The sequence below is a fragment of the Lentzea fradiae genome (genome assembly GCF_900100955.1).
GTDB lineage: Bacteria > Actinomycetota > Actinomycetes > Mycobacteriales > Pseudonocardiaceae > Lentzea > Lentzea fradiae.
This window is the reverse complement of record NZ_FNCC01000003.1, coordinates 112971-343656: the sequence shown is the minus strand read 5'-3', so window position 1 is coordinate 343656 and position 230686 is coordinate 112971. Positions and strand designations below refer to the sequence as shown.

The 230686-nt window shown below is 71.0% G+C and carries 203 protein-coding genes and 3 pseudogenes (2 of these 206 only partly in view); 104 read left to right on the top strand and 102 right to left on the bottom strand.

Annotated features, from left to right (window positions below; genetic code table 11):
- The 8 genes from BLT23_RS08800 to BLT23_RS08765 form a co-directional block, all read right to left on the bottom strand.
- Window positions 1-1357: the start of a non-ribosomal peptide synthetase gene (locus BLT23_RS08800; protein ID WP_218133681.1), read on the bottom strand. The gene continues 9461 nt to the left of window position 1, outside the view; the window shows 1357 of its 10818 coding nt (coding positions 1-1357); the start codon lies at window positions 1355-1357; the stop codon falls past the left edge of the window.
- A 29-nt stretch (window positions 1358-1386) separates the two neighbouring features.
- The gene (locus BLT23_RS08795) at window positions 1387-3183 is read right to left on the bottom strand and encodes an ABC transporter ATP-binding protein (protein ID WP_090047407.1); all 1797 of its coding nucleotides are present in this window, start codon (window positions 3181-3183) and stop codon (window positions 1387-1389) included.
- 31 nt (window positions 3184-3214) lie between these two features.
- Window positions 3215-4243: an iron-siderophore ABC transporter substrate-binding protein gene (locus tag BLT23_RS08790; RefSeq protein WP_218133680.1), complete on the bottom strand. Its 1029-nt coding sequence runs from the start codon at window positions 4241-4243 to the stop codon at window positions 3215-3217.
- A 94-nt stretch (window positions 4244-4337) separates the two neighbouring features.
- Window positions 4338-5171 (bottom strand): ABC transporter ATP-binding protein, encoded by an 834-nt coding sequence (locus BLT23_RS08785; protein WP_090047403.1) that lies wholly within the window; start codon window positions 5169-5171, stop codon window positions 4338-4340.
- 29 nt (window positions 5172-5200) lie between these two features.
- Window positions 5201-6250, bottom strand: coding sequence for a FecCD family ABC transporter permease (locus BLT23_RS08780; protein ID WP_218133679.1), 1050 nt, complete (start codon window positions 6248-6250; stop codon window positions 5201-5203).
- Window positions 6247-7296 (bottom strand): FecCD family ABC transporter permease, encoded by a 1050-nt coding sequence (locus BLT23_RS08775; RefSeq protein ID WP_090047398.1) that lies wholly within the window; start codon window positions 7294-7296, stop codon window positions 6247-6249. The genes BLT23_RS08780 and BLT23_RS08775 overlap by 4 nt, the downstream gene beginning before the upstream one ends.
- 46 nt (window positions 7297-7342) lie before the next feature.
- Window positions 7343-8230, bottom strand: a complete 888-nt coding sequence (locus BLT23_RS08770) for an alpha/beta hydrolase (protein ID WP_090047396.1) — start codon at window positions 8228-8230, stop codon at window positions 7343-7345.
- A complete protein-coding gene (locus BLT23_RS08765; protein WP_245743835.1) occupies window positions 8221-8811 on the bottom strand; it encodes a TetR/AcrR family transcriptional regulator in 591 nt (196 codons plus the stop codon). The genes BLT23_RS08770 and BLT23_RS08765 overlap by 10 nt, the downstream gene beginning before the upstream one ends.
- Window positions 8812-8881: 70 nt before the next feature.
- Here BLT23_RS08765 and BLT23_RS08760 point away from each other — a divergent pair, with 70 nt between their 5' ends.
- The gene (locus BLT23_RS08760) at window positions 8882-9796 is read left to right on the top strand and encodes a DMT family transporter (RefSeq protein WP_090047394.1); all 915 of its coding nucleotides are present in this window, start codon (window positions 8882-8884) and stop codon (window positions 9794-9796) included.
- Here BLT23_RS08760 and BLT23_RS08755 read toward each other — a convergent pair.
- The 3 genes from BLT23_RS08755 to BLT23_RS08745 are packed head-to-tail and all read right to left on the bottom strand — an operon-like array spanning window position 9747 to window position 12444.
- Complete coding sequence (locus BLT23_RS08755; RefSeq protein ID WP_090047392.1) at window positions 9747-10871, bottom strand: alanine racemase; 1125 nt, start codon at window positions 10869-10871, stop codon at window positions 9747-9749. The genes BLT23_RS08760 and BLT23_RS08755 overlap by 50 nt on opposite strands.
- The gene (locus BLT23_RS08750; protein ID WP_218133678.1) at window positions 10868-11785 is read right to left on the bottom strand and encodes an ornithine cyclodeaminase family protein; all 918 of its coding nucleotides are present in this window, start codon (window positions 11783-11785) and stop codon (window positions 10868-10870) included. Before BLT23_RS08750 ends, BLT23_RS08755 begins: the two co-directional genes overlap by 4 nt.
- Window positions 11782-12444, bottom strand: coding sequence for a helix-turn-helix transcriptional regulator (locus tag BLT23_RS08745; protein ID WP_090047390.1), 663 nt, complete (start codon window positions 12442-12444; stop codon window positions 11782-11784). Before BLT23_RS08745 ends, BLT23_RS08750 begins: the two co-directional genes overlap by 4 nt.
- Window positions 12445-12660: 216 nt before the next feature.
- Between BLT23_RS08745 and BLT23_RS08740 the strand changes: the two genes are divergently transcribed.
- Window positions 12661-13047, top strand: a complete 387-nt coding sequence (locus tag BLT23_RS08740; protein WP_090047388.1) for a winged helix-turn-helix transcriptional regulator — start codon at window positions 12661-12663, stop codon at window positions 13045-13047.
- Here BLT23_RS08740 and BLT23_RS08735 read toward each other — a convergent pair.
- Entirely contained in the window at window positions 13023-13865 is an 843-nt protein-coding gene (locus BLT23_RS08735; protein ID WP_090047386.1) for a helix-turn-helix transcriptional regulator, read from the bottom strand. The two genes, BLT23_RS08740 and BLT23_RS08735, sit on opposite strands and share 25 nt — an antisense overlap.
- Window positions 13866-13950: 85 nt before the next feature.
- Between BLT23_RS08735 and BLT23_RS08730 the strand changes: the two genes are divergently transcribed.
- Window positions 13951-14736 (top strand): SDR family NAD(P)-dependent oxidoreductase, encoded by a 786-nt coding sequence (locus BLT23_RS08730; protein ID WP_090047384.1) that lies wholly within the window; start codon window positions 13951-13953, stop codon window positions 14734-14736.
- 130 nt (window positions 14737-14866) lie between these two features.
- On the opposite strand, the gene BLT23_RS08725 is transcribed toward BLT23_RS08730, so the two are convergent.
- Window positions 14867-15085, bottom strand: a complete 219-nt coding sequence (locus tag BLT23_RS08725) for a tautomerase family protein (protein WP_090047382.1) — start codon at window positions 15083-15085, stop codon at window positions 14867-14869.
- A 122-nt stretch (window positions 15086-15207) separates the two neighbouring features.
- Between BLT23_RS08725 and BLT23_RS08720 the strand changes: the two genes are divergently transcribed.
- The gene (locus tag BLT23_RS08720) at window positions 15208-16089 is read left to right on the top strand and encodes a helix-turn-helix transcriptional regulator (RefSeq protein ID WP_090047381.1); all 882 of its coding nucleotides are present in this window, start codon (window positions 15208-15210) and stop codon (window positions 16087-16089) included.
- Here BLT23_RS08720 and BLT23_RS08715 read toward each other — a convergent pair.
- The 4 genes from BLT23_RS08715 to lexA form a co-directional block, all read right to left on the bottom strand.
- Entirely contained in the window at window positions 16086-16754 is a 669-nt protein-coding gene (locus BLT23_RS08715; protein WP_090047378.1) for a CE1759 family FMN reductase, read from the bottom strand. The genes BLT23_RS08720 and BLT23_RS08715 overlap by 4 nt on opposite strands.
- On the bottom strand, window positions 16751-17176 hold the full coding sequence (locus BLT23_RS08710; RefSeq protein WP_245743834.1) for a MarR family winged helix-turn-helix transcriptional regulator: 426 nt from the start codon (window positions 17174-17176) through the stop codon (window positions 16751-16753). Before BLT23_RS08710 ends, BLT23_RS08715 begins: the two co-directional genes overlap by 4 nt.
- The gene (locus tag BLT23_RS08705) at window positions 17173-18330 is read right to left on the bottom strand and encodes an LLM class flavin-dependent oxidoreductase (RefSeq protein WP_090047376.1); all 1158 of its coding nucleotides are present in this window, start codon (window positions 18328-18330) and stop codon (window positions 17173-17175) included. Before BLT23_RS08705 ends, BLT23_RS08710 begins: the two co-directional genes overlap by 4 nt.
- A gap of 130 nt (window positions 18331-18460) precedes the next feature.
- The gene (gene lexA / locus BLT23_RS08700; RefSeq protein WP_090047374.1) at window positions 18461-19114 is read right to left on the bottom strand and encodes a transcriptional repressor LexA; all 654 of its coding nucleotides are present in this window, start codon (window positions 19112-19114) and stop codon (window positions 18461-18463) included.
- 71 nt (window positions 19115-19185) lie between these two features.
- Here lexA and BLT23_RS08695 point away from each other — a divergent pair, with 71 nt between their 5' ends.
- Window positions 19186-19743, top strand: a complete 558-nt coding sequence (locus BLT23_RS08695; RefSeq protein WP_090047372.1) for a TetR/AcrR family transcriptional regulator — start codon at window positions 19186-19188, stop codon at window positions 19741-19743.
- Here the strand turns inward: BLT23_RS08695 and BLT23_RS08690 are convergent.
- Entirely contained in the window at window positions 19690-20178 is a 489-nt protein-coding gene (locus BLT23_RS08690; RefSeq protein WP_245743833.1) for a MarR family transcriptional regulator, read from the bottom strand. The two genes, BLT23_RS08695 and BLT23_RS08690, sit on opposite strands and share 54 nt — an antisense overlap.
- Window positions 20179-20272: 94 nt before the next feature.
- On the opposite strand from BLT23_RS08690, the gene BLT23_RS08685 reads away from it, so the two are divergent.
- The 3 genes from BLT23_RS08685 to BLT23_RS08675 are packed head-to-tail and all read left to right on the top strand — an operon-like array spanning window position 20273 to window position 23411.
- The gene (locus BLT23_RS08685; RefSeq protein ID WP_090047368.1) at window positions 20273-21034 is read left to right on the top strand and encodes a DUF4142 domain-containing protein; all 762 of its coding nucleotides are present in this window, start codon (window positions 20273-20275) and stop codon (window positions 21032-21034) included.
- 16 nt (window positions 21035-21050) lie between these two features.
- The gene (locus BLT23_RS08680) at window positions 21051-22217 is read left to right on the top strand and encodes an FAD-dependent oxidoreductase (protein WP_090047366.1); all 1167 of its coding nucleotides are present in this window, start codon (window positions 21051-21053) and stop codon (window positions 22215-22217) included.
- 54 nt (window positions 22218-22271) lie between these two features.
- Window positions 22272-23411 (top strand): AI-2E family transporter, encoded by a 1140-nt coding sequence (locus BLT23_RS08675; protein ID WP_090047364.1) that lies wholly within the window; start codon window positions 22272-22274, stop codon window positions 23409-23411.
- A 28-nt stretch (window positions 23412-23439) separates the two neighbouring features.
- Here the strand turns inward: BLT23_RS08675 and BLT23_RS08670 are convergent, their stop codons facing one another.
- From BLT23_RS08670 to BLT23_RS08645, 7 genes and pseudogenes are all read right to left on the bottom strand, one after another.
- Window positions 23440-24474, bottom strand: a complete 1035-nt coding sequence (locus BLT23_RS08670) for an NAD(P)-dependent alcohol dehydrogenase (protein ID WP_245743860.1) — start codon at window positions 24472-24474, stop codon at window positions 23440-23442.
- A gap of 123 nt (window positions 24475-24597) precedes the next feature.
- Window positions 24598-24981, bottom strand: a pseudogene (locus tag BLT23_RS41570) (SRPBCC family protein); the annotation flags it as partial.
- The gene (locus BLT23_RS08665) at window positions 24978-26549 is read right to left on the bottom strand and encodes an aldehyde dehydrogenase family protein (protein ID WP_090047360.1); all 1572 of its coding nucleotides are present in this window, start codon (window positions 26547-26549) and stop codon (window positions 24978-24980) included. The pseudogene BLT23_RS41570 and the gene BLT23_RS08665, both read right to left, overlap by 4 nt.
- A 4-nt stretch (window positions 26550-26553) precedes the next feature.
- Complete coding sequence (locus BLT23_RS08660; protein ID WP_090047356.1) at window positions 26554-27036, bottom strand: FAD/NAD(P)-binding protein; 483 nt, start codon at window positions 27034-27036, stop codon at window positions 26554-26556.
- A gap of 57 nt (window positions 27037-27093) precedes the next feature.
- Window positions 27094-27843, bottom strand: coding sequence for an FAD/NAD(P)-binding protein (locus tag BLT23_RS08655; RefSeq protein WP_090047354.1), 750 nt, complete (start codon window positions 27841-27843; stop codon window positions 27094-27096).
- Window positions 27836-29110: a sulfate adenylyltransferase subunit 1 gene (locus BLT23_RS08650; RefSeq protein ID WP_090047352.1), complete on the bottom strand. Its 1275-nt coding sequence runs from the start codon at window positions 29108-29110 to the stop codon at window positions 27836-27838. Before BLT23_RS08650 ends, BLT23_RS08655 begins: the two co-directional genes overlap by 8 nt.
- A pseudogene (locus BLT23_RS08645) lies at window positions 29110-29409 on the bottom strand (sulfate adenylyltransferase subunit CysD); the annotation flags it as partial. The gene BLT23_RS08650 and the pseudogene BLT23_RS08645, both read right to left, overlap by 1 nt.
- Between BLT23_RS08645 and BLT23_RS40610 the strand changes: the two are divergent.
- From BLT23_RS40610 to BLT23_RS08635, 3 genes are read left to right on the top strand one after another with little or no spacing between them, the layout of a single operon-like run.
- Window positions 29354-29587, top strand: a complete 234-nt coding sequence (locus BLT23_RS40610) for a hypothetical protein (RefSeq protein WP_176946641.1) — start codon at window positions 29354-29356, stop codon at window positions 29585-29587. The pseudogene BLT23_RS08645 and the gene BLT23_RS40610 overlap by 56 nt on opposite strands.
- Window positions 29588-29589: 2 nt before the next feature.
- Window positions 29590-30213, top strand: coding sequence for an HAD-IA family hydrolase (locus BLT23_RS08640; RefSeq protein WP_245743832.1), 624 nt, complete (start codon window positions 29590-29592; stop codon window positions 30211-30213).
- Window positions 30214-30215: 2 nt separating this feature from the next.
- Window positions 30216-30956, top strand: a complete 741-nt coding sequence (locus BLT23_RS08635; RefSeq protein WP_218133677.1) for an inositol monophosphatase family protein — start codon at window positions 30216-30218, stop codon at window positions 30954-30956.
- A 33-nt stretch (window positions 30957-30989) separates the two neighbouring features.
- Here BLT23_RS08635 and BLT23_RS08630 read toward each other — a convergent pair whose 3' ends face one another.
- The 3 genes from BLT23_RS08630 to BLT23_RS08620 all read right to left on the bottom strand — a co-directional run bounded on the left by BLT23_RS08630 (window position 30990) and on the right by BLT23_RS08620 (window position 33099).
- The gene (locus BLT23_RS08630) at window positions 30990-31487 is read right to left on the bottom strand and encodes an MOSC domain-containing protein (RefSeq protein WP_090047348.1); all 498 of its coding nucleotides are present in this window, start codon (window positions 31485-31487) and stop codon (window positions 30990-30992) included.
- Window positions 31466-31963 (bottom strand): peptide-methionine (S)-S-oxide reductase MsrA, encoded by a 498-nt coding sequence (gene msrA, locus BLT23_RS08625; protein WP_090047825.1) that lies wholly within the window; start codon window positions 31961-31963, stop codon window positions 31466-31468. Before msrA ends, BLT23_RS08630 begins: the two co-directional genes overlap by 22 nt.
- 203 nt (window positions 31964-32166) lie before the next feature.
- Window positions 32167-33099, bottom strand: a complete 933-nt coding sequence (locus BLT23_RS08620; protein ID WP_090047346.1) for a pectate lyase family protein — start codon at window positions 33097-33099, stop codon at window positions 32167-32169.
- A gap of 330 nt (window positions 33100-33429) precedes the next feature.
- Here BLT23_RS08620 and BLT23_RS08615 point away from each other — a divergent pair, with 330 nt between their 5' ends.
- On the top strand, window positions 33430-34149 hold the full coding sequence (locus tag BLT23_RS08615; RefSeq protein ID WP_090047345.1) for a polysaccharide deacetylase family protein: 720 nt from the start codon (window positions 33430-33432) through the stop codon (window positions 34147-34149).
- On the opposite strand, the gene BLT23_RS08610 is transcribed toward BLT23_RS08615, so the two are convergent.
- Complete coding sequence (locus BLT23_RS08610) at window positions 34146-35033, bottom strand: SDR family NAD(P)-dependent oxidoreductase (protein ID WP_218133676.1); 888 nt, start codon at window positions 35031-35033, stop codon at window positions 34146-34148. The genes BLT23_RS08615 and BLT23_RS08610 overlap by 4 nt on opposite strands.
- Window positions 35033-35758, bottom strand: coding sequence for an SDR family oxidoreductase (locus BLT23_RS08605; RefSeq protein WP_090047344.1), 726 nt, complete (start codon window positions 35756-35758; stop codon window positions 35033-35035). The genes BLT23_RS08610 and BLT23_RS08605 overlap by 1 nt, the downstream gene beginning before the upstream one ends.
- A gap of 93 nt (window positions 35759-35851) precedes the next feature.
- On the opposite strand from BLT23_RS08605, the gene BLT23_RS08600 reads away from it, so the two are divergent.
- A complete protein-coding gene (locus tag BLT23_RS08600; RefSeq protein ID WP_090047341.1) occupies window positions 35852-36523 on the top strand; it encodes a TetR/AcrR family transcriptional regulator in 672 nt (223 codons plus the stop codon).
- 3 nt (window positions 36524-36526) lie between these two features.
- Here BLT23_RS08600 and BLT23_RS08595 read toward each other — a convergent pair whose 3' ends face one another.
- On the bottom strand, window positions 36527-37276 hold the full coding sequence (locus tag BLT23_RS08595; RefSeq protein ID WP_090047339.1) for an NPP1 family protein: 750 nt from the start codon (window positions 37274-37276) through the stop codon (window positions 36527-36529).
- 240 nt (window positions 37277-37516) lie between these two features.
- On the opposite strand from BLT23_RS08595, the gene argG reads away from it, so the two are divergent.
- Window positions 37517-38962, top strand: coding sequence for an argininosuccinate synthase (gene argG, locus BLT23_RS08590; RefSeq protein ID WP_090047337.1), 1446 nt, complete (start codon window positions 37517-37519; stop codon window positions 38960-38962).
- 49 nt (window positions 38963-39011) lie between these two features.
- On the opposite strand, the gene BLT23_RS08585 is transcribed toward argG, so the two are convergent.
- The 3 genes from BLT23_RS08585 to BLT23_RS08575 form a co-directional block, all read right to left on the bottom strand.
- Window positions 39012-39485: a hypothetical protein gene (locus BLT23_RS08585; RefSeq protein WP_090047334.1), complete on the bottom strand. Its 474-nt coding sequence runs from the start codon at window positions 39483-39485 to the stop codon at window positions 39012-39014.
- Window positions 39486-39562: 77 nt separating this feature from the next.
- Window positions 39563-41185, bottom strand: coding sequence for a tannase/feruloyl esterase family alpha/beta hydrolase (locus BLT23_RS08580; protein WP_245743831.1), 1623 nt, complete (start codon window positions 41183-41185; stop codon window positions 39563-39565).
- A gap of 13 nt (window positions 41186-41198) precedes the next feature.
- Window positions 41199-42584 carry an MFS transporter gene (locus BLT23_RS08575; RefSeq protein WP_090047332.1) on the bottom strand — a complete coding sequence of 462 codons (1386 nt, stop codon included), beginning with the start codon at window positions 42582-42584 and terminating at the stop codon, window positions 41199-41201.
- A gap of 144 nt (window positions 42585-42728) precedes the next feature.
- On the opposite strand from BLT23_RS08575, the gene BLT23_RS08570 reads away from it, so the two are divergent.
- On the top strand, window positions 42729-44441 hold the full coding sequence (locus BLT23_RS08570; RefSeq protein WP_245743830.1) for a helix-turn-helix domain-containing protein: 1713 nt from the start codon (window positions 42729-42731) through the stop codon (window positions 44439-44441).
- A 203-nt stretch (window positions 44442-44644) separates the two neighbouring features.
- On the opposite strand, the gene BLT23_RS08565 is transcribed toward BLT23_RS08570, so the two are convergent.
- Window positions 44645-46258, bottom strand: coding sequence for a long-chain fatty acid--CoA ligase (locus BLT23_RS08565; RefSeq protein WP_090047328.1), 1614 nt, complete (start codon window positions 46256-46258; stop codon window positions 44645-44647).
- 88 nt (window positions 46259-46346) lie between these two features.
- Window positions 46347-47195: a LysR family transcriptional regulator gene (locus BLT23_RS08560; protein ID WP_090047326.1), complete on the bottom strand. Its 849-nt coding sequence runs from the start codon at window positions 47193-47195 to the stop codon at window positions 46347-46349.
- A gap of 70 nt (window positions 47196-47265) precedes the next feature.
- Here BLT23_RS08560 and BLT23_RS08555 point away from each other — a divergent pair, with 70 nt between their 5' ends.
- On the top strand, window positions 47266-48126 hold the full coding sequence (locus tag BLT23_RS08555) for an EamA family transporter (RefSeq protein ID WP_245743829.1): 861 nt from the start codon (window positions 47266-47268) through the stop codon (window positions 48124-48126).
- A gap of 25 nt (window positions 48127-48151) precedes the next feature.
- The gene (locus BLT23_RS08550; protein WP_090047820.1) at window positions 48152-50152 is read left to right on the top strand and encodes a neutral/alkaline ceramidase; all 2001 of its coding nucleotides are present in this window, start codon (window positions 48152-48154) and stop codon (window positions 50150-50152) included.
- Here the strand turns inward: BLT23_RS08550 and BLT23_RS08545 are convergent.
- Window positions 50145-51167, bottom strand: coding sequence for a saccharopine dehydrogenase NADP-binding domain-containing protein (locus BLT23_RS08545; protein WP_090047322.1), 1023 nt, complete (start codon window positions 51165-51167; stop codon window positions 50145-50147). The genes BLT23_RS08550 and BLT23_RS08545 overlap by 8 nt on opposite strands.
- 89 nt (window positions 51168-51256) lie before the next feature.
- Here BLT23_RS08545 and BLT23_RS08540 point away from each other — a divergent pair, with 89 nt between their 5' ends.
- The 3 genes from BLT23_RS08540 (at window position 51257) to BLT23_RS08530 (ending at window position 54906) form a co-directional block, all read left to right on the top strand.
- A complete protein-coding gene (locus BLT23_RS08540; protein ID WP_090047320.1) occupies window positions 51257-51826 on the top strand; it encodes a TetR/AcrR family transcriptional regulator in 570 nt (189 codons plus the stop codon).
- 64 nt (window positions 51827-51890) lie between these two features.
- Window positions 51891-52826 carry an alpha/beta hydrolase gene (locus BLT23_RS08535; protein ID WP_090047319.1) on the top strand — a complete coding sequence of 312 codons (936 nt, stop codon included), beginning with the start codon at window positions 51891-51893 and terminating at the stop codon, window positions 52824-52826.
- Window positions 52827-52896: 70 nt separating this feature from the next.
- A complete protein-coding gene (locus BLT23_RS08530; RefSeq protein WP_090047317.1) occupies window positions 52897-54906 on the top strand; it encodes a hypothetical protein in 2010 nt (669 codons plus the stop codon).
- Window positions 54907-54924: 18 nt separating this feature from the next.
- Here BLT23_RS08530 and BLT23_RS08525 read toward each other — a convergent pair whose 3' ends face one another.
- From BLT23_RS08525 to BLT23_RS08495, 7 genes and pseudogenes are all read right to left on the bottom strand, one after another.
- A complete protein-coding gene (locus tag BLT23_RS08525) occupies window positions 54925-55332 on the bottom strand; it encodes a hypothetical protein (protein ID WP_090047315.1) in 408 nt (135 codons plus the stop codon).
- Between the two features lie 6 nt (window positions 55333-55338).
- Entirely contained in the window at window positions 55339-56190 is an 852-nt protein-coding gene (locus BLT23_RS08520) for a universal stress protein (protein ID WP_090047312.1), read from the bottom strand.
- Window positions 56191-56314: 124 nt separating this feature from the next.
- A complete protein-coding gene (locus BLT23_RS08515; RefSeq protein ID WP_090047310.1) occupies window positions 56315-59647 on the bottom strand; it encodes a CARDB domain-containing protein in 3333 nt (1110 codons plus the stop codon).
- A gap of 26 nt (window positions 59648-59673) precedes the next feature.
- Window positions 59674-63480, bottom strand: a complete 3807-nt coding sequence (locus tag BLT23_RS08510) for a galactose-binding domain-containing protein (RefSeq protein WP_090047308.1) — start codon at window positions 63478-63480, stop codon at window positions 59674-59676.
- Between the two features lie 317 nt (window positions 63481-63797).
- Window positions 63798-64001: pseudogene (locus BLT23_RS08505) on the bottom strand (alpha/beta hydrolase family protein); the annotation flags it as partial.
- A 286-nt stretch (window positions 64002-64287) separates the two neighbouring features.
- A complete protein-coding gene (locus BLT23_RS08500; RefSeq protein WP_143035864.1) occupies window positions 64288-67461 on the bottom strand; it encodes a S8 family peptidase in 3174 nt (1057 codons plus the stop codon).
- A 119-nt stretch (window positions 67462-67580) separates the two neighbouring features.
- Complete coding sequence (locus BLT23_RS08495; RefSeq protein WP_090047301.1) at window positions 67581-70694, bottom strand: S8 family peptidase; 3114 nt, start codon at window positions 70692-70694, stop codon at window positions 67581-67583.
- A gap of 105 nt (window positions 70695-70799) precedes the next feature.
- Here BLT23_RS08495 and BLT23_RS08490 point away from each other — a divergent pair, with 105 nt between their 5' ends.
- The gene (locus BLT23_RS08490) at window positions 70800-71390 is read left to right on the top strand and encodes a TetR/AcrR family transcriptional regulator (protein WP_090047299.1); all 591 of its coding nucleotides are present in this window, start codon (window positions 70800-70802) and stop codon (window positions 71388-71390) included.
- On the opposite strand, the gene BLT23_RS08485 is transcribed toward BLT23_RS08490, so the two are convergent.
- On the bottom strand, window positions 71380-72627 hold the full coding sequence (locus BLT23_RS08485; protein WP_090047297.1) for a cytochrome P450: 1248 nt from the start codon (window positions 72625-72627) through the stop codon (window positions 71380-71382). The two genes, BLT23_RS08490 and BLT23_RS08485, sit on opposite strands and share 11 nt — an antisense overlap.
- A gap of 239 nt (window positions 72628-72866) precedes the next feature.
- Window positions 72867-73286, bottom strand: a complete 420-nt coding sequence (locus tag BLT23_RS08480) for a VOC family protein (protein WP_090047295.1) — start codon at window positions 73284-73286, stop codon at window positions 72867-72869.
- Window positions 73287-73335: 49 nt separating this feature from the next.
- Here BLT23_RS08480 and BLT23_RS08475 point away from each other — a divergent pair, with 49 nt between their 5' ends.
- Window positions 73336-73983, top strand: coding sequence for a GntR family transcriptional regulator (locus tag BLT23_RS08475; protein ID WP_090047292.1), 648 nt, complete (start codon window positions 73336-73338; stop codon window positions 73981-73983).
- A 241-nt stretch (window positions 73984-74224) separates the two neighbouring features.
- On the opposite strand, the gene BLT23_RS08470 is transcribed toward BLT23_RS08475, so the two are convergent.
- The 4 genes from BLT23_RS08470 to BLT23_RS08455 form a co-directional block, all read right to left on the bottom strand.
- Window positions 74225-74830, bottom strand: a complete 606-nt coding sequence (locus BLT23_RS08470; RefSeq protein WP_090047290.1) for a response regulator transcription factor — start codon at window positions 74828-74830, stop codon at window positions 74225-74227.
- Complete coding sequence (locus tag BLT23_RS08465; protein ID WP_218133675.1) at window positions 74827-75882, bottom strand: sensor histidine kinase; 1056 nt, start codon at window positions 75880-75882, stop codon at window positions 74827-74829. Before BLT23_RS08465 ends, BLT23_RS08470 begins: the two co-directional genes overlap by 4 nt.
- 10 nt (window positions 75883-75892) lie before the next feature.
- The gene (locus BLT23_RS08460; RefSeq protein WP_090047288.1) at window positions 75893-76636 is read right to left on the bottom strand and encodes a DUF2339 domain-containing protein; all 744 of its coding nucleotides are present in this window, start codon (window positions 76634-76636) and stop codon (window positions 75893-75895) included.
- Between the two features lie 84 nt (window positions 76637-76720).
- Window positions 76721-77116, bottom strand: a complete 396-nt coding sequence (locus BLT23_RS08455) for an ATP-binding protein (protein WP_143035863.1) — start codon at window positions 77114-77116, stop codon at window positions 76721-76723.
- A 93-nt stretch (window positions 77117-77209) separates the two neighbouring features.
- On the opposite strand from BLT23_RS08455, the gene BLT23_RS08450 reads away from it, so the two are divergent.
- The 5 genes from BLT23_RS08450 to BLT23_RS08430 all read left to right on the top strand — a co-directional run bounded on the left by BLT23_RS08450 (window position 77210) and on the right by BLT23_RS08430 (window position 85100).
- A complete protein-coding gene (locus BLT23_RS08450) occupies window positions 77210-78529 on the top strand; it encodes a hemolysin family protein (protein WP_090047284.1) in 1320 nt (439 codons plus the stop codon).
- A 77-nt stretch (window positions 78530-78606) separates the two neighbouring features.
- Window positions 78607-79545: a sigma-70 family RNA polymerase sigma factor gene (locus BLT23_RS08445; protein WP_090047281.1), complete on the top strand. Its 939-nt coding sequence runs from the start codon at window positions 78607-78609 to the stop codon at window positions 79543-79545.
- 162 nt (window positions 79546-79707) lie between these two features.
- Window positions 79708-81522, top strand: a complete 1815-nt coding sequence (locus tag BLT23_RS08440; RefSeq protein WP_090047279.1) for a S8 family peptidase — start codon at window positions 79708-79710, stop codon at window positions 81520-81522.
- A gap of 258 nt (window positions 81523-81780) precedes the next feature.
- Window positions 81781-82326: a DUF1062 domain-containing protein gene (locus BLT23_RS08435; protein ID WP_090047814.1), complete on the top strand. Its 546-nt coding sequence runs from the start codon at window positions 81781-81783 to the stop codon at window positions 82324-82326.
- Window positions 82323-85100, top strand: a complete 2778-nt coding sequence (locus tag BLT23_RS08430) for an AAA domain-containing protein (protein WP_090047277.1) — start codon at window positions 82323-82325, stop codon at window positions 85098-85100. Before BLT23_RS08435 ends, BLT23_RS08430 begins: the two co-directional genes overlap by 4 nt.
- Here BLT23_RS08430 and BLT23_RS08425 read toward each other — a convergent pair.
- The gene (locus tag BLT23_RS08425) at window positions 85072-86580 is read right to left on the bottom strand and encodes an alpha/beta fold hydrolase (RefSeq protein WP_090047275.1); all 1509 of its coding nucleotides are present in this window, start codon (window positions 86578-86580) and stop codon (window positions 85072-85074) included. The two genes, BLT23_RS08430 and BLT23_RS08425, sit on opposite strands and share 29 nt — an antisense overlap.
- 98 nt (window positions 86581-86678) lie before the next feature.
- Window positions 86679-86813, bottom strand: a complete 135-nt coding sequence (locus BLT23_RS42010) for a hypothetical protein (RefSeq protein WP_281248825.1) — start codon at window positions 86811-86813, stop codon at window positions 86679-86681.
- A 268-nt stretch (window positions 86814-87081) separates the two neighbouring features.
- On the opposite strand from BLT23_RS42010, the gene BLT23_RS08420 reads away from it, so the two are divergent.
- The 3 genes from BLT23_RS08420 (at window position 87082) to BLT23_RS08410 (ending at window position 90661) form a co-directional block, all read left to right on the top strand.
- Window positions 87082-88065, top strand: a complete 984-nt coding sequence (locus BLT23_RS08420) for a ribose-phosphate diphosphokinase (protein WP_090047273.1) — start codon at window positions 87082-87084, stop codon at window positions 88063-88065.
- A 419-nt stretch (window positions 88066-88484) separates the two neighbouring features.
- The gene (locus tag BLT23_RS08415) at window positions 88485-89114 is read left to right on the top strand and encodes a TetR/AcrR family transcriptional regulator (RefSeq protein WP_176946655.1); all 630 of its coding nucleotides are present in this window, start codon (window positions 88485-88487) and stop codon (window positions 89112-89114) included.
- On the top strand, window positions 89111-90661 hold the full coding sequence (locus tag BLT23_RS08410; protein ID WP_090047269.1) for an MDR family MFS transporter: 1551 nt from the start codon (window positions 89111-89113) through the stop codon (window positions 90659-90661). The genes BLT23_RS08415 and BLT23_RS08410 overlap by 4 nt, the downstream gene beginning before the upstream one ends.
- A gap of 273 nt (window positions 90662-90934) precedes the next feature.
- On the opposite strand, the gene BLT23_RS08405 is transcribed toward BLT23_RS08410, so the two are convergent.
- Window positions 90935-92380 carry an aldehyde dehydrogenase family protein gene (locus BLT23_RS08405; protein ID WP_090047267.1) on the bottom strand — a complete coding sequence of 482 codons (1446 nt, stop codon included), beginning with the start codon at window positions 92378-92380 and terminating at the stop codon, window positions 90935-90937.
- A 30-nt stretch (window positions 92381-92410) separates the two neighbouring features.
- The gene (locus BLT23_RS08400; protein ID WP_090047265.1) at window positions 92411-93172 is read right to left on the bottom strand and encodes an IclR family transcriptional regulator; all 762 of its coding nucleotides are present in this window, start codon (window positions 93170-93172) and stop codon (window positions 92411-92413) included.
- Window positions 93173-93205: 33 nt separating this feature from the next.
- Here BLT23_RS08400 and BLT23_RS08395 point away from each other — a divergent pair, with 33 nt between their 5' ends.
- The 8 genes from BLT23_RS08395 (at window position 93206) to BLT23_RS08365 (ending at window position 99205) form a co-directional block, all read left to right on the top strand.
- Window positions 93206-93940: an aminoglycoside phosphotransferase family protein gene (locus tag BLT23_RS08395; protein WP_090047263.1), complete on the top strand. Its 735-nt coding sequence runs from the start codon at window positions 93206-93208 to the stop codon at window positions 93938-93940.
- Window positions 93941-93966: 26 nt separating this feature from the next.
- Complete coding sequence (locus tag BLT23_RS40605) at window positions 93967-94119, top strand: hypothetical protein (protein ID WP_176946654.1); 153 nt, start codon at window positions 93967-93969, stop codon at window positions 94117-94119.
- Window positions 94120-94135: 16 nt separating this feature from the next.
- Window positions 94136-94318 carry a hypothetical protein gene (locus tag BLT23_RS40600; protein WP_090047262.1) on the top strand — a complete coding sequence of 61 codons (183 nt, stop codon included), beginning with the start codon at window positions 94136-94138 and terminating at the stop codon, window positions 94316-94318.
- 22 nt (window positions 94319-94340) lie between these two features.
- Window positions 94341-95336, top strand: a complete 996-nt coding sequence (locus tag BLT23_RS08385) for a YdcF family protein (RefSeq protein WP_090047260.1) — start codon at window positions 94341-94343, stop codon at window positions 95334-95336.
- A 63-nt stretch (window positions 95337-95399) separates the two neighbouring features.
- Window positions 95400-95855, top strand: a complete 456-nt coding sequence (locus BLT23_RS08380) for a DUF4396 domain-containing protein (protein ID WP_090047258.1) — start codon at window positions 95400-95402, stop codon at window positions 95853-95855.
- A 185-nt stretch (window positions 95856-96040) separates the two neighbouring features.
- Window positions 96041-98299: a glycosyl hydrolase family 18 protein gene (locus BLT23_RS08375; protein ID WP_090047256.1), complete on the top strand. Its 2259-nt coding sequence runs from the start codon at window positions 96041-96043 to the stop codon at window positions 98297-98299.
- A 38-nt stretch (window positions 98300-98337) separates the two neighbouring features.
- Window positions 98338-98772, top strand: a complete 435-nt coding sequence (locus BLT23_RS08370) for a helix-turn-helix transcriptional regulator (protein WP_425434361.1) — start codon at window positions 98338-98340, stop codon at window positions 98770-98772.
- A gap of 10 nt (window positions 98773-98782) precedes the next feature.
- Entirely contained in the window at window positions 98783-99205 is a 423-nt protein-coding gene (locus tag BLT23_RS08365; protein ID WP_090047254.1) for a VOC family protein, read from the top strand.
- A gap of 7 nt (window positions 99206-99212) precedes the next feature.
- Here the strand turns inward: BLT23_RS08365 and BLT23_RS08360 are convergent, their stop codons facing one another.
- Window positions 99213-99848: an MBL fold metallo-hydrolase gene (locus tag BLT23_RS08360; RefSeq protein WP_090047252.1), complete on the bottom strand. Its 636-nt coding sequence runs from the start codon at window positions 99846-99848 to the stop codon at window positions 99213-99215.
- Window positions 99849-99970: 122 nt separating this feature from the next.
- Between BLT23_RS08360 and BLT23_RS08355 the strand changes: the two genes are divergently transcribed.
- From BLT23_RS08355 to BLT23_RS08340, 4 genes are all read left to right on the top strand, one after another.
- Window positions 99971-100414, top strand: coding sequence for a MarR family winged helix-turn-helix transcriptional regulator (locus tag BLT23_RS08355; RefSeq protein WP_090047249.1), 444 nt, complete (start codon window positions 99971-99973; stop codon window positions 100412-100414).
- 47 nt (window positions 100415-100461) lie between these two features.
- Window positions 100462-101718, top strand: coding sequence for a sensor histidine kinase (locus BLT23_RS08350; RefSeq protein ID WP_245743828.1), 1257 nt, complete (start codon window positions 100462-100464; stop codon window positions 101716-101718).
- The gene (locus tag BLT23_RS08345) at window positions 101715-102359 is read left to right on the top strand and encodes a response regulator transcription factor (RefSeq protein ID WP_176946653.1); all 645 of its coding nucleotides are present in this window, start codon (window positions 101715-101717) and stop codon (window positions 102357-102359) included. Before BLT23_RS08350 ends, BLT23_RS08345 begins: the two co-directional genes overlap by 4 nt.
- A 106-nt stretch (window positions 102360-102465) precedes the next feature.
- Window positions 102466-103011, top strand: coding sequence for a hypothetical protein (locus BLT23_RS08340; RefSeq protein WP_090047246.1), 546 nt, complete (start codon window positions 102466-102468; stop codon window positions 103009-103011).
- 234 nt (window positions 103012-103245) lie between these two features.
- Here the strand turns inward: BLT23_RS08340 and BLT23_RS08335 are convergent, their stop codons facing one another.
- Window positions 103246-103599 carry a VOC family protein gene (locus tag BLT23_RS08335; protein ID WP_090047244.1) on the bottom strand — a complete coding sequence of 118 codons (354 nt, stop codon included), beginning with the start codon at window positions 103597-103599 and terminating at the stop codon, window positions 103246-103248.
- A gap of 29 nt (window positions 103600-103628) precedes the next feature.
- On the bottom strand, window positions 103629-104543 hold the full coding sequence (locus BLT23_RS08330) for an RNA polymerase subunit sigma-70 (protein WP_090047808.1): 915 nt from the start codon (window positions 104541-104543) through the stop codon (window positions 103629-103631).
- Window positions 104544-104602: 59 nt separating this feature from the next.
- Here BLT23_RS08330 and BLT23_RS08325 point away from each other — a divergent pair, with 59 nt between their 5' ends.
- On the top strand, window positions 104603-105181 hold the full coding sequence (locus BLT23_RS08325; protein WP_090047806.1) for a maleylpyruvate isomerase family mycothiol-dependent enzyme: 579 nt from the start codon (window positions 104603-104605) through the stop codon (window positions 105179-105181).
- On the opposite strand, the gene BLT23_RS08320 is transcribed toward BLT23_RS08325, so the two are convergent.
- Window positions 105174-105620 carry a MarR family winged helix-turn-helix transcriptional regulator gene (locus BLT23_RS08320; RefSeq protein WP_342713650.1) on the bottom strand — a complete coding sequence of 149 codons (447 nt, stop codon included), beginning with the start codon at window positions 105618-105620 and terminating at the stop codon, window positions 105174-105176. The two genes, BLT23_RS08325 and BLT23_RS08320, sit on opposite strands and share 8 nt — an antisense overlap.
- Before the next feature lie 54 nt (window positions 105621-105674).
- Between BLT23_RS08320 and BLT23_RS08315 the strand changes: the two genes are divergently transcribed.
- A complete protein-coding gene (locus tag BLT23_RS08315; protein ID WP_090047242.1) occupies window positions 105675-107672 on the top strand; it encodes an MMPL family transporter in 1998 nt (665 codons plus the stop codon).
- 20 nt (window positions 107673-107692) lie between these two features.
- On the top strand, window positions 107693-108796 hold the full coding sequence (locus BLT23_RS08310) for a winged helix DNA-binding domain-containing protein (protein WP_090047240.1): 1104 nt from the start codon (window positions 107693-107695) through the stop codon (window positions 108794-108796).
- Between the two features lie 4 nt (window positions 108797-108800).
- On the opposite strand, the gene BLT23_RS08305 is transcribed toward BLT23_RS08310, so the two are convergent.
- Entirely contained in the window at window positions 108801-110204 is a 1404-nt protein-coding gene (locus BLT23_RS08305; RefSeq protein WP_090047238.1) for an FAD-dependent monooxygenase, read from the bottom strand.
- 112 nt (window positions 110205-110316) lie between these two features.
- On the opposite strand from BLT23_RS08305, the gene BLT23_RS08300 reads away from it, so the two are divergent.
- Window positions 110317-111597, top strand: coding sequence for an SWIM zinc finger family protein (locus BLT23_RS08300; RefSeq protein ID WP_090047236.1), 1281 nt, complete (start codon window positions 110317-110319; stop codon window positions 111595-111597).
- Window positions 111594-114098 carry a DUF6493 family protein gene (locus BLT23_RS08295; RefSeq protein WP_090047235.1) on the top strand — a complete coding sequence of 835 codons (2505 nt, stop codon included), beginning with the start codon at window positions 111594-111596 and terminating at the stop codon, window positions 114096-114098. Before BLT23_RS08300 ends, BLT23_RS08295 begins: the two co-directional genes overlap by 4 nt.
- On the opposite strand, the gene sph is transcribed toward BLT23_RS08295, so the two are convergent.
- Genes sph through BLT23_RS41565 form a run of 3 tightly spaced genes read right to left on the bottom strand, consistent with a single transcriptional unit; the run spans window position 114091 to window position 115661 of the window.
- A complete protein-coding gene (gene sph, locus BLT23_RS08290; RefSeq protein WP_090047233.1) occupies window positions 114091-115011 on the bottom strand; it encodes a sphingomyelin phosphodiesterase in 921 nt (306 codons plus the stop codon). The genes BLT23_RS08295 and sph overlap by 8 nt on opposite strands.
- Window positions 115012-115071: 60 nt before the next feature.
- On the bottom strand, window positions 115072-115488 hold the full coding sequence (locus BLT23_RS08285) for a bifunctional 4-hydroxy-2-oxoglutarate aldolase/2-dehydro-3-deoxy-phosphogluconate aldolase (protein WP_245743859.1): 417 nt from the start codon (window positions 115486-115488) through the stop codon (window positions 115072-115074).
- The gene (locus tag BLT23_RS41565; protein ID WP_245743827.1) at window positions 115485-115661 is read right to left on the bottom strand and encodes a hypothetical protein; all 177 of its coding nucleotides are present in this window, start codon (window positions 115659-115661) and stop codon (window positions 115485-115487) included. Before BLT23_RS41565 ends, BLT23_RS08285 begins: the two co-directional genes overlap by 4 nt.
- A gap of 153 nt (window positions 115662-115814) precedes the next feature.
- Here BLT23_RS41565 and BLT23_RS08280 point away from each other — a divergent pair, with 153 nt between their 5' ends.
- Both BLT23_RS08280 and BLT23_RS08275 read left to right on the top strand, forming a co-directional pair.
- Complete coding sequence (locus BLT23_RS08280; RefSeq protein WP_090047231.1) at window positions 115815-116903, top strand: FAD-dependent oxidoreductase; 1089 nt, start codon at window positions 115815-115817, stop codon at window positions 116901-116903.
- Between the two features lie 106 nt (window positions 116904-117009).
- The gene (locus tag BLT23_RS08275) at window positions 117010-120024 is read left to right on the top strand and encodes an NACHT domain-containing protein (RefSeq protein ID WP_090047230.1); all 3015 of its coding nucleotides are present in this window, start codon (window positions 117010-117012) and stop codon (window positions 120022-120024) included.
- Window positions 120025-120089: 65 nt separating this feature from the next.
- Here BLT23_RS08275 and BLT23_RS08270 read toward each other — a convergent pair whose 3' ends face one another.
- Window positions 120090-121403 (bottom strand): MFS transporter, encoded by a 1314-nt coding sequence (locus BLT23_RS08270; RefSeq protein WP_090047228.1) that lies wholly within the window; start codon window positions 121401-121403, stop codon window positions 120090-120092.
- The gene (locus tag BLT23_RS08265; protein WP_218133671.1) at window positions 121400-122278 is read right to left on the bottom strand and encodes an NAD(P)/FAD-dependent oxidoreductase; all 879 of its coding nucleotides are present in this window, start codon (window positions 122276-122278) and stop codon (window positions 121400-121402) included. The genes BLT23_RS08270 and BLT23_RS08265 overlap by 4 nt, the downstream gene beginning before the upstream one ends.
- A 48-nt stretch (window positions 122279-122326) precedes the next feature.
- Here BLT23_RS08265 and BLT23_RS08260 point away from each other — a divergent pair, with 48 nt between their 5' ends.
- The 4 genes from BLT23_RS08260 (at window position 122327) to BLT23_RS08245 (ending at window position 125060) form a co-directional block, all read left to right on the top strand.
- Window positions 122327-122896, top strand: coding sequence for a helix-turn-helix transcriptional regulator (locus BLT23_RS08260; protein WP_176946652.1), 570 nt, complete (start codon window positions 122327-122329; stop codon window positions 122894-122896).
- A gap of 90 nt (window positions 122897-122986) precedes the next feature.
- Window positions 122987-123721 (top strand): class I SAM-dependent methyltransferase, encoded by a 735-nt coding sequence (locus tag BLT23_RS08255; RefSeq protein ID WP_090047225.1) that lies wholly within the window; start codon window positions 122987-122989, stop codon window positions 123719-123721.
- Window positions 123718-124785: a DUF1684 domain-containing protein gene (locus BLT23_RS08250; protein ID WP_176946651.1), complete on the top strand. Its 1068-nt coding sequence runs from the start codon at window positions 123718-123720 to the stop codon at window positions 124783-124785. The genes BLT23_RS08255 and BLT23_RS08250 overlap by 4 nt, the downstream gene beginning before the upstream one ends.
- A 95-nt stretch (window positions 124786-124880) precedes the next feature.
- Complete coding sequence (locus tag BLT23_RS08245) at window positions 124881-125060, top strand: nuclear transport factor 2-like protein (protein WP_090047222.1); 180 nt, start codon at window positions 124881-124883, stop codon at window positions 125058-125060.
- Between the two features lie 3 nt (window positions 125061-125063).
- On the opposite strand, the gene BLT23_RS08240 is transcribed toward BLT23_RS08245, so the two are convergent.
- The 4 genes from BLT23_RS08240 to BLT23_RS08225 are packed head-to-tail and all read right to left on the bottom strand — an operon-like array spanning window position 125064 to window position 128556.
- Window positions 125064-125552 carry a hypothetical protein gene (locus BLT23_RS08240; protein ID WP_090047220.1) on the bottom strand — a complete coding sequence of 163 codons (489 nt, stop codon included), beginning with the start codon at window positions 125550-125552 and terminating at the stop codon, window positions 125064-125066.
- Window positions 125553-125564: 12 nt separating this feature from the next.
- Window positions 125565-126755, bottom strand: a complete 1191-nt coding sequence (locus BLT23_RS08235) for an ABC transporter permease (RefSeq protein ID WP_090047219.1) — start codon at window positions 126753-126755, stop codon at window positions 125565-125567.
- Window positions 126752-127432 carry an ABC transporter ATP-binding protein gene (locus tag BLT23_RS08230; RefSeq protein WP_090047217.1) on the bottom strand — a complete coding sequence of 227 codons (681 nt, stop codon included), beginning with the start codon at window positions 127430-127432 and terminating at the stop codon, window positions 126752-126754. The genes BLT23_RS08235 and BLT23_RS08230 overlap by 4 nt, the downstream gene beginning before the upstream one ends.
- Window positions 127429-128556, bottom strand: a complete 1128-nt coding sequence (locus tag BLT23_RS08225) for an efflux RND transporter periplasmic adaptor subunit (RefSeq protein WP_090047215.1) — start codon at window positions 128554-128556, stop codon at window positions 127429-127431. Before BLT23_RS08225 ends, BLT23_RS08230 begins: the two co-directional genes overlap by 4 nt.
- Window positions 128557-128687: 131 nt before the next feature.
- Here BLT23_RS08225 and BLT23_RS08220 point away from each other — a divergent pair, with 131 nt between their 5' ends.
- The 4 genes from BLT23_RS08220 (at window position 128688) to BLT23_RS08205 (ending at window position 133054) form a co-directional block, all read left to right on the top strand.
- On the top strand, window positions 128688-129536 hold the full coding sequence (locus BLT23_RS08220; RefSeq protein WP_090047214.1) for a helix-turn-helix domain-containing protein: 849 nt from the start codon (window positions 128688-128690) through the stop codon (window positions 129534-129536).
- A complete protein-coding gene (locus BLT23_RS08215; RefSeq protein ID WP_090047212.1) occupies window positions 129511-129741 on the top strand; it encodes a DUF397 domain-containing protein in 231 nt (76 codons plus the stop codon). Before BLT23_RS08220 ends, BLT23_RS08215 begins: the two co-directional genes overlap by 26 nt.
- Before the next feature lie 58 nt (window positions 129742-129799).
- The gene (locus tag BLT23_RS08210) at window positions 129800-131371 is read left to right on the top strand and encodes a hypothetical protein (protein ID WP_090047210.1); all 1572 of its coding nucleotides are present in this window, start codon (window positions 129800-129802) and stop codon (window positions 131369-131371) included.
- Between the two features lie 396 nt (window positions 131372-131767).
- Complete coding sequence (locus tag BLT23_RS08205; RefSeq protein ID WP_090047208.1) at window positions 131768-133054, top strand: ABC transporter substrate-binding protein; 1287 nt, start codon at window positions 131768-131770, stop codon at window positions 133052-133054.
- Between the two features lie 252 nt (window positions 133055-133306).
- Here the strand turns inward: BLT23_RS08205 and BLT23_RS08200 are convergent, their stop codons facing one another.
- Genes BLT23_RS08200 through BLT23_RS08180 form a run of 5 tightly spaced genes read right to left on the bottom strand, consistent with a single transcriptional unit; the run spans window position 133307 to window position 137032 of the window.
- Window positions 133307-134890 (bottom strand): Na+/H+ antiporter, encoded by a 1584-nt coding sequence (locus tag BLT23_RS08200; protein ID WP_090047207.1) that lies wholly within the window; start codon window positions 134888-134890, stop codon window positions 133307-133309.
- Between the two features lie 19 nt (window positions 134891-134909).
- A complete protein-coding gene (gene trxA / locus BLT23_RS08195) occupies window positions 134910-135218 on the bottom strand; it encodes a thioredoxin (protein ID WP_245743826.1) in 309 nt (102 codons plus the stop codon).
- Window positions 135209-135589 (bottom strand): MerR family transcriptional regulator, encoded by a 381-nt coding sequence (locus BLT23_RS08190; protein WP_090047204.1) that lies wholly within the window; start codon window positions 135587-135589, stop codon window positions 135209-135211. Before BLT23_RS08190 ends, trxA begins: the two co-directional genes overlap by 10 nt.
- A gap of 43 nt (window positions 135590-135632) precedes the next feature.
- Window positions 135633-136028 (bottom strand): hypothetical protein, encoded by a 396-nt coding sequence (locus BLT23_RS08185; RefSeq protein ID WP_090047202.1) that lies wholly within the window; start codon window positions 136026-136028, stop codon window positions 135633-135635.
- Between the two features lie 8 nt (window positions 136029-136036).
- Window positions 136037-137032: a DUF6745 domain-containing protein gene (locus tag BLT23_RS08180; protein WP_090047200.1), complete on the bottom strand. Its 996-nt coding sequence runs from the start codon at window positions 137030-137032 to the stop codon at window positions 136037-136039.
- Between the two features lie 178 nt (window positions 137033-137210).
- On the opposite strand from BLT23_RS08180, the gene BLT23_RS08175 reads away from it, so the two are divergent.
- The 14 genes from BLT23_RS08175 to BLT23_RS08110 all read left to right on the top strand — a co-directional run bounded on the left by BLT23_RS08175 (window position 137211) and on the right by BLT23_RS08110 (window position 158522).
- Entirely contained in the window at window positions 137211-138056 is an 846-nt protein-coding gene (locus BLT23_RS08175; protein ID WP_090047199.1) for an LLM class flavin-dependent oxidoreductase, read from the top strand.
- 11 nt (window positions 138057-138067) lie between these two features.
- Window positions 138068-139339 carry an LLM class flavin-dependent oxidoreductase gene (locus BLT23_RS08170; protein WP_090047197.1) on the top strand — a complete coding sequence of 424 codons (1272 nt, stop codon included), beginning with the start codon at window positions 138068-138070 and terminating at the stop codon, window positions 139337-139339.
- Between the two features lie 274 nt (window positions 139340-139613).
- Entirely contained in the window at window positions 139614-140423 is an 810-nt protein-coding gene (locus BLT23_RS08165) for an amino acid ABC transporter permease (protein ID WP_245743825.1), read from the top strand.
- Entirely contained in the window at window positions 140420-141142 is a 723-nt protein-coding gene (locus BLT23_RS08160; RefSeq protein WP_143035862.1) for an amino acid ABC transporter ATP-binding protein, read from the top strand. The genes BLT23_RS08165 and BLT23_RS08160 overlap by 4 nt, the downstream gene beginning before the upstream one ends.
- 12 nt (window positions 141143-141154) lie before the next feature.
- The gene (locus BLT23_RS08155; RefSeq protein ID WP_090047194.1) at window positions 141155-142090 is read left to right on the top strand and encodes an ABC transporter substrate-binding protein; all 936 of its coding nucleotides are present in this window, start codon (window positions 141155-141157) and stop codon (window positions 142088-142090) included.
- Between the two features lie 14 nt (window positions 142091-142104).
- Window positions 142105-142560 carry a winged helix-turn-helix domain-containing protein gene (locus BLT23_RS08150; RefSeq protein WP_090047193.1) on the top strand — a complete coding sequence of 152 codons (456 nt, stop codon included), beginning with the start codon at window positions 142105-142107 and terminating at the stop codon, window positions 142558-142560.
- Window positions 142561-142638: 78 nt separating this feature from the next.
- Window positions 142639-143517, top strand: coding sequence for an aminoglycoside phosphotransferase family protein (locus BLT23_RS08145; protein WP_090047191.1), 879 nt, complete (start codon window positions 142639-142641; stop codon window positions 143515-143517).
- Window positions 143518-143748: 231 nt separating this feature from the next.
- Window positions 143749-150213 (top strand): type I polyketide synthase, encoded by a 6465-nt coding sequence (locus BLT23_RS08140; RefSeq protein WP_245743824.1) that lies wholly within the window; start codon window positions 143749-143751, stop codon window positions 150211-150213.
- Window positions 150201-153878, top strand: coding sequence for a type I polyketide synthase (locus BLT23_RS08135; RefSeq protein ID WP_090047188.1), 3678 nt, complete (start codon window positions 150201-150203; stop codon window positions 153876-153878). The genes BLT23_RS08140 and BLT23_RS08135 overlap by 13 nt, the downstream gene beginning before the upstream one ends.
- Complete coding sequence (locus tag BLT23_RS08130; RefSeq protein WP_036014077.1) at window positions 153878-154138, top strand: acyl carrier protein; 261 nt, start codon at window positions 153878-153880, stop codon at window positions 154136-154138. The genes BLT23_RS08135 and BLT23_RS08130 overlap by 1 nt, the downstream gene beginning before the upstream one ends.
- On the top strand, window positions 154131-154898 hold the full coding sequence (locus BLT23_RS08125) for an alpha/beta fold hydrolase (protein WP_090047186.1): 768 nt from the start codon (window positions 154131-154133) through the stop codon (window positions 154896-154898). The genes BLT23_RS08130 and BLT23_RS08125 overlap by 8 nt, the downstream gene beginning before the upstream one ends.
- On the top strand, window positions 154895-156022 hold the full coding sequence (locus BLT23_RS08120) for a glycosyltransferase (RefSeq protein ID WP_090047185.1): 1128 nt from the start codon (window positions 154895-154897) through the stop codon (window positions 156020-156022). The genes BLT23_RS08125 and BLT23_RS08120 overlap by 4 nt, the downstream gene beginning before the upstream one ends.
- Window positions 156019-157752, top strand: coding sequence for a methyltransferase domain-containing protein (locus tag BLT23_RS08115; RefSeq protein WP_090047184.1), 1734 nt, complete (start codon window positions 156019-156021; stop codon window positions 157750-157752). Before BLT23_RS08120 ends, BLT23_RS08115 begins: the two co-directional genes overlap by 4 nt.
- Window positions 157749-158522, top strand: a complete 774-nt coding sequence (locus BLT23_RS08110; RefSeq protein WP_090047182.1) for a hypothetical protein — start codon at window positions 157749-157751, stop codon at window positions 158520-158522. The genes BLT23_RS08115 and BLT23_RS08110 overlap by 4 nt, the downstream gene beginning before the upstream one ends.
- On the opposite strand, the gene BLT23_RS08105 is transcribed toward BLT23_RS08110, so the two are convergent.
- Window positions 158500-160740 (bottom strand): exo-beta-d-1,3/1,6-glucosidase, encoded by a 2241-nt coding sequence (locus BLT23_RS08105; RefSeq protein WP_090047181.1) that lies wholly within the window; start codon window positions 160738-160740, stop codon window positions 158500-158502. The genes BLT23_RS08110 and BLT23_RS08105 overlap by 23 nt on opposite strands.
- Window positions 160741-160997: 257 nt before the next feature.
- Here BLT23_RS08105 and BLT23_RS08100 point away from each other — a divergent pair, with 257 nt between their 5' ends.
- Entirely contained in the window at window positions 160998-161666 is a 669-nt protein-coding gene (locus tag BLT23_RS08100; protein WP_090047179.1) for a TetR/AcrR family transcriptional regulator, read from the top strand.
- Window positions 161667-161711: 45 nt separating this feature from the next.
- On the opposite strand, the gene BLT23_RS08095 is transcribed toward BLT23_RS08100, so the two are convergent.
- The 7 genes from BLT23_RS08095 to BLT23_RS08065 form a co-directional block, all read right to left on the bottom strand.
- Window positions 161712-162275, bottom strand: coding sequence for a hypothetical protein (locus BLT23_RS08095; RefSeq protein WP_143035861.1), 564 nt, complete (start codon window positions 162273-162275; stop codon window positions 161712-161714).
- Window positions 162272-163621 (bottom strand): hypothetical protein, encoded by a 1350-nt coding sequence (locus BLT23_RS08090; protein ID WP_090047176.1) that lies wholly within the window; start codon window positions 163619-163621, stop codon window positions 162272-162274. Before BLT23_RS08090 ends, BLT23_RS08095 begins: the two co-directional genes overlap by 4 nt.
- Window positions 163618-164376 carry an ABC transporter ATP-binding protein gene (locus tag BLT23_RS08085; RefSeq protein ID WP_090047797.1) on the bottom strand — a complete coding sequence of 253 codons (759 nt, stop codon included), beginning with the start codon at window positions 164374-164376 and terminating at the stop codon, window positions 163618-163620. The genes BLT23_RS08090 and BLT23_RS08085 overlap by 4 nt, the downstream gene beginning before the upstream one ends.
- A 109-nt stretch (window positions 164377-164485) precedes the next feature.
- Complete coding sequence (locus tag BLT23_RS08080) at window positions 164486-165250, bottom strand: ABC transporter ATP-binding protein (protein ID WP_090047174.1); 765 nt, start codon at window positions 165248-165250, stop codon at window positions 164486-164488.
- Window positions 165247-166032, bottom strand: coding sequence for a zf-HC2 domain-containing protein (locus tag BLT23_RS08075; protein WP_090047172.1), 786 nt, complete (start codon window positions 166030-166032; stop codon window positions 165247-165249). The genes BLT23_RS08080 and BLT23_RS08075 overlap by 4 nt, the downstream gene beginning before the upstream one ends.
- A gap of 163 nt (window positions 166033-166195) precedes the next feature.
- Complete coding sequence (locus BLT23_RS08070; RefSeq protein WP_090047795.1) at window positions 166196-166747, bottom strand: RNA polymerase sigma factor; 552 nt, start codon at window positions 166745-166747, stop codon at window positions 166196-166198.
- A 64-nt stretch (window positions 166748-166811) separates the two neighbouring features.
- A complete protein-coding gene (locus BLT23_RS08065) occupies window positions 166812-167951 on the bottom strand; it encodes a PucR family transcriptional regulator (protein WP_090047171.1) in 1140 nt (379 codons plus the stop codon).
- Between the two features lie 86 nt (window positions 167952-168037).
- On the opposite strand from BLT23_RS08065, the gene BLT23_RS08060 reads away from it, so the two are divergent.
- From BLT23_RS08060 to lgt, 4 genes are all read left to right on the top strand, one after another.
- On the top strand, window positions 168038-169093 hold the full coding sequence (locus BLT23_RS08060) for a ferredoxin reductase (protein WP_090047169.1): 1056 nt from the start codon (window positions 168038-168040) through the stop codon (window positions 169091-169093).
- A 72-nt stretch (window positions 169094-169165) separates the two neighbouring features.
- Window positions 169166-170287, top strand: coding sequence for a fatty acid desaturase family protein (locus tag BLT23_RS08055; protein WP_090047167.1), 1122 nt, complete (start codon window positions 169166-169168; stop codon window positions 170285-170287).
- 118 nt (window positions 170288-170405) lie between these two features.
- The gene (locus tag BLT23_RS08050; protein ID WP_090047165.1) at window positions 170406-172178 is read left to right on the top strand and encodes a CocE/NonD family hydrolase; all 1773 of its coding nucleotides are present in this window, start codon (window positions 170406-170408) and stop codon (window positions 172176-172178) included.
- A gap of 63 nt (window positions 172179-172241) precedes the next feature.
- Window positions 172242-173099 carry a prolipoprotein diacylglyceryl transferase gene (gene lgt, locus BLT23_RS08045; protein ID WP_090047163.1) on the top strand — a complete coding sequence of 286 codons (858 nt, stop codon included), beginning with the start codon at window positions 172242-172244 and terminating at the stop codon, window positions 173097-173099.
- A 79-nt stretch (window positions 173100-173178) separates the two neighbouring features.
- Here lgt and BLT23_RS08040 read toward each other — a convergent pair whose 3' ends face one another.
- Together BLT23_RS08040 and BLT23_RS08035 are read right to left on the bottom strand one after the other, a co-directional pair.
- Window positions 173179-173838, bottom strand: a complete 660-nt coding sequence (locus tag BLT23_RS08040; protein WP_090047162.1) for a response regulator — start codon at window positions 173836-173838, stop codon at window positions 173179-173181.
- On the bottom strand, window positions 173835-174635 hold the full coding sequence (locus tag BLT23_RS08035; RefSeq protein WP_090047160.1) for a sensor histidine kinase: 801 nt from the start codon (window positions 174633-174635) through the stop codon (window positions 173835-173837). The genes BLT23_RS08040 and BLT23_RS08035 overlap by 4 nt, the downstream gene beginning before the upstream one ends.
- Before the next feature lie 102 nt (window positions 174636-174737).
- Here BLT23_RS08035 and BLT23_RS08030 point away from each other — a divergent pair, with 102 nt between their 5' ends.
- The 3 genes from BLT23_RS08030 (at window position 174738) to BLT23_RS08020 (ending at window position 179919) form a co-directional block, all read left to right on the top strand.
- Complete coding sequence (locus BLT23_RS08030) at window positions 174738-175433, top strand: ABC transporter ATP-binding protein (protein ID WP_176946650.1); 696 nt, start codon at window positions 174738-174740, stop codon at window positions 175431-175433.
- Entirely contained in the window at window positions 175430-177736 is a 2307-nt protein-coding gene (locus BLT23_RS08025; RefSeq protein WP_090047157.1) for an FtsX-like permease family protein, read from the top strand. Before BLT23_RS08030 ends, BLT23_RS08025 begins: the two co-directional genes overlap by 4 nt.
- Before the next feature lie 98 nt (window positions 177737-177834).
- Window positions 177835-179919 carry a penicillin acylase family protein gene (locus BLT23_RS08020; RefSeq protein ID WP_176946649.1) on the top strand — a complete coding sequence of 695 codons (2085 nt, stop codon included), beginning with the start codon at window positions 177835-177837 and terminating at the stop codon, window positions 179917-179919.
- A gap of 54 nt (window positions 179920-179973) precedes the next feature.
- Here the strand turns inward: BLT23_RS08020 and BLT23_RS08015 are convergent, their stop codons facing one another.
- Window positions 179974-180747, bottom strand: coding sequence for a crotonase/enoyl-CoA hydratase family protein (locus tag BLT23_RS08015; RefSeq protein ID WP_090047154.1), 774 nt, complete (start codon window positions 180745-180747; stop codon window positions 179974-179976).
- Window positions 180748-180814: 67 nt separating this feature from the next.
- Here BLT23_RS08015 and BLT23_RS08010 point away from each other — a divergent pair, with 67 nt between their 5' ends.
- The 3 genes from BLT23_RS08010 to BLT23_RS08000 are packed head-to-tail and all read left to right on the top strand — an operon-like array spanning window position 180815 to window position 182531.
- Window positions 180815-181414 carry a sulfite oxidase-like oxidoreductase gene (locus tag BLT23_RS08010; RefSeq protein ID WP_090047153.1) on the top strand — a complete coding sequence of 200 codons (600 nt, stop codon included), beginning with the start codon at window positions 180815-180817 and terminating at the stop codon, window positions 181412-181414.
- Window positions 181384-182118, top strand: a complete 735-nt coding sequence (locus BLT23_RS08005; RefSeq protein ID WP_090047151.1) for a ferredoxin reductase — start codon at window positions 181384-181386, stop codon at window positions 182116-182118. The genes BLT23_RS08010 and BLT23_RS08005 overlap by 31 nt, the downstream gene beginning before the upstream one ends.
- A gap of 14 nt (window positions 182119-182132) precedes the next feature.
- Window positions 182133-182531, top strand: coding sequence for a DUF6510 family protein (locus BLT23_RS08000; protein ID WP_245743823.1), 399 nt, complete (start codon window positions 182133-182135; stop codon window positions 182529-182531).
- Between the two features lie 365 nt (window positions 182532-182896).
- On the opposite strand, the gene BLT23_RS07995 is transcribed toward BLT23_RS08000, so the two are convergent.
- The 5 genes from BLT23_RS07995 to BLT23_RS07975 all read right to left on the bottom strand — a co-directional run bounded on the left by BLT23_RS07995 (window position 182897) and on the right by BLT23_RS07975 (window position 190754).
- A complete protein-coding gene (locus BLT23_RS07995; RefSeq protein WP_090047150.1) occupies window positions 182897-185746 on the bottom strand; it encodes a carbohydrate-binding protein in 2850 nt (949 codons plus the stop codon).
- Between the two features lie 16 nt (window positions 185747-185762).
- A complete protein-coding gene (locus BLT23_RS07990) occupies window positions 185763-186626 on the bottom strand; it encodes a carbohydrate ABC transporter permease (protein ID WP_090047148.1) in 864 nt (287 codons plus the stop codon).
- A gap of 148 nt (window positions 186627-186774) precedes the next feature.
- Complete coding sequence (locus BLT23_RS07985; protein WP_245743822.1) at window positions 186775-187731, bottom strand: carbohydrate ABC transporter permease; 957 nt, start codon at window positions 187729-187731, stop codon at window positions 186775-186777.
- The gene (locus tag BLT23_RS07980) at window positions 187728-189092 is read right to left on the bottom strand and encodes an ABC transporter substrate-binding protein (RefSeq protein WP_090047147.1); all 1365 of its coding nucleotides are present in this window, start codon (window positions 189090-189092) and stop codon (window positions 187728-187730) included. The genes BLT23_RS07985 and BLT23_RS07980 overlap by 4 nt, the downstream gene beginning before the upstream one ends.
- Before the next feature lie 21 nt (window positions 189093-189113).
- Complete coding sequence (locus tag BLT23_RS07975) at window positions 189114-190754, bottom strand: glycoside hydrolase family 13 protein (protein WP_245743821.1); 1641 nt, start codon at window positions 190752-190754, stop codon at window positions 189114-189116.
- A 127-nt stretch (window positions 190755-190881) separates the two neighbouring features.
- Between BLT23_RS07975 and BLT23_RS07970 the strand changes: the two genes are divergently transcribed.
- From BLT23_RS07970 to BLT23_RS07960, 3 genes are all read left to right on the top strand, one after another.
- Window positions 190882-191967 carry a LacI family DNA-binding transcriptional regulator gene (locus tag BLT23_RS07970; RefSeq protein ID WP_090047786.1) on the top strand — a complete coding sequence of 362 codons (1086 nt, stop codon included), beginning with the start codon at window positions 190882-190884 and terminating at the stop codon, window positions 191965-191967.
- Window positions 191968-192414: 447 nt separating this feature from the next.
- Entirely contained in the window at window positions 192415-195576 is a 3162-nt protein-coding gene (locus tag BLT23_RS07965; RefSeq protein WP_090047145.1) for a LamG-like jellyroll fold domain-containing protein, read from the top strand.
- A 40-nt stretch (window positions 195577-195616) separates the two neighbouring features.
- Complete coding sequence (locus BLT23_RS07960; RefSeq protein ID WP_090047144.1) at window positions 195617-196630, top strand: LacI family DNA-binding transcriptional regulator; 1014 nt, start codon at window positions 195617-195619, stop codon at window positions 196628-196630.
- Here BLT23_RS07960 and BLT23_RS07955 read toward each other — a convergent pair.
- Window positions 196627-197145, bottom strand: coding sequence for a DUF305 domain-containing protein (locus BLT23_RS07955; RefSeq protein ID WP_090047142.1), 519 nt, complete (start codon window positions 197143-197145; stop codon window positions 196627-196629). The two genes, BLT23_RS07960 and BLT23_RS07955, sit on opposite strands and share 4 nt — an antisense overlap.
- Window positions 197146-197394: 249 nt before the next feature.
- Between BLT23_RS07955 and BLT23_RS07950 the strand changes: the two genes are divergently transcribed.
- Window positions 197395-198759: an oxygenase MpaB family protein gene (locus tag BLT23_RS07950; protein ID WP_090047140.1), complete on the top strand. Its 1365-nt coding sequence runs from the start codon at window positions 197395-197397 to the stop codon at window positions 198757-198759.
- Between the two features lie 12 nt (window positions 198760-198771).
- Here BLT23_RS07950 and BLT23_RS07945 read toward each other — a convergent pair whose 3' ends face one another.
- Complete coding sequence (locus BLT23_RS07945; RefSeq protein ID WP_090047139.1) at window positions 198772-199467, bottom strand: response regulator; 696 nt, start codon at window positions 199465-199467, stop codon at window positions 198772-198774.
- Complete coding sequence (locus tag BLT23_RS07940) at window positions 199464-200597, bottom strand: sensor histidine kinase (RefSeq protein ID WP_090047137.1); 1134 nt, start codon at window positions 200595-200597, stop codon at window positions 199464-199466. Before BLT23_RS07940 ends, BLT23_RS07945 begins: the two co-directional genes overlap by 4 nt.
- Before the next feature lie 135 nt (window positions 200598-200732).
- Between BLT23_RS07940 and BLT23_RS07935 the strand changes: the two genes are divergently transcribed.
- The 10 genes from BLT23_RS07935 (at window position 200733) to BLT23_RS07890 (ending at window position 209039) form a co-directional block, all read left to right on the top strand.
- The gene (locus BLT23_RS07935; protein WP_090047136.1) at window positions 200733-202070 is read left to right on the top strand and encodes a hypothetical protein; all 1338 of its coding nucleotides are present in this window, start codon (window positions 200733-200735) and stop codon (window positions 202068-202070) included.
- Window positions 202067-202453 carry a FixH family protein gene (locus tag BLT23_RS07930; RefSeq protein WP_090047134.1) on the top strand — a complete coding sequence of 129 codons (387 nt, stop codon included), beginning with the start codon at window positions 202067-202069 and terminating at the stop codon, window positions 202451-202453. The genes BLT23_RS07935 and BLT23_RS07930 overlap by 4 nt, the downstream gene beginning before the upstream one ends.
- A 13-nt stretch (window positions 202454-202466) precedes the next feature.
- Window positions 202467-203564 carry a hypothetical protein gene (locus tag BLT23_RS07925; RefSeq protein ID WP_090047132.1) on the top strand — a complete coding sequence of 366 codons (1098 nt, stop codon included), beginning with the start codon at window positions 202467-202469 and terminating at the stop codon, window positions 203562-203564.
- Window positions 203557-204078 (top strand): hypothetical protein, encoded by a 522-nt coding sequence (locus BLT23_RS07920; protein ID WP_090047131.1) that lies wholly within the window; start codon window positions 203557-203559, stop codon window positions 204076-204078. Before BLT23_RS07925 ends, BLT23_RS07920 begins: the two co-directional genes overlap by 8 nt.
- Before the next feature lie 130 nt (window positions 204079-204208).
- Window positions 204209-205174 carry an OmpA family protein gene (locus BLT23_RS07915; RefSeq protein WP_090047129.1) on the top strand — a complete coding sequence of 322 codons (966 nt, stop codon included), beginning with the start codon at window positions 204209-204211 and terminating at the stop codon, window positions 205172-205174.
- 8 nt (window positions 205175-205182) lie between these two features.
- Window positions 205183-205527, top strand: coding sequence for a sunset domain-containing protein (locus BLT23_RS07910; protein ID WP_090047128.1), 345 nt, complete (start codon window positions 205183-205185; stop codon window positions 205525-205527).
- Between the two features lie 65 nt (window positions 205528-205592).
- On the top strand, window positions 205593-206618 hold the full coding sequence (locus tag BLT23_RS07905) for a sensor histidine kinase (protein WP_245743820.1): 1026 nt from the start codon (window positions 205593-205595) through the stop codon (window positions 206616-206618).
- Window positions 206611-207681 carry a hypothetical protein gene (locus tag BLT23_RS07900; protein ID WP_090047125.1) on the top strand — a complete coding sequence of 357 codons (1071 nt, stop codon included), beginning with the start codon at window positions 206611-206613 and terminating at the stop codon, window positions 207679-207681. The genes BLT23_RS07905 and BLT23_RS07900 overlap by 8 nt, the downstream gene beginning before the upstream one ends.
- Window positions 207666-208310, top strand: coding sequence for a response regulator transcription factor (locus BLT23_RS07895; RefSeq protein WP_090047123.1), 645 nt, complete (start codon window positions 207666-207668; stop codon window positions 208308-208310). The genes BLT23_RS07900 and BLT23_RS07895 overlap by 16 nt, the downstream gene beginning before the upstream one ends.
- Window positions 208311-208403: 93 nt before the next feature.
- Entirely contained in the window at window positions 208404-209039 is a 636-nt protein-coding gene (locus BLT23_RS07890) for a hypothetical protein (protein WP_090047122.1), read from the top strand.
- A 67-nt stretch (window positions 209040-209106) separates the two neighbouring features.
- Here the strand turns inward: BLT23_RS07890 and BLT23_RS07885 are convergent, their stop codons facing one another.
- From BLT23_RS07885 to BLT23_RS40595, 3 genes are all read right to left on the bottom strand, one after another.
- Window positions 209107-210390: an ArsB/NhaD family transporter gene (locus BLT23_RS07885; protein WP_090047120.1), complete on the bottom strand. Its 1284-nt coding sequence runs from the start codon at window positions 210388-210390 to the stop codon at window positions 209107-209109.
- 85 nt (window positions 210391-210475) lie between these two features.
- Window positions 210476-210934, bottom strand: a complete 459-nt coding sequence (locus tag BLT23_RS07880; RefSeq protein WP_090047119.1) for a CBS domain-containing protein — start codon at window positions 210932-210934, stop codon at window positions 210476-210478.
- Between the two features lie 75 nt (window positions 210935-211009).
- Complete coding sequence (locus BLT23_RS40595) at window positions 211010-211186, bottom strand: hypothetical protein (protein ID WP_176946648.1); 177 nt, start codon at window positions 211184-211186, stop codon at window positions 211010-211012.
- Between the two features lie 161 nt (window positions 211187-211347).
- Here BLT23_RS40595 and BLT23_RS07875 point away from each other — a divergent pair, with 161 nt between their 5' ends.
- Window positions 211348-213243, top strand: coding sequence for an acyltransferase family protein (locus tag BLT23_RS07875; protein WP_245743819.1), 1896 nt, complete (start codon window positions 211348-211350; stop codon window positions 213241-213243).
- Between the two features lie 251 nt (window positions 213244-213494).
- Here BLT23_RS07875 and bdeA read toward each other — a convergent pair whose 3' ends face one another.
- Complete coding sequence (gene bdeA / locus BLT23_RS07870) at window positions 213495-214346, bottom strand: bis(hydroxyethyl) terephthalate hydrolase (protein WP_218133669.1); 852 nt, start codon at window positions 214344-214346, stop codon at window positions 213495-213497.
- Between the two features lie 188 nt (window positions 214347-214534).
- Between bdeA and BLT23_RS07865 the strand changes: the two genes are divergently transcribed.
- From BLT23_RS07865 to BLT23_RS07840, 6 genes are all read left to right on the top strand, one after another.
- On the top strand, window positions 214535-216925 hold the full coding sequence (locus BLT23_RS07865; protein WP_090047114.1) for a helix-turn-helix transcriptional regulator: 2391 nt from the start codon (window positions 214535-214537) through the stop codon (window positions 216923-216925).
- Between the two features lie 29 nt (window positions 216926-216954).
- Entirely contained in the window at window positions 216955-217368 is a 414-nt protein-coding gene (locus BLT23_RS07860; protein WP_090047113.1) for an acyl-CoA thioesterase, read from the top strand.
- Window positions 217365-218465 (top strand): zinc-binding dehydrogenase, encoded by a 1101-nt coding sequence (locus BLT23_RS07855; protein ID WP_090047111.1) that lies wholly within the window; start codon window positions 217365-217367, stop codon window positions 218463-218465. Before BLT23_RS07860 ends, BLT23_RS07855 begins: the two co-directional genes overlap by 4 nt.
- A 227-nt stretch (window positions 218466-218692) precedes the next feature.
- Entirely contained in the window at window positions 218693-219838 is a 1146-nt protein-coding gene (locus tag BLT23_RS07850; RefSeq protein ID WP_090047110.1) for a S1 family peptidase, read from the top strand.
- 229 nt (window positions 219839-220067) lie between these two features.
- Window positions 220068-221126, top strand: coding sequence for a glycosyltransferase (locus BLT23_RS07845; RefSeq protein ID WP_218133668.1), 1059 nt, complete (start codon window positions 220068-220070; stop codon window positions 221124-221126).
- A gap of 75 nt (window positions 221127-221201) precedes the next feature.
- Window positions 221202-222284, top strand: a complete 1083-nt coding sequence (locus BLT23_RS07840) for an ANTAR domain-containing protein (protein WP_245743818.1) — start codon at window positions 221202-221204, stop codon at window positions 222282-222284.
- Window positions 222285-222508: 224 nt separating this feature from the next.
- On the opposite strand, the gene BLT23_RS07835 is transcribed toward BLT23_RS07840, so the two are convergent.
- Window positions 222509-223366, bottom strand: coding sequence for an alpha/beta fold hydrolase (locus tag BLT23_RS07835; protein WP_090047107.1), 858 nt, complete (start codon window positions 223364-223366; stop codon window positions 222509-222511).
- A gap of 68 nt (window positions 223367-223434) precedes the next feature.
- On the opposite strand from BLT23_RS07835, the gene BLT23_RS07830 reads away from it, so the two are divergent.
- On the top strand, window positions 223435-226275 hold the full coding sequence (locus BLT23_RS07830) for an ATP-binding protein (protein ID WP_176946647.1): 2841 nt from the start codon (window positions 223435-223437) through the stop codon (window positions 226273-226275).
- Here BLT23_RS07830 and BLT23_RS07825 read toward each other — a convergent pair.
- The 5 genes in view from BLT23_RS07825 to BLT23_RS07805 are tightly spaced (at most 11 nt apart) and all read right to left on the bottom strand, a layout consistent with a single transcriptional unit that may run on beyond the window.
- Window positions 226217-227635 carry an acyl-CoA synthetase gene (locus tag BLT23_RS07825; RefSeq protein WP_245743817.1) on the bottom strand — a complete coding sequence of 473 codons (1419 nt, stop codon included), beginning with the start codon at window positions 227633-227635 and terminating at the stop codon, window positions 226217-226219. The genes BLT23_RS07830 and BLT23_RS07825 overlap by 59 nt on opposite strands.
- A complete protein-coding gene (locus BLT23_RS07820) occupies window positions 227619-228938 on the bottom strand; it encodes an MFS transporter (RefSeq protein ID WP_090047101.1) in 1320 nt (439 codons plus the stop codon). Before BLT23_RS07820 ends, BLT23_RS07825 begins: the two co-directional genes overlap by 17 nt.
- Window positions 228939-228948: 10 nt before the next feature.
- Window positions 228949-229407: a MaoC family dehydratase gene (locus tag BLT23_RS07815; RefSeq protein ID WP_090047100.1), complete on the bottom strand. Its 459-nt coding sequence runs from the start codon at window positions 229405-229407 to the stop codon at window positions 228949-228951.
- Window positions 229404-230279: an amidohydrolase family protein gene (locus BLT23_RS07810; protein ID WP_090047780.1), complete on the bottom strand. Its 876-nt coding sequence runs from the start codon at window positions 230277-230279 to the stop codon at window positions 229404-229406. The genes BLT23_RS07815 and BLT23_RS07810 overlap by 4 nt, the downstream gene beginning before the upstream one ends.
- Before the next feature lie 11 nt (window positions 230280-230290).
- Window positions 230291-230686, bottom strand: the 3' end of a protein-coding gene (locus BLT23_RS07805; protein WP_090047098.1) for an SDR family oxidoreductase. The gene runs 483 nt beyond the window's last position; only the last 396 of its 879 coding nucleotides appear in the window; its start codon lies off the right edge, out of view; its stop codon occupies window positions 230291-230293.

Genomic DNA, 230686 nt, shown 5'->3' with positions numbered 1-230686 from the left:
TCGACGTCGACAGCCGCTCGGCCTCACCGCGGTAGATCACGTGCGAGACGCCGATCGTCGCCTCGGCCGGGCCGTAACCGTGGTACATCGGGATGTCGAGCTGCGTGCGGAACCGGTCGTACAGCTCGGGGGTGAGCACCTCGCCACCGCACCACACGTGCCGCAGGCTGGCCAGCTCGCCGTCGCCCGCGATGTTCAGCAGCACGTCCAGCATCGACGACACCAGGTACACGAACGTGACGCGGTGGCGCGCGATCGTGGCGAGCAGGTGGTGCGGGTCGCGTTCGCCGCCGGAGCGCACGACGACGGTCCGGCCACCGCACACCAGCGGCAGGAATATCTCGTTGATGGAGATGTCGAACGACAGCGGCGCCTTGAACAGCGACGCGTCGGACTGTCCGAAGTGGAGGATCTGGTGCACCTGCCACAGCAGGCGCTCGCTGATCGCCTCGTGCCGGATCATCGCGCCCTTGGGGCGGCCGGTCGAGCCGGACGTGAACATCACGTACGCGAGCTGCGCGCCCCGGATCACGACGTCGGTGGGGTCGGGGGAGTGCTCGCCGAAGGCCCAGTCGCCGAGGTCGACGGCGACCGCTTCGGGTTCGCCTTCCTGACCGGTGCCGAGCAGCAGCACCACCTGCGCGTCGGTGATCACGGACTCGCGGCGCGAAGCGGGCCACCGCGGGTCGAGCGGCACGAACGCACCACCGGCCTGCGACACCGCCAGCAACGCGACGACCATCTCCGCCGAGCGGTCCAGCGAGATGCCGACGACCTGCTCGGTGCCCAGGCCGCGGTCGAGCAGGTGGCGGGCCAGCTGGTTGGACCGCGCCAGCACCTCGCCGTAGGTGAACGCGCGGTCTCCGTCGTTGACCGCGACCGCGTCCGGGCGCTGCCGGGCCTGCTCGCGGAACAGCTCGACGATGCTCGGCCGCTCGCGCGGGAAGTCGTTGTCGTTCCAGCGGGCCAGCTCCGCGAGCCGTTCCCCGGCCGTCTGCGCGGTCAGCGTGCCCAGGGCGCGGTGGGGGAACTCGGCCAGGTCGTCCACAACCCGTTGTGCCACAACGGGGTCCGCGCCGGAAGGAACGGGGATCGCCCACCCGCCCGGCACTTCGGCGACCTCGGACCGCTGCCCCTTGTCGGCCCACACGAGCACGTCGCCGAACTGCGTGGCCGGCGTCAGCTCCAGTCCCTCGACCTCGAACGAGGGGTCCGCCCAGTGGTGCAGGGCCACGGCGGTCGCGACGGCGACGGTCCGCTGCGGGTACTCACCGGCACGGCGCCGGACGGAGGCGATCCGGGCGGTCGAAAGAAGTACGTCACGGTCGGCCATCTGTTCCATCGACGACTCAGCCATCCCTTCACGGTCGGTGAAGGTAGCCTAACCTAAGTAGTTGTGCTGCCGAATCGCCAAGCGGCCCAAAGTGCCGCGTAACGCCCGTCACGCGCCACGAGCTCTTCGTGCGTCCCGAGCTCCAGCACCCGACCGGCGTCCAGCACGGCGATCCGGTCCGCCGCCATCGCCTGGGTCAGGCGGTGCGCGACCAGAAGCGTCGTGCGGCCCCGGCAGGCCGCGAGGGCGGCGCGTTCCAGAGCGGCGGCGCCCTGGCTGCCCGCTTCGGCGGTCGACTCGTCGAGCACGACGACGGGGGAGCGGCCCAGCACGAGCCGCGCGAGCGCGATCTGCGCGACCTTGGTGGCGTCCAGGCGTTCCCCGCCCTCGCCGACGTCCGTCTGAAGTCCCTGCGGCAACGCCTCGACCCACTCGGCGGCGCCGACGGTGCGCAACGCTTCCATCAGTTCGTCGTCGGTCGCGTCCGGCGCCGCGAGCCGGAGGTCCTCCGCGAGCGGGCCCGCGAAGACGTGGGCTTCCTGGGTGAGGATGCTGACCATCGTGCGGGCGCCCGCCTCGTCGACGTCCGCGAGGTTCGTTCGTCCGATGTGGACCGAACCGGTGCGCGGCGTCCCGGTGCCCGCGACCAGCGCGGCCAGCGTCGTCTTGCCCGCACCGGTCGCGCCGACCAGCGCGAGCGACGTGCCGGCGGGGATCTCCAGGTCGACGTCCCGCAGCACGTCGTGGCCGGAGTCGGGGTAGCGGAAGGAAAGCCCGCGCACCGACACCGGCAGCGGCTCCGCGTCGGCGTCCGCGGCGACCGCGCTGCGCACCAGCTCCTCGCCGTCGGACTCGGTGAGCACGCCGACCAGGCGGGTCAGCCCGGCACCGGACTTCTGGGCCTCGTCGAAGAACGCCATGATCAGCCCGAGCGGCACGAACAGCTTGTGGAACAGCAGCGCGGCCACGGAGACCTGGCCGAGCGACGACTGCCCGTTCGTGACGAGCAGGTAGCCGACGACGATGATCAGGCCGAGGCCGATGAACTCGGCGCGGTTCTCCCTGCCGATGAACCGGCCGAAGAAGCGGAAGACGTCGATGCCGATGTCGCGCACCCGCCACGACTCGGCGGTCACCTTCTCCCGGAAGGCGTTCTCCAGGCGGTAGGCGCGGACCGTGGCGATGCCGTCGAGACCGCTGATCAACGCCTGGGCGCGGTCGGCCTGCGCCTCGGAACGCGCGCGGTAGAGCGGCTGCGAGCGCGGCAGGTACCAGCGCAGCGCGAACGCGTAGGCGGGCAGCGCGCAGGCACCGGCGAGACCGAGCCGCCAGTCGAGCCCGAACATGCCCGCGGTCGCGATGACGACCAGCACCACCGCGGAGAAGATCGTCGGGATCGCGGTGCGGAAACCCTTGGAGATGACCGCGACGTCGTCACCGACGCGGGACAGCACGTCGCCGCGGCCGACCTGCTCGATGCGCGCGCTCGGCATCCCGAGCACCGCGCGCACCGCGCCCTCCCGCAGCCGCGCCAGCATCTCGGCGCCGACCCGGCCGACCAGGTAGGTCGACACCGCGGTCATGACCGCGCCCGCGAGCGCGGCCACGACCGTGGCGGTGCCGATCGACCACAGGACGGACGGGTCCCTGCCCGCGACGACCCCGTCGACCACGGTGCCCAGCAGGAACACCGGGATGATCTGCAGCACCGCGCCCGCCACCGTCGCCACCGCGGTGGCGATCGGCAGGCCGGGCGCGGACCGGCAGTGGCCGAGCACCCAGCGCAGGGCCTCCCGTCCGGTCGCCGTGCGCAGGATCGTGGAGGGCGCGCCGGACAGGCTCGTGGTCACGAGGGGAAGACCTTTCGCGGGGTGTCGTGCGTCAGGAGGCCGACTTGGCGGCCTTGACCAGCTCGTCGACGGCGTACGGCATGGACGCGAGCGTCGCCTGCGAGATCGCGGCACCGATCGCGGGGCCCTCGCTGTCGAGCAGCCAGTGCACCTTGCCGTTCTTCACCGCGGGCAGGTTGTTGAACAGCTCGAAGCCCTTGAGCGACTTCTGGTCTGCCTCGTCGGCGATCACGAAGACGCGGTCGACGTTCATCACGTCGATGCGCTCGGGCGACAGCGTCACGTAGAACTTGCCTCCGGCGAGCTCGTCGACCTTGGTGTTGCCCTTGAAGCCGATGCCGGTGACGACCTGGCCGCGCACGTCCGTCGTCGCGAACGGCGCGACGGCGTCCTTGTACCAGGAGGTGACGACGGCGGTCTCGTTCGCCCAGGCCGGGTTGGCCTGCTTGGCGGCGGCCATCTTGTCGTCGACCTCCTTGATCATCCTGGCGCCCTCGGCCTCCTTGCCGAGCGCCTTCGCGACCTGCAGGGCGTTGTCCTGCCACTTCGCGGAGAACGGCTCGGTCTCGGCCTTGGTGCGGCCGACCACCGGGGCGATCTTGGTCAGCTTGTCGTACCAGGACTGGTCGGCCTCGGAGTAGACCGCGACGATCAGGTCGGGCCGCAGCTCGGCGATCTTCTCGTAGTTCGGCTCGGTGTCGCCGTTCTTCATGACGACCTCGGGCTTCGCCGAGCCCCACTTGTCCTTCACCCACGGCCACTGGGTGTTGATGTCGGGGCTCGTGCCCTCCGGGTTCGGGTACTGGTCGACCATGCCGACCGGCACGGTGCCCAGCGCGAGCATCGTCTGGTCGTCGGTGTAGCCGAGGGAGACGACGCGCTTGGGCGCCTCCTTGATCTCCGTCGTGCCGAAGAAGTGCTCGACCGTGGTCGGGAACGTGCCACCGGAGGCGTTGCCCGCGTCGGTCGTCGTCTCGGGCGTGGACGACCCGCACCCGGCGAGGACCCCGGCCGCGACCAGCGCGGCTGCTGCCACGGCGGTCACGCGCTTCCAGGTCATGGTCGTTCTCTGGCCCATTCGGCACCTCGTTCTTCGCTGCCCACGCGGCGGGAGTCATTAGGACAGGCGAACCTTAGCACCCACTTAGGGCAGGCTAACCTCGTACTTGGTCACTCTTCGATACCACGTGGGTACGGCCGATGGGCACGATCAGCGGCCGCTCGCTGACCGGGTCGTCGATCACCTTCGCCCGCAGGCCGAACGTGTCGCGCAGCAGTTCGCTCGTGATCACCTCGCTCGGATGCCCCTGAGCCACGATCGAGCCGTTGTTCATCACGACGAGGTTGTCGCTGTAGCGCACCGCGAGGTTGAGGTCGTGCAGCACCATCACGACCGTGCAGCCGCCCTCGTGCAGGTCGTCGACGAGGTCGATCACGTCGATGGCGTGCGCGAGGTCGAGGTAGGTGGTCGGCTCGTCAAGCAGCAGCAGGTCCGTGCCCTGCGCGAGCGTCATCGAGATCCAGACGCGTTGCCGCTGCCCGCCCGACAGCGAGTCGACGGGCCGGTGCGCGAGGTCGGCGACTCCGGTCATCTCCAGCGCCCGCGCGACCACGTCCGCGTCGTCGCTCGACCACTGGCGCACCCAGCTCTGGTGCGGGTGCCGCCCGCGCGCCACCAGGTCGGCGACCGTGAGACCCTCCGGCGCGACCGGGGTCTGCGGGAGCAGTCCCATCCGCTTCGCGACGTCCTTGGTCTTCAGGTGCGCGATGTCGTGACCGTCCAGCAGCACCGTGCCCCGGCGCGGTTTGAGCAGCCGGGACAGCGTGCGCAGCAGCGTGGACTTGCCGCAGCCGTTCGGCCCGATGACCGTGGTGATCACCCCGGTCGGGATGGAGACGTCGAGGTTGTCGAGCACGACCCGGTCGGCGTACCCGACCGTGACGCCCTCGGCACCCAGGCGGGCGACATCGTTGCGCAGCGCGGTCATAGGTCAACCTTACTTTGGTGAGCCTGACCTCAGGCCGGGCGTTTCAGGTTCGCCCGGACCAGCAGGTAGACGAGGAACGGCCCGCCGATGACCGCCGTGACGATGCCGACCGGCAGGTCGTTCGGCAGCACCACCCGCGCGACCAGGTCCGACCCGATCAGCAGCAGCGCGCCGAACAGCCCCGACGCGATCAGGGGCGGCACGGGCGAGCGTTGCAGCCGCATCGCGATCTGCGGTCCGACCAGCGCGACGAACGGCACCGGGCCCGCCGCGCTCACCGCGACACCGGCCAGCAGCACCGCGCACAGCAGCAGGAACGACCGGACCGCGCCGTGCCGCACGCCCAGCCCCGCCGCCACGTCGTCGCCGAAGTGCATGGGCCGCAGGTGGAACGCGACGACCAGCACGGCGAGGACCAGCCCGGCCGTGAGCCACAGCGCCGTCCACACCTCGGTCCACGTCCGCGACTGCAGCGACCCGACCAGCCACGCCTGGGCACGGGCGACGTCGCGGATGTCCGCCACCGCGAGCAGCCACGTCGTCAGCGCCTGCATCGCCGCGTTGACCGCGACGCCGATCAGGATCAGCCGGAACCCGTCGATGCCCTTCTTCCACGCCAGGAAGTACACGACGAACCCGGTCAGCAGGCCGCCCGCCAGCGCCGCGGCCGGAAGCCCCACCGCGCTGCCGATCGCCGCGCCGCCGCTCGCCGTCACGATGAACACGGCGGTGGCGCTGGCACCGGAGGTGATGCCGAGGACGTCGGGGCTCGCCAGCGGGTTGCGCGCGATCGACTGCGTCAGCGCGCCGGACACGCCGAGCGCGATGCCCGCGATCAGGCCGACGAGCGCCCGCGGCATGCGCAGGTCCATGATGACGAACTCGTCGACCCGTTCGCCTTGCCCGGCCAGGGTCCTGAGCACCGCGTCGAGCCCGATGGTGAAGTCGCCCACCGAGATCGACACACAGAAGACGAGGAACGTCGCCGCGGCCAGCAGCACGGTCACCAGGGCGACCCACGGCCGCCAGACCCAGGACCACCGGCCGATCCGGACACCGGGATGCATCTGAACGCTCATGCCTGCCTGAACTTCCCGAGCCAGACCAGCGCGGCGAAGAACGGCGCGCCGATCAGGGAGATGACGATGCCGGCCTGCAGCTCGGCTGGCCGCACCACGAGCCGTCCCGCGATGTCGCCGACGAGCAGCACCAGTGCGCCGAGCAGCCCCGCGTACGGCACGAGGAACCGGTAGTCAGGCCCCGTCAGCCAGCGCGCGATGTGCGCGACCATCAAGCCCAGGAACGCGATCGGCCCGCACGCCGCCGTGGCCGCGCCCGCGAGCAGCGTCACCGCGAGCACGCCCATCGTCCGGCCCCGCGCCATGTTCACGCCGAGACCGCGCGCGACGTCGTCACCGAGGTTCAGCAGGTTGATCGCCGGCAGGTTGGCCGCGGCGACTCCCAGTCCCACCACGATGAACCCGCCCGCCAGGAAGATCACGTCCCAGCCGACGCCCTGCACCGACCCGGCGTTGAAGAACCGCAGCACGTCCAGCGCCTGCTTGTCGCCCAGCGCCACCGCGCCGGTGAGCGCCGTCAGGAAGATCGTGACGCCCTGGCCCGCCAGCACGAGCGTGAGCGGGTTGCCCGCCCCGCGCCCGAGACTCGACAGGCCGAACACCACGACCCCGGCCACCGCCGCGCCGACGAACGCGAACCACAGGTACTCCAACGGGTTCCGCAGCCCGAGCAGCGAGACGGCGAGCACCACGGCGAACGACGCCCCCGCGTTGACCCCCAGCAGACCGGTGTCCGCGATGGGGTTGCGGGTGTGGCCCTGGATCACCGCGCCCGCGACCCCCAGCGCCAGCCCGGCGAAGACCGCGAGCACCGTCCGCGGCACGCGCAGCGTCTGCACGATCAACGCGACCTCGACCAGTTGCTGGTCGCCGCCGGGATCGCCGAACAGCCCCTGCCACACCTCGGCGGGGGACAGCGCGCGCGTCCCGATCACCAGCGACAGCACGGTCGCGGCGGCGAGCAGCGCCAGCAGGCACACCAGCCCCGTCAGCCGGCGCCGGTGCGGACTCGCGTCCGGCCCGCGTTGCTCCACCTCGATGCTCACGACGCGGTACGTTAGCCGCTGATCGTTCCGCTTGGTCAGGGCACCCTTACCTGACCGGCGGCGAGAAGCGGTCGTCCAGCCAGCGGGCGATGTCCTCGCGTGCGGTGCGGGCGATCCCGTTGGCGCGGTTGGTGAAACCGTGCGTCGACTCCGGGTAGACCTTCAGCTCGACCTCGCCTGCCGCCGCCATCCTGGCCGCCATCGCGAGGTTGTCCTCCAGCACCACGTCCAGGGCGCCGATGACCATGAGCGACGGCGGCAGGTCCCGCAGGTCGCCGAAGATCGGGGAGATGTCGGGGATCGTGCGGTCGGGCACGTGGCCCGCGTACGCCCGGATGAAGTACTCGTCGGCGATCAGCCTGCCCGCGGGGGTCTGACCGCTGAGGTCGTAGGTCCCCATCTGCAGCACCGCGCCCGCGAAGCTCCGCGCACGGGGGCCGAGCCGGAGCAACGTGGTGACGGCGAGCGTGGCCCCCGCCGAGAACCCGCCGATGACCAGCCTGGTGGTACCGAACCGTTCTTCGGCGTGGCCGAGGAGCCAGCGGGCCGCCGTCTCGCCGTCGTCCGGTGCGGCGGGCCAGGGGTGTTCGGGCGCCAGCCGGTAGTCGACGCTCACGACCGCCACGCCCAGCTCCTCCGCGCGCCGCCGGTTGCGTTCGTCGTCCTGCGCCGCCGAGCCCATGTAGAAGCCGCCGCCGTGGAAGTCCAGCAGCACACCGCGCGGCGGGGTGGAGGGCAGGTGGACCCGGACGGGCACCTGCCGCCCGCCCGCCTCGACGATCTCGGAGTCGCCGGCCGGCGGCGTGCGCACGGCCATCAGCTCCTCGAAGGTGGACGGGCCTCGCCGCACCCCTCTGGCGGCGTTCTCGGCGCGGGCCTCCTCGGCGAACTTCTCGAGCTCGGGGTCGATGAACGCGTCCAGGTTCAGTCGCACATGCTTCCTTCGAGTTCGAGCAGGACGCGTGCCTGCTCGCGGGCATGGGCCAGGGCGTCGGGGAACACCCCGAGACCGTGGCCGACCAATGCCCCCTCGTGCAGCAGCAGGAGCGTCCGTCCCAGGTGGCCGCCCCGGTCTCCGGCGATCTTCGCAGCCAGCTCGGTGAAGAGGTCGAGCATCCACCTCTTCTGCTCGACGATGACCGGGTACGCGGGGTGGGACGGGTCGCTGATCTCGGCGTGCGCGTTGACCATCGCGCAGCCCCTGGTGCTGTGGGCCCGGCCCCAGGCCGTCGTCGCGTCGAACACCGCCAGCACGCGTGCGCGCGGATCGTCCGGCGCTGCCGCCAGGAACTCGGCGACGAACGCGCGCCACCGCTCGTCGCGGTCCGCCAGGTACTCCACGACGATCTGGTCCTTCGACCCGAACCGGTCGTAGAGGGTCTTCTTCGTGACCCCGGCCTCCGCGGCGATCAGGTCGACCCCGACCGCGTGGATGCCGCGCTCGTAGAACAGCCCGGCCGCGGCGGTCAGGACCCGCCTGGCGCCCGGCGTCAGGGTGACCCGCTTCGTGTTCACGGCCAAAAGTATACCGATCTGTATAGTCCGGACGAAGCTGGGTATACCGATCTGTATAGGGAGGTGAGCCGTGAACGTCCTGCTGTCCGCCGCGTTCGTCCTGTGCTGGAGCTCCGGGTTCATCGGGGCCAAGCTCGGGGCCGGGAGCGCGTCCGCCGTCACGATCCTGATGTGGCGGTTCCTGCCGCTGGCCCTCGTCCTGGTCGTCGTCGCCGCTGCCGCCAGGTCGTGGCGGGGGCTGACCCCGCGGGACGTCGCCCGCCAGGCCGTCATCGGCCTGCTGTCGCAGAGCGGCTACCTGCTCACCGTGTACTACGCGATCCAGCTCGGGGTCTCGACCGGCACCACCGCGTTGATCGACGGCGTCCAGCCGCTGGTCGCGGCGGCACTGGCCGGTCCGCTGCTGCGCCAGTACGTCTCGCGCAGGCAGTGGGTCGGCCTGTGCCTCGGCCTGGCCGGCGTCGTCCTGGTGACCGGCGCCGACGCCGCTGCCGCCTCCGGGGTCGCCTGGTGGGCCTACCTCATCCCGTTCCTGGGCATGTTGTCGCTGGTGGCGGCCACGTTCCTGGAGGGACGCTCCCGCACGCGGGTCGATCCCGCCGTCGCCATGACCACCCACTGCCTGACCAGCGCCGTCGTCTTCACCGCGCTCGCCGTCGGTGCCGGGGCCGCCGTGCCGCCCGCCGAATCCGCGTTCTGGCTCGCGATCACCTGCCTGGTGGTCTTCTCGACCTTCGGCGGCTACGGGCTGTACTGGGTGATCATGCGGCGCTCTGGCGTCACCGAGGTGAACACGCTGATGTTCCTCATGGCCCCGGTCACGGCCGTGTGGGGAGCCCTGATGTTCGACGAGCCGTTCGGCGTGCAGACCGCGTTCGGGCTCGCCGTCGGCGTCGCGGCGGTCGTCGTCGTCCGCCGCGGCGCACGAAACGACGTCACCAGCCGCGAAGCCGAGACCACGTCCGCCGCGGGGCCGTCGCGCTGACGACCTCGTAGCGGTCGTGCTGGGCGGCGGTGGCGCACGCGTGGTTGGGCAGGACGCGCAGGCGCGTGCCGATCGGCAGGTCGGGCACCGGCTCGCCGTTGCGCGTGCCGAGGACGCCGTGCTCCTGGCTCGCCCCGGTCATCAGCAGGCCGGGCACCAGGTCGCCGTGCAGGTCCGCGACCAGCCCGTACCCCTGGTCGACGGCCTGCGCCTGCGTGCCGCGGTCCCGCGAGGTGGCCATCCAGCCGCCGTCGGTGAGGATCCGGTTCCGGTCGCGCTGGTGGCCGATCACGGTGACCACGACCGACAGCGCCAGGTCGTCGGCCGAGCAGACGCCGATACCGGCCATGACCAGGTCGAAGAAGACGTAGTTGCCCGCGCGGACCTCGGTGACACCGGCCAGGTCGGTCGCCGCGTGCGCGGTCGGGGTGGAGCCGACGCTCACGACGTCGCAGGTCAGGCCCGCGTCGCGCAACGCGGTGGCGGCCTCCACGGCCACGTCGCGCTCGTGCTGCGCGGCCTTGTGCAGCGCGTCCGGCGTGTAGGCGAAGTACGACTCACCGGCGTGCGTGAGCACCCCTGCCAGGTTCGCGCCGAGCGCCCGGCCGATCGGGACCAGCGCCGGATCGGTGGGGGCGACGCCGCCGCGGTGGCCGTCGCAGTCGATCTCGATGAGCGCGGGCACGCGCAGGCCCTCCGTGCGGGCGAACTCCGCGACCGCCTCTGCCTGCACGAGCGTGTCGAGCAGGACGGTGAGCGTCACGCCGCGCCGGAGCAGGGCGGCGACCCGCGGCAGCTTGTGCGGGGCGATGCCGACGGCGTACAGGACGTCCCGGTAGCCCGCGTCGGCGAAGTGCTCGGCTTCCGCGAGCGTCGACACGGTGATCGGGCCGTCGCCGTGCACGCGGCGGGCGACCTCGACGGACTTCGCCGTCTTGACGTGCAGGCGCAGCGGCACGCCGAGCGAGCCGAGGTGGTCGCGCAACCGGGCCGCGTTGCGGTCCAGCCGGTCGGCGTCGACCAGCGCGAACGGGGTGTCCAGTGCGTCGAGACCGTCGACGTCCGGCCTGGTCATCGGGCTTCTCCTGAGGCACGGCGCAGCAGCGCGGCGGCGAGGGTGAGGTCTTGCAGGGCGAAACCGGAGCTGTCGAACACCGTCACGTCGTCGTCCGACGCGCGACCGGCGGCCTCACCGGCGAGCACCGCGCCGAGCGCCACCGGCACGACGGACGTGTGCTGGAACTCGCCGATCGAGCTCGACTGCTGCGGCAGGTCGCAGAACAACGACGCCCGCTCGTACAGCTCGACGGGCAGCTCCTGCTTGCCGGGACCGTCCGCGCCCATCGCGGAGACGTGCGTGCCGGGCTTGACCCAGCTCGCGTCGAACAGCGGTTCACGGGAGGTCGTCGCCGTCACGAGCACGTCGGCGGCGGACACCCCGGCCTGGACGTCCACCGGTTCGGCCGCCAGTCCGGTCACGGCGGTGACCTCGGCGGCGAACGACCGGGCGGCCTCCGCCCGCCTGCCGACGACGAGGACCCGCTCGATCGGCCGCACCCGGCTGACGGCGCGGACCTCGTGCACCGCCTGGTGCCCCGTGCCGACCACGGTCAGCGTGCGGGAGTCCGCGCGGGCCAGCGTGCCGACGGCGAGCGCGTCGGCCGCGGCGGTGCGGTAGCCGTTGGCCGCGGCGGCCTCGACGACGGCGGCGAGCCTGCCGGTGGCCGGGTCGAGCAGCACGATCGTGGAGCCGTGCCGCGGCAGGTCGACGTTGCCCGGCCAGAAGCTGCCGACCTTCACTCCGACGAGGTCGCCCGCGGCACCGGACTTCAGGCTGAACCGGGTGCCCGGCGTCGACGAGTGCCCGATCACGACCGGGAAGATCGAGCCGGTGGCGGCGGCCAGGAACGCCTCGCGGGCGGCGGCCAGCGCGAGCTCGTCGTCGACGAGGGCCGCCGACTCCGACTCGCTGAGGAACACGGGGGTCACGGCTTGTCCTTCTTCAGTTCGGCGAGGTCGTTGTAGAGGCCGGTGCGGGAGATCCCCAGGCGCTTCGCGATCCGTCCCGGCGCTCCGCGCAGGCTGAAGACGCCGGCGTCGTGCAGTGACCGGACGAGCGCGACCCGCTCCTCACGGCCCAGCGCCGTCACGGGCACGGCGTGGGCGCGTTCGGCCCGCTCGATGAGGGAGTCGACGACTTGATCGAGGTCGCCGGAGAAGTTGGTCGTCACGTTGGACGTTGATTCGTCCACTGTCGACAGGCCGAGTAGATCAGTCAACACACCAGCTGCACGGTTGATTGACGTCATGTCAATGTTGACGCATAAAGCTCCAATCAACATGCCGTCAACATCACGCAAAGGCAGCGTCGTGCACTTGAGCAGCCGTCCGTCCTGCGCGCGGGTGACGTAGCCGACCTCGTTGCGGGCGTCGTCACCGGCGGCGAGGACGCGCAGGCCGATCTCGCTCATCGCGTCGCCGGGCTGCCGGCCGGTGACCGAGCCCGCCACGGCGACGACCGACCGCTCGGGGTCGCGGTAGTCGTGCAGCACCACCTCGCAGCTGCGGCCGAACGTCGCCGCGAGCCCCTCGATCACGGGGGTCAGCGCGGCGAAGACCGCGTCCGCGGTGCTGCCGGGTCCGGGCACGGTGTCCTCCAGGGCTGGACAAACTGTCAGTTGCTGGACGGAGTGTCACACGAACCTGGTGGGCGCGCCACGTCGGGGTGTCCTGAGCGGGTGACGCCACGCGACGGGGCCGCTCGGCGGAGGTGAAAGTTAGGTATTCGTCAGATACCTAGGGTCAATTCCGGTGCTAGCCTCGCGCGGGAAACGCTCTTTCGGCGATGTGGAGAGGACACCGCTGTGACCGAAGCCGCGTCCGAGGGGATCGTGTTCGACCCCGACTGTCCGAGCAGGCCGATCCTCGACCAGATCGCCGACAAGTGGTCGATGATGGCGATGGCCGTGCTGGTCGAGCCGACCAGGTTCAACGAGCTGAAACGCCGGCTCCGCGGTATCACGCAGCGCGTGCTGACCCAGACGCTGCGGCGCCTGGAGCGCAACGGCATGATCCGGCGCACCGTGCTGCCCACCTCGCCGGTGGGCGTCGTGTACTCGCTGACGCCGCTGGGGGAGTCGTTGCGCGTCCCGTTCGCGCACCTCCAGACGTGGACCGTCGAGCACAGCGAGCAGATCCAGCGCTGCCAGCGCGAGTACGACGAGGCTCAGGGCGCGGTGTCGAAGGTCTGAGCCCCGACCACGTTCAGCAGCGCGAGCGCCTCGGCGTCACGCGAACCGGCAGGGGCGGTGTAGAGCACCAGGTGCTGGTCGCTCTCGACGAGGGTCAGCGCGTCGCAGTCCACGGTGACCTTCCCGACCAGCGGGTGCTCGAACGACTTCCTGAGCACCGTCGCGCCCTGCACGTCGTGCCGCCCCCACAACCGCGCGAACTCGGGGCTGCCGTCGAGCAGCTCCTCGACGAGACCGGAGATCGCCGGGTCGGACGGGTAGCGGGCGACGGCCGACCGGAGCCGCATGACGACGTGATGCCGGAACTCCGCCACGTCGGAGACCCCGTACATGACCTGGCCGGTGCCGAGGAACGCGCGGCGCGCGAGGTTGCGGTCGCGCGGGGCGAGCTCGCGGAAGTCCTCCAGCAACGCGGCCGCGAGGTCGTTGCACGCCAGCACCTCGAACATCGCGGAGATGACCATCCCCGCCGTCTGCGGCAGCCGGTCGAGCAGCGTGAGGATGCTCGGCCGGACGTCACGGCGGTGCAGCCCGGACCGGGTGGGCGCGGTGCCGGCGAGGACGTGCAGGTGGTCCGACTCGGCGTCGGTGAGCAGCAACGCGCTCGCCAGCCCCGCGAGGACCTCGCCCGACGGCCGCGGCGCGCGGCCCTGTTCGAGGCGCACGTAGTACTCGGTGGAGATGTGCGCGAGGACCGCCACCTCCTCGCGGCGCAGGCCGGGCGTGCGGCGGCGTGGACCAGAAGGCAGGCCGACGTCCTCGGGCCGCAGCCGTTCACGACGGCTGCGGAGGAACTCCGCGAGCTGCTGTTTGTCCATGCCTGAAGTATTCCCGCCGGGCGCCGCCCCAACCTGGTACCGCTTGTACCTGTATCCGGTTCCCGGTGGCGTCAACCCTGGAGTCATGTCCACCAACGACAAGACCCAGTCCATCGGCCTGCTGACCGGCAAGGTCGTCTTCGTCACCGGCGCGAGCCGCGGGATCGGCGAGGCCGCCGCCCGCCTCTTCGCCGAGGAAGGCGCCGCCATCGTGCTGGCCGCACGCGACACCCACAGCCTCGACACGATCGTGAAGGAGATCAGGGACAGCGGCGGCGTCGCCGACTCGGTCGCCGTCGACCTCGCCGACTCCGAGAGCGTCCGCGCGGCCGTCGGCAAGGTCGAGGAACTGCACGGACGCCTCGACGGCGCGTTCAACAACGGCGCGGCGATCCAGTCGCCCGGCCCGCTCGACCAGACCGCAGACGAGGAGATCGACCAGCAGTTCGCGGTCAACTTCCGCGGCCACTGGACGGCCATGAACGCCGAGCACGCCCTCATGCGCCGCACCGGCCGCGGCGGCGCGATCGTCAACACCTCCAGCATCGGCAGCCGCCGCGCGAACCCCGTCCTGCCCGCCTACGGCGCCATGAAGCGCGCCCTGAACAGCCTCACCGAGAGCGCGGCCGTGACCTGGGCCAAGGACGGCATCCGGGTCAACGGCATCACCCCCGGCGGCACCGCGACCGCCATGATCGACGAGTGGGACGCGGCCATGCCCGGCATCCGCGACCACATCACCAGCACCACCCCGCTGGGCCGCATGGCACAGCCGCGTGAGGTCGCCGAGGCGGCGGCGTGGCTGCTCAGCGACCGTGCCTCGATGGTGACCGGCGCGATCCTGCCGGTTGACGGTGGTGCCGGGGCTTGATCGGGTGCCGCGGCTGACCGGTGCTGCACCCGGCCGGGTGTGGCGGCGCCGGTCCGGCATGGCGGCGCCGGTGCTTGTCCGGGAAGGCGGCGCCGGTGCCCGACCCGGCACCGGCGCCGCCCACCCCGCGTCACCGCCCTTCGAGCACGGCGAGGGTGAGGACCTCGCCCCGGATGCCCCAGCCGCCGTCGGCGACCTCCTCGACGAGGACCATCGTGTTGTCGCGCACGGCGTCACCGAACTTCTCGGCGAACGTGTCGGCGTAGAGGTCGGTGACCTTCTCGACGAGGGTCCGCTTCTGCTCCGCCGACAGCGTGCCCGCGGGGACCTTCAGGTTGGCGAACGGCATGGTGCTGTTCCTTTCGTTGCGTGCTCCCAGCCTCTCCGGCCGCGGGAGAGGCGACCAGTTGCCGTTGACCCGGGGGTTGGCGTCCCCTGGCTGAACGTCCCCTGGTCGCGCAGACTGGCCGGGTGGATCTCGCGGAGCTCGGCCTGTTCCTGCAGTCGCGGCGCGCCCGCATCACGCCCGCGGACGTGAACCTGCCCGCGGGCGCACGCCGCCGGGTGCCGGGACTGCGCCGCGACGAGGTGGCGCAGCTGGCTGGGGCGTCCGTCGACTACTACATCGAGCTGGAACGCGGCCGGGGCGCCCAGCCGTCAGGGCAGATGCTCGTCGCGCTGGCACGGGCGTTGCGGCTCGGCGACGACGAACGCGACCACCTGTTCCACCTCGCCGGCAGACCGGCACCGCCGCCGCACGGCGCCTCGGCCCACGTGCCACCCGCGATGCTCGCGTTGCTGGACCGGCTGGACGGCACACCGGCACGGATCATCACCGACCTGCACGAGACGTTGGTGCAGAACCAGCTCGCCACGGCTTTGCTCGGCCCTGTGGTGCCGGGCAGCTTCCTGGAGCGGTGGTTCACCGAACCGGAGGTTCGTGGGCTCTACCCCGAGGAGGACCACCCGCACCACTCGAAGGTCATGGTGTCGGATCTGCGTGCCGCCGTGGCTCGGCGTGCGCCGTCCGAGCGGGCTGCCGCGATGGTTCGTCGGCTTCGGGGGGTCAGCGCTGAGTTCGCCGCGCTGTGGGAGAGCGGGGATGTCGCTGTCCGGCGGGGGGAGGTCAAGAGGATCGTCCACTCCGGACTCGGGGTGGTGGAGGTCTTGTGCCAGAACCTGTTCAGTGAGGACGGGTTCCAGCGGTTGCAGTTCTTCGTGGCGGTGCCAGGGGGAGTGGCGGGAGAGCAGTTGAGGTCGCTGAGGGTGGGCGAGACAGGGTTGACCGGGACCGGGGTGAGGGTGCGCACCCCGGACCCGGCCGGGACCGGGGCGCGCACCGGTGACCACTAGTTGGCGGAGCCGCCTGCTGCCAGGCGCATCAGGTCCGAGTCGAGGTCGATCGACAGTTCGGTGCCGCCCGCGCTGCCGAACTCGTGCTGGTAGCGGTCCCACGACTCGTCGCGGACGGTCTTCTCGAAGCCCGCGGCCATGAGTGCCACCAGTTCCAGTGCCGCGCGGTCGATGCGCTTGGTCAGAGCGCTGTCCGTCCAGTCTTCGGTCGCGGCGAAGAGCGAAGTCGGGACCACGATCGTGCGCAGGTAGGCGAACAGGCCGCGCATTTGGTCGTCCACTACGAGGGCGTGGCGTGCGGTGCCGGCTGTCGCGGCCAGCGCTACCGGTTTCGCGATCAGCAGGTCGTTGTCGAGGATCTGGAAGAACGACGTGAACAGGCCGCTGGCGCCCGCCTTGTAGACGGGGGTGCTTGCGACGATGCCGTCTGCGTGGTGCAGGGTGGTGATCGCGTTCTGCAGTTTGGCGCCGATGTGGGTCGACACCAGGGCTGTCGCGATCTCTGCTGCCAGCTCGCGCAGTTCGATGGTCTGGACGGAGACCGTCAGTTGTTTTCGGGTGCCCAGCGCGGTGACGCGTTGGGCCAGGCGGTCGGCCAGCAGGCGGGTGGAGGACGGGTCGCCGGTGCCTGCCGACACCACCACCAGGCGGAACTGTGCGGTCATTTCTCCTCGTTCCCTGCCAGCTTGCGGGTGATCACTGCCAGTTGGTCGATCTCCTCCGCGGTCAAGGTGCTGAACGCGCGGGTGACGCTGCGGGCGTGGGGGCGGCCTATCGCGCGTTGGGTTTCGCGGCCTGCCGGGGTGAGTGACAGGCGCACGCCCCTGCGGTCGCCCGGGTCGGGGTGGCGTTCGACCAGGTTTCGTTCGGTCAGGCGGTCCACCATGCGGGAGAGGGCCGGCTGGCTCAGCAGCACGTGGCGGTGCAGCTCACTCATCCTAAGTGGACTGTCGCATTTGGACAGCTGGTACAGCACGTCGTACTCCCGCATGGTGAGGTCGCCCCACACGTCCTCCGCGTTGAACCGCTTCATCAGCACGGCGTAGGCCCTCATCAGGGACTCCCACGCCTCGTTCGCACGGGTCACTTCGTGTCCTGGTAGGGCGAGCCGCCCGTGACGTTGTCACCCCGGTTGGCGTTCGGCCGCGGCTGGCGGGCGGGCTGGTCGCCGTACTTGTCCCGGACCCGGCCCGCGTGCGTCGGGGGCTTCGCGGTCTGCGGGTCCTGCCTCGACTCGATCTCCTTGCGCAGCACCGGGACGACCTCCTCGCCGAGCAGGTCGAGCTGGTTCAGCACCGTCTTGAGCGGCAGGCCGGCGTGGTCCATCAGGAACATCTGGCGCTGGTAGTCGCCGAAGTGCTCGCGGAAGGTCAGCGTCTTGTCGATGACCTCCTGCGGGCTGCCGACCGACAGCGGCGTCATCTCCATGAAGTCCTCCATCTTCGGGCCGTGGCCGTAGACGGGGGCCTCGTTGAAGTACGGGCGGAACTCGTTCAGCGCGTCCTGCGAGCGCTTCGCGATGTACGCCTGGCCGCCGAGGCCGACGATCGCCTGCTTCTCCGTGCCGTGGCCGTAGTGCGCGTACCGCTGCCGGTAGAACTTGATCAGCCGCATGTAGTGCTCCTTCGGCCAGAAGATGTTGTTCGCGAAGAAGCCGTCGCCGTAGTAGGCGGCCTGCTCCGCGATCTCCGGCGTGCGGATCGAGCCGTGCCACACGAACGGCGGCACGTCGTCGAGCGGGCGCGGCGTGGAGGTGAAGCCCTGCAACGGGGTGCGGAACTTGCCCTCCCAGTCCACGACGTCCTCGCGCCACAAGCGGTGCAGCAGGTTGTAGTTCTCCAGCGCGAGCGGCAGGCTCTGCCGGATGTCCTGGCCGAACCACGGGTAGACCGGCGCGGTGTTGCCGCGGCCCAGCATCAGGTCCATGCGGCCCTTCGCCAGGTGCTGCAGCATCGCGTACTCCTCCGCGATGCGCACCGGGTCGTTGGTGGTGATCAGCGTCGTCGCGGTGCTGACGATCAGCCGCTGGGTCTTCGCGGCGATGTGCGCGAGCAGCGTGGTTGGCGCCGACGAGAAGAACGGCGGGTTGTGGTGCTCGCCGATCGCGAACACGTCGAGCCCGACCTCCTCGGTCTTCTCCGCGATCCGCACGATCGCGTCGATCCGCTCGGCCTCGCTGGGGGTCTCGCCGCTCACCGGATCCCTGGTGATGTCGCTCACCGAGAACACTCCGAACTGCACGGTCCCCGCCTCCTTCAGTCGTGAGATTAATGCGTTTGCATCTACCTTAACGCACAGGTGTCCCGGCTATTCCCGCGAGACGACGGCGGCGCGGGTGGCCGCCCGACCAGCCCGCGCCGCTGAAGAAGGATCAGACGCTGCGCAGCACCGACACCACGACGCCGAGGACTACGGCCCGGTCGCCGTCGATCACCGGGTAGGCGTCGTTGCGCGGCTCCAGGAACACGTGCCCGTTGCGGCGCTGGTAGACCTTGACCGTCGCCTCCTCGTCGATCATCGCGGCGACGATCTGCCCGCTGTACGCCTCGTGGGTCTGCCGCACGACGACCATGTCGCCGTCGCAGATCGCGGCGTCGATCATCGAGTCGCCGCGCACCCGCAGCGCGAACACGTCGCTCCCGCGCCCGACCAGACCGCGTGGCAACGACAGCACGTCGTCCACGTGCTCGATGGCCGCGATCGGCGTACCGGCGGCGATGTCACCGACGACCGGCACGGGCACGGAGTCCTCCGGCGACCGCGCCACCGCCGTGCCGTTCAGGAAGACCCGCACGTCCATCGGCCGCGTCACGGAGGCGCCGCGCTTGAGGAAACCCTTCTCCTCCAACGCCGCCAGGTGCTTCGACACCGAGGAGGACGACCTGAGGCCGACCGCCTCGCCGATCTCGCGGGTGCTGGGGGAGTAGCCGTGCTCGACGACCCAGTCGCGGATGGCCACGAGGATCTTCTGCTGGCGCTCCGGCAGCACCGTCGTGTCGAGCTCAAGATCGTCGTAGGCGCTCATCGGCCCGATAGTAGTGAGCGGGTCGCGGGACACGAACGGGTGGTGGGACGGCGTGCCGCTAGGTTGGGCCGGTGCCCAAGTCAGCCGACCGCGGTCGCCGCACCCGTGAACAACTGCTCGACGCCGCCGCCGCGCTCGTGGGCGAGACCGGCTGGGGCGCGGTGACCACCCGGCTGGTCGCCGAACGGGCGGGTGTCAACCCCGCGCTGGTGCACTACCACTTCTCGTCCGTGCAGGAGCTGCTCGCGACGGCGGCGCTGCGGGTCGCGGAGCGGCTGCTCGCCGAGTCCGCCGGGGCGCTGTCCGGACTCGGTCCCGCCGAGGGGATCGAGCGGCTGTTCGAGGAGCTGAGCCGCTACACCGGCGTCGACCCGGAGTCGTTGCTGCTGGCCGAGGCGTTTCTCGCCGCGCACCGGCTGCCGCGGCTGCGGGACGGGTTGTCCGTGCTGGTCGGACAGTTCCGCACGCGGGTCGCCGAGTGGCTGCGGGCGGCGGGGGTCGAGGACGCCGACGGGGTGGCGTTGCTGCTGGGCGCGGCGATCGACGGGCTGGTGCTGCACCGCGCGCTGGACGAGTCAGTCGACTTCCGCGCGGTCGCGGGGTCGTTCCGGCGTCTGGTCGCGGGCTGACCAGCGCGGTTCTCCGCCCGCCTCGGCGAACGCCGCGAGCGCCTCGACCAGGCCGTGCCGCAGGTGTTCCGGCATGCGCGCCACGATCGTGCTGATCTCGGCACGGCGGCGCGCCATCACCTCGCGCACCACCCGGCTGCCCTCGCCGGTCACCACCACGACGACCTCGCGCCGGCTCGTGGGGTTCGGCTCGCGGGCGACCATGCCGGCCGTGACGAGACGGTCGATCATGCGCTTCGCCGTGGACGGGTTGACCTCCAGCAGGTCCGCGAGCGCGGTGAGGCTCATCGGGCCGCGGCTGTCGAGCAGCACGACCAGGCGCAGCTGCGGCAGCGTGAGCGTCTCCTCGACGGCGGCGAGCGACCGCGCCGACACCGCGACCAGCAGGCGGGACGCGGTGAGGACCGCGTCGGTCAGGTCGTCGGCGTCGCTCACGCGTCCAGTCTGACAGGACCGGTTCAGGTCACGAAACGGTAACCATTGCACTGTGCAACGGTCAGGCCGGGGCGATTCGTCCGTATCACTCGGCATGCGGATACTCTTGGTCGTCCTGACGACGTTGTTGCTGAGTGCGCCGCCCGCGACGGCCCAGCCAGACCTCGGTCCCGACTACGAGCAGACCCGGTTCGGCCCGATGGGGCCCGCGGGCAGGGACCTGCTCCAGAAGGTGGCCCTCGCCGGGCTGTGGGAGGGGCCCGCCGGGCGGATGGGCGTCGAGAAGTCGGCGAACCCGCTCGTGCAGGAGGCCGGCAGGCACCTGATCGAGGGACACGCCGACCTCGACCGGCGGACCGTGGAGCTCGCCAGGACGTTCGGCATCACGCTGCCCACGCAGCCCAACGCCGACCAGCAAGGCTGGTTGGACGAGATGCGCACCGCGCCCGCGCGCAGCCAGGAGTTCGACCGGATCTTCGCGAACCGCCTCCGCGCGGCACACGGCGCCGTCTACAAGTTCCTCGCCACGGTCCGCACCGGCACGCGCAACACGGCGATCCGCGACTACGCCGAGGTCTGCATGTCCACCGTCCTCGACCACATCCAGGTGCTGGAGGCCACCGGGCTGGTCGACTTCAACGACACCGAGGCGATCCCGCTGGCGCTGGTCGCGCAGCCTTCCCCGGCCACCCCGTCGATTCCCTCGCCGCGGGCGCAGCAGTCGGTGTCGCAGGTGCGGCAGCCGCAGGACGACGGCGTCCCGGACGGGCTGATCGGGTTCGGCGTGCTGGCCGCCGCCGCGGTGGGCATCTGGCTGTGGAGCGGAGGCAGGAGCAGCCGCAAGATGCACCCGTGAGTGCTAACTTGGGCACATGCCCAAGTCAAATGCCCAACGTGTCGTGGTCGCCGGAGCGGGGATCGCCGGGCTCACCGCGGCCTGGTGGCTGGAACGCGCGGGATGGGACGTCCTGGTCGTGGAACGGGCGCCGGAGTTCCGCGCGGGCGGCTACCTGATCGACTTCTTCGGTCCCGGCTACGAGGTGGCGCGGCGGATGGGCCTGCTGCCGGAGCTGGAACGGCGGCGGGCGCCGATCACGGCGGTGACGAGCGTCGACGCGCGTGGCCGGCGCCGCGCCGAGATGTCCGCCTCCGCCTACGAGTCGGTCGCCGGCGGGGTGGTCAGCGTGCTGCGCGGCGACCTCGCCGAGGTGATCGGGGCCGGCGTCTCCGCGCAGGTCCGGTACGGCACGACGGTGTCGTCCGTCGACGACGGCCGGGTGACGTTCTCGGACGGGTCCGTCGAGGAGTTCGACCTCGTCGTGGGGGCGGACGGGGTGCACTCGCGGGTCAGGGAGCTGGTCTTCGGGCCACCGGAGCGGTTCGTCCGGTACCTGGGGCACCGGACGGCGGCGTTCTCGTTGCGGCACGAGGAGCTGAGCGCCCGGATCGGTCACCGCTACCAGCTGCTGACGGTGCCGCACCGGATGGTCGGGTGCTACGCGTTGCGGGACGGCGTGGTGGCGGCGCTGATGCTGCACCGGGCGCCGGAACAGGCGGTGCCGGACGACCCGGCGGCGGCGCTGCGCGCGCGGTTCGGCGACCTCGGCTGGGTCGTGCCCGAGCTGCTGTCGGTGCTGCCGGGCGACTTCTACTGCGACGAGGTGTCCCAAGTGGACATGCCGGCGTGGCACCGAGGGAAGGTGGTGCTGGCCGGTGACGCGTGCGGGGCGGTGTCGCTGTTCGCCGGACATGGCGCGTCGCTCGCGATGACCGGGGCGTTCGTGCTCGCGGAGGAGCTCGCTCGCGGCACGGACGGCGCCCTCGATCGCTACCAGGCGCGCATGAAGCCCGCCGTGACGCACACCCAGGAGTTCGGGCGGAAGTTCATCGGCTGGATGGCACCGCCGTCGGCGTGGCGGATCTCGGTGCGAGACATGGCCTTCCGGCTCTCCGGGCTGCCGGTCGTGCGCAACCTGGTCCGCGGCTCCGTCACGCCGGAGGTCGACGGCGTGCTCGCCACCGGAGGAACCGCGCGCTGACGGTTTCGGCGGGTCTGCCACCCGATCGGGCTAGATCAGGACAGACTGGACGGCGTGGATCGGGAACGCAGGTGGACGGACAAGGGTGAGGCCATCGGGCACGGCGTGAGCTGGCTCGCCAGGTGGAGTCTGCGGGTGGCGCTGGCCGCGCTCGGCTTCTGGATGGTGTTCTGGCTGGTCGGCAAGCTCTGGGTGGTCGTGATGCCCGTGCTGCTCGGCCTGCTGATCACGACGGTGCTGTGGCCGCCCGCCCGGTGGCTGGTGTCGAAGGGGCTCAACTCGGCGCTGGCGGCGACGATCGTGCTGCTCGTCGGGCTCGGGGCGCTCGGCGGTGCGATCGCGGCGATCTCCAGCTCGATCGCCTCCGGTGTGCCGGAGATCGCCGAGAGCGCGCAGAACGCCCTCCGGCAGCTGCAGGAGTGGGCGAGCGGGCCGCCGCTCAACCTGAAGGGCAGCGACCTCGACCGGTTGATCGCGCAGGGCGTCGAGCAGGTCCAGGCGAGCATCGGGTCGATCGCGAGCAGCCTGCTGACGGGCGCGGGCGCGGTGACGTCCGGCGTGGTGACCGGTCTCGTGGCACTGCTGCTGGCCTTCTTCTTCGTCAAGGACGGCACGCGCTTCACGCCGTGGCTGCGCTCGGTCATCGGCGAACGGGCCGGTGGGCACGTCACGACGGTGCTGGAGCGGATCTGGGCCACGCTGGGCAGCTTCATCCGCAGCCAGGCGGTCGTGTCGCTGATCGACGCCGTGTTCATCGGTCTCGGCCTCGTCATCCTGGGCGTGCCGCTCGCGATCCCGCTGGCCGCACTGACGTTCCTCGGCGGGTTCATCCCGATCGTCGGCGCGTTGATCGCCGGTGCGCTGGCGGTGCTCGTCGCCCTCGTCAGCAACGGCCTGACCACGGCGATCATCATGCTGGTCATCGTGGTCGTGGTGCAGCAGGTCGAGGGCAACGTGCTCCAGCCGATCCTGCAGTCGCGCGGCCTGCGCCTGCACGCGGCGGTGGTCCTGCTCGTGGTCACCGCGGGCACCACGCTCTACGGCATCGCGGGCGCGTTCTTCTCCGTGCCGGTCGCCGCGGCCGTGGCCGTCGTCGTGCGCTACCTGGGCGAGGTCATCGAGGCGAGGTCCGTGCGGGACTCGCCGCGGGCCGACGGGGACCCTCCGGTGGAGGCCGAACGACCCGCGGAGTGATGACCGAGGACCACCGCGCACCGGTCCGTCAGATCGTCTTGGCGTCGATGACGAACCGGTAGCGCACGTCGCCGTGCCGCACCCGGTCGAACGCCTCGTTGACCTGGGCGGCGTCGATGACCTCGATCTCGGCGCGGATGCCGTGCTCGGCGCAGAAGTCGAGCATCTCCTGGGTCTCGTCCATGCCGCCGATCCGCGACCCCGCGAGCGACGTGCGGGACCGCAGCAGCGAGAACACGCTCACGTCCAGCGGTTCCTCGGTGATGCCGAGGTAGACCATCGTGCCGCCGTTGGCGAGCAGCGACAGGTAGGTGTCCACGTCGAGCCGGCACGCGACCGTGCACACGATGAGGTCGAACGTGCCGGCGAGCCGTTCGAACGTCGCCGGGTCGTCGGTGGCGTGGAAGTGGTCCGCGCCCAGGTTCAGGCCGTCCGCCTCCTTGCGCGACGACCGGGACAGCACGGTGACCTCCGCGCCCATGGCGTTCGCGATCTTCACGGCGAGGTGGCCGAGTCCGCCCAGGCCCAGCACCGCGACCTTCTTGCCGGGCCCGGCCGCCCAGTGCTTGAGCGGCGAGTAGGTGGTGATGCCCGCGCACAGCAGCGGGGCGGCCTGGTCCAGCGGCAGCGCGTCCGGGATGCGCAGGACGAAGTGCTCGTCGGCCACGATGTGGGTGGAGTAGCCGCCACGGGTCGGCTCGCCGTCATGGGGGTCGACGGCCGCGTAGACCTCGACCGAGTGCGAGCAGTACTGCTCCAGACCTTCCTCGCACTCCGCGCAGTCGCGGCAGGAGCCGATGATGACGCCGACCCCGACGCGGTCGCCGACGGCGTGCCTGGTGACGTCGGCGCCGATGGCGGTGACGATGCCGGTGATCTCGTGGCCGGGGACCATCGGGAAGGTCCCGCCGCCCCAGTCCCCGTGGACCTGGTGGACGTCGGAGTGGCAGATGCCGCAGTAGTGGATGGCGATGGCGACGTCGGTGGGACGCAAGGGGCGGCGGGTGATCGTGGCCGGTTCCAGCGGGGCGCCGGGCGAAGGCGCGGCGTAGGCGGCGGCCAGCGTCGGGCCGGGGGAGGCCGTCCGGTCGTGCGCCTTCTCCACGGGCGGATCTTGCTGGGACGGCACGGCGATCTCGTCGTGCAGCGTGCCCTCGACGATCACCGCCGGGCCTGCCAGCCCGTCCACCACGCCGGCCGCCGCGCGCAGCAGCACGCGCGCGATCATCGGGTCGACGGCTCCGGCGAGGTGGGGAACGCTGGTGCGGAAGGAGACCCGGTGCACGACCCGGCTGCCGGCGCCGTCGGGGGTGACCTCCCAGCTGCCGCCGAAGTCCACGAAGTCGCCGCTGACCTGTTCGAACCGCAGCACCCGCGCCGCGCGGTCGGCCTCGGTGCGCTGGGTCCACCTGGCCAGGCCGCCGCGGAAGCGCAGGGCGTAGCGGTCTCCCTCCTCCGACGGTTCGACGGACTCGATGTCGGCGCAGGAGAACCGGGAAGGGTTCAGCAAGAGGTCGAAGACCTCGTCCGCGTCCGCGGGCGTGCTGAGTGCGATGCTGTGCTCCTTCACCGTGCTCCTCCCCGTTTGACGTTGACGCCCTGCAGGCGGGTGGTCCGCAGCATCAGGTAGTTGGCCTCGCCGAACACGCCACCGGTCAGGCCGGTGCCGCCGTGCGTCGGCAGGAACGGCCGGAAGGCCGAGTGCGAGTCGTTGACGTTGACGACGCCGCCGGTGGTCACACCGGCCGTGATGGCGTTGATGAGCCGTTCGTCCTTCACCCAGAACGAGTTGCGCAGCCCGTAGCGGTTGGAGCCCACGAACTCCAGCACCTCGTCGAACAACCCGTCGTGGTCCTCGGGCACGACGACCGGCACCAGCGGCGAGAAGGTCTCCTCGCGCACGGCCGGTGTGCGGCGGGCCAGGTCGAGGCCGTCGATCCGCAACACCGAGGGCTCCACGAAGAACCCCGTGCCGGACGGCGTTCCGTCGACCTCCAGCCGTCGTCCGCCGTACAGCAGCTTCGCACCCCTGCGCACCGCGTCGGCGATGTCGGCGAAGTGCTTGTCCGCCATCAGCACCGGCGTCAGCACGACGCCAGGCTCGTCGGGATAGCCCGGTTTCGTGGCGGCAGCGGCCTTCACCAGGCGGTCCAGCAGGGCGTCGGCGATCGCCGGGTGCGCCACGACGTGGTTGGGGATGTTGCAGATCTGGCCGGACTGGCGGAAGTTCTCGGTGATCGCCGCGGCGGCCGCGTCGAGGTCGGCGTCGGCCCACACCACCACGCAGTCGTTGCCGGCCAGCTCCAGCACAGGCTTCTTGCCCGCGGCGACGGCGGCCCGTTCGAACTCCAGGCCCTTCGCGCTGCCGCCGACGTAGACGATGTCGTTGACGTGCGGGCTTTCCAGCCACAGGTCGGTCATCGGCGGCCCGCACAGGATGTTCAGCACGCCGGTGGGCGCACCGGCCTCCTCCAGCACCGGCACGACGACCTCGCGCAGCGCGTGGGTGGTGGCCAGCGGGACGCCGCGGGGTGCGCGGATCACCACGGCGTTGCCCGCGAGCAGGGCCGTCGCGCCGAACAGGGCGTTGGGGGTGGAGGCGTTCTGCGGCGGGTTGACGCAGACGACGCCGTCCGGCACCCGGCGCACCACCGCGTACCCGCCGCAGCCGCGGTGCTTGGTGCTGCGCATCTGCGTGGCGCAGAACGTCAGCGTCTCCATGCTGAAGTCGGCCCGCCAGTACTCGTCGAGCGTCGGGCCTGCCAGGTCGCGCGGCTGTCCCTCGGCGACCAGCAGCTCCACGATCTCGTCACGCTTCTCGCGCAGCCGCTCACCGATGCGCCGCCCGATCTCCACCCGGTCCGTGAGCGGCACCCGCGCCCATTCCGGTGCCGCCCGCGCGGCGGCCTCGAGCGCCTCGGTGGCCATCCGGTCGTCGGCCAGCGCGCAGCCGCCCACCACGGACGGGCCCGCCCGCCGCGGGTCGGCCAGGCCGGCGTCGAGATCGCGTTTCAACGCCAGCGCGGGCATCGTGTCCTCCAGCACCGCGCGCGCCGTGACCGTGTGGACGTACCGTCCCTCCGGGTGCTCGACGTCCTTGCCGTCGATGTAGGCCGGGTACATCAGCAGGTCGTTCATGTCATCACCTCGTCCTCTGCGCGGCCACGGTCGCCGCGATCTCGGCCGCCTGGGCGCGGATCTCCGGTACGGCGGTGCTTTCGAACAGCTCGCCTCGTCGCAGCGCGCCGAGCGTGAAGATGCGGCACGGCCTCCCGTGCCGGTCCAGCACGCGGCCGTCGTCCCCGGTCCGCAGACCGAGCCCGATCGGGTCCGGGCGAGCCTTGCCGTCCGCCACGAGCCCGCGCACCAGCGGCGGGTCCTGGCGGAAGCCGGTCGCGTTGATCAGCCAGCCCACCGTCAGCGTGCGGCTGCCGCGCGGTCCCGTCAGGTCGACGCGGAACCCGTCCCCGGCGGGCCGGACGGCCGTCACCTCGCCCCGGTGCAGCCGCACCCGGCCCTCGTCCACGAGCCGGCGCACCCGGCGGTGGGTGGTGGGCGCGGCCCGGTGGCGGAGGACGTTCCAGTAGGGGCCGACGCGGTCGAGGAAGCGGCGCCGTTCGGGCACGTCGAGCTGCCGCCACAGCCGGTGCGTGTGCGGGCGCAGCTGGTCGACGACGTCGCGTCAGCGGTCCGGGTGCGCCGAGACGCTGCGCCGCACGAACCTCATCAGCTCACCGACCGACCGGACTCGCCGCGGCGGGTCCGGGAGGGACGGCGCCGGCCCGGTCCCGAGCCGGTGCGGCCGGGGGAGCAGGCCGTGCCGCGACACGGCGTGCACCACGGAGTCGTGCGCCACGGCGACCGAGACGTCCATCATGGACAGTCCGGTGCCGAGCACGAGCACCGGCTCGCCGCCGGTGCGGGGCAACGGCCCGGCCCACGGGTCGGCCACGTAGCGCGGCGAGTCGCCGGGTACCAGCCCGGCCAGCGGGTCGCCGCTGCCCACACCCGGCGCCAGCACCGCGAAGTCCGCGTGGAGCGGGCCGGTCCTGGCCGGCTCGACGGTCACGCCGCCGGCGGTGGAGGTGATGCCGGTGGCGGTGTCCACGACGTGCCGCACCGCCGCCTTCTTCTCCTCCTCCCGCAACGTCTCGGCCAGATAGCGCCCGTACTCGCCCCGTGGCAGGAACTCGTCGGCGGCGGCCCCGCTCCAGCGCACGAAGTGCCCGGGATCGTCGTCGAGCGCGCTCATCTTCCCCGCGACGGTGTTCAGCAGGTGCCCCGGATCGCCCGTGCGGTACGCCCGTCCCGGGCCGAACTCCCCGCTGCGGTCGACCAGGACCAGCTCCAGCGAGGCGTTGGCCCGCAACAGGTGTATCGCCGCCAGCGTGCCGCTCGCGCCCGCGCCGACGACCACGACGCGCTCAGGCATCACCGGTCACCGCGGACAGCGTGTCACCCACCTGGCCCGCCGCGAGCGTGTCACCGCCCGCGGGGTCGATGAGCAGGAACGCCCCCGTCGCCACGCAGTCGGTGTAGGAGTCGAACGGCAGCGCGTCCGCGACCTCCAGCCGCACCTGCCCGATGTCGTTGAGCTCCAGGCTCTCCGGGTCGCGCTCCAGCACCAGCTCCTGCTCGTCGAACCGCGCGGCCAGGCCGGGCACCCGGCACTTCGTGGTCCGCGTGCCGTGCTTGAGCAGGACCCGCGCGCCGGGACGCAACGGCTCCTCCGCGAGCCAGCACACCGTCGCGGTGACCTCCTGGACGAGCTCCGGCACCCGGTCCGCCGCCGCGATCAGGTCGCCGCGGCTGACCGGCAGGTCGTCGGCGAGGGTCAGCGCCACCGGCTGCCCGGCGGTCGCCTCGTCGACAGGTCCGTCCGGGGCGCCGACCGCGGTGACCGTCGACCTGGTCCCCGCCGGCAGCACCACGACCTCGTCACCTGGACGCACCTCGCCCGCCGCGACCTGACCGGCGTACGCGCGGTAGTCCGTGCCGCCGTCGCGCAGCACGTACTGCACCGGCACGCGCAGGCCGACGTCGCAGCCGCGTTCGTCGGGCCGCACGGTCTCCAGGTGCTCCAGCAACGTCGGCCCGTCGTACCAGGGGGTCTTGTCGGAGCGGGTCACCACGTTGTCACCCGCCAGCGCGGACAACGGCACCGTGGTGACCTGCTCGGGGCGGAACCCCAGCGACCGCGCGTGCGCTGCGAACTCGTCGCGGATCGACTCGTAGATCTCCTGCGAGAAGTCCACCAGGTCGAGCTTGTTGACCGCGAGCGTGATGCCGGGGACGCCGAGCATCGCCATCACGGCCAGGTGCCTGCGGGTCTGCGGCAGCACGCCCTTGCGCGCGTCGGTCAGCAGCACGGCGTGGTCCGCGGTCGACGCGCCGGTCACGGTGTTGCGCAGGTAGTGCACGTGACCGGGGGTGTCGGCGAGGACGAACGTGCGCTTGGCGGTCGCGAAGTACCGGTAGGCCACGTCGATGGTGATGCCCTGCTCCCGTTCGGCGCGCAGGCCGTCCACCAGCAGCGAGAGGTCCGGGTTGTCGAGCCCGCGTTCCTCGCTGCTGCGCAGCACCGCGTCGATCTGGTCGCTGAGCACGGACTTGGTGTCGTAGAGCAGCCGTCCGACCAAAGTGGACTTGCCGTCGTCCACACTGCCCGCGGTCACCAGTCGCAACAGATCGGACGTCATCAGAAGTACCCCTCCCGCTTGCGGTCCTCCATGGCTGCCTCGGACATGCGGTCGTCGGCCCTGCTCGCACCGCGTTCGGTGAGCCTGCTGGCCTTGATCTCCTCGATGATGTCGCCGACGGTGGCCGCGTCCGACTCGACCGCGCCGGTGCACGAGCCGTCGCCGACGGTGCGATAGCGCACGGTCTTCTCGACGGTCTCCTCGCCCTCGGCGGGGCCACCCCACGGTCCGGCGGTCAACCACATGCCGTCCCGCAGGTACACCTCCCGGGAGTGCGCGAAGTACAGCGACGGCGCCTGGTCGTTCGTCCCCGCCGTGCAGGCCGCGCTCTTCCAGGCGGCGGGTGAGGGCGGCGAGCTCGCCGTGTCGTTCGCGGTGTCGGCCTTCAACATCGGCATCGTCGCGCTCGGCTTCGTGATCGCGCTGGTCCGCTATGTCGCACAACGAGAACCCGTCACCTCTGGAGCGAAAGGATGACCATGCGACTGGAATTCGACGCGGTGCTGTTCGACCTCGACGGCACCCTGATCGACTCCACGGCCGCCGTCCGCAGGGCCTGGCGGCGCTGGGCGGAGGAGGAAGGGGTCGAGCCCGAGCGCCTCGCCGGCACGGAGGGCAAGCCCGCCAAGGACATCGTCGCCGCGTTGTTACCGCCCGAGCGTCACGCGGAGGCTCTGGCGCACTACTCCCACATCGCCACCCACGACCTGGACGGCGTCGTCGTGCTGCCCGGTGCCCTGGACGCCACCGAGTCCGCCGGTCCGTTGAAGGCCATCGTGACCTCCTGCTCGCGGGACGTCACCGCCGCCCGCACCGCGGCCGCCGGACTGCCCGCGACGGAGGTGCTCGTCACCGCCGACGACGTGGAGCAGGGCAAACCGGCGCCCGAGCCGTACCTGTCCGCCGCGGACCAGCTCGGCACCGATCCCCGGCGCTGCCTGGCCGTCGAGGACACCGCCTCGGGTCTCGCGTCGGGCCGCGCCGCCGGGTGCACGACCCTCGGCGTCGGAGAGGGCCTGGACGCGGACGTCGTCGTGCCCGACCTCTCGCACGTGAGCTTCGAGGTCCGCGGTGACCGCGTCGTCCTCAGCGTCCGGACCTGACCATGATGGACGATCACACGCTCGCCTCCACTCTCGCCTCCACTGCCCGGGACCTGCTGTCCCGCTTGCGTTCCGGCGGTCTCTCCGGACCGGAGGCGGGCCGCGAGGGCGACCGCCGGGCGCACGACCTGCTCGTCGAACTGCTGGAGCGGCACCGTCCCGGCGACGCCGTGCTGTCCGAGGAGGGCGACTCCGTCACGCCCGACGCCCGCTCCGGCCGCCTGTGGATCATCGACCCGCTGGACGGCACCCGCGAGTACAGCGACGGCCGCGACGACTGGGCCGTCCACGTGGCGCTGGCCGAGGGCGGTGAGCTGACCGCCGGCGCCGTGGCCCTCTCGTCCGGCGACACGCACGGCACCGGCACCCCGGTGCCGTTGCCCGCCCCGGAGCCCCGGCGTCTGCGGGTGGCGGTGAGCCGCAGCCACCGCCCGCCGCTGGTGGACGAGCTGGCCCGCGTCCTGGACGTGCAGCTGGTGCCGATGGGCTCCGCCGGGGTCAAGGCGATGGCGGTGTGCACCGGCAAGGTCGACGCGTACGTGCACGCGGGCGGCCAGTACCAGTGGGACAGCGCGGCGCCGGTCGCCGTCGCCCTCGCGGCCGGTGCCCACGCCTCGCACCTGGACGGCACACCGCTGGACTTCCGCTCGCCCGAGCCGCGCACCGAGGACCTGCTGGTGTGCCGTCCCGAGGCGGCACCGGTGCTGCTGGCCGCGCTCGCCGAGCTCTGCACCACGCCCTGACACACCTGTAGGTCAAGCGATGGCTGCGAGGGTCTACGTGCCGGTGAGGGCGAGCACCGCTCTTCCGATGCGCAACAGGCCGTCGTCCAAGGGCACGCACCGCACGCCGCCCTTGCCCCGCAACGCTTTGAACGCGCCCGGAGCGATCACCGCGTCCATCCAGGCGCAGGGGCTGGCGGGCCGGTGCACCTCGAACCGCACCGGCCCGTCACCGCTGTCGAGGCTGAACACGGTGCCCCGCGCCACCGCGTCCACGTCGAACCCGCGCAGAACGACGTTGCGCCGCGCCACCAACGGGTCCACCGGCCACGGGGCGAGCGACTCGGCCGCGATGAACGTGACCGCGGCGTTGCGGTGGGCGGGGTGGTTGAAGTACCGGTCGCCGACGAGCCCGAGACCGGCGCGGACGGCGACCCGGTCGTGCGCGACAGGTCCCGGATCGGGACGAGGGCCGTCCAACGGACGGCCCTCGAAGGCGTGCACGGGTGAGACGTGCAGACCCGTGATCTCTACCTCTCGCCGAGCTGCCACTCGGGCCTCACGTAGTGGCAGGTGTAGCCGTTGGGGTAGCGCTCCAGGTAGTCCTGGTGCTCCGGCTCGGCCTGCCAGAACTCGGTCGCCTGCGTGACCTCGGTGACGACCTTGCCCGGCCACTTGCCGGAGGCGTCGACGTCCGCGATCGTCTCCTCGGCGATGCGCTTCTGCTCGTCGGTCTCGAAGAAGATCGCCGACCGGTAGCTGGCGCCGATGTCGTTGCCCTGGCGGTTGCGCGTCGTCGGGTCGTGGATCTGGAAGAAGAAGGCCAGGACCTGCCGGTAGCTCAGCTTCTCCGGGTCGAACACGATCTCGATCGCCTCGGCGTGGTTGCCGTGGTCGCGGTAGGTGGCGTTCGGCGTGTCCGGGTCGCCGGTGTAGCCGACGCGCGTCGAGACGACGCCGGGGTGGCGGCGGAACAAATCCTGCATGCCCCAGAAACAGCCGCCCGCGAGAACTGCCTTCTCCGTCACAGTGACGCTCCTCTTCTCGGTGTTCACTCAGGAGAACGCTCGGTCTCGCCTGAATCATCCCCGTCCCACTGTGACGCAATTATTACGGCTACGCCCGAGCACGCCTGCGCACCGGCGCCCGAACGGGACTTGTGCGGGTCCGAATGGAACGTCCCGGATGAGAACGGGAGCGCCCGCGACATCGCGGACGCTCCCCGGTCCTCTTAACCGCGACCGGCACCCGCACCGGCCGTGACCACGCTTTTCACCGTGCTCGCGCTGTCGAGCTGGTACGAGTAGGGAGGGCTCTTCACCGAACCGCCCTGGTCGCCGGAGCCCGAGTTGACGAAGTGGTTGTTGCGCGCGACGAGAGAACCGCCGGCCGAACTGCCCTCACCCCGGTGGAACGGGTCCCTGGTGTTCTCGAAGAAGTTCCCTTCCACCAGGACGCCCGCCTCGACGGTCGAGGCGACCCCGTAGGAGGTCACGCCTCCGTAGTAGTTGTTGTAGACGTGCACCGGGTTGCCGAAGCGCACCCGCGGGTGGCGCTGCTGCGTGCCGTCGAACCAGTTGTGGTGGTAGGTCACCCGGAGCTTGCCGCGGTCCTCCGATCCGTTGTCGTCGCTGTGGCCCAGCAGCATCGTCTTGTTGTGGCTGGTGAACTTGTTCCACGACACCGTGACGTAGTCCGACGCCCGTTTGACGTCGAGCGCGCCGTCGTAGCCGTTCGAGAAGGTGTTGTGGTCGATCCACACGCGGGTGGAGTACTGCACGTTGATCGCGTCGTCACCCCAGTTGCGGAAGTTGAGGTTGCGCACGATCACGTTGGACGCGTTGCTGATGTTCAGGCCCTGGCCGGTGATCGTCGAACCCGATCCCACGCCCTCGATCGTCTTGTCGGACGCGATCTTGGTCATGCTCGGCAGCGAGATGGTGCCGGAGACCCTGATGACCGCCGCGCCGGACGCCTTGGCGGCGTCGGTGAACGCGGAGGCCGTGGTGACGGTGATCGGCGTGGCGTTGCCGCCTCCCGTCGTGCCTCCTGCCTGGGTGGCCCACCCGACCAGGCCGAAGGGCGCCGCGGTCGCCGGGGGGACGGCCACCGCGCCGAGCACCAGCGCAGCCGCGGAAACCAGTGCTGCACGCTTTGGAATCATTTCACGCTCCCAATTCGTGAGCGGCGGTGCAGCCCACACAACCAGCAGGGAACTATTCGGTCAAGCGGTTCGAAGATGTTCGAGTCGAACGATCGAAATCGTTCGGCGGGGCCGGGAGGAGGCTCGATCGGGGCCGGTGATGGTGCCACGGCAACGGAAACCCGGTCCCGGAGTGCCGGATGGAAAATCCTTGGGCGGGGCCGGGACCTTTCTCGTCGCATTTCAAGGGTGTGCGTCTCGATGTGTTCGGGGAATCATTCTTCCGGATCCGCGACGCTCGATGACGGGGGTGCGGCGCGGTGGCGAATCGATCTTCGCCATAGTGGACGGATGAAGTGGTTACGTCGCAAGTCGACGATCGTCGTCGCCATCAGCCTGGTCGTCGTCCTCGCCGCCGCGGTGTCGTTGTGGAACGTCTCGGGATCGCGCACTTTCCAGTTCTTCGGTGAGGTCGTCGACCGGGTCGACACCGATGAGAAGGTCATCGCGCTGACGTTCGACGACGGCCCGCACCCCGCGGGCACCCGAGAGGTCCTCGACGTCCTGGCCGAGCAGCAGGTCACCGCCACGTTCTTCCTGAACGGCAGCGACCTGGCCGGCCACCCGGACCTCGGCCGGGCGATCGTGGAGGCCGGCCACGAGGTCGGCAACCACACCTACCACCACCGGCGCATGGTCGGCGTCCTGCCCGGCACCGTCGAGCGGGAGATCGAGGACACCGACGCCCGGATCCGCCTGGCCGGCTACGAAGGCCCCGTCCACTTCCGCCCGCCGTACGGCAAGAAGCTCTTCGCGCTGCCGCACTACCTGTCCGAGCACGACCGCAAGACCATCACCTGGGACGTCGAGCCCGACTCCGAGGGCACGCCCCCGGCGGAGCGGGTCGTCGAGCAGACCCTCGCCGAGACCGGGCCGGGGTCGATCATCCTGCTGCACCCCATGTTCCCGGCGCGGACCGAGACCAGGAAGGCGCTCAAGCCGATCATCACCGGCCTCAAGGAGCGCGGCTACCGGTTCGTCACCGTGTCCGAGCTCCTCGCCGTCCGCTAGACCAGGTCCGCCAGACCAGCCCGGCGCAGGAACTCCGCGCGCACCCGGTCCGCCACCGCGTTCACCACCTCGGCGCCGTCGGAGGAGGGGTCCACGTGCACCCGGAACGGCGGCTGCCGGGCGGCGACCGCGGCCACGACCGCGTCGGCCACCGCGCCCGCGTCCGCCCAGGCCGGCTCCAGCTCGGCCAGGCGGGCGCCCACCTGCTCCATCAGGCCGGGGTAGAGCTCCTCGTACGCCGCCGCGCGCCCGGTGTCCGCGGGGCTGCCGCTGTGCGCGAAGTGGTTGGTGCCGCTGGTGAACGCGCCGGGCACGACGATCGTGGTGTGGATGCCGAACCGCAGCAGCTCCGCGCGGTAGGAGACCGCGAGCGCGTCCATCGCCGCCTTGGCCGCGAAGTACGGCGCCAGGTACGGGGGAGTGCCGCCGCGGGTGGAGCTGGAGCCCACCCACACGACGTGTCCCGAACGCCGCCCGCGCAGGTGGGGCAGTGCCGCGCGGTTGACGCGCTGCGTGCCGAGCACGTTGACGTCGTAGAGCGCCGCGTACTGCTCGGGTGTGAACGCCTCGGCGGGGCCGGTGGCCATGTGGCCCGCGTTGTGCACCACCACGTCCAGCCTGCCCTGCTCGGCGATGACGGTGGCGATGGCGGCGTCCGCGGACTCCTGCGACTGCACGTCCAGCTCGACGGCGTGGACGTCGGCCCCGTTCGCGTCGCCGAACTCCGCGAGTCCGGCGACGGCGGGGGCGTTGCGGCCCCCGGTCTCCCGCATGCCCGCGTAGACGGTGTGACCGGCCAGGGCCAGCGCGCGGACGGTGAGCGCGCCGAACCCGCTGGACGCGCCGGTGACGACGACGACCTTGTCCATCGGGGTCGCGCCCATCAGATGATGCCTCCGTTCGCACGGATGGTCTGCCCGTTGACCCACCGGGCGGGGCCCGCGAGGAACGAGACGACCTCGGCGACGTCGCTCGGCTCGCCCAGCCGTTCCAGCGGTGGCTGCTTCGCGAGGGTGTCGATGGTGTCCTGGTCCTTGCCGTCGAGGAACAACGCGGTGGCCGTCGGTCCTGGCGCGACGGTGTTCACGGTGATGTCGCGGCCGCGCAGCTCGCGGGCGAGGACCAGGGTCAGCGCCTCGACGCCGCCCTTCGTCATGGCGTAGGCGCCGTAGCGGGGGAACCGCAGCCCGACGACCGACGACGAGATCATGATGATCGCGCCACCGGACCGCAGCCGCCGTGCGGCCTGCTGCGACACGACGAACGTGCCGCGCGCGTTGGTGCGCATGGTCTGGTCGAAGACGTCCAGGTCCATGTCCGCGACCGTGCCGAGCGGCATGATGCCGGCGGAGTTCACGACGACGTCGACGCCGCCGAACGTCTCCTCCGCCAGGTCGAACGCGGCGGCGACGGCCTTCTCGTCGGCCACGTCGGCCTGTGCGGCGATGGCCTGACCGCCGGACGCCTTGATCTGCGCGACGGTCTTCTCCGCCTCGGCCGTGTTGCCGGCGTACACGATGACGACGGCGGTGCCGTCGGCGGCGAGGCGTTCGGCGGCTGCCCGCCCGATGCCCCTGGAACCGCCGGTGACGACTGCGACGCGTGTCATGTCGATGCTCCTAGCTGCTGTTTCCGTTGATAACTCACTTAACGTAGCACTGATATCGAACCAGCGCTACCGGTGATGTGTTACCGTCGTTACATGGACACGAGGGAGCGTCTGGTGCAGGCCGCGGCCGACCTGCTGGTCGAAGGCGGCAAGGAGGCGGTCTCCACGCGCGCGGTCGCCACGGCGGCGGGGGTGCAGGCGCCGACGCTGTACCGGCTGTTCGGCGACAAGGACGGGCTGCTCGACGCCGTCGCGGCGCACGGGTTCGCGGGCTACCTCGCCTCCAAGCACGCGATGGGCCGCCACGACGACCCCGTCGACGACCTGCGCGCGGGGTGGGACCTGCACATCGGCTTCGGGCTGGAGCGCCCGGCGTTCTACCTGCTGATGTACGGCGAGCCGCGCAAGCGGGTGGCGCGGGTGCAGGCGGACGCGATGCTCCGCGAGATCATCGGTCGCATCGCCTCCGCCGGGCGGCTGGCGGTCCCGGTCGAGCAGGCGGCGCAGTTCGTGCACGCCACGGGCATGGGCGTGGTGCTGGCGCTGATCGCGACCCCGCAGGCGGAACGCGACCTGGGGCTGATCACGTTCACCAGGGAGAACGTCATCCGCGCGATCACCACGGACGCCGCGCCGGACGAGCCTGCGGACATCCCGAGCCGGGCGATCGCGCTGAAGGCGGCCTTGGCGGAGGACCCGCCCGCGATGCTGTCCCCCGCGGAGCGGGCCCTCCTGGACGAGTGGCTCGACCGGGTGGCGAAGTAGCGCCTACGCGTTCGGGTCGAACGGGATCCCGGCCGGCTTGGCGATGCTCAGGTTGTGGTTGAACGCGCCGTCCTTGATCGCGAGCGAGGCGCTGCCGAAGTTCGCGTTCACGAGGATGTCGCGCACCCCGGCGGGGAACCTGTTCCAGCTGACGAGATCCGGGTACTGGTAGGCGCCGTAGTGGTTCTCGGCGACCTCACCGGCGTTGGCGAGGCGGAAGCAGTGCGTGCTGAGGCCGTCCTTGTGGTAGATGATCTTCGCGTGGGTGCCCTCCCACTGCACGTTGGAGCGCGGGTGGGTCTTGTACCGGCCGTGCTCGGACGTGGAGACGTACTGGGCCACGTCGTTCTGCACCCAGATGATCACGTGCTCGATGTCGTGCCGGTGGCCGCAGCAGTCGATCAGCGGGACGGCCTGGTCCTTCTCGAAGTACAGGTCGTACAGGTAGGCGCACCACCCGTTGTTGCACTTCGACCGGCTGTAGGAGTTGGTGTTGTCGAGGTCGGACCGGTCGTGGCAGTCGCCGTTCAGCGCGCCGGAGTTCTTCAGGCCGGTCGCCACCTGGCCGGTCGGCGAGATCGCCGGGGTCGGGTAGCAGCCGTCACCGTCGTAGTCGAAGGCGGGCTGCCACTTGCCGTCGGCCTCCTCGTAGCTGGCGGGGATCGCCGTGGGCGGGGCGGCGAGCGCGACGCCGGGGACCAGCACGGTGAGCAGCAGGGCACCGGCCAGCGCGGACAGGAGCTTCTTCTTCATCTGGTTCGGCCTCCGTGAGCAGCAGGGAGCGGAGAGGCGTACCAGGCAGAAGGTGGTACATGAACGGCCTTCACGTCCAGGTGGTTCGCCTGATCGTCGCCGTACCGGAAAATTCACACCGCGTCCGAGTGGTCGCGCGGCGGCGGTCACGGCCCTGGTCCGGAGTCCGTTCGTCGCTGAGTCGCACCTAACAGGCCCCCCGGTGTGCATGTCCATACATCGTCGTGCATAATTCTCAACGTGTCCAAGGTGCTCACTTCACTTCCCGCCGGCGAACGCGTCGGCATCGCCTTCTCCGGTGGTCTCGACACCTCCGTCGCGGTCGCGTGGATGCGTGAGAAGGGCGCGGTGCCGTGCACGTACACCGCGGACATCGGCCAGTACGACGAGCCCGAGATCGAGACCGTCCCCGGTCGCGCCGGCACGTACGGCGCCGAGATCGCGCGCCTGGTCGACTGCCGCTCCGCGCTCGTCGAGGAGGGCCTCGCCGCGCTGGCGTGCGGCGCCTTCCACATCCGCTCCGGTGGCCGCGCGTACTTCAACACGACGCCGCTCGGCCGGGCCGTCACGGGCACCATGCTCGTCCGCGCCATGCTCGACGACGACGTGCAGATCTGGGGCGACGGCTCCACCTACAAGGGCAACGACATCGAGCGGTTCTACCGCTACGGCCTGCTCGCGAACCCGTCGCTGCGGATCTACAAGCCGTGGCTCGACGCGGAGTTCGTGACCGAGCTCGGTGGCCGCAAGGAGATGTCCGAGTGGCTGCAGGAGCGTGACCTGCCCTACCGCGCCAGCACCGAGAAGGCGTACTCGACGGACGCGAACATCTGGGGCGCGACGCACGAGGCCAAGTCGCTCGAGCTGCTCAACGAGGGCATCGAGATCGTCGAGCCGATCATGGGCGTCAAGTTCTGGGACCCGTCGGTCGAGATCGCCACCGAGGACGTCACCGTCGGCTTCGACCAGGGCCGTCCCGTCACGATCAACGGCAAGGAGTTCGGCAGCTCCGTCGACCTCGTGCTGGAGGCCAACGCCATCGGCGGCCGCCACGGTCTCGGCATGTCCGACCAGATCGAGAACCGCATCATCGAGGCCAAGAGCCGCGGCATCTACGAGGCGCCCGGCATGGCGCTGCTGTTCATCGCCTACGACCGCCTGGTGAACGCGATCCACAACGAGGACACGATCGCCGCCTACCACTCCGAGGGCCGCAAGCTCGGCCGGCTGCTCTACGAGGGCCGCTGGCTCGACCCGCAGTCGCTCATGCTGCGCGAGTCGCTGCAGCGCTGGGTCGGCTCCGCGGTCACCGGCGAGGTCACGCTGCGGCTGCGCAGGGGCGACGACTACTCGATCCTCGACACGTCCGGCCCCGCGTTCAGCTACCACCCGGACAAGCTCTCGATGGAGCGCACGGAGGACTCGGCGTTCGGCCCCGTCGACCGCATCGGCCAGCTGACCATGCGCAACCTCGACATCGCCGACTCGCGCGCCAAGCTGGAGCTGTTCGCGGGCCTCGGCATGGTCGGCACCCGCCAGTCGTCGCTCATCTCGGCCCAGGTCGAGCCGACGCAGCTGATCGGCGACGTGCCGGACGGCGGCGCGGAGGCCATCGCCTCGCGCGGCGAGGTGTCGGAGGCCGACGCGCTGCTCGACGCCGCCGCGATCGAGTCCGGCACGGACTGATCCCCGGCGCACCGGGCGGGGTGGGCGACCACCCCGCCCTTCGTCGTTCTCAGGTCTGGGGCCACATCGAGTAGATGACGTTGTCCTCGTCGGCGCACACGACCTGCGGCAGGAACCCCTCCTCGACCTGGTTGCACGACATCGGCCCGATCTCGACCGCGGGCAGGCCCGTCTTCGGGTCGGACCGCTCGGCGTAGTAGTCGACCAGGACGGCCGCGGCCTGGTCGCAGTTCAGCCGTCCGCCCGGCGTCTCGACGACGACGGCCAGCATCGGCTTGCCGAGGGCGCCGGTGAACGGCCTGTCGCAGAACTGCGAGGGCAGGCCGTCGTACTGCTCCAAGGGCACCCCGTCCAGCGCGGCCGGACCGTTCGCCTTGGCGGTGGTGGTGGTCGTGGTGGTGGTCGGCTGCGTCGTCTCGCTGGTCGCCGACGTGGCGGGGGTCTCGGTGCCGCTGCCGGAACCGGTGACCTCCGCGGTGCAGCCCGCCGCGAGCACGGCGAGGAGCGCGATCAAGAACTTCATGCCCTCGGGGTCGGTGCGGGCCTCACGACCGTTACCCCTTGTTCCCGAGACTTCTCCGGGAACAAGGGGTAACGAGGTCAGCGCACGCAGACGAAGCTGGCCGCGCGGGACGGGTCACCGCCCCGGTAGCGGGGCCACGTGGGGTACTCGCAGAGCGGGCGGGTCCGGTCGTGCGTGAGGTCGGCGACGACCTGGTGTTCCGGCGACCGTCCTCTTTCGACCCAGCGTTCCAGCGCTGTCAGCGAGTCCCAGCCCGCGGCGAGCGCCGGGGTGCCGAAGTTCGCGTGGTTGGCGCCGGGAACCAGGTAGTACCGCAGGAACCGCTCGGTGGACGGGCCGATCAGGTCGCGCACGCGTTCGTAGTAGTCGTTCGTGGAGCGGTGCGAGACCAGTTCGTCCGCGTTGCCGTGCAGCAGCAGGAGCTTGCCGCCGGAGCGGGCGAACGGGCGGAGGTCGGCGTCGTTGCGGTCCTGGACGGTCGACAGGTGGCTGATCCGGCCGAGCCACTCGCCGGGTGCGCGCGGGTCGAGGTCGAGCGGGTTGAACGACGGGTCGCGGGTCAGGAAGTACTTCACCCACTGGTCCCAGTACTGCATGCCGTACCCGGCGGTGGCGGGCATCGGGTTGGCGGGCGCGGTCGTGCCGAACCCGAGGAACGGGGTCCGCATGTCCGCTCCCGACAGGAACGGGAAGCCGGGGTAGTGGGTCTCGCCGCTGGCGATCCGGTACGGCCAGCGGAACGGCGTCGACATCGCCTTCACGGCCTCGATCTGCGCGTCCGACAGGCACGACGTCCCGGTGTCGGCGCCGCCGGGGCAGCGCAGCACGTGCGGGTCGAAGGTGCAGCGCGGGTTCGACACGACACCGTCCGCGATGCCGTCGGTGCGGTCGCACGCGGCGATCACGTTGTCGTACAACAGCGTCTGCTTCTCCGGGCCGGGGAACGCGCCGGGCCGGGCCAGCACCTGCGTGAGGTAGCCGAGGTCGAGGACCTCGGCGAGGTTGTTCCACGCGGGATAGCCGGAGATGACGCCGTCGAACGCCGACGGCCACCGCTGGGCCACGATGAGCGCCTCACGGCCACCGGTGGAGCCGCCCGCGAAGTAGTTCTCGGACGTGCCGCGGCCGAACGCGCGCCGGATGAGGAACTGGCTGGCGTCGTGCGTCTTCTTCAGCGCGTCACCAGCGGAGAAGTTGCGCAGCGCCTCGTCGTTCACGCCGAACGACCCGTCGAGCGACGGCACGGTCCCGGCGCCCTGCTGGTGGCCGGAGTCGCTGGCGTACGTCGCGTACTTGCGGGCCAGTGGCGCGAGCGCGTCCGCGGCGGCGAACGGCACGTTGCCGGTCAGGGCGGGGATGGTGCCGTTGTAGCCGCCGCCACCGAACATCATTGCCTTGCCGTTCCAGCCGATCGGCAGGGCGAGGCGCATCTTGATGGCCGGTGCGGCCGGGTCGACGGGGTGGATGTCCGCGTCGACCTGGCAGTACTCGACCGTCTGTCCACTCACGACAGCGGTGGTGAGCGCGGCGGCCTGCACCCGGCCGCCGGTGGTCGGCAGGCTGATGGACGACGCGGGGATCTTCAGTCCGGCCAGCGGCGCGCAGGACGGGGTGGTCCTGGACGGCGCGGTGGCGAGGGCGGGCTGGGCGCCGAGCAGCGCGACCGCGGCGGCCAGCACGGCGAGACGGCGTGTTCTCACGTCAGGTGGCCTTTCAGCGGTAGAGGTGCGAGCCGGGGATCGCCTTCGGGTCCGCGCGGACCTCGGACGGGTTCGTCTCGGGCAGGAACCACGCGCTGACGAACGTGATCAGGCCCATGAGCGTGATGTAGGCGGCGACCGGGAGGGTGCTGCCGGTCTCGGCGATCAGCGCGGTCATCAGAAACGGCGTGCCACCGCTGATGATGATCGCGGACAGCTGGTAGGACAGCGACGCGCCGGAGTAGCGGACGTTGGGCGCGAACAGCTCGCCGAGGAAGCTCGCGATCGGGCCGTAGGTGAGGCACTGGAAGGTGAAGCCGACGACGACGGCGATGAAGATCAGCGGCAGCGACGCGCTGTTGACGAGCCCGAAGTACGGGAAGCCCCACGCGGCGACGCCCAGGCCGCCGATCAGGATCAACGGCCGCCTGCCGATCCGGTCGGACACGTGTCCCGCCCACGGCAGGACGGCGAGCATGGCCACGGACCCCAGCAGCACCACGGCGAGCAGGCCGTCGCGGTCGAGCTTCAGCGACGTCGTGCCGTAGTTCAGCAGACCGGCGATGCTGACGTAGAAGAGGCTGTTGGTGGCGGAGAGGATGCCGCAGGCCAGCAGGATCGTGCCCCACTTCTCGCGGACCACGGTCGCGAGCGGCGCGCGGACGACGGCGCGCTCCGGCCGTTCGACCTCCTTCTGCAGGTCGCGGAACTCCGGCGTGTCCTCCACCTTGGACTGGATGTACAGGACCACCGCGAACATGACGATGCTGACCAGGAACGGGATCCGCCAGCCCCAGCTGAGGAACGCGTCGTCCGGCATCAGGCCGCTGGCGGCGACGAAGATCAGGTTCGAGATGATCACGGCGACGAAGACGCTGGTCTGGCCGAACGTCCCGGCGAAGCCGCGCTTCTTCGGGCTCGCGGACTCGGTGAGCAGCAGCATGATCCCGCCCCACTGGCCGCCCGCCGCGAGGCCCTGCAGGAACCGCAGCGTCACGAGCAGGATCGGCGCGAGCGCTCCCACGGAGGACGCGCTCGGCAGGCAGCCGATCAGGAACGTCGCGCCGCCCATCAGCGCGAGGCAGGTGACGACGACCGGCTTGCGGCCGTACTTGTCACCGAAGTGCCCGGCGAGCACGCCGCCGACCGGTCGCGCCACGAAGCCCGCCCAGAACGTGCTGAACGCGAGCAGGGTGCCGGTCAGCGCCGAGGACTCCGGGAAGAACACCTTCGGGAACACCAGCGCGGCCGCGGTGCCGTAGAGGAAGAAGTCGTACCACTCGATCGAGCTGCCGATGAGCCCCACGGTCAGCAGCTTGCGGAAACCGCGGCGCCGTGCGGGGGAGGTGGCGCCGGGCTGCGCTGACTGTTCGCCGGGCTGGGCCAGAGGGGTTGTCATACATGCCGCCTTCGTCGGTGAACCGGCAGGTGATGACGGCCAATGCTAGGGCGGCACCCCTGCCTGGTTGAGGTCTGGATCACACACGCCTGGGGTAGCTTTGGTGGGGCTTTCCTCCACCGCCCGCTGAGGAAGAATGACGCCGTGACCTCCGACCCGACCGATGAGCCGGACTCGTCCGCGCTCGTGCGCCGCCAGCGCGAGCTGGCCTCGTTGTATGCGACGGCCAAGTCCCTCACGGCGCTCGGCTCGCTGGACGACGTGCTGCAGTCGATCGTCCGGCATGCCCACGACCTGATGGGCACGGACTTCACGTACCTGTCGCTGGTCGCGGACGGCAGGCTGTCGGCGAAGGCGGCCGAGGGCACGATCTCGGCGGCGTTCCTGAGCGCCACCATTCCCGCGAACGTCGGGCTGGGCGGCAAGGTGATCGCCACCCGGCGCCCGCAGTGGGTGCGCAACTACGCGGCCTCCACGCTCATCGCGCACGACCCGAACTTCGACCGCCTGGTCGGCACCGAGGACCTGGTGGCGCTGCTCGGCGTGCCGCTGGTGATCCGCGACGAGGTGGTGGGCGCGCTGTTCGCGGCGGACAGGTCGGAGCGGTCGTTCCGCCCCGGCGAGATCGCGCTGCTGAGCGCGTTCGCCGACCACGCCGCCGTGGCCCTCGACAACGCCCGGCTCTACGAGGAGAGCCGGAAGGCGTTGCGGGAGCTGCGGGTCGCGTACCGCAAGATCGAGGAGCACGTGGCCGTCGTCGAACGGGCGCAGGCGATCCACGAGGCCCTGACCGGCGTCGTGCTGCGCGGCGGAACCCCGGACGACGTGGCACAGCTCCTGGCCGACCAGCTCGGCGGCACCGTCACGGTGCTCGACCGGGCCGACGCCGCCGGACGCGTCACGACCACGGTCGACGACGCGGGGACCGCCCGCAGCGTGGCGCCGATCCAGGCGGGTGACAGCCACCTCGGCGCACTGGCCTGGAGCCGCGAAGCGGTGGGGGACAACGCGGTCTCCGACGCGATGGACCTGCGGACCCTGGAACGGGCCACGCACATCCTGGGTTTGCTGATCCTCAAGGAACGGGCCGTCGCCGAGGCCAGCGAACGCCTGAGCGGGGAGCTGCTGACGGAGCTGATGGTCGGCGGCCCCGGCATCAGCCAGGCCCAGCGCGCCCGCACCCGTGCCCGCAACATCGACGCGGACCGCCTGAACCTGGTGATCGTCGCCGACGCGCCGGCGTCGTCCGCGACGGACCTGGTGCGGCACCTGCACGACGTGGCGAAGACCTGCTCCGGCCTCGCCGGCGAACACCTGGGCCGCGCCACGATGATCGTGCCCAGCACCGACGACGAGCACACCGTCGCCGACGTCCACCGCCGGCTGCGCCGGGCACTCGGCGGCCCGGTCGTCGCCGTGGGGGAGCGGGCGGTGGGCCACGACTGGGCCCGCGCGTTCTCGCTGGCATGGCGCTGCGGCGCCGTCGTGCGGGCACTAGGCCACACCGACGTCGGCGCCACGACGGGCCGGTATGCGTTGTACGCCTTGGTGTTCGACGCCGACCGGGCAGGCGACCTCGACCGGTTCCTCACCGCCTCCGTGGGACCGCTGGTGGAGTACGACCGGCGCCGCGGCACCGACCTCGTCGGCACGCTCAGCGCCTACTACGACCACCGCGCGAACGTGGCGGCGACGGCCAGGGTGTTGCACGTGCACGTCAACACGCTGCTCAAGCGGCTGGACCGGGTGAGCGAGGTGCTCGGCGTCGACTGGCGCGCCGAAAACGACCTGGAACTGCAACTCGGCCTGCAACTCCACAAGCTCCAAGCCGCAATCGCCCCACCCCGCCACTCCTGACCCCCACCCCACCACTCCTGACCCCCCACGTGACGCGCCAACCCTCACGTGACGCGCCAACCCTCACGCGGGGGCCCCACGTACTACGTGACAGTACGAAAGGCTCCCGCGTGCCGGGTCGGAAAGATACGCGGGGCGCCTACGTACTACGTGACAGTACGAAGGGGCCCCGCGTGCGCGGAGGAGGGGACACGAAGTGGGGGTCAGGCGGTGCGTAGAGCGGCTCGCAGGGTGCTCTTCGAGAGTTTGCCGGTGCCCGTCTTCGGCAGCGACTCGGCGAACACCACCTCGTCCGGCAGCCACCACCGGGCCACCAGAGGCGTGATGTGCCGCAGCAGCTCCTCCTGCGTGGCGGTGGCGCCGTCGCGGAGCACGACGTAGGCGACGGGCCGTTCCTCCCACTTCGGGTCCGGCCTGCCGATCACGGCCACCTCGACGACGTCGGGGTGCGAGACGATCGCGGCCTCCAGCTCGACCGAGGAGATCCACTCGCCGCCGGACTTGATCAGGTCCTTCATCCGGTCCACGAGCCGCAGGTAGCCCTCGCCGTCGATGGTGGCGAGGTCGCCGGTGCGCAGCCAGCCGTCGGCGGTGAAGCTGTCGCCCGCCTCGACGAGGAAGTAGCCGCCCGCCACCCACGGGCCCGCGACCTGCAGCTCGCCGACCGACCGGCCGTCACGCGGCAGGACGGTGCCCGTCTCGACGTCGGCCACCCGGATGTCGACGAGCGGCAGCGGCTGGCCCTGTGCGGCTCGCACGGCGACCCGTTCGGGGTCGGGGAGGTCGCGGTGCCGGCTGCGGGTGCCGCCGATCGTCCCCACCGGACTGATCTCCGTCATGCCCCAGGAGTGGGTGATCGGGATGCCGATCGCCTCGCGGTAGGTCTCCGACAGCGCGGGGGCGATGGCCGAGCCGCCGCCGAGCAGGAACCGGGTGGCGCTCAGGTCGTGTGACTCCAGGCCGGGCACCAGGCTCGTCCACACGGTCGGCACGGCGCCCGCGACGGTGACGCGTTCGGTCGCCATCAACGTCAGCAGGTGCTCCGGTTCCGAGGACGGGCCGGGCAGCACGATCGACGCGCCGGTCATCATCGCGCCGTAGGGCAGGCCCCACGCGTTGGCGTGGAACATCGGCACGATCGGCATCACGACGTCGCTCTCGCGCAGACCGATGAACCCCGCGGCGAGCGTTCCCAGGCAGTGCAGGATCGTCGAGCGGTGGCTGTAGAGCACGCCCTTGGGCGCCCCGGTGGTGCCGGAGGTGTAGCACAGGCCCGACGCGAGGTTCTCCTCCTCGTAGGTGAAGGTCTCCTCGAACGAGCCCTCGTACGGCTCGGCCGCGTCCACCAGCTCGTCGTAGTGCAGGACGCGCGGGTCGGCGGGGATCTCCTCACCGCTGTCGTCGGGCAGCACGACCCAGTGCCGGACCTTGGGCATCCGGTCGGCGCTCGGCCAGATCCGTGGCAGCAACGCCCGGTCGACGAACAGCACGTCGTCCTCGGCGTGGTTGACGATGTACTCCAGGTGGTCCGCGGGCAGCCGGATGTTGATGGAGTGCAGCACCCGCTTGGAGACCGGCACCGCGAGGTACAGCTCCAGGTGCCGCCGGGTGTTGCTCGCGAACGTGGCGACGCGCGCACCCGCCGGGACGCCGAGCGCGTCGAGCGCTGTCGCGAGGCGCCGCGTGCGCAGGGCCACGTCGGCGTAGGTGACCCGCTCACCGCCGGCCGTGACGACCGCCTTGTGCGCGTGGAGTCGTTCGGCCCGCTCCAGGATGTGCGCGATGGTGAGCGGCCGTGGTTGCATCAGCCCGTCCATGGGAAGTGACCCTAAGTGAGCTACCTCACCGGCGAGAGGGAAGAAACTTCCACTCATTCCGTTGTCGTGGCGGCGATTTCCCACACGCTCACGTGCGGTAGGCGTCGCAGGCGAGCGTGACGAGGTCGGTCAGGTGCCGCGGCGGCTGGTCCTTCCACCACGCGAGCCACACGGCGATCGGCGGCGCGTCCGTCACGGCCCGGTAGGCGACTCCCGGCCGCGGGTTGAGGCTCGCGGTGGCCTCCGACGTCATGCCGACGGCCTGCCCGGCGGCGATCAGGGTGAGCCACTCGTCGACGCCCTGGGTGGTGCGCACGACGGCGGGGGCGGTGCCGGGCTGCCACAGGTCGAGGGTGGTCGTGCCGGTGCGGTCGTCCACGGCGAGCGAGTACCGGGCGAGGTCGGCGAGCTTGAGCGAACGCTTGCGCGCCAACGGGTTGTCCGTCGCGACGACGCCGTAGCGCCGTTCGGTGCCGAGGAGCGCCGTCTCGAACCGCGGGTCGTCGAGCGCCCTGCGGACCACGGCGACGTCCGCGGTGCCTTCGGCGAGCCCCGCGGTCAGCGAGTTCGACTGCACGAACACCAGCGGCAGCCCGGGATGGGCGGCGGCCCACTTCCTCTGCACGGGCCGGGTGTGCTTGCCGAGCGCGGCCCAGGCGTAGCCGATGCGCAGCTCGGTCAGCGACCGCGCCGCGATCCGCCGCAGGTGCGCGACCTCGTCCAGCACCCGCCGCGCGCTGTCGAGGACCTTCGCGCCGACGGACGTGAGCGCGACGTGCCGCGTGGACCGTTGCAGCAGCCGCACACCCAGGTCGGCCTCCAGCGCCGCCACGGACCGGGACACCGACGCCTGGGTGAGGCCGAGCTCGCGGGCGGCGTCGGTGAACGTGCCCTCGTCGACCACCGCGACGAACGCCCGCACGTGCCGCAGATCCATGCGTCCAGCGTATAGCCGGAACGGCTCATGCATTTCCCGTATCGATGCCGCCGGACGCAGGCTGGACCGCATGAAGAGCATCGGTGGGTTCGCGACGATCACCGCGAGCGCGGCCAGCAACCAGCTCGGCGCCGCAGTGGGCGCCCACGCGTTCGCCGCCATCGGCCCGGCCGGGGTCGTGGCGGTGCGCCAGTTCGTCGCCGCGGCCGTGCTGCTCCCGGTGGCCCGCCCGGACCTGCGGCGGTTCACGTGGGCGCAGTGGTGGCCGACGATCGCGCTGGCGGGCGTGTTCGCCACCATGAACCTGAGCCTCTACCTCGCGATCGACCGGATCGGGCTCGGTCTCGCCGTGACGCTGGAGGTGCTCGGGCCGCTGGGCGTGGCGCTGGCCGGGTCGCGCACCCGCCGCGACCTGCTGTTCGTGCTGCTCGCGGCGGTCGGCGTGTACGTGCTGGTGGTGCCGGGGCCGAGCAGCGACTACCTCGGCGTCGGCCTCGGCCTGCTCGCGGCGGCCTGCTGGGCCGCGTACATCCTGCTCAACCGCCTGGTCGGCGCCCGGCTGCCCGGCCTGCAGGCGCCCGCCGTCGCGACCGCGCTGTCCGCGACGCTCTACGTCCCGGTCGCGGTGCTGCTGGTGCTGAACGGGAAGCTCACCGGGATGGCGATCCTGTACGCGATCGGCGCCGGTGTGCTGTGCAGCGTCGTGCCGTACGCCGTGGACCTGGTCGCGTTGCGGAAGGTGCCGGCGCGGCTGTTCGGTCTCGCGATGAGCGTCCACCCGGTGCTGGCGGCGCTGGCCGGTCTGGTGGTGCTGGGGGAGACGCTGGAGCCGCACCACTGGGGCGGGATCCTGCTCGTCGTCACCGCGAACGCACTGGCCGTCACTTGCTCGAAGTGGTCTGGATCACCTACCGTGCAGGCAGAAACGTGAATTGATTTCACTTAGCGGGGTGGGCATGCGGACCAAAGTCGTGACGCTGATAGCCGCTCTCGTCGGTGCTGTGCTGGTCAGCGGCCCGCTCGCACAGGCGGAGCCGGAGCCGTACCTGGTGGGCAGGGGCATCTCCGACGTCACCGGCCCCGCCGCCGAGAACGGCATGATGGGCTACTCGAAGTTCGACCAGAAGACGTCGGGCATCCACCAGCGGCTGCGGTCGCGGGCCTACGTCGTGGTCGACCGCGCCACGAACAAGCGCGTCGCCTACGTCAACGCCGACCTCGCGATGATCTTCCGCGCGGTCCAGGAGGGCGTGCTCGCGAAGCTCCAGGCGAAGTACGGCACCACCTACACCCGCGAGAACCTCCTGCTGTCCGCCACGCACACGCACAGCGGGCCCGGCGGCCAGTCGCACAACCTCGCCTACAACCTGTCGATCCTCGGCCTGCAGCCGCAGGCGCTCGCCGCGGTGGTCGACGGCATCACGGAGTCGGTCGTCGAGGCGCACGAGGACCTCAAGCCCGGGTCGATCAGCCTCGGCGTCGGCGAGCTGACGAACGCCTCGGTCAACCGCTCGCGCGTCGCGTTCGACCGCAACCCCGACAAGGGCGCGTTCCCCGCGGGCATCGACCCGCAGATGACCGTGCTGAAGCTCAAGCAGTCCGGCTCCGAGGTCGGCGCGATCAGCTGGTTCGCCACCCACAACACGTCGGTCACCAACGCCAACACGCTGATCAGCCCCGACAACAAGGGATACGCGGCCTACCAGTGGGAGCACGACGACAAGGGCGTGCGCTACCTCGACGACGCCAAGGGTTTCGTGGCGGCGTTCCCGAACACCAACGCCGGTGACATGTCGCCGAACCTGAACCTGCGGCCCGGCTCCGGCCCCACCGAGGACGAGTGGGAGAACACGCGGATCATCGGCGAGCGCCAGAACCGCAAGGCGCAGCAGATCTACGGTGGCGCGCAGACCGCGGTGTCCGGCGGCGTCGACTACCGGATGCGGTTCGTCGACATGTCGTCCGTGCAGGTCGAGGGCCGCTTCACCACCGACGGCAGGCCGGGCACCACGTGCTCGGGCGTCGTCGGCGCGTCCACGATCGCGGGCAGCGTCGAGGACGGCCCGGCGATCCCCGGCTTCTCCGAGGGCATGCAGTCGCCGTGGAAGAAGCTGTTCGAGCCGCTGCAGATGGAGGTCCCGCAGTGGCTGCGGGACTGCCAGTACCCCAAGGCGTCGCTCGTCCCGACCGGCCTGATCGGTGCCACGCCGAACATCGTGCCGCTGCAGATCGTCCGCATCGGACAGCTGCACCTCGTCGCCGTGCCGGGTGAGGTCACGATCACCGCGGGCCTGCGCATCCGCCAGGCCGTCGCCGCCGAGGCCGGTGTGCCGGTGCGCAACGTGCTGATCCAGGGCTACGCCAACGACTACAGCCAGTACGTCACCACGCCGGAGGAGTACGACTCGCAGCAGTACGAGGGCGGGTCCACGCTGTTCGGCCGCAACACCACGCCCGCCTACCAGCAGGAGTTCGGCAAGCTCGCCGCGTCGATGAAGGCGGGCACCACGCTGCCCGCCGGCCCGAACCCCGGCAAGCCGCCGTTCACCGAGATCAACCTCCAGACCGGCGTGGTCCTCGACGACAAGCCGTTGGACAAGAAGTACGGCGACGTCCTCATCGCGCCCAAGGCGTCCTACGCGCGCGGCGAGACCGTCACGGCCGTGTTCGTCACCGGTCACCCGAAGAACAACCTGCACCGCAACCACACCTTCCTGGAGGTGCAGCGGCAGGTGAACGGCCAGTGGGTCCGCGTCGCCGACGACGGCGACTGGGCCACGCGCTACCGGTGGCAGCGCGTCGGCATCTCCCACTCCAACGCCACGATCACCTGGCAGATCCCCGCGAACACGCCCGCGGGCACCTACCGGATCGTGCACCACGGTGACGAGAAGTCCGGCTGGACCGGCAAGATCAGCGGCTTCACCGGTGCCACGGCGGGCTTCACCGTCAGCTGAGCAGGAACTCGCCTCCCGCGGCGAGAGCGAGTCCGGGGCCGAAGGCAGCCGCAGGCGTGTACGCGCCGGGCTTGCCCTCGCCCCGGACGAGCCTGGCCGCGACCTCTGCGGACACGGCGGCGGTGAAGTCCATGCCGTCGCCCGCTTTCAGCCAACCCTCGTGCGTCGTGCCGTCAGGCCACGTGACGATGGCGTGGCCCCAGGAGTGCCGCCGTGGCCGTGGTGCGTCCTTGCCTTTGATAGCCGCCATGTTCTTGATGGCGAAGCGACGGACCGGTTGTGGTGACAGCAGCAGTTTCACCACCGGCAGCGCGGCGCGGGCTGCCGGGGAGGCGGGCAGCATCGCGTTGGTGGCGACGATCTCCGGTGCGCCGCTGGCGTTGTGCGCGGCCAGCAGCTCCGCGGACGGTCCCTCAGCGGCCGTGACGCGGTCGCCGTCGGGCAGGACGATCGTGGTCGCACCCGCCCCGATCCGTGACTTGGTCAGCTTTCCGTTCCGGTAGCGACGCCCGCCCGTGGTGAGGCCCTCGACGAGCGACGCGGCCAGTGCGGTGCCGAGCAGACCTTCCTCCACGGCGACGGATGCCAGCGCGTCCACTCGGATTCTCGCGGGCGTCGGCCGTCCCTCGCACAGCTTCGCCACGACGGCCTCCGTGGCCAGCACGCCGAACCCGGCCCCGGTGACGAGCGTGCCGCCCGCCGCGACGGCCTCGTCGTGCAGCCCGAGCAGCCGGGGTACGGACGCCAGGTCGTTGGCCTGGTCGACGTAGTGCGCGCCTGCCTCCAGGCACGCTCGGGCGATGACCGGTGCCGTCTCGGCGTAGTCGCCGATGGTGTTGACGACGACCTTCGGCCGTTGCGCCTTGATCGCCGCCGCGATGCGGTCCGCGCCGTCGGCGACGATGCCCGTGCCGTCGCGGAGGTTCCTGCCTACCGGGACCGTCTCGTGCTCTCGCAGACGGGCGGTGACCGCGCGGCCCACGCGTCCGGTGGCTCCCAGTACCCAGATGCTCATCGTCGTCGCTCCTCGTGACGTCTCACTGTGTCGTCACTGACGCTAACACGAGTGACGACACAGTGAGACATCGCTTGGTAGGCTGAGGTGTGGCCAGGTGGGATCCCGGAACCGAGGGTCGTCTCCGGCGGGCGGCGGTGGAGCTGTTCGTCGAGCACGGGTACGACAACGTGACGATCACGCAGATCGCGGAACGGGCGGGCATCACGCGTCGCTCGTACTTCCGTTACTTCCCGGACAAGCGCGAGGTGCTCTTCGGCGGCTCGGAGCAGCTGCCGGACTTCCTGGCCGAGGCGGTGCGCACGTCGTCCGGGACGAGCGGCCCGGCCATCGCCCTGGATGCCGTCCGCAAGCTCGGCGCGCTGTTCGAGGAACGCGTCGACCGCGACCCGGCGCGGCTCGCCGTGATCGCGTCCAGCGCGGAGCTGCGCGAACGTGAGCGCACCAAGACGGCGGCGCTCACCGACGCGCTGGCGCGGGCTTTGGCGGACCGCGGCGCGGACGAGGCGACGCTGCTGGCGCGCGTCGTCGCCGTCTGCTTCCAGGAGGCCGTGGAGCGCTGGATGCGGACGGGGGAGCGCCTCGGCGCCTGTCTCGACGCGGCCGTGGCGGCGCTTCGCTCGACGGCGGACCTATTCCCCGATCCGCTGAGGCGGTGATTACGTTGTGCACGATTTAATCGCGCGATAGCTTTATGGCATCCGACGAACCGAAGGAGAAGTCATGAAGCGCCCCGTCCTCGAACCCGCCGCCGCCGAGTTCGCCGCCGCGACCGCGAAGCCGCCGTTCCTGTTCGACCTCGCCCCGGAGGAGGGCCGCAAGGCCGTCGACGAGGTCCAGTCGGGCGAGATCGACAAGCCCGCGATCGACGAGCGGTGGGTGGAGCTCGACGGCTTCAAGGTCCGCGTCGTCAAGCCGGCCGGCGCGGAGGGGACGCTCCCCGTCATCCTCTACATCCACGGTGCCGGCTGGGTCTTCGGCAACGGCCACACGCACGATCGCCTGGTCCGCGAGCTCGCCGTGGGCGCGGGTGCGGCCGTCGTCTTCCCCGAGTACTCGCTCTCGCCCGAGGCCCGCTACCCGGTCGCCATCAACCAGAACTACGCGACGGCCCGGTGGATCCTCGCGTCCGGCGCGGAGCACGGCCTCGACGCCACGCGGCTCGCGGTGGCGGGCGACTCGGTGGGCGGCAACATGGCCGCGGCGCTGACGTTGCAGGCCAAGGAACGCGGCGACGTCCCGCTCAAGGCCCAGGTGCTCTTCTACCCGGTGACCGACGCCGCCTTCGACACCGACTCGTACCTGCAGTTCGCCGAGGGCTACTTCCTGCGCCGCGACGGCATGCAGTGGTTCTGGGACCAGTACACGACCAACCCGCTGGAGCGCGCCGAGATCACCGCGTCGCCGCTGCGGGCGACCACCGAGCAGCTGACGGGCCTGCCGCAGGCGCTCGTGATCACCGCCGAGGCCGACGTGCTGCGCGACGAGGGCGAGGCGTACGCCGACAAGCTGCGCGAGGCCGGTGTGCCCGTCACCGCCGTCCGGTACGCGGGTGCGATCCACGACTTCGTGATGCTGAACGCGCTGCGCGGCACGCACGCCGCCGAGGCCGCGATCACCCAGGCGATCGGCTTCCTGCGCAAGGCGCTGCATCGTTGATCTATGCAAATTTTCAGGGGTTGTTCGGATTCGTGATCCGAACAACCCCTCCTGCGCCATGATTGGGGTTGTGACGTTCACGCCTCTGCCGCTGCGGCTTGACGATGTGTGCGACGACGTGTGCTTGGCGTTCAGTCGAGCGGTACGTGGGATCGTTGGAACCGAGTGGCGACCGCGAAACGTCGGCACGACGGCGACCATTCTGGTGACGAGCAGGCAATGGGATGCGGTGCTCGAGGATGCGGACCTCGCTGGTCACATCCGACAACTGACGGAGGCCGTTGCTCGCGTCGTCGACGTGCGGACGTGCGGTAAGCGTGCGATCGGGTCGCGGTTGAAGCGGCTCTTGGCCAGCCTCCAAGCTGCTGATGATGCTGTCAGGAGCGCAGTTGCTGAGGTCGCCTGGTTCGTCCCACCTGATTCGGAAGCGTCGGCTGTGAGAGCCGTGCGCACCATCGCGACGCTACTGGATCGAGGCGTAGCGGCCTTGGTTCGGTCCTTGGCCAACGAGATCGAGCCTGAGAGTTGGTCAGTTGCCCGGGATTCCTTCAGGCGCATGGAACTGTGGATCTGGTTGCTCTCTGAGAGACCGGCCCCGGCGGCTATGTCGGTGTTTGAGCGAGTGCTCAATCTGCCGGCGGGGCTGTTCGACACGAGCCGCGGACTGTCATGGACGTCAGCTCTGTTCTCCGAATGGGCTGTGCGAGGTGACGAGCTCGACTCCCGGCTGCGTGCCCAGTTGCCTCACCTGCTCGAGTCCTCAGGTGAGCTCACGGACAAGCTTCGCATGCACCTCACGCAGCTTCTGTGCAGCCCGAGGCCGTTTCTCGCCCAACGGGCCGCTGTTGCGGCCCGTGACCTGGTTCGACGTGCATTGAACAACGATCATGACAAATGCTTGGACGCCATTGCTTCCACAGCTCGACGCAATCCTGAGTTGGAGTCGTCGCATCGTCGCTTTCTGAAGGCGTTCAACGAGTTCAACGGAGCTGCAACGGCGCAAGACGCGGCGCTGGCTGCCGGACGCCTGTATCACGTGGTGGCCGAAGGCTATCTGTGCAAAGTTGGTCGCGTGGCGGTGCGTCTGCTTGGCAAGCCTGCCGACGGCAGCATGCTCACGAAGCTCAGTCAACAGTTCGGCTCGATGTCGCACGAGCCGGTGTGTGCAATGTTAAATCCATTTATGAAGCCGAAATGGCGAAACGCCGTGGCGCACGAGCATGTGTGGTGGGACTCTGTGATGGAGAAAGTGCACTTCGGCGCCGAGGTTGAAGATCCCGAACTCGTAGTGGATATCGCAGTGGGGGCGCGTGAGATTTGTCAGGCGTTCGAGACCGGTGTGGCAGTCGCGATGTGGGAGGCGGGGCATCCGAATCAACTGATTGACACCTCCAACGAGGTCTCCAGCACGCAGCTTGCAATGCAGACGTTGGGTAGGTGCGGCATCATGGTCACCGACTACCAACGAGCTGGCGCAGTGGTTATGTTCAGAGTGCCGACCATATCGATCGAGACGTTGGGCAGACTGCTTTCGGCGCTGGTGGCGACATCAATTCACCTCGACGCTGTCGAAAGATGGATCGTGAGGCAGGACGATGTCGCGATGCCGGATCTCGTTGTCCCGGGCGAAGCTGTGAGTGCAACACTGGAGTGTCTGGAAGTTGGGTCGGACGGCGGGAAGGTGATCGATACCGGTATCTCATGGCTGCCGTTGATCGTGACCGCGCTTCGAGCATGTGATACGGAAAGTGAAGTGATCGTCAACGCGATCGTGGCGCTCGCAAGCAGTCAGGTACTTGGTGAGCATCAACGATTGAGGTCAGAACTTGTAGTCGGCGATGTGGGAGCGACTCAGGAATTCGCCGGGATGATGCTGCGTCTGGAGCGCATTATGCGCGCGGTGATCGACCTCGCGCAGCCAGAGGTTCAACCGATGTTACGTTCGTACCTGCAATTGGTGAGTCGCGTTCGTGTAACCTTCGTCCTTAACCCGAAGTTAGTTGAACACCCCGTCTATCGAGAACTTTTGATAGCGCTGCGCTCGGCGACGCCAGCGAAGTTCCCGTGGATCAGGAACTAGTGACGTCTGAACGCTCGCCTAACCCCGTTCGGTCCTCGTGACGTGGAACGGCGTGCCCTGCTGACACGTCGTCATCGCACCGGGATCGGCCCGCCCGCTCACCTCCACCACGGCGCCGGCCACCGCGACAGCGGGGTCGGCGCCGAGCAGCAGGTACTGCTCCGTGCCGGTGGACAGCAGCGTGCACCCCGCCTCGACCCCCGCCGCCACCGTGCCCCGCACCGTCGTGGCGCCCGGATCGCCCGCCCTGGACGGGGTCGGGACCGCGGCGGTCGGCACCGAGGACGGCACGACGGACGCCGTCGAGGTGACCGCCGGGGGCGCGGTGGCGATCTGCTGGGTGCTCGTCACGGAGTCCTCGGGCGGTGTCTGACCACCGCACGCCGCCAGGACCAGGCAGAGCAGCAGAACCGCCGACCCGCGCATCTCACGTCACCTCCGGTGGACCACCGCGACCGGGCACGGCGCGTGGTGCAGCACAGCGTGACTCACCGAGCCCAGGATCGCACGCCTCACGACCCCGCGGCCGTGGCTTCCCACCGCGATCAGCGCAGCGCCGTCGGCCGCACGGAGCAACGCGCGGGCGGGAGCGTCGAACGCGACCTCCTGGGCCACGTGCACCGACGGGTGCCGGGCGGCGTGCGGTGCCAGCTGCTCGTCCAGGAGCTTGGCGAGGTCCGCGCGGACGTGGTCCACGTCGGGCTCGGGCAGCTCGGCCCAGCCGGAGTCGTCGAACGCGTGGATCGCGAGCAGCTCGCGCCCGTGCCGTCCGGCGAAGTCGAAGGCGAACGCGATGGCGTCGGCGGAGGTCTCGGACCCGTCCACGCCGACGACCACCCGGCCCTCCAGCGGGCCGGACCGGGTCACGACGACCGGGCGTCCCGCGGCGGACACCAGCTCGACCGCCGTGGAGCCGAGGAACATCTCGGCGATGCCGGTGCGTCCCGACGACCCGAGCACCAGCAGGTCACCCTGCTCCTCGGCGAGGACCTCGGCGGGACGGCCGAGGCGGGCGTGCGTGGTGACGGCGAGGCCGGGGAAGCTCTGCCGCAGCTCGGTGGCGAGCGCGGCGAGCTGTTCCTCCGCCGCGTGCGACATCGTCTCCTCGGTGATGAACTCCGGCACCGGAGTGGACATCGGCATGAACACGGGTTCGGGCAACGGCCGGAGCACAGCCTGCACGACCACCAGCTCCACACCGCGCCGCGTCGCCTCCTCGGCGCCCCACAGCACGGCTCTCCTGGCGAGGTCCGACCCGTCGAACCCGACAACGACCGAAGACATGACACCACCTCCGGCCAGGGGGTACCCGTTCGGAGCCGGCCTCAAAGGTGATCTTCCAGGCGTCCGCTCCCCTGGCGTGGCAGCGCCGCCCCGGGAAGGCCCGGGGCGGCGCTGCCGAGCGGCGTCAGTTGATGACGAAGCCCGATCCCGGCTCGACGAGGACGTCACCGTCCCGCGAGTTCGTGATCGTCACGTTCGTCAGCCGCGCCGAGCCCTTGGCCGCCGCCATCGCGAGGATGCCGGAGCCGTTGTTGGACTTGTCGATCCGGACGTTGGTGATCTGCACGTTCGGCATGCCCTGGCCGCCTCCCTTGAACTGGATCCCGTCGTACGTCGAGTCGTGGATCTCGGTGTCGCGGATGACGACTCCGGGGATCGGCAGGTTGTCGGAGAACAGCGTGATGGCGCCGAACTCCTGGTCCTCGTTCCAGAACGCGCCGCCCGTGCGGTAGAGGGCGTTGTTGGCGAGCAACGTCGTCCCGCCGAACGGCAGCGGGTCGTGGTCGGTCGCCAGCATGATGCCCGGGTAGTTCGCCGTGTCGGAGATGATGTTGTTCTCCGCGCGGTTGTTCGACCCGCCGTAGATCGCGATCCCGTTGGCGCGCCAGGGGAGTGCGATCGTGTTGTTGAGGAACGCGTTGCCGTTGCCCGCGTCCGCGACCGGGTCGCGCACGTACTTCGACGCCCACACCGCCAGCGCGTCGTCGCCCGTGGTGCGGAACGACGAGTTGAACACCGTGGAGTTACGCGTGCCGTTGGTGAAGTTGATGCCGTCGGCGTAGGTGTTGCGGATGCGCATGCCGCTGAACAGCAACCCGTCGCCGGGGTTCCACAGCTCCGGCAGGTTGGTGTAGTCGCGGCCGACCCAGACGCCGACGTTGGCGTGCTCGATCCACACGTTGGTGATCTTCGTGTTCTTGCCGAACCGGCCGTTCAGGCCGACGCCGCCCTCGGCGTCGCCGTCACCGCCGCGGATCCGGCCGGAGCCGAAGATCGCGATGTCGGAGATCTTCGTGTTGTCGTCGATGTCGAACCCGAAGTTGCCCTCGTGCGGGTGGTTGATCGTGCCCGCGTCCTGCGGCTCGATCAGCGAGAACAGCTGCGAGTGCCACATGCCGGCGCCGCGGATGTCGACGTTGCGGATGCCGACCTGGTTGTGGCCGCCGGAGTTCTGCCGGGTGAGGATCTTCTTCTCCTGGCGGAACCTGCCCTCCGGGATCCAGACGCAGGGGATCTCGCCGTTCTGGTCGGCGGTGACGGCGCGCTGGATGGCGTCCGCGTCGTCGGTCTGGTCGTTCGGCGTGGCCCCGTACTGGGTGATGGAGACGCACTCGGCGGGCTTCTGCGCGGGCGGGGCGACCTGCTCCAGGTCGACCAGGTCGATGACGTAGAACTGGGCGTTGTCACCGGAGTCGCGCTGGAGCTTGAACTTCGTGCCCGCCGGGTAGGTGTTCGCGAGCAGCTGCGAGGTCTCGTCGAACAGCCTGCGGGCGTCACCGCCGGGACGGTTCGTGAGGCACTCCGGCGGGTCGCAGACGCCGTAGAGCCAGCTGTGCCTCGACGACAGCGTCAGCTTCTGCACGAACTGGTCGTTGGCGTACAGGCTGATCGTCGCGTCCTGGCCACCGCCGCCGGGGGCGTCCGGGATGGAGTTGCGCACGACGATCGAGTTGGTGCTGACCGTCGAGGTGATCTCCACGAACTGGCCCTGCGAGTCGAGCCGCACCGACTTGCGGCCCGAGGACTCGGAGCCGAAGTTCGTGTGCCCGAACGTGCGCTCGGCGTCGGCCTGCACCAGCGTGCCCTGGTAGCGGCCCGCTTCCGCCTCGTAGGTCGTGAACGGCACGGACGCGCCGCGGCCGACCACGATGGACTGGGTGGCCGTGTTGTTGTTCTCGTTGGTCTCCGCGACCTGGTTCGTCGCGTCCGCGGTCGCGGTGGCCGTGGCGCCACCGTTCGTGGCGGTCCAGGTGCCGACGTTGACCGTGACGGTCTGACCGGCGTTGATCGCGGAAGTGTTGGCGTTCAACGTGGTGCCGCCGACGGAAACGCGGGTCACCGACGCTCCTGCGGCTGACGTGCCGCGGTTGTTGACCTGCACCGCGAACGTGACCTGCGCACCGGCCGCCGGGGACGACGGGTTCGGCGTGATGCCGAGGACCTGGAGGTCCGGACCCGGCGCCTGGCCGACGACCAGGGGCGAGCCGGAGATGAAGGTGTTGTTGCCCTCGTTGGTCTCCGCGACGGTATTGGCCGGGTCCACGGTGGCCGAGGCCGGGTAGGAACCGGCGCCCTTGCGGCCCGCGTCGACGGTGACGGTCGTGGTGGCCCCGGCGGCGAGACCGCTGACCTGGGCGGTGCCCGCGACGGTGCCGCCGAGCGTGACGTTCAGCGTCGTCGCGCCGGACGCGACGGTGCCGCCGTTGCGCACGGTGGCGGTGAGCCTGATCGCGTCGGCCTCGCTCGGGTTCTGCGGCGTCCACGTCAGGTTCGTGACGGTCAGGTCGGGAGCCGGGGCGGACGTGCCGAACACCTGGAACTCGGCGACCTGGCCGCCGGGTGCGCCCGTGTTCGAGTAGAAGTGCAGCCGCACGTCCGACGCCCTGCCGGTGACCGGGATGGTCACGGTGTTGCCGGTGGCGGGGTCGAACCGGTGGTCCGCCCGTGCCTTCAGCGTCGCGAACGCGGTCGCGCCCGCTTGCCGGCCCAACACCTCGAAGTTCTGCGTGCGCGCGCCCCACGCCGAGTCGGGGTTGAGCTTCACGACGACCGAGGTGACGTCCGTGTTCGAGCCGAGCTTCGCGGTCAGGTGACCGGGAAGGCCGTTGGACTCCCAGTACGTGCCAAGGTTGCCGTCCACGGCGTTGGCGGCGGCGAAGTCGTGCACGTGCCCGGACTCCTCGACGGGCTTGCCCGCCGCGAGGTTGTCACCGGGTGGCGGCGGGTCGACCGGGCCGCCGGAGTCGCCGTGCACCTCGAACTCGCTGAGCTGAGCGGCCGCCCAGCCGGTGTTCGCGGTGACCGTGACGCGCACGTACCGGGCGGTGGTGGCCGCGAAGTCCAGCGTCACGGTGTTGTTCGAGCCGGGGGAGAACACCCGCGCGGCGGAGCCGGAGAGGTCGCTGAACTGCGACCCGTTCGAGCTTCCTTGCACGGCAAGCGTTTGCGTGCGCTGTTCCCAGTTCGCGGGCAGACGCAGCACGACCTTGCTGACGCTCCGCGCGGAGCCCAGGTCGGCCTGGAGCCACTGGGGGAACACGCCGTTCGTGCTCTCCCAGTAGCTGCCCTGGTTGCCGTCGCCGGCGTTGCCGGCGCCGTACGGGCCGTTGGTGCTGGACGCGGTCAGGGTCGCGGACAGCCGGACAACTGCTGCTCCTGCCGTGGGTGTCAGTCCGAACAGTGCGAGAGCGCTCACGACAGCAGCGCTCACCGCACGCCTCACCAGCGTGCTTTTCATGTGTTTCTTCCTTCGCGGCAGGGATATCAGTTGATGTTGATCTTGAAGGTGGTCGTGGTGTTCCTGATGTCCTGGAAGTTGTCCGAGAACCTCAGGCCGGTGAAGGTGACCTCGCCGGCGGCGGGACCCTGGCCGGGTTCCGGCATCTCGTTGGCCCACAACCCGAAGCCGGACTTGGCGTCGAACGCGTCGCCGGACTTGCGCGCACCCGAGATGCTCACGTTGGACAGCACGGTGTCCTGGAAGACGTTCTCGGGACCGCCGTTGTACTTCGTCTGGAACATGATCCCGCTGTAGGTGGGGTCGATGATCTCGACGTCGTTCACCCGGATCGCCGTGTACTTCTTGGAAGCGGAGAACATCCAGATCGCGCCGAACGTCTGCGCGCCCCAGAAGTGACCGCCGGAGCGGACCAGGGTGAGCCCGGTGAACGTCGTGGGCTCCGGCCCGAAGCCCTCCATCGGGTAGCCGAAGTCGAGCGAGCTGATCGTCACGGCGGAGTAGGTGAGCGTGTCGGCCACGTAGACGTTGCGGACCGTGTTGTTCTTGCCGCCGTACACCGCGATGCCCGCCGCCCGCCACGGGGTCAGCGCCGTCAGGTTCTCCAGCACGTTGTCCTGCAGGCCGGTGCCGCCGAGGTCGGTGGCGGCGAACAACGCGAACGCGTCGTCACCGGTCGAGCGGGCTTCGATGTTCGAGATCCGGTTGCCCGCGGAGCCGTTGGTCAGGTTGATCGCGTCCGCGTACAGGTCGCGGACCCGGCTGTCCCTGATGACGCTGTTGTCGACGTTCGTGCCCCACAGCACGCACATCATGTGCTCGACCCACAGGTTCTCGATGGTGATGTTCTGGACACCGTTGAGGTCGAAGACCTTCCCGGGCCCGTTGATGCGCTGCGTGTAGTTGCCGAACACGGCGAACCCGCTGAACGCCGACCCGCTCGCGGACGACTGGACGGTGAAGCCCAGGTCGGTGTTCTCCTGGGTGAGCGGGGCCTGGAACCGGGTGAACCACGGCCCGGCGCCGACGACCTTGACCGCCTTGCCGTAGACGGTGAACTTCTGCGCCGTCTGGTAGGTGCCGGCGGGCAGGTAGACGCCGACGAGGTTCCCGGTGGTGTCCATGCGGACGCGGTCGAGCGCGTTCTGCACGTCCTGGTGCGAGAACCCGGCGGGCACGGCGTACTTCGCCGGGTCGGGGTTCGCGGCGGCCGTCACCTGTTCGAAGTTCACGAAGTCGATCGCGTAGTTCGTGGTGTTGGCCGCGTCCTTCTGGAGCTTGATCTTCGTGCCCGCCGGGAACGTCGAGTTCAGCATGACGTTCGCCTCGTCGTAGATGTGCCGCGGCCCACCGGCTCCCGGCGAGTTGCCGGGCTCGGCCTCGTTGCCGTAGAGCCAGATGTAGCGCGAGGTGAGGTCGAGGGCCTTGTGGAACTGGCCGTTGACGTAGACGTTGAGGGTCGCGTTGATGCCACCACCGCCGGGGCTGTCCGGGATGGAGAACCGAGTGACGAGCGTGTTGGCGGGCGCTCCGGTGGTGAACTCGACCGACTGGCCGGTGGCGTTCAGCGTGACGGCGCGACGGCCGGACGCCTCACCGGCGAGGTCGCCGATCGTCCTGTTCGGACCGATGACCTGGGCGCCACCGGAGACGGTGCCGTCCTCGGCCTCGATGTGCTGCCACGGAACGCTGGCACCGCGCCCGATGAACAGCGACTGCTCGCTGATGTTGTTGCCCCGCTTGGCGGGGATCTCGTTGGCGTCGTTCGCGACCGTGGTGCGGACCGTGTACCGGCCGTCGGCGGCCTGCCAGGTGCCGAGGTTGACCGCGGCGGTCGTCGCACCCGCGTTGATCGTGCCGTTGTGGCTGCCCGTCAGCGTGCGGACGGTCTGGCCGTTGGCGTTGAGGATCGTGACGGTGACGCCGTGGGCGCCCGCCGCGGAGGCGATGCCGCCCTGGTTGCGCAGGGCGACGGAGAACGTCGTCGTCTGGCCGTTCGCGGGGTTGCTCGGCGACCAGGACGGCACGGGGACCAGGTCGGAGCTCGGCACCGGGCTCACGACGAGCCGGTCAGGGTGCCGGCGGGCGTTGTTGGTCTCGTCCTGCTCCGCGACCTTCTTCGTCTCGTCGACCTTCGCGGTGTACTCGTAGGAACCCTCCGGACGCGGCGGGATCGTCGTGCTGACGTTCGCCTGCGCACCGGCCGCGAGCGCGCCGACCTGGACCGTGCCGACGCTGGTGGTGCCGAGGAAGAACGTGACGTCGGTGGCGCCGCTGGCGGCCGTGCCCGCGTTGCGGACGGTGGCGTTGAGCGTGATCTGGTCGGTCTCGACGGGGTTCGCCGGGGTGAACGACGTGCCGGTGACGGTGAGGTCGGGGTTCGGGGCAGGGGTGCCGAACACCTGGATCTCCGCCACCTGCGCGCCGGGCGCACCGGTGTTGGACGTGAACCGCAGCTGCACGTCGGCGACGCGACCGGCGGCGTCGATGGTGACGCCGTTGCCGCTCGCCGGGTCGAACCGGTAGTCGCGGCCGGGGGTGAGGCGGGTGAAGCCGGTGGCGTTCTGCTCGCGGCCGAGCACCTCGACGTTCTGCGTGCGGGCACCCCAGGCCGCGGCGGGGTTGAGCTTGACCGCGACCGAGCTGACGTCCGCGTTCGCCCCCAGCTGGACGGTCAGCGTGCCGGGCAGGCCGTTGGACTCCCAGTAGGTGCCGAGGTCGCCGTCGTTGGCGTTGGCGGCGACGAAGTCGTGCACGTGGTTGTTCGCGGTGACGGGCTTGCCCTGCGCGAGGTTCGTGCCGGTGGCGCCCTCCCGCGTCACGGAGCCGCTGGCGGGCGACTGGTTGCCCGCCGCGTCCTTCGCGACGACGTGGTAGGTGACGCGCAGCCCGTCGGGCTGGGTGTCGGTGTAGGTGGTGCCGGTGACGGTCGTGCGCAGGACGCCGTTGGCGTACACGTCGTAGCCGGTGACACCGACGTTGTCCGTGCTGGCGTTCCAGGTGAGCCGGATCTGCCCGGACTGCGGCTGGGTGAGGGTGAGCCCGGTCGGCGCGGACGGCGCCTGCGCGTCCCCGCTCGTCGGGCCGTGCACCTCGAACTCGCTGATCTGCCCGGCGGGCCAGCCGGTGTTGCCGGTGATCCGCAGTCGCACGTACCGCGTGGTGGCGGCGGTGAAGTCGATGCCCACGGTGTTGGCGGAGGCGGGGTTGAACTCATAACCCTTGGCAGGGACGAGATCCGAGAAGTTCTGGCCGTCGGTGCTGCCCTGGACGGCCAGCGTCTGCGTGCGCGCACCCCAGTTCGCGGCCGGGAGCTTCAGCACGACCCGGTCGGCTCGCACGGCGGCGCCGAGATCGGCCTGGATCCATTGCGGGAACGCGTTGTTCGCGCTCTCCCAGTAGGTCGCCTGGTCGCCGTCACCGGCGTTGCCCGGCCCGTAGTCCTGGTTGGTGCTGCTCGCGCTGTAGGTGGCCCGCAGCGCCACGCTCGCGGCGGCCTCGCGCACCTCCAGCTTCGCCGTGGTCGTCGTGGCGCGGACGTGCCGGACGAGCGTCGGGTCGACCCGGAAGGTCACCTTGCCGTCCTCGAACCGGTGCGGGCCTTCGGCGACGAGCGTCGACCAGCCCCGGCCGTCGAGGCTCGTCTGGACGGCGAACGTCTCGGTGGTGCTGCGGGGAGCGGTGAGCGTGACCTGGTCGATGCGGGTCTGCTCGGTCAGGTCGAGGCTGACCGGTGCCGCCCGGGCGGCGGGGGAGACCGTCAGGCAGGCGGCGACGGTGACCAGGACTGTGAGGGGGGCTAGCAGGGAGCGGACGCGTGTCGTCGGTGACATGGCGTGCTGTGCCCTTCTCGGTGGGGACGCGAGGGGGTGTGGCGCGCCTCACCGTAGAAGTGACCAGCAGATTACCGCAATATCTCGACGTGATTGCGCAAATTTGCGACATCGACTGTGAGCAGGAAAGACGACCGCTTTTCGGGCCGGTCGGGTGGTGCCACTGGGTGTACGAAGGCTCTACCAGCAGTAGTTCCGGACTCCGTCAGGCGGTTCGAACCCGAACGTACCGCACAAACTGGTGTGGTCTCGATACGAGCGCTTGCGGCGGCTTGCAGTCCGGTTTGCGGTGACCGCCGCAAGGCTTGCGCAAGGCGTCACAGGTCCGCGAAGAACGCTCTGGCTCGGTTCAGCAGATCCAGCCTGTGCTCGCGCTTGCGCAGCGAGTGGCCCTCCCCGGCGTAGATCACGAGTTCGGAGTGCGGCACCGCGGCGTGGAGCAGCTTCGCTTGTTCCACCGGCACGTTGGTGTCGAGAGCGCCGTGCACGATCAACATCGGCGTGGTGACGCGGCCGGCGTAGGTGAGCGGGCTGTCACCGACGGCGGCCTCGAACCGCCCCCACTAGCCCGTCTCGGCCAGCTTGGGCCAGTCGGAGATCCCCGCGCCGACGAACGCGGCCTTGAACCTGCCCGTCCGCGTGTCACCCAGCCAGGCGGTCCCGCCTGCGCTGCGTGACGTGGCTTGGGAACGCGGGGGCCCTACGTTTCCCTACATGGGACGTAGGGCCCCCGCGTACTACACGGGAAACACGAAAGAGAGTCGCGAGCTGGGCGGGGTGTTACGGACCGCAGTGGTGGAAGCGAGGTTAGCGGAGCAGGTAGGCGTCGATGATCGTCATCTCCACCGTCTGGCCGCTGCCGGACGCCTTCGCCCGCAGCGACACCGACTTCGCGTTCTTCGGGTGGGTGAGCAGCAGGTGGTTGTGCCTGAGCTGCGTGCCGCGCCACGTCGTGCCGCCGTCGTAGGAGACCTCGACGGACGTGACCTTCACCGAGCCGCTCTGGGACTGGGTCGAGACCGGCACGTGGAGCACCTTGCCCGCGCGGGCGTAGCCGCCGTCGTCGAGCTTCGGGGTGAAGCGGACGACCGACAGCGGCAGGGCGGTCTGACCGGCCGTGGTGTCGCTGTCGAACGTCCAGACGGCGGAGACGGTGCTGCTCAGCCGCTGGTGCCGCAGCGAGGTCGTTTCCAGGCGGTACTTGCCGGGGCCCCGTGGGACGTCGGCCGTCAGCTTGCCCGCCTCACCCGAGTCGGCGATCTTCCGGTCGTCGCGGTACAGCGTCGTCGTCCCCTCCAACGCCGGGCTGTAGCCCGCGTTGCCCGCGCTGTCCCCGTGCAACGGCAGGTTGACGCCGATGGAGTTGCGGTTGCGGAACGCGTGCGGGACGCCCCGCGTCGGGGGCAGTGCCGGGCCGAACACCGCGCGGTTGAACGGTTCCACGTAGGTGACGCCGATCCGGTAGTGCTTCGGCGGCGTGGCGAGCGAGATGACGCCGCCCGTGGCCTCGATCAGGCTGACCTGGCGCGACCAGTCGCCGCCCTCGCCGCCGTAGTACTCGGTGCGCGGACCGGCCTGCAGGCGGTCGAGCGACCCCCAGCCCCAGCCCCAGTCGGCCTTCCCCGCGGGGGAGGAGACGTGGCTGACGGTCGCGTAGTCGTCCGGCTGCAACGACGGCATGTCCACCCGGACCTTCGCGAGGTCCCGGTACGACACCTTCTTCGTCACGCCCTTCGGCGCGGCGCCCTTGGTGTACCAGGCGAGGCCGTAGAAGTCGGAGCCCGAGGTCCAGTAGGTGGAGGTCTGGCCGAGCACCTCCGGGGAGCCGGGGCCGATGCTCGCGACACCGAGGTTGTCGGTCCGCTCGCTCACCGTGAAGTTGCTGACCACGTAGCTCGTGTCGCCGACGGTCCGTTCGAAACCGGTCTGCATCACCGAAAGCCGTGCCTCGACCGGCAGCGTCACCTGCACCGGCTTGGCCACGCGGGCGTCGAGCTCGATCGTCGCCGGACTGGTGACGGTCAGGTTCGGGTAGTTGATGACATCGGAGTAGCTGTCGTTGCCGGCCTGCGTGTACGTGCTGCCGGACAGCATGTAGCGGCCCTTGAAGACGCGGACGGCGCCGGTCGTGACGTCGGGCCAGAAGCGTTCACCGGTGTCGGCGTTGATGAGGAACGACGACCCGAAGAGCGGCTTGGCGCCGGACCTGTCGCGGTAGGTGATCGTGATCTCGTGGCTCTCCCGCTCCAGGTCGACGACGACCGCGGTGCGCAGGCCGTTCGCGACGATCGCGCCGCCCACCACGCCGCCGTCCGGTTGCTGGGCGATGTCGGCGGAGACGGTGGCGGTCGCCGAACCGCCGGCGGGCACGGTGAGCCGGGCGGGAGAGACGCTGAACACGCTGCCGTTCGTCTCGGCGGTGAGGTCGAGCGTGACGGTCTCGGAGCCCGCGTTGCTGTAGGTGATCTCCTGCGTCAGCGCGGGTTTCCCGGTGTGCGGCCACGGGTGTGAGCCGAAGGTGATGTTCGTCGGGGTCGCGGTGATGTCCTGCGTGATCACCTTGGCGAGGTCGACGCGGCCGGTGCCCTGGTCGAACGGCGTCAGCGCCGGGTTCGGCGTGGTGTTGCCCACGAGCCTGGCCTTCAGCTCGGTCCCGGGGAGCTCCGGGTGCTGTTCGCGCAGCAGCGCCGCGGCACCGGCGACGTGCGGGGCCGCCATCGACGTGCCGCTGAACGAGACGTAGCCGTCGGCGGCGGGCGGGCCGGCCGTGCCCGCGGTGTGCAGGGCGGCGACGATGCCGTCGCCGGGCGCGGTGAGGTCGGGCTTGAGCGTGCCGGCCGCGGTCGGGCCGCGGCTGGAGAAGTCGGCGATGTCGTCGGCGCTGTCGACGGCGCCGACGGTGAGGGCGGCGTCGGCGGAGCCGGGCGTCCCGATGGTCGCACCGGCCGGGCCCTCGTTGCCCGCCGCGATGACGAACAGCGTCCCCTTCTCGGCGGTGAGCCGGTTGACGGCCTCCTCCATGGGCTCGACCTCGGGGGAGTCGGTGCCGCCGAGGCTCATGTTGACGACCTGGGCGCCCTGCTCGACCGCCCACTCCATGCCTGCGATGATCTCGCTCTCGAAGCCGCCGCCGGTGTCGTTCAGCACCTTCACGTCGAGGATGCGGGCGTCCGGTGCCACACCGCGGTACCTGCCGCCGCTCTTCGCGCCGGTGCCCGCGATGATCGACGCCACGTGCGTGCCGTGGCCGTAGCGGTCGATGTTGTCCGGGGAGGCGGTGAAGTTGCGTTCGCCGATCTCGCGGTCGGCGAGGTCGGGGTGGGCGTTGTCGACGCCCGTGTCCAGGACCGCGACCGTCGTGCCCTTGCCCGTGAAGCCTTCCTCGTACGCGGCCGGGGCGTTGATCTGCGGGACGCTGACGTCCAGGTTCGCCCGCACGCGCCCGTCGAGCCAGATCTTCTTGATGCCGGAGGTGTCGAACGCGGACATCGCGTTCGACGACATCTCGCTGGTGAACATCCCGGCGAGCGGAGTCTTGGCCGCGTCGAACGCGACGGCGTTGATGCTCGGCAGCTGACGACCGGCGCTCAAAGTGCGCGCGGTGCCCTCGGGATAGGTGGCGATCACCGGCAGGGCGCCGTCGTAGGTGGCCAGTTCCGTGACGTCGAAAAGACGTTCGTCGAGCTTGCCCGCCGCGATCAACGGCATCGCGTCAGCGGGCACGACGTACTCGTGGCCCTGCGCGGTGTAGGTCGTGAACAGCACGTTCTCCCGGCCCGGCGCCGGGGTCACGGCCCGTTGCCCGGTGAGCACCCGGTCACCGGTGATCAGCGTGACCACCCCGGTGGGCGCCGGTCCGGGGGGAGCGGCTTGGGCCTGGCCGGCGGTGAGCAAAGCCCCGGCCAGCACGACAACTCCGAGTAATCGCACCCGGTCCTCCAGCGGTGGTGGTGTGAGAACGGTCTCACGGACCGTAGTCACGCCCCACTGTGGGTGACAAGGCGAACGACGTGCTGAGACGCACGACCTTTTGCTTGTGAATATCGAGGTCGCGCGGGTGGTGGCCGGCCACGTCCCGCCGGTCGGCCACCACCCTCCGCTCAGCGCAACAGGTAGGCGTCGACGATCGTCACCTCCACCGTCTGGCCGCTGCCCGACGCCTTGGCGCGCAACGAGACCGACTTCGCGTCCCGCGGGTGGGCGAGCAGGACCCGGTTGCCGCGCAGCTGGGTGCCGCGCCACGTCGTGCCGCCGTCGTAGGAGACCTCGACGGAGGTGACGTCCACCGACCCGGTCTGCGACTGGGTCGACACCGGCACGCCGAGCATCTGGCCGGCCCGGCCGTAGCCGTCGTCGTCCAGCTGCGGCCGGAAGCGGACCACCGACAGCGGCAACGCCGTCTGCTCCGCGGTGGTGCCGCTGCGGAACGTCCAGACCCCGGAAACCTTCGTGCTCAACAGCCCGGTCCGCGTCGCGGTCGCCTCCAGGCGGTACCGCGCGGTGCCCGGACGGACGTCGGCCATCGCCCAGCCCGCCTCGGCGGTCTCGGCGACCTTCTCGCCGTCCCGGTACAGCGTCGTCCTGGCCTCGGTGACCGGGCTGTAGCCCGCGTTGCCCGCGTTGTCGCCGTGGAGCGGGACGTTGACGCGCACGAAGTCACCGGTGCGGAACGAGTGCGGGACGCCGCGCGCCGGGGGCAGTGCCGGGCCGAACACCGCGCGGTGGAACGGTTCCACGTACGAGCGGCCGGGCTTGTAGTTCTTGAGCGGGCCCTCGACCGCCGCGATGTTGCCGGTGGTGTCGAAGAGGTTGAACCGGCGTGACCAGTCACCGCCCTCGCCGCCGTAGTACTCGGTGCGCTCGCCCGGTTCGAGGTTGTCGAGCGAACCCCAGCCCCAGTCGGCCTTGCCGGTGGGGGAGGAGGTGTGGCCGATGGACGCGGACTGCCCTTCCTTCAACGGCGGCATGTCCACCCGGACCTTCGCGAGGTCCTGCTGTGCCACCGTCTTCGTCAGACCGCTCGGCGCGGCACCCTTGGTGTACCAGGCGAGGCCGTAGAAGTCGGGCCCCGCGGTCCAGAACGTCGCGGTCTTGCCCGTCACCTCGGAGGAGTCCGGGCCGATGCTCGCGACACCGAGGTGGTCCACGGAGCCGCCGACCGAGAAGTTGCCGATCGTGTAGCTCGTGCCGTCGACGGTCCGCTCGAAACCGGTCTGCAACAACGAAAGCCGTGCTGGGACCGGCAGCGTCACCCGCACCGGCTTGGCCTTGCGGGCGTCGAGCTCGATCACCGCCGGGCCGGTCACCGTCAGGTTCGGGTAGTTGATGACGTCGTGCGTGTAGGGCGTGCCCCACGCCATGACGCTGCCGGACAGCACGTACCGGCCCTTGGCGAGCCGGACGGAACCGGTCGTGCCGTCGGGCCAGACGCGGGCGCCGGTGTCGACGTTGACGAGGAAGGCGTACCCCGAGGCGGCCTTGGCGCCGGACCGGTCGAGGACGTTGATCGTGACGTCGTAGCTCTCCGGCTCCAGGTCGACGACGACCGCCGTGCGCAGGCCGTTCGCGACGATCGCGCCGCCCACCACGCCGCCGTCCGGCTGCCTGGAGATGTCTGCGGTGACCGTCGCCGTCGCCGAACCACCGGCGGGCACGGTGAGCCGCGCGGGCGAGACGCTGAACACGCTGCCGTTCGTCTCGGCGGTGAGGTCGAGCGTGACGGCCTCGGAGCCCGCGTTGCTGTAGGTGATCTCCCGCGTCAGCACGGGTTTCCCGGCGTGCGGCCACCGGTGCTCGCCGAAGGTGATGCTCGTCGGGCTCGTGGTGACGTTCTGCCTGATCACCTTGGCGACGTCCACGCGGCCGGACCCCTGCTCGAACGGAGTCAGCCCGGCGTTCGGCGTGGTGGTACCGGCGAGGCGGGCCTTCAACTGCGCGCCCGTCAGCTCCGGGTGCTGCTCGCGCAACAGCGCCGCCGCGCCCGCGACGTGCGGGGTGGCCATCGACGTGCCGTCGAGCGAGGTGTAGCCGTCGGCGACCGGCGGACCGATCTTGCCGTCGGCGTGCCGCGCGGCGACGATGCCGACGCCCGGCGCGGTGAGGTCGGGCTTGAGCGTGCCCGCCAGGGTCGGGCCGCGGCTCGAGAAGTCCGCGATCTCGTCCTCGTGGTCGACGGCGCCGACGGTCAGAGCCGCGTCGGCGGTGCCGGGAGACCCGATGGTCCCGCTGTTCGGGCCGGAGTTGCCCGCCGCCACGACGAACAGCGTCCCCTTCTCGGCGCTGATCCGGTTGACCGCCTCTTCGAGCGGGTCGATCTCGGGGGTGTCGTAGCCGCCGAGGCTCATGTTGACGACCTGCGCGCCCTGCTCGGCCGCCCACTCCATGCCGGCGATGATCGAGCTGTCCTGACCGGAACCGTTGTCGGACAGCACCTTCACGTCGAGGATGCGGGCGTCCGGTGCCACACCGCGGTACTTGCCGCCGCTCTTCGCGCCAGTGCCCGCGATCGTCGACGCCACGTGCGTGCCGTGACCGTGGTGGTCGCCGTTGTCCGGTGACGTGGAGAAGTTGCGTTCGCCGATCTCTCGGTCGGCGAGGTCGGGGTGGGAGTTGTCGACGCCTGTGTCCAGGACGGCGACCGTCGTGCCCTTGCCCGTGAAGCCCGCTTCGTACGCGGCGGGGGCGTTGATCTGCGGGACGCTGCGGTCCAGGCTCACCTGGCGGCGTCCGTCGAGCCAGATCTTCTTGATGCCCGCCAAGTCGGCCGCGGACGTCCCGTTCGCCGTCGTTCCACCGGCGAACATCCCGGTGAGCGGCGTCTTGGCCGCGTCGAACGCGACGCCGTTGATGCTCGGCAGCTGACGACCGGCGCTCAGGGTGCGCGCGGTGCCCTCCTGGTAGGTGACGATCACCGGCAGGGCGCCGTCGTAGGTGGCCAGCTCGGTGACGTCGAAGAGACGTTCGTCGAGACGTCCGGACGCGATGAGCGGCATGGCGTCGCAGGGCACGACGTACTCGTGGCCCCGCGCGGTGTACGTCGTGAACAGCAGGTGCTCACGACCCGGCGCCGGTGTCACGGCTCGTTGCCCCACGAGCACCCGGTCGCCCGTGACCAGCGTGACCACGGGGTCGGGCACGGGTCTGTGGGGAGAGGCTTGGACCTGACCGGCGGTGAGCAGGGCACCGGTCAGCACGACGACTCCGAGCAAGCGCACCCGGTCCTCCGCGGTGGTGTGTGAGAGCGTTCTCACGGACCGTAGTGAGCCGCCGTGCGGGAGACAAGGTCTACACCAATTTCCGGTACGCTTTAACCTTTCCGCATGACGGGCCTGCGTGAACGCAAGAAGGCGGCGACCAGGGAAGCGCTGGCCGAGGCCGCCTGGACCCTCTGCGTCGAGCGGGGACTGGACGGGGTCACGGTCGAGCAGATCGCACGGGCCGCCGGGGTGTCGCTGCGGACGTTCTTCAACTACTTCTCGTCCAAAGAGGAGGCGATCGTCGCCGGGGACACGGCCACGGCCGTCGCGTTCGTCGACGAGTTCGCCGCCCGGCCCCCGGACGAACCGGTCCTCGTCGCGCTCAAGAACGCCCTGCACGCCGTCTACCCGAGCCAATCCGACTTCGACCGGCTCCGCCGGCTGCGCGAGCTGCGCCAGCACCCCGCGCTGCTGCCGCACGTCTTCGCCGCCTTCTCCGCCCGCGAGCAGGCACTGACCGCGGCCATCGCGCAACGCTGCGGCGCCGACCCCCTCGAAGACCCCTACCCGGCCGTCGCCGCGTCGTCGTTCCTCGCCTCGATGCGCGCCGTCGTGCACTGGTGGCTGACCACCCCGCGCGCCGCCGAGAAGGGCACGGCCGCCGAGCTGGTCGCCCGCATGATCGACCAGCTCGGCGCCGGCCTCACCAGGTGACCGGCAGCCGGTGCACGCCGTAGATCGACATGTCGGTGCGCAGCGGCACCTCGTCCACGGGCACCGCCAGCCGCAACGACGGCAGCCTGCGCAGCAGCTCGGTGAACCCGACCGTCATCTCCACCCGCGCCAGCTGCTGCCCGAGACACTGATGGATGCCGTGCCCGAACGCCACGTGGTGCCCGCGCGGCCGGTCCACCAGCAACGCGTGCGGGTCCTCGTACTGGCCGGGGTCGCGGTTCACGGCGGGCACCGACACCACGACCGTCTCCCCGGCCCTGATCGTGACGCCGCCGATCTCGACGTCCTCCTTGGCGTGCCGCGCGACCCCCATCGAGACGATCGACAGGTACCGCAGCAGCTCCTCGACGGCGTTGTCGATGAGCTCCGGCTCGTCCCGCAGCTTCGCGAACTGCCCGGGGTGCTCCAGCAACGCGAACGTGCCGAGCGCCAGCATGTTCGCCGTCGTCTCGTGCCCGGCGATGAGCAACAGGTTCGCGACGCCCACGAGCTCGTCGGTCGACAGGTCGGTGTCGCGCACCAGCCCGGACAACAGGTCGTCCCCCTGCGCGGCCTGCTTGCTCCGCACCAGTGAGTGCATGAACACCCGCAACCCGGTCGCGTTCTTGATCTGCTCGTCGATCGTCGCGTCGAGGCTCAACAATTTGGCCGTGCGCTCCTGGAACTCGTCCCGGTCGCCGTAGTCGACACCGAGCAGCTCGCAGATCACCAGCGACGGCACCGGCAACGCGAAGTCCCGCACCAGGTCCGCCGGCGGCCCCTTCTCGACCATCGCGTCCAGGTGCGACGTGACGATCTCGTGGACGCGCGGCGTCAGGTCCCGCATCCGCCGCACGGTGAACTGCCCCGTCAGCATCTTCCGGATCCGCGTGTGCTCCGGCGCGTCCATGAAGATGAACGACCCGGCCCGCCGCTCCGGCGGGAACATCTCGGCGTGCAGCTCCGGCGAGATCACCCGCCTGGCCCGGGGGCTGTTCATCCGGTCGGCGCTCATCCGCGGCTCCGCGAGCACCGCCCGCGCCTCCTCGTGCCCGGTGACGAGCCAGACGACGTCCCCGTCCGCCTGCTCGAACCGGTGCACCCGCCCCTGCCCGCTCAGCTCGGTCAACGCGGCGGCGGGGTCGAACGGACACCGCCCGTCCCGCCGGCTGAGCTCCGGAGGCAGCTGAGGACGGATCAGCTCCTGCGCCTTGCGCTGCCGCTCGGCCGTGGTCATGGCCCACTCCCTGTCTGACCCGGCGTGACCGGGTCATTGCTCGGCGTCACATCCACGCTACTCAAACTTGCGCACTGTGCAAGATTTTTGCCAGTGGTTTACGCGTGGGGACGCGAGTTGTGGGGGAGTGGCGCGGCCGGAGGTTCGGTGGGGAGGTTCGCCGAACGAGTGCGGCCTCGTCGGGCTCGGGCGAAGCGGCGGGTCGCAGACCTCCGTAAGGCCCGCGACCCGCGACGGGCCTAGACCGCGAACACCTGGGCGTCGTCCGCGAAAGCCTTGAACTCCAGCGCGTTGCCCGCCGGGTCGAGCAGGAACATCGTCCACTGCTCCCCGGCCTCGCCCTTGAACCGCACGTACGGCTCGATCACGAACCGCGTCCCGGCCTCGGTGAGCTTCGCCGCCAGCGCCTGGAACTCCTCGACCTCCAGAACCAGGCCGAAGTGGGGGACGGGCACGTCGTGGCCGTCGACGGGGTTGCTGACGCGCTCGGTCCTGCGGGGCGCGAGGTGGGTGACGAACTGGTGGCCGTGCAGGTTCCAGTCGATCCACGTGTCGGAGCTGCGGCCCTGTTCGAGTCCGAGGGTCTCGCCGTAGAAGCGGCGCGCGGCGTCCAGGTCGTCGACCGGCATGGCGAGGTGGAAGCGGGGGATGTTCGGCATGTAGGAATGTTAACATTGCTACAAGGGTCATGATTGTTAACATCGGCACATGACCGTGGGACCAGCGCGCCGCAGGGGGTTGAGCGCCGAGGTCGCCGACCTGATCCGGGAGGCGATCTTCGACGGGCGTTATCCGCCGGGGGCCGCGTTGCGGGAAGTGGAGCTGGCAGAGGCGCTCCAGGTGAGCAGGGGGCCGGTGCGCGAGGCGATCCGGGTGCTGGAGGTCGAAGGGCTCGTCCGGGCCGAGTGGCACCGCGGGGCGACTGTCGCGGCGTTGTCGGTGCAGGACGTGGCCGAGCTGGACAGCCTGCGCGGGGCGTTGGAGGCGCTGGCCGTGCGCCGGGTGGTGGACCACGCGTCGGACGAGGACCTCGGCCGGATCGAGAAGGCCGTGGACGCGATGGACCGGGCCACGACTCCGCACGAGATGGTGCGGTGCGACATCGCCTTCCACGACGCGGTGTACGCGGCCGCCGGACACTCGCGGCTCGTGCAGGCGTGGGAGGCGATCCGGTCGCAGGTGCACCTGTTCCTGATCACGCGGGTGAACGTCAGCAGCGTCGGCTACCTGGAGCAGATCCGGTCGGAGCACCGCGACCTGGCGGCGGCGCTGCGGCTGGGCAACGCGGACGGGGCGCTGGAACTGTTCGCGGAGCACCGCAGGCACGCCTTCGACGTGCTCACCTCGGGCAACTGAACGCTGAGCCGGAGGTTCTGCCCCGCCGCTCCCTTTCCACCCACCCGCGTGTCATCCGACCAGCGTCCCGACGCCTCTGCGTAACGCGGCTTTTGGTACGCGGGGACCCCGCGTACTCGTGGATGGTACGTAGGGCCCCCGCGTTCCCGGCGGGAAACACGAAAGAGCCTTGTGTGGGGCGCGGTTGTTGCGGACAGTGCTGATGAAGCACGCTGAGAAGCGGACTGCGGTCTCGGCGGGCTCACAGCCAGCCGTGCTCCTCGGCCAGCTGGAACGCCGCCGCCCGGTTCGCCACCCCGAGCTTCGCCACGGCGGCGGACAGGTGGTTGCGCACCGTCCCCGCGGACAGCGAGGTGCGGGCGGCGATCTCGGCGACGGGGGTGCCGAACTCGCTGAGCCGCAACACTTCCAGCTCCCGCTGCGTCAGCGGGCACGGGGGTGCGGCCAGTGCGTCGGCGGCGAGGGCGGGGTCGACCCAGCGGCCGCCGGAGTGGACGCGGCGGATCACGTCGGCGAGGGTGCCGCCGGGGGAACCCTTGGGCAGGAAGCCCTTCGCGCCCGCGTGCAGGGCCTGCTGCAGGTGCGGGGGACGGCCGCGGCCGGTCAGGATCACCACCGCGCACGCCGGGAGCACTCGTGCCAGTGACTCGGTGACCTCCAGGCCGTCGAGGGCGGGCATCTGGAGATCGACGACGGCCACGTCCGGGCGGTGTGCGCGGGCGGCTTCCACGGCGGCGCGGCCGTCGCCTGCCTTGGCGACGACCTCCAGGTCCGGTTCGAGGTCGAGCAGGGCGGCGAGGGCGTCGCGGATCAGCTCCTCGTCGTCGGCCAGCAGCACCCTGATCACGTGGGCACCGAGACCTGCAGCGTGAACACCTCGTCGGACTGCTCGGCCGTGACGGTGCCGCCGGGCAGCCGTTCGCCCATGCCCCTGATGCCGTTGCCCTCCACGAAGGGTTTTCCGGCGCCGTCGTTGGTCACGGTCATCCGCACCTCCTCGTCGGTCTCGGCGACGTCGATCATGCACCACGTCGCGTTGCTGTGGCGGAGGACGTTGGTGCACGCCTCCCGCAGCACCAGGGAGAGCCGGGCGGCGGTGGCCTCGCCGACCTCGACGGCGGACACCGTGCAGCGGATGCCCGCCTCGCGCAGGACGGTGCTGACGGCTTCCAGCTGCGAGGTGAGGTTGACGGCGCGGTAGCCGTGGACCGCGTCCCGCACCTCCTCCAACGCGGTGGACGCGAGCCGTTGCGCTTCGAACGCCGCCGCGGCTGCCCGGTCGGGGTCCGCCGGGGCGAGCCGTCCCGCCAGTTCCGCTTTCAGCGCGATGACGGTCAGGCGGTGGCCCAGGAGGTCGTGGACGTCGCGCGCGAACCGCAGGCGTTCCTCGCTCACGGCGAGCTCGGCCTGGGCCTCGCGGCCTGCCCGTGCCTGGGCGAGCAGGCCGGCGAACCAGGTCGGCAGCCCCGCCATCGCGACGATCGTCAGCCCGACGGCGAGTGCGATCAGCTGGTACCGCTGCGCATCCTTCGCCACGAAGGCCCCGACCACGCCGGACAGCACGACGGCGGCGATGCCGGCGAGCCAGCGCCACGCGCCGGTGAGCACGAGCGGGGCGAACCCGGCCGCGCCACCGCCGATCCAGGCCCACGTCGCGAGCTCGTCCGCTCCGGCGGGCGCCACGAGAGGGATGGAGACCAGCGTGGCGGCCACCAGCCACCGGACGTGCTCGCCGCGCAGCGTCACCGCGTAGGCGACGGCCAGCAGCAGGAGCCCGGCCACGCCGGACCAGCGCGCCAGCGACGGTTCGCGCAGCACCGCGACCAGCGGCACGGCGAGCGAGCTCACCCACAGCACGTGCAGGAAGCCGCGCAGCGCGGTGTGCGGAAGATCGTGCATCGCCATGAGCCTAGGACCACCGCAGCAGGACCGTGACGGCCACCACGAGGTCGAACACCCCGCACAGCTCGGACCACCAGCGAGGCACGACGGCGTCGCGGATGAAGTGCCACAGGTCCCACACGGCGTGCGCACCCCAGCCGAGCGCGATCAACACCACACCCATGTCCGGAGACGAGGCCAGCACGAGAGCGGCCAACGCCACGTAGCCGCCGAGCACCGCGAGCTGCAGACCGGGTGTGCGTCTTCCCCAGACCAGGTAAGCGGCTTGGCACAGCAGCAATGTCCACACGGGAGGGACGACCGGGGTGTGCCAGAAGTCGAGTGACACCGCCAAGGCGATCACCACCGGCCAGCGGTCGCCCAGCGCCCTGATCACCGGGTTCGCGCTGGGCGTCCCGTGCTCGTGCCGCCGGAAGACCACGACCGCGGCCATCGCGGGGAGCATCAGCAGGTGCCCGCCCATCTCGACCGCGTCGCCGTCGAGCGCGCCGAACCAGTACGGCACGAGCAGCACGAGGTACGGCACGGCCATCGCGGCGCACATCTCGGCGATCCGGCCGTGACCGCGATAGCTCATCCACAACGCCATCGGCACGGACATCGACACCGCCATCCACAGGACGGCGAGCTCGACCTGGTCAGGCCGCCACAGCGGGCCCAAAAGCACCATTCCGGCCAGCATCACGCCGAGCATCTCGGCACCGTGGCGCACCAGCGGCCAGATCGCGGGTGGAGAACTTGTCGTGGTCATGCACCGAGCGTCGCGCCGATGCGGGGCAGATCACATCGGCGCGATGTCACGAGTTTCCTGTGCGCAACGCCCAGGCGGACCGTGCTAGATGACGATCTCGGCCCAGATCGTCTTGCCGCCGGTGAACTCACGGGTGCCCCAGCAGCGGGAGAGCTGCGCGACCAGGATCAACCCCCGGCCGCGGGCGTCACCGAGGCGCGACTCGCCGAGGTGCGGCAGCTCCGCCGGGGTGTGGTCGTCGACCTCCACCCGGATGAAGTCGGTGTGCCGCTGCACGCGGACCGCGCGGGGGCCTTCCGCGTGCTCATACGCGTTGCTGGCGAGCTCCGTGCACACGAGGAGGACGTCCAGCCGGACGTCCTCGTGGAGGTCCTGCAGCAACGTCCCCACCCAAGCTCGCATCCCGGCCAGGTCGGGCTCGTGCTCCGGCAAGGTGTGCAGGGTCCTCGCGGAGGCGTTGAGCACCTCTGGCGTGTCCATCTCCACTCCCACCTCATCCGGTTTCAGGTCCTCCTGGCTGCTCAAGACGACCGTCAGAATGCGAGTTACCACTGCGCGTGGTAGCTGAAACGTGTGGACGGCTACGGCTTCAACCTCGCGCTGGTCGCGGTTCTGGTTCTGCTCAACGCGGCCTTCGCCGGCAGCGAGATGGCTCTGGTGTCGCTGAGGGAGGGGCAGCTGCGCTCGCTGGAACGCGAAGGACGGCATCGGCTCGTGCGGCTCGCACGGGATCCGAACAGGTATTTCGCGACGATCCAGATCGGCATCACGCTGTCCGGGTTCCTCGCGTCGGCGACGGCGGCGGTCTCGCTCGCCGAGCCGGTCGTGCCGCTGCTGAGCTTCCTCGGCGGTGCGGCGAACGGGGTGGCGATCGCGCTCGTCACGGTCCTGCTCACGTTCGTCACGCTGGTGTTCGGGGAACTGGCGCCCAAGCGCCTGGCGATGCAGTACGCGGTGCGCTGGTCGAAGATCATCGCCCGCCCGCTCGACTTCCTGTCGGTGGTGTCACGCCCGGTCGTGTGGCTGCTGAGCAAGTCCACCGACCTCGTCGTGCGGATCTTCGGCGGCAACCCCGACGTCGAGGAGGAGCAGATGTCGCCGGAGGAGCTGCGCGACCTCGTGGAGGTGCAGCAGCACCTGAACCAGGAACAGCGCACGATCATGACGGGCGCGCTGGAGATCCACGAACGCAAGCTGCGCGAGGTCCTGGTGCCGCGCCGCATGGTGACGGTGCTCGAATCAGGTTTGGACACCGCGGCGGCGCGGGAAATCTTGGCTACGTCAGGACATTCCCGAGCACCGGTGACGAGGGACGGTCATCTGGACGACGTGGTCGGCATCGTGCATCTGCGCGATCTGCTCGACGACGGCGTGGCACTGACGGCCGTGGCACGGCCGCCGATGGTGCTGCCGGACTCCGTTCGCGTCACCGACGCGTTACGGCGCATGAAGGCCGAGCACGAGCTGATGGCGCTCGTCGTGGACGAGCACGGCGCGGTCGGCGGGATCGTGACGCTGGAGGACCTCCTGGAGGAGATCGTCGGCGAGATCTACGACGAGACCGACTCGGACGTGGTCGCGGTGCGGGCCGAACCGGACGGCTCCGTGGAGCTCGACGGGACGTTCCCGGTGCACGACCTGCCGGATGTCGGTGTGGTGCTGGAGAACGCGCCACCCGGTCCGTACGCGACGATCGCGGGTCTCGTGCTCGTGCTCCTCGGCCGCATCCCGGAGGAACCCGGTGACGTGGTGGAGGTGTCGGGCTGGACCGCGGAGGTCCTGGCGGTGCAGCACCACGCCATCACGCGGGTGCGGCTGAAGCGCGCACAGCCGGGCGAAGAGACGGACGAGCAGATGGATGAGGTTGAGGTCACAGCGAAAACCGCGGAATGAACAGGGACTCTGAACCGTTACACCCAGTGCAGCCACTCGGGCTGCGTCTCCTGCCAACGGAATCGGGGGGATTTGTCATGCCCGCAGATCTGAAGAACCGCGCGTCCGGGCAGCAGGACGCGGACCTGGTCGGCCAGTACCTGCGCGACGTCGGCAGCACGCCGCTGCTGACCGCGTCCGAGGAGGTCGAGCTGTCACGGCGCATCGAGGCCGGTGTGTACGCCGCCCACCTCCTCAAGACCGGTGAGACGACGCATGACGCGCGTCTCCTGCGCCGGATCGCCAAGGAGGGCGAGAGGGCGAAGGACCACATGATCCGCGCGAACCTGCGCCTGGTCGTGTCGGTCGCGAAGAAGCACTCGTTCCGCGGCCTGCCGTTCCTGGACGTCGTCCAGGAGGGCAACCTCGGCCTGATCCGCGCGGTCGAGAAGTTCGACTACGCCAAGGGCTACAAGTTCTCCACCTACGCGATGTGGTGGATCCGCCAGGCGATCGAGCGGGGTCTCGCCGAGCAGACCCGCACGGTCCGCCTCCCGGTCCACGTCGTGGAGGAGGTCAACAAGCTGAAGAAGATCGGCCAGAAGCTCTCCGCCGGGTTCGGTCGCGAGGCGACGGTCGAGGAGATCGCCGCCGAGGCCAAGTGCTCGCCGGAGCGGGTGCGCGACCTGCGTGACGCCGCGCGGTCGTGCGTGTCGCTGGAGTCACCGGTGGGCGACGAGGGCGACTCGGTGCTGGGCGACCTGATCCAGGACACCGACGGCGTGTCGGCTCCGGACGTGGTCGAGCGCCGGGAGTTCGCCGACGGCGTGCGGTCGCTGCTGGAGGTCCTGCCCGAACGGCAGGTGCGGATCATGCGGCTGCGGTTCGGCCTGGAGGACGGGCGCGAGCGCACCCTCCAGGAGGTCGCGGAGGAGCTCGGCCTGACCCGTGAGCGGATCCGCCAGCTGGAGAAGCAGTCGCTGGCCGTGCTCAAGCAGGCCGGTCGGCCGGAGGAGCTCTTCGCGCTCGCCGGCTGACAATCCGTACGAAAGTCGCTTGTTCGAGGCGTTGTCCCAACTAAAGACTCATCCCGGTCCGAACACGGACTGAAGCTGTTTCGCAACCGCGCGTGAATGCATCTGGAGCCGTCGAGGGCCGGCTCGCGTCCACGCGCGGTGCCCTGCGGATGAGGAGCAGTGATGAGACAACGCACCCTGCGCGCGCTCGGTGTGGCGGTGGTCGCCGTCGCCGGAACCGTGGTAGCGCTCCCACAGGCTGTGGCGGCACAGCCGGAAGGTCCGATCGTCGCGGAGAGCGCGCCGAACGCGGTCCAGGACAGCTACATCGTGGTGCTGAAGGACGACGCCGTGCCGCGTTCGGAGGTCGGTGGCCGCGCCGGCGACCTCGCGACCCGCTACGGCGGCCGGATCGGGTTCACCTACCGGTCGGCGTTCAAGGGCTTCTCGGCCACCATGTCGAAGCAGCAGGCCAAGCGCCTCGCGGCCGACCCGGCGGTGGCCTACGTGGAGCAGGACAGGACCGTGCAGGTCCTGACCGACCAGCTGAACCCGCCGTCGTGGGGCATCGACCGGATCGACCAGGCCGACCTGCCGCTCGACAGCCGGTACAGCTACGGCACGGACGCCTCGAACGTCACGGCGTACGTGATCGACACCGGCATCAACTACGACCACGCCGACTTCGGCGGGCGCGCCACGTTCGGTTTCGACGCGTTCACCGACGGCCGCAACGGCAAGGACTGCCAGGGCCACGGCACGCACGTCGCCGGCACGGTCGGCGGTGCCACGTTCGGCGTGGCGAAGAACGTGAAGCTCAAGGCCGTGCGCGTGCTCAACTGCCTCGGCGGCGGTTCGGTCGCGACCGAGGCGGCGGGCGTCGACTGGGTCACCGGGAACGCCGTCCTGCCCGCGGTCGCGAACATGAGCCTCTACACCGGAACCGCGAACGAGCCGAGCCGCGTGCTCGACGACGCCGTCCGCGCCTCGATCGCCCGTGGCGTCACGTACGTCGTGGCGGCGGGCAACTTCAACGACGACTCCTGCAAGTACTCGCCGCAGCGCGTCACCGAGACGATCAACGTCATGGCGACGTCCCGCACCGACGCCCGCGCGTCGTTCTCCAGCTACGGCACGTGCAGCGACCTGTTCGCCCCCGGCCAGGACATCGTGTCGGCGTCCTACAGCAACAACACCGGCTCCGCCACGATGAGCGGCACGTCGATGGCCTCGCCGCACGTCGCGGGCGCGGCGGCGCTGTACCTCGCGGACAACCCCGCCAAGACCCCGGCCGAGGTGCACGCGGCGATCCTCGCCCAGGCCACCCCGAACAAGGTCACCAACCCCGGCTCCAACTCGGCGAACCTGCTGCTGCGCACGAACACCGGCGGCGTGCCGGGCGTCTCGGTCACCAGCCCCGGCAACCAGACGACCGCGTTGAACGGCACGGTGAGCCTGCAACTGACCGCCTCGGGCGGCACCGCGCCGTACACGTGGTCGGCGACCGGCCTGCCGGCCGGGCTGTCGATCTCCTCGTCCGGCCTGGTCTCCGGCACGGCGACCGCCGCGGGCACCTACACCGTGACCGCCACGGCCACCGCGGCGGCGGGCGGTTCGGGCAGCACCACGTTCACGTGGGCGGTCGGGTCGGCCGCCTGCGCCACGCAGACCAACGGCACCGACGTGACCATCCCGGACAACACGACCGTGACCAGCACGATCACGGTCGCCGGCTGCACCGGCACCGCCTCGGCGAGCAGCAAGGTCGAGGTGCACATCAAGCACACCTACCGCGGTGACCTCGTCGTCGACCTGGTCGCACCGGACGGTTCGGTCTACAACCTGCACAACCGCTCCGGCGGTAGCGCGGACAACATCGACCAGACCTACACCGTGAACCTGTCGTCGGAGACGCGCAACGGCACCTGGACGCTCCGGGTCCGTGACGCGGCGACGTTCGACAACGGCTCCATCGACTCGTGGAGCCTGACGCTCTGATCCGCTGAGCCAACGCGTGGCGGGTGTTCTCCGGAACGCCCGCCACGTCTGCGTTTCCGAGGAAAATCGGTGGCTCGGCGCCGTCGTGCGCCGCTACCGTCCGGCGGAACCGAGTCGTCGAGGCTAGGACGGGCCGTTGTACCTCGCGTGAGACCTCCCCAGAGCTGATTTCCAGCGCGCCGCACCGCGTCGCGCTTGTTCATGCTGCGGACTTCTCACCAAGATCGGTGTGCAACTGTGCCCTTCACCTGGTTCGTCGTGCCCACACGCCTTCCTCTCGTTCGCCGCCGCTGTCACGTGTGCGGCTCGGAACGCTTCCGCGCCAACGGCAAGTTCCGCGTCAACGCCAACCACAAAGTTCTCGACGCGTGGCTCCTCGTGCTCTGCACGGGCTGTGAGGACACCGTCAAGCTCACCGTGCTGGACCGCGTCACCGTGCGCTCCGTCCGGCCCGAGCTGCTGGATCGCCTGCACCACAACGACATCCGTCTCGCCGGTGAGTTGCTCCAGGACACCGTCCTGCAACGGCGCAACCGCGTCCGTCTCGACTGGGACGGTGCCTGGCGGCTCGACACCGGCGGCTCCGGGCACCTGGACCGCGAGATCGCCGACGTCGAGGTGCGGTTCCGCGCGAAGATCCCGGTCCGTCCGGTGCGGCTGGTCGCGGAGGGCTTCGGCCTGTCCGCGGCGGCGGCCGGGCGGCTGCTCGACGAGGGTTCCCTGGTGTCGGCGGTGCGGCTGACCGGCAGGGTCGCCCGCGACTTCGCGTTCACCCTGAAGCGGGATGGCACCATGTCGGGGTGAACGTTCCGGCCGTCCTGCGCACCCTCGCCCGGTTGAGCGCGGCCGAGCAGCCGCGGAAGGTCCAGCTCGACCTCGGCAAGGCGGCGGGTCTGCTGTGGCTCGGCGACCACGAGGCGGGCTGGGCGACGGTCGCGGGGGAGGACGGCGACGGTCCTCCCGCCTGGCGCGTGCCGAAGCAGGCCCGCGACCTGGCCGCCCGCCTGGTGGCCTACGACGCGCTGCACCAGGAGGAGCGCCGGCTGCGGATGGGCTGGGCGTTCCTCACCGGACCGGCGGAGGTCAACGGACAGCGACGGCGCGTGTGCCTTCCGTTGATCTCCCGGCCGGTGCGGATGTCCCTCGGCCTCCGGTCGGTCTGCACGTTCGCCCCCGCCGGGGACGCGAGCCTGTTCCCGCTGGTCGAGGACTGGACGAAGGTCGCGGACCAGGAGGCTGCGCTCGCGCCGACCGAGGAGTGGGTCGCCACGACGCTGCGGCTCGCCGGGTTCGGGGACGTGCCGGTCGTGCACGACGACCCGGCGAAGCTGGTCTCCGGCCGGGAACTGGTCGTGGCGATGGGCGCCGGGGTGCACGCGGGCGAGGCCGCGGTGACGACCGAGCACGGCGCGACGCTGTACGAGTGGGCGTCGACGCGCGGGGTCGAGGACACCGCGTTCGCCGCCCTGTACGGGCCCGCCGAGCCACCGGCCGCGGACCGCGGGGAGCGGATCAGCTCCGTGCTGCCGTTGAGCCACAGCCAGGAACGCGCGGTCGAGCACGCCCGCCGGGCCCGGATCACCGTCGTGGGCGGGCCGCCCGGCTCCGGCAAGACGCACACGCTCGCGGCGCTGGCGCTCGACGCCGTGGCGGCGGGCAAGTCCGTGCTGCTCGCCAGCCGCACCCGCAACGCCGCCGACGTGCTCGGCGAGGCCCTGCGCGCGGCGGGCGGGCCGATGCCGGTGCTGTTCGGCGACTCGGAGCTGCGGCTGAAGATCGCCACGGAGCTGAGCGACGGCTTCGACGCCGCGCGCACGCCGGTCCGGTCACCGGAGCTGGGGAAGGCGCGTTCGGCGGCCGAGGCGGACGTCGACAGGATCGAACGCGCGGTCGCGCAGGCCCTGCACGACGAGGAACTGGCCGCGCGGGCACGCAAGCAGCACGCGCTGATGGCCGGACATCGCGCGGTCGCGCCCAAGGCGTTCGAGGCGGGCGTGGATTTCGGCCGTCTGAAAGGACTTCTGGAGCCCCGGACCGGGTTCTTGAGTGGGCTGCGCACGTCCAGGGCCGTGCAGAAGGCACGCAAAGCCGTTGGTGCGAAACAGGTTTCGCCGGACGACCTCAGCGCGGCGATCGAGGCGGCGGAGCAGACGGCCGCCGCGGTCCGGCTGGCGGCCGCGGGCGGCACCACGTTCGGCGAGCTGCGGTCGTTGCTGGTGGAACGGGACGCCGCCGTCCGCGCGGCCACGTCCGCCTGGCTCGCCGAGCTCGTGGCGGGCAGGAGGGGCGAGGCCGAGCGCCGGGCGGTGGCGGCGCTCGCGGCGGCGCTGCGGTCGGGCCGGTCGGTCCGGCGGCGCGCGCTCACCAGGATCGACAGCGGGGACCTGCTGAAGGCGCTGCCGCTGTGGGTGGGGACGCTGTCGGAGGTCGAGGAGATCCTGCCGCCGGTGCCCGGCGCGTTCGACCTGGTGATCATCGACGAGGCGAGCCACGTGGACCAGCCGCTCGCCGCGCCCGCGCTGCTGCGCGGCCGGTCCGCGGTGATCGGCGGCGACCCGAGGCAGCTGCGGCACGTGTCGTTCGTGAGCGACGAGGCCGTGCGGGCCGCGGTCGACGCCGAGGGCACCGGGGAGCTGGCCGACCGGCTGCACGTGCCGAAGGTCAGCCTGTTCGACGCGGCCGCCGCCGTCGCGGACGTGCACTGGCTCGACGAGCACCACCGCTGCGCGCCGCACCTGATCGGGTTCGCCGCGTCCCGGTTCTACGACGGCAGGATGGAGCTGCTCACCACCCACCCGGCCGTCGCGGACGTCGACCGCATCGACACCGAGCTGGTCGAGGGCACCCGCGGCCGCAAGGGCGTCAACGAGTCCGAAGTGGACGCCGTGCTGACCCACGTCCGCAAACGGGTCGCGGCGGGCGTCCGGTCGATCGGCGTGGTGACACCGTTCCGCGCGCAGGCCGACGCGCTGGAGGCGGTGCTGCTGGAGGAGCTGACGCTCGACGAGATCACCTCGGGCGGTGTCCGCGTCGGCACGGTGCACGGGGTGCAGGGCGGCGAGTTCGACGAGGTCGTGATCAGCTTCGCCGCGGACGCCAGGCCCGGCTCGTGGCGGTTCGTCAACGACCCGAACCTGCTCGCGGTGCTGACGACCCGCGCCCGCCACCGCGTCCACGTGGTCACCTCGTCACCGCGCCCGCCCGGCCTGGCCGGCGAGTACCTGCGGCACGCCGCCGAGCCGCCGGCGGTGACCGAGGGCGCCGCGCCGTCCGACGAGTGGACCGCCGGCCTGGCACGGGAGCTGCGGGCCGCCGGTCTCACCGTCCGCACCGGCTACCCGGTGGGACGCTGGCGGGTCGACCTCGTCGTGGGGGAGGGGGACGAGGCCGTCGCACTGGAGACGCGCCCGCACCCCGGCGGGGCACGGGCGCACCTGACCCGCTGGCGTGCGCTCGCCCACGCCGGGTGGCGCGTCCACGACGCGTTCGGCAGCCGGTTCGGTCACGACCCGGCGCGGGCGGCGCTGGTGCTGGCTCAGGAGCCGGCCGTCACCTCCGGCCCGGCGTGGCGGGCTTGAACAGCGGCTCCGCGGCCGCGGTGGTGGGCAGGAACGGGTTCGGGTTCGCCGGGCACACCGTGCCGGCGGGCGGCAGCGTGCCGTGGAGCAGGTACGCGTTGGTGTGCTCGGTCGCGCATTGGCTCACCGCGTACGCCGTGTGGCCCCAGCCCGCGTAGGCGAGCAGCCTGCTGCCCGCCAGCTGACGGTGCACTGCCTGCGCGCCGCGGAAGTCCGTGACGCCGTCGAAGTGGTTGCCCACCACCAGGACCGGGGCGCTGGTGCGGGTGTGCCACGGGCCGGTGTAGCGGTCGGCGTTGACAGGCCAGTCCGCGCACGCCGCGTTCGCCCACCACCACGCGGGGCCGAACTCCGAACCGGCCTCCGCGTACCGCGAGATCGACCGGTAGGCGCCGAGCGTGCTCGGGTACTCGATGTCCGCGCACGCGTTGCCGTTGTAGGAGTCGAACCCGTTGGGGTAGTCCGGCTCGGCGGAGGTGGCCGACAGGCTCGCGGTGCCGGTGGACGCGTCGGAGAGCTGGTCGAACAGCTCGGCGGTGGACGGCCAGTCGTCCGGCGAGTACATGGCGCCGAGGGCGATGCCGACGACCGTGTCGTAGGTGAACACCTCGTCACCGAGCTGGATCGGCTTGGCGCGCACCGACTTCAGCAACGCGTTCCAGCGCTGTTCCGGCTTCGGGCCGAACACGCACCCGGCCTCGTCGCAGGTGCGCAGGAACTCGCGGAACTCCTCCTTGGTCGCGATGCGGTCCGACTCGACCTGGCGGCCGCTCGACCACAGCTCCGGGTTGAGCACGCCGTCGACGACGAGCGCCCTGATGTTGCCGGGGAACAGGTTCGCGTAGGTGGCGCCGAGGAACGAGCCGTAGGAGAAGCCGAGGTAGGTGAGCTTGCGGTCGCCGACGGCGCGGCGCAGCAGGTCGAGGTCGCGGGCGACGTCCGCGGTGCTCATGTGCCGGGCGATGAGCTGGTCGTCGCGGCACTCGGGGCCGAGCGAGCGGTACCGGTCGTAGAACGGCTTCTCCTGCGCCGCCTGGTACGGGAAGCCGGGCACGCCCTCGAAGAACTCGTCGAGCTCGTCCTCGCTGGAGAAGCAGTGCAACGGGTCGGACCGGCCGACGCCGCGCGGGTCGAACCCGACGACGTCGAAGCGGCCCTGGAGGTTCGCCGAGAGCCGGTCGCCCGCGGACCACGCGAAGCCGACGCCCGAGCCGCCGGGGCCGCCGGGGTTGAGGAACAGCGACCCGATGCGGCGGGCCTTGTCCGTGGCGGGCTTGCGGGTCAGCGCGATCGTCGTGGTGGCACCGTGCGGGTGGTCGTAGTCGAGCGGTACCCGCACCGTGGCGCAGTCGAAGCCGGGGTGTTCGGGTCCGCAGGCGGTCCAGTCGATCCGGGGGACCGCGGGACCCCCTGACGCCTGCACGGCGGGCGTTCCGGTGATCATGAGTGCGGCCGCGGCGGCCAGCACGGTGATGCGCATGGACAAGTCCCCTCCTCATCCGCAGAGGGGGCTCTTCCTACCGGCTCGCGCGGGGCGCGGTCGACCGCCGAAAGTCGGCGAGCGCGTGCTGAGACGACTCAGTCCGGCGGCTGCTGTTTCTGGCGGACTCCCAGGCTGTCGGCGATCTGGTCGTGGATGGGGGTGCCCATCGCGGTCGGACCGGCCGGCGGGGTCTGCGGTGTCGGTGCCGCTGTGTCCTGCTTCTCAGGCATGCGAGGAGCGTAGGGATGTTGGACCAGTTCCTAACGTCGAGATCACCGATTCACACTGGCCATACCCCAAGTAGTGAATCGAGCCCGGTGAACCTGTACCGAGCGTGTTGCTCCATCGGTGCTATGTGACTGGTGTGGGTGTGCCCGATCGGGTTACCCCGGAGTGCTCGGCAACGACCAATCCCATCCGCCGGACGTACGGTTTGCGTGATCTCGCGGCGATGCTGAACCATCGGGTGGTACCGCAGCCGAACCGGGGAGTGCAGAGATGGTCAGCGGCAAGGCGGGCGTCGCCAAGCGGCAGCTCCTGCTCCTCACCGGCAGGGCGCACCCGGAGCTGGCGGAGGCGGTGGCGGGCCACCTCGGCGTCTCGATCACCCCGCAGTCCGCCTACGACTTCGCCAACGGCGAGACGTTCGTGCGGTTCGAGGAGTCCGTGCGCGGCGCGGACGCGTTCGTCGTGCAGAGCCACTGCGCGCCCATCAACGACTGGCTGATGGAACAGCTGCTCATGGTCGACGCGTTGAAACGCGCCTCGGCCAAGCGCATCACCGCCGTCATGCCGTCGTACCCGTACTCGCGCCAGGACCGCAAGTACGCGGGCCGCGAACCGGTGTCGGCCCGGCTGGTCGCGGACATGTTCAAGACCGCGGGCGCCGACCGCATCGTCACCGTCGACCTGCACACGGCGCAGGAGCAGGGCTTCTTCGACGGCCCGGTGGACCACCTGCACGCCATGTGGCTGCTCGCCGGCCACGTCCGGGCCCGCTACCAGAGCGAGGACCTCACGATCGTCTCCCCGGACGCGGGCCGCACCCGCCTCGCGGAGAAGTGGGCGGACCTGCTCGGCGGCTGCCCGATCGCGTTCATCCACAAGACGCGCGACCCGGAACGCCCCAACGAGGTCATGGCCAACCGCGTGGTCGGCGACGTCGCGGGCCGCACGTGCGTCGTGGTCGACGACATGATCGACACGGCGCTGACCAGCACCGGCGCGGCCCGGCAGCTGCTGGAGCAGGGCGCGAGGGACGTCGTGCTCGTGGCCACGCACGGCGTGCTGTCCGGCGAAGCCCACGAACGGCTGGTCGCGAGCAAGGCCCGCGAGGTGATCCTCACCGACACCCTGCCGATCCCGCACGAGCGCCGGTTCCCGGGGCTGACGGTGCTGAGCATCGCGCCGCTGCTGGCACGGGCGATCCGGGAGATCTTCGAGGACGGCTCGGTGACGAGCCTGTTCGACGGCGACGCCTGACGGCTTCCCCCACCGGCACGGGAAGCGTGCGAGCGGGTTCCGTGCTAGGGGCGACGAGCAGCGTGGCCGGGTCCCGGTGGAGACCTCGGCGAAGCGGGTCCGCGCGTACTTCGGGGGCGAGCTTGAGCGACCTCCGGTTCGATCTGCTCAGGCCGTCCGCGAGCAGGACCCCACTGCCCCTGCGAGGGCACGGCGGAACACTGGTCGGCGGGAAGCGGTACGAGGACCTGGTGCGGGGGTACCGGTCACCGCTGCCGGAGAGCCGAAAATCGCTGGCCTCGCCTGTTTCCTCAGTGAGAAGGTCGACCTCTTCGTCGACGGCGAGCTCCGGGAGAGGCCACGAACGGCCTGGTCGTGGGCGATGTAGTTCACACTCTGCAAACTTGCAGAGACTGCAAAAAAGTCCGTACCGTAGTGACGTGAACCAGCCTGTGGAGACCCTGCGCGACCGCAAGAAGCGCCGCACACGTGCGGCGCTCGAGCGGGCGGCACTGCGGTTGTCCGCGGAGAAGGGCTACGACCACGTCACGGTGGAGGAGATCGCCGCGGAGGCCGACGTCTCGGTGCGCACCTTCTTCAACTACTTCGCGAGCAAGGACGAGGCGGTGATCGGCGTCGACCCCGAGACGGGGCCCCGTGTCGTCGCCCGCATCTTCGCCGCGCCGGAGGACGCCTCACCGTTCGAGGCGTACCGGCAGGCGGTGCTCGCCGAGATCACCGACGACCTGGAGAACGCCCGCGAACTGTGGCTGTTGCGCAAGGACGTCCTCACCCAGCGGCCCGACCTGCTGGTCAGGATGTTCACCTCCAACGCGGAGTCCGAGCAGCTGCTCGCCGACGCGGTGGCACGGCGGGCGGGGCTGCCCGAGAGCCACCTCTACCCGCGGCTGCTGGTCGCCGCGGGGGGCACGGCGTTCCGCTGCGCGGTCGCGCGGTGGGCCTTCGACGACACCGTCGCGCTGGGCGACGTCGTCGGCGCGGCACTCGACATGTTCGCCACCGGGCTGGCTCACGTGCCGCCGCACCAGACTGAAGGGGGAGCCTCATGAGCACCGAAGCGGAAGCATCACCGGCCCACAGCAGACGTGACGTCATCCAGGCCCTGTCGGGCCTCATGATGGGCATGTTCGTGTCCATCCTCGCGAGCACCATCGTGTCGAACGCGCTGCCGCGCATCGTCGCCGACCTCAAGGGCTCGCAGTCGATCTTCGCCTGGATCGTCACGGTGGAGCTGCTCGCCATGACGGCCACCGTGCCGCTGTGGGGCAAGCTCGCCGACCTCTACAGCCGCAAGCTGCTGATCCAGGCGTCACTCGGCCTGTTCGTCCTCGGCTCGCTCATCGCGGGCTTCTCGGTGAACGTCGAGATGCTCATCGTCAGCCGCGTCGTGCAGGGCCTGGGCGCCGGTGGCGTCACGGCGCTCGCCACGATCGTGATGGCCGCGATGATCCCGCCGCGCGAGCTCGGCAAGTACGCGGGCCTGTTCGGCGCCGTGTTCGGCGTCGGCACCGTCGCGGGCCCGCTGATCGGCGGCCTGCTGGTCGACACGTCGTGGCTGGGCTGGCGCTGGTGCTTCTTCATCGGCGTCCCGTTCACCCTCGCCGCCATCTACCTGCTGCAGCGCACGCTGAACCTGCCGGTGGTGCGCAAGGAGAACACGAAGATCGACTACCTGGGCGCGTTCCTCATCGTGTCCGGTGTGTCGACGCTGCTGATCTGGTCGTCGCTCGCGGGCCAGAAGTTCGAGTGGTGGTCGGGCTGGACCGCCGGCCTGGTGTCGCTCGGCGTGCTGCTGCTCGTCGCCGCGGTGCGGGTCGAGGCGACCGCGCACGACCCGATCGTGCCGCTGTCGATCTTCCGCAACCGCACGGTGTCGCTCGCGACCGTCGCCAGCGCCCTGGTCGGTGTCGCGATGTTCGGTGGCACGGTGTTCCTGTCGCAGTACTTCCAGCTGGCGCTCGGCAAGACGCCGACCCAGGCCGGTCTGATGAGCCTGCCGCTGATCTTCGGCCTGCTGGTGTCCTCGACCGTGGCCGGCGCGCTGATCACGAAGTACGGCAAGTGGAAGGCGTTCCTGGTCGCGGGCGGCATCATCATGGTCGCCGGTCTGCTGCTGCTGTCCATGCTGACGGCGGAGACCACGGTGTTCATGGTGAGCGTCTACATGGTCGTGCTCGGCGTCGGTGTCGGTCTGCTGATGCAGAACCTGGTGCTGGCGGCGCAGAACGACGTGCCGGCGAAGGACCTGGGCGCGACGACGTCGACGCTGACGTTCTTCCGCTCGCTCGGTGGCGCGGTCGGCGTCTCGGCGCTGGGCGCGGTGCTCGCGAACAAGGTGTCGTCGCTCGCGGAGGAGAAGTTCGGCCCGATGGCCGGTGCCGTCGGCGGCGAGCAGGTGCCGGACCTCTCGGTGCTGCCTCCCGAGGTCAAGGCCGTCATCGCCGACATCTACGCGACGGCGACCGCGGAGATCTTCCTGATCGGCACGCCGTTCGCGGTCCTGGCGCTGATCGCGGTGGTCTTCATCAAGGAGAAGCCGCTCAAGGAGCAGAGCGGCGACGACCGGCTGGCCGCCGAGATGGCCGCGGGTCACTGACCGATCGCACGGCGGACGGGCCCCTGACGCAAGTCAGGGGCCCGTTCCGCGTTCCCGACGCATGCACTTCCAGAACTGCTGTCCGTAACGCCCCGCCCCGTTCACAACTCTCTTTCGTGTTTCCCTTGCCGCACGCGGGGTCCCTTCGTCCTATCAGGGCGTACGCGGCGCCCCCGCGTACTAAAGCCACGTCACGCGGAGGAGGCGGGATCACTGGGGCGGCTGACGCACGGGCGGGTGGGTAGCGGTGGGATCGAAGCGCTGGCGGAGTGCTCAGAAGGGGAAGTGGGCGTGCTCGCTCGCGATCGTCACCCAGCGGGTCGCGGAGAACGCCTCGACGCCCCACCGGCCGCCGAACCGGCCGTAGCCGCTCGCCTTCACGCCGCCGAACGGCGCCTGCGGCTCGTCGTCCACTGTCTGGTTGCCGACGTGCACGATGCCGGTCCGGATGCGCCGCGCCAGGCCCAGGCCGCGCCGCGAGTCCTCGGTGATGATGCCCGCGGTGAGACCGTGCTCGGTGTCGTTCGCGATGGCCACGGCTTCGTCGTCGTCCGCGACGGGAACGACCACGACGGCCGGTCCGAAGATCTCCTCCCGGAAGATCCGCATCTCGGGCGTGACGTTGTCGAGGACTGTCGCGCCGCCGTCACCACCGGTGCGGACGCGGGCACCGTTCTCGACCGCGTCGGCGACGAGAGCGGCGACGCGCTCGGCGGACCGCTCGTTGATCACGGGGCCGATGACGGTGCCGGGGTCGGCCGGGTCGCCGTGGGGGAGCGAGCCGGCCTTGGCGGCGAGCTTCGCGGTGAACTCCTCGGCGACCGACCGGTGCACGAGGACGCGGTCGGCCGACATGCAGATCTGGCCCGCGTTGTGGAAGGCGCTGAACGTGGCCGCGTCCACCGCGTGGTCCAGGTCGGCGTCGTCGAGGACCAGCAGCGAGTTCTTGCCGCCGAGCTCCAGCAGCGCGGGCTTGAGGTGCCGGGCGGCGAGCGTGCCGACGATCCGTCCGACCTCGGTGGAGCCGGTGAAGTTCACCGCGCGCACCCGCGGGTCCGCGATCAGGGCGTCCGCGACCGCGGCGGCGTCCTCCGGCGCGTTGGTGACGACGTTGACCACGCCCGCCGGGAGCCCCGCCTCGTGCAGCACCTCGGCGATCAGCAGCCCGGCCGCGATCGGCGCGTCCTCACTGGGTTTGAGCACGACGGTGTTCCCGGCAGCGAGGGGTGCGGCGACTGCCCGCGTGCTGAGAATGACCGGCGCGTTCCACGGCGCGAACGCCGCGACGACGCCGAGGGGTTCCCTCAGAGCTAGCGACAGCTGTCCCGGCGTGTCGGTGGTGAGCACCTCACCGACGGGCTGGGTGACCGCCGCGGCGGCCTCGCGCAGCATGTTGGCCGCCAGCATCACGTTGAACCCGGCCCAGCCGCCGACACCGCCGACCTCGCTCGCGATGAGCGCCACGACGTCGGGCGTCCTGGCCTCCAGCGCGTCGGCGGCCTTGAGCAGGATCTTGCGCCGCGCGGACGGTGCGGTGGCGGCCCAGGCCGGGAACGCCTCCTGCGCCGCGCCGACGGCCCTGGCCACGTCCGCGGGCCCGGCCGCGGCGACCACGGCGTGGACCGCGCCCGTGTAGGGGTTGAGATCGTCGGTGGTGCGGCCGTCGAGCGCGGGAACGCTCTCGCCGCCAATGAACAATTCTCGCGTTTCGCTGGCCACGGTGGACGATTCAACAGGTGGTGACGTGGTTCACCCAAGACCTTCTTCCGATGGCCGGAAACCGGGTTCCAGCGAGCGGCCGATCCCGCGCGCCGCCACCTGCAACGCCGCGACCAGCCGGGCCCGGACGGTCCGCAGGTCCGGCACCACGATCCCGAGCGCCGCGACCACCTTCCCGTCCACCTCGACCGGCACCGCGACGCTGCACGCGCCGAGCGTCATCTCCTCGAACGTCTGCGCGTAGCCGTCACGCCGGATGCGTTGCAGCTGCGCCCGCATCCGCCCCGGTTCGGTCACCGTGTACGCCGTCAGGCGCGTCAAGCCGTGCACGAGCACCTCCTCCTGCACCTCCGCGGGCGCGTGCGCGAGCAGCACCTTCCCGACGCCCGTCGAGTGCAACGGCAACCGGCCGCCCGTGGCGCTCACGATCGGCACCGACGCGTGCCCCGACACCCGGTCCAGGTAGAGCGCCTCGGTGCCCTCCCGCACGGCCAGGTGCACCACCGCCCGCGTCGCCGCGTGCAGGTCGTGCAGGAACGGCTCCGCGACCCGGCTCAGGTCGACCTCGCCCGCCGCCAGCAGCCCGAGCCGCCAGAGCCGCGTGCCGATCACGTACTCGCCGCTCTCCAGCCGCCGCACCGCGCCCCACGCCTCCAGCTCGGCCAGCAGCCGGTGCGTCGTGCTGACCGGCAGGCCGCTGCGCCGCGCCATGCCGCTCAGCGTCTGCCGGCGGTGGCGGGCGTCGAAGGTGCCGAGCAGGGACAGCAGCTTGGCGGACACGGAGGCGGCCATCCGCGAATTCTGCCCTCGGGCGACACTGGGCGGGTGACGTACTTGGGTGAGGGCTGGGACAGCACCGCCGTCCTGGTCGGCGGCTGGGTCGAACGGCGGCCGCGCAGGCGGGAGATCGGGCCGCAGCTGGTGCGCGAGGCCACCGTGATGCCGTGGCTCGCGCCCCGCCTGCCGTTGCCCGTCCCGGTGCCGCGCATCGTGTCGGCAGACCCGGTGGTGGCGCGGCACGCGTTCGTGCCCGGCGGCGAACTGTCCACGTGGACCGCTCCGATGGGACGGCAGCTGGGGGAGTTCCTGCTCGCCCTGCACGCCGCCCCCGCCGGGGAGGCCGCCAGGCTCGGCGTCACGCCCACGCCGTTGCCGTTGGACCGCTTCCTGGCCGAGGTGCGGGTGCCCGGCGCCGGCGAGCTGCTCGCCCGGCTCGGCGGCCTGCCCGCGGACACGCTCGTCCACGGCGACCTCAACCCCGAGCACGTGCTCGGCCACGACGGCCTGCTGACGGGCGTCATCGACTTCGGCGACCTGCACCTCGGCGACCCGGCGACCGACCTCGCCTGGGCGCTGCACGACACCTCACCGGAGTTCGCGGACGCGCTCGCCGAGGTCTACGGCGTCACGGACGCCCTGTGCGAACGAGCGGCGATCTGGCACGCGCTCACCCCGTGGTACGACGTGCTGCGCGGCAACGACACCGACGACCCCGAGATGGTCCAGATTGGTCTGGCTGGAGTACAGGAACGGTTGCGCCGCTGGGTATCCCCGACCTGACCAGCTCACGCAGTCAGGAGGACGACATGCCCTGGGTTCGCCGCCACCGCCGCAGCGCGCCGTTCAGCTTCTTCCGCAGCACCACCGTCCGCAGCCACTACCGCAGGCCGGCGAACTCGCACTGGATCGTGATCGCCGCGGTGCTCGGCGTGATCCTGCTGCTCGTCGCCATCTTCTGAGGGTAACCTCGCGGGCATGGGACAGTTGGGCGAGTTGTTCCCCGGGCCGAAGGTCCGCCGCGAGGCGACGGACGCGGGCACCGGCGAGGACTACGAGGAGACCGGTCCGCTCGACCTCACGGCGGGCGCGGTGCGGCTGAGGCCGCGCCCGAAGCCCGCCCCGCGCGAGCAGGACGAGGAGCCCGGCGGCAGCGAGTGATCACCGGTATTACGCTGACGCGGTGCTCGCCGCGCTGCTCTGCCTGGTCCCCGCTTCCTTCTTCGTGCTCGGCGTCCTGCGTGACCGGCGCAGGCTGAGCAACGCCATCTGGCTCGGCGTCACCCTGGTGATGCTGCTGCTCCTGCTCGCGAACGTCGGACAGGACAACCCGGCGCTGAGCCTGCCGCTCGCACTCGGGTTCGTGCTGGCCGTCATCGGCCTGCTGCTGCTCCCGCTCGCCCTGCTCGCCAACGGCGTCGTGATGGTGCGCAGGGAAGGGCGGTCGCTGGCCAACCTGCTGTCGTTGCTCGCGGGCACCGCCCTGCTCGGCGAGATGGTGTACTTCTTCTGGGGCATCAGCCAGCCCAGCGACTGGATCCGCGGCAGCGCCATCGGCCTGTTCCTGGTCTCCGCCTACATCGCGTTCCTGTTCGTGAGCCTGCTGCTGTACTCGGTGATCTACGGCCGCACCGGCCGCCGCAGCGGGTTCGACGGCATCATCGTGCTCGGCGCCGGGCTCATCGGCTCCCGCGTGCCCAAGCTGCTCGCCAACCGCCTCGACCGCGCGATGCGCCTCTACCACCGCGAACGCGGCGCCGGTCGCACGCCGGTGATCGTCGTGACGGGAGGGCAGGGCGCCGACGAGGAGGTGTCGGAAGCCTTCGCGATGCGCGAGTACCTCGTGGAACGCGGAATCCCCGCCGACGAGATCGTGCTGGAGGACCAGGCCACCACGACCGACGAGAACCTGCGCTACAGCAAGGCGTTGCTCGCCGACCGCGGCCACAGCGGCCGGATCGTCGCCGTCACGAACAACTACCACGTGTTCCGCACGGCCGTGCTGTCGCGCAACCAGGGCCTGCGCTTGCAGGTCATCGGCGCTCCCACCGCCTGGTACTTCGTGCCCAGCGCGTTCCTGCGCGAGTTCGTGGCGCTGCTCGTGCGCAACCCCCTCGTGCACGGCCTGGCGTGCCTGGTGCTGATGGCGGGAGGGCTCGCCCTGCCCCAGCTCGCCTGAGTTGATACGGGTACCCCCTAGGGGTATGTTCGGTCTCGGCTCCGCATCCCGCAGGAGGACGAGATGGACCACCACGCACCCACGGGCCTCACCCGGCAGGCGATCTCCGCGACCCTGCACTGCCTCACCGGCTGCGCCATCGGCGAGGTGCTGGGCATGGTCATCGGCACCGCGCTCGGCTGGGGCACCCTCGCCACGGTCGTGCTGGCCGTGGCGCTCGCGTTCCTGTTCGGCTACTCGCTGACGATCCGCCCCGTCCTGCGGTCCGGTCTCGCGTTCAAGGCCGCGCTCGGCGTCGCGCTCGCCGCCGACACCGTCTCCATCGCGGTCATGGAGGTCGTCGACAACGCCGTGATGCTGCTCGTGCCCGGCGCGATGGACGCCGGTCTCGGGCAGTGGCTGTTCTGGGCGGCGCTCGCGTTCTCGCTCGCCGTCGCGTTCGTCGTGACGGTGCCGGTGAACCGCTGGATGATCGCGCGCGGCAAGGGACACGCGGTCGTGCACCGGCACCACCACTGAGCGGGGCCGTTCCCGCCCGGCTGAACCGATTCACCGGCGATGAAAGCCGATGACCGGCTGTTGACGTAAAGGTCTGGACCATTTTACGGTTCGGGGCAGTGGCCGCCGCCCTAGCCAGGAGGTCCTTCCCCTTGCGCCTGCTCACCAGAGTGGTCCCGGTGCTAGCTCTGCTCGCCGGGACAGTCATGGCCGTGACCAACGCGCCCACCGCGGCCGCAGCCCACGAGGACTGCAGACCGGACGGGCTCTACAAGACGCCGGGCGTCGAGGTGCCCTACTGCACCACCTACGACACCGCCGGCCGCGAGATGATGGGCGACAAGTCCCGCCGCGTCATCGGGTACTTCACCAGCTGGCGCACCGGCAAGAACGGCCAGCCCGCGTACCTCGCCAAGGACATCCCCTGGGACAAGGTCACGCACCTGAACTACGCGTTCGCCCACATCGACGGCCAGAACAGGATCTCCGTCGGCCCCGGCTCGGCGGACAACCCGTCCACCGGCATGGAATGGCCCGGCGTCCCCGGCGCCGAGACCGACCCGTCCGTGCCCTACAAGGGGCACTTCAACCAGCTCACGAAGTTCAAGAAGCAGCACCCCTCCGTCAAGACGCTGATCTCCGTCGGCGGCTGGGCGGAGACCGGCGGCTACCTCAACCCCGACGGCACCCGCACCGCGTCCGGCGGCTTCTACAAGCTCGGCCAGAACCAGGCCGCGATCGACACGTTCGCCGACTCCGTCGTGGAGTTCGTGCGCCAGTACGGCTTCAACGGCGCCGACATCGACTACGAGTACGCGACCTCCAACAACCACGCCGGAAACCCGGACGACTTCTGGATCTCCAACGCCAACCGCGGCACCCTGTGGGCCGGCTACCAGGCGATCATGAAGACCCTGCGGGAGAAGCTCGACCGCGCCGGTGCCGCCGACGGCAGGCACTACCTCCTCACCGCCGCCGTCCCCGCCTCGGGCTGGCTGCTGCGCGGGCAGGAGACCTACCAGGTGGTCAAGTACCTCGACTACCTCAACATCATGAGCTACGACCTGCACGGCTCGTGGAACCACTTCGTCGGCCCGAACGCCGCCCTCTACGACGACGGCAAGGACGGTGAGCTCGCCGCCGGCGGCGTCTACACCGCACCCCAGTACGAAGGCATGGGCTACCTCAACACCGACTGGGCGTACCACTACTACCGCGGCGCCATGCAGGCCGGACGCATCAACATCGGCGTCCCGTTCTACTCCCGCGGCTGGCAGGGCGTCACCGGTGGCACCAACGGCCTGTGGGGCAAGGCCGCCCTGCCGAACCAGTCGCAGTGCCCGCCCGGCACCGGCTCCGCGGTCGGCTCCACCACCCCGTGCGGCAACGGAGCCTCCGGCATCGACAACCTCTGGCACGACGTCACCGCCGGTGGCGCGGAGGTCCCGTCCGGCGTGAACCCGTTGTGGCACACCAAGAACCTCGAAGCCGGCATCGCGGGCTCCTACGGCGCCCAGTACGGCCTCGACCCGGTCAACGACCCGAGCGACCGCCTCACCGGCACCTACGCCCCGCACTACGACTCGACCCTCAAGTCACCGTGGCTGTGGAACGACCAGAAGAAGGTCTTCCTCTCCACCGAGACCGAGCAGTCCATCGCCGAGAAGGCCAAGTACGTCCGCGACAAGGGCCTCGGCGGCATCATGATCTGGGAGCTCGCCGGCGACTACCGCTTCGACAGCGCCAAGAACGAGTACTTCATCGGCGACACCCTCCTGTCCACCATCCACACCGGCCTGAACGGCGCCGCCCCCTACGGCGACCGGAAAGCCGTGACCCAGCAGTCCCAGGTGCTCGCGATCGACGTCGACGTCCATGGCTTCGCCTTGGGCGACAACAACTACCCGATCACCCCGAAGATCAGGTTCACCAACCGCTCGTCGACCACCGTCCCCGGCGGCACGAAGATCACGTTCGACTACGGCACCAGCGCCCCCGGCAGCATGGCCGACCAGTCGGGCTTCGGCCTGAAGGTCGTGTCGAAGGGCCACACCGGCGCCAACGCGGGCGGCCTGCGCGGCGACTTCCAGAAGGCGGAGCTCACCCTCCCCGCCTGGCAGAGCCTCGCTCCCGGCGCGTCGATCGAGCTGACCGTCAGCTACCAGCTCCCGATCGCCACGCCGTCGAACTTCGTCTTCACCTTCGGCGGCCAGTCCTACGCCATCACCGCCGACTACCCGCGTCTCGGCGCCGGCACCACCCCGACGTCGACCACGACCACCACCACGACCACGACTTCCTCACCGGCGTGCGCGTTGCCGGCGTGGGAGAGCGGCAAGGTCTACAACGGAGGCGACCAGGTGTCGCACCAGAGCCGCAAGTGGCGTGCCCAGTGGTGGACGCAGAACGAGGAACCCGGCACCACCGGTGAGTGGGGCGTCTGGCGCGACCAGGGGCCCTGCTAGTCAGCGATCTGTCAGGCGCGGGTCTTAGGCTGTCCACCGTGACCGCCCAAGACCCGCGTCTGCAGGAGCTCGTCCTGCTCCGCAAGGTCCGCGACAGGATCGACCGCGAGTACCGCGAACCCCTCGACGTCGCGGCACTGGCGCGCGGCGTCCACCTGTCGGCGGGCCATCTCTCCCGGGCCTTCCGCGCCGCCTTCGGCGAGTCCCCGTACAGCTACCTGATGACCCGCCGCATCGAACGCGCCATGACCCTCCTGCGCCGCGGCGACATGACGGTCACCGAAGTCTGCTTCGAGGTCGGCTGCACGTCGCTGGGCACCTTCAGCACCAGGTTTTCCGAACTGGTCGGCATGTCACCCAGCCAGTACCGCAAGGTCGCCGCCGCCGACGGCCAGGGAATCCCGAACTGCCTGGCCAAGGCCGTGATGCGACCGATCAGGAACAAAGAAGCGTCAGCCCGCACCGCAGATTAGGTTCACGCCCATGTCAGTCATCATCGCCGCAGCCTTCCTCCCGACGGACGACCCGGAGAAGTCCCTCGGCTTCTTCCGCGACGCGCTGGGCTTCGAGGTCCGCCAGGACGTCGGCCAGGGCACCATGCGCTGGATCACCGTCGGACCTCCCGAGCAGCCCACGACGAGCGTCGTCCTGCACCCGCCCGCGGTGGACCCCGGGGTCAGCGATGAGGAGCGGCGCACCATCGCCGTCCTCATGGCCAAGGGCGTCTACACCGCTCTGTCGCTCGCTTCGAAGGACCTGCAGGGAACCTTCGAGCGGGCCAGGGACTGGGTCGAGTCGACCGGCTTCGGCGAGGTCCTCCAAGAGCCGGAGGACCAGCCCTGGGGCGTCCGCGACTGCTCGTTCCGCGACCCCGCCGGGAACCTGGTGCGCGTCAACCAGCTTTAGGCGGCGCTCACAGGTCGATGCTCTCGCCGGGGGACAGCAGGGTCTCCTCGACCCCGGTGAGGGTGGTGAGGAACGTGCGCGTCGAGTTCTGGCCGAGGTCGCTGAGCATCAGCTCGTGGATCTGGACCACCCGGCGCGGCTTTACGGCGCGCACGTGCTCGACCGCCTCGCCCAGCTTGGTCCACGGCCCGCTGGTGGGCAGCAGCAGCGTGTCGACTGGGGCGTCGGGGACGAAGTAGGCGTCGCCGGGGTGGAACACCGTCTCGTCGACCAGGTACCCGAGGTTGTCGACGACGGGGATGTCCGGGTGGATGACGGCGTGGTGCTTCCCGTGGACGGTGACGCTGAACCCGTCGACGGAGACGGCGTCACCGGCGTCGAGGCGCCGCACCCTGCCGCCGTGGTCGCCGAGCTTGTCGACAACCGCCTGGGGTCCGAACACGCGCAGGTCGCGGTCCTCGTCGAGAGCGGCCGCGAGCAGGGCGTCGTCGAAGTGGTCGAAGTGCTCGTGGGTGATCAGCACGGCCGAGGCGCCGCGGACGGCGTCTTTCGCGTCGGGGGTGAACGTGCCGGGGTCCAGCACGATCCTCGATCCCTCCTTCTCCAGCGCGACGCAGGCGTGGGCGAACTTGGTCAGCTTCATGTGGGTCCGTTCCTCGCGGGGATGTACAGCAAAAGTGTACAGCTTTGCTGTATTGATGGGCGACGCCCCGGCCTGCGTCCGGTGGGGGCGCGGTGTCTGGCCGGGGCGGTACAGTCCGGCCTGTGAGTGACCAGGAGCGCCTGGCGGAGCGGCTGCGGACGTCCATCGGCAGGTTCGTGCGCGCGACCCGCCTGCACGCCGACACCCTGCCGCCGCCCCTGGCCGAGTCGCTGGGGCTGCTCGACCGCGAGGGCGACGCCTCGACCGCGACCCTCGCCCAGCGTCGCGGCGTGCGCCACCAGAGCCAGAGCCGCACGGTGAAGGACCTGGAGGCGCTGGGCTACGTCGAGCGGCGGGACGACCCGCACGACCGCCGCGGGTTCCTGCTCACCCTCACCGCGCAGGGCCGTGCCGCCCTCGACCGGGACCGCGAAGCCAGGAGCGACTGGGTCGCCCAAGCCGTGGAAGCGGTCCTGAAGCCCGACGAACGGGCCCAGCTCGGCGTCCTGCCGGAGCTGCTGGACCGGCTGTCCGACTACGACGGTGGGCCGTCCCGCGCCAGGTGATCACCTTCCGGCGGCGGGCGAAAACCGCAGGAAGGTACCGTGACCGGGTGCAAGAGCCCGTGTGGAACGAATGGCGGCGACCCGGTCCGACTGCCACGCAACGCAAGCGTGACATCGGCATCGCCGTCCTCGTGCTGCTGTGCGCGGTCGAGAGCACCGTGCTGATCAACAGCATGGGGGCCGTCGTCTACAACCCGCCGCCCGAGCTCCTCGAGCAGCTCGCCTGGGTGTTCGCCCTGTCGGTGCCGCTCGTGGTGCGCCGCCGGTACCCCGTGCCGGTCATGGTCGTGGTGTCCGTGCTGTTCATCCTCGCGCAGGTGCAGCGCATCGGCGACAACTTCGTACCGTCGGCGATCCTGTTCATGGCCATCTACACCGTCGGCGCGTGGGAGCGGAACCGCTTCCTGGCGCGGTGGTCGCGCATCGGCGTGATCATCGCCATGTTCCTGTGGCTCGGGTTCAACCTCGTGCGCGCGCTGATCGGCCCGCCGGGCGAGTTCGAGAACGCCGCGGGGCCGATGGACCCCATGCTGGCCTCCGTCCTGTATGGACTCGAGTTCAACATCTTCTTCTTCGTCTTCGCCTATCTCATGGGCGAGATGGCCTGGACGGCGGCCCGGCGGCAGACGCAGCTCGAGTTCCAGGCCGAGGAGCTGCGGCGTTCGCAGGAGCGGAACACGCGCGGCGCGATCGCGGCCGAACGCATGCGCATCGCCCGCGACCTCCACGACGTCGTGGCGCACCACGTGTCGGTGATGGGCATCCAGGCCAGTGCGGCGCGCCGGGTCCTCGACTCCGACGCCGAGATGGCCAGGGACGCGTTGCAGACCGTGGAGAAGACCGCCCGGACGGCGATCAGCGAGCTGCGCGGCCTGCTCGGTGTGCTGCGGGCCGACGCCGAGACCGACTCGAAGGCGGCCCCCGGCCTGGACGACGTCCCGGAGTTGCTCGACAACGCGCGTGCGGCGGGCCTTGAGGTCTCGCACGGCGTGTACGGCGACCCACGGGAAGTGCCGTCCGCGGTGGCGTTGTCCGCGTATCGGGTTGTGCAGGAAGCGCTGACGAACGTCGTCAAGCACGCCAACGCGCGCCATGTCGACGTGCGGATGCGTTTCCTGGAAAGCGCACTGGAAGTAGAAGTCGCCGACGACGGACGCGGCCTCTCGACGTCCGGTGAGTCGGGATTCGGGCTTGTCGGCATGCGCGAACGTTTGGCCGTGCACGGCGGTTCGCTGGAGGCGGGTCCCCGGCGCAGTGCGGGCTATCTCGTCCGTGCATCGCTTCCCACGGAGGAGAAGGCGTGAGTTTGCGAGTCGTGCTGGCCGACGACCAGGACCTGGTCCGCGCCGGCTTCCGGGTCATCCTCGGCACGGAACCGGGCATCGAGGTCGTCGGCGAGGCCGGTGACGGAGCAGAAGCCGTCGAGCTGGTGACGTCGCTGCGCCCGGACGTCGTGCTGATGGACGTCCAGATGCCGCGCATGGACGGCCTCGAAGCCACCCGCCGCATCCTGTCCGAGGACCACGGCACCCGCGTCGTCATCCTCACGACGTTCGACCGCGAGGACTACCTGTTCGAGGCGCTGCAAGCGGGTGCGAGCGGCTTTCTGCTGAAGAACGCCTCACCGGAGGACCTCGTCGAGTCCGTCCGGGTGGTCGCCCGCGGCGACGCCCTGCTCTCCCCGGAGGTGACCCGCCGGGTGATCGCGCGGTTCACGGGCAAGCAGGAGCGAACGCGGCCACCCGAGCTCACCGACCGCGAGTTCGAGGTGCTCGTGGAACTGGCGAAGGGCGCGTCGAACGCGGAGATCGCCGCCGCGCTGTTCCTCGGGGAGACGACGGTGAAGACGCACGTCTCGCGCGTGCTGGCGAAGCTCGGGCTCCGCGACCGCACCCACGCCGTCGTGTTCGCCTACGAGCAGGGGATCGTCACGCCAGGAGGCTGACCCGTACGCAAACTGACGTATGCGGGATCAGAGCGTGAGCGGACGATGTGCGCGCTCGTGGACGCGAGAGTGAGACGCGACACCACGAGAGAAGGAGCGCATCGCGATGACTACCACCCGCAAGCTCGGCGGCCGTGCCCGCAAAACCGTTCTGCTCGTGCACATCCTCTCGGCGGCGGCGTGGTTCGGCATCGACCTCGCGCTGGGCATCCTGGTCGTCGTGGCACTGTCCACTGAGGACGCCGGGACGGCGGGGGTGGCGATCCAGGCCGTCGACCTGTTCGCGATCACGCCGATGCTGGGCGCCGCCGTCGTCTGCATGGTCTCCGGCGCGGTCCTCGGCGTGACCAGCAAGTACGGGCTCGTGAAGCACTGGTGGGTCGCGACCAAGCTGGTCCTGAACGTCGGCATGGCGCTGGCGATCGTGTTCGCGCTGCGTCCGGCCGTGGCCGAGGCGGCGCGGATCGGCGAGCGCCTGGCGGCGGGCGACCCCACCGCGGTGCTGCCGCCCAACCTGCTCGGCCCGGTGATCGCCGCACCGACGCTGCTGCTGCTCGCGTTCTTCCTCTCGGTGTTCAAGCCGTGGGGCCGGGTCCGCAGGCCGGCGCAGCCCGGTGAAGGACGCCGCCGCGCCCTGGTCGGAGCTGCCTGAACCGCGCGGGATTCCACACGCTTCTCCCAAAGCACTGTCCGTAACCCCCCGCCCGTTCGCAACTCTCTTTCGTGTTTCCCGCCGGGTACGCGGGGGCGCTACGTCCCATCCAGTCGAACGCGGGGGCCCCGCGTCCTATAGCCACGTCACGCGGAGGCGTTGGTTAACGCTGATGGATGGCACACGGGTGGGTGTGGGGGCGGGCGAAGGCGGACGGGGCCTCCGGCGTGGCGCTCAGAGTTGCTGGGTCAGGTTCACCGGGTTCCCGTCGGGGTCGAAGACGTGCGCCACCCGCTGTCCCCAGGGCATGTCGTTGGACGGCCCCGCCACCCGGCCACCGGCGGGTCCGACCAGAGGCAGCAGGGAGTCGACGTCCTCGACGCCGACGCTCAGCACGATCCGGGGAGCCGCGGAGGAGTCGACCTCCTTCGCGACGAGACCGAACGACGAGTCCCCGATCCGCAGCGTCTTGAGGAACACCGGCCCGCTGGCCGGGTACCTGGAGACCTCCACCGCCCCCAGAACTTGCTCGTAGAACGCCTGCGCGCGGGCCACATCAGGCGTGATGACGATCGGCTGGACACTCATCGAAGCTCCTCCACGTCGAACTGGTCCACCTACCTACGAGGCGAACCGGAAGAACTCATCGGCGACCCGAACAGCGGCAGCAACGTCGCGACGTCCAGGAACGTCGTGGTACCGGTCACGACCCCGTCCCGCACGTCCAGGAACACCAGCCCGAACGGGTCGGCCATCCCCGGCCGCATCTGCCAGTAGGCAGGTGAACCGTTGGCCGCCACCGGCACCAGCCACGCGCCGGCACAGGCGGCGGAGGGGGAGCGGAGGGCGGCGGAGATGGCGTCGCGGCCGCGCAGCCACCACGAGTGGGGCGGCATCGACATCGTCGCGTCCTCGTGCAGCAGGGCGACGAGGGTGTCCACGTCGTGGCGTTCGAACGCCTCGCAGTAGCGGGTGAGCAGGGCCTGCTGGGCCGGGTCGGGGCGGAGGGGTTCGCCGGGGTCCGCCACCTGGAGGGTCGCACGGGCGCGCTGGAGGGCGCTGTTCACCGACGCCACCGAGACCGACAGCAGCGCGGCGACCTCGGAAGCCTGCCAGGCCAGCACGTCGCGGAGGATCAGCACCGCCCGCTGGCGCGGCGGCAGGAGCTGGAGTGCGGCGACGAACGCCAGCCGGACGGTCTCGCGCAGGACGGCCTGGTCCTCGGGGAGCACGAGGGCGTCGGGCACCGGCTGGACGAAGGCGCGTTCGGGCAGGGGAGCGCCGATCTCACCGCCGGACGGGCCCAGGTCCACGGCCAGCGCCCGGCGCTGAGGGCTGCGGAGCATGTCGATGCAGATGGTGGTGGCCAGGCGGTAGAGCCACGTGCGCAGTGACGCGCGGGAGGCGTCGTAGGTCTTCCAGGCGCGCACGAAGGTCTCCTGCACGGCGTCCTCGGCTTCGAAGCCGGAGCCGAGCATCCGGTAGCAGTAGCCGGTCAGCTCCACCCGGAACGGTTCCAGCTCCTCGGTCACGCGCACGACAGTACGCGGACCGATCAGTTCGCGACGGTCGCTTCGTACAACCGGGCATGATGGATGAGATTCGAGCGGAACGCACCGAGCAGGCCGAGATCCTCGCGTCGCTCGGCGAAGAGCAGTGGAACGCGCCCAGCCTGTGTGCGGGGTGGACGGTCAAGCACGTCATCGCGCACACGACGTTGCCCTATCGGGTGAAGACGGCGAAGGTCGTGCTGGAGACGCTGAAGTCGGGCGGGCGGTTCAACCACGCGTCCGACCGGATGGCGCGCAGGGACGCCGCGGCACTGTCCACGGGAGAGCTGGTGGACGTCCTCCTGGCGAACGCCGGGAATCCGTGGACGCCGCCCGGCGGGGGCCAGGCGGGGGCGTTGTCGCACGACGTCATCCACGGGCTCGACATCACGGTCGCTCTCGGGATCGACCGGCGGGTGCCGCTGGAGCGGGTGAAAATCGTGCTCGACGGTGTTACTCCGCGCACACTCCGGTACTTCCGGGCTGATCTCGCGCACGTCCGGCTGGAAGCCACGGACCTCGACTGGACGTTCGGCGAGGGCGAACCGCTGCGGGGGCCGGCGCAGGACCTGCTGCTGCTGGTGTGCGGGCGCCGGCCACCGCGGGAGAGCCTCAGCTGAGGGCGGAGCGGACCTCGGCCGTCGCCTCGATCGTCGCGGTCAGGAAGCGGGCCACGACCTGGCGTTCCTCGGCGGTCATGCCGCTCCACGCGGCCGCGTAGCCGCGGGCCAGCGGCTCGAAGAACGTCGCCGCGAGGGCGCGTGCCTCGGTGAGGACGCGCAGCTCCACGCGGCGGCGGTCGCCGGGGTCGCGTTCGCGGACCACGTGGCCCGCGCGTTCGAGGCGGTCCAGCACGGACGTGGTGGCGGAGGCGCTCAGGTTCAGCGCCTTCGCCAGCGTGCCGGGTGTCATCGCCGATGTCATGATCAGGTTTAACGCGGTCATGTCGGTGGGGTGCAGTGAGTGCGCGGCGCTGAAGATCTCGAGGAACCTGTTCGACTCCAGGACCAGCCCGCGCAGCAGCATGCTCAGGTCGTAGTCATCGGTTGCGTCGCTCACGGCACCAGCTTACAGTTCGTTCATCGAAATGTTCGGCGATCGAAGGAATAACTGATGAGAGTCCTGGCCGGGGTTCTGCTCGTCGTCTGGCTGGCCCTGGGTGGCTTCACCGGGCCGTACGCGGGCAAGCTGTCGCAGGTCGCGGAGAACGACAGCAGCGCGTTCCTGCCCAACTCGGCGGAGTCGACGCAGGTCGCCGAGCTGCAGAAGAAGTTCCAGCGGGACAACGCGATCCCGGCGATCATCGTCGCCGAGCGGGAGAGCGGGATCACCGAGGACGACAAGAAGTACCTGACCGACGAGGTCGCCGGGCTGGAGGCGTCGCCGGTCATCCCCGCGCCGAAGGACGGGCAGGCCGCGCAGGTCGTGGTGCTGATCGACCCGTCGAAGGACATCAAGGAGTCGGTCACCGAGATCCGCGACGGCTTCGAGGACGGGCCGGAGGGCCTGACGGTGCTGGTCACCGGGCCCGCGGCGCAGGTCGCCGACCTGTCGGAGGCGTTCGGCGGGATCGACGGGCTGCTGCTCGTCGTCGCTGCCGCGGTGGTCGCGGTGATCCTGCTCATCGTCTACCGCAGTCCGCTGCTGCCGATCGTCGTGCTCCTGTCCGCGGTGTTCGCGCTCGGCGTCGCCAGCTTCGCCGTGTACCTGCTGGCGGACAACGACGTGCTGGCGCTCAACGGCCAAAGTCAGGGCATCCTCTTCATCCTCGTGTTCGGCGCGGCGACGGACTACGCCTTGTTGCTCGTATCGCGGTTCCGGGAGGAACTGCGTGACACCGACGACAAGTTCGCCGCCATCCGCACGGCCTGGCGCGGCACGATCGAACCGATCGCCGCGTCCGCGGGCACCGTCATCCTCGGCCTGCTGTGCCTGCTGTTCAGCGACCTCGACTCGAACCGGGGCCTCGGCCCGGTCGCGGCCATCGGCATCGCCGCCGCGCTCATCACCACCATGACGTTCCTGCCTGCGGTGCTGTCGCTGCTCGGCCGCGGCGCGTTCTGGCCGTTCGCGCCCAAGCTCGGCTCTCCGCACCCGGAGACCACCGGCCTGTGGGGCCGCATCGCGAACTTCGTGCGCCGCAAGCCCCGCGCGATCTGGATCGTCACCACGCTCGTGCTGCTCGTCGGCGCCGCGTTCCTGCCGCAGCTCAAGGCGTCCGGCACCGCGCAGTCCGACGTGTTCCTCACCGACGTCCAGTCCGTCGCGGGCCAGGAGGTGCTGTCGCGGCACTTCCCGGGCGGCAGCGGCGCGCCCACCTACATCATCGCCGAGGAGGGCAAGACCGCGGAGCTGCTCGAGAAGGCCGAGGTGGACGGTGTGGCCACCGTCCGGCCCGCCGGCACCGCGGAGGGCCTCGTCAGCATCGAGGCCACGCTGCAGGACGCGCCCGACTCCGACGCCGCGGTGGCGACGGTCGAACGCATCCGCGAGGCCGTCAAGGGCATCGGTGACGCCAAGGTCGGTGGCCAGACGGCGACCCTGCTCGACACCAGGACGACGTCCGAGCACGACAGGGCGCTGATCATCCCGATCGTGCTGGTGGTGATCTTCCTGGTGCTGGCCCTGCTGCTGCGGTCGCTGCTCGCGCCGTTGCTGCTGATCGCGACGGTCGTGCTGTCCTTCGCGGCCACGATGGGCGTGTCGGCGCTGGTGTTCAACCACATCTTCGAGTTCCCCGGCGCGGACCCGGTGGTGCCGTTGTTCGGCTTCGTGTTCCTCGTCGCACTGGGCATCGACTACAACATCTTCCTGATGACCAGGGTGAGGGAAGAGGCGCACAAGCTCGGCACGGTCGACGGCACCATCCGCGGCCTCAGCGTCACCGGCGGTGTGATCACGTCGGCGGGTGTGGTGCTGGCGGCGACGTTCGCGGCGCTCGCGGTGCTGCCGATCCTGTTCCTCGCCCAGCTCGCGTTCATCGTCGCCTTCGGCGTCCTGCTGGACACGCTGCTGGTGCGGTCGTTGCTCGTGCCGGCGCTGTCGGTCGACATCGGCGGCAAGATCTGGTGGCCCTCGAAGCTCATGAAGGTCACTGGCCAGAAGAGCTGACCCGGGCCAGGATCACCCGCATGACCCCCACGGCCCGTCAGCTCAACCGCGCCACCCTCGCCAGGCAGATGCTGCTGCGGCGGGAGCCGGTCGGTCCGCCGGCGGCCGTGGACCGGGTCGTCGCGCTCCAGGCGCAGGAGCCCGCGTCGCCGTACATCGCGCTGTGGAACAGGATCGCCGGGTTCGACCCGGCGGTCCTGGACCGCGCGTTCACGGACGGGGCGCTCCGCAAGGCGTCGCTGATGCGGATCACCCTGCACGCCGTCACCGCCGCCGACCACGAGGTGTTCCACCACGCGATGCTGCCCGTGCTGCGCGCGTCACGCCTGTACGACAAGCGTTTCAAGGGCATGGACATCACGATCGAGCAGGCCGACGCACTGCTCGCGCACGTCCTGGAGTTCGCCTCCGAACCGCGGCAGAAGGCCGAGATCGAGCAACTGCTGCACGGCCACGCCGGTGACGTCGGCCAGCCCGGCGTCTGGTGGGCGCTGCGGACCTACGGCGGTCTCGTCCACGCCCCGACCGGCGGGCCGTGGTCGTTCGGGCTGAGGCCCGCCTACCGAGCTGTCACGAGCGAGCCGCGCGAACAGAAGGCGGCGCTCGCCGAGCTGCTGCGCCGCTACCTCACGGGGTTCGGCCCGGCGACGGTCCCCGACATGAACCAGTTCACGATGGCCCCGCGCGGCGCCATCCGCGAAGCGCTGGAGCTGCTCGACCTCAGGAGGGACGGCGACCTCCTCGACGTTCCACACGGGACGGTCCCCGACGAGGACACCCCGGCACCGCCACGGCTGATGGCCATGTGGGACAGCACGTTGCTCGCCTACGCCGACCGCAGCCGGATGATCCCCGAGCAGTACCGGAAGGCCGTCATCCGCACCAACGGCGACACGCTGCCGACGTTGCTGGTCGACGGGTACGTGGCGGGCGTGTGGCGCCCGGCGGAGGGAGGCGGCATCGAGCTGACCGCGTTCCACGCCCTCACCGACGACCAGTGGGCCGGTCTCGGCGAGGAGGCGGTCGCGCTGCGCAAGCTCCTCGCCGACCGGGACCCGCAGGTCTACCGGCGCTACTTCCGCTGGTGGAACAGCCTTCCGGCCCACGAGGTCCGGGTCGTGTGAGGACTCAGGCCGGTTCGCCGAACCAGCGGGCGAGGTGGTCGTCGAGGTCGTCCTGGTGTTCCCCGGCCCACGCGACGTACCCGTCCGGGCGCAGCAGCAAAGCGGGAACGTCCAGCGCCGCTTGAGAGTCCGCGACCAGGCCGACCCGGTCGCCCCAGCCGCCGACGGCCAACCGGCCGGTCCGGTCGAGCACCAGGCCGCGACCGTCGCGCAGGTGGTCGTAGAGGGTGCCGGTGCGCAGCTCCACGTCGCGCAGGCGGCGGCCGAGCAGGTCGTGCCCCCGGCCGAGGTCGTAGTGGACGTCGAGCGCGGTGATCTTCTCGATGAGCAGGCGGTTGGCGTCGTTCAGGTCCATCAGCTCGGTGAACAACGCCCGCAGGGCCCGCGCACCCGGCTCGGGCGAGCTCAGCAGCACCTGGGCGCGGGTGTTCTCCAGGACGGACGCGGCGACCGGGTGGCGTTCGGAGTGGTAGGTGTCGAGGAGACCCTCCGGTGCCCGGCCGCGGACCTGCGCGGCCAGCTTCCAGCCCAGGTTGACCGCGTCCTGCACGCCCAGGTTCAGGCCCTGGCCGCCCGCGGGCGGATGGATGTGCGCCGCGTCGCCCGCGAGCAGGACCCGGCCGGTCCGGTAGCGCTCGGCCAGCCGGGTGGCGTCGCCGAAGCGGGACAGCCAGCGCGGCGAGTGGGCGCCGAAGTCGGTGCCGGCGACGGCGCGCAGCTCGCGCCGGAAGTCCTCCAGCGTGGGCGTGCGGTCCTCGCTGACGGCCGAACAGCGGACCACGACGCGGTACCGGCCGTCACCCGACGGCCCGATCTGCAAGCCTTCGCCGGCATGCGCGGTGACTTCTTCCTGTGGCACACCGAGTTCCAGCTCACCCATCAGCGTGTCGTGCCGGGAGGGCTCGCCGGGGAAGCCGACGCCGAGCAGCTTGCGGACCGTGCTGCGGGCGCCGTCGCAGCCGACGAGGTAGCGCGTCCGCAGCCGTTCTCCGCCGGCCAGCTCGACGGTCACGCCGTCTTCGTCCTGCTCCAGTCCGACGAGCGCACGGCCGCGCAGCACCTCGGCGCCCAAAGCGATCGCGTGGTCTTCGAGGATCCGGTTGACGACGGGCTGGGGGATGCCCAGCAGGTAGTCGTGAGCGGAGTCGAGGCCCGTGGGCGTGGGCTTCGGGATGCCGGCGAAGCTGCCGCCGGCCGGGCGTCGCCTGCCGTTGCCGAGGAGACGGTCCAGCAGCCCGCGCATCGCCATCAGCTCCAGGCTGCGGGCGTGCAGGCTCACGATCCGCACGTACGACGACGTGGGCTCGGGGTCCTGCTCCAGCACCAGCACCCGCACGTCGTGCAGCCGGAGCTCGGCCGCCAGCATCGCGCCGGTCGGCCCGCACCCGGCGATGATCACGTCGGTCATCGGCCACCCGTCTTCGTGAGGCCGGTGATTCTGCGAGCACGCCCTGAACGGACGCAAGCCGATTTCGGCCGATCCGGTCCTGAGTCGAACAGGTGTTCCCTAGAGTGTGCGGATGCACTCGTACGCCTACGTCGCCGGCTCCCGGCTCGACGAGACGCGGCGCGCCCTGGGGCTGCAGACCTCCGGCGGCCGGGCGCCGAACCCGCGCTTCTTCACCGGGTTCCTCGCCGACTCCCAGCGGTCGGCGGCGGCGTTGCTGGCCGTCGCCAAGGTCGCCGGGACCCGTTACTTCCAGCCCACCACCGAACGGCTGCGCGACCCGGTCGTCACGTGCAACGGCGACAGGCTGCGCTTCGAGTCGTTCTCGGGCTGCTGCGGCGTCTACGCCCGGCTCGACGTCCTCAGTGGAGCGCTCGACGGCGAGGTGCACGACCGCGGCACGACCAACGTCGACGTCAACGAACCGCTCCGGCGAGCCCTCGCGAGGGTGACGAAGGGCGACCCGCTGCACCTCACCGTCGGGCCGGACCAGGTCGAGGTCGGCACGCTCGACGGCGCGGTCGTCGAGAAGAAGGTGCCGCTGCCGCCGCGCTGGCTGCGCGGGTTCGCCGAGACGCAGGTGCTCACCTCGCGGTTCGACCTCAGGGCCGAGCTGTCGCCGTCCGACGCGCAGCGGTTCCTCCGCACCCTGCCCAAGGGTCGGGCCGCGGTGTGGGCGGTGCCGTCCGGGAAGTCGTTGCGGCTCAGCGGAACCGCGTCCGCCAACGCCGTGTGCCTGGCCGGGCCGAACCGGCTGGAGACGCTGCTCCCGCTGCTGCGCTTCGCGAAGGCCGTCCGGGTCTACGGCCCGCCGTCCGGCGGCAGGCCCGTCGCGAGCGGCTGGGAGGTCGACCTCGGCGCGCAACGGCTCACGCTCGTGCTGTCGCCGGAGGTGAACCGCGGCCTGTCCGGGGAGGGCGCCGTCCTCGACGGGCTGGCCGCAGGGGACGCCGACACCGACGCCGAGCTGGTCGGCGCCCTGCTCGACTTCGAGCCGCGCGTGGACGTCGCCGACCTCGCCGGCCGGTCCGGTCTCACCGCCGCCAGGGTCAGGGACGCGCTGGCCCAGCTCGGCACGGCCGGACGCGTGGGCTACGACTTGGCGGAGGCGTCGTACTTCCACCGCGAGCTGCCCTACGACGGCGCGGACGTGCAGGCGATGAACCCCAGGCTGCGCAACGCGAAGGCGCTCGCCGAGCAGAACGCCGTGAGCTGGGACGGTGACACGGCGGTCGTCGGCGAGTACCGGGTGGACGGCGACGCCTGCACCTGCCAGTGGTGGGCCGAGTACCGGGGCGGTCGCGGCAAGTGCAAGCACGTGCTGGCGGCGGACATGGTGAGGGGACGCGCGTGAGCTTCGACCGGATCGAGAAGCTGATCACGGCCAACCGGGTGGCCGAGCTCGGAGAGCTGCTGATGGACCTCACTCCCGAGGAACGCAAGCAGCACGCGAAAGACCTCGTGGCGTTCGAGAAGCGGCACCGGGCGGGCGAGCGGAGCTGGGAGCACGGGGAGACGCTCGCACTCGCGGGCGCCGGGCTCCTGCCGAACGCCTCGACGCTCACCCCGTGGCTGGTCCGCCACCGGTTCTCGTGGTGGCGGAACAGGACGGAGACCGACCCCGTCGACCTCCTGGTCGAGGTGCTGCGGCACCGGGAGCTCGCCTGGCTGCCCGACCTGGTGACGAGGGTCGCCGCCCGGATGCCCGCGCGCATCGCCTCGCGCCAGGACCTGCTGGCGGTCGTGCTGGAGTTCTGCGGGGAGGACCCTCCTGACTCGGACGAGTTCCTGCTGCACCTGCTGCGGTTCGGCGGCCACGCGCGGTGGCGGCCGGGTTTCGACGTGCTGATCCCCCGCCTGCTGGAGGTGACCGGGGCAGGATCGGCCTTCGTGGACGGGCGTGGCTGGCGGGCGCTGCTGCTGGAGAGAGCCGACCGTCAGGTGCTCCTCGACGGTGTCCTCTCACGGCTCCAGCAGGGCGGTGCCGCGCGGGAGATGGACGGGTTCCTCGCACTGCACGAGGAGCTCCAGGTCACCGTCGACGAGACGGCGCGGCACGTGCGGGACTACGTCGCGATGCTGCCGGGCTCCCGGTCGACCGTCGCCACGCTCGCCCAGAGCCGGCTCAGGCTGCTCGACGAGGCGGGCAGGCTCGACCTCGGCCTGCTGTGCGAGGCGAGCAGGCAGGTGTTCGGCCGCGGCGAGAAGAAGCTCATCCGCACCCAGCTGACGTGGCTCGGCGTGCACGCGAAGGCCGCTCCGGACGAGGTCGTCCTGGCCGCCGCGGAGCTGTTCTCGCACGAGTCGGACGACCTGCGCGGCCAGGCGGTCAAGCTGGTGGCCAAGCACCTCGCGAAGACCACCGGGGACACCAGGGCGGAACTGCTGGTGTTTGCCGAACAGCTGCCCGCCGACCTCGCCGGACAGCTCGGTGTGGTCACGGTTCCCGAGGAGACCGCCACGCTCGCGCCGCTCGCGCCGAGTCCGTGGCCGGAACCGATCGCCACGCTCGACGAACTGACGCGCGAGGCCCTCGCCCTGTTCGCGCACACCGGCAGAGGGCACTCCGACCCCGTCGCCGTCGAGCGAGTCGTCGAAGCGCTCGTCCGGTTCGCCTGGCAGGACAGGGAAGCGCTCATCGAGGCGCTGCGGCGGGTCCGCGGGAAGAACTCGTGGATCTTCGAGCTCGACCTGTTCGAGCTGCACCCCGACCACGTCCGCCGCACCGTGCTCACCGAGCTGATGGCGGTCCTGAGCGCGGCCTCGAAGCCGCCAGCGCCCCTCGGCCCGCTGTCCTCGGAGGTCGCCTCCGTCAGGGCCTGGCGCAAGCAGCTCCGGCGCGCGAACAACGGCCCGGTCGCGGAACTGCTGGCGGAACGCCTGCGCGAGATCACGCGGGCACTCGCCCACGGGCCCCTGCCCGCGCTGGTCTCGGCGCCCACCGAGAGGTCGGGGCTGCTCGACCCGGCGACCCTGCGCGAGCGGCTCGCCAAGGCGGAGGCGCAAGGCCGGCAACCCCGGCGGCGGGACCTGGAGCAGGCGTCGCGCCGCCTGCCACCCGGCACGACCGCCGCGGAGTTCGCCGGGCTGCCCGGCAAGGCGGCGGCCTGGCTGCGCCGCCTGCTGGAGGACCGGACCGAGCCCGAGGTCACGGTCGAGGAGCTGCTCCAGCGTCGCCCCCGGTACTGGGGGAGCGCCGAGGAGACCGTCGAGACCTGCCTGCTCGCGGTCGTCCGCCCCGGGCTGGAGCACCCCCAGCGGCGTCTGCGCGAGTACGGCGAGTGGGGCCCGATGATCGAGTGGTGGCCGTCCGCGCTACCGACCCGGCGCGAGGTGGTCGCCGCCCACCTCGTCCCGCACCTCCGCGCCCGCACGCGGTCCAAGGGCGGTGACGGCCCGCTGCTGCCGATGCTCGCGGAGGCGCACGGCCCCGCCGGACCGGCCCTGCACCTGGCCCTCTGCTACGGCCTCGGCGCCGAGCTGACCGTCAACCGGGCCCACGCCGTGGACGCGGCGCTCGTCCTCGCGTCCAGGGGACAGCTGGACGGCGCGGTGCTCGGCGACCTCCTCCGCCGGTTGCTCGGCCGCGGCGACCTGGCGATGAACCGGGTCGTGCCGGGCCTGCGCGACACGGCCCGCTCCGGTGCGGCCCGCCAGGTGTGGGACGCCGTGGCGGCGGCGCTGCCCGGGCTGTGGTCGCACAACCGGGTCGCGGACCTGGTCGAGCTGGCCGTCGAGCTGGCCCAGCTGCTCAGGCCCGGCGGCGAGGTCGGCGGGCTCGCCGACGTCGCCGCGCGCAAGGGGACCAGCAAGGCCGTGGTGCAGGCGAAGAGGCTGGTGACCGCCCTCAGCTAGCGAAGACGGGGTAGTGGTCGGACAGGTCGTTGTAGGTGTACTTGCGCCCCCACGACGTGATCGACCACTCCGGACTCTTCACGCGCCTGGTCTCGTTGCGCAGCAACGGTCCCTGGATCGTCAGCACGTAGTCGAGGTGCTCCGAGGCGTACTGCGGCCCGTACTGGTCGCGGCAGACGCTGTTGTCGGCGCAGTCCCACGAGAACGGGTGCCCGCCGATCTCCGGCGTGGCCGCGCCCAGCTCGGCCAGCATGCGCGGGAACTCGGCGCTCGCCTTCACCACGTTCAGGTCACCCGCCACGTAGACGGGTTCGTTCGACGGGATCGCGCGTGCCGTCAGGAAAGCCTTGATCTCGGCGCGTTGTTTCGCCCGGTAGCCGGACGGTGCGCTGGGGCAGGCCGAGTCCTCCGCCTGCGCATGGGTGCCGATCACGTGCATCGGACCGTTCGGCGTCTCGATCCGCACGTACGCGAAACCCTTGGCGGAGAACCAGTCCGCGCCGCACGCGTCGCGGTGGATGTGCTGGACGCGCGTGGTGATCGGCCATCGGCTGAGCACCGCGACACCGCCGTCCTCCGGCGTCGTCGAGCTGTAGGCGCCGGACGTGACGTCCCAGCCCGCTTTGCTCCGGCCCAGCACGGGCGTCTGGTGCGGGTAGGTGTCACGCAGGTTCGCGAGCAGCCGGTCGGAGGCGGCGTTGTCGAACGCCTCCTGCAGCACCACGACGTCCTGGCCCGCCAGCACACCGGTGCTGTCGACCAGGTCGGCGCGCTGGAGCTGGCCCCAGTTCGGGTAGAGGTTCCGCGACAGCATGAACACGTTGTAGCTGGCGATCTTCACCGGGACCGCGGCCACCGCGGGCGCTGCGGAGAGCGTCAGCAGGGCGGCGGCGACGAGCGTGAACAGACGCATGACACCCGATCCTGACGGACGTGAAAGTTCTTCACAACCGGGCCGACTGGGTGGTATCGATCAAGACCGCAGCAGGGCCTTGACCTCGTCGACCGGCGTGCGGCCGAGCGCGGAGCCGACCCCGCACGCCACGGCGCCCGCCTCCAGCCACGCCGGGACGTCCGCCGGTTCAACGCCACCGGTCGGCACGAGCGGGGCGTGCGGCAGCACCGCCAGCACGTCCCGCACCCACCGCGGCGTCGGCGCCGGGAACACCTTCACCGCGTCGGCCCCGGCTTCGAGCGCCTGCACGACCTCCGAGACGGTGCCCGCGCCCGGCAGCACGGCGGCGCCGTACCGGTGTTCCGCGCGGATCACCGAGACGTTCAGGTTGGGCGCCACCAGGAACCGGGCTCCGGCGCGGACGGCGGCCACCGCGGAGACCTCGTCCAGCACGGACCCCGCGCCGATCACCGCCTCCGGGTAGTCCGTGCTCAGCTGCCGGATCGCGTCGAGTGCGCCGGGGTTGGTGGGGGCAGCTCCAGTGCTCTGAGTCCCGCGTCCAGCAGCGGCACGGAGGCTCGGAGCGCGGAGGCGGCGTCGGCGGTGCGGATGATCCCGATGACGCCCTGCCGCACGACCGCGCCGGTGATCTCGTAGCGGAAGCTCACCCCGGCCAGCCTAGGCGGGCGGGGGACCGCTCACCTGCCAGCGGCTGCCAGTGCATGTCAGCGCACGTCAGCGAGGTGTGCGTCCGGTGCCAGCCGCCAGGGCCAGCGTGGTCCCCAGCAGATCGACGAGATCACCACAGGGGAGCACTCCACATGCACGTCACGATCATCGGTGCCGGACTCGGCGGGCTCGCGCTCGCCCGCGTGCTGCACGTCCACGGCATCCCGTCCACCGTCTTCGAGGCCGAGGAGTCGCCGGTCGCACGGGCACAGGGCGGCATGCTCGACATCCACGACTACAACGGGCAGCTCGCCATCGAGGCGGCCGGGCTGACCGACGAGTTCCGCGCACTCGTCATCGAGGGGCGCGAAGCGTTGCGCGTGCTCGACAGCGACGGCGCGGTCCTGTTCGACAAGCCCGACGACGGCACCGGCGGCCGCCCCGAAGTCCAGCGCGCCGACCTGCGCCGGATGCTGCTCGGCTCGCTCCCGGGCGGCACCGTGCGGTGGGGCCGCAAGGTCACGCACGCCGAGGGGCGCAGGGTGACGTTCGCCGACGGCACCGCGGTCGAGGCGGAGGTGCTCGTCGGCGCGGACGGCGCGTGGTCGCGGGTGCGGCCGGTGCTCACCGACGCCCGGCCCGAGTACACCGGCATGGCGTTCGTCGAGACCTACCTGCACCACGCGGACACCCGGCACCCGGAGGCCGCGCGGGTCGTCGGCGGCGGCATGATGATCGCTCCCGGTAAGGGGGTCAGCATCTTCGCGCACCGCGAGGCAGGCGACACGCTGCACGCCTACATCGAGCTCAGCAGGCCGCTCGACTGGTTCGACGAGGTCGACGTCACCGACCCCCACCGCGTCGCGCGCGAGTTCGAGGGCTGGGCGCCGCGGCTGACCGCGCTGATCACCGAGACCGACACGGTGCCGGTGCTGCGCCCCCACCACGCGCTGCCGGCCGGGCTGCGCTGGGACCGGGTGCCCGGCGTGACCCTGGTCGGCGACGCCGCGCACCTCACCGCCCCCAACGGCGAGGGCGCCAACCTCGCCCTGCTCGACGGAGCCGAGCTCGCCGCGGCCCTCGCCCGCCACGACGACGTCGAACGGGCGCTGGCCGAGTACGAGGAGGCCATGTTCCCGCGTGCCGTGCTGGCCACCGAGGGCTCCGACGAGATGATGAAGAGCATGTTCGGCGAGGACGGCGCTCCGCAGAAGCTGCTCGACGTCATCACCGGCGGGTGATGACGAGAGAACAACCGCGACAAACCTTCTCCGCGACCTCGGTCCGCAGACGAGCACGCGAGTAGGATCGAAAGTCACCCGTCGGGAGACTTCAACTGGAGTGAGAATGCCGGGATTTGAGGAAGCGCTTATCGGAAGAATCCTCGGCGAGGCGGTGAAGCCGATTGTGGGCGGGACTCGGCAGGCGTTGGCACGGCGAGGGTTGCTGCGTTCGGATGTATACACGACGCTCGGCCTTCTTTCCTCCGAGCGTAACCCGGCCCCATCTGCGCTGGGAACTCTCTTCGCGCTCCCTGTCGGCTTCACCCGGAAAGATGTGGAGAGCGCGCTCGCGCAACCGGAGGGTCATGTCCTGGTAAGACTGGTGATCTCCCTCAAAGTGGACAGTTCGGGTGCGCTTCCTGAGGAGTTCGAGAAGAAGATAAAGAGGTCATTCCATTCGCTCATTATGGCGCAGGCGGTGGACCGCTACGATCGAATGGAACGGCGGCAGGTTCAGCCGCGGATTCCCAGGGGCAACCTGAGCGCGGGCAAGCTCGAACACTATGTGGACCAGTTGTACGACTCCCTGGTCGAAGCTTGCGGGATCTGGGCCGCAAAGCTCCAGCGTTCCCTGAAGAATCCGGAACAAGGACTCGACTGGGCGTATGGCTTCATATCGAACTTCCGGCTCGGTGAGATCGAGCGCTACCTGGAGAAGATATCGGCCACATCGCAACCCTCACGGCCCCCGTTCGAGTCGTGGCACGCTTCGTACAAATCGGCGTTTTTGGCCCATCACTCGACGATGCAGGTTCCCGACCTGCTCCTCCGCAAGTCGGTGCCGTACCAGGCGTTGTACATCGATGGAGACTTCATACCCGTCAGCGACTCCGCAAGAGAACTCGTCGACGCCGGCCGCGGAAGTAGCAGTTCAAGTGTTGCGGTGACACTCGGTGGACTGGTGAACAGGATGTCCAGGACGGTCCTGCTCGGCGACCCCGGAGCAGGGAAGTCGACAACCTCGACGGTCATCGCGAACGGGTTCATCTCCGATGACAATTGCATTCCCTTCATTATTCCTTTGAAAAGTCTGGCGGTGCAGGATTTCGGGTTCAGCGTCGAAGAGGCCGTCGACACGATTCTGCGCGTCAGGTATCAGTCGCCGGCGCCGCCCGGGCTGGTGCGGAATCTCCTTGTCGAGGGTCGTGGGTTCCTCGTTTTCGACGGACTGGACGAGTTGACTGACGGGACGAAGCGCAATGCGGTGGTGCAGACAATAGATGCCGTGGCGGCGATCTTTCCGCTCTGCAAGATTCTTGTCACCTCTCGGAGGATCGGGTACCTGACGGGGCGGCTCAGTCCGGAGTTCTTCGACGAGTTTCTCATCGGTGGGTTCCCGGATGCCAAGGTCGAAGCGTATGCGGGTAGATGGTTCAGTCTGGAGCAAAACCTGACCCCGGTGGAGCTCAATGCCACCGTGAGGTCGTTCATGGAGATCAGCAGGCCAATCGCGGATTTGCGGTCGAACCCGCTGATGCTAGCATTCATCTGTGTACTTTATCGTGGCCGCAGAACTATCCCGCAGCGTCGTCCGGAAATTTTTCGGCAGTGCGTCGATCTGTTCCTCCAGCAATGGGACCGGAGTCGGGGGATTTGGGACTTCGATGTTGATCTCGACTTGGTCGAACTTGCTCTGGCGTATATTGCGCACGCAGTGATGAACTGTCCTGGGTTCAGGGCCGGTGTGACTGAGAGAGACGTGTATGAAATTGTCACGCAGCCCTTGTTGAGTGAAGGGGTGCCTGACGCGCGCAGTGCGAGAAATATAGCCAGGGAGCTTTTGAGGCTGTGCCGCGGACGCGCGTGGATCTTTACCGATGTCGCACTGAACGATCGCGGCGAGGACTTGTTTCTCTTTACGCATGCGAGCTTCATGGAGTACTTCGCTGCCCTGCACATCCATCGGACTAATGGTGGAGCGGCCGAGGTGGCTGACCTTCTGATTCCTGAGGTTGCAGACGGAAAGTGGGAGGTGCTCGCACAGATCTGCATCGCGCTGAAGATGCGCAACAAGGTCGGCGGAAGCGCGGAGATGATCGACAGGTTTCTCGCCAAGGTTGAGGATCTGATCAAGGTGAAGCGGAACCTGTACAAGTTCGGCCCCTCCAATCAGGTCGTGCTTCGAGATGAATTGAACCGTGCGGACAACAAGGATGTCGCCCTGCTGGACTTCCTCTTGCGTGCATCAGAGAGCCTGCCGCTCGCCTCACATTCCTTCGAGAAGCTCGTTGAGATCAGTGTGGAGCACTTCGTCTCGCGTCGCAGTGTCTCCTTGAGTGCGCTGTTCAATGTCGACTACCGGTATGTGGACGCGGTCTACGCGAAACTGAGAAACGTGCTCGGTCGTGCTGTTCAGGAATATGGAGAATCTCCTGCTCATTTCAGTGAGTTGCCGGCGGCGAAAGTTTGGTTCGCAGTTCATATCGGCTACATCGCCAGGGAGCCTCTGGCGCACCTGGTGGATCCGCTTGTGCTGAACAAGGCCAGGCGCTCGATCGTGTCGTCGGGAAGTCTCGCGAGACTGGAGACCTCTCAGAACGCGTTCTCCTGGAACATCTATCTGCAGGCGGGGGGTGTAAAGTCCGAGTTTGATGGTGAGGACTTCACCAGGATTTTCGAGTCCTGCACGCCGGCCATGCCAGGATTCGGTCCTCCGAGCACGGCGGTGTGGATAATAGACTGCTTTTCTGCGGATTTCCGAAGAAACCTTCCCTACGGCGATGCGGCCAGGTTGCTTGGTTGTTTCTCGTGGATCCTCAAGGAAGGCGGGTTCGACAACAGGTTTCCTGACGGATCCAGTCTTCAGGGAGTGGAGTTGGACGCTCTCCTGAAGTCGTCCAAGGTCCTCTCGGCGTACCGTGAAGACGTTCAGCTGGGATGGATCGCCGTGGTAATGGGAATGCATGAATTGTGGGAGATGACGACCCGGAAAACCCGAGGAGAGATGGTGGCACTTGCCGGAATGGGTGGTGTTCTGGCGCAAGCGGTCAGGCGATTCCCTTCTTGTGGGAAATATATCTCCGAATGGCTCGATGGTGACGTCGACATATGGTTCCATGAAGGAACCGCGTCAGCGTAGGCCACCTCTATCGCTGAGTTCTTCCTCCGTGATGGGACGGGGCGCGGAGGAACCACCCGGTGTCCTCACCGGCGGCCACCGACCAAGACGTAGCCCAGCAGTGCGGACAGCAGGCCGACCCCGGCCCACATGAACGTCCGCCAGCCGTCCACGAAGGACGCCGACAACATCCCTCCCAGCAGCGCGACGCCCAGCGCCGTGCCGAGCTCCCTGGTGACGTCGTTCAGCGCGGACGCGACGCCTTGCCGGTGCGCGGGCAGGGAGCTCGTGATCGCCTCGGTGGCGGGCGGCATCGACAGGCCCATGCCCACCCCGAGCGCGATCATGCCGGGCAGCACGGACAGGTAGCTCGCGGACACGAGCACCGCCATCAGCGCCAGACCCGCCGCCGCCGCGCCGATGCCGAGCGCGGTGGTCGCGCGGGCGCCGACCCGTTCTGCCAGCCGCGGGGCGAGACCCGAGGTCACCATCATCAGGCCAGCCATCGGCAGCAGCGCCACCGTGGCCAGCAGACCCGACCAGCCCAGGACCGTCTGGAAGAACGGGTACAGCATGATCGCGACGCCCGCCTGGACCCCGAACACGACGAGGATCGTCACGGACCCTCCCGCGAGCCCGCGGGAGCGGAACAGCCGCACGTCCAGCAGGGGCACGCGGTGGCGGAGCTCCCAGGCGACGAACGCCGCGGTGCCGGCCAGCCCGATGACGAGGCTGACAACGTCGCGCTCGTGCAGGAAGTAGATCAGCCCGGCCACACCGGCCGCCGACGTGAGCGCGCCGACGACGTCGAACGGCCGTTGCGCGCCGCGGGAGTCCGGCACCGACCGCCAGACCAGCACCAGTGCGACACCGACGAGGGCGACCGGCAGCACGAACAGGAACCGCCAGGTCGCGAAGTCGACGAGCACCGCGGACAGGAACATGCCCAGCAGGCCACCGCCGCCCGCGACCCCCGTCCACACGCCGATCGCCCTGCCCCGCTCCCTCTCCGGGAACGACGAGGTGATCACGGCCAGCGTCACGGGCATGATCGTCGCGGCGCCGACACCGCTCAGCACCCGTGCGGCGAGCAGCAGCCCGGCCGACCCGGCGAAGGCCGCGGCCACGTTCGCCACGCCGAACACCACGAGACCGGCGAGCAGCGCGGGCTTGCGGCCCCACCGGTCCCCGGCCGCTCCGAGCGGCAGCAGCAGCGCGGACAGCGCGAGCACGTAGGCGTTGATGATCCACAGCACCGTGCCCGGTGGCACGCCGAACTCGGCGGCGAGGTCGGGCTGGGCGACGTTGAGGCCGGTCACCGACGAGATCACGGCCATCAGGGCGACGGAGATCGCGACGAGGACCGCCCGCTGCGCGCGGGTGTCGGAGATCGTGCTCATGCCAGGAGGTCCGCGTTCATGTGGGCACCGGCGAGCGCGCCGGCCGCCGCGGAGGCACCGACCTGGGCGGTGAGGTCGGTCGCGTTGCCCGCGACCCACACGCCCTTGACCGGGGTCGTGCCGGCCATGCCGCTGACGAACCTCCGCCCGTGGGGCGTGTCCTCCACCGGCAGGCCGAGGCCCTCGACGCCCTCGGTGCGGGCGAACATCTTCGTGGCGACCGCGATCACACGGCGTGGCACCACTTCGCCGTCCACGAGCCGGACACCCGTGATGGCGTCCTTTGTGGACTCGACGGCCGCGACCGGGGTCTCGACGACCCGGATGCCGCCGAGCTTCGCGCGGGTCTCGTCGTCCAGCTCGGTGCCGTTGGCGAAGAACACGAGGTCGTCGGTCAGCTGCCGGAACAACACCGCGTGGTGGGGACTGCTCAGCACGCCGATGGGCTCGTCGCGGACCTCCCAGCCGTGGCAGTACGGGCAGTGCACCACGCCGCGACCCCAGTGCTCGGCGAGACCGGGCACGTCGGGCAGCACGTCCCGCAGCCCGGTTGCGACGAGCACCCTCCGCGCGTGCAGCTCCACGCCGTCGGCCAGCGTGACGGTGAACGCGTCCCCGTCCGGCTTCGCGCCGACGACCTGGCCGGAGCGGACCTGCCCGCCGTACCGGCGCACCTCGGCGCGGCCCCGTTCCAGCAGCTCGGCCGGCGGGATGCCGTCCAGGCCGAGCATCCCGTGCACGCCACCGGCCGGGGCGTTGCGAGGCGTGCCGCTGTCGACGACCACGACCGAGCGGCGTGAGCGGGCCAGCATGACCGCGCCGTTCAGACCGGCGGCGCCACCGCCGATCACCACGGCGTCCCAGAGTTCGTCCATGCCGCCGACGGTAGGCACGGATTGCGGCAGAGGCATACGATCGTGCGTATGACGCAAGAAGATGGCGATCTGGACAGCCTCGTGCGCAAGCGGATCCGCGCGTTGCGCGTGGCGCAGGGCTGGTCGCTCGACGAGCTGGCCGGCCGCGCCAAGCTGAGCCCGTCGTCACTCAGCCGCATCGAGAACGGCCAGCGCCGCCTCGCGCTCGACCAGCTCGTCACGCTCGCACGAGCCCTGGACACGTCGCTGGACCAGCTCGTGGAGACCGACACCGACGACGTGATCGTCAGCCCGATGATCGACAGCGGGCACGCCACCCTGCGCTGGCCGATCAGGGCGGAGCCCGGCATGACCGTCATGCGCCAGCGGCTGACGAACCCGCCGCCGGACACCACGGCGTCCCTGCGCGCGCACTCGGGACGGGAGTGGCTCGTCGTGCTGTCCGGCACGGCCGTGCTGCTGCTCGGCAACCGCCGCTTCCGCGTCGAGACCAACCAGGCGGCGGAGTTCCCGACGATGCTGCCGCACGCCCTCGGCACCGCGGGCGGCCCGTGCGAGATCCTCGGCATCTTCGACCGCGAGGCCCGCCGAGGCCACCACGCCGACCGGAAGGGCTGATCTTGCGCGCCCGGCAGCGTCCGAGCCGAGCGCCTTGCCGAATACGCAAGTGATCGTGCACCTGGCGCATGACCGACCTACGTTGGCCCCATGAGTCAACACGGACACGGGCACGGTCACGGTCATGGGCACGGGGTCGCGCCCGACCAGGCCGAGATCCTCGACCTGGACGCCGAGCTGCTGGCCGGCCTCACCTCGGCCGTCCTCGACTGGCTGCCCGTCACGGAGCCCGACCACATCGCCGACCTGGGCGCCGGCACCGGCGCGGGCACGTTCGCGCTGCTCGACCGGTTCCTCGGAGCACGCGTCACGGCCGTCGACTCCTCGCCGAAGCACCTGGGCCGCCTCCGGGACCGGGCGAGGTCACTCGGTCTCACCGGTCGCGTCGAGCTGGTCGAGGCCGACCTCGACACCGGCCTGCCGGACCTGGGCGGCCCCGGTCTCGTCTGGGCGTCGGGCTCGCTGCACCACCTGGCGGACCCGGTCCGGACCCTGCGCGAGGTGCGCGAGGCCCTCGCACCCGGCGGCGTGCTCGCCGTGGTGGAGATGGCGGGAATGCCGAGGTTCTTCCCGGAAAGCACCGTCGACCGGGACGACAGCCTTCCCCACCGCGGCGCCGACTGGGGCCCGCTGCTCACCGAAGCCGGTCTGACCGTGGAGGGCGAACGCACCCTCACCGTCCACATCGAACGGACAGCCCAGGTGGAGCGGTACGCACGCCTCGTGCTGGCCCGCCGACTGGGACCACAAGCTCTGGAAGAAGCCTTGCGCCGCAACGATCTGGCGTTGCGAGCGGAACGAAACGTATGGGTGGCACGGAAATGAACCACGAAGAGTTCCGAGAGACCCGCTGGGCCGAGATCGCCGGACCCCACGGCAAGGGCACGGTCGTGGCCAGGGGCAAGGTGTCAGGCCCGGAACCACGAACCCTGCCGGGCTTCCCCGGCCACTGGCACGTAGACGAGTCCGGCACGCTGCAACACACGAACGACGGCCTCACCACCGAGGTCACCGGCTCCCTGGACCTGGGCGAGGGCCGAACGCTCTTCGCCGGCGGCGCGGACGGCTTCTACGGCCTGGTCATCATGGACGCCCATGCCCTGGAGCGGTCCGGCCTGAGCGGCATCGACACCTTCCCCCACAACCCGGCCTGGGTCTTCGAAGGCGAGATCCGCGCCGCACCGAACCGCCACCTCGACATCGAACACCTGACCACACCACGTCACGTCGAACCGGTCCTCGCACCGGTAGACCTGGTCGTCACGATCAACGGCACCGAGCACGTCCTCGCCGTCATCGAGACCATGCCGGGCCAACGGCTGGTCGTCTTCACCGACGAGACCAACGGCACCGAGACCCCGGACATCGGCCGCTGGCTCAACCTGCCGCTCGTCGAGCCCGGCACCAAGGTCACCGTCGACTTCAACCAGGCGACCCTGTCACACCACCACCTGGCACCCGCGGTCTTCACCTGTCCGCTGTCCCCACCGGGAAACCACCTCCCGATCCGCGTAGAAGCAGGAGAACGAGCACTCATGTACGACCTCAAGGACAAGGTCACCACCTACCTGCGCCACCTGGAGAACCGCGACTGGGAAGCGGCGCAAGCCATGTGCGCCGAGAACGCCACCGTCTGGCACAACGACGGCAAGGGCGACTCGTCCATCCAGGAGAACATCGCGAGCATGAAGGCGCAGATCGACCCGATCGAGTCGATGCGCTACGAGATCGTCCGCCAGTTCGAGCAGCCGGGTGAAGTGTTGCAGCAGCACGTCGTCAACGTCGTCACGAAGGACGGCGGCGTGTTCCAGGTCGATGCCGCCGCCTACTACCGCTTCGAGAACGGGCTGATCACCCGCATGGAGGCGTATGCGGGCGCGCCCTCTTGAGACAGGACCGGTCGCCGGGCGTGGCGTGACCGTCCGCCCGGCCACGCGGTCAACTCGCTCTGTCACCGCAGATGGGTTGAAGAGCGCGCCAGTCCATGCGCTGCGCCATCACCCGGCGGTTCGACCAGCCGGGTGAGGTCCTCCAGCGGCACGTCGTGAACGTCACGATGAAGGACGGCGCCGAGTTCCGGCTCGACGCCGCCGTCTACTTCCGGTTCGAGAACGGCCTGATCACCCGGATCGAGGAGTACGCCTGCGCACCCTCGGCGGCCTGACGCTCAGCCGGTGGCCGCGCGCTGCGTGATCGTCTGCCCGGCCACCGTGCCGTCCTCGCCCGCCTGGCCCTGCACCACGACCTGCTGACCGGCCTTGAGGTCGCCGACCCCGCCCTCGGACGTGATCTCCACCTTCGTGGAGTCCGAAGTGGACACCTTGACCTCCTGGCCGTCCTGCGTCTTCAGGTAGATCGTCGAACCCTCGACGCGGTCGATCGTGCCGATCGTGCCGCGCCCGCCGAAGTTGCCGCCGTTGGGCCGTTGCGGCATGCCGGACGGCGGGGTGCCGTTGAACTGCCGCCCCGACGCGTTCGGCCGGGCCGGTGTGTCCGCGGAGCCGAAGGACTTCTGCACGAACACCCCGCCGACGAACGCGACACCGGCGAGCGCCACGGCGGCCAGCACGACGGTCGTCCTGCCGATGCCCGACTTGCGTTCCTTCAGCTCGGTCGAGAGGTCGTTCTCGAGCGGCTGGTCGAGTGGGTTGGTCACGGGTCGGGACTCCTATTCGTGCCTGAGGGCTTCGATGGGGCGCAGCCGCGCCGCGCGGGAAGCCGGGTAGCTGCCGAAGAACAGGCCGATCAACGCCGACACCGCGAACGCGAGCAGCACCGACGACGGGTCGACCACCGGTTGGATGCCGGCGATGGTGAACTGGCTGCCGATCACCCCCGCGGCCACGCCGAGCGCGCCGCCGAAGAGGCTGAGCAGGGTCGCCTCGATCAGGAACTGGCCGAGGATCGACGACCGGGGCGCGCCGACGGCCTTGCGGATGCCGATCTCGCGGATCCGCTCGGTGACGGTCACCAGCATGATGTTCGTGATGCCGATCCCGCCCACCAGCAGCGAGATCGCCGCCACCGACGCGAGCAGCACCGTGAACGTCTCCGTCGTCGCGGTCCGCGCGGTGAGCAGCTGGTCCTGGCTGACCACGCGGTAGTCGGCCGTACCGGTGATCTTGTGCCGGCCGTTGAGGATCGTCGTCACCTGGGCCTGCGCGTCCGGCAGCGCCTCGGCCGACCGGGCCTGCACGACGATCTGGCTGAGACTTCCGTAGCCGGTCAACGCGTTCTGCGTCGTCGTCAGCGGCGCCACCGCCAGGTCGTCCGCGTCCTGCAACCCGCTCGACCCCTTGGCGGCCAGCACGCCGACGACGGTGAACGGGATGTTGTTGACCAGCACGGACTTGCCGACCGGATCGGTGCCGGGGAAGAGCTGGGTGGCGACGGTCGAGCCGATCACCACGACCTTGCGCGCCTGCTGCACGTCGTCGGCGGAGAACAGACCGCCCTGCGCCAGCGAGCTGTTCGTGGTGTCGAAGTAGTTCGGGTCCGAGCCGATGAACTGGCCGATGTCGTGCGTCGTGTCGCCGTAGGCGGCCGTCGCCTGCGCGGAGACGACCGGTGACGCGTACTTGACGGCGGGGGAGTCCTCGCCGACGAGCGCCGCCGCGTCCGCCGTGGTGAGCGGCTTGGCCGTCAAACCGGGCTGCGCGCGCTGCGGGCTGACCGTCAGGATGTTCGTGCCGAGCCCGGCGATGCTCTGCTGCACCGCGCTCGACGCGCCGTTGCCGACCGCGATCAGCAGGATCACCGACGCGACGCCGATCAGGATGCCGAGCGTGGTGAGCCCGGACCGCAGCTTGTTCGCCGTCAGGCCCCGCACGGCGAACGCGGCGATGTCGAGGAGTCTCACACCATCACCTCCGCGACCGCCCCGTCCACGACCCGCACGGTCCGCGTCGCGTGCGCCGCCACGTCGTCCTCGTGCGTGATCAGCACGACCGTGCGCCCGCTGGCGTGCAGGCGGTCGAGGATGCCCATCACCTCACGGCTGGAGTCCGTGTCGAGGTTGCCGGTCGGCTCGTCGGCCAGCACGATCGCGGGCGAGGTCACCAGCGCCCGCGCGATCGCGACGCGCTGCTGCTGACCGCCCGACAGCTCGTTCGGCCGGTGGTGCGTCCGGTCCTTCAGCCCGACCAGGTCGAGCGCGGCCAGCGCCCGATCGCGGCGCTGCGCCCGCCGCACCCCCGCGTACACCAGCGGCAGCTCGACGTTCGCGAGCGCCGTGGTGCGCGGCACCAGGTTGAACGACTGGAAGACGAACCCGATCTTCCTGTTGCGCAGCAACGAGAGCTGCTCCTCGTCGAACTCGCCCGTGTCGATCCCGTCGAGCAGGTACTGCCCGGACGTCGGCACGTCGAGACACCCGAGGATGTTGAGCAGCGTCGACTTCCCTGACCCCGACGCGCCCATGATCGCCAGGTACTCGCCCTTCTCGACGGTCAGGTCGAGGCCCCGCAGCGCGTGCACGGCGGTGTCGCCGGAACCGTAGGTCTTGCGCAGGTTCCTGCACTCGATGACCGGGCTCATCGACCGGTCCCGGGGAACCCGCCGCCGCTGTTGCGCTGGCCGCCGCCCGTGCCGGGGAACTGGCCGCCGGGCTGCTGCCCGGTCCGGTTGTTCGTGCCGGTCGACGTCGTCACCTGCGGCAGCACGACCTCGTCGCCCGCGCTCAGGCCCGACTTGATCTCCACGTACTGGTCGCCGCGCACACCGATCTCCACGGTCTTGCGGGTCTCCACGCCGTTCTCCAGCACCTGCACGCTGCTGGTGCCGTTGACCGTCTGCACGGCCCCGGCCGGCACCGCCAGCACCCCGGTGGCCCCGGCGACGGTGATCTCCACGCTCGCCGACTGACCGGGCCGCAGCCCCTCCGGCGCGTCGGTCAGCGTGAGCGTCACGCCGTACTGCACGACGTTGTTCGACGTCGTCGGCACGAGGTCGACCTGGGTCACCTTGGCCTGCACCGGCGTGCCGGACATGGCGTTGACCGTGATGGTCGCCGACTGGTCGGCCTTGAGCTTGCTGACGTCCGCCTCGGAGACGTTCGCCTGCACCACGAGGTTCTTCAGGTCGGTGACGACCACGAACCCGGACGTCGTGCCGGAGCTGGTGCTGCTGCCGGAGCTCGTGCTGTTCCCGGAGGAACCGACCTTCTGCCCGACCTCACCGGTGATCGACGTGATCGTGCCGTCGCCGGGCGCGGTGAGCACAGTGGCGGCGAGCGTCTCCTTGGCCTGCTGAAGCGCGAGCTGCGCCTGCCGGTACGCCGTGAGCAACGCGTTGGTGCCGGTGCCCTTCTCCAGCGCCGCGTTCAGGTTGCCCTGCGCGATGTCGACCTGCAGCTGCGCCTGCGTCGGGTCGAGCTTGGCGAGCTGCTGCCCCTTCGTGACGGTGTCGCCCACCTTGACGTTGATCTCGGTGACCGTGCCGCTCGCCCCGAACGACGCGGCGGCGCTGAACGAACTCTGCACGGTCCCGGAGGCGGTCACGACCTCGCTGACGTCCCGGGTGGCCGCGGCGGCCGTGCGGGCGGCGGTGGGCTGGGCGCTGCCGGAGGAGCCGAAGAACACCAGATAGCCGGCCACACCGGCGCCGAGGAGCACCACCACCAGCAGCCCGTTGATCATCAGGGCTCTGCGACGTCGAGTCATGGTCGTGAATCGTCGTCCGCCAAGCTGTGGGGCCGCTGGGCCTTTCCTATGAGCGAGCTGAAGATCGACTCGGGTGATTTTTCACCCGTCGGTGCACCTTTTGCTCTTCGAGCAAGCCCTAGCGTCGGTCCATGGCCACGACCACCCCCTCCACCGCCTACAGCCGGGACCTGGGCGACGAACTGCGCCGGTTGCGCGAGACCTGCACCGGGCTGACCGGTGCCGCGCTGTCGCTCCGCCTCGGCTGGGACCCGAGCAAGCTCTCGACGATCGAGACCGGCAAGTACCGTGCCAGCGAGATCGACCTCGTGCAGTACCTGTCGATGTGCGACAAGGACATCGACTACTTCGAGGACTTCAAGCGCCGGTACCGGTACGCGTTCGACGAGTACATCGTGCAGGTGTCCGACAACCTGCGAACGCTCGCGATGGCCGAGTCGACGGCGAAGTCGATCAGGCGCTACGACTCGCAGTCCATCCCAGGACTTCTGCAGATGCCGGAGTACGCGGCGGGGGTGTACCGGATGGCTGGCTTCGTCGCCGAGGAACGAATCCCGGCGCTTGTGCAGTTCCGGACAGACCGCCAGGCGATCCTGCGGAGGCACGACCGGCCTGACTCCTTGTTCTACATCCATGAGCGCGCGTTGCAGACACAGGTCGGGGACAGCCACGTCATGAGGGAGCAGTACGCCCGCCTGATGCGCGGCGCCTTCATGATCCGCATCATCCCGGCGGATGCACCGGTGCTCGCTCACGACTGCACCCTTTGGGAGTTCCCCAAGGCGATGCCCGTGGCGTTCGTCGACTCCGACCTGGTGAAGGTGTTCGTGCAGGATCCTGGCGCGATCGTGAGGGCCCGGTTGCTGTTCGACCGTTTGGCCGAGTTCGCCTTGGATGCGGAACAATCGCGGAGCAAGCTGGCTGAGTACGCCGGCCTACCGCGAGAGGACCTCGATGACACAGGAACGCGTATGGCGTAAGAGCACGCACAGCGGCGCGACCGAGGACGACAACTGTGTTGAGCTGTCCTGGCGTAAGAGCAGCCACAGCGGCGGTACGGAGGACAGCGACTGCGTCGAGGTGGCCCTGCCCGGCGACGCTCTCGTGCGCGACTCCAAGAACCCCTCCGGCGGCGTCCTGACCTTCAGCCGGACCGCCTGGAAAAATTTCCTCGAAACTCGTTGAACCGCCGCACGCCCCCTCACGTGTAACCGCCGAACGCACGGGGACGAGGGGACGGGTCATGGCAGACGAGAAGACGGTGTTGATCGGCCGCTGTGGCCCGACGGTGCTGCTGCCCAAGCAGGGCAGCAAGATCGTGCCGCTGCGCCGTACGGCGCCGTTGCGGGTGGACGTGGCGGGCGGGGGCCCGGTCGGACTGGCCTACGCGTGCACGCTGAAGTCGTTGCTGGGGGACCAGGTCTCGATCCGTGTGCACGACCGCCGGTGGATGCGCCGGGGTGACCGCGTGGTGTGGCGCGGGGCAGCCGAGGGCAACAACCGGCGCGAGCAGGTCGTCACGTTGCAGAGCAACGTGTGGGCCGCGTTGCCGGAGGCTGTGCAGCAGCGGCTGTTCGTGCCCGGCCGGTTCTCCGAGATGTGGCCGCTCGGTCCCGACTCGCCCGCGTCGAAGGGGCGTCCGCGCAACATCAAGGTCCGCTGGATCGAGGACTGCCTGCTCGACATGGCGCAGGACGTCTACGGCATCGAGCTCGTCCCCGCCGCCTACGAGAAGCCCGCTCGGTGGGACGGTCTGCACGTTCTCGCCATCGCCGACGGCGCGCGGTCCGCCACGCGCGACTCGTTGCGGGAGCACTTCGGCACGCCCAGCAGGGAGTTGTTCTCGGTGGACGGGTCGCCGCTCGACGAGCGGGTGCTCGGCATCCGTGTCACGGCCAAGGTGCCCGACGAGCACACGGTGCCGTTGACGGTGGCGCAGAACAGGTTCCTCTTCAACTCTCTCGGTGGTGGCTTCATCAACATGCGGCTCACGACCGAGGAGGCGTCGGAGATCGTGGCGCTCGGTGAGAGCGGGCCGGTGTCGTGCATCGGCAAGTTCGGGTGCTCGATGCGTCCCGACAACGGGCGGTTCGTCTGCGACCGGCACCGCGCGGTGTTCAAGCCGTCGGTGGACCGGTTGTCGTTCCTGTGGCCGCGGATTCTCGACGGGCTGCGGTTCTTCGGTGTCGGGGTGGCCGACGTGGTGGCGATCAACTCGTTCACGCTCGGCATGCAGCAGATGTCGAAGTTCACCGCGCAGCTCGCGCCGTCGACGTTCGGCTTCCTGCTCGGGGACGCCGCCAACTCGCTGCACTTCTGGCCCGGCCGCGGTCTCAACACCGGGTTGAAGAGCGCGCTCTCGCTGGCCGTGAACCTCCAGAAGCGCTGGCGCGGCAAGCCGTTCCGGGCCGCGGACTTCGCGCAGCACGAGGGGATCATGCAGCAGCTGCAGTACCGCGAGAAGTCGCGGGCCTGGACGACCATGCTGATGCCGGACTCCGAGGGCGTGCCGCGCGGCATCGAGGACCGCATCCGCACCGGCTTGCAGGGGCCGTACGACCGCAACGCGCTCGTGCAGACGCTGTACCAGCGCGTCCTGGAGATCAAGAAGAGGCTGGGCGACCGGATGGGGTCGCTCGCCACCGACGAGTGGTACTACGGGCGGATCAGCGCGCTCGACACCCGCACGCTGAAGGTCATGGTGGAGTCCGGCGCGTGGATCACGCGGGAGATCGGCGGCGAGGAGGTCGAGATCCCGTCGGCCGTCTCCGCCGACGTGCAGGCGCCGGCCCGTCGCCTCTCGCTCGTCAGCTAGTTTTGTGACGGAAGGCGCTGTGTGACTGGGTGGTCGCGGCACGTGAACAGCGTGAACGCGGGTCGGATAACGCGACGGTGGCAACCGCGTCACGTCCCGGCAACAAGGGTGTAGTCCCTGTTGAGACGGTTGGTGGCGGGTCCGGCGGTCGTTTGTGTCAAAGCGATGGCCGTCGGCGACCGTCCTGGCGGGAACTGACCTGCGACTCCACCTCCATTCCGACGTAACCAGTCCAAGTGACGGGTCCTCACTTCTGGGAGCGTTCCCGGAAACCGGCAGTCACGGTGACGCGGAATCGACAGGTTGGCCTGCTTGACACCGCCTAATGGGTGATATGAGACTCCGGGCGTCTGGGAGCGCTCCCAGAATCGCCGCCGCAGCCAGAGGAGTTTCACCGTGCGTCTCCGTCGTTGGAGCAACGTGGTGGTTCTCGCTGCCGTGTCCGCAGCCGTCGCCTCCTGCGGCACGGCCGGGACCGGGAGCGAGACCGCCGACGGCAAGACCGAGCTGACCATCGCCACGTTCAACGAGTTCGGGTACGAGGAGCTCTTCAAGGAGTACGAGGCGGCGAACCCGGACGTCAAGATCTCCCAGCGCAAGACCGCCCAGGGCGGCCCGCACCACGAGAACCTCTTCGCGAAACTGGAGCAGGGCTCCGGCCTGGCCGACATCGAGGCGGTCGAGGAGGGCTACCTGAGCCGGCTGATGGCGAAGGCCGACAAGTTCAGCGACCTCGGCGACATCGGCCCCGACGACGTCACGCCCGACCGCTGGCTGAAGTGGAAGGCCGACGCGGCCACCACCAAGGACGGCAAGCTGATCGGCTACGGCACGGACATCGGCCCGCTCGCCATGTGCTACCGCCAGGACCTCTTCGAACGGGCCGGTCTGCCGTCCAGCCCGGACGCCGTCCGGCCGCTCTTCGCCTCGTGGGAGAGCTACTTCGCGGCGGGCGACCAGTTCGTGAAGAAGGTTCCGGGCGTCGCGTGGTTCGACAGCGCCTCCCAGATCTTCAACGCCATGCACAACCAGCACGACGTCGGCTACTTCAACACCTCCGACGAGCTCGTGGTCGAGTCCAACCCGGCCATCCGCGGCGACTGGGACCGCGTCGTCGCGGCCGTGGAGAAGGGGCAGTCGGCGAAGCTGGCCGCCTTCAGCGACGAGTGGAACAACGCGTTCAAGGCCGGCACCTTCGCCACCAGGACGTGCCCGTCGTGGATGCTCGGTGTCATCGAGACCCAGGCGGGGCCGGAGAACGCGGGCAAGTGGGCCGTCGCGGACTCGTTCCCGGACGGCGGCGGCAACTGGGGCGGCTCGTACCTGACCGTGCCGAAGCAGGGCAAGAACGCGACCGAGGCCGCGAAGCTCGCCGCCTGGCTGACCGCCCCCGAGCAGCAGATCAAGGCGTTCCAGGCCAAGGGCACGTTCCCCAGCCAGTTCGACGCGATCGAGGACAGGACGCTGCTGGAGAGCGTCAACGCCTACTTCGGCAACGTGAAGGCGGGCGCGCTGTACGCGGCGCAGGTGCAGAAGGTGAAGGCCGCGCAGTACAAGGGTCCCGCCGACGGGCAGATCCAGGACGACGTGTTCGGCCCGGCGCTCCAGTCCGTCGAGCAGGGCAAGAAGCCGGAAGAAGCCTGGCAGACCGCGGTCGACGAGGCCAAGAAGGTCGCCAACTAAGCACGCTTCCAGCACTGCTGTCCGTAACGCCCCACCTCGCTCGCGACTCTCTTTCGTGTTTCCCGTGTAGTACGCGGGGGCCCTACGTCCCATGTAGGGAAACGTAGGGCCCCCGCGTTCCCAAGCCACGTGACGCAGTGCAGGCGGGGACCGCTGGCTGGGTGACACGCGGGCGGGTGTGTGGCGGGAGGAGGGGGCAGAACCTCTGGCGGAGTGCTTAGGAGCTGGGGACGGTGCGCGGGCACCGTCCGGTTACTCGTCCTCGACCTCGCGACGGGCCAGCCGGACCTCCTCGACGTCGAGCTTGCGCTGGATGGTGCGCAGCACGATGTCGTCGATCGCGTCCTCGTCGCGCAGCCGCACGACCGTCGCCCGCTTGTGCGCGATCAGCTCCAGCCGTAGCGCGGTGTACTCGAGCTCCGACCGCGCCACCTCCTCGTCGCCCGCCTGCTTGCCCCGCACGACGTCCAGGTGGTGCTCGTACTCGGCGCGCACGCGCTTGTAGACGACGTCCGAGGCACCGACCTTGTCCGCCAGTTCGGGCAGCGCCTCGAAAGCCTCTTCGGACGCCGTCGACTGGGCCAGCTGGATCTCCTTCTCCAGCGCGGTGTCCTCCGGCAGCTGTGCGACGCGGATGATCGTGGGCAGCAGGACCGCCTGGACGATCAGCGTCAGCACGACGACGCCGGACGTGATGAGGATGATCTCCTCGCGGAACGGGAACGGCCCGCCGTCCACCACCGTCTCGGGCACGGCCAGCGCGGCCGCCAGTGAGACGGCGCCGCGGAAGCTGACGGCCGACGACGCCAGGCGCTGCCGTGCGCCGACGCGGCGGAGCCGTTGCTGCGGGCGGCGGTCCACCGCCCTGATGACGTACGGGGTCGTGTAGCCCCACAGCAGGCGGGTGCCCGCCACCGTCAGCGCCACGAGGCCGATGCCGCCGAACGCGGTGAGGACCTCCGAGCTGTCGAGCGAACGGACGGCGGCGTTGGCCTGGAGTCCGATGAGGACGAACAACGAGGCGTTCAGCAGGAACGTCGCGACGCCCCAGAACGCGTAGCTCACCTGGCGGGTGTCGGCGCGCACCAGCCGCGGGCCGACGCGGGCCAGCGTCAGGCCGCACGTCACCACGGCGATCACGCCGGAGCCGTGGACCGCCTCGGCGAGCAGGAACGCGGCGAACGGGGTGAGGATGCTGGTGACCGTCTCCTGCAACGGGTTGTCGAGGCGTTTGCGCACCTGCACGGCCAGCCAGGCCACGAGCAGGCCCGCGAGCGCGCCGCCCGCGTAGGACAGCAGCAGCCGCAGGCTGATCACGCCGGCGCTGAACTCCTGCTCGCCCACGGTGATCGAGACGGCGATGGCGTAGATGACGAGCGCCGTGCCGTCGTTGATCAGCGACTCGGCGCGCAGGATCGTGGTGGTGCGGCGCGGCATGCCCCGCGCGATGGCCGCGACGGCGGTCGCGTCGGTGGGGGCGAGCGCCGCGCCCAGCACCCACGCGGGACCCCAGCCGAGGCCCATCGCGTGGGCGACCGCCGCCACCGCCGCCGCGGTCGCGAGCACCAGCAGCGTGCTGAGCAGCACGATGGGGCGCAGGTTGGTGCGGATCTCGCGCAACGAGGTGTTGAGGCTCTCCCAGTACAGCAGCGCCGGGAGGAAGATCAGCAGCATCGCCTCCGGCGGCAGGCTGACCTCGTGGAAGACCGGGACGAAACCGAGGGCCGCGCCGCACGCGACGAGCAGGACCGGAGCGGCGACGCGCAGCCGCCCGGCCGCGACGCTGCTCGCGAGGATGCACACGCCCAGCACGACCACGAGTTCAAGACCGAGCATGTGCTAGAAGATAGGCGGATCAGGCGGTGAGCGCGTCGTCCAGCTCCGCCATCAGCCTGGACTTGGGACGCGCTCCCACGATCTGCCGGATCGGCACGCCGTCGCGGAAGAGGATCATCGTCGGCAGCGACATCACCTGGTGGTCGCGTGCCGTCGCGGTGTTCTCGTCGGCGTTGATCCGCAGCACGGTCAGGTCGTCGCGCTCGCGGTCGATCTCGTCGAGCACGGGCGAGAGCATGTGGCACGGTCCGCACCACTGCGCCCAGAACTCGACGAGCACGGTGCCGGTTCTCGTGCATTCGGTGAAGGTGCCGTCGGTCAGCTGCACTGGGTCTCCTCTGGTACTAGGCACGGGTCCTGGAAGGCGAGTCTGGCCAGCAGGAACTCCCGGACGGTGTTCAGCCGTTCCAGGCAGGCGTCCACGTCGGCGAGCTTGCGCCGGTAGACCTCCCGCGAGTCGGGGCACGAGTCGCCCGACTCGTGCCCCGCGCGCAGGCACGCCACGAACGGCCGGGTGTCCTCCAACGACAGCCCGACGGCCTGCAACGACTGGATCTCCCGCACCAGCCGCAGGTCGTGCTCGCCGTACTCGCGGTAGCCGTTGGCCGTGCGCCGCGCCTCCAGCAGCCCTTCGGACTCGTAGAAGCGCAGCGCACGCGTGGTGGTCCCGGCTCGCCTGGCCAGTTCGCCGATCCTCATGACGGGAACGCTAAACCTTGACGCGCACGTCAAGGCAACGTTCTCAGTCCGCGACCGGTCCCGTGGCGTCGAACTGCCGCCGGACGATCCACCGGCCCGGAGCGATGCCGGTGCCGCCGTGCTCGGGGTGCAGCAGGTAGACGGGGCCGGTGTTCTCGACCAGGGCCAGGTAGAACTCACCGGGCGCCCACCGGCAGGTGTGCGGGTCGGCGACGAGGACGTGCGGGTTGCGGCCGTTCGCCCCGGCGATGAGGTGCACGCCCTCGGGCGGGACCTCCCGGTTCGCGGTCTCTCCCACCGGGAGGCCGGTCATCGAGAGCGGGATGACGATCAGGTCGCCCTGGGCCTGCAGGCCGTCGACGACGGGGATGGTGGTCTGGCGCTCGAGGTGGTCGAGCGTGTCGACGCTGGTGCGGTCGACGAGTTCAGCGAGGTTCATGTGGGTTCTCAGGTGCGTCGTCGAAGTTGGGCGTACTGGGAGGCGTTCAGGCCGTAGGTCGAGGCGGCGGCGCTCAGCGGGTCGCGCACCCACCGGCTCACCGGCAGCCAGTAGCGGCGGCGGGTGCCGTCGCGCTCGGCCGAGCCGTTGACGACGGCCAGCAGGTTCACGCCTTCCCACAGGGCGTAGAGCCGCAGCTCGCAGCCCGGGTTGCCGGGGTCGGGCGCCGTGCCGAGCAACGGTGGTCCTGCCTGCTCGACGTAGCCGGCCCAGCCGAGGCGTTCGGCCGCGCACAGCTTCACGTCGCTCCGGCGTTCGGTCATGATCCGGACCAGGTCCGGTTCCTCGACCACCCACCGCGGCACGGGCCTGCCGTGCCAGAGATGGGCGTGGCTGCCGTCGGCGAACGTGATCGCCGGGCCGTTGTCGTTGTGGGGCAACGAGTTCTCGTCCACGTGCAGCTCGACCGGCCGTTCGGCCAGCACGCACACGTCCTCGCGTGGCCACCACCAGCCGGTCGAACGCCCGAGCGTCGCCCAGGCGCCGGCCAGCGGGTCACGGGGCGCGCGCAGCTCCGCGAGCCAGTCCGCGTCGTGCTGACCGGCCCAGCCGATGCCCGGCGAGGCGGGCATCGTGGAGTTGATCGCGGGAACGAGGCCGTCGCGGATGACGCGGTGCAGCGTGGTGCGCGGTGGGTCGCCCTTCCAGTCACCCCGCCGCGGCGGATGCCGCAACCGGGACAGCAGCGCCGCGATCTGCGCCCCGACGGTCTGCCACGACCGGTCGATGCGCGTGACCTTGCTGGTGGGCAACACCTTCGTGGCCGCCAGCGGGGAGTCCACCCAGACGAACCGCGGTGGTGGCCTGCCGGTGGCGGCGTAGAGCCGCGCGACGGCGTTCTCGGCCGCGGGACGGTCTGCGGGTGCGGTGCTCAGCGCATGGCCCAGCCATTCTTCGCGGAGCAGTTCGGGAGAGCGGGCCTCGAGCCCGCCCGGTGCGCTCACAGCGCGAGGGCGTTACCGCCCCTTCGAGTCGACATGCCCAAGATCGTGACACCGGTCGGCCGCGGTGCGCAAGCGCGAAAATATTCCCGTCCCGCCGGTCTTTCCCACCCAGTGGCCGCCCCAGCGGAGGGCACCGCCGCGCGCACAGAATGCGAGAAAACCGAAGAGAGGGGGACCGGTGGGCACACGACTGCACCTCGCCGTCGCGCTCCAGGCGACCGGCGACGACGCGTTCGGCGCGAGGCACTGGGCCGGGCTCGTGCGCGAGGCCGAGGACGCCAAGCTCGACTTCGTGACGTTCGACGACGCTCTCGACGGCCGTCCGGGGCTCGACGCCGTGCTCACGGCGGCCAGGATCGCGCCGCTCACCTCGCGGATCGGGCTGGTGCCGACGGCGGTGGTCACGCACACCGAGCCGTTCCACCTGTCCAAGGCCATCGCGACGCTCGACCACGTGAGCAAGGGCCGTGCGGGCGTCCAGCTGGCGGTCGCGCCGGAACCCGCTGTGGCACGGCACTTCGGCCGCCGCGACGACCTCACCGGCCTGTGGGACGAGGCGGCCGACTACGCCGAGGTGCTGCGCGGGCTGTGGGACAGCTGGGAGGACGACGCCGAGATCCGCGACGTCGCCACCGGCCGGTTCATCGACCGCGAGAAGCTGCACTACATCGACTTCGAGGGCCGCTGGTTCTCCGTGCGCGGCCCGTCGATCACACCACGCCCGCCGCAGGGACATCCGCCGATCGCGGCCGTGGAACCGGTGGGGGACATCGTGTTCTCCGACGAACTGTCGGAGTCCGACAAGCTCGTGTTCCGAGACGTCGAAGCCACGACGCCGATCGACCAGCTGGTGGCCTGGCACGCCGAGGGGTTCGCGGGCTTCCGCCTGCACGGCGACCTCACGCACGTCACCCGCGAGGTCGTGCCCGAGCTCCGGCGGCGCGGCCTGTTCCGCGCCGAGTACGAGCACACGACCCTGCGCGGCCACCTCGGTCTCACCCGTCCTGCCAACCAGTTCGCCTGAAGGAGCGCGAGATGACCAAGCAGATCCACCTCGCCGCGCACTTCCCCGGCGTGAACAACACGACCGTGTGGAGCGATCCCCAGGCGGGCAGCCACATCGACTTCGAGTCGTTCGTCCACTTGGCACAGACCGCCGAGCGCGCGAAGTTCGACTTCTTCTTCCTCGCCGAGGGACTGCGGCTGCGCGAGCAGGGCGGCAAGATCTACGACCTCGACGTCGTCGGCAGGCCCGACACGTTCACCGTCCTCGCCGCGCTCGCCGCGGTCACCGACCGGCTCGGGCTCGCCGGCACGATCAACTCGACGTTCAACGAGCCGTACGAGGTGGCCAGGCAGTTCGCCTCGCTCGACCACCTGTCCGACGGACGTGCCGCGTGGAACGTCGTCACGTCGTGGGACGCGTTCACCGGGGAGAACTTCCGCCGCGGCGGGTTCCTCAAGCAGGAGGACCGCTACACGCGCGCCGAGTCGTTCCTGCGCACGGCCTGGAAGCTCTTCGACACCGGCGTCGGCCCGTTCGAGCACAAGGACCAGCACTTCGACATCAGCGGAACCTTCGGGGTTCCGCATTCCCCTCAGGGCCGTCCTGTGATCCTCCAGGCCGGTGACTCCGAGGAGGGCAGGGAGTTCGCCGCCGCCACCGCCGACGCGATCTTCTCCCGCCACGGCACCCTGGAGGCGGGACAGAAGTTCTACCGCGACGTCAAGGACAGGCTCCCGAAGTACGGCCGCACGTCCGACCAGCTGGTGGTGCTGCCCGCCGCCACGTTCGTCCTCGGCGACACGGACGCGGACGCCCAGGAGAAGGCGGCGGTGGTGCGGCGGCAGCAGGTCAGCGGCGCGACCGCGATCCGGTTCCTGGAGCAGGTGTGGAACCGCGACCTCAGCGCGTACGACCCGGACGGACCGCTGCCGGACGTGGAGCCGGTGGCGGGGGAGAACACCATCGCGAAGGGCCGCGCGAGCGTCCGGATGTTCAAGGACCCGGCGGAGACCGTGCGGGAGTGGCGGGAGCGGGCCGCCGCGAAGAACCTCTCGATCCGCGACCTCGTGATCGACGTCAGCGCCCGGCAGACGTTCATCGGCTCGGCGGACACCGTCGCGACGCAGATCAACGACCTCGTGCAGGCCGACGCTGCGGACGGCTTCATCCTCGTCCCGCACGTGACGCCCGGCGGGCTGGACGAGTTCGCGGACACCGTCGTGCCGTTGTTGCAGGAACGGGGAGTGTTCCGGGAGGACTACACGGGTACGACGCTAAGGGAGCATCTCGGACTCCGATAGTTGTTCACCACGTGGACGTCCTTGCCCCGCCGATTCGCCGGTCTTTAACGTGAACGTCGTCGAGTGAACGCTCTGTTGGAGGAGCGCAGGGAAAGGGGGACGGGATGACCGGCTTCGCAACGGCCATCCCGTTCTCCTGTCGCCGCGACGACTGCGCGAGCTGACTCCGCTCGCTCGCTTCACGTTCCCGCCGCAGCAAGGACTCCTCATGGCCTCTCCAGGCACCCTCACGCTGGTGTCCACAAAGGATGAAGATCCGGCATCCTTACCCGTCGTGCCGGCACGGCACCCGTGGCGCTGGGTCGGCGTCGCGTTCGTGCTGGTGCTGGTCGCGCAGTTCGTCCACGGCCTCGTCACCAACCCCGCATGGGACTGGCCGACGTTCGCCCGCTACTTCACCGCGCAGTCGATCCTCACCGCCGTCGGCACGACCGTCCTGCTGACCGTGCTCGGCACCGCGCTCGGGTTCGCCCTCGGCGTCGTGGTGGCGGTGCTGCGGATGTCGCGCAGCCCGTTCCTGCGGGCCGTGGGCTGGACCTACATCTGGGCGTTCCGGTCGATCCCGCTGATCGTGCAGCTGTTGTTCTGGTTCAACATCTCCTACCTCTACCAGCGGCTGAGCCTCGGCGTCCCGTTCGGGCCGGAGCTCGTGAGCTTCGAGACCATCGAGCTGATCAGCCCGATGGGCGCCGCCGTCCTCGGCCTCGCGCTGCACCAGGCCGCCTACGCGGCGGAGATCGTGCGGTCCGGCGTCGTCTCGGTCGACCGGGGACAGCTGGAGGCCGCCGCGGCGCTCGGCATCCCGCGGCTGCGGCAGTTCCGCAGGATCGTGCTGCCGCAGGCGATGCGGTCGATCCTGCCCAACGCCGCCAACGAGGTGATCAGCCTCTTCAAGGGCACGTCCGTGGTGTCCGTGATGGCGATCGGTGAGCTGTTCTACCAGGTGCAGGTGATCTACGGACGCAACGCGCGGGTCGTGGCGCTGCTCATGGTGGCGACCGTCTGGTACATCGTCCTGACCACCCTGCTCTCGATCGGCCAGCACTACGTCGAGCGCCACTTCGCGCGAGGAGACCGCCGGTGATCGAGATTTTGGGCGTGCACAAGAGCTTCGGCTCGCTGGAGGTGCTGCGCGGGGTGTCGCTGGAGGTCGCGGCCGGCGAGGTCGTCGTGGTGCTCGGGCCGTCCGGGTCGGGCAAGTCGACCCTGCTGCGGACGATCAACCACCTGGAGAAGGTCGACCGCGGGTTCATCACCATCGACGGCAGGCTGATCGGCTACCGCAAACGCGGCGGGAAGCTGCACGAGCTGAAAGAACGCGAGATCCTCAAGCAGCGCAAGGACATCGGGTTCGTCTTCCAGAACTTCAACCTGTTCCCGCACCTGACCGCGCTGGAGAACGTGGCGGAGGCGGCGGACCTGGCGTCCGCGCGGCAGTTCCTCGACCGCGTCGGCCTGGGCGACCGGGCGGGGTCGTACCCGCGGCAGCTCTCCGGCGGCCAGCAGCAGCGCGTCGCCATCGCCAGGGCCCTCGCCACCCAGCCGAAGGTCGTCCTGTTCGACGAACCGACGTCCGCCCTGGACCCGGAGCTGGTCGGCGAGGTGCTGGACGTGCTGCGCGACCTCGCGCGGTCCGGCACCACGATGGTCGTCGTCACGCACGAGATCGGCTTCGCCCGCGAGGTGGCCGACCGGATCGTGTTCATGGACCAGGGCGTGATCGTCGAACAGGGCACACCGGCCGAGGTGCTCGACAACCCGGCCCACGACCGCACCCGCGCGTTCCTGTCCAAAGTTCTCTAGAAGGAGTCTGTTGTGCGCAAAACGCTTCTGGCCGCGCTGACCCTGGTTCTCGCCGCCTGTGGAACCGCGGGTGGTGAACCGGAGACCAGCGGTGGCGCGAACCTGAACGTCAACCTGTCGCCGGACCAGAACCGCGTGACCGCGGCGAAGGACGACCAGATCGCCGCGAAGGTCCCGGAGAAGTTCAGAGCCAAGGGCGAGCTCGTCATCGGCGGTTCCGCGGGCACAGCACCACCGCTGCGCTTCTACGCCACCGACGACAAGACCGTGATCGGCGTCGAGACCGACATAGCCACCCTGGTCGCCGACGTGCTCGGCCTCAAGCCGAGGCTGGAGGTGACGTCGTGGGAGAACCTCTTCGTCGGCCTCGACAGCGGCGCCTACGACCTCGGCCTGTCCAACATCACCGTCACCGAGGCGCGCAAGGAGAAGTACGACTTCGCCACCTACCGCCTGGACACGCTGGCGTTCGAGGCGAAGAAGGGCGGCACCTGGCGGGTGAAGAGCCCGGAGGACGTCGCGGGCAAGGTGATCGCGGTCGGCTCCGGCACCAACCAGGAGAAGATCCTGGTGGACTGGAACGAGCGCAACGTCGCCGCCGGGCTGCCCGCCACCGACATCAAGTACTACCAGAACTCCTCCGACTACTACCTCGCCCTGCAGTCCGGGCGCATCGACGCCTACCTGGGCCCGAACCCCGTGTCCGCCTACCACGCGGCGACGTCCGGCCAGACCGAGGTGATCGGCAGCTTCTCCGGCGGCGCGACCGTCCAGGGCAAGATCGCCGCGACCACCAAGAAGGGCAGCGGGCTCGTCGGCCCGGTCCAGGAGGCGCTCAACCAGCTCATCGCCAACGGCAAGTACGCCGAGGTGCTGAAGCGCTGGGGTCTGTCCGACGAGGCGGTGCCCACGTCGGAGATCAACCCCCAGGGCCTGCCGAAGACCTGACGAGGAGACCGACGATGCGGTTCAGCATCACCATCGACACCGAGGACGAGGCGGTCGCGCTGAGACTCCTCGCCGCCATGAAGGACGCGGGCCTCGTCCAGCCCGCGGCCGAGCCGGTGCCCGCCGACGCGGAGGTGAGAGTCCTGCCACACCTCCGGCAGGTCCTGCTCCGCGGCGAGCCCGTCGAGACGACCAGACTGGAGTTCGAGCTGCTGCTGCACCTGTGCGCCCACCCGGACCGCGTGCACCGCCGCCGCGAGCTGCTGTCGTCGGTGTGGGGCATCGAGGACGACTACAGCGGTGCGCGCACGGTCGACGTGCACGTGCGGCGGTTGAGGCAGAAGCTCGGGACCGCGGCGGACGTGATCCAGACCGTGCGCGGGGTGGGATACCTGGTGGCGTCCAGCGGGCGCGTGCGGGTGGAAGGACCGGAGAACGTGGTGCGGCTGGCGGACCGCCGCGCCGGGTGAGTTTGTCCGAAAACGAGTTGCCAGCCCAGCGGGTCCGGTGTTGCATGCGGGAGAACCGGACCCGCTGGGAGCACCTGGATGCACAAGGACGAGACGCCGACCGATCCGTCTCTTGTGGACGGTCTGATCCGCGCGCAGTTCCCGTGCTGGCAAGGGCTTCCGATCACCCAGGTCCGGCACGGTGGCACCGACCACGCCATCTACCGTCTCGGTGACGAACTGGCCGTGCGGCTGCCTCGCATCGAGCGGGCGCAGCACCAGGCCGAGAAGGACTTCATCACCCTGCCGAAACTCGCGCCGCACCTGCCGCTCGCGGTGCCGGAGCCCTTGGAGCTGGGCGATCCGACGGAGAACTACCCCTTCCGCTGGTCGGTGGTGTGCTGGCTGCCGGGCGAGATCGCCCCGGTCGAGGACACCGACGCGGACACACCGGTGAGGCTCGCCGGCCTCGTCCGGGCGCTGCACGCGGTCGAGACCGATGGACGGCCCTGGACGACCTACCGCGGGAGGCTCGACCACTCCGACAGCGATGAGGGCGTCCGGGCCGGTATCGCGGAGGTCGGCGGCGACGAGCGGTTGTTCGCGCTGTGGCGGGAAGTGCTCGACGCGCCGCACTGGGACGGGCCCGCGCGGTGGCTGCACGCCGATCTGCACCAGGGCAACCTGTTGTTCACGAACGGCGCGTTGACCGGGGTGATCGACTGGGGTGCGGCGGGAGTGGGTGATCCCGCCGCGGATCTCATGACCGCGTGGATCTTCCTGGACGAACGCGGGAGAGCGCGGTTCCGGCGTGAGCTGGAGGAGTTCGACGACGCGACGTGGGTCCGGGCACGGGGGTGGGCGCTGGAGATGGCGGTGGCCGCGCTGCCGTACTACCGCGACACGAACCCGTTCCTCGCGGGCATCGCGCGCCGCACCATCGAACAGTTGCTGGCCGACGTCCGCCCGCTGCCATAGCACAGGGCGCCATCCGCGAACCGGCGTAATACCCCCGTCCATTTGGGGCCATTCGTCAGGTTACGTAGATGAGAAAGTTTCAACACCCCTCTCGACGGACCCTCCGATCTGTGCGTACGGTGACCAAGCACTAACCGTACCGGCCAGTAGGAACCAGAGCTGAATTCCTTTCTCCCCACCCCTGCAGGGTGAGGAAGTGAGCGCAGTGACATGCCGTCGGATCGTGAACGGGTGCTGTGTCTGAGCCCCTTCGGCACCCCCAACCCGGCCCTCGTCGTCGCGGCCGAGAGAGCGGGCGCACTCGGTGTGCTCGACCTCGGGCCCGGCGCCACCGCCGATCTTGCCCGCGTCACCGCGCGGCACCCCGGCTCGTTCGGGGTGCGGGTGCGCGGACCCGTGACGGGAGCACTCCCGGACGCCGTCGACACGGTCGTCGCCGACCTCACCGAGTACCGGCCAAGCCCCGCTGAGCTGGGCGAACGTCGTCTGCTCGCGATCGTCACCTCGACGGCGGAGGCCGTGGAGGCGATCGAGCGCGGTGCCGCCGGGGTGATCGCGAAGGGCGCCGAGTCGGGTGGCAGAGCGGGTGTGTCGCCCGCGTTCGTGCTGCTCCAGCAGGTGCTCGCGCTGACCGATCTGCCGGTCTGGGTGGCCGGGTCCATCGGGCCCGACACGGCGGCGGCCGCCATCGCCGGCGGGGCCCGCGGGGTGGTGCTGGAAGGACAGCTCGCGCTCGTCGCCGAAGTGCGAAAACACATTTCACGTGAATTTGTCAACGCCATCCGCCTGATGGACGGCGCGGACACCGTTGTCAGCGGCGGCGTTCGTGTGCATGTTCGGCACAACGCGCTGGAAATAGGCCAGGAAGGTGCCTTGGCCGATTTCAACAGTACGTCGTTCGGCACTGTCGGTGGTGTCGTCGGCGCCATTGAGCGTGGTATTCGGCACAATCTCACCCTGGCGGGTGAGCACGGTCCGATCCGGATCGGCGGGCCGTTCTGCGAGCGTGTTCCCGGTTTGCGCTACCCGATCGCGCAAGGCCCGATGACGCGCGTCAGCGACCAGCCCGCGTTCGCCGCGGCGGTCGCCGAGGGCGGTGCGTTGCCGTTCCTCGCGCTCGCGCTGATGGAGGGCGACGCGGTCCGCGCGGTGCTGGAGGAGACCTCCGCGAAGCTCGGTGACCGGCCCTGGGGCGTCGGCCTGCTCGGCTTCGCGCCACCCGAGCTGCGGGCGCGGCAGATGGAAGCCGTGCTGGCGGTGAAGCCGGGGTACGCGATCGTCGCCGGAGGCACGCCGACGCAGGCACGGGAGCTGGAGGACGCGGGCATCGAGGCGTTCCTGCACGTCCCGTCGCCCGCCCTGCTGCGCCGGTTCCTCGATGAGGGCGCGCGCAAGTTCGTCTTCGAGGGCTCCGAGTGCGGCGGCCACACCGGGCCGCGCACCAGCTTCACCCTCTGGCAGCAGCAGATCGACGTCCTGCGCGGACGCGAGAAGGACGTCGCGGTCCTGTTCGCCGGGGGCGTTCACGACGCCCGCTCGGCCGCCATGATCTCGGCGATGACCGCGCCGATCGCCGCCGCGGGCGCCGCCGTCGGCGTGCTCGTCGGCACGGCCTACCTGTTCACCGAGGAAGCCGTGACGCACGGCGCGATCCAGCCGGTGTTCCAGCAGGTCGCGCTGGAGTGCGAGGACACCGCGCTGCTGGAGACCTCGCCCGGCCACGCCGTCCGGTGCGCCCAGACGTCCTATGTGGACACCTTCGAGCAGGCCCGCGCCGAGCTGGCCGGGTTGCCGAAGCAGGAGAGCTGGGAACGGCTCGAACAGCTCAACCTCGGCCGGCTCCGGCTGGCCAGCCGCGGGCTCGTGCGCGGGGAGGGCGGCCTGGTCGAGGTCGGCGAGGACGAACAGCGCCGCGAGGGCATGTTCATGATCGGGCAGGTCGCGACCCTGCGGTCCGAACGGACCACGATCGCCCGCTTGCACGAGGACATCGTCTCCGGCGTGCTGCCGGGGACCGAGGAGACCGGCGAAGAAGCCAAGCCGCTCGACGTCGCGATCGTCGGCATGGCGGCGATCATGCCCGGCGCGCACGACGTGGCCGAGTTCTGGGCGAACGTGCTGTCCGGCACCGACTCCATCACCGAGGTCCCGCCGGACCGCTGGTCGCCCGAACGCCACGGCAGCCCGTACCGGTGGGGCGGGTTCCTCCCGCGCACGGAGTTCGACCCGTTCGCCTACGGCATCCCGCCCGCGTCGCTGACCTCGATCGAACCCGCGCAGCTGCTGGCACTGGAGGTGTCCGCGCGGGCGTTGAAGGACGCCGGGTACGCGACGCGGGTGTTCGACCGCGAACGCACGTCGGTGATCTTCGGTGCCGAGGCCGGTGCCGACCTCGCGAACGCCTACACGGTGCGGACCGCGTTGCCCGCGCTGGGGATTCGCGGCCTCGACGACCACCTGCCGAAGCTGACCGAGGACTCGTTCCCCGGCGTGCTCGGCAACGTGATCGCGGGCAGGGTCGCCAACCGGCTCGACCTCGGTGGCACGAACTACACGGTCGACGCCGCCTGTGCGTCCAGCCTCGCCGCCCTCGACGTGGCGTGCAAGGAACTCGTCGGCGGCACCAGCGACATGGTCCTGTGCGGCGCCGTCGACCTGCACAACAGCGCCCACGACTACGAGATGTTCGCGTCGGTGAAGGCGTTGTCGGCCAAGGGCCGCTGCGCCACGTTCGACTCGGCGGCGGACGGCATCGCGCTCGGCGAGGGCGTGGCGTGCGTCGTGCTGAAGCGGCTGGAGGACGCCGAACGCGACGGCGACCGGGTCTACGCGGTGATCAAGGGCATCGGCGCGTCCAGCGACGGCCGGGCGAAGGGTCTCACCGCGCCACGGCCGGAAGGCCAGCAACGGGCGCTGCGGCGGGCTTACGCCGCGGCGGGACTGCCCGTCACCGACGTGGGCATGGTGGAGGCGCACGGCACCGGGACCGTGGTGGGCGACCGGACAGAGCTCGCGTCGCTCACCGAGATGTTCTCCGGAGTCGAACCCGGCACGTGCACGATCGGCTCGGTCAAGTCGCAGATCGGCCACACGAAGTGCGCGGCGGGCCTGGCGGGCGTGATCAAGGCGGCACTGGCCGTCCACACCGGTGTCCGGCCCGGCACGCTGCACGTCACGCGGCCCAACGAGTTCTGGGACGCGCAGACCAGCCCGTTCACGTTCGGCCACCGCACGTGGACGAGCAAGAGGCGCGTCGCGGGCGTCAGCGCGTTCGGGTTCGGCGGCACGAACTTCCACACCGTGATCGCGGGCTACACCGGTGCCGACGAACCACGGCACGGCCTCACCGTGTGGCCCGCGGAGCTGTTCGTGATCCGCGGCGAGGACCAGGCCGCCGCACAACGGGAGGCGGCACGGCTCGCGGCACTGGCCGACGACCGCGTTCCGCTGCGGTCGCTCGCGGCGGCGTGCGGTGACGGTCCCGTGCGGGCGGCGTTCGTGGTCAGCTCGCACGAGAGCCTCCGGCAGGCGCTCGCGGACGTGGAGGCGTGGCGTGCGTCGGACGTCGTCCGGCTGCGCGGGGGAGAACGGCCGAAGGTCGCGTTCCTCCACCCCGGCCAGGGCAGCCAGCGTCCCGGCATGCTGCTCGACCTCGCCACCGCCTTCCCGTGGCTGCAGAACTTCGTGGATCCGCGGTACGAGCGGGTCATGTACCCGCCGGCCGCGCTGACCGCCGAGGACGTGGCACGGCAGCGCGCCGAGATCACCGACACCCGCAACGCCCAGCCGGCGCTCGGCATCGCCGGGCTGATGGTCACCGCACTGCTCGAGTCCGTTGGCGTGCGGCCGGATCTGGCCGGTGGGCACAGCTACGGCGAGCTCGTCGCGTTGTCGGCGGCGGGTATTCTCGGGCCCGCGGAGCTGCTGGAGCTGAGCGCCGCCCGTGCCGAGGCGATGCTCGACGCCGTGGGCGAGGACCCCGGCACGATGGCGGCCGTCACCGCACCGGTGGAGGCGGTCGAGGCGGTGCTGCCGCCCGAGGTCGTGGTGGCCAACCACAACGCGCCGGACCAGGTCGTGGTCTCCGGCCCGACCGAGGCCGTGCGCCACGCCGTCGAGGTGCTGCGCGAGGCCGGGTTGCCGGTCAAGGACATCCCCGTCGCCGCCGCGTTCCACAGCCCGCTGATGGCGGGCGCCCGCGACCGGTTCGCGGCCAGGCTGGCGGAGGTCCCGTTCGGCGAGGCGGCTTTCCCGGTGTGGTCGAACGTGTCGGCCGCGCCGCACACCGATGTCCGCGACGGCCTGTCCGCGCAGCTCGCGGGACGCGTCCGGTTCGTGGAGCAGATCGAGTCGATGTACGCGGCGGGCGCGCGGATCTTCGTCGAGGCGGGACCCGGCGGCGTGCTGACGTCGCTGGTGCGCAAGACGCTCGGCGACCGGCCGCACCAGGCGTTGCGCTGCGACGACCACGTGACGTTCCTGCGCACGCTCGCGGAGCTGGCGGTCGCGGGCGTCGAGGTGGACACGGCACCGCTGTTCGAGGACAGGGCCGAACCGGCCACGGCCGTGCCGCAACGGCCGTCCTGGTACGTGGATGGAGGTCTGGTGCGGGACGCGAACGGTGAAGCACTGCCCGGTGGGCTCCGGCCCGCGACCGAGCTCCCGACCCTGCGCCTCGGCGCCGGGCTGGGGCGTGACGAGATCGTGGAGAAGTTCCTGGACGGGATGCGGGACGCGGTGAGCGCCCAGCGCGACGTCCTGCTGAGCTACCTCGGCACCGCGCCGGCCGCACCACCCGCGGCCCCGGTGATCGAGCACGCCGCTCCCGTCGTGGTCGCCCAGCCCGCCGAGCCGAAGCAGCGCGAGGACGTCGGAACGGTCGTGCTGCGGACGATCAGCGCTCGCACGGGGTATCCGGTGGAGATGCTGCAACCGGGTCTGGACCTGGAGGCGGACCTGTCGATCGACTCGATCAAGCGGACCGAGATCGTCGGTGAGCTGGTCGCGGAGCTGGGTGCCGCGGGCTCGGTGGACGAGCTGGCCCAGCTGAAGACGATCGAGGGCATCGTCGGCTGGTTCGGCAGTGCCGCTCCGGTCGCCGCCGGGCCGGTCAAGGACGTGCGCGCGGTCGTGCTGCGGACCATCAGCACTCGCACGGGGTATCCGGTGGAGATGCTGCAACCGGGTCTGGACCTGGAGGCGGACCTGTCGATCGACTCGATCAAGCGCGCCGAGATCGTCGGCGAGCTGGTCGCGGAGCTGGGGGCGGCCGGTTCGGTCGACGACCTGGCGCAGCTGAGGACGATCGAGGCGATCGTGGGCTGGTTCGGGGAGAAGCCGGAAGCCCCGGCGGCGGGCAGGCTCGTGCGGCTCGTGCCGCGGGCCGTTCCCGCCGAGCCCGCCGCGCCCGTCGACCTGACCGGCAAGACCGTCCTGGTGATCGACGACAACGGCATCGGCCTCGAACTGGCCGACCTGCTCGAACGACACAGCGCGAGTCCGCGCGTCGAACCGTCCTTTCCGGACGACCTGACCGGCGTGGACGTCGTGGTGCGGCTGGGAGCACGGCTGCCGCAGGCGTTCAGCGAGGTGAAGGCGTGCGTCACGAACGGCGTGCACCTCGTCGTGGTCACCACGGGCGGTGGCACGTTCGGCTTCGACCACACGCCCGACGAGCTGCCCGCGGACATCGGCCTGCACGGACTGGTCCGCACGGCCGCGCTGGAGCACCCGGACCTCGTGGTGCGGGCGGTCGACGTCAACACCAAGGAGAGCCATCGCGACATCGCGACCGCGCTGGTCGCCGAGATCGGCCACGGTCCAGCCGTCGTCGGCTACCAGGCGGGCAAACGCCAGGTCATCGAAGCGGTGCCGGCCGATCTCGAAGCCGGGGAGCTGCCGCTCGACGCCGACAGCGTCGTGCTGCTGACCGGTGGCGCCCGCGGCATCACGGCCCTCGCGGCCACGGCGCTCGCCGAACGGACCGGTTGCCACGTCGAGCTGATCGGCCGCACCCCTGTCGCGGCCGAGGACCACCGGCTCGCGCACGCCACCACCGAGCCCGAACTGGTGAAGGCGCTGTTCGAGCTGGGGGAGAAGGAGAACGTCCCGGCGAAGGCGCGCAAGGTCCTGGCCGAGCGCGAGGTGCGCCAGACCCTGGAACGCCTGCACGCCACGGCGTCGAGCGTCCGCTACCACGAGTGCGACGTCACCGACGCCGACGCCGTCGGCCGGGTGGTCGGCGACATCCAGGCGCGGTTCGGCCGTCTCGACGGTGTGATCCACGGCGCGGGCGTGCTGGACGACAAGCTGATCGAGGCCAAGACCCAGGAGTCGTTCGAGCGGGTGTGGGCGACGAAGGTCAACGGCGCCAAGGCGTTCGGGGCTCCGGCGTTCAGCGACGGTTTCCTGGTGCTGTTCGGCAGTGTCAGCGGCGTCTTCGGCAACCGCGGCCAGGCCGACTACTCCGCCGCCAACGACGCGCTCGACCGGCTGGCCCGGTTCTGGGGCGCGCAACGCCGGGTCGTCGCCGTCGACTGGGGTCCCTGGGCGGGCGCGGGCATGGCCGTCGGGCTGGCCGACGAGTACGCACGCCGTGGCATCCCGCTGATCGAGCCGAGCCAGGGCGTGGACGCGCTGCTGAACGAGATCGCCGCCGGTGAGGACGTGCAGGTGGTCTACCGATGGGAGGCGTAGCGATCGTCGGGATCGGCGCCGTCTTCCCCGGTGCCCCCGACGCGGCGGCCTTCTGGCGCAACATCGCCGGGGGAGTCGACGCCATCGGGCAGATCCCGCCCGGCCGGTGGGACCCGGCGACCTACTACGACCAGGGCAGCACGAGCGGCGACCGGTTCTACTGCCGCCGCGGCGGGTTCGTCGACGACCTCGCGGAGTTCGACCCGACCAGGTTCGGCATCATGCCGTCCACAGTGGACGGCGCGGAGCCCGACCAGCTGCTCGCGCTCGCCACGGCCGCCGAGGCCATCGCGGACGCGGGCGGCGAGGCGGTCCTGCCGTCCAGGGACCGCGTCGGTGTGGTCGTCGGACGCGGTGGCTACCTGACGCCCGGTTGCGCACGGCTCGACCAACGCGTGCGGCTCGCCGACGAGGTCGTCTCGGTGGTGCGCGACCTGTTCCCGAACCTCGCCGGCGCCGAGCTGGCCGGGGTGCGGCAGGCCATCAGGGACCGGCTCGGGCCGGAGCAGCCGGAGGCGTCGATCGGGCTCGTGCCGAACCTGGCCGCGTCCCGCATCGCCAACCGGTTCGACCTGCGCGGCACCGCGTACACGGTCGACGCGGCCTGTGCGTCCGGCCTCGTCGCCGTCGAGCACGCCGTCCGCGAGCTCCAGGAGGGCCGTGCGGACGCCATGCTCGCCGGGGCGGTGCACGTGTGTCACCACCCGACGCTGTGGAGCGTGTTCACGCAGCTGCGGGCGTTGAGCCCGAGCGAGCGCATCCGGCCGTTCGACGCGGAAGCGGACGGCACGCTGCTGTCCGAGGGCGTCGGCATGGTCGTGCTGAAGCGCCTCGAAGACGTCGGCGACGAACGCGTCTACGCGGTGATCCGAGGCATCGGCACCGCGAGCGACGGCCGCGCGACGAGCATGATGACACCCAACCCCGAGGGCCAGCTCCTTGCCGTGCAACGGGCTTGGGAGAGCGCCGGACTCGACCCGCGCACCGAGGGTCCGGCGTTGATCGAGGCGCACGGCACCGCCACGCCCGCCGGTGACGCCGCCGAGCTGGACACGATGATCAACGCGTTCGGCGCGGACGGCGACGAGATCGGCATCGGCACGGTCAAGTCGATGATCGGCCACGCCATGCCCGCCGCCGGGATGGCCGGGCTGATCAAGGCCGCGCTCGCGTTGCACCACAACACCCTGCCGCCCACGCTGCACGTCGACAGCCCGCACAGCGCGTTGCGAGGCACCAGGTTCACGCCGGTCACGACCGCCCGTGAGTGGACCGGCCCGCACCGCGCCGTCGTGAACGCCTTCGGGTTCGGCGGGATCAACGCCCACGCCGTGCTCGACGGCCACACGATCGCCAAGCCGCGCAAGCCCGTCCTGACGTTCGCCGCCGACACCGCCGAGGAACTGGCGGCGGCGCTGAAGGAACGCCGGACGTCCAGCGCCGACCGCGCGTTCCGGCTCGCCATCGGCAACCCGGACGACCGCAAGCTCAAGCTCGCCGAACGCGTGCTGGCGCAGGGCAAGGCGTGGCCGGGGCGGCACGACATCTGGTTCTCGCCCGAGCCGCTGCTGAGCAGCACGGACCAGGTCGCGTTCCTGTTCCCCGGTTTCGAGCGCGAGTTCACCGGCGAGGTAGTCGACCACGCCGTGACATTGCTCCAGGACGGCCGCCGCGAGGCCCGCGAGCTGATGGCGTCCGGCATCACGCCCGGTGCGCTCGCCGGGCACAGCATGGGCGAGTGGACCGCGATGGTCGTCGGCGGCATCTACCCGACGATCGACGAGTTCGTGGCCGCGCTCGGCCCGGGAGCCGTCGCCGTCGTCGACATCGCCTACGCCGCACTGGGGTGCTCGGCCGAGACCGCCGAACAGCACCTCGTCGACGGCGTCACGGTCAGCCACGACAACTGCCCGCACCAGTCGGTGATCTGCGGCCCGCTCGACCGCCTCGAAGAGGTGCTGGTGTCGCTGAAGGCCGCCGGGGTCATGGCGCAGCTCATGCCGTTCCGCACCGGCTTCCACACCCCGGCGCTCGCCCCGTTCCTGGGCAGGGCCAGGGAGATGCTCGACCAGCTGCCGGTGCGCACCCCGGACGTCCCGGTGTGGTCGGCCAACTCCCTCGAGCCGATGGCGGCCGGCGAGGTCCGCGACCTGGTGCTGCGCCACCTGGTCGAGCCCGTGCGGTTCCGGCCGTTGCTGGAACGCCTGCACCGCGAGGGGTTCCGCGCGTTCGTCCAGATCGGGCAAGGCAGCCTGCCGGGGTTCGTCGGCGACACGCTGTCCGACCGGCCGCACGTGGCGGTGAGCTCGGACATCGCGCCGGAGGCGTTGTGGGCCTTCGGGCTCAAGCGCGGCACCGCCCACCGGGTGAAGCTGCGCCTCGGCACACCGAAGATCACGGTCGACCCGATCGGCGCCGTGCCCGTGGCCGAGGTGGCGGACGACAACCCGATGTCGGCAGCGGTCACCAAGCTGCTGGCGCACACCAACGCCGTGGCGCGTGAGGTCGTGGGCGCCTTGCAGCCCAAGGCACGCACGACCGAGTCCGCCACCACCCGCGAGTTCTCGCTGCGGACCATGCCGGAGCTGGTCGACCACTCGGTCTTCCCGCAGCCGCCGGGCTGGCCGGACCTGGAGGACGGCTTTCCGATCGTCCCGGCGACCGGTCTGCTGGAGGTCTTCGCCGACGCCGCCTGCGCGCTGACCGGCGGCACGGTGCACGGCTTCGCGCAGGTCAGGGCCAAGCGCTGGCTCACAGCCCTGCCCGCCACCACCGCACGGGTCACCGCTCGCGCGGACGGGGACCGCGTCGTCGTGAAGGTCGGCGACTTCGCCGAGGGCGTCGTGCTGATGGCACCGCAGGCACCGCGGCGGGTCGGCAAGGAGCTGGAGAACGTCCGCGAGGCTCCTGTGTCCGCGGCGGAGCTGTACACGGACAACTGGATGTTCCACGGACCGGCGTTCGCGGGCGTCACGGACATCGGATGCCTGGCGGACAACGGGATCGCCGGTGTGCTGACGCCACTGCCCGCACCGGGAGCGTTGCTCGACAGCGCGGGCCAGTTGATCGGCCACTGGATGCAGGTCAGCCGCACGGAGGACCAGACGGTCCTGCCCACCGGCATCGAGCAGGTGACCTTCCACGGACCGGTGCCGTCCGGTGACGTCCACTGCACCGCGTGGATCAGGGAGATCACGGCTCAGACGATGGTCGCCGACGCCGAGCTGACCGTGGACGGCGAGCTGTGGTGCCGGATCACCGGCTGGGCCACCCGGCGGTTCACCACCGACGACCGGATCTGGCAGGTGAAGCTCAGGCCGGGCACCGAGCTGCTGTCCGTTCAGGACGGTGAGTGGCTGCGCGTCCGGGAGAACTGGTCGGACAGCGCCACCCGTGACCTGATCATGCGCCGGTACCTGAACTCCGCCGAGCGCAGGCACTACGGCGGACTCGCCGTGCCCGCCCAGCGGGAGTGGCTGCTGCGCGTCATCGCGGCGAAGGACGCCGTGCGCGCGTGGCTGTGGAACAGGGGAGCCGGGCCCGTCTACCCGGTGGAGCTGACCGTGGCGCCGGACGGGAAGGTGCGCGGCGCCTTCGCCGTGCCACAGGTCGAGGTCGTGTCGGAACAAGGCGGAGCCGCAGCCCGCGTGCGAACGGAGAGCTGATGGACGAGGTGCTGCAGCAGGTGGCCAAGCTGATCACCGAGGTGGTCGGGCCGGACTTCCTGCTGGGCGTGGAGATCACCCGCGACACCACGTTCAGCGACGACCTGGGGCTGGAGTCGATCGAGTTCGTCGCGTTGGCGGACAAGCTCAACGCGCACTACGGCGTCGACCTCGTGGCGTTCCTGGCGGACATGGACATCGACGAGATCATGGCGATGTCCGTGGGCCGGCTGGTCGACCACATCACGGCCCGTGTCTGACGTGCACGCCCGAGGGCTGCGGTTCCACGTGCAGCGGCTCGGGCCCGAGGACGCGCCGACCGTGGTGTTCGTGCACGGCCTGGTGATGGACAACCTGTCGAGCTTCTACTACACGCTCGCCGCGCCGCTGGCCCAGGCCGGGTTCGGCACCGTGCTGTTCGACCTGCGCGGGCACGGCCTGTCCGAACGGCCGCCGTCCGGGTACACGCCGGAGGAGAGCGCGCTGGACCTGGTCGCGGTGCTGGACGAGATCGGCGTGACCGAGCCGGTGTACCTGCTGGGCAACAGCTACGGCGGTGTCGTCGCGATGCACGCCGCCGTGCAGGCGCCCGAACGGGTCGGCGGTGTCGTGCTCGTCGAGTCGGCGGTGGGCGGGCTCGTCGGCGACGCGTGGTTCGAGGACATCACCAACACCCTCACGGTCGCGGCACTGGGCCTGGAGTTCGACCGCACCCAGGACCAGCTGCTGGCACTGGGACAGCGCAAGATCGCCAAGCTCGCGGTGAACGCGAACGCGTTGCTCAACGGCACCACGCTGATCGACGACCTCGGTTCGGGCGCGAAGATCGACCTGACGCAGGTCCGCTGCCCGGTGCTCGGCGTGTACGGCAGCGAGTCCGAGCTGATCGGCGCGGCGCAAGAGCTGCGGGAGCGCATCCCGTCGTGCCGGTTGCACGTCGTCGACGGGCTTGGGCACACGGTCCTGCGCGAGGCCACGGCCGAGCTGCTCGACGTGCTCTTCGACTGGTTGCCGTCATGAGCCGGTTCCTGTTCGTGGTGCCGCCGCTGACCGGCCACGTCAACCCGACCGCGTCCGTCGGCGGCGAGCTGCTGGCGCGCGGGCACGACGTCGCGTGGGTCGGCCACCCCGGCACGCTCACGCCGCTCCTGCCGGACGGCGCCGTGATCTTCCCGGCGATCGACGACCGGCTGGAGGCCGAGATCCGGGAGAAGCGGGAGCGCTGGCTGTCGTTGCGCGGCATGGCGGTGCTCAAGTTCTTCTGGGAGGAGTTCCTCATCCCGCTCGGGCACGCGATGGTGCCGGGGGTGACGGACGCGGTGCGGGTGTTCGCGCCGGACGTGGTGGTGGCCGACCAGCAGGCGCTGGCCGGACCGGTGGTGGCGCGCTCGGCCGGGCTGCCGTGGGTCACGTCCGCGAGCACGTCCGCCGAGCTGGTCAACCCGCTCGCGACGATGCCGAAGGTCGACGCCTGGGTGCGCGGCCTGCTGCACGGCTTCGCGGGCGGCGACGTCCGGTTCTCCGACCGGCTGGTGCTGCTCTACAGCTCGAAGGCGCTGGTGGGGCGGGAGTTCGGCGAGGAGGTCGCGTTCGTCGGCCCCGCGCTGAGCCACCGGGTCGAACGGGTGGCGTTCCCGTGGGAGCGGCTCACCGGCCGGCGCCGGGTGCTCGTCTCGCTGGGCACGCTGAACGGCCCGGCGGGGGAGCGGTTCTTCGGACAGGTGCTGGAGGCGGTCGCGGACCTCGACCTCCAGGTGATCGTGGTGGCCCCGGAACGACCGGCGCCGGACAACGTGCTGATGCTGCCGTCGGTGCCGCAGCTCGCGCTGATGCCGCACCTCGACGCGGTCGTCACGCACGGCGGCCACAACACGGTCTGCGAGGCGCTCGCGCACGGCCTCCCGCTGGTCGTGGCACCGATCCGCGACGACCAGCCGACGGTCGCGGGACAGGTGGTGGCGGCGGGCGCCGGGGTGCGGCTGACGTACTCGCGGGCCAAGGCGGCGGACATCCGCAGCGCGGTCCTGTCCGTGCTGGACGAACCGGAGTACGCGGCCGCCGCGGGTGTGGTGCGGGACTCGTTCTTGGCGGCGGGCGGCGCGGCAGCCGCGGCCGACCGACTGGAGAAGGTGGTGGCCGGGTGATTCTCACCGTTCTGGTGGTGCTCGTCGTCCTGCTCGACGTCGCGCGCCTGCGTTCCCGCGCGGCCAAGCTGCGCGTGCTCGCCCCTGGCGTGAGCGAGCACAAGCTCCTCGCGGCCACGGGCGTCCGCACCGACGGTTCCTGGGAGACCGACGCCGACCTGGTCGACCTCGTTCCCCGCGACCTGCCGGTGGTCGCCGCCCTCGACCTGCTCGGCGCGGTCGACCCCGGCAAGTACACGGGCGACACGTGGGCACGCGGCGTCAGCGCTTCGCAGGCCGTGCTGGTGCGTGATGAGTACGCGGAGGACGTCGACACCGACGACCCGACCGAGATCGTCGCGTTCGTCCGGCGGGTCAAGGACCACGTGAAGGCGAAGGTCGAGATCGCGGTCGCTCCGGGGCTCCAGGCCGGGCCGTACGACGTCGAGTACCGCGCGGCGACGTTGCGGCAGCTGGGGAAGCGGCCGTCGCTGTGGATCGCGGGCTCGGTCATCGGGTTCGCCGCCGTCGTGGGCGCTCTGGTCACCGACTGGCGCTGGGGCCTCGTCGCGCTCGCCGTCTACACGGCTCACCCGTTCCTCGTGTTCGCCGGAACGCCGCTGCGGCCACGGGACCTGTGGGTGCCGCGGTTCGTGCGCACGCCGTACCTGTGGTTCAAGACGGCCGGTGGCAAGAAGTCCTCCGCCGAACTGCGCCAGGCCGAGCACCTGGAGAACGCCTCGCCCTGGTACGAGGAGAACCGCGACCGGAACTTCCACGAGGCACGCCGCGAGACCTGTCCGTCGTGCGGCAGCAAGGACCTCCGGCTCTGGGTGACCGCGCACGACCTGGTGCAGCGCAAGCCCGGCACGTTCACGATGGACCGGTGTGTCCGATGTGGACACGTGTGGCAGAACCCCAGGCTGTCCGAGGAAGGACTGGGCTTCTACTACCGCGACTTCTACGACGGTCTCGGCGCGACCTCTGCGGAGGCGGTGTTCTCCGGCAAGAACGGCCCGTACTACGACCGTGCCCGGATGGTCGAGCCGTTCACGAAACCCGAGCGGTGGCTCGATGTCGGCTCCGGGCACGCGCACTTCTGCCTGGGCGCCAAGGAGGTGCTGCCGGACACCGCGTTCGACGGGCTCGACCAGGGCGCGTCCATCGACGACGCGGCCAGGCTGGGCCGGATCGAGCGGTCCTACCGGGGCAGCTTCAAGGACTTCGCGGGTGAGCTCAAGGGCCGCTACGACGTGATCAGCATGCACCACTACCTGGAGCACGTGCGCGATCCGTGGGAGGAGCTCGACATCGCCGCGGACGTCCTGCCCGGCGGCGGCTACCTGCTGATCGAGCTGCCCGACCCGGAGTGGCGGCTCGGCAGGCTCTTCGGCCAGTACTGGATGCCGTGGTTCCAGCCGCAGCACCAGCACATGATGCCGATCGCCAACCTCCAGCACGCGCTGGCCGACCGCGGCCTCGTCACGGTGGCCACCGAACGCGCGGAAGCGCACCTGTGCAACGACTTCACGCTCGCGCTGCTGTTGTTCCTCGGCAACCTCGCGCCCCGCACGCCCGCGCCGTGGCGGCCGGAACGCGTCCGGCTGCGCCGCACCCGCAGCTTCCTGGTGTGGGCGCTCGGCATCCCGGCGTTCTTCGTCGCGCTGGGGCTCGACCAGACGGTGAACCGGTTCATGGCGAAGCGCACCGGCAACGGCAACGCCTACCGGCTGCTGGCGCGCAAGGCATGACCGACATCGCGGACCGCCCGGAGATCGCGCCGGAGCTGAGGCTGGTGCCGCACGCGTTCCGGCGCACGTTCGGCAGGCCCGCCGAGGGGGTCTGGTACGCGCCCGGCGTGCTGAACCTGCTCGGCGGCGCGGTCAAGGTGCCCGCCAAGTGGGGCGCGATCGTCGCGGGTGACCGCCGCGACGACGGACGGCTGGAGCTGGTGTCGGTGAACCGGCCGACCGAACGGGCGCTGCTGCCGTCGGACGACGTCCCGGCGTGGGCTTCCGGGGTGGACGCGACGGGCGGAGCGGCGTTGATGTGCAGCGTCGACCTGCCGCGCGGAAGTGGCCTGTCCGCTTCGGAGGCCCTGCGGACGGCGGTGGCGCTGGCGCTGGCCGACCTCGCGGGCGAGCGGATCGACGAGCTCGCCGCCGAAGCGCTCGACCTGCCCGGTCAGCGGCTGCTCGTGGTCGACACCCGCGTCCGCCGGCCCGAGCCGCAGCCGGAACGGCCGTACACCCCGGGCTCCGGTGACCTCGGGGCGGAACTGACGGCCTACCACCGGGCGCAGAACCCCGACCCGGAGCAGGACGCCGTCGTACGGGCCGCGCTGGCCGCCGGGGCACGAGGTGCGTCCATGCTCGTGGACCCGCCGGGCAGGCCCGCCGTCGCTCTCGTCGACGCGGACCTGGTCCCGGCGGTGCGCAAGGCCGTCACGAAGGCGGTGGAGATCCCTCCCCGCTACCTCACGATCGTGCCCGGTCCCTTCAAGCCAGCGGCTTTACGGTGAACTCGGCCCGGCGCAGGTCCTTCGAGCTCGGTCCGGCGAGCAGGAGGAACTCGCCGGGCTCGACCACCCGGTTCCCGGCGGCGTCGACGATTGTGCAGTCGGCGACGGGCAGCTCCAGGTCGACCTTCACGGTCTCACCCGGCTGCACGTCGACCTGCTTGAACGTCTTCAGCTCCTTGTCGGCCCAGCTGACCGACGTGACGGAGTCGCTGACGTAGACCTGCACGGTCTCGCGTGACGGCCGGGAACCCGTGTTGGTGAGCTCCAGCGACGCCTTGACGGTCTCGTCCGGACGCAGCACGGGCGTCTCCACGTGCAGCTCGCCGTACTCGACGGTGGTGTACGACAGGCCCTCGCCGAACACGAACGCGGGCTCCTGCGTCAGGTCGGCGTAGCGCGTGCCGTGCTGGCCGCGGATCTGGTTGTAGTACGTCGGCTGCTGGCCCGCGTGCGCCGCGAACGAGATCGGCAGCCTGCCGCTCGGCTCGACGAGACCGTGCAGCACCTCCGCGATGGCCCGGCCGCCCTGCATGCCGGGGTTCGCCACCCACAGCAGCGCGGCGGCGTTCAGCGCGGACGGCGGCAGCACCAGCGGCTTCGACGCGAGCAGCACCACGACCAGCGGCTTGCCGGTCGCCGCGAGCGCGTCGAGCAGCGCGATCTGGCCGCCGATCAGCTCGAGCGTGGCGGTGGAGCGGCCCTCGCCGACCAGCTCGATCCGGTCGCCGACCACGGCCACCACGTAGTCCGCGTCCTGCGCGGCGGCGACGGCCTCGGCGATCAGCTCCTGGTCCGGCTCGCACGGCCGCACGACCGGCGGGCGCGGCTGGCCGTCCGGGAACGTGTCGCCCTCGGGGTCCGGCTCCAGCGTCAGGATGTCCGCGCCGCGGGCGTAGGTGACCTCACCGGACGACAGCTCGCGCAGGCCGTCCAGCACCGTCGTGATCATCTCGCGCGGGTGGCCGGTGGGCAGCCAGTCGGCCTGGCCGGACGAGCCCGCCCAGTCGCCGAGCTGCGTCTGCGCGTCGTCGGCCAGCGGGCCCACGACGGCGATCTTCGCCTTGGCCCGCGCGAACGGCAGCACGCCGTCGTTGCGCAGCAGCACCAGCGACCGGCGTGCCACCCGGAGGTTCAGCGCCGCGTGGTCCTCGTGGTTGATCATCACGCGCTGGCGCTCGGCGTCGGGCCTGCGCGGGTTCTCGAAGAGACCCAGGTCGAACTTGAGCGTGAGGATGCGGGTGACGGCGCGGTCGAGGTCCGACTCGGCCAGCAGCCCGTCCTCGACGGCTTGGAGCGCGCCCTCGAAGAACTGCGGGGTAGTCATGATCATGTCGTTGCCGGCCTTCACGGCCGCCGCGGCGGCGTGCGCGTAGTCGGGCTGGAGCTTCTGCTCCCAGACCATGCGGCCGACGTTGTCCCAGTCGGTGATGAGGGTGCCCTGGTAGCCCCACTCACCGCGCAGCACCTCGTCCAGCAGCCACGAGTTCACGGTGATCGGCACGCCGTCGGTGGACTGGTAGCCGAGCATGAAAGTCGCGCAGCCTTCGCGGGCGACCCGCTCGAACGGCGGCAGGAACCACGACCGCAGCTTGCGCCGCGACAGGTCGGCCTCGCTCGCGTCCCGGCCGCCCTGGGTCTCCGAGTAACCCGCGAAGTGCTTGGCGGTGGCGAGGATGGCCGTCTCGTCGGTGAGGCCGTCGCCCTGGTAGCCGCGCACCATCGCCGACGCCAGCTCGCCGATCAGCACCGGGTCCTCGCCGAACGTCTCGTCCACGCGGCCCCAGCGCAGGTCCCGCGCGATGCACAGGACCGGCGAGAACGTCCAGTGCACGCCCGTCGCGGACGCCTCGACCGCCGTCACCCGCGCGGCCTGCTCGACCAGGTCCGGGTCCCACGTCGCGGCCATGCCGAGCTGGGTCGGGAAGATCGTCGCGCCCTCGAAGAACGAGTGACCGTGGATGCAGTCCTCGGCGATCAGCAACGGGATGCGCAGGCGTGTCCGCGTCGTCAGGTCCTGCGCGCGCAGCACCCGTTCCGGCGAGGTGTGCAGGATCGAGCCGACGTGCTTGCGCAGCACGTGGTCGTCCAGGTCCTCCCGCGAGTCCAGCTGCATCATCTGCCCGACCTTCTCGGCCGGTGTCATGCGGGCCAGGAGGTCGGCGACCCGCTCCGCGGTGGGCAGCGTGGCGTCGAGGTAGGGCGCTTCGTCGCGATCCATGTGGTCTCCGAGAGGGCTCGTGCGGCGGCAGCGTCTATGGGAGCGCTCTCACAGTTGATACCCGAAACCGGTTCCGAGCGATACGGGTTTCTCGGATTCCGGTACGAACGACCCGGTCGGGAAGGCGTCCGGTTAGGCCGAACGCGACGAACCGGCTGCTCCGGAAGCAGCCGGTGCCGTGGTGTGAGATCGGTCGGCCCCACCCCCGGAGGCGAGCGGTCTATAACGCTGTCCACTCTCGGATATAGTTCCGTTACATGAGTGACGTGCGGGACCGGATCCTGGCCGCGGCGACGTCCCTGGTGGACTCGGCGGGCGTGGAAGGCACGTCGATCCGCGACGTGTGCAAGGCGGCGGACGTGACGCCACCGACCGTCTACCACCACTTCGGCGACAAGTCCGGGCTGCTCGACGCCGTCGTCGCCGCGGGGTTCGAGCGCTACCTGGAGGAGAAGCGCCACCGGCGGCCGTCCGGCGACCCGGTCGAGGACCTGCGGCGCGGCTGGGACGGGCACGTCGAGTTCGGACTGCGCAATCCCGCGCTGTACGGGCTGATGTACGGCGGCGCGCGCACGACACCCCATCCGGCCGCCGCGGAGGGGGAGCGCATCCTGCGCGGGATCGTGACGCGGATCGACGAGGCCGGGTTGCTCACCATGCCGGTGGACGGCGCCGTGGGGACGATCCACGCCGCCACGATCGGCACCACGATCCTGCTGATCACCGGCCCCGGCGACGAAGAGCTGTCCGAACGCACCCGCGAGGCGGTGCTGGGCTCGGTGCTCGTGACCGGCCGGCGCCGGTCGGACCTGGTGACGTCCGCGCACGCCCTGCTCGGGCAGCTGACGCGCGCGGACGTCCCGCTGACCCCCGGTGAGCTGGGCCTGTTCCGCGAACTGCTGCTGCGGCTCGGCCGCGACACCTGACCGGACGCGGGAACCCGTGACGGGTTCCCGCGTCCGACGACGGGGTCAGCGGCGCCCGCCGCGCAGCGCGTAGGCGGCGAGGCCGGTCACGAACAGCACCGCGGCGATCCACTGCGTCACCGCGTCGTCCGGCGAGCCCAGCGGCCAGGTGGTGATCCGCCAGGTCAGCGAGTCGCCCGGCGGCATGATCGCGGCCACCGCCCACCACAGCACGGGGGCGACCGCGGCCATCCGCGCCCCGGCGACCGCCGCCGTCAGCCCGGCGAGGCCGGTCAGCCCCGCCGCGTCGCGCACGATGAAGGCCAGCTCGTACCGCACGTCGCCGAACTGCTGCACGGCGACCATCGCGACCGCGGCCAGCACCGCCGCGACCAGCAGGTGCCCCAGGCGCCACACCGGCCACGGCAGGGCGGTGGAGGCGTCGAGCTCCGGGTCCTGACCGGCCAGACCGGTCGTCACCACGAGCACAGCGGCCAGCGCGGTGAGCGAGGCGCCGAGAGTCGTCCACGGGTCGTGCAGCATCCACCAGGAGGCGAGAGCCACCACGGGCAACGCGACCAGCGAGGCAGGAATGCCGCGGGACCTGGCATACAGCGCGAGGGGCCTCATGGTGCCGCCAGGAGGTCGAAGACGGAGTCGGAGTCCGCGCAGCTCAGCAGCATCTGCCGGGCCTGGGTGATCCGCTTCAGCTGTTCCTGCGGCGACTGGCCGCTCAGGGTCCGCCAGGCGGCGTCGAGCTCGGCCCGCGTCTGCTGGTGGTCCCAGCTCCACGAGGACCCCGGCAGCTCGGCCAGGCCGCCGTTGAAGTACGCGGCCGTCAGGTGGCGCACCGCCCCCTCCCGCAGGTTGAGCGAGTTCGGCGGTGAGCACCCGGGAACCCCGGCTCCGGCGAGCAGTTCGAGGCGGATCTGGTCGGTCGTCAGGTCCAGCACGCGCGGGCTCTTCTGCGAGTCGACGTAGACGATCTTGTCACTGCGCCGGGGTGCCGTCTGGTGGGCCGTCGGGGAGACGTCCTCGTGGACCTCCTTCGGCGCCCCCGGCAGCACCGCGAGCTTCGCCAGCGCGGCCTTGCCCGCCTCCGCGGTCTGCGGCAGCCGGTCCGCGTGCACCCGGCTCACGCACACCGGGCCGTCGCAGACGAGCTGTGCGCCGATCGAGTCGGCGACGATCACGTCCGTGACCTTCACCGGCAGGATCGACAGCGCGACCAGCGCCGCGATCCCGGCGGGCAGCAGCGCCGCCAGCCGTCCGGCGGCGGACCGCGCCACCAGCAGGACGAGCCCCGTCAGGCCCAGGCCCGCGAACCACACGAGCTGGCCGAGGTCGACGGAGGTCGACGTGGTCACGAGGTCGGAGTACGGCGTCCGGAACGAGGGCGTGAGCAGCCCGGCCCGGTAGATCTCGCCGCTGGGCGAGTCGATGTCCACCCCTTGCGCTCCGGCGCTGCCGAGCACGAACGTGGCCACCAGTGCCACCGGCGCGGTCAGCGGGTGCGGCAGCAGGCGTCCGAGCGCCAGTCCCAGCAGTGCGCCCGACGTCAGCACCAGCACCGTGACCAGCATCAGCGGGACGAACCCGATCGACACGAACCCGCCCTCGATCGCGACCACCGCGACGACCCCGGCGCACAGCAATGCCGTGGACACCGCGACGGCCCCCGCCACCGCGGCCGCGAGCGTGCCCGTGCGCATCCAGTGCGGGCGTGACGTGGAAGCGAACAGCTCGCCCACCCCCGCGCGACCGTCCCGCATCCCCTGGAAGGCGGCGAGACCGACGACCAGCGCCCACGTGTAGACGAGCGGCAGCCGCAGTTCCAGCAACGCCGACGTGCTGTTGCCCTTCCACCTCGAGGTGCCGGACGTCCCCAGCAACAGCAGCCCCGCGCCGGTCACGAGCACGACCAGCCCCGCCCACAGCGCCGCCGAACGGCGCAGCTCGATGCGCAGACCCCTCACCAGGCACCCCCGGAACGCGTGGTGATCAGCGCCGAGTACCCGCGCTCGATCGGGCTGTCGCCCACGTGCTCCGGCGTGCCGGCGTTGACGAGGTCCGCCGGAGTTCCCTGGAACACGACGGAACCCTCGGCGACGAGCACCACGTCCGTGCAGGCGGCGGCGACGTCCTCGACGAGGTGCGTCGAGATGAGCACGCAGGACTGCTCGCCCAGCTCGGCCACCAGCTCGCGGAACCGGAGCCGTTGCGCGGGGTCGAGGCCCACCGTCGGTTCGTCGAGCAGCAGGACGTCCGGGGTGTTCACGATCGCCTGCGCGATGCCCACCCGCCGGACCATGCCGCCGGACAACGCCTTCATCGGGTCGTCGGCGCGGTCGGCGAGCCCGACCCGTTCCAGCGAGGAGGCGACGGCACCGGGAATCCGCCGGGACGGCATCTCCTTGAGCCACGCCATGTACTCGACGAACTCGCGGACCTTGAACCGCTTGTAGAAGCCGAAGTGCTGCGGCAGGTAGCCGAGCCTGCGCCGCACCGGCCGCAGCCCGCCGCCGACCGGCTGGCCGAGCAGCGACAACGATCCGCTGGTCGGCCGCTGCACCGTCGCGAGCGTCCTGATCAGCGTCGTCTTGCCGGCGCCGTTCGGGCCGAGCAGCCCGTGCACCCCCCGGCTGAGCCGCAGGCCCAGCCCGTTGACCGCGTTGCGGCCACGGCGGCCACCCACCCGCACGACCAGGTTGTCGGCTTCGATCGCCCGCATCCTGTTCTCCTTCACGTCATTGCGCTTACGTCCGGCCAGACGGCGGTGACGTCGCCCGGGTTCTCGATCCGCTGTGACGTGAGGCACAATCTGAGTCCTTTGTGGACCGTCACCACGAGCCGGGGCGGTCCGGCAGGGCCAAGGTCGCGCTGTACCCGCGTTCGATGGGGCTGTCGCCGGGGTGGTCGCCGGAGCCCGCCGCGGCGAGCCGCGCGGGCGTGCCCTGGAAGACGACCTTGCCCCGGTCCAGGATCACCACGTCCGAGCAGCCCGCGGCGACGTCCTCCACCAGGTGGGTGGACACGACGACGCACGCGTCGGCGCCCAGCTCGGCCATCAGCTCCCGGAACCTCAAGCGCTGCATGGGATCCAGACCCACCGTCGGTTCGTCGAGCAGCAGGACCTCCGGGTCGTTGACGATCGCCTGCGCGATGCCCACCCGCCGGATCATGCCGCCGGACAACGACTTCAGCTTGTCGTCGGCCCGCTCGGCGAGACCGACGCGGTCGATGGCGCGCTGCACCGCGGCCGGAACGTCCCGTGACGGCATCTCCTTGAGCCAGGCCACGTACGAGACGAAGTCCCGGACCGTGAACCGGCGGTAGTACCCGAAGTCCTGCGGCAGGTAACCGATCCGGGCGCGGACGTCGCGCAGGTCCCCGCCGCCGAACAGCGACAGCGTGCCGGAAGCCGGCTTCACCACCGTGGCGAGCGCGCGGATGAGCGTCGTCTTGCCCGCCCCGTTGGGGCCCAGCAACCCGTGCACCCCGCGCCCCAGCGTGAGCGTGACACCGTCGACGGCCGTCCGCCGTCCCGCTTTCACGCGCAGCTCGCGTGCCTCGATCTCCCAGGCGTAGGTGGTCGGCGCTGTCACAGGTTCGTCTCCAGACGGGTGAAGGCCATCCTGCGCAGCACGACCACGACGAGTCCCGCGGCCAGGAGGGCGAGCCAGAGCGGGGTGAGCGCCGTGTCGAGCAACAACGGCGTGCGCTGGAACAGCAGCGGCGGCCCCGCGATCGCCGTGGCCCACGCGGCCGTGAGGGCGAGCGCCGCGCGCGTGATCCCGACCAGCGTGCCGAGTGCCAGCGTCCCGACCGTGAAAGCCAGGCACGGCAACAGCCACAACGTGAACCCGACACCGGTCACGAGCCCCGCGAGCGAGAGCCCCGGCACCACCACCGCCAGCACGGCGGCCGTGCGCCGGAACACCAGCGGCAACCCGGCCCGCGGCGTCGCGGACACCAGCTCGTGCGCGGGGTCCAGCGCCCGGCTCCACGACGCGGCGACGCCGAGCACCGGCAGCAGCGGTGCGACCAGCAGCACCACGGACACCCGTTCCCCGGCCATGAGGCCGAGCCGGTCCAGCGCCACCGCCGCGGCCGTGACGAGCACGACCATCGCGAGCCACGGCGCCGCCGCGGGCGAGAACCACCCGTTCCACCGCCGCCGGGCCCGTGGCATCTGCGGCGTCCGGTCGAGCGCGGGTTGCAGCTCCGCCCACACCGCCGTGGCGACGGGGTCGGGCACCAGCCGGGCACGGCACGGCGCGCAGTTCTCGAGGTGCGACTCGACCGCCCACAGCTCGTCGGCGGGGATGTCGTCGTCACCGCGCTCGTAGCGGCGCAGCGACTGGTCGGTGGGGTGGTGGGCGGTCATGGCCGGACCTCCTTCGCCGGGCGGGCGTGGGGGCGTCGGGGGCTCTGGGACACGGGGTGCGGTGCCGCGCGACGGGGAGCGGTGCGGTGGGTGGCGTGGCCGGGGCGGGCGGTCTCGCCGGGCGCGGTCCCCTCGCCACCGGGTGCGGTCGTGCCGGTGCGCGTCATGTCAGGGCCTCCCTCATCGCGATCCTGGCCCGGCGCGCGCGGGTCTTCACGGTTCCCTCGGGCACGCCGAGCAGCACGGACGTCTCCCGCACCGACAGCCCGTCGAGCACCATCGCCTGCAGCACGGCCCGCAGCTCGGGGGCCAGCCGCCGCAGGGCGTCGCCGACCTCGTCGCCGATCACGCCGTCCAGGACCGCGTCCTCGGCGGCGGGCGAGGTGTGGTCGGGAGCGGCGGCCGCGGGCGGTGCGGCGTGGTGGGCGCGGCGGCGGAACGCGTCGATCAGGCGGCGGGCCGCGATCGTCCACAGCCAGCCAACGGCGCTGCCGCCCGCGGCGGCCCCGGCGAAGGCGTCGGCGGCCCGCCACACGGCCAGGTAGGTCTCCTGCAGCACCTCGGCGACGATCTGGTCGTCCGCGCACCGTCTGCGCAGGCGGACGGTCAGCCACGGCGACGTGCGGCGGTACAGCTCTTCGAACGCGCGCCGATCACCCCGTGCGACTCGGCGCACGAGCTTCTCCTCGTCGAGGTCGGCCGGCTCACCCCGGATTGCTCTCACACCCCGCAAGACGTCGGCGGCACGGCTCACGGTTCTCACCGTCGTGTGATGCCGGTCACGGCGCGGCGAGGCCCACCGCCAGTGTCAGCTCCAGGACGCGCTTCGGCGAGCTGAGGTCGGGGAACAGGTCGCGCAGCTGCCCCATCCGGTACCGGACGGTCTGCGGGTGCACGAACAGCGTCGTCGCCACCTCCTCGCGCCTGCCCTGGTGCAGCAGCCACGCCCGCAGCGTCTCCTCCAGCTTCTTGGCGGTGGCGGCGGGCAGTGCGCGCAGCGGCGCGAGGGCGCGGGTGCGCAGGTCGGTGAACGCGTCGGGGTCGGCGGTCAGCACCAGCTCGACGAGGTGGTCCTCGGTGTCGCGGATGGCGGGGGAGAGCGAACGCGCGCGTACGGCCCGTTCGTACGAGGCGGCGGCGCGCATCCACGGCCGGGCGGGGCCGACGACGGCCTCGCGGTCCTTCATCGTCCTGAGCAGGTGGGAGCGGTCGGTGTCGGGTACCAGCAGGACGCCCAGCCCGTCGGACAGGTCGTCGAGGACGAGGCTGCCGGGCGACAGCGACCGGAACGCGGGGCGGGCCTGGGCGGCGGGCAGCAGGACGACGGTCAGCGTGGTCGGGATCGGCCAGTTCGCCCGGCCGGCGGCGGCGAGCAGCACCTCGGAGCTCGCGCCGGTCAGCAGGTCGCGGGCCAGCTGCTCCAGGTGGCGCTCGTGCGCGAGCCCCCGCGCGGCCAGCTCGTCGGCGTGGCCGGCGGCGCTCGCGGCGGACAGCTCGTCGATGTAGGCGAAGGTCAGCTCGGCGAACTTCGCCACCTCGGCCGCGGGGAGACCGGCTGAGACGGCGCCGATCGCGAGGCCGCGCCACGCCACGCGCGCGCCCACCCGGTAGGCGCTGAGCAGGGCGTCCATCGACCGGCCGTCGCGCACCTCGCCGCGGCCCAGCTCGTAGGCGGCCTCGCTCGCGTCGACACCGGTCGTGGTGCCGCCGGCGAGGTCGAGGTAATGTCCGAGCGCCGTGCGGACGGCCCGGCGTATGGTGCCGCCCATGCGCCCGGACAACGCGTTCGCGTAGCTCGGAACCTCGTCGATGATGGCCTGGACGACCTCGTCCGCCGTGGTCCTCAGCACCGAGCGCAGCGCTGTGACGGTTTTCTCGTTTAGAGCCAGTTCGCTGGCTCTCTCTATTGCGTGACTCACGATTTGTTCCCCGCGAACAATTCTGCCGAGCAGATTCACGTCGTACGGACAGGACTTTACGCCCTGGGGCGCATCAAGCTGGAGTCATGACGAGTGCCGCCCTCCGCAGCAGGGCGTGGAAACTGCTGGAACTGGTCACGACGCCGCTGCTGCCGTCTGACTACCTCGACCTGCTCAGCCCTCTCCGAGCAGGCGCTGACCTGCGCGGACGCATCGAAGCCGTGCATCAGGAGACCGACTCCGCCGCGACGATCGTGATCAGGCCAGGAAAGGGCTGGCGCGGTCACGTCGCAGGCCAGTACATCCGCATCGGCGTCGACGTCGACGGCGTGCGCCTGTGGCGCGCCTACTCGGTGACGTCGCCGACGAGCCGCGCCGACGGCCGCATCACGATCACCGTGAAGGCCATCCCGGACGGCAAGGTGAGCCACCACCTGGTCCACCGCGTCCAGCCCGGCACCGTGGTCCACCTCGACCAGGCGACCGGCGAGTTCGTGCTGCCCGCGGCCAAGCCCGCCAAGGTCCTCTACCTCACCGCCGGCAGCGGCATCACCCCCGTGATGGGCATGCTGCGCGACGGCGGCCTGTCCGACGTCGTGATGGTGCACTCCGCGCCGCGCGCCGAGGACGTCATCTTCCGCAAGGACCTGCACGACCTCGTCGCGGACAAGGCCCTCACCCTCGTCGAGCGGCACACCGACACCGACGGCGTGCTCGACCTCGCCGAGCTGGAGACGCTCGTGCCGGACTGGGCCGAGCGCGAGACGTGGGCGTGCGGGCCCACCGGCCTGCTCGACGCCGCCGAGGAGCACTGGGCGAGCCGCGGCATCGCCGACCGGCTGCACACCGAGCGGTTCCGCCCGAGCGTCGTCGTCGCCGGTGACGGCGGCGAGGTCACCTTCGGCAAGACCGGCAAGACCGTCGAGGCCGACGGCGCCACCCCGCTGCTGGACGTCGGCGAGCAGGCGGGCGTGCTGATGCCGTCCGGCTGCCGGATGGGCATCTGCTTCGGCTGCGTGACCCCGCTGAAGGCGGGCGCCGTCCGCGACCTGCGCACCGGCGAGATCACCGAGGCCGAGGACGGCGTGCTCGTCCAGACCTGCGTGTCCGCCGCGGCGGGCCCCTGCGAACTCGAACGCTGACCCCGACTTTCCCCCTTCCGCGCGAAGTGGCTCTCCCCCCAAGCCACCGCAGCCCTCTCGAAAGCGAGCTCCATGACCGCCATCGACCCCACCGCCCACCTGACCGACGAGCAGATCGAGGATCTCGGCCGCGAGCTCGACGCCATCCGCGACGAGGTGATCGCGAGTCGCGGTGAGAAGGACGCCGCGTACATCCGCAAGGTCATCTCCGTGCAGCGCAAGCTGGAGCTGACCAGCCGCGGCATCCTGCTGTTCTCGCTCTTCCCGCCCGCGTGGCTGATCGGCACCGCCGGTCTGTCGGTGGCGAAGATCCTGGAGAACATGGAGATCGGTCACAACGTCCTGCACGGGCAGTGGGACTGGATGCGCGACCCGAAGATCCACTCCACCACCTGGGAGTGGGACCACGTCTCGCCGGCCGACCAGTGGAAGCACTCGCACAACGAGCTGCACCACACCTACACCAACGTGATCGGCAAGGACAACGACCTCGGCTACGGCATCATGCGCGTGGACGAGGACCAGCGCTGGCACCCGATGCACCTGGGCCAGCCGCTGTGGAACTTCATCAACGCCTGCTTCTTCGAGTACGGCATCGCCGCGTACGACCTGGAGCTGGGCAAGAACCTGCGCACCAAGAAGCGCCGCAAGGACCCCGAGTTCCGCGCGCGGGCCAGGGCCGTCGGCCGCAAGATCCGCCGCCAGGTGCTCAAGGACTACGTGGTCCACCCGCTGCTGTCGGGCCCGTCGTTCCTCACCACGCTCGCCGCCACGTTCACCGCGAACCTGGTGCGCAACCTGTGGTCGCACTCGGTGATCATGTGCGGTCACTTCCCCGAGGGCGTCGCGGTGTTCGAGCGCCGCTCGATCAAGGGCGAGACGCGCGGCCAGTGGTACCTGCGCCAGATGATGGGCTCCGCGAACATCAGCGGCAGCAAGGTCATGCACATCATGACCGGCAACCTGTCGCACCAGATCGAGCACCACCTGTTCCCCGACCTGCCGAGCAACCGGTACGCCGAGGTCGCGGTCAAGGTGAAGGCGCTGTTCGAGAAGTACGAGCTGGAGTACGTGTCCGGTTCGCTGCCCAAGCAGGTCTTCTCCGCCTGGCACAAGGTGTTCCGCCTGTCGCTGCCGAACCGCAAGCCCAAGGTGAAGGCGCCGGCGCGGGAGAAGGAGCTCGTCGCCGCCTGAGCCGCGGAATGGTTCAGACCTTCGGCCGGTACCGGTGACGAGCCGGTACCGGTGAGATTCCTCGGTAGGGCCCGGGACGTCGTACCCCTGCTGCGTCGGGCCCTCTACGGAGGAACCCATGCGAAGGGTCTACCTCGTCGCGGCCGCCCTGCTCACGGCCGCGACGATCCACACGCCCGCCTCAGCCGCGGCACCCGCCGCCATCACCGAGACCGTCTACGTCGAGTCCACGACCGACAGCGACTCGGACGGCAAGCCCGACCGGATCGCCACCGACGTCATGAGGCCGGACACCGGCGGACGGGTGCCGGTCGTCATGGAAGCCAGTCCCTACTACGGACTGGGCGCCGCCGCGGCCACGTCCCTGACCGTGCCGCGCGGCTTCGGTCGTTGGTACGACGAGTACTTCGTGCCCCGCGGGTACGCCGTCGTCGAGGTGGAGATGCAAGGCACCTCCCGTTCGACCGGCTGCCCGACCTCCGGTGGTCCTGAGGACACCGCGAGCGTCCGCGCGGTCGTCGACTGGCTCAACGGCCGTGCCAAGGCGTTCTACGCGGACGGTCGAGAAGCCGTCGCGAGCTGGAGCACCGGCAACGTCGGCATGCTCGGCGTCTCCTACAACGGCACGCTGCCCAACGCCGCCGCCGCGGCGAACATCCCGGGCGTGAAGACGATCGTGCCGATCGCCGCGATCTCCAGCTGGTACGAGTACGCCCGCGACCAGGGCATCGGCTATCGCGGCTGGGAGACGGACTACCCGTCGTTCCTCGCCGACTACGTCGTCAGCTCGTCGCAGCGGTCGAAGTGCCGTGCGGTGTTGCAGAAGCTGGCCGCCGACGACGGCGACGAGTCCTACGACTACACCTCGTTCTGGAAGACCCGCGACTACCGCGTCGGTGCGAAGGACGTGACGGCATCGGTGTTCGCCGTGCACGGTCAGGCGGACTGGAACGTCAAGCCGTCGCAGTTCGGCCGCTGGTGGCAGGAGCTCTCCGACCACGGCGTGCCGCGCAAGATCTGGCTGCATCGCGGCGGTCACCTCGACCCGATCTCGTTCCGCCAGGCCGAGTGGCAGCGCGTCATGGGCCTGTGGATGGACCACTGGCTCAAGGGCGCCGACAACGGGATCATGGACGAGCCGATGGCCGACGTGCAGCGGCCGGACGGGAGCTGGGAGCAGGCGGCGTCCTGGCCGCGCCCGGACACGAGCGGCACGACCCTCCACTTCGGCCCCGCCGCGGACGGCATGTCCGGTTCGCTGACCACCGCACCGGTCACCAGCGGCACGCACCGGCTGGCGGACAACACGAACCTGAGCGAGTCCGCCATGATGGCGAACCCGGAGAAGACCGACTCGCGCCGGCTCGCCTACGTGACGGCACCGCTCAAGGAGGACGCGCGCCTGTCCGGCGAGGTCACCGTGACCGCCCGGATCTCCTCGAACCGCGCGTCGGTGCCGCTCACGGCGTTGCTCGTGGACTACGGCCCGGCGACGAAGTCCGTGCTGACGGACCGGTCGCCGGTGCAGCTGTCCACGGAGACGTGCGGCAAGAACGACCTGCGCGACCGCACCGGTTGCGCACGGCCGCCGGAGGTGTCCGTGCAGGCGGTGAGCGCGACCATGCTGACCAAGGGCGCGATCGACGCGAAGAACCGGTCGTCGCTGGAGTCCGCCGCTCCGCTGCCCACCACGGGCACCGCGGACGTCACGTGGAAGCTGCACGCCAGGGACGCGCTCATCCCGGCAGGACACCGGATCGGCATCGTGCTCGTCACCCACCACAGCGCCTACATCACCACCGACACCGCGGCGAGGGGCGTGACGCTCGACGTCTCGCTCGGCGTCAGCAAGGTCGTGCTCCCGATCGTCGGGGGAGCGGTCCACACCTGATGTGAGCGACCCGTGCGTGCCGGCTTCACAGGACGCACGCACGGGTCTCCCTACCCTGGCGCGATGCTTCTGGCCGCCATCCCCAGCCCGACCCAGGGCGTCTGGCACCTCGGTCCGGTGCCCATCAGGGCGTACGCGTTCTGCATCATCGGCGGAATCCTCGTCGCCGCCTGGCTGACCGAACGCCGTTACGCGCACCGCGGCGGACAGCCCGGCGTGGTCGGCCGGATCGCCACCTGGGGCGTGCCGTTCGGCATCGTCGGCGCACGCCTCTACCACGTGGCCACGTCCTGGCAGCCGTACTTCGGCCCCGGCGGGAACCCGGTCAAGGCCCTCTACATCTGGGAGGGCGGGATGGGCGTCTGGGGCGCCATCGCGTTCGGGGCGCTCGGCGCGTGGATCGGCGCCAGGCGCGCCGGGGTCGCCCTGCCGCCGCTCGCGGACGCCGCCGCGCCGGGAATCCTGCTGGCACAGGGGATCGGCCGGCTCGGCAACTGGTTCAACAACGAGGTCTACGGCCGGGCGACCGACCTGCCGTGGGCGCTCACGATCCACCGGTGGGACCAGAGCGAGGGCCGGGCGGTGCTCGGTCCCGACGGGGAACCCGTGGTGCTGGGCACGTTCCACCCGGCGTTCCTCTACGAGCTGCTGTGGACGTTCGCCGCGGCCGCCGTGCTGATCTGGGCGGACCGCCGGTTCCGGCTCGGGCACGGGCGCGCGTTCGGGCTGTACGTGGTGCTGTACACGCTGGGCAGGCTGTGGATCGAGGCGCTGCGGATCGACGACGCGAACACGATCCTGGGGCTGCGCCTGAACATCTGGACGTCGCTGCTGGTGGGTCTCACGGCCGCCGCGCTCACCGTGTGGTCGGCCCGGCGGCATCCCGGACGCGAGGAGCTCAAGACGCCCTCGCTGGCATGATCGATCGCATGTGAAACCGAGCGACCACGACGACGCTTCGAACTGCTGGCGACCGCGCTGAGCTTCCTGTTCCTCGTGCTCAGGCTCCCGGAGTGACGAGCCCCGTCTCGTAGGCCAGCACGACGGCCTGCGCCCGGTCGCGCAGCCCCAGCTTCGCGAAGATGCGGGCGACGTGCGTCTTCACCGTGGCCTCGCTCAGCGTCAGGTCGGCGGCGATCTCCGAGTTGGACCGGCCGTGCCCCACCAGCGTGAGCACCTCGCGTTCGCGCGGGGTCAGCGCGGCGAGGTCGCGGTGCACGGCCGGGACCACGGGCGTGCCGGAGGCGAAGCGCTCCACCAGCCTGCGGGTGATCGACGGCGCGAGCAGCGCGTCCCCGGTCTCGATCAGGTGCACGGCGGCCACGAGGTGCTCGGGCGTGACGTCCTTCAGCAGGAAACCGCTGGCGCCCGCCGCGAGCGCGTCGTAGACGTACCGGTCGAGGTCGAACGTCGTCAGCATGAGCACCCGGCAGCCGCCCGTCTCGCGCACGATGCGGCGGGTGGCCTCCAGCCCGTCCATCGCGGGCATCCGGATGTCCATCAGCACGACGTCCGGCTGCTCCGCGCGCACGACCGCGACGGCCTCCGCGCCGTCGGCCGCCTCGCCGACGACCTCGACACCACCCGACTCCAGGATCATCCGGAAGCCGATGCGCACGAACGCCTGGTCGTCGGCGATCACGACGCGGGGCGCGCTCACGGCCCCTCCACCGGGAGCTTGGCCCGGACGCGGAAACCACCGCCGAGCCGCCTGCGCGCGTCGAGGTCGCCGCCGAGCACCGCCACGCGCTGCCGCAACCCCAGCAGCCCGCGACCTTCACCGTCCGATGTGGACACACCCTTCAGGCCGGTGCTGAGCACCTCGACCCGCAGGTGGTGGTCCGCGTAGCGCACGAGCACCTCCGCCTTCTGCCCGTCGCCGTGCTTCAACGCGTTCGTCAGCGCCTCCTGCACGATCCGGTACGCAGTCAGGTCCACGCCGGACGGCAGCGGACGCGGCTCCCCGGAGATCCGCACGTCGACCGGCAGCCCGGCGAAGCACATCTTGTCCACCAGCGCGCCCAACCGGCTCAGGCCCGGCTGCGGTTCCAGCAGCTCGTCACTGTCGGCGGACGGCGCGAGCAGCCCCAGCATGTGCCGCAGCTCCGCCATCGTGTCCCTGCCCGCGCTTTCGACCGCGAGCAACGCGTCGACCGCCCGGTCCGACCCCAGCACCCGGCGTGCCGCACCGGCCTGCACGACCATCACGCTCACGTTGTGGCTCACGATGTCGTGCAGCTCCCGCGCGATCCGCGCCCGTTCGGCGTCGACCGCGCCGCGGGCCGCGCTCTCCCGTTCCCGTTCCAGCAGCCAGCCGCGTTCCTCCACGGCACGGGCGTACGCGCGCCGGGCGGACACCAGCCGCACCGCGAAGAACGCGGCGGCCAGGCAGGCGACGGCCGCCACCACCAGCTCCCACACCCCCTCACTGTCCCAGAGCAGCGCGAACGCCCGCATCGAACCCCGGATGGACGGACTACATCCCGGGGATGACCCCGAGGCGCAGTTGCACCCGAAGACTGACGACCGGAACCTCCGCGGACGGCCAGGATGGCCGCCATGCGGAACGGAGACGCCGTCGTCGAACTGACGGACGTGCGCAAGGAGTACAGCGACTCGGTCGCCCTGGACGGGGTCTCGCTCACCGTCCTGCCCGGCGAGGCGGTCGCGGTGATGGGACCGTCCGGCAGCGGCAAGTCGACGCTGCTGAACATGATCGCCGGGCTCGACCGGCCGACGTCGGGGTCCGTCGTCGTGCAGGGCACCGACCTGGGCACGCTCGGCGAGACGGGCCTGGCGCTCTTCCGCCGGCGCGGCATCGGGATGATCTTCCAGTTCTTCAACCTGCTCGACGACCTGTCGGCGCTCGACAACGTCGCCCTCGCCGCGCAGCTCACCGGCACCAGGGCGGCCCAGGCCCGTGCCCGCGCGCTGGAGCTGTTCGGAGAGCTCGGCATCGCCGGCCGCAGGGACGTCTACCCGGCCCGGCTCAGCGGCGGTGAACGGCAGCGCGTCGCGGTCGCGCGGGCGTTGATGAACCGCCCGGCCCTGCTGCTCGCCGACGAACCGACCGGCGCGCTCGACAGCCGGTCTGGGGAGCAGGTGATGGACCTGCTGCTCGACCTCAACCAGATCGGCCAGACGCTGCTGCTGGTCACCCACGACGAACGGCTCGCGACCCGGTGCGCCACCAGGGTGATCGAGGTCGTCGACGGTCGCATCGCCCGTGAGCAGAGCCTGGAGCGGACGCCGTGAGCCCCGTCTGGCTCGCGTCGTGGGCGGCCGTGCGCAAGCGCAAGGTGCAGACGACCGTGATCGGCCTCGTCGTGTGCGCGGCCGGCGCCACGCTCGTGATGGCACTGGGACTGCTCGTGGCGGCGGACGCGCCGTTCGACCGCGCGTTCGCCTCCCAGCGGGGAGCCCACCTCACCGTCGCGTTCGACGCGCGGGAGGTGGAGGGGGCGGACCTGACGGGAGGCGCCGAGTCGGCAGGACCGTTCCGGCAGGCCACCCTCGACACCTCGGGAGAAGAGACCTACCTCGGCACGCTCACGGTCGTGGGACGAGCGGACCCCGGTGGCGCGGTCGACCGGATCCCGGTGACGCTGGGGCGGTGGGCCGAACGCCCCGGCGAGATCGTCCTCGGCGTGCAGCCGGGTGCGCGGGGAGAGCCGGGCTTCGAGATCGCGGTGCCGGGAGGCGGCACGCTCACGGTCGTCGGGTTCGCGCGCTCGGTCACCGGCTCCGCCGACGCGTGGGTCACGCCGGAGCAGATCGACGCCCTGCGGCCCACGGCGGTGCAGATGCTGTACCGCTTCGACCGGGCTGGCACCGCGGCCGAGGTCGCCGCCGGCCAAGCCGCGGTGACGGCGGGTCTCCCGGACGGAGCCGTGCTCGGCTCGCTCTCACACCTCACCGTCCGGGACAAGGTGACGTCCGAGCTCGGCGTGTTCGTCCCGTTCCTGCTGATCTTCGGCGTGCTCGGGCTCGTCGTGGCGGTCCTGACCGTGGCCAACGTGGTGAGCTCCGCGGTCGTGGCGGGGCTGCGGCAGATCGGCGTGCTCAAGGCGATCGGCTACACCCCGGACCAGGTCATGGCCGTGCACCTGGTCATGGTCTCGGTTCCGGCGGTCGCGGGCAGCGTGCTCGGCGCGGTCATCGGCAACCTCTTCGCGAAACCGGTCGTGCAGGACGCCGTCGAGGGCTTCGGGGTCGACGCGCTGAGCTTCCCGGCGTGGGTGAACGTCGCCGCGGTCGCCGGCCTGCCCCTGTTGGTGGCGCTGGCCGCGCTCGTCCCGGCGCTGCGGGCCCGCGCACTGCCGGCCGCGCGGGTGATCGGCGCGGGCACGGCCGCGCACACCGGACGGGCGTCGCGGCTGCAACGCAGGCTGGCGGGCACGGGGCTGCCGCGTCCGTTCGCCCTCGGCGCCGGTCTGCCGCTGGCGCGTCCCGGCCGCAGCGCGCTGACCCTCGCGTCGGTCGTGCTGGGCGTCATGACCGTGACGCTCGCGACCGGACTGGCCCTGTCGGTCATGGCCTACGACCAGGCCGTCCGGCCCAGTCACGCGGACCGGCTGGAGCTGATGGCAGGGCCGCCGTCCGGTGAGCCCGCCTTCGTGCCGCCCGGTGAACAGGTGCCCACCCCGCGGCTGAGCGACGCAGGGGACGAGGCCGCGCTGCGCTCGGTGCCCGGCGTGACGGCGTTCCTCGCCTCCGCCCGGCTCGAGGCCGAGCTGGCGGGCGGCGCGCAGAAGGCCACCATCACGTTCCACCGCGGCGACACCGGCGAGCTCGGCCCGCGCGTGCTGACCGGCCACCGGCCCGGCCGCCCCGGCCAGGTCGCCGTGCCGTCGAGGTTCCTGAACCAGCGCGGGCTCTCGGTCGGCGACACCGTCACCGTGTCGGCGCGGGGCGGCCGGACCCAGCTGGAGATCGTCGGGGTCGTGCTCACCAACAACGCCGACGAGGTCTTCGCCGACTGGTCGGCTCTGGCCGCGCTCGCACCCGGTGCCCGTGCGGACTCCTACCAGGTGCGCATGGCACCCGGCACGGACCGGGACGCCGTCGTCGCCGCGGTGCGGGAGGCGGACCCGGGACTGCGCGCCCTGCCCCCGCGCGACAGCTCGTCGTCGACCGCCGTGATCATCATCAGCTCCGCCGTCGTGCTCTCGCTGGTGCTCGGCGCGGTGGCGGCGCTCGGCGTGTTCAACACCGTCGTCCTCAACGCCCGTGAACGCCGCCGTGACCTCGGCCTGCTGAAGTCCATCGGCATGACGCCGCGCCAGGTCACCCTGCTGCTGGTGACGTCGATGGGAGGGCTCGGCGTGCTGGGCGGGCTGATCGGCGTGCCACTGGGACTGGCGGTGCACCGGGTCGTCGTCCCCGCCATGACCGCCGCGGGCCAGGCCGACGTCCTCGACATCCTCCTGGACGTCTACCAGGCGCCGGCACTCGCGCTGCTGGCGTTGTCCGGACTCGTCATCGCCGTGCTCGGCGCTGTCGTGCCGGCGAGGGGGGCCGCCCGGCTCTCCATCGCCACCGTGCTGCACAACGAATGAACCGAGGGGGAACCTTGTTACGAAGGCTCGTCGCCTTATCGCTTGCCGCGGCAGGAGTTCTGGCTGCCGCACCACCCGTTCTGGCCGACGGCGGCACCGTGGTCAGACGCACGTCCTACGGCATCCCGCACGTCCGCGCGACGGACTACCGGGGACTGGGGGAAGGGCTCGGCTACGCGTTCGCGCAGGACAACCTCTGCGTGATGGCGGACATCGTCGTGACGCTCGCGGCGGAGCGGTCGCGGTGGTTCGGTGCGGGGAACGTGGAGAGCGACCTCCACTACCAGCGGCTCAACCAGTCCGGTGTCATCGAACGGCAGCTCGTCGCCCAGTCGCGGCAGGCGCGTGACCTCGTCCGCGGGTATGCGCAGGGCATCAACCGCCACCTGGCGCGGACGCGCAACGCCTGCGGTGGCGCGCAATGGGTGCGTCCGGTCACCGAGCTCGACGTGTGGCGGCGCGTGCACCAGATCGCCGGTCTGAACGGCAGCGACTCGCTACGGGAACCGCTCGTCACCGCGCAACCGCCGGACTCCGCGGTCCAGGCCGCGTCGCTGCCGGAGCGGGAGGAACGCCCGGCCAGCAACGGGATCGCGCTCGGCCGGTCCGCCACCATCGCGGGCACCGGCATGGTGCTGGGCAACCCGCACTTCTACTGGGCCGACGACATGCGGTTCTACCAGCAGCACCTCACCATCCCCGGCGAGCTGAACGTGGGCGGCGCGAGCCTGTTCGGCGTGCCGTTGGTCAAGATCGGGCACAACGACACGCTGGGCTGGACGCACACCGCGTCCGAGACGCAGACCGTGACGCTGTCGAAGCTCACCCTGGTGCCCGGCGACCCGACGGCCTACGTCGTCGACGGCCGGGTGCACCGCATGATCGCCGAGCAGGTCACGGCAGGCGGCACGACGAGGACCCTGTACCGCACGCCGGAGGGGCCGCTGTTCGAGGACGCGCGGGCGTTGCAGTGGACGGACACGACCGCGTATGTGTTGCGCGACGCCAACTACGGCAACCTCCGGGTCGTCGACCAGTGGCTGGCCGTGGCCCGCGCCCGCGACGTCCACGCCCTGCACGCCGCGCTCGTCCGGTACCAGGCGATGCCGTGGGTGAACACCCTCGCGTCCGACTCCACCGGCACCTCCTACTTCAGCGACGTCCAGGTCGTCCCGCACGTCACCGACGAGCAGCTGGCGAGCTGCGCCACCGGCCCCGGCGTCGGCCTGGTGATCCTCGACGGCAGCCGCTCGTCGTGCGGGTGGGGCAGCGACCCCGACGCCGTCACGCCCGGCACGTTCGGCCCGAGCCGGTTGCCGAAGCTCTTCCGGCAGGACCACGTGAGCAACATGAACGACAGCCCGTGGCTCACGAACCCGGCCGCGCCGCTCACCGGGTACCCGTCGATCGTCGGCGACGTCGGCACCGAGCGGTCCCCGCGCACCCGGCTGGGCCTGGACATGTTCTCGGGCAAGAAGTTCACCCTGCCCGGCGTGCAGGACGCGATGTTCGGCAACCGCAGCCTCACCGCCGAGCAGGGACGTGAGGCCGTGGTCGCGATGTGCCAGGCCGCCCCGACGCTGACCGCGAGCGACGGCCGCACCGTCGACGTCCGGACCGCCTGCGCCGCGCTCGCCGCGTGGCCCGGCACCGGCGACACCGGCCCGTCCAGCGGGGGAGCGTTCTTCTGGCGCGCGTTCATCCCGGCGGCGGACCGGTCCGGCGGCCTGTGGCAGGTCCCCTACGACCCGGCCGACCCCGTGCACACGCCGCGCGGCATCAACGCGTCCCACCCCGGTGTGCAGCGGGCCTTCGCCGACACCGTGCTCGCGTTCGAGGCCGCCGGGGTCGCCGTGGACGTGCCGCTCGACGACGTCCAGCAGTACGAGGGCATCCCGATCCACGGCTGCCGCGGCCATGAAGGCTGCTTCAACGTGATCTCGATGTCCTCACCGCGGCCGACCGCGGAGATCCCGCACGGGACCAGCTTCGTGATGGCGGTCGAGCTGACCGGGTCGGGCCCGCGGATGCGGTCGATGCTGGTCTACGGCCAGTCGTCGGACCCGGCCTCACCGCACCACACCGACCAGGCCCGCCTGTACGCGGCGAAGAGGTGGGTGACGGGCGCGTTCACCGAACGGGAGATCAAGGCCGACCTCAAGTCGGTGGACCGCCTGCGCTGAGCCCTGCGCGCGTGGGTCCTCACGTGAGGGACCCACGCGCGTCGGTGGGGGCGCTCAGTCGTACTCGCCGTGCCTGCCCGCCCCCGACGTGAAGCGCGCGGCCCCCGCGGCGCCTTCGCGGGCCACGATCGGCACCCCAGCGGCGCCCTCGGCCCGCAACGCCTCCTCCAGCGGCAGGTCGAGCCCCGCGTATGTGGACGCCCGGTCCGCCAGCACGCACTCGAACGGGAACGACGCGATCCGCTCGGCCAGCTCCAGCGCCGCCGCAACGGCCTGCCCCGGCTCGACGACCCGGTTGGCCAGCCCCATCGCCAGCGCCTCGTCCGCCGCCACGGGACGGCCGGTGAGGATCAGGTCGAGCGCCCTGCCCAGCCCCACGACCCTGGGCAGCCGCACCGTGCCACCGTCGATCAGCGGCACCCCCCACCGCCGGCAGAACACCCCGAACACCGCGTCGCTCTCGACCACCCGCAGGTCCGCGAGCAGCGCCAGCTCCAGCCCGCCCGCGACGGCGTGCCCGCTCACCGCGGCGATCACCGGCTTCGTCAGCCGCAGCCGCGTCGGCCCCATCGGCCCCGAACCGCCACCGCCGGGGTCCAGCTCGTTGCGCCGCGCCGGATCGCCGACGGCACTCAGGTCGGCACCCGCGCAGAACGTCCCGCCCGCACCGGTGAGCACCGCGACGCGCTGAGCCGGGTCCGCCTCGAAGGTCTCGAACGCCTCCCGCAGGTCACCCGCCATCCGCCGGTCCACGGCGTTGCGGCGGTCGGGACGGTTCATCCAGATCACCGTCGTGGTCCCGCGCGTCTCGACCCGCACGTCGTCCATCAGCCCTCCCTTGGTGCCGCGTGGCGATCAGTGGCGTCGGCGGTGCCGATGGCGTCTACTGTGCCGCATGGCCATCGTCTCTCCCGGTTTCACCGGACGGCGCCAGCCCCCCGAGGTGCGGCTGCCGCCCGGCCAGTACCTGGCGGAGGACTTCCCGGTGCTCACCGCCGGCCCGACCCCGCGCGTGCCCACCGACCGGTGGGAGCTCGTCATCAGCACCGAGACGGGACAGCGGCACACGTGGACGTGGCAGCAGCTGATCGAGCTGCCCGCCGAGAAGATCACCACCGACATCCACTGCGTGACCAAGTGGTCGAAGCTCGGCACCCGCTGGAAGGGCGTCTCGCTGGACGTGCTGCTGGAAGACGTGGAGACCGCGGCCGACTACGCGCTCGTCCAGTCCTACGGCGGCTACACGACGAACCTGCCGCTGGAAGACCTCCTCGACGGGCAGGCGTGGATCGCCTACCGCTACGACGGCGAGGCCCTCACCCCCGAACACGGCGGCCCGGCCCGCCTCCTGGTGCCGCACCTGTACTTCTGGAAGTCCGCCAAGTGGGTCCACGGCATCCAGCTGCTCCTGGAGGACGAACCCGGCTTCTGGGAAAGCGCCGGCTACCACGACTACGGAGACCCATGGCGCGAACAGCGGTACCAGGGCGACTGACCTGGCGGGTCGCCACCCTCACCGAGACCACCGCCCTCACCGCGACCGCCCGGCGACTCGTCCTCGACGTGCCGGACTGGCCGGGACACCTGCCGGGCCAGCACGTCGACCTGCGCCTGACCGCCGAGGACGGCTACTCGGTGCAGCGCAGCTACTCGCTCTCCTCAGCCCCGGACAGCGTCGAGCTGGCCGTGCAACGCGTCGACGACGGCGAGGTGTCGCCCTACCTGTGCGACGTCCTGCCCGTCGGCGCCCGGATAGAGCTGCGCGGCCCCGTAGGCGGCTGGTTCGTGTGGCGCCCGACAGACCAGGCCCCGGTGACACTAGTGGCAGGCGGCTCAGGCATCGCACCGCTGATGGCGATGATCCGCACCCGCGCCCTCGAAGCGAGCCGAGTGCCGTTCCGCCTGATCTACTCGGTCCGCACCCCCGACGACGTGTACTTCGCCGACGAACTGTGCCACCGCGCCCGCGAGGACGCGGGCCTCGACGTGAAGATCGTGTACACCCGGCGGACTCCGGAGGGAGCCCCAGAGCCGCCGGGCCGGCTGGGTGTGGCCACCCTCCACACGCACGGCTGGCCCGCCGAGTTCACCCCGATGTCGTTCGTGTGCGGCCCGACCGGCTTCGTGGAGACCGTCGCGGACGCCCTCGTCGCCCTCGGCCACGACCCGCGGCGCGTCCGCACCGAACGTTTCGGCTGACAGGAGGCACGGCGATGGGCGATGGACCGGTGGGTGGGCACCCTGACGAGCTGGTGGGCGGGCACTCGGGCGGGAGGTCGGACGGGCGCTCTGATGGGCACTCCGACGGGCCGTTGGACGGGCACTCCGGTGGGCTGGTGGACGGGCGCTCGGGCGGGCATGTGGACGGAAACGCGTTGGCGGGTGACCTGGGGGAGATCTTCGCGGTCGACCTGACCTCGGCGACCGGGCGGTGCTCGGGCTGCGGGCACCGGGGAGCGGTGGCGGCGTTGCGGGTGTACCGGGACGCGCCGGGCGTCGTGGCGCGGTGCCCGGAGTGCGAGGAGGTCGTGCTGCGGCTCGTGCGCGGGCCCGACCGCGCGTGGCTGGACCTGCGCGGCACGGTGAGCCTGGAGATCCCGCTGCCGTCCTGACCGGCTTACGTGTCCAGCCCCACCCAGCCCGGCCCACCCAGCCCGGCCCGGCCCACCCAGCCCGGCCCGGCCCACCCAGCCCGGCCCACCCAGCCCGGCCCAGCCAACTCGGCCCGGCCCAGCTCGGCCCACTTGGCCGCGCTGCGTCTGGCCGGGCACGGCCCACCGCGCCCAGCCTTGCGCGCCGGGCCGCCGAGCCCAGATCGGCCGACCTCGGCCGCCCTGCCCTTCCCCTCCTTCGCTCCTCCTCTCTCCTCCCCAGCAGGCCCGTCCCCCCGGCGGGTCCGCCTCCCAGCGGGCTCGCCCCCGGCACGTTCGCTCTCCCCAGCGGGGCCCGCTCCGCGCCGGAGCGGGCCCCGCGTCGGTCAGATCCCCGAGTTGCCCCCTCCCAGCGTGAGCGCGAAGCCCTGCGCGTTCAGCACGCCGCCCGAGGACGCGCGGGTCACCCTGGTGTTCGAGATCGTGCCGCTGCCCGCGGCCTGGATCTCGAAGCCCCAGGTCGCGCCGTCGATTGTCAGCCGGTCGAAGGTGATCGGCGTCATCGTCTTCTGCCAGCTCATGAGCACGCCCTGGTAGCTGCTGTCGGTGATGGTCAGGTCGCTGATCACCACCGGCGTGCGGATCTCGTGGTCGGCCGTGTAGATCCACAGCGCGCCGATCGCCGAGTTCCAGTTCGGCTCGAAGCTGCCCGCTCGCAGCAGGGTGTTGCGGCGCACGCTGGTCGTGCCGCTGAACGGGACCGGCTGGTGCCAGGTGCTCACCGCGATGCCGGAGCCGGAGGTGACGATGTCCGCGACGTGGTTGTCCTCGATGCGGTTGTCCGCGCCGCCGTAGACCGCGATGCCGTTGGCGCCCGCCGGGAGCTGCACGGTGTTGTGGGTGAACGCGCCCCTGGTCACCGCGGCGCCGCCGGACCACATGGCGAGGCCGTCGTCGCCGTTGTTGCGGGTGGTGGACTGGTCGATCCTGCTGTCGACGACGTTGCCGTGCAGGTTGACGCCGTCGGCGAACGTGTTGCGGATGCGCAGGCCCACGCCGTACAGGCCGGTGGTGCCGTTGTCCGCCCACAGGCCGACCTTCGTGTGCTCGACCCACACGTTCTGCAGCAGCGAGCCGGTGCCGAAGTTGCCCTCCAGCGCCGGGTCGGAGCCGTTGTCCAGGCGCACCCGGACGTCACCGAAGATCGCGAGGTCGGCGATCGTCAGCTTGCCGGTGGCGAAGAAGCCGCCGCGCGGGCCGGTGCCCTGGATGACCGAGTGCCACGGGCCCGCGCCGATGATGCGCACGTTGCCGGCGTTGATGCGCGACGAGATGCGGAACGTGCCCGCGGGCACCCAGACCGGCCGGTTCTGCGCGGCGCCCTCGGCGATCGCCGCGGTGATGGCGGCGGTGGCGTCGGAGCCGTTGTCCGGGACGGCGCCGTGCGAGGTGATCGAGACGGCGTTCGCCGGGGCGGTGGCCGGCGCCGCGACCGGCTCGGCCTCCACGAAATCGAGCACGTAGTGCAGGCCGTTCGCGGTGTCGACCTGGAACTTCAGCTCGGTGCCCGCAGCCCACGAGCCCAGCACCCTCGTCTCGTCGAAGAACCGGTGCCCGCCGCCCAGCGCCGGGTCGTTGAAGTACGGGTAGTCGCCGTACACCCAGCTGTACTCGGACGTCAGCGTAACATCGCGGACCTTCGTCCCGTTGGCGTACAACGAGATCGGCGCCCGCAGGCCCGCGCCGTCCGCGCTGTCCGGGAGCGAGTAGCGCAGCACCAGGCCGTTCGCGGGGGCCGTCAGCCGCACGGTGACGTGCTCACCGACGGCGTCGAGGACGACGGCCCTGCGGCCGCTGGCCTCCGACTGGAGCTGCCGGTACGTGCGGCTCGCCGCGAGCACCGTGCCGTTCGTGACGGCGTCCTCGGCCTCGTACGTCGTGTACGGCAGCGTCGCGCCGCGCTGGGCGAGCGCGGTCTCACCGGACACCGCGATGCTGTCGACCGCGACGTCCGCGGCGGACGTGCTGGACAGGCCCACGGTGTTGAGCCCGGCGCGCACCGGCGCGGTCGCCGTCGCGGTGCGCCACCCGCTGCCCGCGGGGAAGGAGACGGCGCCCGCGTCGCGGCCGTTCACCGTCAGCGCCAGCGAGGCGTTCGACGAGCTCTGGAACCGGACGGTGACGGTCGCGGTGCCCGCGCTGTCGGCCTTGATCGTCCGCACCACCCGCGCACCGGCCGTGCCGAACCCGGCCACGTAGCCCGAACCCGAGTACCCGGACAGTCCTGTGTGGACGGACGTGCCGCCGGAGAGGAACGCGGACTCGGCCTCGCCGGGACCTGCCTGGACCGCGGTGCCGACGGTGAGGCTGTCGAGGTTCAGGTTGCCGGAGTCGCCCGCGTCGAACGCCAGTGCCACGTCGTGCTGCCCCGCGCTCAGCTGGACCTGCTCGGTCGACGTGGTCCAGGTGTCCCAGCCGGCCGTGGTGGGCAGGGTGACCTGCCGCAGCCTCGTGCCGTCGACGTACAGCGACAGCGTCCTCGGCGAGCCGGTGCCGTTCGCCAGCCGGAACGCGAGGTCGTGCTGCCCGGCAGTCGCGGCGGTGACGCGGAACGTCGTGCGCGCCGTGCCGCGGTTCGCGTCGGTGTAGCCGCCGACGAACCCGCTGCCGGTGTAGCCGGTGTGGTCGGTCTGGACGACCGCGCCGCCGCTCAGCGTCGCGTTCTCCGCCTCGTAGCCGGGACCGGAGCCGGAGCCGGTGGACGCGACGTCGAGGTGGTCGAGGTTCACGTTGCCGTTGTCGGCCGAGCCGAAGCTGAAGGCGAACGTGTGCGTCCCCGTCGCCAGCGGCACCGAGACCGGTGCCGTGGCCCAGGTGTCCCAGTTCGCGGTGGCCGGTAAGGAGACCTGCCGCGCCGCTCCGCCGACCCGCAGGGTCAGGGTGCGGGTCGAGCCGGTTCCGTTGGCGTACCTGAGGTTCAGCGAGTAGGTGCCGGCGGCGGGCGCGGACCACGTGAAGGACGTGGTGGCCGCGCCCCGGTTGGTGTCGGTGTAGCCGCCGACGAACCCGCTGCCGGTGTAGCCGGTGTGGTCGGTCTGCACGACCGCGCCACCGCTCAGGGTGGCGGACTCGGCTTCGAGGCGCGTGGTGGCCGCGCTCGCCGAGCTGGGCAGGACTGTGGCGACCAGTGTGATCAGAGCGGATGCGAGCGCGCGCAACCGTGGCGACGTTGCCATGGGGAGGTCCGTTCGTTCAGCCCTTGACCGCGCCGCCCAGCGCGCCGCCGTTGAGGAACAGCCGCTGGAAGACGAGGAAGAGCGCGACAGGGATGAGGGTCGAGATGGCGAGCGCGGCGAGGAACACGTCGAGCTCGACGAACCGCTGCAGCGCGGGCAGCCGCACCGACAACGGCTGCACCGCCGGGTCCGGCAGCACCAGCATCGGCCAGAGGAAGTCCTTCCACGACGCGATGACGGCGAACACCGACACCACCCCGAGGATCGGCCGGGACATCGGCAGCACGACGGAGACGAACAGCCGCAGCGGGCCTGCGCCGTCCACCGTGGCGGCCTCGAAGACCTCGCGCGGTAACCCGTCGAGGAACCGCTGCACCAGCAGGACGTTGAACGCGTTCGCGCCCGCCGGCAGCCACACCGCCCAGAAGCTGTTGATCAGCGACAGGTCGGTGATCGTGAGGTAGAGCGGCACGAGCAGCACCACCGACGGCACGAACAGCGTCGCCAGCACCACGCCGGTGACGAGCTTGCGGTAGCGCGGCCGCAGCACGGACAGGGCGAACCCGGCCGTCATCGCGACCAGCAGCTGCACCGCCCACGCGCCGAACGCGAGCAGCACCGTGTTCAGGAAGTACTTGTCGATCTCGACCCGCGTCCACGCCGTGACGAGGTTCGCGAAGTCGAACCCGTTGGGCCACAGGGCGAGCGGCGCGCGCAGCGTGTCCTGTGTCGGCGTGACCGCCGACTTCGCGAGCCACAGCACCGGGCCGAGGCCGATCAGCAGGAGACCACCGAGCAGCAGGCCCTGGACGGTGGCGATGACGCTGCGGACGCCTGGGTTCCTGCGGTCGTGGGAGGAGAGGACACCGCGGTCGGTCATGACGTCCTCCGCTCGGTGGGGTGGGTGGGACCGGCCTGGGTGGGGCGGTCTGAGGCGGGGCCGGAACCGGGGTGGTGAGCCGGGTTCCGACCGGGGGTGTGGTGGCCCCGGACGGACGGCTCGGCGGCCCGCTGCGGGCACGGGGCGGTCATGTCGTGCTCCACGAGCGGGTCAGGCGGAAGTACAGGGCCGACAGCAGGGCCAGCACCACGGCGAGCATCAGGCTCAGCGCGGTGGCCGCGCCGTAGTCGCCGCCGAGGCTGGAGGCGAAGGCGTAGTTGTAGATGAGCAGCAGGACCGTCGTCGTCCTGTTCGCCGGGCCGCCCCCGGTGAACAGGAACGGTTCCAGGAACACCTGGGCCGTGCCGACGATCTGCAGGATGAACGTGATCAGCAGGACGCCCCGCAGCTGCGGCAGCGTCACGTGCCACACCTTGCGCCACACCGAGGCCCCGTCGATCTCGGCGGCCTCGTACAGTTCCGGCGGCACGCGGGTGAGCGCGGCCAGGTAGATGATGACCGTGCCGCCCATCGCCGCCCACGTGGACTCCACGACCAGCGACACCATCGCGGTGCCGCCGTCCTGCAGCCACGCGACCGGTGCGACGCCGAACCAGCCGAGCACCGTGTTGAACAGGCCGTTGGGGCCCGCGTCGTAGAAGAACTTCCACAGCAGCACCGCCACGACCGGCGGGACCACCACGGGCAGGTACGCGAGGGCGCTGTAGAGGCCGCGCAGCCGGCGCACCTCGTTCATCAGCACCGCGAGCACCAGCGGAGCGGGATAGCCGATGACCAGCGCCAGGAACGCGAACCACATCGTGTTGCGGACCGCCGTCCACAGCAGCGGGTCGTCCAGCACCCGCGCGAAGTTGTCGAGCCCGACGAACTCCGGCGTGTCGACCAGGTTGGTCTCCTGCAACGACATCACGGCGGTCTGCAGGATCGGCAGCCACGAGAACACGCCGAACACCGCGAACATCGGCAGCAGGAAGAGCAGGGCCGCGAGGCCGGTGCCGCGGCGCTTCCCGCGGCGGCGAGGTGGAACGGCAGGCCGCACAGCGCTGCGCGGCGCGGCCTGCCGGGTCGGGGCGGTGGTGGTCACTTGCGGTCCAGCAGCGCCTGGGCCTGCGACTCGGCCTGGGCCAGCAGCGCGGACGCGTCCGCGCCGCGGTCCGTGAGCACCGCCTGCACGACCGGGTCGAGCAGCGCGTAGACCTGCTGGGTCGACCTGGTCGGCTCGGGCACGAGCGGCTGGTCGAACATCCGCTCCGTGTACGGCTTCATCTGCCGCACCGGCACGTTGACGTACTCCGCGATCCACTGCTGGCGCTGCTCGTGCAGGGCGCGGTCGAACACCGGCAGCTCGGGCGAGCCGACCGCCTGCGACGTCTCGGCCGACGTCTTCGCGTCCGACACGGCCTGCTCCTGCGCGGTCAGCTTCGACAGGTAGTAGAAGTCGATCCACTTGACGCCCGCCGCCACCACCGCGGGCGACGACTTCGCCTTCACCACGGCGAGCGAGCCGCCGCCGAGCACACCGGCGTCGGGGGAGTCCGCCAGCGGGATGGTGGTGATGCCGTAGTCGTCCGGCTTCAGGCCGTTCTGCGCCTTGAGCGAGCCGTAGTTGCCGCCGCCGGAGACGTACATGCCGATCCGGCCCGCCGCGAAGTCCTGGTTGATCGTGGCCCAGTCGTAGAGGAAGTTGGCGCCCATGCTGTTGTCCGCCCACCGCATGTCCTGCAGGGTCTTCAGCACGGAACGCATCTGCGGGGTGTTCAGCGTGGACTTCGCGCTGTCGCCGGAGACCTGCTCGATCCGGCCGCCGAACGCGTAGGCGAGCGTGGTGAGGATCCAGCCGCCCGTGTTGCCCGCCGTCATCTGCGCGTAGCCCGCCTGGCCGGTGCGCTCGGCGATCTGCTTCGCGGCCGACCGCACCTCGGCCCACGTGGCCGGCGGCTTGTCCGGGTCGAGCCCCGCCTGCGTGAACAGCGTGCGGTTGTAGTGCAGCGCCTGGCCGTACGCGGCGATCGGCACGGCCTGGATGCCGCCGTCCGCCGCCTGGCCCGCCTTCGCCACCTCCGCGTTGAACCCCTTGGCGTACGGCAGCTTCGCGACCTCACCGCTGATGTCCGCGACCTGCCTGCGCTCGATCAGCCCCCGGCCGTCGGTGAACGGCGCGGTGAACACGGCGGGCAGCGTGCCGCCCGCGAGCTGGGCCGTGAACGTCGTCGCGTCCCACTTGTACTCCTGCGGCTGCACGTCGACGTCCGGGTTCGCCTGCTCGAACGCGGCGACGCGGGCGTTGAACGCGTCGACCGCGCCCTGCTCCAGACCGGGGTCGATCGCGACCGTCAGCGCCAGGCGCCCGCCGGACCCCTCCTGGTCACCTCCTGCGCAGCCCGCCACGGCGAGTGCCGCTACCAGCGTCGCCGCTGCTGTCGCTGTGAATCTCGAGGACTTCATCGTCGCTCCTTGCCGGGTGGATCACGCGCGCAGCCAGGCGGCGGCGTCGGGGGAGAGGAGGCCGTCGCGCACCGGCTCGCTGGCGAGCAGGACCTCGGTGTGCGGCGGGAGGGGGACGGGGGTGGAGCCGAGGTTGACGACGCAGGTGAACCCGGCGCCGCGGTGGAACGCGAGCACGTCCCGGCCCAGGTCGAGCCAGCCGAACTCGGTGCCGCGCGGCCGCAGGGCCACCAGCGCGCGGTACAGGTGCAGCATCGAACCGGGGTCGGTCTCCTGGCGCTCGACCGAGTACGCGCCCCAGCCGGTGGGCTGTGGCAGCCACGGCGCCGGACCCGTCCCCCGGGGACTGAAGCCGAACGCGCTGCCCGACTCGGTCCACGGCAACGGGACGCGGCACCCGTCGCGACCGGGGTCGACGCCGTCGGAACGGAAGAACATCGGGTCCTGCAGCACCTCCCGCGGCAGGTCCTCGACCTCGGGCAGGCCCAATTCGTCGCCCTGGTAGACGTACAGCGACCCCGGCAGCGCGCCCGTGAGCAACGCCGCCGCGCGGGCCCGGCGGGTGCCCCTGGCCAGGTCGGTCGGGATGCCGAACCGCCGCGCCTCGAACCCGAACGAGCTGTCCTCGCGCCCGTAGCGGGTGACGGGCCGGGTGACGTCGTGGTTCGCCAGCACCCATGTGGCCGGCGCGCCGACCGGCCGGTGCGCGTCCAGGGTGGACTCGATCGAGCCGCGCAGCGCGGCGGCCGACCACGGGCGGGTCATGAAGTCGAAGTTGAACGCCGTGTGCATCTCGTCCGGCCGCAGGTACCGCGCGAACCGCCGCTGGTCGGCCAGCCAGACCTCGCCGATCAGCACCCGCGGCTCCTCGTACGAGTCGGCGACCGCGCGCCACCGCCGGTAGATCTCGTGCACCTCGTCGCGGTCGACGAACGGGTGGCCCTCCGCCTCGGCGACCTCGGGGAACGCCGGGTCCTTGACCGGCATCGTCGCCGAGTCGATGCGGATGCCCGCCACCCCGCGGTCGAACCAGAAACGGAGCACGGCCTCGTGCTCCTCCCACACGTCCGGGTGATTCCAGTTCAGGTCCGGCTGCTGCGGGGCGAACAGGTGCAGGTACCACTCGCCGGGCGTGCCGTCCGGGTTCGTGGTGCGGGTCCAGGTGCCGCCGGAGAAGCTCGACACCCAGTCCGTGGGCGGGAGCTCGCCGTGCTCGCCCCGGCCGGGCCGGAACCAGAACCGCTCCCGTTCGGGTGAACCCGGCCCCGCCGCCAGCGCCTCCTGGAACCACACGTGCCGGTCGGACACGTGGTTGGGCACCACGTCGACGATCGTGCGGATGCCCAGCGCCGCCGCCTCGGCGATCAGCTCCTCCGCCGCGGCCAGGTCGCCGAAGGCCGGGTCGATCGCCCGGTAGTCGGCCACGTCGTACCCGCCGTCCGCGAGCGGCGAGGCGTACCAGGGCGTGAACCAGAGCGCGTCCACCCCGAGCGAGGCAAGATAGGGCAGCCGCGACCGCACGCCCGCGAGATCGCCCACGCCGTCGCCGTCGCCATCGGCGAAGCTGCGCGGGTAAATCTGGTAGATCACCGCGTCCCGCCACCAGTCCGCACCGCTCGCGGCCCTGGTCACGGATGGTGCGACGGAAATGCTCGTGCTCACGTCGGCCCCGATCTGACTGAGGAGGTTGAAAGTAGGTTTAGCGCTCAACCTGAAATGACGGTAATGTGACCCGTGCCATGCTGTCAACCGAGCAGCAGGCCGAGCGGGGAAGGCGGGGAAGGCGGACGTGCGGGTCACCTTGAAGGACATCGCCCAGCGGGCGGGCGTCAGCATGATGACGGTCTCGAACGTCATCAACGGCAACAGCGCCAGGGTCTCCCAGGCGACGATCGAGCGCATCGAGCGGATCGTCGTGGAGCTCGGCTACGTGCCGAGCCACTCCGCGCGCAGCCTCGCCGCGAAGTCGTCGCGCATGGTCGGGGTGCTCGTGCCGGCGGCCGACGAGGAGAGCCTGACGATCAGCCCGCACAACGTCGCGATCATCGGCCAGCTGGAGCGCGAGCTGCGCAAACGCGCCTACGACGTGCTGCTGCGCGGCATCGCGAGACCTGGCGAGGTGGCCGAGGCGCTGCGGGCGTGGAACCTCGACGGCGCCGTGCTGCTCGGCTTCCTCGACGAGGAGATCGCCACGTTCACCGCGGCCTCCACCGGCCGCACGAAGATCGTGGCGGTCGACAGCTACGCGGACAACCCGGTGACCAGGGGCGTGCGCACCGACGACTTCACCGGTGGCCGCCTGGCGGCAGAACATCTTAAGGGCCTGGGCCACGTCGACGTGGTGTTCGCCGGCCCGCGGTTCGCGGGGCACGGCGTCGTGTGGCAACGCTTCCAGGGCTTCCGCGAGGAACTGGGCGCCGACTGCGCCGTCGAGGCCGTCAACACCACCTACGACGCCGGCGTCGACCTGGGCCGCCGCCTGCGTGCCGAACACCCCTCCGCCACCGCCGTGTTCGCCACTGCCGACATCCTCGCGATCGGCATCCAGGCAGGGCTGCAGGAGGCGGGGGTGCGGGTGCCGGACGAGGTGTCGGTGATGGGGTTCGACGACCTGGACCTGTGCCGGTACGTGCGGCCCACGCTCACGACCATCGCGCAGGACCTGCCGGAGAAGGCGGCCACGGCGGTGGCGATGCTGATCGGGGAGATCGAGCGGGACGAGGCGCCGCCGGAGTCGGCGACGCTGGACGTGCGGCTGGTGGAGCGGGGGTCGACCGGGCCGGTGGGCGGGGCGGCCGCCGGTGAGACCGCTGGGGTGGTGGCCGGGGGTGGACCGGCGGGCACCGCGGGGGTCGGGGCTGTGGGCGCGGACTAGGGCTGGGGCTGTGGGCGTGAGAGGGCTGCGGCGTGGCGGGGGTGCGCAGGGGCGAGCGCTGGCGTGGATGGTGGGAGTGCTGCTGCGCAAGGGGGGAAGAGGAAGGGGTGAGGAGAGTGGACGGGTGATGGGGGCATGGGTGGTGCCGGGTGGCAGTGCGGATGAGGACAGTGCGGGCCTTGGCCACGCGTGCCGGGGCGTGGGCCGGCCGGAATCTGGTGCCGGATCGTGGTGACCGTGGGTCACGGAAGGCGTGGAGGCGAGGCGGAGTCCGGTCGGTCGGTGCCCCTTCCCACTCCGTTGCGTAACAACGCGGCCATTTCGGCGAAACTTGTCCGGTTTGACATGGGCGATACCTCCGTTCGGCCGTAGACCGGCCTCCGACGTGTGTGCGTGGATGTACGAGAGCGCTCTTACAACGTTGTAAAACGAAGGGGAATCTCGCCGATGAGAAAAGCCGCCCCCGTACTCGTCGCGCTGCTGCTGGCGCTGGGTGTCGCGCCGGGCACGCCGCCCGCCGGTGCCGCCGAGCCCGAGCAGGGCCTGAGCGCCGCCGAGCCCGTGCACGGCCTGAAGGGCGAGTACTTCAGCATGTCCCAGCCGGGCGCGCGTGACTTCGCGAAGCTCGGTGGCACGGTGCTCGACAGCCAGGTGAACCACTCCGACCTGACCGGGGTGTTCAAGTTCCTGAACGGGCAGACCGAGCACACGACCGCTCGGTGGACCGGGCAGATCGCTGTGCCGAAGACCGGCGACTACACGTTCTACGCGATGGGGGACAACGGGTTCCGCCTGCTGGTCGACGGCAAGCCCGTGATCGACCACTGGGTCGGGGACTGGGACGTCGAGCAGACCAGTGCGCCGGTGACCTTGAGCGCCGGGCGTTCGTACGACTTCAAGCTGGAGATGTTCCAGGACGTCGGCGGCGCCAACATGTTCCTGCGGTGGTCGGGTGCCGGCATCGCGAAGCAGATCGTGCCGGAGACGGCGTTCACGCCGCCCGCCGGGTACCAGGCGGTGCCTCGTGCGGCGACGATCTCCAAGGACGGGCGGACCCTCACGGCGGAGTTCGACGGGCGGGTGACGGGGGTCGGTGACCTGAAGGACCACCTGCTGGTCGAGGTCGACGCGACGCCGATGCCGGTCTCCGCCGTCACCACGAGCGGCAAGCGGGCCACGATCAAGCTGGAGGAGGAGGTGCTGAAGGGCCAGCTGGTCCGCATCTTCTACGACGGCGCCGGCTCGCTGGCCGTGGGCGGGAAGAAGGTCGAGAAGGCGGCTCGGGTCGTCAAGAACACCTCCGTCGAGCGGTTGAAGACGCCGTGGGGCGAGAAGTTCGACGCGCGCAACCCGTTGCCGGAGTACCCGCGGCCGCAGCTCGAGCGCTCGAAGTGGGTCAACCTGAACGGGCCGTGGGAGTTCGCCGCGGCGACGGCGGGGCAGCAGCCCTCGTTCGGCAGGAAGCTGCCGGAGAAGGTGATCGTGCCTTACCCGATCGAGTCGCAGCTCTCCGGGCTCGAACGGCACGAGGACCACATGTTCTACCGCCGCACGGTCTCCGTTCCGCACGACTGGAAGATCGGTGACGGGCAGCGGCTCAAGCTCAACTTCGGCGCTGTCGACTACCAGGCCAAGGTGTGGGTGAACGGCAAGCTCGTCACCGAGCACACCGGCGGCTACACGGCGTTCAGCGCGGACATCACCGACGCCCTCAAGCGCGGCAAGGAGCAGGAGATCGTCGTCGCCGTCACCGACACGACGGGTCCGCACCAGCCCAAGGGCAAGCAGTCGCCGAACCCCTCCGGCATCTTCTACACGCCGTCGTCGGGCATCTGGCAGACGGTGTGGATGGAACCGGTGCCGGACAAGGGCATCGACGAGATCAAGACGACGCCGGACCTCGCCGGCAGCTCGCTGACGGTGAACGTCAAGTCCGCGGGCAAGGGCACCGTCACGGCCGTCGCCAAGGACGCGCGCGGGCGGCAGGTCGGCACGGTCTCCGGGCCGGCGAACGCGAATCTGAAGCTGCCCGTCCCGAACCCGCACCTGTGGACGCCGGACGACCCGTACCTCTACCAGTTGGAGGTCAAGCTCGGCGCCGACAAGGTCAAGAGCTACTTCGGCATGCGCTCCACCGGCGTCGCGAACGTCGGCGGCACGCCCAAGCTGATGCTCAACGGCAAGCCGATCTTCAACCTGATGCAGCTGGACCAGGGCTTCTACCCGGACGGACTGAACACGGCGCCGAGCGACGAGGCGCTCGTGTTCGACCTCAAGGCGCAGAAGGACCTCGGCTTCAACGCGGTCCGCAAGCACATCAAGGCCGAGCCCGCCCGCTGGTACTACCACGCCGACCGGCTGGGTCTGCTGGTGTGGCAGGACTTCGTGTCGCTGGAGGACGGCAGCGACCCCGGCGCGCAGCAGGCGTGGCTGCGCGAGGGCCGCGAGCTGATGGAGCAGCTGCACAACTACCCGTCGATCTACGCCTGGATCGTGTTCAACGAGGGCTGGGGCGAGTGGGACCGCACCGCCACCGGCCAGATCACCGACGAGGTGAAGGCGGCCGACCCGAGCCGGATCGTCAGCGCCCACAGCGGCGTGAACTGCTGTGCGTCGAAGGGTGACTCCGGCAGGGGCGACGTCATCGACCACCACGACTACAACAACACCGACCCGGCCCGCCCGGACGGCAAGCGCGTCGTGATGGACGGCGAGCACGGCGGCTTCACGCTGCGCACGCCGGGGCACCAGTGGCCGGGCGCGCCGATCGCGATCTACAGCGGTGTGGCGAGCAAGGCGGCGCTGACGGCGAAGTACGTCGACAACACTCGCACGTTCTACCTCGGGCAGGCGCGCCAGGAGCTGTCCGCGTCGGTCTACACACAGGTCACCGACCTTGAAGGGGAGCTCAACGGGCTCTGGACCTACGACCGCAAGCGCATCAAGGTCGACCCCGGTCCCGTCCGAGAGATCAACCGGCGGGTGATCGAGGCCGGGGCGAACGCGGGCAAGCCCTACCCGTACGCGGGCAAGGGCGAGTGGAAGCTCGACGAGCGCAAGGGCACCACGGCCGAGGACTCGAGCGGCGGCGGCAACTCGCTGACGCTCAGCCCGACCGGCGTGACGTTCAAGAACGGCGCGCTGGAGTTCACCGAGGGCTCCGCGGACACCTACGGTCCCGTCGTCGACACGACCGGCGACTACACCGTGTCCGCGCGGGTGCGGCTGGACAAGCTGCCGGACAACTACGCGACCGCGGTGAGCCAGGACGGCAGGGAGCGGGAGAACCCCTTCTACCTGCAGTACGGGCAGGGCGCCTGGGCGTTCAGCACGCCCGGCGGCAACCGGGCCCGGTTCGAGGCGGTGCCGGAGATCGGCCGCTGGTACGAGCTCACGGGTGTGCGGGCGGGCGACGAGCTGCGGCTCTACGTCGACGGAGTGAAGGTCGCGACGGCACCGGCCGGGCCGGCGCTGGAGAGCACCGGCGCGTTCACGGTGGGCAGGGCCAAGTGGGAGAACCGGAACGTCGACTTCTGGCGCGGCGCGGTCGACGACGTCGACGTGTTCGGCCGGGCGCTGACGGACGCGGAGGTGGCCAAGCTGTCCTGATGTTGGGAGAACGCTCTCCTGACGTGGTAGAACCTGGAGCATGAGCAAGGGCGCGCCCACGCTGGAGGACGTCGCGCGAGTCGCCGGTGTGTCTCGCGCGACGGTCTCGCGGGTCGTCAACGGGACGCGCAACGTGGACCCGCAGCTCCAGGAGACGGTGCGGAACGCGATCGAGCAGACCGGGTACACGCCCAACCGCGTGGCCCGGTCTCTCGTCACCCGCCGCACCGGCACGGTCGCGCTGGTGATCTCCGGCGCGGGTGGCGGCTCCGACGTCTTCAGCGACCCGTTCTTCGGCAGGGTCACCGCGGGCGTCGTCGACTTCCTGCGGCTGCGCGGCGTGCACCCCGTGCTCATGCTCGCCGACTCGGACCAGACCAGGACCGAGGTCGTCGAGTTCCTCCGTCAGGGCAGCGCCGACGGCGCGCTGCTGGTGTCGACCCACCCGTCCGACCCGCTGCCGTCGCGGCTGCTCGACGCCGGTGTGCCCGCCGTGCTCTTCGCGCGGCCCGGCAGGCCGATGCAGGTCAGCTACGTCGACATGGACCACCGCGCGGGCGGCAGGATGGCCGCAGACCACCTGGTGGCGGCGGGCCGGTACAACATCGCCACGATCTCCGGGCCGCTCGACGTGCTCGCGAGCCAGGACCGGCACGCGGGCTTCCGCGACGCCCTGGCCCGCCACGGGTTCCCGTACGTGCCGTCGGCGGAGGGCGGGTTCACGGCGGAGAGCGGGGCCGAGGCCATGCGCGGGCTGCTCGCCGAGTGCCCCGACCTCGACGCCGTCTTCGCCGCGAACGACCTGATGGCGCAGGCCGCCGTCGAGGTGTTGCAGGAGCACGGCCTGCGCGTGCCCGGCGACGTGGCGGTGGTCGGGTTCGACGACAGCGCGCCCGCGCTGGCCTGCCGTCCGCAGCTCACCACCATCCGCCAGCCCGTGGAGCGGATGGCGGCGGAGATGGGCGAGCTGCTGCTGTCGGACCTGGAGAGCCCGGGGCAGCGGCCGCGTTCGGTGATCTTCGAACCGGAGCTCGTCGTGCGCGAGTCGGCCTAGCCTCCCAGCCGGTCCAGCTGCCGGCCCCGTGCCTCTTCGATGGCTGTGGCCAGCGCTTTCGTCTCCGCGTCCGCTCCGTTCTCCTGCTCGCTGCGCGCGAGCTTGGCGGTCTGGCCGAGGTGCTCGCGGAGCTTCTCGCCGAGCGACGCCGGTTCGGTCCGGACGGCCAGCAGGTCCGCCGCCGACAGCAAGCCGGGCATCTGGTGACCGGCGTGCACGTTGGTGTCCGGCAACCCGGCCCGGTCGCGCAGCCGCCGCAGCCGGACCAGCTCGTCCGAGTGCGACGCCCGCAGCTCGGCCGCGAGCTCGCGCAGCTCCGGCGGCGCGACGTCGAGGGCGGGCAGGAGCTGTTCGTTCATCGGGATCATCAGCTGCACCCACGCCGTGTCCGTGCTGTTGAACGGAGACGAGGACGGCACGGGTGGTTCGGCGGGTGCGGCCGAGCACGCGGTCAGCAGCACGGCGGTGACACCCAGGAGGGCACGCCGTCTTGGCGCGCCGGGTTTGCTGGACATGTGTGTCCTCCTGCCGACGGGAGAACCGCCTGGGAGAGCGCTCTCCCAGGCAGCCTGCCGGGCCGGTTCGCGAGGTGTCAAGAGCATCTCGACAGTGCGGAGGGCTGGTCGCGCGGTGATCGTGAGAGCGCTCTCCGCCACCCTGGTGTGGCCTTGTGCGGCCCGACAGGGTGGAACCCGTGACCGCATGAGGTGAATCCCGGTGGGAACCGATCTTTCGCTCGCCGCCGTGACCTACGTTTCGGGACCATGACCGTCGACGTGGCGCTGGGACCGGGATCGAGCACGTGGGACCACCTCGGTCAGTGGCGGTTCCTGCTCGTGATGCACCGAACCCTGGTGTTGCAGTCCGCGCATCCGGCCGTGGGTGCCGCCGTGGCCGAGTACTCCGTTTACAACGCACGGCCGTGGCGCAGGTTGTTGCGCACCCTGGAAAGCCTGCAGACCTACGTCTACGGCAGCGCTTCCGAGCAACGCCGTGAGCTCGCCCGGCTCGAACGGCTGCACCGGCGCATGCACGGCACAGACCGCTACGGCCGCTCGTTCGACGCGGGCGACACGTCGGCACGCGCCTGGGTGCACCTGACGCTCTTCGAGGGCGTCGTGACCATGCGGCGGCTGAGCGGCGATCCGCTGTCCCCGGAGGAGACCGCCCGCTTCTACGCCGAGTGGCGCCGGCTGGGCCGCGAGTTCGGTCTGTCCGCCGACGACCTGCCGGCCACGCCGGAGGAGTTCCAGACCTACTTCGACCACGTGGTGGCCGAGGTGCTGGAGGACAACTCGACGGTCCGCGACCTGCTGTCCGGCAGCATCCACCGCGTGCCGCCCCCGCCGGGCCTGCCGTTGCCGGAACCGGTGTGGGCGCCGGTGCGCTACGCCCTCGTGACCGCGGTCGTGCAGGCGACCGCCGTGACGCTGCCCGAGGCGTACCGCCAGCGCTTGCGCCTCACCACGTTCCCCGGCCTGGGTCTGCTGGTCGACGGCCTGCACCTGTCCGTCCGGCTGGCGACCGCGCTGTTGCCGAAGCCGTGGCGCTACCTGCCGATCGCGGCGGCGTCGATCAGGGCCGCCTCCGTGCCGAAGCCGCCGCCCGCCGCGCCGGAGTCGTTCTTCGAGACGGTGCTGGACCAGAACGGCGACGGCACGCTGCGCTGGAACGACCTGCTCGCGATGGCGCGGGAGATCAGCACACACCTCGACCTGGAGGAGAAGGACGAGGACCGCGTGCACGACGCCTTCCGCTCGTGGTGGGAGCAGCTGTGCACCACGACCGGCACGCCGTTGGACGGCACGGTGACCGCCGCCGCGTACAACGCCGCGCTGGAGGACGGACGCTATCCGGGCCCACCGGACCGCGAGCACGGCTACGGCGCGGTGGCGGCGGCAGTGCGCGGCTTGGTCGACCGCGACGGCAACGGCGAGGTGCGGCAGGACGAGTACGCGCGGCTGCTCGCCCACAGCCCGCGGCGGCACGAGCTGATCGCGGCCATGCGGGAGCTCGACCACGACGGCGACGGAACCATCCACGGCGACGAGCTGGAGCAGGCGGTGCGGGAGTTCCTGGTGGGGGAGCGGGACTTCACGGCCGCCCGGCAGCTGCTGGGCAGGATCTGACGGCCGCGGTCGTCACGACGTGCGCGCGCCGGGCCGTCCCGTGTTGGGGGCGGGCCGGGCCTGCACCAGGCCGTTCATGTGCGCGTAGGCGACGGCGTGTACGCGGTCCCGCAGTCCCAGCTTGGCCAGCACCCGGGACACGTGCGTCTTCACCGTCTCGTCGCCGACATGCAGGCGGGCCGCGATCTCCGCGTTGCTGCACGCCGCCGCGACCAGCTGCAACACCTCGCGTTCCCGCGCGGTCAGCGAAGCCAGCTCCGGCGGCGTGGGCGGCGGGGCGATGCTGACGGCGAACCGCGCGATCAGCCGCTGCGTGACCGACGGGTCGATCAACGCGTCGCCGCGGGCGGCGACCCGGACGGCGGAGATCAGCTCCTCGGGCGGCAAGGACTTCAGCAGGAACCCGCTCGCACCGGCCGTCAGCGCGCGGTACACGTACTCGTCGGAGTCGTACGTGGTCAGCAGCAACACCTTCGTGCGGTTCGCCGGGTCGGAGAGGATCCTCTCCGTCGCGCCCAGGCCGTCGAGCTTCGGCATGCGGATGTCGAGCACGGCGACGTCCGGTCGCAGCCGGGCAACCTCGGCCACGGCCGCGCGTCCGTCGGCGACCTCCGCGACGCACTCCAGGTCGGGCTGGGTGTCGAAGATGGCGCGCATGCCGGAGCGCAGCATCGCGTGGTCGTCTGCCAGCAGCACCGACAGGGTCATGACTCCTCCAAGGGGAAGGTGACGACGGTGCGCCAGGTGCGGCCGTCGGGTTCCAGGCCGCACTCGGTGGTACCACCGAACATCGACGCCCGGTTGCGGATTCCGACGAGTCCTCTGCGCACGGCACCGGAACCGCCACGGGCGCCCGCGACGTTCTCGGCCGCGACGACGAGTGCCGCCGCAGCGTAGTCCAGGGTGACCCGCACGCCGGAGGAGTCGCCGTGGCGCAGGGCGTTGGTCAGCATCTCCTGGATGATCCGGTAGACGGTGATGTCCAACGACTCCGGCACGTCCCGCTTCTTGCCGCGCACCTCCAGCCGGGCGGGGATGCCCGCGGAACGGACGCCTTCGAGCAGCTCGTCGACGTTGTCCAGGCCGGGCTGCCGCGCGCCCTCGCTCTTGTCGCCGTGCAGCAGGTCGAGCAGGTGCCTCAGGTCGACCATCGCGGCACGGCTCGACGTCTCCACGGAACGCAGGGACACCGCGATCTTCGAGTCCTCGTCCGGCAGCCTCAGCCGGGCGGCGCCCGCGTGCAGGCCGATCGCGCTCACGTGGTGCACGATCACGTCGTGCAGGTCGCGGGCGATCGCGCTGCGTTCGTCCGCGATCGCCTTGGCCACGGCGGCTTTCGCGTCGCGCTTCTCCATCTCCGACCGCTTCTCCAGCTCGGCCAGGTAGGCGCGGCGGGCGGTGGTGTAGCGGCCGACGAGCCACGGCAGCAGCGCCGCCTTCGTGGCCACCAGCAGCCCTTCTGCCGGGGACACGCCGATGCCCACCGACCACACCACGAGGCTCGCGAAGAGCGCTCCCAGTGAGAGGAACGCGGGTGCGCCGCGCAGCCAGGCTCCCGCCCGGTACGCGGCGATGAGCTGTCCCGCGTCGTTCGACTCGACGCCGGGCCCGATCGCGACGAGGACGACGAGCGGGAGCACGGCCTGCGCGAGGGCGACCCAGCCGGACAGCCGCGCGGGGCCGGCCAGCATCGCGTCCACGGCGAGCGTGAGGACGAGGACCAGGGCGCCGGGCCAGGGGAAGTCGTTCTCGAACAACACGAAACCGCCGTCCGCGGCCATGCACACGGCGGCCACCAGCCAGGACTGGTGTTTCAGGGGCATCTTGACGGAGTCCATCACGGACGATCCTGCCCGATCCCCTCCCCGAGGTCCTCCCGCCGCCCAGGGGTTGCGAATCCCCCGCGCGGGGGACCCGGATTCCGCCGCGACAGTGACGATTCCCGGGGTTCGTGGTCGATACGTTCTGCCGCGATGAAACGAACAGCTGCGATCTTGCTGGTGGTGCTGGGCGCGGTCCTCGGGACCACGGGCCCGGCAGCGGCCGACGGTGCTCATGTGGGTGGCGACCTCCACGTGGCGCAGAGCCTGGGAGACCGCGACCTCACGGTGATCATCCGGAGGGTCGCGCAGGTGCCGGGACCTGTGCACGTGGACGTGGTGACGCACGCGGGGTCACCGGCAGGCGAAGTCACCCTGACGGCACGTGCGGCCGGGGCTCCCACGAGCTCGGCGAAGGTCGTTCTCGGTGCCACGCCGGGGTTCTACGCCGGTGTGGTGCACGTGGACAGGGCAGGACCGTGGGAGCTCTCCGTCGACGAGGCGAGCATCCCGTTCGTCATCCCGGCACGGGTCTCCTCTCCTTGGGAGAACGCGACCTACGGCGGGTTCATCGCGGCCGGCGTCCTGTTGTTCCTGGCGCTGCTGGCCGCGGTGCTCGGCAGGCCGGGCCTGGCGCTCGTGCCCACCACCGGCGTGGTCGTCGCGATGGCGGTGGCGGCGACAGCGGCGTTGCTGTCACCCGTCATCCCGCCGGTCGCGCCACCCGGCGCGCACCTCGACCCGACGTTCGACAACGTCATGAACCCGTACGAGAGGACTCCTGTCATGGACTTCTCGCGGCCACCGGTGAACCTGGTCCCGCGGGTGGACGGCCACGACCTCGTGCTGGACCTGACGGACGGTTCGTCCGGACGGCCCGTGGACGACCTCCTGTTGCACGACAACGCTTTCGTGCACCTCGTGGTCGTGTCGCCGACCGGCGGCCTGCGGCACCTGCACCCGGTCCGCACCGCACCCGGCGAGTACCGGGTCCGGCTCAAGGACCCCGAGCGGGGCACGCACGCCGTGGCCGCCGAGATCGCCCGGCGCGGCGGGGGAGTGCAGCTGTTGCGCTCCAGCGTCGACGTCACCGGGAACGCGGCGGTCGGGGCGCACGACGACGTGGCGGAGCTGGTGACGGAGGTGCGGGAGGCGGGGAGGCCCACCACGATCACCGCGAAGTTCGGTGAACGGGACCTGCAGCCGTGGCTCGGCATGCTCGGTCACATGATCGTCGTCGGTCCCGTCACCGACGGCCCGGTCAGCGCGCCGATCTGGGCGCACGTGCACTCGATGATCCCGCCGCGGCCGGGCGTGCCCGACCAGCCGGACGAGAGCGTCGCCGCGTACGGGCCGGACGTGCCGTTCACCTACTCGTTCCCGCTGCCGGGCAGGTACCTCGTGTGGATCCAGGTCGAACGGGACTACCAGGTCCGCACCGTGCCGGCCGTGGTCGACGTGCCGGCTCCGGCCGGAGGGGAGACGAAATGAGGCGTACCGCACTCGGAGCACTGACCGGCGTCATCGCCCTCGTGGCCGTCCTGCTCGTGCTGTGGCCGCGCGGTGTCGAGGCACAGCCGCAGACAGCGGAGAGCACGCGGTACCGGTTCGTGCTCACACCCAGCAGCACCAAGTCCGGAAGCACGACGCTCGACCTGATGATCACCGACCTCGCGGGCAACGCCGCCCGGGGGGACGTGACGGTCGAGCCGGCCATGCCGCGGATGGGCCACGCGCTGGCCCCGATCACCGCGGCACCGGTCGAGCCCGGCCACTACCGGGTCGGCGACGTCGGCCTGTTCATGGCAGGGCAATGGGAAATCACTGTGTCACTCAGCGCGGAGCGGGTCGTCATCCCGCTACTGCTCACCTAGAAGGGGGAGAAACATGGCCGTCACAGCAGTCGCCGCGCCGTCGGCGAAGATCGCCGTCCAGAAAGGACTGGTGCCCGCGAGCTTCGTGCTCGCCGGTGCCCTGGCCTCGCTCGTCGGAATGAGCTGGGACATCCAGTGGCACGACGACGTGGGTCCCGACACGTTCTTCACGCTGCCGCACCTGCTCATGTACTCGGGCAGCGCGTTCGCGGGCCTCGCCAGCCTCTTCGTCGTGCTCACGACGACGGCGAACACCAAGCGGGGCAAGGCGGTCGACCCGATCGTCGGCGGACGCGCGGTCGGTGTCCTCGGCCGGACCTTCGCCGCACCCGTCGGCTACCTGATCTCCGGCTCCGGGGCCGCGCTGTTCCTCATGTACGGCCTGTGGGACCAGGTGTGGCACTCGATCTACGGCTTCGACGCCGTGATCGACTCGCCGCCGCACATCGGCCTGCTGCTGTCCGTCTCGATCACGATGGTCGGCACCGTGATGGTGTTCGCGGTCGCCCGTGACCGCAGGTGGGGCGTCAACGGTCTCGTGGTGGCGGCGGCCACGCTGCTGATGTTCAGCATGGTGACCGTGCTGGGCCTGCGCGCCCTGCCCGACGGGCTCGTCGACGCGATCACCGTGGGCAGCGGGTTCCTGGCGGTGGCCGTCCTGTTCGCCGGTGCGCACGTGCTGAACCGGCGCGGAGCCGCACTCGCCATCGGTGCCGTCGTTGCGGCGGTGCAGACGGTGCTCTGGTTCTTCTCACCGTGGGCCGCGGAGGTCTACGCGGACGCGATGGGCCTGCCGCTGCGCGACTACCTCGAGGGCTATCCCGGCATGCCGAGCATGATCCCGATGAGCCTGATCCTCGTCGCGGTGGTCGTCGAGGTGCTGCGCGCCGCGCCCCCGTGGGTTCCCGGACTGGTGGGTGGCGCGGTCATCGCGGCACTGGCGCCGGTGCAGAACTCCCTCGTGCAGGGCAGCGGCTTCCCCGGTGCCGACAAGTTCCTCGTCACCGTCGTCGTCGGCGCCGCGTTCGGCGCGCTCGCCGGGATGCTCGGCCACCGCTTCGGCCAGATGATGCGCCACCTCGCTCCCGAGAAGGAGAACCGCCATGCGTAAGACGTTGCTGGGACTGGCCGGGACGGTCGCGCTGCTGCTCGGCCTCGCCACCCCGTCGCTCGCGTTCGAACCGGTGAACGTCGTGCACACCGAGAAGGTGCAGGCGGGACCGTACGACCTGACGATCGGCTTCAGCACCTGGCCGCTCAAAGCCATGCAGTCGCTCGACTTCACGTTCGCGCCGCAGGACGGCATCGCGGGCAAGAAGGGCACGCTGGAGCTCGTCCTCGGCGAGGAGGTCGTGGAGGACGACCCGCTCGCCCGCCACCCCCGCCAGCTGGAGGTGTGGGGGCTCGACATCGCGGCGCTGCCGGAGCCGGGCACCTGGACGATGAGGTTCGCCATCGACGGACCGGCGGGGCCGGGGACGGGCGAGCTGACCGGCCTGCGGGTGCTGGAGCAGCCCGGACCGCCGCTGGGCCTGTCGTGGGCGGTCAGCACCATCCCGCTCTTCGGCCTGATCGCCCTGATCGTCGTCGCGTGGCGGCGGACGCGGACCCCGGTCCTGGACTGACCCCGGGACCTTGATGTGGTGGCTCCCCGGCCGTGAACCGGGGAGCCACCACCTACCTGTCCGGGTGAAGATCGGTCCGAACGGGTTGGGCGAGTGGAACTCCGGCCGTCCACTCCGGTAAGCCCACCGCGTGCGTTTGCCTCACTCGGTCTGGATCGGCGGGCTCCTGGTGCCCGCACTGCTCGCCGCCACCGGAGTCGTCGTCCACGGCGCGGGCATCGAAAGGACGCTGACCGCCGAAGTGCGCTCGGCGCTGGGGAAGGCCGGGTACCACGGCGTGGTGTCGGTGCACGGCCGCTCGGTCGTGGTCAGCGACGTCTCGCCGAGCTCCGCCGGCGCGGTGCGCGCGGTGGTCGCCGACGTCTCCGGTGTCGGCGCCGCCGAGGTGCGCACCGCCGAACCGGAACAGCTGCTCGTCGCCGTGCGGGGCGGCGAGCTGTTGCTGTCCGGGGCGGTCGCCGACGACGCCGAGCGCAAGGCGCTGCTCGACGCGGTCAGGGAGGGCGGGCAGCGCGTCACGGCGGCGTTGCGCACCGGCGGCTCGCTGCCGGTCCCGCCCGCCGTCGTGGGGCGCCTGGTCTCGGCGGCGCGGTCGGCCAAGGTGCCCGACGTGACCACCACCGTCCACAAGGGCCAGATCGTCGTGGCCGCGCGGGTGCCGGACCTGGAACGCGCCCGCGCCGTGCGCGAGGCGGTCGCGGAGGCCGCCCAGGGTCTGCAGGTGACCGACCGGGTCGAGATCGGACCGTCCACGGTGTCCGGTGACCTCGACGCCGCGGCGTTGCACGACTCGGTGAACCGGATGGTGAACGGCAACGGCGCGCTCCGGTTCGTGCAGGGCACCACGGCGTGGGAGGGGCACGGACCGGTGCTCGCCGAACGCGTCGGACGCCTGCTCCTCGTCGCGCCGCGTGCCTCGGTCACGCTGGTGGCGCACGGCACCGAGCCCGCGGTCGCGGAGAAACGCGCGCAGCTGGTGCGCGACGTGCTCGTCGGCCAGGGCGTGCCGGCCGCGTTGATCGCCACCGAGACCCGTCCCGCCCCCGACGGCGAGTACGACCCCGCCACCCGCCAGGTCGACGTCGTCGTCCGTTAGGAGTTCCCGTGCTCTGGTTGTTCTCGCAGATGTTCCTGCTGTGCGCGCTCGCGTTCGCCGCGGGGGCGCTGGTGACGTGGCTGTCGGTGCGCGGCCGGCCCAGGACCGACCCGCCCAAGCCCCTGCTGGCCCTGCCCGGACCGCGGCTCACGACGGAGAAGGTCGTCGTGGACCAGCCCGTCGCGCGGCCGAACTCGGTGCCGCTCAAGGGGAACTCGAAGACGCTCGTCTACCACACCGCCGACTCGCCGTACTACCGGCGGATGAAGGGCGACCGCACCTTCGCCTCGGAGGCGGAGGCCGTGGCGGCGGGCTACCGGAGGTGGACGACCAAGAGCCGCGTCAAGGTTTGACGCGGTCTATCTTCTCAGTGTCGACCAAAATGAAGCCCTTGCCGCGCACCTGACAAAATGCGCTGGTGCTGGAGAGGGAGCTGCTCGCGACGGTGTCGCGGCTCGCGGGCCCCGTCCGCGGCGCGGGGGTCGTCCTGATCAGCCTCCTCGGTGCCTACTCGGTGGGGTCACGGCTGGGCTGGGTGCTGTTCGGGTTCGTCGTGCTCACCTCGGTCGCCGACTTCCGGCTGCCCCGCATCGCGCTGCCGGTGGCGTTCGTGCGGGTCGTGGTGCTCACCGTGGTGCTGGGCGAGGGCGCCGAGCAGTGGGTGATCACCGTCCTCACCACGACGCTGGTCACCTGGCAGCTCCAGTGGCCGCCGCGGGTCACCGTGCCCGCGACGGCGGCGCTGCTCGTCGTCCAGGTCGTGGCGTCCGGTCCGGACGTGCTGGTGCGGGCGGTCCTGGAACCGGTGCTCGCCCGCCTCGGCTACGTGCTGCTGCGCCGGTCCAGCCGGCGGGTCGACGAGCTGCGGCACCGTGCCGCCGAGCAGAACCGCGCGGCCGTCGTCGCCCGCGACCGCAGCCGCCGGGAACGCGAGTACCTGGCCCTCCTGCACGACACGGCGGCGGCGACGTTCCTGATGGCCGCGCACGGCGGTGACCCGGCGGCGGTGTCGGCGCAGGCCCGCCGCGACCTCGTGGTGCTGTCCGAGCAGGGCACCGGGCAGGGCACGGTGGACCTCGGCGCGACGCTCACGGCCGTGGCCCGCGACAGCCCGGTCGAGGTCGAGGTGACCGCCTGGGTGGCGCCGGTGCCCGCCGGGGTGGCGCTCGCGTTCGTGCGCGCGGTGCGGGAGCTGCTCACCAACGTGGAACGGCACGCGGGGACGGGTGCCGCGGAACTGGTCGTGACGCGGCGGGAGCGCGGCGCGGACGTCGTGCTGAAGGACCACGGCCGCGGGTTCGTCGTGCAGGACGTTCCCGAGCACCGCCGGGGACTGCGGTGGTCGGTGGTGCAACGGCTGCGGGAGGCCGGGGGCGAGGCGGTGGTCGAGTCGGTGCCGGGGCGGGGCACGACGGTGCGGTCGCGGTGGCCCGCCGATGACTGACCACGCGGTGCTCCTCGCCATCCGGCGCGCTTTCGTCGTCGTGGTGGTCGGCAACCAGATCGGCCTCACCCTGCCCTCGCTCGCGGGCCACCCGCACGGCACGCCGGCCTGGATCGCCTACGCGCTGCTGACCGCGGTCCTGGCCGTCGTCGCCGGGCACGTCGCGGTGGGCAGGGCGCAGCTGCACCCGGTCGTCGCGGCCTCGGTCACCGCGGCCGTGCTCACGGCGTCGGTGCTCGCGGCGACCGGGTTGCCCGCCGAAGCCTCGTTCGGCGCCGCGGACTGGGCGTTCGGCCTCGTCGGCTGGTACCTGCTGCTCGTGCTGCTGGAGTGGCCGAGGGTCGTGGTCGCCGTCCTCGCCGCGCACATCTGCTTCTGCTCGGCGTGGTTCGCGCACGCGGGCGACGGCGACGTGGGCAACGCCGGGGTGGTGATCCTCAGCGGCACGAGCTTCCAGCTGGGCGTGCTGGTGATGGCACGGGTCGTCCTGCGCGACGCCCGGCTCGCCGCGGCCGCGGCGGCGGAACAGGAGGCCGCGCGCACCCGTGAGGCGCTGACGCGGCAGCGCGAGCAGGACCTGCGGGCCGGGTTCGAGGGACAGCTGGGCGCGGTGCTGCCGCTGCTCGCGGACCTCGCCGATGGGGTGGTCACCTCGGGGGACGAGGCGACGCGGCTGCGGTGCTCGGTCGCGGCGGTGCAGCTGCGGCGGTTGTTCGCCGAGAACGACGACGTGCCGGACCCGTTGCTGCACGAGCTGACGGCCTGTGTGGACGTCGCGGAACGGCGCGGGGTCGTCGTGTCGCTCGCGGTCAGCGGCGTGGCGGTGGAGGTGCCGACGGAGGTGCGGCGCGAGCTGGTGGCGCCGATGGCCCAGGCGCTCGCGGTCGCGGAGGGACGTGCCAAGGTGAGCCTGTTGCGCACCGGGGGCGAGGTGCGGGTGGCGGTCGTCGCGGACGCGCCCGCCGTGCCGCCGCAGGCGCCGGTGGAACCGGTGGCGGTGACCGTCGAGACGAGTGTCCACAGCGGGTTGGTGAGGAGCGAGGCGCGATGGCGGACGACGTGACGGCGGTCGTGGTCGACGACCATCCGGTGGTGCGCGCGGGCGTCGAGCACTGGCTGGCGTCGGAGGGCATCGCGCTCGTCGCGAGCGGTGAGGACGCCGGGGTGGCGTGGGAGGGACCGGGCGCGGACGCGTCGGTGGTGGTGCTCGACCTGCACCTGGGCGGGGTCGCGCCCGCGTTGCCGGAGCTGCGCAAGCTCGTCGAGGACGGCCGCCGGGTCGTCGTGTACTCGATGCGCGCCGACGACGACGTGGTGCTGCAGTGCATGGAGATCGGGGCGCTGAGCTACGTGACGAAGGCCGAGGGCGCCGAGCACCTGGTGCAGGCGGTGCGGGCGGCGGCGGACGGCCAGTCGTACACACCGCCCGCGCTCGCGGGCGCGCTGGCGGGTGACTCGTCCGAGACGCGCCCGGCGTTGTCGCCGCGCGAGACCGAGGTGCTCGTGGAGTGGTTCCAGTCGGAGTCGAAGGAGTTCGTGGCGCAACGGCTGAACATCTCGCTCAGCACCGTGAACTCGCACCTGGAGCGGATCAGGGTGAAGTACGCGGCGATCGGGCGTCAGGCCCCGACGAAGGCGGCGCTGGTGGCACGGGCGATCCAGGACGGGTTGATCGGCCTCGACGACCTCTGACCCACGCTTGTGGTGTGAATGACCGATAGCGTTGTTCGCCCGAGTGGCCTAGCGTGTCGGGAAACCATCTGCAGTCGTTCGAGGAGTCTTGTCTTGACGCACGCCCGTGGCCCCCTGTTCATCGCCGCCCTCGCGACGGCGGGTCTGTTGTTGTCGGCCTGCGGCTCCGAGACCACGGGCACCGCGACGCCCGCCACCTCGGACGAGACGACGACCTCCGAGACCACGACCTCCAGCTCGGCCAAGGAGAGCACCAAGGCGTCCACGCCGCCCGCCGCCGGTGGCGACGCCACCGCTCCCGGCACGAAGCTCAAGGTCGGCGACCAGGCGGTCATCCCCTTCTCGGTGGGCGACAAGACCGGCACGATCGGCGTCACCCTGACCGCTATCGAGCAGGGCGCGAAGGAGGACCTCGCGAAGTTCGGCGACAAGGCCAAGGCCATCACGCCGTTCTACCTGCGGGTGAAGGTCGAGAACCTGAGCGGCACCGACCTCAGCTTCTCCTCGGTCTCGCTGCGCGGCCTCGGCGCCGACGGCAAGGGCACCGGCGTGATCATCAGCGGTGACACCGACAACTGCGACTCGCAGAGCGCCCCCAAGACGTTCACCACGGCCGGCGCGTCCTACGAGACCTGCGTGCTCAGCGGCGCGCCGGACGGCTCGCAGGTGGCCGCCGCCGAGTACAGCCGCGGTGACTACACCAAGTCGCCGATCGTCTGGCAGAGCTGACACCACGCGAAAAGGGCGTCGAACCCATCGGGTTCGACGCCCTTTTCGCTGTCCTGGCGGTCCGCTGCTAGAAGTAGCGGAGCCAGACGTAGCCCCACGCCATCGCCGTGCTGAGCAGCGTGACGACGATGCCGTACCGGGTGAACTGCCAGAAGCTGATCCGGTGACCCGCGCGGGCGGCGATGCCCAGCGCGACCACGTTGGCGCTCGCGGCGACCGCGGTGCCGTTGCCACCGAAGTCGGCGCCCAGCGCGAACGACCACCACAGCGCCTGGCCCGTGCCGGCGTCGGGGATCTCCGCCACCATGCCCTCGACGACGGGGGTCATCGTGGCGACGTACGGGATGTTGTCGAAGAACGCCCCGAGCACGCTCGACCCGAACAGCAGGGCCGTCGCGGCGAGGAAGTAGTCGTCCCCGAACGCGGAGATGGCCCAGGTGCCGACGGTCTCGATCACACCGGTGTGGGTGAGACCCGCGACCATGACGAACAGACCCATGAAGAACACCAGCGTCGGCCACTCGACCTCGGCCAGCACCTCCGACGGTTCTGCTTTCGTCACGATCATCATGACACCCGCACCGACGAGCGCGACGATGGCGGGATCGATGTGCACGACGGCGTGCAGACCGAACCCGATCACCACACCCGCGAACACGATGAGGCATCGGCGCAGCATGGCGGGATCGGTGATGGCGCGGCGCTCCTGCAGCGACATCACCGACTCCACGTGCTCCGCGTTGTACTGGAACGACTTGCGGAACAGCACTTTCGTCAGCAGGACGAACACCACGAAGATCACGACGACGACCGGTGCCATGTGGACCAGGAAGTCCATGAACGTCAGACCGGCGCGGCTGCCGATGATGATGTTCGGCGGATCACCGATCAACGTCGCGGCGCCACCGATGTTCGACGCCAGCACCTCGGCGATGAGGTACGGCTGGGCGGGGATGCGCAGCCGGTTGCACACGACGATCGTGACCGGTGCGACCAGCATGATCGTCGTGACGTTGTCGAGGAACGGTGACGCGATCGCCGTGATGATCATCAGCATGACCATCAGGCGGTAGGGCCTGCCACGGGCTTTCTTCGCGGCCCAGATGGCCAGGTAGTCGAACACCCCTGTCTGTTTGACGATGCCGACGATGATCATCATGCCGAACAGCAGGAAGATGACGTTCCAGTCGATGCCCTCGTGCTCGGAGAAGAACACCTCGGAGCCGGGGATCAGCCCGAAGACGGCCATCAGGCCGGCGGCGACGAGGACGACCTTGACCTTGTCCGCCTTCTCGGTGGCGATGAAGAAAAACGCGATCAAGAAGATCGCCAAGGCGAGAGCGGCGCTCACAAATCTCCCAACGGGGAAAAAGCCGTCGCCGGCGCGTGTTCAGCCGCACCGGCGACGGCGGGGGAGTGGCTCTTGTCGGACGGAGTCAGTCCTCGGCGCCGTACACGGCGAGGCTGGTGATGAGTCGGTCGAGGGTGATGGCACCCACGAGCGCCCCGGAGCGGTCCACGACGGCGACGAGCGGACTGTGCTGCCGCGCCATGAGCGCGGCCACCTCCAGGAGGGTCGCGTCGTCGCGGACGGTGGTGGGTTTGGCGCGCTGACGTGGCGCGACGTCGCCGACGGTGCGGTCGGCGAGCTCTTCCCAGAAGCTCTCGGCGGCGTGCTCGTCGATCGTGCGCGCGAGCGCGGGGTCCTCCTGGTAGGAGGAGGGGACCGCGAGCCGCAGCACCTGCGTGCCCGGCAACACCGTCCACGGTCGTGCCTGGTCGTCGACCACGATCAGGCCGGGCAGGCGGTTGACCGCCATCACCCTCACGGCCTTGGTGACCGGATCGTCGACCGTGACGGTCGGGACGTTGATCGCGATGTCGCGCGCTTGCATTGCATCATCCCGTTCGGTGCGCCCGGCCAGTTTTCCCGGTGCTGACATTGTCGTACCTCCCACTTCACTCGTCGGTCAGGTGCGGCTCAGGCCGATCAGGCCGGCCAGGACGAGGCCGGCCGCGACGAGCAGGGCGTGCGGGGTGGCGACCCCGGCGATCAGCAGCGCCAAGGCGATCCCGATCAGTACTGGGTTCAGCGGCCGTCGGGTCGAGGCGGTCGAGCTGGTCGGGCGGTCGCTGGTGATGGGCATGGCACCTCCTTTCAGTGACACACCCACCACGATCGCTGCTCTGGCGTGCGAAAACGATCCGTCTGGGCACCCAACTCCCCCACGGTGGAGGGGGTGTTCCCACTCGGAAATGGGTGTTGGCACCCATGGACTTGTGCCGGATGGGCGAGGACCCTCCCTGCGTGGCGGGAAGTGGTCAGCTGGAGGAAACCCGAACGTCCACGGCGAACAGCAAGTCCCCGCCCCGGAGCTACCGGCCCGAGCTGCAGGGCCTGCGCGCGGTGGCGGCCGGGCTCGTCGTCGTCTACCACGTGTGGCTCGGCCGGGTGTCCGGCGGCGTCGACGTCTTCTTCCTGATCTCCGGCTTCCTCGTGACGGGGCAGCTCGTGCGCGCGTCCGCCAGGGGCGGGATCAACCTGCGGGTGCTGTGGGGCCGGATGGCGAAACGGCTGCTGCCCGCCGCGTTCGTGGTGCTGGGCGCGACGGTGGTGGCGGTGTTGCTGCTGCTGCCCGCCGACCGGTGGGCGCAGACGATGCGCGAGGTGACGGCGGCCGCGCTGTTCATGGAGAACTGGCAGCTCGCGGCCGACTCGACCGACTACTACGCCCAGAACGCCCAGGCGAGTGTCGTGCAGCACTTCTGGTCGTTGTCCATCCAGGGGCAGTTCTACCTGCTGTGGCCGCTGCTGGTCGGCCTGGTGGTGATGCTGCGCCGCTCGTTGACGCGCGTGCTGCTGCTCGTGTTCGCCGCCTCGTTCGCCTACTCCGTGTACCTGACCGCGGTGAACCAGCCGCTCGCGTACTTCCACACGGCGACGCGCATCTGGGAGTTCGCCCTCGGCGGCCTGCTGGCGCTGACGACCGTCACCTTGGTCCGTCCACTGCGGATCGTCCTCGGCTGGGCGGGTCTCGCGGGGCTGCTGCTGTGCGGGATGGTGCTGCAGGTCGGTGCCGAGTTCCCCGGCTATCTCGCGCTGTGGCCCACCCTGTGCGCGGCCGCCGTGATCCTCGCCGGGGCGACCGGGAGCCGGTTCGGTGCGGACCGGTGGCTCTCGGGCGAGCGGATGCGCTACCTCGGCGACCTCAGCTACGCCCTGTACCTGTGGCACTGGCCCGTCCTGATCTGCTACCTCGTGGTGCGCGGCCAGGGGGAGGCGGGCCTGCTCGGCGGCGTGGCCGTCATCGGCACGTCACTGGTGCTCGCGGCCCTCACCCACCTGTTCGTGGAGGAGCCGGTCCGCCGCTCGGGGTGGGGCGCGCGCAAGGTGACGGTGGTGCTGCTCGTGCCGCTCGTGATCGCCGTCACGACCTGGCAGCTCACCGGCGAGCGGAACGTGGAGGCGTACGCCCCGTCCACCGACTTCGCCACGCTCGACGGCGAGACGTGCTCGATGTCCCCGGGACACCAGCAGCTGACGGTGTGCTTCGGTCCCGCCGAGGGCACACCCGCGAAACGCGTCGTGCTCGTCGGCGACTCCCACGTCCAGCAGTTCATCGCCGCCCTCGACCCGATCGCGCGCAGCCGCAACTGGCAGCTCATCCCGATGCTCAAGGGCGGCTGCCCGTACTCCACGAAGTCGGAGCGGTGGCCCGGCATGCAGGAGTGCGTGCGGTTCAACGACGAGGCCACCGAGGAGATCATCTCCCTCAAGCCCGACTTCGTCTTCACCCTCTCGACCCGCAACGTCCAGGTGGGACTGACCGAGGAGACGCCGCCGGGGTTCCTGGAGCGCTGGCGGCAGCTCGACGCCGAAGGCATCCCGGTGGTCGCCGTCCGCGACAGCCCGCGCTACAGCTTCTCGGTGCCCGAGTGCGTCCGCGTGCACGGCGCGTCGTCGCCCCGGTGCGGCGCTCCACGCGACCAGATGCTCAGCGAGGTGCCGCCCTACGCGAACCTCGACGTGCCGTCCAACGTCTCGTTCCTCGACTTCAGCGACCAGATCTGCCCGGACGAGTTCTGCTCGCCGTTCGTCGGCGACCTGCAGGTCAACTTCGACGACAACCACGTGAGCGCGCGGTTCATGAGGGAGCTGTCACCGGTCCTGGAGGAGGCGCTGGACGCCATCCACAGCGCTTAGGAGGCACGCTGCCGGTCCTGAGACGACGAACGGGCCGGTGCGCACGGTGTCCGTGACGCACCAGCCCGGGTTCGCGGTGGTGAGGGGACCGGTGTGGTGCCCCGGTCGGGGCGGGGCACCACACCACCCCTGGGTTCCCCGTTCGCGACGGGGTGCCGGAGGACCCGCGTCCGCCGCCGGACGCGGGTCCTCCGCCGCGCCATCGGTGCGAAACCCTCAGGCGCGGTTCTCGCCGGGCGAGGACTCCGGCCCTACGAGTTCGGGCAGGTGTTGCGGTACTCCTCGACCTGCGTGCTGCGACCCGGCCCGGGGCACAGGAACTGCTCGTAGCGGGTGTCGTTGTCGATGAACCTCTTCAGCCACGAGATGCTGTACTTCGCGATCGTCGTGTCGGGCAGGTTCGGCGCGAAGTGCGAGGCGTTGTTGAGCTCCAGGTACGCCTTGTCCAGCGTGGACGGCAACGACGTGTAGAACGGCTCCGAGTGCGTCGCGACCGGCGCGACCGAGTCGCTCTCCGCGCCGATCACCAGGGTCGGGACGCTCACCGACGACCAGTTCTTCGTGGTGTGCCAGCCCGTGAGAGGGATCGCCGCCTGCAGGGACGGACGCTGCGCCGCCGCGCGCAGGGTGCCGCCGCCGCCCATCGAGTGGCCCATGACGCCGAGCCGGGAGGCGTCGATCCGGCTGCGGACGTCGCTGCGCTGGGTCAGGTAGTCGAGCGCGGCGAGCAGCTGGGAGGCGCGGCTGTCGGGCTGGTCGTAGATCGTGATCGTGTCGATCGTGAACACGACGAAGCCCTGCGAGGCGATGCGCGGGCCGAGCCAGTCGATGCTCGACTGCGTGCCGGTGAAGCCGGGGGAGATCACCACCGCGCCGAATGTGCCGGACGAGGTGCTGGTCGGGTAGTAGATCGTGCCGCCGCCGAAGCCGCTGACCAGGGACGACACCCTGGTGTCCGACACGGCGAACGGACCGCGCGTGGCCTCGATGCTCGAGTTGGTCGGCGCGGGGCCGCGTTCGTAGGGGTTGTCCGCGGCGCGGGCCGCGGGAGCGCCGATCAGCAGCACGGACAGTGCGATCGGGATCAGTGAACGGAGTTGCACAGCGTTGTACACCTCATTCGGCAGGGGGGAAATCGGGGACGGGATCGACACTGGCGGCCCGCCGCGCACACGCGCATCGGTGCAACCACCGGTCTCGCCGGAGAACTTCGGGGACAAAACTAACGGTGGTAGGTGAATTTCGCCGAGACCCCTTCCGCAGGCCGTCCGGAGAGGGCGAGACTGGCCCGATGCTGCGTGGCAGGGACAGGCAGCGCGTCGCCGTCGACGCGTTCCTCAGGCGTGCGCGCGCTGGGCACGGCTCGGCGCTCGTGCTGCGCGGTGAACCCGGATCAGGCAAGACGGCGCTGCTCGACCACGCCCGCCGCACCTACGACGCGGTGCTGTGCGTGGACGACGTGCGCAGGCTCGACGACGACCTCCGCGAGCTCGCCGAGGACGTCACCGGAACCGGGGCCGCGCTGCTCATCGCGACCGAGACCGAGACGTTCGGGCTGCCCAGCGTGGTGCTGGAGCCGCTGGACCGGGCGGCGAGCCTGCAGGTGCTCGACGACCTGCTGCCGGGCATCCCGGCCGCGCTCGCCGTCGACGTCGCCGAGCTCGCCTGCGGCAACCCGCTCGCGCTCGCCGAGCTGGCCGCGTCGCTCACCTCCGACCAGCTCGGCGGCACGGCGCCGCCCCCGGAGGTGCTGCCGGAGTCGAGCTCGCTGCGCACCCGCCTGCTGGCCCGGTTCGAGGCGCTGTCCCCGGCCGCGCGGCACGTCGTCGCGCTCGCGGCCGTGGACGAGGAGCTGACCGCGGAGGACCTGGCGAGGCTCACCGGCGACCTGGACGCCGTGACCGAGGCCGGCACGCTGCTCGACCCGCGCCGCCTGATCCGCTCCACCGTCCGCACCGGCATCCCGACCGCCCTGCGGTTCCAGGCGCACGGAGAGCTCGCCCGGCTGCTGCCGGAGGGACCGCGGCGCACCTGGCACGCGGCCGTCACCGGCAACGACGGCGGCGAGCACGCCGACGCGCTCGCCGCCAGTGCCGAGCACGCCCGCCGGTGCGGCGACTTCGCGACCGCCGCACGGGACCACGGCCGTGCCGCCCAGCTCACCTCCGAACCGGAGGAGAAGGCGCGGCGGCTGCTCAGGGCGGCCTCCGACCACTGGGCCCGCGGCGCGCCGCACCGGTCGCGCGCGGTGCTGCGCACGGCCGTCCGGCTGACCGACACGGTGGAGCTCCGCGCGCTCATGGATCTCCTGGCGGGCGGCATCGACCTCGGCGAGAGCCTCCCGGACGTGGCCGCCGACCGCCTCATGCGCGCCGCCAGGGGACTCGTGGGCACCCAGCGCGGGCTCGCGGTGGCGGCGCTGGGGTACGCGGGTGAGGCGGCCAGCATCGCGGGCGACCCGCGCCGGCACACCGCCGTCGCCGAGTTCGCCAAGGAGATCCGCCGCCCCGACGAGCACCCGGCCACCCGGCTCACGCTCGACCACGTGATCGGCGTGTCCGCGACGCTCGCCGGGCGGCACGACGAGGCGCTGCCCGCGTTGCGCGGCGTCGTCGCGCTGGCCGGGCAGGTGCCGGGGCCGCAGGCGCGGATCTGGGGCAGCCAGGCCGCCTACGTGCTGGGCGACGCCACCCGGTCCTACGAGTTCGCGATGAGCGCCGTGACGTCGGCGCGGGAGACCGGTTACACCGCGCTGGTGCCGTGGGCGCTGGTCTACCGGGCGCTGTCGGCGTTGCTGCTCGACCAGCACGCCGCCGCGCTGACGGCGGCCACCGAGGGCGTGCACGCGGCCACGGCGATGGGCCAGCACAACGCCGTCGTCGACCACCTTACGATCCTCGCGCTGCTGGCGGCGTTGCGCGGCGACGCCGAGACGGCGCTGCACCGCATCGACACCGCGACCGCGCACATCACCGAACGCGGCCTCATCCGCCCCGGCACGTTCGGCGCCTGGGCGTTCGCCTGCGCCGACCTCGCCCGCGACCGGCCCGCCGACGCGCTCGACCGGCTGCGTCTGCACCACGGCCACACCGGCATCAAGGTGATGGCCGCGCCGCACCTCGTGGAGGCCGCCGTCGCGTGCGGCAAACCGTCCACAGGGGACAGAGCGCTGAGCCGCTACGAGAAGTGGGCGGGCGCCACCGGCAGCGCGGCCAGGCTCGCGCTCTCCCACCGCTGCCACGGGCTGCGCGCGGCCGGCACCGCCGACGAGCACTTCGAGGAGGCGATCCGGCTGCACCGGGCCAGCGGCACCGCGCTGGAGCTCGCGAAGACCGAGCTGCTGTACGGCAACCGGCTGCGCCGCGGCCGCAAACCCAAGGCGGCGCGCGAACACCTGCGCGACGCGGTGCGCATCTTCGAGTCTTACCAGGCCGACCACTGGGTCGACCGGGCCCGCGCCGAGCTGCGCGCGGCCGGTGACTCCACCGGCGAGCCGAAGGACCACCCCGGCCTGACGCCGCAGCAGGCGCAGATCGCCGCGCTGGTCGCCGAGGGCGCCACGAACCGCGAGATCGCCACGCGGTTGTTCCTGAGCCACCGCACCGTCGAGCACCACCTGCGCAACATCTTCGCGCGGCTCGGCGTGCGGTCGAGGGTCGAGCTGACCAGAAGGCTCGACTGAGGGTGTCGAACCACAGCAGCGGAGGGTGTGTGCGCGAGAGTTACCGGCACTGGCAGCGGATTCCGACCCGGTGGGCGGACAACGACGTCTACGGCCACGTGAACAACGTCGTCCACTACGCGTTCATGGACACGGTGATCAACACGTGGCTGATCGCGTCGGGTCTCGACATCCACGAGGGCGCGGAGATCGGCCTGTGCGTCGAGTCCCACTGCAACTACCGCGCCTCGGTCTCGTTCCCGGACGCGCTGGACGCGGGCCTGCGGATCGGCCACCTCGGCCGGTCGAGCGTGCGCTACGAGGTCGGGTTCTTCCGCGAGGGGGACGACGACGTGGTGGCGGAGGGGCACTTCGTGCACGTGTTCGTCGACAGGACCACCCGCAAACCGGCCGAGATCCCCGCGCACCTGCGCACCGCGATGGAAGGGCTGGTGGTGACGTGAGGACGCGAGGAGCCGTGCTGACCGAGGTCGGCGGGCCGCTGGAGGTCGTCGAGCTGGAGCTCGACCCGCCCGGTCCCGGCGAGCTGCTGGTGCGCGTGCACGCCACCGGCCTGTGCCACTCCGACCTGTCGGTGATCGACGGGTCGCGGCTGCGGCCGTTGCCGATGGTGCTCGGCCACGAGGCCGCGGGCGAGGTCGTCGAGACGGGACCCGGCTCGGGGTTCGCGCCCGGCAACCACGTCGTGCTGTCGTTCGTCCCTGCCTGCGGCGCGTGCCGCCCGTGCGCGTCCGGCAGGCAGGCGCTGTGCGAACCGGGCGCCGCCGCGAACCGCGAGGGCACGCTCCTGGGCGGGCACCGCCGGTGGACGCTCCCGGACGGCACCCGCCCGAACCACCACCTCGGCGTGTCCGGCTTCGCCGAGTACACGGTCGTCTCCGGCCGCTCCGCCACGCTCGTGCCACCGGACCTGCCGCTCGACGTCGCCGCGCTGTTCGGCTGCGCCGTGCTGACGGGCGCCGGTGCCGCGTTCTACAGCGCCAGGGTCGAGCCGGGGGACCGGGTCGCGGTCTTCGGACTCGGTGGCGTCGGACTGGCCGCGGTGCTCGCCGCCCTCACCGCCGGAGCCACCCAGGTCGTCGCGGTCGACGTGGTCGAGCACAAGCGCAAGCTCGCCCTCACGCTCGGCGCCACGCACGAGACCGCGGGCGGCCCGGACGTCGTCACCGCCGTGCGCGACCTCACCGGCGGCGGCGCGGACAAGGTCATCGACACGACCGGTGTCGCGGCCGTCCTCGAACAGGCATACGCCGCCACGGCCGTCGGCGGCACGACCGTCACCGTCGGCCTCCCGCACCCGGACCGCACGATCACGCTGCCCGCGCTGAACCTCGTCGCCGAGGAACGCACTCTCAAGGGCAGCTACCTCGGCTCGTGCGTGCCGCGTAGGGACGTGCCGCGGTTCGTCGACCTCTACCGCGCCGGACGGCTGCCGGTCGACGGGCTGCTGTCCGGGCGGCTCGCGCTGGAGGACGTCAACGAGGGGTTCGCGAAGCTCGCGTCCGGTGAGGCGGTGCGGCAGGTGGTCGTACCCGGCTGAGCGGGCCCGGGAGCTGGGCTCGGCGGGTGGGGTCAGGCCGGTCCGGCCCCGCCGAACCGGCCCGGGTGGTGCCCGGTTCCGGGGCTCCGGGCACGAAACGGACAGGACAGGCAGGCGGACAACGGCTTGCCCGTCCACCCCTGCCTGTTGCATGGTGAGAGCGCTCTCATGTTCGCCGTCTTCCGCAACGGGGCGGAAGGCGACCCTGCTCGGACAAGGAGACGAACATGCGGTTCACCCTGCCCAGAATCACCTCCAGAGTCGTGCCCGCGCTGGCGCTCGTGCTGGTCGGGTCCACCTTCACCGTCCCGGCGCCGGCCTCGGCGGAAGAGCTGTCGCCGGGCCTGCTCACCGCGATGACGTCGGCGTTCGGCCTCACCGAGGCCCAGGCGCGGCTGCGGATCGAGAAGGAAGAACGCGCGTCGGTGCTCGCGCCGCGCGCCGAAGCGGAGGCCGGCGCCGCGTACGCCGGCAGCTGGTTCGACGACAAGACGAACCGGCTCGTCGTGGCCGTCACCGACCGGGCGGTGGCACGCTCGGTCGAGGCGACCGGTGTGGACACCGTCGTCGTCGGGCGGTCGGCCAACTCGATGGCGGCCCACCAGAAGCGTCTCGACGCGTTGTCCGCGACGGGGGCAGTGCCGGCCGCTGTCGCGAGCTGGCACCCGGACCCGCGCACCGGCACCGTCGTGGTGAACGTCGAGGCCGGCAAGCAGACCGCCGAGGTCGCGAAGTTCCTCGACAAGGCGCGCCAGTTCGGTGCGATCTCCGTGAACACCGAGGGCGTGCAGCAGCCGAAGCCGTACGCGGCGGGCACGGTCGGCGGTGACCCGTACTACACCGGGAACGTCCGGTGCTCCATCGGTTTCTCGGTGCACGGCGGCTACGTCACGGCGGGCCACTGCGGTGGCAACGGTCAGGCCGTGTACGGCTGGGACCGGTCGTTCCAGGGCAACTTCGCCGGATCTTCGTTCCCCGGCAACGACTACGCGTGGGTGCGCATCGGCGGCGGCTGGTGGACCGTGCCGGTCGTGCTCGGCTGGGGCACCGTGGCGGACGCGCTGGTGCGCGGTTCCTGGGAGGCGCCGGTCGGCACGTCGGTGTGCCGTTCGGGCTCGACGACGCGCTGGCACTGCGGTGTGGTCCAGTCCCGCAACGAGACGATCCGCTACGCGCAGGGCGACGTGCACCAGATGGCGGGCACCAGCGTGTGCGCCGAGGGCGGCGACTCCGGTGGCTCGTTCATCACCGGTGACCAGGCCCAGGGCGTGACCTCCGGCGGGTACGGCAACTGCTCGTCCGGTGGCCGCACCTGGTTCCAGCCGATCAACGAGATCCTGAACGTCTACGGGCTGCGCCTGCACACGGCGTGATCCGCGCGGGCCGGGTGTCCACGGGCGCCCGGCCCGTTCCGTCCGCCCGGAAAATGCCTGATCAGTGAGGCCCGTCCGGCAGCGGCGGCCAAGGTCGGCTAGGTTCGAGGCAGTGGGTTCAGTGAGCAGCCCTTCGGCGTGATCGAGCCGTGTGGGGATGGACTCTGCTGTGTTTTCCTCTTCTGGTGTTTCCGGTGTTCCCGACTCCCAGCCGTTGACGATCGCCCTGGTGTCCGCGAACGACGTCCCCGGCTGGCGTGACGCTCACGTCCGCGACCTGGCGGCGGCGCTCGGGGCGCGGGGGCACGACGTGACGGTGCACCACAGCCCGCTGGCGGGCGACGACGAGCTCCAGCTGGGTGACTTCGTCGACACCCTGCGCTCCGAGTGGTCCGGTGCGCGTCCGGACGTCGTTCACGCGCACTTCTGGCGGGCCGGACTGGCCGCACTGCTCGCCGCGCAACCCTGCGGTGTGCCCGTCGTGCAGTCGTTCCACGGGTTCGGCCGTCGTGCCGAGGTCGAGCGGCTCGTGGGCAAGCAGGCCGCCCTGGTCGTCGCGGACGGGGAGGACGAGCTGTTCGCCCTCGCCGCCGCGGGCGTGCCGAGGTCGAAGATCCAGGTCGTGGCCCGCGGTGTCGACGTCGATCTCTTCCAGTCGCACGGCCCGGTGGCGGTCCGCGGCGAGCTGCGCCGGATCGTCACGGTCGTGGACCCGATGGGCGACAACGGGGTCGCCGACCTGGTGGCCGCGCTGCCCCGGTTGCCGGACGCCGAGCTGGTGGTCGTGGGCACCCGTCCCGCCGACGCGGACCGGCTCGGCCGGTGGGCCCGCAGGCTCCGCGTCGAGGACCGGGTGCGCCTGCTCGGGCCGGTCGCCAGGAAGGACCTGCCCGCGGTGCTGCGGTCGGCGGACGTCGTCGCGTGCGTGCCGACCCGCCCGTCGTGGGACGCCCTGCCGCTGGAGGCGATGGCCTGCGGCGTGCCCGTCGTCGCGACGGCCGTGGGCGGACTGACCGACGCCGTGATCGACGGCGTCACCGGGCTGCTCGTGTCCCCGCGTGACCTCAAGCAGCTCGCGCGACGCCTGCGGGTCCTGCTGGACGACGCTACCCTCAGGACCGCCTGCGGAATCGCGGCCGACGACCGGGTGCGTGCCCGGCACACGTGGCCGGAGGTCGCCGCGGGTGCGGACAGGCTGTACCGGCGGCTGCTCGCTCCACCGGAGCCCGCACGTCGCCGCCGGACCGGACGAGCGGGGGTTCCGACCGTTGACGGTGCGCGAACCTGACCGGAACTGTCCGGACCACGCCGCAGTGAGGGCGTGGTCCTCCGTCCCCGTCGGCATCGGAGGGGGCGGCCGGGGGTGGACCTGACCGCGACGACGACGGAACCCGCCCTGGTGCTCACCCTGCCGGGTGTCACCGAGCTGGATGCCGCCGCCGTGCACGCGATGTCCGACGCGATCTCGGCGTCACCCCAGCCCTCGCTCGTCGTGCTGGACCTGCGCCCGTTGCCCGGTCTGCGGGTGACGGACGCGCGCACGCTGCTGTCGTTCGCCCGCACCCAGGCCACCAGGGGCGTGCGCTGCGTGTTCCTCGTCGAACGGGCGCGGGCGGTGCGGCGGATGCTCGACGCCGCCGACCCGGCGGAGGAGGTCCCCCGGTTCACCGGGCTGGAGGAGGCCCTGCTCGGCACGCCCCGGCCGGTGGACACCGGCGTCGAGGACCTGGTGCCGCAGTTCGAGGCGCTGACCCGCGCGCTGCTCACGACCACCACGGTCGCCGCCGCCCTCGACCAGGTCGTCACGACCGCCACGCAGCTCGTCCCGGCCGCCGCGGTGGTGAGCGTGACGCTGCGCGAGCAGGACGGCACCTTCACCACCCCCGCCAGCACCGACGGCGTCGCCGAGGAGCTGGACGAGGTCCAGTACCGCACCGGCCGCGGCCCCTGCGTCGAGGCGGCGCGGGCGGACGGACCGGGGTACGTGACGAGCACGGACCTCGGGTACGACCACCGGTGGCCGGAGTTCGCGGAGACGGCCGCCCGCGCCGGCCTGACCGGCGTGCTCGCCACCGAGCTGCCCGCCGGGAACGGCGTGGTGACGGGGGCGCTGAACGTCTACACCCGCGGCCACGACCGCATCACCGAGACCGACCGGCACACCGCGCTGCTGCTGGCCACGCACACGTCGCTGGTGCTCGCCCACCTCCAGGCCGCCGAGGTCGCCGCGCTGCGCACCACGCAGATGCGCCGCGCGATCGACTCCCGCGACATCATCGGCCAGGCCAAGGGCATCCTGATGAGCCGCCAGGGCGTCACCGCCGACGAGGCGTTCGGCCTGCTGCGGCAGACCTCGCAGGACCTCAACGTGAAGCTGGTCGAGGTCGCCGCCCGGCTCGTCCACCGGCGCGCCGACCTGACCCCTGACGAGCCGCCCGAGCTCTGAGGGGCACGCGCGCCGAGCACGCTTGCGGAAGCGCTGTCCGTAACCACGCCGCCCGCCGACAACCCTCTTTCGTGTTTCCCGCCGGGTACGCGGGGGCCCCGCGTTTCCGCTGACGGTACGCGGGGCCCCCGCGTACAAAAGCCACGTCACGCGGAGGCATCGGTGGCCCTGGGGGGATGACACTCGGGCGGGTGTGAGATGACGGCGGACAGAAGCTTTGGCGGTTAGCGCTTCAGCAGGTCGCGGAGGGCATCGGCGACCACGTCGGGCGCTTCCTCGGCCATGAAGTGCCCGCACGAGACGGTGCGGTGGTCGAGGTTCGGCGCCCAGCGACGCCAGCGCGCCTCGGCGTCGAAGCCGAGGGCGGCGCCCCAGTCCTGCTGCAGCACGGTGACCGGCATCCGGAACGTGGCGTCGCTGTCGGCGGTGTCGTGCTCGACGTCCACGGTCGCCGAGGCGCGGTAGTCGGCGACGATCGACGTGACGGCCTCGCGGCTCGCCCGCAGGTACTCGGCGCGGACGTCGGCGGGGAACGGCTTCGTGCTCCAGAGGTCCAGGAAGTGCCCGAAGAACGCGTCGGGCCGGGCGCCGATCAGCTCCTCTGCCAGGCCGGGAGGCTGGGCCATCAGGTACAGGTGGAAGCCGACCGCGGCGGACGTGCCGTGCATGACGTCCCACATGTCGAGGGTCGGCAGCACGTCGAGCGACGCGAGGTGCGTGACGTGGTCCGGGTGGTCGAGGCCGGTGCGGAACGCGACGAGCGCGCCCCGGTCGTGGCCCGCCAGTGCGAACGTGTCGTGGCCGAGGGCTCGGGCGACCTCGACGACGTCGTTGCCCATCGTGCGCTTGGCGTAGGTGAGGCCGGTGTCGGCGGGCTTGTCGCTGTCGCCGTACCCGCGCAGGTCGGGCATGATCACGGTGTGCTCGGAGGCCAGGTCGGCGGCGACGTGCCACCACATCAGGTGGGTCTGCGGGAAGCCGTGCAGCAGCACGACGGGGCTGCCCTCGCCCGTGGTGGCGACGTTGATGCCGACGCCACCGGAGACCTGGACGCGCTGGTAGTCGAATGCGGAGTGGTTCACGGACGCAGCTTCGCCCCGGCCGATCAGCAACCGATCAGCGACGGGCTCAGCGGGTGGTGACGTTCGGCGTGCTCGGACCCCTGACGGCGGGGGACGCCCGCCTCGGTGGTCCCCGGCAGCGGGCGGTGCTGGCCAGGCTGCTGGTCGCGCGGCGCCGGGTGGTGCCGGTGCGCACGCTCGTCGCGGACCTGTGGGAGGAGCCGCCGGACGGCGCGGTCGGGGCGGTGCAGACGTTCGTCGGCGCGCTGCGCAAGGCGCTGGAACCGGACAGGCCGCCGCGGACGCCGTCGTCGTTGCTGGTCACGGAGGGCGCGGGGTACGCGTTGCGGGCGAGCGACGTGGACGCCTGGCGGTTCGAGGAGATGCTCGGCGGCGACCTGGCCGTCCTGGACGAGGCACTGGCGTTGTGGCGCGGTCCCGCCTACGCGGAGTTCGCCGAAGAGCACTGGGCGCGCGCCGAGGTCGACCGGCTGACCGAGCTGCGGCTGGTGGCGGTCGAACGGAGGGCCGAGGCGCTGCTGGCCGCGGGCAGGGCGGCGGAGGCCGTCGCGGACCTGCGCGCCCACCTGGCCGCGCATCCGTGGCGGGAGAAGGCGTGGAGCCTGCTCGCGCTGGCGCTCTACCGCGAGGGACGGCAGGGCGACGCGCTGGAGGCCGTCCGGTCGGCCCGGCACGCGCTGGCCGAGAACCTCGGCGTCGATCCCGGCCCCGGCCTGCGCGCCCTAGAGGCGGACATCCTCTCCCAGGCGCCCCGGCTGCTCCCCGCGGTGCCGTCGGCGCTGGTGGGCCGGTCCGCCGAGCTGGCGGCGCTCGACGCGGCGGTGCCCGCGGCCGGGCTGGGCGTCGCGGTGGTGAGCGGGGAGGCGGGCGTCGGCAAGACCGCGCTGGCCGAGGAGTTCGCCGCGGTGCTGCGCGGCCGTGGGTGGACGACGGTGTGGGCGCGCTGCCCGGAGGACGCGCCGCTGGCGTGGCCGTGGCAGCAGGTGGCGGAGGCGCTCGGGGCGGAGCTGGTCGCGGGCGACCGGTTCCACCTGAGGCGGCAGGTCGTGGCGGCGGTGGAGGCGGCGGCGCCGGTGCTGGTCGTGCTGGACGACCTGCACCAGGCCGACGAGGAGACGCTCGCGGTGCTGGCGGCGTTCACCGGGGCGAGCCTCTCCGGGCGGGTGCTGCTCGTCGTGACGACCCGTGCCGCGGTGCCGTCCGAGGCGCTCGCCCGCGCCGAACCCGTCCGCGTGCCGCTGGGCGGGCTGGGGGAGGAGGCGGTCGAGGCACTGGTGCGGTCCATCTCGCGGGACGCGGACGTGCGGGCGATCCACGAGCGCAGCGGCGGAAACCCGTTCTACGTCAAGGAGCTGGCCCGGCTGTTCGCCGCGGAGGGGTCGCTCGGCGTCCCGGCGGGCGTGCGGGAGGTGATCCGGCACCGGCTCGCCCCGCTGCCCGCCGAGGTCAGGACGGTGCTGCACCAGGCGTCCGTGCTGGGGCGGGACGTCGACGTGGACATGCTCGGGCGGCTCGCGGGCGAGGACGTCCTCGACGCGCTGGACGTCGCGTTGCAGCGGGGTTTCCTGGTCGAGGTGGCGCCGGGCCGGGCCAGGTTCACGCACGCGCTGGTGCGGGACACGGTGTACGGCGAGGTGTCGCTGACCAGGCGGGCGCGCTGGCACCTGGCCGTCGCGGAGGCACTGGACCAAGGCGAAGTCCACCTGCGGGCGCACCACTACATCGCGGCGGACGCACGCGGTGAGGCAGCGGTCCGTGCCATCGCCGCGGCGGCGGAGAGCACCCACTCGCCCCGCGAGGCGGTCGCGTTGTGGGAGGCGGCGATCAAGGCGGCCGAGGGCACCCGGCCGGACCTGCTGACCGGGCTGGCACGGGCGCTGGCGGTGAACGGAGACCTGGCGGCGGCACGGGAGCACCGGTCGACGGCGTTGCGGGCGACGACCGACCCGCGCGCCCTCGCCGAGGTCGTCGGCTCGTTCGACGTGCCGGGCGTGTGGACCACCAGCGACGACCCGGCCCACTCCGCCGAGCTGGTCACCGCCGCCGAACGGGCGCTGGCCGCCTTCCCCGGCCCGACCGCCACCCGCGCCCGCCTGCTCGCCACGATCGCGATGGAGGAACGCGGCACCGGGACGCGGCTGGCCGAAGCGCGGGAGGCCGAGACGATCGCGCGCGACCTCGGCGACCCGGCCCTGCTCGCGTTCGCGCTCAACGCGAAGTTCATGCACACGTTCCACCGCACCGGCCTGGCCCGCGAACGGGCCGCGATCGGCGTTCAGCTGACGGGCCTGGCCGCGGCGCACCACCTGGTGACCCACGAGGTGCTGGGCCATCTGATCGGCGTGCAGGCGAACGCTGCGCTGGGCGACTTCGCCACCGCGGACCGGCACGCGGACGCCGCCGACGAACTCGCACGCACCCACGACCTGCCGTTGGTCGGTGTCTTCACCGACTGGTACGCGGCGCTGAAACTGGCCGCGGACAACGAGATCGACGCGGCCGAACGCGCCTACCGGGCGGCGGCGGGACGGGTCGAGGGCACCGGCATGTGGGGCGTGGAACGCGGCCTGCTGCCGCTCGCCCTCCTCAGCCTGCACGGACCGTCCACAGTGGACCTGGACGACGACTGGGGACCGTTGCGGGACTGGGTGAGCCCGCTGGTCCTGCCGCCGGACGAGGCACGGGAGGTCGCACGCGCGTTGCCGCCGGGACCCGCCGACCTCCTGAGCGAGGTGCGGGCGGCCCTGCTCGCGATGGCCGCCCTCCGGCTCGGCGACCCGGTGCTGCGGCAGCGCGCGTACGAACGACTCCTCCCCGCGAAGGACGAGCTGGTGGCGGGCACCGGGCTCGTCACGTTCGGTCCGGTGACCCGCTTCCTGGACGCGCTGCGCGCCGCAGAGCGGGCTTGAACACCTTGCCCGACCCCGTCCTCGGCAACGCCGGCACCAGCTCGAAGTGCTTCGGCACCTTGTACTTCGCCAGCCGCGACGCGAGGAACGAGCGGATCGCGGCCGGGTCGGGTTCCGTGCCCTCACGAGGACGCACGAACGCGTACCCGACCTCGCCCCACCGTTCGTCCGGCACCCCGACCACGGCCACCTCGGCCACGTCCGGGTGCGCGGTGATGGCGTTCTCCACCTCCGCCGGGTAGACGTTCTCCCCGCCGGAGATGTACATGTCCTTCACCCGGTCCAGCACGTACAGGTACCCGTTGTCGATCAGGCCGATGTCGCCCGTGCGGAACCAGCCGTCCGGGGTGAACGCCGCCGCCGTGGCCTCCGGCGCGTTCCAGTAGCCGGGGGTGACGTTCGGGCCCTGCACCTCGATCTCGCCGGTCTCGGACAGCCGCAGGTCGCCCAGGAACACCGGCGTGCCCGCCGATCCCGCCCACGCCACGCTGTCCGCCGCCTCCAGGAAGGTGGCGCCCGGCGCGGTCTCGGTGAGCCCGTAGCCCTGGCAGAACACCAGGCCACGGTCCTGGTAGGCGTGGATCACCGACTCCGGCACCGGAGCCCCGCCGCACAGCAGCACGCGCAACGACGACAGGTCGGCGGTCGGCCAGCGCGGTGACGCGAGGACGTCGGCGAACATCGTGAACACGCCGAACATCAACGTCACGCGGTGCTTCTCGACGAGGTCCAGGCACACGTCGACGTCCCAGCGCGGCGTGATCACGCAGTGCCCGCCCTTGATGAACGTGGGCAGCAGCGTCTGCGCGAGCGCCGCCACGTGGAACAGCGGCGCCGCCACCAGTGCCACGTCGTCGGTCGCGAGGTCGAGGCCGATCAGCAGGTTCATCGTGTTCCACACCAGGTTGGCGTGGGTGAGCACGGCGCCCTTCGGCCTGCCCGTGGTGCCGGACGTGTAGAGGATCAACGCCGGCGCCGACAGCTCCACCGGTTCGTCGATCTCCTCGTCCGAACCGCCCGCGAGCCACTCCTCGTAGTCGTCGAGGGAGACGGCCCGCGGGTGGTCCACGGTGTGCGTCGGCGCGTGGACCAGCACGTGCGCGCCGCAGTCGGCCAGCTGGTAGTCCACCTCCGCCGGGGTGAGGCGGAAGTTCAGCGGGACGAAGACCGCGCCGAGCTGGTGGGCGGCGAACATCGTCTCGGCGAACGACGGGTGGTTGGGGCCGAGGTACGCGACGCGGTCGCCGTCGCGCACCCCCAGCTCCCGCAGCCGCCACGCCAGCCGGGTCGTGCGGACCGCCAGCTCGCCGTAGGTCGTGGAGACGCCGCCGTAGGTGAACGCCTCACGCTTCGGCGCCATGCGTGCTCGGCGGCGTGGCCAGCTGCCCAGTCCCGCGTTGCGCATCCCCGTCTCCCGTCAGGCTGGTCTTGCTGGTCTCGTGCAGGACCAGCGTGCACACCACGGTCAGCACGCAGAACGCCGCGAGGATGAACGGGATGGCGCCCGTTCCCGCGCTGCGCTGCACCTCGGCGAACAGCAGCGGAGCGAGCCCCGCGCCGAGACCGGCGATCTGGTAGCCGAGCGACGCGCCCGTGTAGCGGCTGCCGGTCTTGAACAGCTCGCTGTAGAGGGCGGCGAGCGGACCGAACATCATCGGGTGGAACACCGCCTGGCCGAGCACCAGGGCGATCACGACGTACCCGTTGTCCACCAGCGGGAACAGCACGAACCCGAAGATCCCCATCAGCACCGCGCCCGCCAGCACGACGGGCCTGCGCCCGACCCGGTCCGACACCGCGGACCAGCCGATGATGCCGGCCACCGCCAGCGCGGAGGACAGCGTCAGCGCGTTCAGGATGTCCTGCCTGCTGTTGCCCGCCTGAACGCCGTAGGCGAGCAGGAACGTCGTCAGCGTCGACTGCGCCACGAACGCCGCCAGGCCGATGCCGACGCCGAGCGACAGCGTGCGCGGGTGGTTGCGCAGGACGTCCATCAGCGGCAAGGAGGAGGAACGCTCGCGCTCCGCCTTGAACACCGGCGTCTCCTCGACCCTCAGCCGCACGAACAGGCCGATGCCGAGCAGGACGATGCTGAGCAGGAACGGCACCCGCCAGCCCCAGTCGAGGAACGCCTGCTCGCCCACCAGCGCCGAGGTCCCGCTCAGCACGAGCGTCGACAGCACCATGCCGCTGGGCGCGCCCGCGTTGGTGAAGCTCGCCCACAGGCCGCGCCGGGACGTGGCGTGCTCGGCGGACATCAGCACCGCGCCGCCCCACTCGCCGCCGACCGAGATGCCCTGCAGCACCCGCAGCAGGACGAGCCCGGCGGGCGCGAGCCAGCCGACCTGGGCGTAGGTGGGGAGGACACCGATCAGGAAGCTCGCCACACCCATGAGACTCATGGAGAGCACGAGCATCTTCTTGCGGCCCAGCAGGTCGCCGTAGTGTCCGAAGAGGATGCCGCCGAGCGGGCGGGCGAGGTAGCCGGTGGCGAAGGTGCCGAAGCTCGCGATCGTGCCGACCAGGGGGTCGAGCGAGGAGAAGAAGACCTTGTTGAAGACGATCGCCGAAGCGGTCGCGTAGAGCAGGAAGTCGTAGTACTCGATCACGCTGCCGAGGTAGCTGGATGCGACTGCACGGCGTAACTGCGTTGTTGGCGCCATGACATCACCCTCACGCGTAGTGGCGGTATACGCCGCGTGCGACGCACGCGGGCTTGGGGGACCCCTCCAGTTCGACCGTGAAGTCGATCGTGATCTGCACGCCGTCGCCCGCGACCTCGTCGCTGGACACGACCTTGCCCGTCAGCCGGATCTTCCCGCCGACCGGGACCGGCGCGGGGAACCTGACCTTCTCCAGGCCGTAGTTGAGGCTCATCCGGACGCCCGAGACCGACAGCAGCTCGGTCATCATCGGGATGAGCAGCGACAGCGTCAGGTAGCCGTGGGCGATCGTGCCGCCGAACGGGCCGTCCGCGGCACGGGCCGGGTCGACGTGGATCCACTGGTGGTCGTCGGTCGCGTCGGCGAACGTGTCCACGCGGCCCTGGTCGATCTGCAGCCAGTCGGTGTGGCCGAGGTCGCGGCCCGCCAGGGCTTTCAGCTCTTCGAGTCCGTGCGCGGCGACGGTCATGCGTCCTCCTTGACGAGTCCCAGCAGGCGTGCGGCGTTGTGCTTGAGGATCTTGGGACGCACCTCGTCGGAGATGTCGAGACGCGCGAAGTCGGCGAGCCAGCGGTCCGGCGTGATCACCGGGTGGTCGGAGCCGAAGAGGACCTTGTCCTGGAGCAGCGTGTTCGCGTACCGGACCAGCTGCGGCGGGAAGTACTTCGGCGACCAGCCGGACAGGTCGATGTGCACGAACGGCTTGTGCGTCGCGACCGCCAGCGCCTCGTCCTGCCAGGGGAACGACGGGTGCGCGAGCACGATCCGCAGGTGCGGGAAGTCCACGGCGACGTCGTCGACCAGCATCGGGTTGGAGTACTTCAGCCTGATCCCGCCGCCACCCGGCACCCCGGCGCCGATCCCGGTCTGTCCACTGTGGAACAGCGCGGGGACGCCGAGCTCCTCGATCACCTCGTAGAGCGGGTAGGCCATCCGGTCGTCGGGGGAGAAGCCCTGGAGGCTGGGGTGGAACTTGAACCCGCGCACGCCGTGCTCCTCGACCAGCCTGCGCGCCTCCCGCACCGCCGCCCGGCCCTTCCACGGGTCGACGCTCGCGAACGGGATGAGCACGTCGGCGTGCTCGGCGCAGGACGCGGCGACCTCCTCGTTGGAGATGCGCGGATGACCGGTGGCGTGCTCCGCGTCGACCGTGAAGATCACCGCCGCCATCTTGCGCTCGCGGTAGTACGCGGCGGTCTCGGCGACCGTCGGCTGCCGGTGGCCCGCCTTGAAGTACTTGGCGGACGCCTCCATCAGCGCGGGGCTGAGCGAGCTGTGGCCGTCGCGGGAGATCTCGGCGTGCGTGTGCACGTCGATGGCGACCACCTCGTCCACGTTCATCTTGGGCGCGTTCATGGCGCCACCGGCGCCGGGATGCCGTAGGTCTCCGGCTCCAGCTCGGACCACCGCTCGGCGATCTGCTCCGCCGACCAGCCGCCGTCGCAGTACAGGGCCTGCTTCTCGGCGGGGTGCGTCCAGAGCGCGAGCTTGTCGCCGCCGATGCCGATGGCCTGGCCGGTGATGCCCTTCGCCGCGTCCGACGCCAGGTAGACGATCAGCCCGGCGGCGTCCTCGGCGGTGCCCAGCCCTTCGTCGCGGCGCACCCAGGCCGGCAGCGGCTGCCCCGTTCGTTCGGACTCCTCGATGACCGGCGCGAACACCGGGATGGTCTTGGTCATCTCGGTGGCGGCGACCGGCACGACCGCGTTGACGGAGATGTCCGCGCGGGCCAGCTCCAGCGCCCACGT

Excerpts from the sequence above, each read along its gene's own strand:
- BLT23_RS08735 (WP_090047386.1), bottom strand. The coding sequence starts at position 13,865 with ATGGACAAACAGCAGCTCGCGGAGTTCCTCCGCAGCCGTCGTGAACGG.
- BLT23_RS08270 (WP_090047228.1), bottom strand. The coding sequence starts at position 121,403 with ATGAGCACGATCTCCGACACCCGCGCGCAGCGGGCGGTCCTCGTCGCG.
- BLT23_RS08265 (WP_218133671.1), bottom strand. The coding sequence starts at position 122,278 with ATGGACGAACTCTGGGACGCCGTGGTGATCGGCGGTGGCGCCGCCGGT.
- BLT23_RS08655 (WP_090047354.1), bottom strand. The coding sequence starts at position 27,843 with ATGCCTGAGCGCGTCGTGGTCGTCGGCGCGGGCGCGAGCGGCACGCTG.
- BLT23_RS07965 (WP_090047145.1), top strand. The coding sequence starts at position 192,415 with ATGAGAAAAGCCGCCCCCGTACTCGTCGCGCTGCTGCTGGCGCTGGGT.
- BLT23_RS07935 (WP_090047136.1), top strand. The coding sequence starts at position 200,733 with ATGAAACGAACAGCTGCGATCTTGCTGGTGGTGCTGGGCGCGGTCCTC.
- BLT23_RS08120 (WP_090047185.1), top strand. The coding sequence starts at position 154,895 with ATGAGCCGGTTCCTGTTCGTGGTGCCGCCGCTGACCGGCCACGTCAAC.
- BLT23_RS08050 (WP_090047165.1), top strand. The coding sequence starts at position 170,406 with ATGCGAAGGGTCTACCTCGTCGCGGCCGCCCTGCTCACGGCCGCGACG.
- BLT23_RS08730 (WP_090047384.1), top strand. The coding sequence starts at position 13,951 with ATGTCCACCAACGACAAGACCCAGTCCATCGGCCTGCTGACCGGCAAG.
- BLT23_RS07940 (WP_090047137.1), bottom strand. The coding sequence starts at position 200,597 with ATGGACTCCGTCAAGATGCCCCTGAAACACCAGTCCTGGCTGGTGGCC.
- BLT23_RS08685 (WP_090047368.1), top strand. The coding sequence starts at position 20,273 with ATGCGGATACTCTTGGTCGTCCTGACGACGTTGTTGCTGAGTGCGCCG.
- BLT23_RS08005 (WP_090047151.1), top strand. The coding sequence starts at position 181,384 with ATGGCGCGAACAGCGGTACCAGGGCGACTGACCTGGCGGGTCGCCACC.
- BLT23_RS08755 (WP_090047392.1), bottom strand. The coding sequence starts at position 10,871 with ATGACCAGGCCGGACGTCGACGGTCTCGACGCACTGGACACCCCGTTC.
- BLT23_RS08000 (WP_245743823.1), top strand. The coding sequence starts at position 182,133 with ATGGGCGATGGACCGGTGGGTGGGCACCCTGACGAGCTGGTGGGCGGG.
- BLT23_RS08790 (WP_218133680.1), bottom strand. The coding sequence starts at position 4,243 with ATGACCTGGAAGCGCGTGACCGCCGTGGCAGCAGCCGCGCTGGTCGCG.
- BLT23_RS07990 (WP_090047148.1), bottom strand. The coding sequence starts at position 186,626 with ATGACCGACCGCGGTGTCCTCTCCTCCCACGACCGCAGGAACCCAGGC.
- BLT23_RS08325 (WP_090047806.1), top strand. The coding sequence starts at position 104,603 with ATGGATGAGATTCGAGCGGAACGCACCGAGCAGGCCGAGATCCTCGCG.
- BLT23_RS08780 (WP_218133679.1), bottom strand. The coding sequence starts at position 6,250 with ATGAGCGTTCAGATGCATCCCGGTGTCCGGATCGGCCGGTGGTCCTGG.
- BLT23_RS08575 (WP_090047332.1), bottom strand. The coding sequence starts at position 42,584 with ATGACAACCCCTCTGGCCCAGCCCGGCGAACAGTCAGCGCAGCCCGGC.
- BLT23_RS08055 (WP_090047167.1), top strand. The coding sequence starts at position 169,166 with ATGACCGCCATCGACCCCACCGCCCACCTGACCGACGAGCAGATCGAG.
- BLT23_RS08515 (WP_090047310.1), bottom strand. The coding sequence starts at position 59,647 with ATGAAAAGCACGCTGGTGAGGCGTGCGGTGAGCGCTGCTGTCGTGAGC.
- BLT23_RS08440 (WP_090047279.1), top strand. The coding sequence starts at position 79,708 with ATGAGACAACGCACCCTGCGCGCGCTCGGTGTGGCGGTGGTCGCCGTC.
- BLT23_RS08250 (WP_176946651.1), top strand. The coding sequence starts at position 123,718 with ATGAACCACGAAGAGTTCCGAGAGACCCGCTGGGCCGAGATCGCCGGA.
- BLT23_RS07945 (WP_090047139.1), bottom strand. The coding sequence starts at position 199,467 with ATGACCCTGTCGGTGCTGCTGGCAGACGACCACGCGATGCTGCGCTCC.
- BLT23_RS07950 (WP_090047140.1), top strand. The coding sequence starts at position 197,395 with ATGACCGTCGACGTGGCGCTGGGACCGGGATCGAGCACGTGGGACCAC.
- BLT23_RS08100 (WP_090047179.1), top strand. The coding sequence starts at position 160,998 with ATGAGTGACGTGCGGGACCGGATCCTGGCCGCGGCGACGTCCCTGGTG.
- BLT23_RS08230 (WP_090047217.1), bottom strand. The coding sequence starts at position 127,432 with ATGAGCCCGGTCATCGAGTGCAGGAACCTGCGCAAGACCTACGGTTCC.
- BLT23_RS08605 (WP_090047344.1), bottom strand. The coding sequence starts at position 35,758 with ATGACACGCGTCGCAGTCGTCACCGGCGGTTCCAGGGGCATCGGGCGG.
- BLT23_RS07995 (WP_090047150.1), bottom strand. The coding sequence starts at position 185,746 with ATGGCAACGTCGCCACGGTTGCGCGCGCTCGCATCCGCTCTGATCACA.
- BLT23_RS08785 (WP_090047403.1), bottom strand. The coding sequence starts at position 5,171 with ATGACCGCGCTGCGCAACGATGTCGCCCGCCTGGGTGCCGAGGGCGTC.
- BLT23_RS08480 (WP_090047295.1), bottom strand. The coding sequence starts at position 73,286 with ATGCCGAACATCCCCCGCTTCCACCTCGCCATGCCGGTCGACGACCTG.
- BLT23_RS08170 (WP_090047197.1), top strand. The coding sequence starts at position 138,068 with ATGACCAAGCAGATCCACCTCGCCGCGCACTTCCCCGGCGTGAACAAC.
- BLT23_RS07895 (WP_090047123.1), top strand. The coding sequence starts at position 207,666 with ATGGCGGACGACGTGACGGCGGTCGTGGTCGACGACCATCCGGTGGTG.
- BLT23_RS08620 (WP_090047346.1), bottom strand. The coding sequence starts at position 33,099 with ATGATTCCAAAGCGTGCAGCACTGGTTTCCGCGGCTGCGCTGGTGCTC.
- BLT23_RS08135 (WP_090047188.1), top strand. The coding sequence starts at position 150,201 with ATGGGAGGCGTAGCGATCGTCGGGATCGGCGCCGTCTTCCCCGGTGCC.
- BLT23_RS42010 (WP_281248825.1), bottom strand. The coding sequence starts at position 86,813 with ATGCCTGAGAAGCAGGACACAGCGGCACCGACACCGCAGACCCCGCCG.
- BLT23_RS08360 (WP_090047252.1), bottom strand. The coding sequence starts at position 99,848 with ATGAAGCTGACCAAGTTCGCCCACGCCTGCGTCGCGCTGGAGAAGGAG.
- BLT23_RS08315 (WP_090047242.1), top strand. The coding sequence starts at position 105,675 with ATGAGAGTCCTGGCCGGGGTTCTGCTCGTCGTCTGGCTGGCCCTGGGT.
- BLT23_RS08380 (WP_090047258.1), top strand. The coding sequence starts at position 95,400 with ATGGACCACCACGCACCCACGGGCCTCACCCGGCAGGCGATCTCCGCG.
- BLT23_RS08260 (WP_176946652.1), top strand. The coding sequence starts at position 122,327 with ATGACGCAAGAAGATGGCGATCTGGACAGCCTCGTGCGCAAGCGGATC.
- BLT23_RS08650 (WP_090047352.1), bottom strand. The coding sequence starts at position 29,110 with ATGACGTCCGATCTGTTGCGACTGGTGACCGCGGGCAGTGTGGACGAC.
- BLT23_RS08425 (WP_090047275.1), bottom strand. The coding sequence starts at position 86,580 with ATGCGCATCACCGTGCTGGCCGCCGCGGCCGCACTCATGATCACCGGA.
- BLT23_RS08550 (WP_090047820.1), top strand. The coding sequence starts at position 48,152 with ATGCGGACCAAAGTCGTGACGCTGATAGCCGCTCTCGTCGGTGCTGTG.
- BLT23_RS08665 (WP_090047360.1), bottom strand. The coding sequence starts at position 26,549 with ATGAACGACCTGCTGATGTACCCGGCCTACATCGACGGCAAGGACGTC.
- BLT23_RS40600 (WP_090047262.1), top strand. The coding sequence starts at position 94,136 with ATGGGACAGTTGGGCGAGTTGTTCCCCGGGCCGAAGGTCCGCCGCGAG.
- BLT23_RS08255 (WP_090047225.1), top strand. The coding sequence starts at position 122,987 with ATGAGTCAACACGGACACGGGCACGGTCACGGTCATGGGCACGGGGTC.
- BLT23_RS08610 (WP_218133676.1), bottom strand. The coding sequence starts at position 35,033 with ATGGGCGCGACCCCGATGGACAAGGTCGTCGTCGTCACCGGCGCGTCC.
- BLT23_RS08225 (WP_090047215.1), bottom strand. The coding sequence starts at position 128,556 with ATGACTCGACGTCGCAGAGCCCTGATGATCAACGGGCTGCTGGTGGTG.
- BLT23_RS08095 (WP_143035861.1), bottom strand. The coding sequence starts at position 162,275 with ATGAGGCCCCTCGCGCTGTATGCCAGGTCCCGCGGCATTCCTGCCTCG.
- BLT23_RS08060 (WP_090047169.1), top strand. The coding sequence starts at position 168,038 with ATGACGAGTGCCGCCCTCCGCAGCAGGGCGTGGAAACTGCTGGAACTG.
- BLT23_RS07900 (WP_090047125.1), top strand. The coding sequence starts at position 206,611 with ATGACTGACCACGCGGTGCTCCTCGCCATCCGGCGCGCTTTCGTCGTC.
- lexA (WP_090047374.1), bottom strand. The coding sequence starts at position 19,114 with ATGAGCGCCTACGACGATCTTGAGCTCGACACGACGGTGCTGCCGGAG.
- BLT23_RS08335 (WP_090047244.1), bottom strand. The coding sequence starts at position 103,599 with ATGAGTGTCCAGCCGATCGTCATCACGCCTGATGTGGCCCGCGCGCAG.
- BLT23_RS08565 (WP_090047328.1), bottom strand. The coding sequence starts at position 46,258 with ATGGACGGGCTGATGCAACCACGGCCGCTCACCATCGCGCACATCCTG.
- BLT23_RS08340 (WP_090047246.1), top strand. The coding sequence starts at position 102,466 with ATGACTACCACCCGCAAGCTCGGCGGCCGTGCCCGCAAAACCGTTCTG.
- BLT23_RS08300 (WP_090047236.1), top strand. The coding sequence starts at position 110,317 with ATGCACTCGTACGCCTACGTCGCCGGCTCCCGGCTCGACGAGACGCGG.
- BLT23_RS07920 (WP_090047131.1), top strand. The coding sequence starts at position 203,557 with ATGCGTAAGACGTTGCTGGGACTGGCCGGGACGGTCGCGCTGCTGCTC.
- BLT23_RS08375 (WP_090047256.1), top strand. The coding sequence starts at position 96,041 with ATGGCCGTGACCAACGCGCCCACCGCGGCCGCAGCCCACGAGGACTGC.
- BLT23_RS08410 (WP_090047269.1), top strand. The coding sequence starts at position 89,111 with ATGAGCACCGAAGCGGAAGCATCACCGGCCCACAGCAGACGTGACGTC.
- BLT23_RS08150 (WP_090047193.1), top strand. The coding sequence starts at position 142,105 with ATGCGGTTCAGCATCACCATCGACACCGAGGACGAGGCGGTCGCGCTG.
- BLT23_RS08015 (WP_090047154.1), bottom strand. The coding sequence starts at position 180,747 with ATGGACGACGTGCGGGTCGAGACGCGCGGGACCACGACGGTGATCTGG.
- BLT23_RS08485 (WP_090047297.1), bottom strand. The coding sequence starts at position 72,627 with ATGACCACGGCCGAGCGGCAGCGCAAGGCGCAGGAGCTGATCCGTCCT.
- BLT23_RS40610 (WP_176946641.1), top strand. The coding sequence starts at position 29,354 with ATGCCGTCCCGCAGGTACACCTCCCGGGAGTGCGCGAAGTACAGCGAC.
- BLT23_RS08085 (WP_090047797.1), bottom strand. The coding sequence starts at position 164,376 with ATGCGGGCGATCGAAGCCGACAACCTGGTCGTGCGGGTGGGTGGCCGC.
- BLT23_RS08210 (WP_090047210.1), top strand. The coding sequence starts at position 129,800 with ATGGCAGACGAGAAGACGGTGTTGATCGGCCGCTGTGGCCCGACGGTG.
- BLT23_RS07955 (WP_090047142.1), bottom strand. The coding sequence starts at position 197,145 with ATGTCCAGCAAACCCGGCGCGCCAAGACGGCGTGCCCTCCTGGGTGTC.
- BLT23_RS08030 (WP_176946650.1), top strand. The coding sequence starts at position 174,738 with ATGCGGAACGGAGACGCCGTCGTCGAACTGACGGACGTGCGCAAGGAG.
- BLT23_RS08455 (WP_143035863.1), bottom strand. The coding sequence starts at position 77,116 with ATGGACACGCCAGAGGTGCTCAACGCCTCCGCGAGGACCCTGCACACC.
- BLT23_RS07930 (WP_090047134.1), top strand. The coding sequence starts at position 202,067 with ATGAGGCGTACCGCACTCGGAGCACTGACCGGCGTCATCGCCCTCGTG.
- BLT23_RS07980 (WP_090047147.1), bottom strand. The coding sequence starts at position 189,092 with ATGAAGTCCTCGAGATTCACAGCGACAGCAGCGGCGACGCTGGTAGCG.
- BLT23_RS07960 (WP_090047144.1), top strand. The coding sequence starts at position 195,617 with ATGAGCAAGGGCGCGCCCACGCTGGAGGACGTCGCGCGAGTCGCCGGT.
- BLT23_RS08615 (WP_090047345.1), top strand. The coding sequence starts at position 33,430 with ATGAAGTGGTTACGTCGCAAGTCGACGATCGTCGTCGCCATCAGCCTG.
- BLT23_RS08475 (WP_090047292.1), top strand. The coding sequence starts at position 73,336 with ATGACCGTGGGACCAGCGCGCCGCAGGGGGTTGAGCGCCGAGGTCGCC.
- BLT23_RS08275 (WP_090047230.1), top strand. The coding sequence starts at position 117,010 with ATGCCGGGATTTGAGGAAGCGCTTATCGGAAGAATCCTCGGCGAGGCG.
- BLT23_RS07815 (WP_090047100.1), bottom strand. The coding sequence starts at position 229,407 with ATGACCGTCGCCGCGCACGGACTCGAAGAGCTGAAAGCCCTGGCGGGC.
- BLT23_RS08130 (WP_036014077.1), top strand. The coding sequence starts at position 153,878 with ATGGACGAGGTGCTGCAGCAGGTGGCCAAGCTGATCACCGAGGTGGTC.
- BLT23_RS07820 (WP_090047101.1), bottom strand. The coding sequence starts at position 228,938 with ATGGCGCCAACAACGCAGTTACGCCGTGCAGTCGCATCCAGCTACCTC.
- BLT23_RS08555 (WP_245743829.1), top strand. The coding sequence starts at position 47,266 with ATGAAGAGCATCGGTGGGTTCGCGACGATCACCGCGAGCGCGGCCAGC.
- BLT23_RS08220 (WP_090047214.1), top strand. The coding sequence starts at position 128,688 with ATGGCCACGACCACCCCCTCCACCGCCTACAGCCGGGACCTGGGCGAC.
- BLT23_RS08145 (WP_090047191.1), top strand. The coding sequence starts at position 142,639 with ATGCACAAGGACGAGACGCCGACCGATCCGTCTCTTGTGGACGGTCTG.
- BLT23_RS08215 (WP_090047212.1), top strand. The coding sequence starts at position 129,511 with ATGACACAGGAACGCGTATGGCGTAAGAGCACGCACAGCGGCGCGACC.
- sph (WP_090047233.1), bottom strand. The coding sequence starts at position 115,011 with ATGCGTCTGTTCACGCTCGTCGCCGCCGCCCTGCTGACGCTCTCCGCA.
- BLT23_RS08560 (WP_090047326.1), bottom strand. The coding sequence starts at position 47,195 with ATGGATCTGCGGCACGTGCGGGCGTTCGTCGCGGTGGTCGACGAGGGC.
- BLT23_RS08400 (WP_090047265.1), bottom strand. The coding sequence starts at position 93,172 with ATGGCCGCCTCCGTGTCCGCCAAGCTGCTGTCCCTGCTCGGCACCTTC.
- BLT23_RS08715 (WP_090047378.1), bottom strand. The coding sequence starts at position 16,754 with ATGACCGCACAGTTCCGCCTGGTGGTGGTGTCGGCAGGCACCGGCGAC.
- BLT23_RS08075 (WP_090047172.1), bottom strand. The coding sequence starts at position 166,032 with ATGACCGCCCACCACCCCACCGACCAGTCGCTGCGCCGCTACGAGCGC.
- BLT23_RS07850 (WP_090047110.1), top strand. The coding sequence starts at position 218,693 with ATGCGGTTCACCCTGCCCAGAATCACCTCCAGAGTCGTGCCCGCGCTG.
- BLT23_RS08185 (WP_090047202.1), bottom strand. The coding sequence starts at position 136,028 with ATGAACCTCGCTGAACTCGTCGACCGCACCAGCGTCGACACGCTCGAC.
- BLT23_RS08465 (WP_218133675.1), bottom strand. The coding sequence starts at position 75,882 with ATGCACGATCTTCCGCACACCGCGCTGCGCGGCTTCCTGCACGTGCTG.
- BLT23_RS08305 (WP_090047238.1), bottom strand. The coding sequence starts at position 110,204 with ATGACCGACGTGATCATCGCCGGGTGCGGGCCGACCGGCGCGATGCTG.
- BLT23_RS08535 (WP_090047319.1), top strand. The coding sequence starts at position 51,891 with ATGAAGCGCCCCGTCCTCGAACCCGCCGCCGCCGAGTTCGCCGCCGCG.
- BLT23_RS40595 (WP_176946648.1), bottom strand. The coding sequence starts at position 211,186 with ATGCCCATCACCAGCGACCGCCCGACCAGCTCGACCGCCTCGACCCGA.
- BLT23_RS08510 (WP_090047308.1), bottom strand. The coding sequence starts at position 63,480 with ATGTCACCGACGACACGCGTCCGCTCCCTGCTAGCCCCCCTCACAGTC.
- BLT23_RS08490 (WP_090047299.1), top strand. The coding sequence starts at position 70,800 with ATGACGGGCCTGCGTGAACGCAAGAAGGCGGCGACCAGGGAAGCGCTG.
- BLT23_RS08460 (WP_090047288.1), bottom strand. The coding sequence starts at position 76,636 with ATGACCACGACAAGTTCTCCACCCGCGATCTGGCCGCTGGTGCGCCAC.
- BLT23_RS08420 (WP_090047273.1), top strand. The coding sequence starts at position 87,082 with ATGGTCAGCGGCAAGGCGGGCGTCGCCAAGCGGCAGCTCCTGCTCCTC.
- BLT23_RS08280 (WP_090047231.1), top strand. The coding sequence starts at position 115,815 with ATGCACGTCACGATCATCGGTGCCGGACTCGGCGGGCTCGCGCTCGCC.
- BLT23_RS07880 (WP_090047119.1), bottom strand. The coding sequence starts at position 210,934 with ATGCAAGCGCGCGACATCGCGATCAACGTCCCGACCGTCACGGTCGAC.
- BLT23_RS08035 (WP_090047160.1), bottom strand. The coding sequence starts at position 174,635 with ATGCGGGCGTTCGCGCTGCTCTGGGACAGTGAGGGGGTGTGGGAGCTG.
- BLT23_RS08585 (WP_090047334.1), bottom strand. The coding sequence starts at position 39,485 with ATGAAGTTCTTGATCGCGCTCCTCGCCGTGCTCGCGGCGGGCTGCACC.
- BLT23_RS07810 (WP_090047780.1), bottom strand. The coding sequence starts at position 230,279 with ATGAACGTGGACGAGGTGGTCGCCATCGACGTGCACACGCACGCCGAG.
- BLT23_RS40605 (WP_176946654.1), top strand. The coding sequence starts at position 93,967 with ATGCCCTGGGTTCGCCGCCACCGCCGCAGCGCGCCGTTCAGCTTCTTC.
- lgt (WP_090047163.1), top strand. The coding sequence starts at position 172,242 with ATGCTTCTGGCCGCCATCCCCAGCCCGACCCAGGGCGTCTGGCACCTC.
- BLT23_RS08365 (WP_090047254.1), top strand. The coding sequence starts at position 98,783 with ATGTCAGTCATCATCGCCGCAGCCTTCCTCCCGACGGACGACCCGGAG.
- BLT23_RS08200 (WP_090047207.1), bottom strand. The coding sequence starts at position 134,890 with ATGCTCGGTCTTGAACTCGTGGTCGTGCTGGGCGTGTGCATCCTCGCG.
- BLT23_RS08190 (WP_090047204.1), bottom strand. The coding sequence starts at position 135,589 with ATGAGGATCGGCGAACTGGCCAGGCGAGCCGGGACCACCACGCGTGCG.
- BLT23_RS08545 (WP_090047322.1), bottom strand. The coding sequence starts at position 51,167 with ATGAGCATCTGGGTACTGGGAGCCACCGGACGCGTGGGCCGCGCGGTC.
- BLT23_RS08640 (WP_245743832.1), top strand. The coding sequence starts at position 29,590 with ATGCGACTGGAATTCGACGCGGTGCTGTTCGACCTCGACGGCACCCTG.
- BLT23_RS08110 (WP_090047182.1), top strand. The coding sequence starts at position 157,749 with ATGACCGACATCGCGGACCGCCCGGAGATCGCGCCGGAGCTGAGGCTG.
- BLT23_RS08725 (WP_090047382.1), bottom strand. The coding sequence starts at position 15,085 with ATGCCGTTCGCCAACCTGAAGGTCCCCGCGGGCACGCTGTCGGCGGAG.
- BLT23_RS07925 (WP_090047132.1), top strand. The coding sequence starts at position 202,467 with ATGGCCGTCACAGCAGTCGCCGCGCCGTCGGCGAAGATCGCCGTCCAG.
- BLT23_RS08245 (WP_090047222.1), top strand. The coding sequence starts at position 124,881 with ATGCGCTGCGCCATCACCCGGCGGTTCGACCAGCCGGGTGAGGTCCTC.
- BLT23_RS08595 (WP_090047339.1), bottom strand. The coding sequence starts at position 37,276 with ATGAAGAAGAAGCTCCTGTCCGCGCTGGCCGGTGCCCTGCTGCTCACC.
- BLT23_RS08520 (WP_090047312.1), bottom strand. The coding sequence starts at position 56,190 with ATGTCTTCGGTCGTTGTCGGGTTCGACGGGTCGGACCTCGCCAGGAGA.
- BLT23_RS08105 (WP_090047181.1), bottom strand. The coding sequence starts at position 160,740 with ATGGATCGCGACGAAGCGCCCTACCTCGACGCCACGCTGCCCACCGCG.
- BLT23_RS07865 (WP_090047114.1), top strand. The coding sequence starts at position 214,535 with ATGCTGCGTGGCAGGGACAGGCAGCGCGTCGCCGTCGACGCGTTCCTC.
- BLT23_RS08525 (WP_090047315.1), bottom strand. The coding sequence starts at position 55,332 with ATGCGCGGGTCGGCGGTTCTGCTGCTCTGCCTGGTCCTGGCGGCGTGC.
- BLT23_RS08445 (WP_090047281.1), top strand. The coding sequence starts at position 78,607 with ATGCCCGCAGATCTGAAGAACCGCGCGTCCGGGCAGCAGGACGCGGAC.
- BLT23_RS08600 (WP_090047341.1), top strand. The coding sequence starts at position 35,852 with ATGGACACGAGGGAGCGTCTGGTGCAGGCCGCGGCCGACCTGCTGGTC.
- BLT23_RS08310 (WP_090047240.1), top strand. The coding sequence starts at position 107,693 with ATGACCCCCACGGCCCGTCAGCTCAACCGCGCCACCCTCGCCAGGCAG.
- BLT23_RS08010 (WP_090047153.1), top strand. The coding sequence starts at position 180,815 with ATGGCCATCGTCTCTCCCGGTTTCACCGGACGGCGCCAGCCCCCCGAG.
- BLT23_RS08680 (WP_090047366.1), top strand. The coding sequence starts at position 21,051 with ATGCCCAAGTCAAATGCCCAACGTGTCGTGGTCGCCGGAGCGGGGATC.
- BLT23_RS08635 (WP_218133677.1), top strand. The coding sequence starts at position 30,216 with ATGATGGACGATCACACGCTCGCCTCCACTCTCGCCTCCACTGCCCGG.
- BLT23_RS07825 (WP_245743817.1), bottom strand. The coding sequence starts at position 227,635 with ATGGCGCCGAAGCGTGAGGCGTTCACCTACGGCGGCGTCTCCACGACC.